The 180199-nt window shown below is 56.1% G+C and carries 173 protein-coding genes, 5 pseudogenes and 2 riboswitches; of the genes and pseudogenes, 90 read left to right on the top strand and 88 right to left on the bottom strand.

Translation table 11 applies throughout. The features are described from left to right. The 4 genes from GRPL_RS08375 to hpaD all read right to left on the bottom strand — a co-directional run. A partial coding sequence (locus GRPL_RS08375) for an amidohydrolase family protein (RefSeq protein WP_032699882.1) occupies positions 1-1040 on the bottom strand: 1040 nt, incomplete at its 3' end. A 45-nt stretch (positions 1041-1085) separates the two neighbouring features. Continuing rightward, the gene (locus GRPL_RS08380) at positions 1086-2375 is read right to left on the bottom strand and encodes an FAD-dependent monooxygenase (RefSeq protein ID WP_050496797.1); all 1290 of its coding nucleotides are present in this window, start codon (positions 2373-2375) and stop codon (positions 1086-1088) included. Between the two features lie 54 nt (positions 2376-2429). Beyond that, the gene (locus GRPL_RS08385) at positions 2430-3665 is read right to left on the bottom strand and encodes an MFS transporter (protein ID WP_049264376.1); all 1236 of its coding nucleotides are present in this window, start codon (positions 3663-3665) and stop codon (positions 2430-2432) included. Between the two features lie 88 nt (positions 3666-3753). After that, positions 3754-4767 carry a 3,4-dihydroxyphenylacetate 2,3-dioxygenase gene (hpaD, locus tag GRPL_RS08390; protein ID WP_032699881.1) on the bottom strand — a complete coding sequence of 338 codons (1014 nt, stop codon included), beginning with the start codon at positions 4765-4767 and terminating at the stop codon, positions 3754-3756. Between the two features lie 340 nt (positions 4768-5107). Between hpaD and GRPL_RS08395 the strand changes: the two genes are divergently transcribed. The 5 genes from GRPL_RS08395 to GRPL_RS08415 all read left to right on the top strand — a co-directional run bounded on the left by GRPL_RS08395 (position 5108) and on the right by GRPL_RS08415 (position 11481). Beyond that, positions 5108-5539 carry an OsmC family protein gene (locus tag GRPL_RS08395; RefSeq protein ID WP_032699880.1) on the top strand — a complete coding sequence of 144 codons (432 nt, stop codon included), beginning with the start codon at positions 5108-5110 and terminating at the stop codon, positions 5537-5539. A 127-nt stretch (positions 5540-5666) separates the two neighbouring features. Continuing rightward, positions 5667-6536: an oxygenase MpaB family protein gene (locus tag GRPL_RS08400; RefSeq protein WP_032699879.1), complete on the top strand. Its 870-nt coding sequence runs from the start codon at positions 5667-5669 to the stop codon at positions 6534-6536. Between the two features lie 209 nt (positions 6537-6745). Next, the gene (locus GRPL_RS08405) at positions 6746-7702 is read left to right on the top strand and encodes a Dyp-type peroxidase (RefSeq protein WP_032687772.1); all 957 of its coding nucleotides are present in this window, start codon (positions 6746-6748) and stop codon (positions 7700-7702) included. A gap of 346 nt (positions 7703-8048) precedes the next feature. Next, entirely contained in the window at positions 8049-8966 is a 918-nt protein-coding gene (locus tag GRPL_RS08410; protein ID WP_032699878.1) for a bestrophin family protein, read from the top strand. 214 nt (positions 8967-9180) lie between these two features. Then, entirely contained in the window at positions 9181-11481 is a 2301-nt protein-coding gene (locus tag GRPL_RS08415; protein WP_032699877.1) for an FdhF/YdeP family oxidoreductase, read from the top strand. A gap of 46 nt (positions 11482-11527) precedes the next feature. On the opposite strand, the gene GRPL_RS08420 is transcribed toward GRPL_RS08415, so the two are convergent. Together GRPL_RS08420 and GRPL_RS08425 are read right to left on the bottom strand one after the other, a co-directional pair. After that, positions 11528-12148, bottom strand: coding sequence for a LysE family translocator (locus GRPL_RS08420; protein WP_080718635.1), 621 nt, complete (start codon positions 12146-12148; stop codon positions 11528-11530). 82 nt (positions 12149-12230) lie between these two features. Next, positions 12231-13031 carry a helix-turn-helix transcriptional regulator gene (locus tag GRPL_RS08425; RefSeq protein WP_032699876.1) on the bottom strand — a complete coding sequence of 267 codons (801 nt, stop codon included), beginning with the start codon at positions 13029-13031 and terminating at the stop codon, positions 12231-12233. 186 nt (positions 13032-13217) lie between these two features. Here GRPL_RS08425 and GRPL_RS08430 point away from each other — a divergent pair, with 186 nt between their 5' ends. After that, positions 13218-14099, top strand: coding sequence for a LysR family transcriptional regulator (locus GRPL_RS08430; protein WP_032696227.1), 882 nt, complete (start codon positions 13218-13220; stop codon positions 14097-14099). Between the two features lie 140 nt (positions 14100-14239). Here the strand turns inward: GRPL_RS08430 and GRPL_RS08435 are convergent, their stop codons facing one another. The 3 genes from GRPL_RS08435 to GRPL_RS08445 form a co-directional block, all read right to left on the bottom strand. Continuing rightward, positions 14240-15649 (bottom strand): MFS transporter, encoded by a 1410-nt coding sequence (locus GRPL_RS08435; RefSeq protein WP_032699875.1) that lies wholly within the window; start codon positions 15647-15649, stop codon positions 14240-14242. A 330-nt stretch (positions 15650-15979) separates the two neighbouring features. Continuing rightward, positions 15980-16993, bottom strand: a complete 1014-nt coding sequence (locus GRPL_RS08440; protein WP_032699874.1) for an ABC transporter substrate-binding protein — start codon at positions 16991-16993, stop codon at positions 15980-15982. Positions 16994-17001: 8 nt separating this feature from the next. After that, on the bottom strand, positions 17002-19125 hold the full coding sequence (locus tag GRPL_RS08445; RefSeq protein ID WP_032699873.1) for a TonB-dependent receptor: 2124 nt from the start codon (positions 19123-19125) through the stop codon (positions 17002-17004). A 374-nt stretch (positions 19126-19499) separates the two neighbouring features. Here GRPL_RS08445 and zapE point away from each other — a divergent pair, with 374 nt between their 5' ends. After that, entirely contained in the window at positions 19500-20525 is a 1026-nt protein-coding gene (gene zapE, locus GRPL_RS08450; protein ID WP_133959567.1) for a cell division protein ZapE, read from the top strand. A 51-nt stretch (positions 20526-20576) separates the two neighbouring features. Here the strand turns inward: zapE and katG are convergent, their stop codons facing one another. Further along, complete coding sequence (gene katG / locus GRPL_RS08455) at positions 20577-22754, bottom strand: catalase/peroxidase HPI (RefSeq protein ID WP_032699872.1); 2178 nt, start codon at positions 22752-22754, stop codon at positions 20577-20579. A 563-nt stretch (positions 22755-23317) separates the two neighbouring features. Beyond that, a riboswitch (guanidine-I (ykkC/yxkD leader) is annotated at positions 23318-23416 on the top strand. A 56-nt stretch (positions 23417-23472) separates the two neighbouring features. On the opposite strand from katG, the gene GRPL_RS08460 reads away from it, so the two are divergent. From GRPL_RS08460 to GRPL_RS27570, 11 genes and pseudogenes are all read left to right on the top strand, one after another. Beyond that, positions 23473-24531, top strand: a complete 1059-nt coding sequence (locus GRPL_RS08460) for a putative urea ABC transporter substrate-binding protein (RefSeq protein WP_032687762.1) — start codon at positions 23473-23475, stop codon at positions 24529-24531. 24 nt (positions 24532-24555) lie between these two features. Then, positions 24556-25371 carry an ABC transporter permease gene (locus tag GRPL_RS08465; RefSeq protein WP_032696221.1) on the top strand — a complete coding sequence of 272 codons (816 nt, stop codon included), beginning with the start codon at positions 24556-24558 and terminating at the stop codon, positions 25369-25371. Beyond that, positions 25368-26147 (top strand): ABC transporter ATP-binding protein, encoded by a 780-nt coding sequence (locus tag GRPL_RS08470; protein WP_032699871.1) that lies wholly within the window; start codon positions 25368-25370, stop codon positions 26145-26147. The genes GRPL_RS08465 and GRPL_RS08470 overlap by 4 nt, the downstream gene beginning before the upstream one ends. A 4-nt stretch (positions 26148-26151) precedes the next feature. After that, complete coding sequence (locus tag GRPL_RS08475; protein WP_032699870.1) at positions 26152-26880, top strand: urea amidolyase associated protein UAAP1; 729 nt, start codon at positions 26152-26154, stop codon at positions 26878-26880. Positions 26881-26890: 10 nt separating this feature from the next. Next, positions 26891-27526, top strand: a complete 636-nt coding sequence (locus tag GRPL_RS08480; RefSeq protein ID WP_032687758.1) for an urea amidolyase associated protein UAAP2 — start codon at positions 26891-26893, stop codon at positions 27524-27526. A gap of 168 nt (positions 27527-27694) precedes the next feature. Next, positions 27695-31300, top strand: coding sequence for an urea carboxylase (gene uca, locus GRPL_RS08485; RefSeq protein WP_032699869.1), 3606 nt, complete (start codon positions 27695-27697; stop codon positions 31298-31300). Continuing rightward, positions 31297-33096 (top strand): allophanate hydrolase, encoded by a 1800-nt coding sequence (gene atzF / locus GRPL_RS08490; RefSeq protein WP_032699868.1) that lies wholly within the window; start codon positions 31297-31299, stop codon positions 33094-33096. The genes uca and atzF overlap by 4 nt, the downstream gene beginning before the upstream one ends. Before the next feature lie 219 nt (positions 33097-33315). After that, positions 33316-35238, top strand: coding sequence for a penicillin-binding protein 2 (gene mrdA, locus GRPL_RS08495; protein ID WP_032699867.1), 1923 nt, complete (start codon positions 33316-33318; stop codon positions 35236-35238). A gap of 174 nt (positions 35239-35412) precedes the next feature. Next, a complete protein-coding gene (locus tag GRPL_RS08500; RefSeq protein WP_032699866.1) occupies positions 35413-36153 on the top strand; it encodes a glutamine amidotransferase in 741 nt (246 codons plus the stop codon). A 185-nt stretch (positions 36154-36338) separates the two neighbouring features. Continuing rightward, a pseudogene (locus GRPL_RS08505) lies at positions 36339-36881 on the top strand (alpha/beta fold hydrolase); the annotation flags it as partial. Position 36882: 1 nt separating this feature from the next. After that, a pseudogene (locus tag GRPL_RS27570) lies at positions 36883-36996 on the top strand (cytochrome c biogenesis protein DipZ); the annotation flags it as partial. Positions 36997-37219: 223 nt separating this feature from the next. On the opposite strand, the gene GRPL_RS08510 reads toward GRPL_RS27570, so the two are convergent. From GRPL_RS08510 to GRPL_RS08535, 6 genes are all read right to left on the bottom strand, one after another. After that, entirely contained in the window at positions 37220-38701 is a 1482-nt protein-coding gene (locus GRPL_RS08510) for a pyridoxal phosphate-dependent decarboxylase family protein (RefSeq protein WP_162180095.1), read from the bottom strand. A gap of 9 nt (positions 38702-38710) precedes the next feature. Continuing rightward, positions 38711-40096, bottom strand: coding sequence for a diaminobutyrate--2-oxoglutarate transaminase (locus GRPL_RS08515; RefSeq protein WP_015584344.1), 1386 nt, complete (start codon positions 40094-40096; stop codon positions 38711-38713). A gap of 306 nt (positions 40097-40402) precedes the next feature. Continuing rightward, positions 40403-41338 (bottom strand): ABC transporter substrate-binding protein, encoded by a 936-nt coding sequence (locus GRPL_RS08520; protein WP_032687753.1) that lies wholly within the window; start codon positions 41336-41338, stop codon positions 40403-40405. A 9-nt stretch (positions 41339-41347) separates the two neighbouring features. Continuing rightward, positions 41348-42088, bottom strand: a complete 741-nt coding sequence (locus tag GRPL_RS08525) for an ABC transporter permease (protein ID WP_032687751.1) — start codon at positions 42086-42088, stop codon at positions 41348-41350. Continuing rightward, the gene (locus GRPL_RS08530; RefSeq protein ID WP_032699864.1) at positions 42085-42813 is read right to left on the bottom strand and encodes an ABC transporter ATP-binding protein; all 729 of its coding nucleotides are present in this window, start codon (positions 42811-42813) and stop codon (positions 42085-42087) included. Before GRPL_RS08530 ends, GRPL_RS08525 begins: the two co-directional genes overlap by 4 nt. Next, entirely contained in the window at positions 42810-43502 is a 693-nt protein-coding gene (locus tag GRPL_RS08535) for a TenA family protein (protein ID WP_032696212.1), read from the bottom strand. Before GRPL_RS08535 ends, GRPL_RS08530 begins: the two co-directional genes overlap by 4 nt. Before the next feature lie 66 nt (positions 43503-43568). Beyond that, a riboswitch (TPP riboswitch) is annotated at positions 43569-43670 on the bottom strand. A 293-nt stretch (positions 43671-43963) separates the two neighbouring features. On the opposite strand from GRPL_RS08535, the gene GRPL_RS08540 reads away from it, so the two are divergent. The 10 genes from GRPL_RS08540 (at position 43964) to GRPL_RS0125810 (ending at position 53425) form a co-directional block, all read left to right on the top strand. After that, a complete protein-coding gene (locus GRPL_RS08540; protein WP_032699863.1) occupies positions 43964-45091 on the top strand; it encodes a BamA/TamA family outer membrane protein in 1128 nt (375 codons plus the stop codon). A gap of 17 nt (positions 45092-45108) precedes the next feature. Beyond that, a complete protein-coding gene (locus GRPL_RS08545; RefSeq protein ID WP_032687747.1) occupies positions 45109-46068 on the top strand; it encodes a putative outer membrane beta-barrel protein in 960 nt (319 codons plus the stop codon). Positions 46069-46120: 52 nt separating this feature from the next. Beyond that, complete coding sequence (locus GRPL_RS08550) at positions 46121-47227, top strand: DUF4056 domain-containing protein (RefSeq protein WP_032699862.1); 1107 nt, start codon at positions 46121-46123, stop codon at positions 47225-47227. A gap of 220 nt (positions 47228-47447) precedes the next feature. Continuing rightward, positions 47448-48689 (top strand): GGDEF domain-containing protein, encoded by a 1242-nt coding sequence (locus GRPL_RS08555; protein ID WP_032699861.1) that lies wholly within the window; start codon positions 47448-47450, stop codon positions 48687-48689. A gap of 19 nt (positions 48690-48708) precedes the next feature. Next, positions 48709-49341 (top strand): class I SAM-dependent DNA methyltransferase, encoded by a 633-nt coding sequence (locus GRPL_RS08560; RefSeq protein WP_032699859.1) that lies wholly within the window; start codon positions 48709-48711, stop codon positions 49339-49341. 215 nt (positions 49342-49556) lie between these two features. Beyond that, positions 49557-50510 (top strand): hypothetical protein, encoded by a 954-nt coding sequence (locus GRPL_RS08565; protein WP_032699857.1) that lies wholly within the window; start codon positions 49557-49559, stop codon positions 50508-50510. Positions 50511-50642: 132 nt separating this feature from the next. Beyond that, positions 50643-51068, top strand: a complete 426-nt coding sequence (locus GRPL_RS08570) for a hypothetical protein (RefSeq protein ID WP_032687741.1) — start codon at positions 50643-50645, stop codon at positions 51066-51068. A gap of 5 nt (positions 51069-51073) precedes the next feature. Next, positions 51074-51628: an RNA polymerase sigma factor gene (locus GRPL_RS08575; RefSeq protein WP_032699856.1), complete on the top strand. Its 555-nt coding sequence runs from the start codon at positions 51074-51076 to the stop codon at positions 51626-51628. 193 nt (positions 51629-51821) lie between these two features. Then, entirely contained in the window at positions 51822-52094 is a 273-nt protein-coding gene (gene hipB / locus GRPL_RS08580) for a type II toxin-antitoxin system antitoxin HipB (RefSeq protein ID WP_032696205.1), read from the top strand. Then, positions 52094-53425 (top strand): type II toxin-antitoxin system HipA family toxin, encoded by a 1332-nt coding sequence (locus GRPL_RS0125810; RefSeq protein WP_032687736.1) that lies wholly within the window; start codon positions 52094-52096, stop codon positions 53423-53425. Before hipB ends, GRPL_RS0125810 begins: the two co-directional genes overlap by 1 nt. Here the strand turns inward: GRPL_RS0125810 and GRPL_RS08585 are convergent. Continuing rightward, positions 53358-54764, bottom strand: a complete 1407-nt coding sequence (locus tag GRPL_RS08585) for a glycoside hydrolase family 10-like protein (protein WP_032699891.1) — start codon at positions 54762-54764, stop codon at positions 53358-53360. The genes GRPL_RS0125810 and GRPL_RS08585 overlap by 68 nt on opposite strands. A gap of 712 nt (positions 54765-55476) precedes the next feature. On the opposite strand from GRPL_RS08585, the gene GRPL_RS08590 reads away from it, so the two are divergent. The 6 genes from GRPL_RS08590 (at position 55477) to GRPL_RS08615 (ending at position 61570) form a co-directional block, all read left to right on the top strand. Continuing rightward, positions 55477-56535, top strand: coding sequence for a branched-chain amino acid ABC transporter substrate-binding protein (locus tag GRPL_RS08590; RefSeq protein WP_162180097.1), 1059 nt, complete (start codon positions 55477-55479; stop codon positions 56533-56535). 99 nt (positions 56536-56634) lie between these two features. Then, entirely contained in the window at positions 56635-57549 is a 915-nt protein-coding gene (locus tag GRPL_RS08595; RefSeq protein ID WP_015584333.1) for an ABC transporter permease subunit, read from the top strand. A 10-nt stretch (positions 57550-57559) separates the two neighbouring features. After that, a complete protein-coding gene (livM, locus tag GRPL_RS08600) occupies positions 57560-58846 on the top strand; it encodes a high-affinity branched-chain amino acid ABC transporter permease LivM (RefSeq protein ID WP_032696203.1) in 1287 nt (428 codons plus the stop codon). Further along, complete coding sequence (locus GRPL_RS08605) at positions 58843-59718, top strand: ABC transporter ATP-binding protein (RefSeq protein WP_032699853.1); 876 nt, start codon at positions 58843-58845, stop codon at positions 59716-59718. The genes livM and GRPL_RS08605 overlap by 4 nt, the downstream gene beginning before the upstream one ends. Beyond that, a complete protein-coding gene (locus GRPL_RS08610) occupies positions 59715-60431 on the top strand; it encodes an ABC transporter ATP-binding protein (RefSeq protein WP_032687729.1) in 717 nt (238 codons plus the stop codon). Before GRPL_RS08605 ends, GRPL_RS08610 begins: the two co-directional genes overlap by 4 nt. A gap of 260 nt (positions 60432-60691) precedes the next feature. Beyond that, positions 60692-61570, top strand: coding sequence for an NAD(P)-dependent oxidoreductase (locus GRPL_RS08615; protein WP_032696201.1), 879 nt, complete (start codon positions 60692-60694; stop codon positions 61568-61570). Positions 61571-61645: 75 nt separating this feature from the next. Here the strand turns inward: GRPL_RS08615 and GRPL_RS08620 are convergent, their stop codons facing one another. The 3 genes from GRPL_RS08620 to deoC all read right to left on the bottom strand — a co-directional run bounded on the left by GRPL_RS08620 (position 61646) and on the right by deoC (position 64759). Further along, entirely contained in the window at positions 61646-62419 is a 774-nt protein-coding gene (locus tag GRPL_RS08620; RefSeq protein WP_032687725.1) for a DeoR/GlpR family DNA-binding transcription regulator, read from the bottom strand. A 67-nt stretch (positions 62420-62486) separates the two neighbouring features. Beyond that, complete coding sequence (locus GRPL_RS08625; protein ID WP_032687723.1) at positions 62487-63992, bottom strand: xylulokinase; 1506 nt, start codon at positions 63990-63992, stop codon at positions 62487-62489. Positions 63993-64045: 53 nt separating this feature from the next. Then, positions 64046-64759: a deoxyribose-phosphate aldolase gene (gene deoC, locus GRPL_RS08630; RefSeq protein WP_032687722.1), complete on the bottom strand. Its 714-nt coding sequence runs from the start codon at positions 64757-64759 to the stop codon at positions 64046-64048. A gap of 401 nt (positions 64760-65160) precedes the next feature. Here deoC and GRPL_RS08635 point away from each other — a divergent pair, with 401 nt between their 5' ends. The 5 genes from GRPL_RS08635 (at position 65161) to GRPL_RS08655 (ending at position 69487) form a co-directional block, all read left to right on the top strand. Further along, complete coding sequence (locus tag GRPL_RS08635) at positions 65161-65961, top strand: DeoR/GlpR family DNA-binding transcription regulator (protein WP_032696200.1); 801 nt, start codon at positions 65161-65163, stop codon at positions 65959-65961. A gap of 121 nt (positions 65962-66082) precedes the next feature. Beyond that, positions 66083-66772, top strand: coding sequence for a D-allulose 6-phosphate 3-epimerase (gene alsE, locus GRPL_RS08640; RefSeq protein ID WP_032687720.1), 690 nt, complete (start codon positions 66083-66085; stop codon positions 66770-66772). Between the two features lie 11 nt (positions 66773-66783). After that, the gene (locus GRPL_RS08645) at positions 66784-67725 is read left to right on the top strand and encodes a ribokinase (protein WP_032696199.1); all 942 of its coding nucleotides are present in this window, start codon (positions 66784-66786) and stop codon (positions 67723-67725) included. 36 nt (positions 67726-67761) lie between these two features. After that, on the top strand, positions 67762-69096 hold the full coding sequence (gene fucP, locus GRPL_RS08650; RefSeq protein WP_032696198.1) for an L-fucose:H+ symporter permease: 1335 nt from the start codon (positions 67762-67764) through the stop codon (positions 69094-69096). 1 nt (position 69097) lies between these two features. Further along, on the top strand, positions 69098-69487 hold the full coding sequence (locus GRPL_RS08655) for a VOC family protein (RefSeq protein WP_032687717.1): 390 nt from the start codon (positions 69098-69100) through the stop codon (positions 69485-69487). Positions 69488-69748: 261 nt separating this feature from the next. Here GRPL_RS08655 and GRPL_RS08660 read toward each other — a convergent pair whose 3' ends face one another. Beyond that, entirely contained in the window at positions 69749-72184 is a 2436-nt protein-coding gene (locus tag GRPL_RS08660) for a glucose/quinate/shikimate family membrane-bound PQQ-dependent dehydrogenase (RefSeq protein WP_032699851.1), read from the bottom strand. 440 nt (positions 72185-72624) lie between these two features. Here GRPL_RS08660 and ivy point away from each other — a divergent pair, with 440 nt between their 5' ends. Further along, positions 72625-73071 (top strand): Ivy family C-type lysozyme inhibitor, encoded by a 447-nt coding sequence (ivy, locus tag GRPL_RS08665; protein ID WP_032699849.1) that lies wholly within the window; start codon positions 72625-72627, stop codon positions 73069-73071. 130 nt (positions 73072-73201) lie between these two features. On the opposite strand, the pseudogene GRPL_RS08670 reads toward ivy, so the two are convergent. Next, positions 73202-73612, bottom strand: a pseudogene (locus GRPL_RS08670) (sigma-70 family RNA polymerase sigma factor); the annotation flags it as partial. Positions 73613-73720: 108 nt separating this feature from the next. On the opposite strand from GRPL_RS08670, the gene GRPL_RS08675 reads away from it, so the two are divergent. Next, a complete protein-coding gene (locus GRPL_RS08675) occupies positions 73721-74866 on the top strand; it encodes a mechanosensitive ion channel family protein (protein ID WP_158491140.1) in 1146 nt (381 codons plus the stop codon). A 369-nt stretch (positions 74867-75235) separates the two neighbouring features. Continuing rightward, on the top strand, positions 75236-75805 hold the full coding sequence (locus tag GRPL_RS08680; protein WP_032699846.1) for an HdeD family acid-resistance protein: 570 nt from the start codon (positions 75236-75238) through the stop codon (positions 75803-75805). Between the two features lie 84 nt (positions 75806-75889). Here the strand turns inward: GRPL_RS08680 and GRPL_RS27005 are convergent, their stop codons facing one another. The 3 genes and pseudogenes from GRPL_RS27005 to GRPL_RS08685 all read right to left on the bottom strand — a co-directional run bounded on the left by GRPL_RS27005 (position 75890) and on the right by GRPL_RS08685 (position 77120). Further along, on the bottom strand, positions 75890-75997 hold the full coding sequence (locus tag GRPL_RS27005) for a DUF2474 domain-containing protein (RefSeq protein WP_257331908.1): 108 nt from the start codon (positions 75995-75997) through the stop codon (positions 75890-75892). Positions 75998-76044: 47 nt separating this feature from the next. Next, positions 76045-76155, bottom strand: a pseudogene (locus GRPL_RS28265) (ubiquinol oxidase subunit II); the annotation flags it as partial. A gap of 65 nt (positions 76156-76220) precedes the next feature. Next, on the bottom strand, positions 76221-77120 hold the full coding sequence (locus tag GRPL_RS08685) for a LysR family transcriptional regulator (RefSeq protein ID WP_032687713.1): 900 nt from the start codon (positions 77118-77120) through the stop codon (positions 76221-76223). Positions 77121-77384: 264 nt separating this feature from the next. Between GRPL_RS08685 and GRPL_RS08690 the strand changes: the two genes are divergently transcribed. From GRPL_RS08690 to GRPL_RS08715, 6 genes are all read left to right on the top strand, one after another. Next, a complete protein-coding gene (locus GRPL_RS08690; protein ID WP_032687712.1) occupies positions 77385-78878 on the top strand; it encodes a UbiD family decarboxylase in 1494 nt (497 codons plus the stop codon). Between the two features lie 11 nt (positions 78879-78889). After that, a complete protein-coding gene (locus tag GRPL_RS08695) occupies positions 78890-79498 on the top strand; it encodes a UbiX family flavin prenyltransferase (RefSeq protein WP_032699844.1) in 609 nt (202 codons plus the stop codon). Between the two features lie 9 nt (positions 79499-79507). Beyond that, positions 79508-80224: a DUF554 domain-containing protein gene (locus tag GRPL_RS08700; protein WP_032699843.1), complete on the top strand. Its 717-nt coding sequence runs from the start codon at positions 79508-79510 to the stop codon at positions 80222-80224. Between the two features lie 52 nt (positions 80225-80276). Further along, positions 80277-80864 carry an isopentenyl-diphosphate Delta-isomerase gene (gene idi / locus GRPL_RS08705; protein ID WP_032699841.1) on the top strand — a complete coding sequence of 196 codons (588 nt, stop codon included), beginning with the start codon at positions 80277-80279 and terminating at the stop codon, positions 80862-80864. Positions 80865-80873: 9 nt separating this feature from the next. Further along, entirely contained in the window at positions 80874-81323 is a 450-nt protein-coding gene (locus GRPL_RS08710; protein WP_032699839.1) for a YhbP family protein, read from the top strand. Positions 81324-81471: 148 nt separating this feature from the next. Next, the gene (locus GRPL_RS08715; RefSeq protein ID WP_032699837.1) at positions 81472-82200 is read left to right on the top strand and encodes an SDR family NAD(P)-dependent oxidoreductase; all 729 of its coding nucleotides are present in this window, start codon (positions 81472-81474) and stop codon (positions 82198-82200) included. A 237-nt stretch (positions 82201-82437) separates the two neighbouring features. Here GRPL_RS08715 and GRPL_RS08720 read toward each other — a convergent pair whose 3' ends face one another. Continuing rightward, positions 82438-82791: a winged helix-turn-helix transcriptional regulator gene (locus GRPL_RS08720; protein ID WP_032696367.1), complete on the bottom strand. Its 354-nt coding sequence runs from the start codon at positions 82789-82791 to the stop codon at positions 82438-82440. A gap of 382 nt (positions 82792-83173) precedes the next feature. Here GRPL_RS08720 and GRPL_RS08725 point away from each other — a divergent pair, with 382 nt between their 5' ends. The 3 genes and pseudogenes from GRPL_RS08725 to GRPL_RS27000 form a co-directional block, all read left to right on the top strand. Further along, entirely contained in the window at positions 83174-84013 is an 840-nt protein-coding gene (locus tag GRPL_RS08725) for an SDR family oxidoreductase (protein ID WP_032699836.1), read from the top strand. Between the two features lie 172 nt (positions 84014-84185). Beyond that, entirely contained in the window at positions 84186-85202 is a 1017-nt protein-coding gene (locus GRPL_RS08730; protein WP_204312143.1) for an alpha/beta hydrolase, read from the top strand. A gap of 303 nt (positions 85203-85505) precedes the next feature. Next, positions 85506-85837 (top strand): annotated as a pseudogene (locus GRPL_RS27000) (ISNCY family transposase); the annotation flags it as partial. Positions 85838-85944: 107 nt separating this feature from the next. Here the strand turns inward: GRPL_RS27000 and GRPL_RS08735 are convergent. The 6 genes from GRPL_RS08735 to GRPL_RS08760 form a co-directional block, all read right to left on the bottom strand. Beyond that, a complete protein-coding gene (locus GRPL_RS08735; RefSeq protein WP_223306625.1) occupies positions 85945-86493 on the bottom strand; it encodes a DUF4451 domain-containing protein in 549 nt (182 codons plus the stop codon). A 164-nt stretch (positions 86494-86657) separates the two neighbouring features. Beyond that, complete coding sequence (locus GRPL_RS08740) at positions 86658-88532, bottom strand: potassium transporter Kup (RefSeq protein WP_032699834.1); 1875 nt, start codon at positions 88530-88532, stop codon at positions 86658-86660. A gap of 23 nt (positions 88533-88555) precedes the next feature. Further along, positions 88556-89050, bottom strand: a complete 495-nt coding sequence (locus GRPL_RS08745) for a DUF1003 domain-containing protein (protein ID WP_032687680.1) — start codon at positions 89048-89050, stop codon at positions 88556-88558. 343 nt (positions 89051-89393) lie between these two features. After that, positions 89394-89756 (bottom strand): YcgJ family protein, encoded by a 363-nt coding sequence (locus GRPL_RS08750; RefSeq protein ID WP_071999985.1) that lies wholly within the window; start codon positions 89754-89756, stop codon positions 89394-89396. A 131-nt stretch (positions 89757-89887) separates the two neighbouring features. Continuing rightward, on the bottom strand, positions 89888-90322 hold the full coding sequence (locus tag GRPL_RS08755; protein WP_032699831.1) for a GNAT family N-acetyltransferase: 435 nt from the start codon (positions 90320-90322) through the stop codon (positions 89888-89890). A 177-nt stretch (positions 90323-90499) separates the two neighbouring features. Continuing rightward, entirely contained in the window at positions 90500-91834 is a 1335-nt protein-coding gene (locus GRPL_RS08760; protein WP_032699830.1) for an aminotransferase-like domain-containing protein, read from the bottom strand. Positions 91835-91937: 103 nt separating this feature from the next. On the opposite strand from GRPL_RS08760, the gene GRPL_RS08765 reads away from it, so the two are divergent. After that, the gene (locus GRPL_RS08765) at positions 91938-92828 is read left to right on the top strand and encodes a DMT family transporter (protein WP_032699829.1); all 891 of its coding nucleotides are present in this window, start codon (positions 91938-91940) and stop codon (positions 92826-92828) included. 216 nt (positions 92829-93044) lie between these two features. Next, positions 93045-93365, top strand: coding sequence for a putative quinol monooxygenase (locus GRPL_RS08770; protein WP_032699828.1), 321 nt, complete (start codon positions 93045-93047; stop codon positions 93363-93365). 154 nt (positions 93366-93519) lie between these two features. Here GRPL_RS08770 and GRPL_RS08775 read toward each other — a convergent pair whose 3' ends face one another. Both GRPL_RS08775 and GRPL_RS08780 read right to left on the bottom strand, forming a co-directional pair. Then, positions 93520-93882, bottom strand: a complete 363-nt coding sequence (locus GRPL_RS08775) for a glyoxalase/bleomycin resistance/dioxygenase family protein (protein WP_032687708.1) — start codon at positions 93880-93882, stop codon at positions 93520-93522. Between the two features lie 109 nt (positions 93883-93991). Further along, positions 93992-94447 (bottom strand): winged helix-turn-helix transcriptional regulator, encoded by a 456-nt coding sequence (locus tag GRPL_RS08780; protein WP_032699826.1) that lies wholly within the window; start codon positions 94445-94447, stop codon positions 93992-93994. A 142-nt stretch (positions 94448-94589) separates the two neighbouring features. Between GRPL_RS08780 and GRPL_RS08785 the strand changes: the two genes are divergently transcribed. The 4 genes from GRPL_RS08785 (at position 94590) to GRPL_RS08800 (ending at position 98034) form a co-directional block, all read left to right on the top strand. After that, a complete protein-coding gene (locus GRPL_RS08785; RefSeq protein WP_032699825.1) occupies positions 94590-95825 on the top strand; it encodes an MFS transporter in 1236 nt (411 codons plus the stop codon). 236 nt (positions 95826-96061) lie between these two features. After that, on the top strand, positions 96062-96643 hold the full coding sequence (locus GRPL_RS08790) for a nuclear transport factor 2 family protein (RefSeq protein WP_032699824.1): 582 nt from the start codon (positions 96062-96064) through the stop codon (positions 96641-96643). A 193-nt stretch (positions 96644-96836) separates the two neighbouring features. Beyond that, positions 96837-97445 carry a maltose acetyltransferase domain-containing protein gene (locus GRPL_RS08795; protein WP_172619946.1) on the top strand — a complete coding sequence of 203 codons (609 nt, stop codon included), beginning with the start codon at positions 96837-96839 and terminating at the stop codon, positions 97443-97445. A gap of 40 nt (positions 97446-97485) precedes the next feature. Further along, the gene (locus GRPL_RS08800; protein WP_080718633.1) at positions 97486-98034 is read left to right on the top strand and encodes a DUF924 family protein; all 549 of its coding nucleotides are present in this window, start codon (positions 97486-97488) and stop codon (positions 98032-98034) included. A gap of 12 nt (positions 98035-98046) precedes the next feature. On the opposite strand, the gene GRPL_RS08805 is transcribed toward GRPL_RS08800, so the two are convergent. Beyond that, positions 98047-99066 (bottom strand): LacI family DNA-binding transcriptional regulator, encoded by a 1020-nt coding sequence (locus tag GRPL_RS08805; RefSeq protein WP_032699823.1) that lies wholly within the window; start codon positions 99064-99066, stop codon positions 98047-98049. Between the two features lie 198 nt (positions 99067-99264). On the opposite strand from GRPL_RS08805, the gene GRPL_RS08810 reads away from it, so the two are divergent. Then, positions 99265-100389 (top strand): aryl-sulfate sulfotransferase, encoded by a 1125-nt coding sequence (locus tag GRPL_RS08810; protein WP_032699822.1) that lies wholly within the window; start codon positions 99265-99267, stop codon positions 100387-100389. Positions 100390-100449: 60 nt separating this feature from the next. After that, positions 100450-101775 carry a uracil-xanthine permease family protein gene (locus GRPL_RS08815; protein ID WP_032699821.1) on the top strand — a complete coding sequence of 442 codons (1326 nt, stop codon included), beginning with the start codon at positions 100450-100452 and terminating at the stop codon, positions 101773-101775. Between the two features lie 10 nt (positions 101776-101785). Here the strand turns inward: GRPL_RS08815 and pgtA are convergent, their stop codons facing one another. Genes pgtA through GRPL_RS08830 form a run of 3 tightly spaced genes read right to left on the bottom strand, consistent with a single transcriptional unit; the run spans position 101786 to position 106213 of the window. Then, on the bottom strand, positions 101786-103030 hold the full coding sequence (gene pgtA / locus GRPL_RS08820) for a two-component system response regulator PgtA (protein ID WP_032687668.1): 1245 nt from the start codon (positions 103028-103030) through the stop codon (positions 101786-101788). Further along, the gene (gene pgtB, locus GRPL_RS08825) at positions 102996-105023 is read right to left on the bottom strand and encodes a two-component system sensor histidine kinase PgtB (RefSeq protein WP_032699820.1); all 2028 of its coding nucleotides are present in this window, start codon (positions 105021-105023) and stop codon (positions 102996-102998) included. Before pgtB ends, pgtA begins: the two co-directional genes overlap by 35 nt. Next, a complete protein-coding gene (locus tag GRPL_RS08830; RefSeq protein WP_099973228.1) occupies positions 105020-106213 on the bottom strand; it encodes an ABC transporter substrate-binding protein in 1194 nt (397 codons plus the stop codon). Before GRPL_RS08830 ends, pgtB begins: the two co-directional genes overlap by 4 nt. A 526-nt stretch (positions 106214-106739) precedes the next feature. On the opposite strand from GRPL_RS08830, the gene pgtP reads away from it, so the two are divergent. Then, complete coding sequence (gene pgtP / locus GRPL_RS08835; RefSeq protein ID WP_032696173.1) at positions 106740-108125, top strand: phosphoglycerate transporter PgtP; 1386 nt, start codon at positions 106740-106742, stop codon at positions 108123-108125. A gap of 84 nt (positions 108126-108209) precedes the next feature. Here pgtP and oxlT read toward each other — a convergent pair whose 3' ends face one another. Next, on the bottom strand, positions 108210-109484 hold the full coding sequence (gene oxlT, locus GRPL_RS08840) for an oxalate/formate MFS antiporter (RefSeq protein ID WP_046852492.1): 1275 nt from the start codon (positions 109482-109484) through the stop codon (positions 108210-108212). Positions 109485-109784: 300 nt separating this feature from the next. Here oxlT and GRPL_RS08845 point away from each other — a divergent pair, with 300 nt between their 5' ends. Continuing rightward, positions 109785-110258 carry a GNAT family N-acetyltransferase gene (locus GRPL_RS08845; RefSeq protein ID WP_223526187.1) on the top strand — a complete coding sequence of 158 codons (474 nt, stop codon included), beginning with the start codon at positions 109785-109787 and terminating at the stop codon, positions 110256-110258. Between the two features lie 24 nt (positions 110259-110282). Here the strand turns inward: GRPL_RS08845 and GRPL_RS08850 are convergent, their stop codons facing one another. After that, complete coding sequence (locus tag GRPL_RS08850) at positions 110283-111482, bottom strand: MFS transporter (protein ID WP_032687665.1); 1200 nt, start codon at positions 111480-111482, stop codon at positions 110283-110285. A gap of 108 nt (positions 111483-111590) precedes the next feature. Here GRPL_RS08850 and GRPL_RS08855 point away from each other — a divergent pair, with 108 nt between their 5' ends. Then, positions 111591-112538 carry an AraC family transcriptional regulator gene (locus GRPL_RS08855; protein WP_032696170.1) on the top strand — a complete coding sequence of 316 codons (948 nt, stop codon included), beginning with the start codon at positions 111591-111593 and terminating at the stop codon, positions 112536-112538. Between the two features lie 30 nt (positions 112539-112568). Here the strand turns inward: GRPL_RS08855 and GRPL_RS08860 are convergent, their stop codons facing one another. Beyond that, positions 112569-112847: a VF530 family protein gene (locus GRPL_RS08860; RefSeq protein ID WP_032696169.1), complete on the bottom strand. Its 279-nt coding sequence runs from the start codon at positions 112845-112847 to the stop codon at positions 112569-112571. 285 nt (positions 112848-113132) lie between these two features. Between GRPL_RS08860 and GRPL_RS08865 the strand changes: the two genes are divergently transcribed. From GRPL_RS08865 to GRPL_RS08880, 4 genes are read left to right on the top strand one after another with little or no spacing between them, the layout of a single operon-like run. Beyond that, on the top strand, positions 113133-114161 hold the full coding sequence (locus tag GRPL_RS08865; protein ID WP_032687662.1) for an isopenicillin N synthase family dioxygenase: 1029 nt from the start codon (positions 113133-113135) through the stop codon (positions 114159-114161). Between the two features lie 23 nt (positions 114162-114184). Next, positions 114185-114991, top strand: coding sequence for a MetQ/NlpA family ABC transporter substrate-binding protein (locus tag GRPL_RS08870; protein ID WP_032687661.1), 807 nt, complete (start codon positions 114185-114187; stop codon positions 114989-114991). Next, complete coding sequence (locus tag GRPL_RS08875) at positions 114988-115779, top strand: methionine ABC transporter ATP-binding protein (protein WP_073554066.1); 792 nt, start codon at positions 114988-114990, stop codon at positions 115777-115779. Before GRPL_RS08870 ends, GRPL_RS08875 begins: the two co-directional genes overlap by 4 nt. Next, a complete protein-coding gene (locus tag GRPL_RS08880) occupies positions 115776-116435 on the top strand; it encodes a methionine ABC transporter permease (protein ID WP_162180096.1) in 660 nt (219 codons plus the stop codon). The genes GRPL_RS08875 and GRPL_RS08880 overlap by 4 nt, the downstream gene beginning before the upstream one ends. Positions 116436-116486: 51 nt before the next feature. Here GRPL_RS08880 and GRPL_RS08885 read toward each other — a convergent pair whose 3' ends face one another. Then, on the bottom strand, positions 116487-117554 hold the full coding sequence (locus tag GRPL_RS08885) for an NAD(P)H-dependent flavin oxidoreductase (protein ID WP_032699819.1): 1068 nt from the start codon (positions 117552-117554) through the stop codon (positions 116487-116489). A gap of 90 nt (positions 117555-117644) precedes the next feature. Here GRPL_RS08885 and GRPL_RS08890 point away from each other — a divergent pair, with 90 nt between their 5' ends. Then, on the top strand, positions 117645-118487 hold the full coding sequence (locus GRPL_RS08890; RefSeq protein WP_032699818.1) for a LysR family transcriptional regulator: 843 nt from the start codon (positions 117645-117647) through the stop codon (positions 118485-118487). On the opposite strand, the gene GRPL_RS08895 is transcribed toward GRPL_RS08890, so the two are convergent. The 4 genes from GRPL_RS08895 to GRPL_RS08910 form a co-directional block, all read right to left on the bottom strand. Continuing rightward, positions 118484-119659, bottom strand: a complete 1176-nt coding sequence (locus tag GRPL_RS08895) for a YbfB/YjiJ family MFS transporter (RefSeq protein WP_032699817.1) — start codon at positions 119657-119659, stop codon at positions 118484-118486. The two genes, GRPL_RS08890 and GRPL_RS08895, sit on opposite strands and share 4 nt — an antisense overlap. Before the next feature lie 206 nt (positions 119660-119865). Continuing rightward, entirely contained in the window at positions 119866-120486 is a 621-nt protein-coding gene (locus GRPL_RS08900) for a LysE family translocator (protein ID WP_032687653.1), read from the bottom strand. Between the two features lie 126 nt (positions 120487-120612). Continuing rightward, positions 120613-121158 carry a GNAT family N-acetyltransferase gene (locus GRPL_RS08905; protein WP_032699815.1) on the bottom strand — a complete coding sequence of 182 codons (546 nt, stop codon included), beginning with the start codon at positions 121156-121158 and terminating at the stop codon, positions 120613-120615. Next, entirely contained in the window at positions 121155-121601 is a 447-nt protein-coding gene (locus GRPL_RS08910; protein ID WP_032699813.1) for a VOC family protein, read from the bottom strand. Before GRPL_RS08910 ends, GRPL_RS08905 begins: the two co-directional genes overlap by 4 nt. 201 nt (positions 121602-121802) lie before the next feature. Between GRPL_RS08910 and GRPL_RS08915 the strand changes: the two genes are divergently transcribed. From GRPL_RS08915 to tam, 3 genes are all read left to right on the top strand, one after another. Beyond that, positions 121803-122993, top strand: coding sequence for an MFS transporter (locus GRPL_RS08915; protein ID WP_032696161.1), 1191 nt, complete (start codon positions 121803-121805; stop codon positions 122991-122993). A gap of 228 nt (positions 122994-123221) precedes the next feature. Then, positions 123222-123512 (top strand): hypothetical protein, encoded by a 291-nt coding sequence (locus GRPL_RS08920; protein WP_004862141.1) that lies wholly within the window; start codon positions 123222-123224, stop codon positions 123510-123512. A 193-nt stretch (positions 123513-123705) separates the two neighbouring features. Then, on the top strand, positions 123706-124470 hold the full coding sequence (gene tam / locus GRPL_RS08925; RefSeq protein ID WP_032699811.1) for a trans-aconitate 2-methyltransferase: 765 nt from the start codon (positions 123706-123708) through the stop codon (positions 124468-124470). 294 nt (positions 124471-124764) lie between these two features. On the opposite strand, the gene GRPL_RS08930 is transcribed toward tam, so the two are convergent. From GRPL_RS08930 to sad, 7 genes are all read right to left on the bottom strand, one after another. Further along, a complete protein-coding gene (locus tag GRPL_RS08930; RefSeq protein WP_032699809.1) occupies positions 124765-125205 on the bottom strand; it encodes a GNAT family N-acetyltransferase in 441 nt (146 codons plus the stop codon). Positions 125206-125503: 298 nt separating this feature from the next. Then, a complete protein-coding gene (locus tag GRPL_RS08935) occupies positions 125504-126955 on the bottom strand; it encodes a tagaturonate reductase (RefSeq protein ID WP_032699808.1) in 1452 nt (483 codons plus the stop codon). Positions 126956-127060: 105 nt separating this feature from the next. Next, positions 127061-127585 carry a GNAT family N-acetyltransferase gene (locus GRPL_RS08940; protein WP_032699806.1) on the bottom strand — a complete coding sequence of 175 codons (525 nt, stop codon included), beginning with the start codon at positions 127583-127585 and terminating at the stop codon, positions 127061-127063. Positions 127586-127666: 81 nt separating this feature from the next. Then, complete coding sequence (locus GRPL_RS08945; protein ID WP_032696158.1) at positions 127667-129088, bottom strand: GGDEF domain-containing protein; 1422 nt, start codon at positions 129086-129088, stop codon at positions 127667-127669. Between the two features lie 112 nt (positions 129089-129200). After that, a complete protein-coding gene (locus GRPL_RS08950; RefSeq protein WP_032687639.1) occupies positions 129201-129569 on the bottom strand; it encodes a DUF4186 domain-containing protein in 369 nt (122 codons plus the stop codon). After that, positions 129569-130495 (bottom strand): glutaminase B, encoded by a 927-nt coding sequence (gene glsB, locus GRPL_RS08955; protein ID WP_032687638.1) that lies wholly within the window; start codon positions 130493-130495, stop codon positions 129569-129571. The genes GRPL_RS08950 and glsB overlap by 1 nt, the downstream gene beginning before the upstream one ends. Positions 130496-130574: 79 nt before the next feature. Then, positions 130575-131960 carry a succinate-semialdehyde dehydrogenase gene (sad, locus tag GRPL_RS08960; RefSeq protein WP_032699805.1) on the bottom strand — a complete coding sequence of 462 codons (1386 nt, stop codon included), beginning with the start codon at positions 131958-131960 and terminating at the stop codon, positions 130575-130577. A 118-nt stretch (positions 131961-132078) separates the two neighbouring features. Between sad and ptrR the strand changes: the two genes are divergently transcribed. After that, the gene (gene ptrR, locus GRPL_RS08965; RefSeq protein WP_032687636.1) at positions 132079-132957 is read left to right on the top strand and encodes a putrescine utilization regulator PtrR; all 879 of its coding nucleotides are present in this window, start codon (positions 132079-132081) and stop codon (positions 132955-132957) included. Here ptrR and GRPL_RS08970 read toward each other — a convergent pair. Next, the gene (locus tag GRPL_RS08970; protein WP_032687634.1) at positions 132911-133393 is read right to left on the bottom strand and encodes a GNAT family N-acetyltransferase; all 483 of its coding nucleotides are present in this window, start codon (positions 133391-133393) and stop codon (positions 132911-132913) included. The genes ptrR and GRPL_RS08970 overlap by 47 nt on opposite strands. 143 nt (positions 133394-133536) lie before the next feature. Here GRPL_RS08970 and GRPL_RS08975 point away from each other — a divergent pair, with 143 nt between their 5' ends. Continuing rightward, positions 133537-134481 (top strand): L-lactate dehydrogenase, encoded by a 945-nt coding sequence (locus tag GRPL_RS08975; RefSeq protein ID WP_032699804.1) that lies wholly within the window; start codon positions 133537-133539, stop codon positions 134479-134481. A gap of 74 nt (positions 134482-134555) precedes the next feature. Here GRPL_RS08975 and GRPL_RS08980 read toward each other — a convergent pair whose 3' ends face one another. Continuing rightward, on the bottom strand, positions 134556-135344 hold the full coding sequence (locus tag GRPL_RS08980) for a PhzF family phenazine biosynthesis protein (RefSeq protein WP_032699803.1): 789 nt from the start codon (positions 135342-135344) through the stop codon (positions 134556-134558). 9 nt (positions 135345-135353) lie between these two features. Beyond that, the gene (locus tag GRPL_RS08985) at positions 135354-136145 is read right to left on the bottom strand and encodes a PhzF family phenazine biosynthesis protein (RefSeq protein ID WP_032687703.1); all 792 of its coding nucleotides are present in this window, start codon (positions 136143-136145) and stop codon (positions 135354-135356) included. 204 nt (positions 136146-136349) lie between these two features. On the opposite strand from GRPL_RS08985, the gene GRPL_RS08990 reads away from it, so the two are divergent. Then, complete coding sequence (locus GRPL_RS08990; RefSeq protein ID WP_032687630.1) at positions 136350-137549, top strand: sugar transporter; 1200 nt, start codon at positions 136350-136352, stop codon at positions 137547-137549. 88 nt (positions 137550-137637) lie between these two features. Here GRPL_RS08990 and GRPL_RS08995 read toward each other — a convergent pair whose 3' ends face one another. Beyond that, positions 137638-138306 carry a MarC family NAAT transporter gene (locus GRPL_RS08995; protein ID WP_032699802.1) on the bottom strand — a complete coding sequence of 223 codons (669 nt, stop codon included), beginning with the start codon at positions 138304-138306 and terminating at the stop codon, positions 137638-137640. Positions 138307-138546: 240 nt separating this feature from the next. Between GRPL_RS08995 and marR the strand changes: the two genes are divergently transcribed. The 4 genes from marR to GRPL_RS09015 all read left to right on the top strand — a co-directional run bounded on the left by marR (position 138547) and on the right by GRPL_RS09015 (position 141259). Next, positions 138547-138981: a multiple antibiotic resistance transcriptional regulator MarR gene (gene marR, locus GRPL_RS09000; RefSeq protein ID WP_004862187.1), complete on the top strand. Its 435-nt coding sequence runs from the start codon at positions 138547-138549 to the stop codon at positions 138979-138981. Between the two features lie 17 nt (positions 138982-138998). Beyond that, on the top strand, positions 138999-139379 hold the full coding sequence (gene marA, locus GRPL_RS09005) for an MDR efflux pump AcrAB transcriptional activator MarA (protein WP_004862191.1): 381 nt from the start codon (positions 138999-139001) through the stop codon (positions 139377-139379). 30 nt (positions 139380-139409) lie between these two features. Then, complete coding sequence (marB, locus tag GRPL_RS09010) at positions 139410-139616, top strand: multiple antibiotic resistance protein MarB (RefSeq protein ID WP_032687627.1); 207 nt, start codon at positions 139410-139412, stop codon at positions 139614-139616. A 182-nt stretch (positions 139617-139798) separates the two neighbouring features. Next, positions 139799-141259 (top strand): TrkH family potassium uptake protein, encoded by a 1461-nt coding sequence (locus GRPL_RS09015; protein WP_032687625.1) that lies wholly within the window; start codon positions 139799-139801, stop codon positions 141257-141259. A gap of 93 nt (positions 141260-141352) precedes the next feature. Here the strand turns inward: GRPL_RS09015 and GRPL_RS09020 are convergent, their stop codons facing one another. Together GRPL_RS09020 and GRPL_RS09025 are read right to left on the bottom strand one after the other, a co-directional pair. Next, positions 141353-142747 carry an MFS transporter gene (locus tag GRPL_RS09020; protein ID WP_032699801.1) on the bottom strand — a complete coding sequence of 465 codons (1395 nt, stop codon included), beginning with the start codon at positions 142745-142747 and terminating at the stop codon, positions 141353-141355. A gap of 45 nt (positions 142748-142792) precedes the next feature. Further along, positions 142793-143881 (bottom strand): cellulase family glycosylhydrolase, encoded by a 1089-nt coding sequence (locus tag GRPL_RS09025; protein ID WP_032699799.1) that lies wholly within the window; start codon positions 143879-143881, stop codon positions 142793-142795. A gap of 185 nt (positions 143882-144066) precedes the next feature. On the opposite strand from GRPL_RS09025, the gene GRPL_RS09030 reads away from it, so the two are divergent. Further along, complete coding sequence (locus tag GRPL_RS09030; protein WP_032687622.1) at positions 144067-145074, top strand: LacI family DNA-binding transcriptional regulator; 1008 nt, start codon at positions 144067-144069, stop codon at positions 145072-145074. A gap of 499 nt (positions 145075-145573) precedes the next feature. Here the strand turns inward: GRPL_RS09030 and GRPL_RS28120 are convergent, their stop codons facing one another. The 6 genes from GRPL_RS28120 to GRPL_RS09050 form a co-directional block, all read right to left on the bottom strand. Further along, positions 145574-145735, bottom strand: a complete 162-nt coding sequence (locus tag GRPL_RS28120) for a hypothetical protein (RefSeq protein WP_168157860.1) — start codon at positions 145733-145735, stop codon at positions 145574-145576. A gap of 249 nt (positions 145736-145984) precedes the next feature. Then, on the bottom strand, positions 145985-146467 hold the full coding sequence (locus tag GRPL_RS09035) for a glutathione peroxidase (RefSeq protein WP_032696152.1): 483 nt from the start codon (positions 146465-146467) through the stop codon (positions 145985-145987). Positions 146468-146517: 50 nt separating this feature from the next. Then, on the bottom strand, positions 146518-146850 hold the full coding sequence (locus GRPL_RS0125800; RefSeq protein ID WP_032699798.1) for a cupin domain-containing protein: 333 nt from the start codon (positions 146848-146850) through the stop codon (positions 146518-146520). A gap of 182 nt (positions 146851-147032) precedes the next feature. Further along, a complete protein-coding gene (locus tag GRPL_RS09040) occupies positions 147033-147623 on the bottom strand; it encodes a nucleotidyltransferase family protein (RefSeq protein WP_032699796.1) in 591 nt (196 codons plus the stop codon). Between the two features lie 100 nt (positions 147624-147723). Then, positions 147724-148368 carry a TenA family protein gene (locus tag GRPL_RS09045; protein WP_032699794.1) on the bottom strand — a complete coding sequence of 215 codons (645 nt, stop codon included), beginning with the start codon at positions 148366-148368 and terminating at the stop codon, positions 147724-147726. After that, positions 148368-149213, bottom strand: a complete 846-nt coding sequence (locus tag GRPL_RS09050; protein ID WP_032696149.1) for a BtpA/SgcQ family protein — start codon at positions 149211-149213, stop codon at positions 148368-148370. Before GRPL_RS09050 ends, GRPL_RS09045 begins: the two co-directional genes overlap by 1 nt. Before the next feature lie 26 nt (positions 149214-149239). Between GRPL_RS09050 and GRPL_RS09055 the strand changes: the two genes are divergently transcribed. Continuing rightward, a complete protein-coding gene (locus tag GRPL_RS09055) occupies positions 149240-150112 on the top strand; it encodes a PfkB family carbohydrate kinase (protein ID WP_032687616.1) in 873 nt (290 codons plus the stop codon). 1 nt (position 150113) lies between these two features. Here GRPL_RS09055 and GRPL_RS09060 read toward each other — a convergent pair whose 3' ends face one another. Continuing rightward, complete coding sequence (locus GRPL_RS09060) at positions 150114-151067, bottom strand: ABC transporter substrate-binding protein (RefSeq protein WP_032687613.1); 954 nt, start codon at positions 151065-151067, stop codon at positions 150114-150116. A gap of 344 nt (positions 151068-151411) precedes the next feature. On the opposite strand from GRPL_RS09060, the gene GRPL_RS09065 reads away from it, so the two are divergent. The 6 genes from GRPL_RS09065 to GRPL_RS09090 all read left to right on the top strand — a co-directional run bounded on the left by GRPL_RS09065 (position 151412) and on the right by GRPL_RS09090 (position 157549). Next, positions 151412-152434, top strand: a complete 1023-nt coding sequence (locus GRPL_RS09065; protein ID WP_032687612.1) for a LacI family DNA-binding transcriptional regulator — start codon at positions 151412-151414, stop codon at positions 152432-152434. Between the two features lie 380 nt (positions 152435-152814). After that, positions 152815-153561, top strand: a complete 747-nt coding sequence (locus GRPL_RS09070; protein ID WP_162180094.1) for an ATP-binding cassette domain-containing protein — start codon at positions 152815-152817, stop codon at positions 153559-153561. 18 nt (positions 153562-153579) lie between these two features. Further along, on the top strand, positions 153580-154581 hold the full coding sequence (locus GRPL_RS09075; protein ID WP_162180093.1) for an ABC transporter permease: 1002 nt from the start codon (positions 153580-153582) through the stop codon (positions 154579-154581). Positions 154582-154588: 7 nt separating this feature from the next. After that, entirely contained in the window at positions 154589-155668 is a 1080-nt protein-coding gene (locus GRPL_RS09080) for a phosphotriesterase family protein (RefSeq protein ID WP_032696146.1), read from the top strand. 13 nt (positions 155669-155681) lie between these two features. Continuing rightward, positions 155682-156437: a glutamine amidotransferase gene (locus tag GRPL_RS09085; protein ID WP_032687608.1), complete on the top strand. Its 756-nt coding sequence runs from the start codon at positions 155682-155684 to the stop codon at positions 156435-156437. Continuing rightward, positions 156437-157549: a M20 family metallopeptidase gene (locus GRPL_RS09090; RefSeq protein ID WP_032699792.1), complete on the top strand. Its 1113-nt coding sequence runs from the start codon at positions 156437-156439 to the stop codon at positions 157547-157549. The genes GRPL_RS09085 and GRPL_RS09090 overlap by 1 nt, the downstream gene beginning before the upstream one ends. Before the next feature lie 31 nt (positions 157550-157580). Here the strand turns inward: GRPL_RS09090 and GRPL_RS28455 are convergent, their stop codons facing one another. Beyond that, positions 157581-157715, bottom strand: coding sequence for a hypothetical protein (locus GRPL_RS28455; RefSeq protein ID WP_257213460.1), 135 nt, complete (start codon positions 157713-157715; stop codon positions 157581-157583). Between GRPL_RS28455 and GRPL_RS09095 the strand changes: the two genes are divergently transcribed. Further along, positions 157714-158142: a cell envelope integrity TolA C-terminal domain-containing protein gene (locus GRPL_RS09095; protein ID WP_032699791.1), complete on the top strand. Its 429-nt coding sequence runs from the start codon at positions 157714-157716 to the stop codon at positions 158140-158142. The genes GRPL_RS28455 and GRPL_RS09095 overlap by 2 nt on opposite strands. A gap of 51 nt (positions 158143-158193) precedes the next feature. On the opposite strand, the gene GRPL_RS09100 is transcribed toward GRPL_RS09095, so the two are convergent. The 3 genes from GRPL_RS09100 to GRPL_RS09110 form a co-directional block, all read right to left on the bottom strand. Beyond that, a complete protein-coding gene (locus GRPL_RS09100; RefSeq protein ID WP_032696143.1) occupies positions 158194-160173 on the bottom strand; it encodes a TonB-dependent receptor domain-containing protein in 1980 nt (659 codons plus the stop codon). Positions 160174-160201: 28 nt separating this feature from the next. Beyond that, complete coding sequence (gene yncE / locus GRPL_RS09105; RefSeq protein ID WP_032699790.1) at positions 160202-161260, bottom strand: 7-bladed beta-propeller protein YncE; 1059 nt, start codon at positions 161258-161260, stop codon at positions 160202-160204. Between the two features lie 154 nt (positions 161261-161414). Next, positions 161415-161900, bottom strand: a complete 486-nt coding sequence (locus GRPL_RS09110) for a DUF2938 family protein (protein ID WP_032699886.1) — start codon at positions 161898-161900, stop codon at positions 161415-161417. A 77-nt stretch (positions 161901-161977) separates the two neighbouring features. On the opposite strand from GRPL_RS09110, the gene GRPL_RS09115 reads away from it, so the two are divergent. Further along, positions 161978-162376, top strand: a complete 399-nt coding sequence (locus GRPL_RS09115; RefSeq protein WP_032699885.1) for a MerR family transcriptional regulator — start codon at positions 161978-161980, stop codon at positions 162374-162376. Between the two features lie 343 nt (positions 162377-162719). Then, positions 162720-163322 (top strand): LysE family translocator, encoded by a 603-nt coding sequence (locus GRPL_RS09120; RefSeq protein WP_032699789.1) that lies wholly within the window; start codon positions 162720-162722, stop codon positions 163320-163322. On the opposite strand, the gene GRPL_RS09125 is transcribed toward GRPL_RS09120, so the two are convergent. After that, on the bottom strand, positions 163317-164210 hold the full coding sequence (locus tag GRPL_RS09125; protein ID WP_032699787.1) for a LysR family transcriptional regulator: 894 nt from the start codon (positions 164208-164210) through the stop codon (positions 163317-163319). The genes GRPL_RS09120 and GRPL_RS09125 overlap by 6 nt on opposite strands. Positions 164211-164329: 119 nt before the next feature. Beyond that, positions 164330-165229 carry an O-acetylserine/cysteine exporter gene (gene eamA / locus GRPL_RS09130; RefSeq protein WP_032696139.1) on the bottom strand — a complete coding sequence of 300 codons (900 nt, stop codon included), beginning with the start codon at positions 165227-165229 and terminating at the stop codon, positions 164330-164332. Positions 165230-165422: 193 nt separating this feature from the next. Between eamA and ydeE the strand changes: the two genes are divergently transcribed. Beyond that, positions 165423-166619 (top strand): efflux MFS transporter YdeE, encoded by a 1197-nt coding sequence (ydeE, locus tag GRPL_RS09135; RefSeq protein ID WP_032687598.1) that lies wholly within the window; start codon positions 165423-165425, stop codon positions 166617-166619. A 117-nt stretch (positions 166620-166736) separates the two neighbouring features. Further along, positions 166737-167207: a helix-turn-helix domain-containing protein gene (locus tag GRPL_RS09140; protein ID WP_032687699.1), complete on the top strand. Its 471-nt coding sequence runs from the start codon at positions 166737-166739 to the stop codon at positions 167205-167207. A gap of 165 nt (positions 167208-167372) precedes the next feature. Here GRPL_RS09140 and GRPL_RS09145 read toward each other — a convergent pair whose 3' ends face one another. The 16 genes from GRPL_RS09145 to GRPL_RS09210 all read right to left on the bottom strand — a co-directional run. Further along, entirely contained in the window at positions 167373-168008 is a 636-nt protein-coding gene (locus GRPL_RS09145) for a lytic transglycosylase domain-containing protein (protein ID WP_032687597.1), read from the bottom strand. 24 nt (positions 168009-168032) lie between these two features. Continuing rightward, a complete protein-coding gene (locus tag GRPL_RS09150; protein ID WP_155274636.1) occupies positions 168033-169796 on the bottom strand; it encodes a TadE/TadG family type IV pilus assembly protein in 1764 nt (587 codons plus the stop codon). A 29-nt stretch (positions 169797-169825) separates the two neighbouring features. Then, on the bottom strand, positions 169826-170431 hold the full coding sequence (gene tadF, locus GRPL_RS09155; protein WP_127624825.1) for a tight adherence pilus pseudopilin TadF: 606 nt from the start codon (positions 170429-170431) through the stop codon (positions 169826-169828). Continuing rightward, on the bottom strand, positions 170409-170834 hold the full coding sequence (locus GRPL_RS09160) for a hypothetical protein (protein WP_050500319.1): 426 nt from the start codon (positions 170832-170834) through the stop codon (positions 170409-170411). The genes tadF and GRPL_RS09160 overlap by 23 nt, the downstream gene beginning before the upstream one ends. An 89-nt stretch (positions 170835-170923) precedes the next feature. Then, positions 170924-171349 (bottom strand): A24 family peptidase, encoded by a 426-nt coding sequence (locus GRPL_RS09165; RefSeq protein WP_032699782.1) that lies wholly within the window; start codon positions 171347-171349, stop codon positions 170924-170926. A 54-nt stretch (positions 171350-171403) separates the two neighbouring features. Then, on the bottom strand, positions 171404-171799 hold the full coding sequence (locus GRPL_RS09170; RefSeq protein ID WP_032696133.1) for a hypothetical protein: 396 nt from the start codon (positions 171797-171799) through the stop codon (positions 171404-171406). Beyond that, a complete protein-coding gene (locus GRPL_RS09175; protein ID WP_032699781.1) occupies positions 171792-172265 on the bottom strand; it encodes a roadblock/LC7 domain-containing protein in 474 nt (157 codons plus the stop codon). Before GRPL_RS09175 ends, GRPL_RS09170 begins: the two co-directional genes overlap by 8 nt. Next, a complete protein-coding gene (locus tag GRPL_RS09180; RefSeq protein WP_223306627.1) occupies positions 172265-172825 on the bottom strand; it encodes a GTP-binding protein in 561 nt (186 codons plus the stop codon). The genes GRPL_RS09175 and GRPL_RS09180 overlap by 1 nt, the downstream gene beginning before the upstream one ends. A gap of 44 nt (positions 172826-172869) precedes the next feature. Further along, entirely contained in the window at positions 172870-173235 is a 366-nt protein-coding gene (locus tag GRPL_RS09185) for a roadblock/LC7 domain-containing protein (protein ID WP_032687582.1), read from the bottom strand. A gap of 31 nt (positions 173236-173266) precedes the next feature. Beyond that, the gene (locus tag GRPL_RS09190; RefSeq protein ID WP_032687580.1) at positions 173267-173728 is read right to left on the bottom strand and encodes a hypothetical protein; all 462 of its coding nucleotides are present in this window, start codon (positions 173726-173728) and stop codon (positions 173267-173269) included. Positions 173729-173763: 35 nt separating this feature from the next. Then, a complete protein-coding gene (locus GRPL_RS26285; protein ID WP_050500318.1) occupies positions 173764-175068 on the bottom strand; it encodes a tetratricopeptide repeat protein in 1305 nt (434 codons plus the stop codon). Beyond that, positions 175056-175901, bottom strand: coding sequence for a type II secretion system F family protein (locus tag GRPL_RS09195; RefSeq protein ID WP_032699780.1), 846 nt, complete (start codon positions 175899-175901; stop codon positions 175056-175058). The genes GRPL_RS26285 and GRPL_RS09195 overlap by 13 nt, the downstream gene beginning before the upstream one ends. 7 nt (positions 175902-175908) lie before the next feature. Further along, complete coding sequence (locus tag GRPL_RS0125790; protein ID WP_080718632.1) at positions 175909-176814, bottom strand: type II secretion system F family protein; 906 nt, start codon at positions 176812-176814, stop codon at positions 175909-175911. After that, positions 176811-178100, bottom strand: coding sequence for a TadA family conjugal transfer-associated ATPase (locus GRPL_RS09200; protein WP_032699779.1), 1290 nt, complete (start codon positions 178098-178100; stop codon positions 176811-176813). Before GRPL_RS09200 ends, GRPL_RS0125790 begins: the two co-directional genes overlap by 4 nt. Before the next feature lie 56 nt (positions 178101-178156). Next, positions 178157-179293: a CpaE/TadZ family protein gene (locus GRPL_RS09205; RefSeq protein ID WP_032699778.1), complete on the bottom strand. Its 1137-nt coding sequence runs from the start codon at positions 179291-179293 to the stop codon at positions 178157-178159. A 35-nt stretch (positions 179294-179328) separates the two neighbouring features. After that, positions 179329-180199, bottom strand: an 871-nt coding sequence (locus GRPL_RS09210) for a type II and III secretion system protein family protein (RefSeq protein ID WP_032699776.1), incomplete at its 5' end; no start/stop codon positions are given.

Here is a 180199-nt window from a genome sequence, read left to right as displayed (position 1 = left end):
AGATGGAACATCCGTGCGGCGTTGCCGCCGAGAATATTGGCCTTATCTTCCGCTGAAATATCCAGACTCTGAATGGTGTCCACCCCCTGGAAGAACCAGTCCTTGCGAATCGGGTAGGAGCTACCGTAGAGAATATTTTTCCCGCCGATCACCTTCACCGCGGCCTCCAGCTGAGCTTTACCCCATTGCGGCGCGCCGGAAGTATCGAAGAAGATGTTGTTGCTTAACTGCGCGCGCAGATTGCCGGTGCCGGTCTGGAAACGGTCGACCGCATCGTTGAACTGATGCTGCGGCGGTACCAGCATATCGGCGAAGGCGTAAAACGCGCCGCCCAGCATGGAGTGGATAAAGCGCAGGTTCGGCAGCTCGTCAAACATGCCGCTGAACAACTCGCGTCCGACGGCGGTGGCCTGGTCGATGCAGCGCCCGAACTGGCGGCGCTGGTTGGTGTACGGCAGCACGGAGTTAAAATCCACCGGCAGCGGCGTATGGTGAACCACAACCGGAACTTCCAGCGAGTTCAGGTAGTTGAGGTAAGGGCGGAAGGCCGGATCGTCGAGATAGATCTGCCCGTAATGGGCGACAATCTGCGCGCCGCGGAAGCCGAGCTGATTCAGGCAGCGGTCGACTTCGCGCAGACACTCTTCGGTTCCCCACGGCGGAACGACCGCCAGCGCCGACATTTTTCCGCCGCTGCGCTTAACGTATTCGGCCATGCGGTCGTTGACCTTTTTGCAGGTCTCCAGATCCAGCCATTCCTGCCATACCGGAAGACGGAAAATGGCGTGGTCGACGCCGGCTTTTTCCATGTCTGCCAGCTGGCTTTCCAGCGTGTACTGACCTTCGGCGTAGTTGAGGTTCACATAGCCTTTCGGCTGTTCGATGATCAGCTGGCGCAGCGGTTTGCCTTCAATCTGCTCCACCCGGGTGTGGACCCCGTACTGTTTCGGCACGCAATCCAGAAATGCATTCAACAGTTTGGCGTCAGAGAACAGGTCGCCTGGCAGCCAGTGCATGTTGGCATCGATAATTTTACTCATGCGTTCTTTCCTTTTGTTTTTGGTGTCATGTTGGTTTGTGTGGGGCTATTTCTGTTCGGTGGCAAAAACGGACTTATATTTACCGGGCGCTACGCTCTCCTTATTTCCGGGAATCCGCATCCCGGCTTTGGCGTGGTATTCGCTGAAGATAGCCAGCGCCTCTTCGTGGGGGAAAATGGCCTCGATATCGTCGAACGGTTTCCCGCCGCTGCGCTCTTCGACAATCCGGCGCACCACCTCAGGGCCTTCGCCGCGTGAAGCCAGCACCAGCCAGTTCACCTTCTCGCGTCGTTCTTCCTCGTAGGCCCGCAGCGCCGCAACCGGATCGGCCACTGTGCTGAGCTTCTCAGCCAGCACGCGGGCGTCGACAAAGGCCTGACAAACGCTGTTGCCGCCGCGCGGATACATGGCGTGCGCGGCGTCGCCCAACAGGGTGATACGGCCAAAAGACCACCGTTCGAGCGGATCGTGATCGATCAGCGGGAAGAGATAGCATTCGCGGGCGCGGCGGATCATGTCGCTGACATCCAGGAAACCGAGCTGGCAATCATCGAAAACATGCTCAATCTCTTTGACGCCGGTTTCCTGATTCCAGTCCTCTTCGCTTTGCGGTTTTTCGGCCTGCTCAATCACCCAGTTGACCAGCTGATTTCCCTGGCCATCGACGTTGTCCTGGATGGGGTAGACGATCAGGGTGCCCTGACGAATCGGATCGCCGATGTGCAAAATCGAGCCGCCGGTTTTGATCGGCGGCATTACGGTGACGCCGCGATACAGCGTCAGGCCGGAAAAGTGACTACGCTGAGAGGCCGGGAGCAGCTGACTGCGCACCACGGAGCGAATGCCGTCAACGCCAACCATCACGTCGGCCCGTACCTGCTGCGGGGCCGCCGGGTTCAGGCTGTTATCAAACGTGACGGTTACCCCATGATCGTCCTGGCTGACGCTCAGGCAGCGACAGCCGAGGGTGATGGCATCGGGACCCAAACGCTCCTGAACGGCACGGTAGAGCATCATTTGCAGATGACCGCGATGTACGAAGCGCTGGTCATGTTCATAGCCCATGTGACGGCCGCACTGTTCGGCGAAAATCTGCTGGCCGTAGCCGGTATAAAAAATAGATTCCTGCGCTTCGACGGAGATCTCGCAGAAGGCGTCGTACAGACCGAGTTCGGTCAGCTCTTTCACCGCGTAAGGTTTGATATCTACCCCGACGCCAAGCGGCTTAATTTCCTGAACGGCTTCGAATAAACGTGGTTTAAATCCCTGCTGGTGCAGTCGCAGGGCCGCAGCCAGCCCTGCCGGACCGGCACCAATAATGACGATATCCAACATAATGACTTCCTCAGATTGTTTTATCGGCAGGCCCGATAGCCTGTCATGCTTAGTTCACGGACGATTTGTTGATGCTGCGCCGTCCGGGGCGCGCTGTTCAACCGCCGGTTTATGGTTCGGATCCCGTAGCCAGACTGGAATACCGACCAGACAGACCGCCAGCCCCGCCAGCACCAGCAGAGAGAGCGAGTGGCCGGTGTGGTTTTGCAATGCATGGAAAAACAGCGGCGGTCCAAGAAAGACGCCAATCAGCGTCAGTTGGGTGATCAGCCCGCTGGTGGCGCCGATGCTGTCACGAGAGGGAGCGACGATCGGAGCCAGCGCCCACATTCCCACCAGCAATCCGCTGCCGAAGGTGAAGATCCACGACGCAACAAGTGACGGCCACAGCCCTATTTGCAGGCTAAAAATAACCAGCGCGGGAATCCCGGTGAGGACGATGCCTGAGGCCCCGATCCATGTCGCCCTGACGCCGCGGTTGAGCAGGGCGCCCACCATCAGACAGCCAATGCCGTTACAGACCATCGCCACCACGTTCCAGCGCGAAACCACCAGCGCATCCACGCCGTAGCTTTTTGCCAGCCATGGGGCGAGGGTGGTGATGACGCCGGTTTGCAGAAAAGCATCGGCGCCGAAGGAGATACCGAGCAGCCACGGTAGCGGGCTTTTCAGCACGTCACGCAGGCCACGGGTGCGGGAGAACATGACTTTTTCCTCCGCGCTCCGCCGCGGCAGGCACAGCTGCGCCAGTACCACCAGCAGCAGAGTCAATACGGAGTGGGCGAGGAATGCCGCCCGCCAGTCGGCAAAGTGGTCGGCGAGACCGGCCGACAGGAACGGCAGCAAAAAACTGGCGGGAACAAAGGTCGACCACAGCGCCATCGCCATCGTGCGCTGCTTACCGGTGGTGATGCGAATAAGCAGGGTGACGGCGGCGACGGCCGTCAGAACATAGCCCACGCCGGTAATGGCGCGGCAGATGAGCAGTAGCTTAAAGGTTGGCGCGGCAATCACCAGCAGATCGCCAGAGACGATGATTATCGCGCCAATCAGCAGCACCACCCGATCGCCGATGCGGTCGACGGTATATCCGGCCAGCAGCGCGCCGAGGGCAACCATCAACGAAGGGAGTGACATCACCAGTCCCACCTGGCCGTGGCCGGTAATATGAAAATCTCTGGCAATGGCCCCCAGTTCGGTAACCGCTTCACTGACGGTCATCGCCGCCATGACGCCAAGGGCGTAGGTCACCAGAATTCTGAGGTAAGCATTTTGTAAAAATGTAGCCACAATCGTACTCCTGAATGCTGTTAAATTTGCTCGCGGACCGTAGCCGGTACCGGGGGCGATGAGGTACAGCGCGTAACGATGTGCAATATCAGGCGTCGTTCGCCATGGCCAGGAAGCGTTCCAGGTCCGGCGGATCGACCCGCAGCGCGGGCGGCTGCGGCGTCACGCCGACGAAGGGGGTGGCTTCGGTAAACCACTTATTTTGTGCCGGCAGCCCCCACTGATCGGCCCGTTTCGGATCGGCAAGATCCCAACCGACGGCAGGTTCGGGATCGATATGCTGGTAATGGGTGTTGAACAATTCGATGCGATGACCGTCCGGATCGCGGAAATAGATAAACAGCGCGCCGCTGATGCCGTGGCGTCCGGGGCCTCGTTCCAGCTGTGGCGCATAGCCCAGGGCTCCGGCGACATCGCAGGCGCGAATCATGTCGTTAGTATCCGGGATGGTATAGGCGAAGTGGTGCAGACGCGGACCGACGCCGTTTGTAAAAACGATATCGTGAGGATTGCCTTTGCGCTGCATCCACACGCCCCACAGCTGCTCTTCTCCGTCCAGTTCAGACCAGGTGTATTCACTGGTGCGAAATCCCAGCCGCTGATAGAAGTCAAAAGCGGTGCGCACGTTACTGGCCTGCAGCTGGTAATGATCGAGACGCTGAGCGCAGGCGCCGCGATAGCGATGGTACTGTTTAAACATTCTTTCGCGCGGTTCCATGGTCGCGCAGAACTCCAGCGGCACGCCGATGCTGTCGCTGACGTGCAGCGTCAGACCCTGCCAGGGGACCTCCACCAGTTCGGCGTTCGCTCCCTGGGTGGCGAAATAATCCCGTGCCCGTTTGACGTCGTCTTCACTGTGGACCCGCATACCGATGCGTGCGCAGCCAGGCTGTGCGCTTTTACGTAGCACCAGACTGTGGTGACCGCGCTCTTCCAGACCTCGCAGCCAGACGGTGGAGGCATCTTCGTCGCTGACGATCAGGCCCACCAGTTCGCGATAGAAATGTTTGCTTGCCTCGAGGTCCCGTACGTTCAGGACGACATGGCTGGCCCGGGTCACGTTAAAAGGAGGCTGGCCGACTATCTCATTGATTTGTTGCATTGTAGGGTTCTCTCTTTCAGTCATCGCTACAGGTATCGGATACGTGGCGGCTCTGCGGCCGTCTGTTCTGATCATGACAAAGCTCAATTGAGATATATCTTTTATCACGATATATCGTGTTATGGAGTGATAGTAGATGAGCGGAAAAAATTCGCTATGCCGCGATGATGAAAATGTGATCTGTTGCGCGAATGTTAATCATTGTCATTTTCGTGTTAAAAATAACGACAGGCGACGCCGTCTGATAATTTTTTGTTTTATAGGGGATTTTCCTAATCCACCGCCGAAAGGCGCCTCACCATCTATACTCTGGGTTCGACATACCAACAGGAGCGATTACATGGCAATCCATAAGAAAGGTCAGGCGCACTGGGAAGGCGATCTCAAAAGCGGTAAGGGGACGGTTTCGACGGAGAGCGGGGCGCTGAGCCAGCAGCCCTACGGTTTCAATACCCGTTTTGAAGGGGTGAAGGGCACCAACCCGGAAGAGCTGATCGGCGCCGCCCACGCCGCCTGCTTTTCCATGGCGCTGTCGCTGATGCTCAGCGAAGAGGGCTACACGGCAACGTCGATTGATACGGTGGCCGTTGTCACTCTGGACAAATCCGGCGGCGGGTTTGCGATCACCAAAGTGGCATTGCAGAGTCAGATTGTGCTTCCGGGCATCGATGCCGATGTCTTTGACGGCATCATTCAGAAAGCCAAAGCCGGTTGCCCGGTTTCGCAGGTGTTAAAAGCCGATATTAGCCTCGATTATCAGCTTAATCCTTGATCGTCCGGTGCCCGTTAACGACGGGCACTCCCATCCGCCGTTTATAGCGATAAAGTCACCTCTGGCACATGAGTCCGGCGCCGAATAATGGTATGTTTTGCTGTCACGGACAGAATCAGGCACAGCAATGACCCGCATACGTGGAATGATAGAAGCTCAGGTACTGGGCTTAACCGGCATGGCGCTGAAAGAGATCGACTTTGAACATCCGAAAGGGGAGCCGGGACTGTTTGGCCCGCAGTCAGCCATCTGGCAGGTGCATGGCGATTTCACCTCGATGCTCTGCGGCGGCGTGAGCGCGCTGCTCTTGCAGATGCTGCATCCGCTGGCGCTGGCTGGCGTCTGGGACCACTCCAACTTCCGTGAAGATATCTTTGGCCGCCTGCGGCGCACCAGCCAGTTTATTTCCGCCACCACCTTTGGCACCACCGTCGACGCCGAGCGCCTGATTGCCAAAGTGCAGGGGATTCACTTACGGGTCAGCGGGCAGGATAGGGACGGCACGCCTTATGCGGCCAGCGATCCGGAGCTGCTCACCTGGGTTCACGTGGCCGAATGCAGCAGCTTTATGGCTTCACATCTGCGCTATAAGCGCACGGTAGTGACTCAGGCCCGTCAGGAACAATATTTCCACGAGGCGGGGGAGACCGCCCGTCGTCTGGGGGCGCGGGATATCCCCGTAACCCCGCAGCAGATTGCGGAGTATTTACACGATATGCGCCCGCGTCTGCGCTGCGATGACCGCACGCGGGAGGTGGCGACCGTGCTGCTGACGACCCGTTTACCGGGTCGGTTGAGCCGGCCCGTCGGGCATCTGATGATGCGCGCCGGGATTGATCTGCTGCCGCCCTGGGCGCAAGCGATGCTGTCTCTGTCGCTGAGCCCTCTACAACGGCATACCGCCCGTCTGGCGGTCCACGGCGTGGCGAGAGTGCTGCGCGCTTCGGTGCGCAACGGCGCCTATCATTGCGCGATGCGGCGGATGGCGGCCAATTAACCCACGGCGACGCTGGTCGGAAACCGTCCCGGCCATTATTCAGCGCGAAAATACCCACTCCGCTTATATTCCCAGCCTGTTTATCGACGCCATATCGATTAATTTTTTCTATTTCTTGACATTCCCTCATTATTTATAGGTTATATGCAGCAACGGCGCAGCGTTAAATCCGCCGCGCGTTTTCATTTTCGCAAATAGGGTGGGACTCCATGCAGATTAATGAACCTCAGGCTATAACCTTACCGCTGCCGCGCACGGCGATTTTTATCGTCGCCACGGTTGCGCGCTCGGCGGAAAGTCTCGCGCGGGTTCGCGACTGGTGCGATGATTTTGCCGCCGTGGTACGCTCGGTCGGTACCCGCATGCCCCAGGCCGGGTTGTCCTGCATCTGCGGTTTCGGCGCCGACATCTGGCCTCAGCTGTTTGGTCAGCCGGTGCCGAAGCAGCTGCATCCGTTTCGCAGCGTCGGCAGCGGCGAACGCGTGGCCGTCTCAACGCCGGGCGATCTGCTACTGCACATCCGTTCAGACGATATGGGGCTAAGCTTCGAGCTGGCCGCGCAGCTGATGGAAAAACTGGGCAGCGCGGTGACGGTAGTGGATGAAGTCCACGGCTTTCGCTATTTCGACCGACGCGCGATGATTGGCTTCGTCGACGGCAGCGAGAACCCGCAGGGGCGGGCGGCGGCGGATTTCACCCTCATCGGCGATGAAGATGCCGATTTTTCTGGCGGCAGCTATGTGATTGTTCAGAAGTATTTGCATGATATGGCCGGCTGGAACGCCCTGACCGTCGAGCAGCAGGAGCGCATTATCGGCCGCAAAAAAATGAGCAACATTGAACTGGACGCCGACGTGAAACCCTCCTGTTCGCACAGCTCGTTAACCACGCTTGAGGAGAACGGCGAGGAGGTGAAAATCCTGCGTGACAATATGCCGTTCGGTAAGCCCGGGATGGGGGAGTTTGGTACCTATTTTATCGGCTACGCCCGTTCGCCAGCGCCGATTGAACAGATGCTGGAAAACATGTTTGTCGGCCGCCCGGCTGGCAATTACGACCGTCTGCTCGACTACAGCCGCCCGGTGACCGGTAGCCTGTTCTTTGTACCGTCGGCCACGCTGATGGCGTCGTTATCCTCCCGCAGCGGCAATCAGCCACGGCAGTAACAGAATAACCCTGCTGAAATTCGGGGAAAGCAATTTCCCCGCACATTATTTCATCGCCGCGCCCGGCTGGCATATTGCCTGATAAATAAAAAGGGAACATAATTCCGCGGCCATTATTTCATCGCTAATTAATGGTCAATAGCAACCGCATTGTCGCGCGTATGTCCAATAAAATAATCCACTCGGTTAATAGATATTCTCTATATCCTGAATAGTTCGAGTTGCAGGAAAGCGGCAAGTGAGAGCAGCCCAGGTAAGTGACTGGGATGATCGAATGCAGCCACCGCACAAGCAGTTTGAAATATGACGGGTATATAACCAGAATGGGCGTTCAGGAAGTAATACCATGATCATCCGGCCAGAACAACACTGGTTCCTTCGTCTGTTTGACTGGCACGGCTCCGTGCTGTCAAAAATCATTTTTCGCCTGCTGCTTAACGTCCTGATGTCGATTGTCGCCATCATCAGCTATCAATGGTATGAGCAGCTGGGTATCCATCTCACCGTGGCGCCCTTTAGTTTACTGGGGATAGCCATCGCGATTTTCCTCGGTTTTCGCAACAGCGCCAGCTACAACCGCTTTGTCGAAGCCCGTAATCTCTGGGGGACGGTACTGATTGCCGAGCGCACCTTGATGCGTCAGCTGAAAAATATTCTTCCGACGGAGCACCAAACGCATCAAAAAATCGCCAGCTACCTGATTGCTTTTAGCTGGAGCCTGAAACATCAGTTACGTAAAACCCATCCCGGGGATGACCTTAACCGGCTGCTGCCCCCCGATACCGTCGCGGAGATCCTCGGCAGCTCGATGCCGACCAACCGTATCCTGCTGTTGGTCGGCCATGAGCTGGGCCAGCTGCGCGAAGCGGGGAAGGTGAGCGATATCACCTATGGGCTGATGGACAATAAGCTCGACGAGCTGGCCCACGTGTTGGGCGGATGTGAACGCCTGGCCAGCACGCCGGTACCGTTTGCATACACCTTGATTCTGCAGCGCACGGTCTATCTGTTCTGCACCTTGCTGCCTTTTGCGCTGGTCGGCGATCTGCACTACATGACGCCGTTTGTGTCGGTCTTTATCTCGTACACCTTTCTCTCGTGGGATTCTTTGGCGGAAGAGCTGGAAGATCCGTTTGGTACCGCGGCGAACGATTTGCCCCTCAACGCCATGTGCAACACCATCGAACGCAACCTGCTGGATATGACCGGACAGCACCCGCTGCCGGAAACGCTGCAGCCTGACCGCTACTACAATCTGACCTGATGATTCTCTCTGCGTAACTGTTAAATAAGTTAAATCTAACGCGTGATAGATAACATTGATTATACAGTTCCGATCCTGATTGTTATGCTTTCGTTAACAAAAAACGTCCGCCGCGGCTTTCTCCGGCGGACGAACTTTTTCACGTTGCGGATCGCCCGGATAAGGTGATTTGGCATGTCGTTCTCGCTTATCGACGGCGCATTCTGGAGTAGATATGAATATGAAAAGACGCTCAGTACCTGGCGTGCATCCTTATGATGGCCCTGCCGGCGGCTGGGGCGCATTGAAAGCAACGGCCATCGCCGTGCGGACACAAATGGATGCCCTGGAAGCGCCCGTCACTCTGCTGCGCACCAATCAGCCTGACGGCTTTGATTGCCCCGGCTGCGCCTGGCCGGATAAAGAGCACAAATCCACCTTCCAGTTTTGCGAAAATGGCGCCAAAGCGGTGACCTGGGAAGCAACCAGCAAACGCGTTACGCCGAAATTTCTGGCGGCGAACACGGTCACCTCGCTGCTGGCCAAAAGCGACTTTGAGCTCGAAGGCTACGGTCGGTTAACCCATCCGCTGGTCTACGATCGCGCCAGCGACACGCTGCGCCCGACCAGCTGGGAAAGCGCTTTTGCGCGTATCGGCGAAGTGGTCAGCGGCATGCAGCCGGACGAGGTCGAGTTCTATACTTCCGGGCGCGCCTCCAACGAAGCGGCGTGGCTGTTCCAGCTGTTTGCCCGTGAACTGGGCACCAACAATTTCCCGGACTGTTCCAATATGTGCCATGAATCGACCAGCGTCGGGCTGCCGCAGTCGATCGGCATCGGGAAGGGAACGGTGTCGCTGGATGATTTTGACAAAACCGAGCTGGTGATTTCCATCGGCCATAATCCGGGAACCAACCACCCGCGTATGATGGGGACGCTGCACGAACTGGCTCGTCGTGGCGTACCGATTATCGTGTTTAACCCTTTGAAAGAGCGGGCGCTGGAGCGTTTTGCCGACCCGCAGAATGTTATCGAGATGGCGACCTTGCGCTCGACGAATATCGCCTCCACCTATTTTCAGGTGAAGGCCGGCGGCGATGCGGCGGCGCTGAAAGGCATTGCCAAAGCGCTGCTTCAGATGGAAGAAGAGCAGGGTGACGTTCTCGATCGCCCATTTATTACCGAGCATACGCAGAACTTCCCGGCGTTTGCCGACGATTTGCAGAAGACCTCCTGGCAAGATATCGAACGCGAATCTGGTCTTACCCGCGCTGACCTGCAGCGAGTTGCCGAGGCTTACGCCAAATCGAATGCCACGATCGTGACCTATGGTATGGGGATCACCCAGCATAATAAGGGGACGTCAAATGTGCGGCTGATCGCCGACCTGCTGCTGATGCGCGGGAATATCGGCAAACCCGGCGCCGGGATCTGTCCGCTGCGCGGTCACTCCAACGTCCAGGGCAACCGCACCGTCGGGATTACCGAGAAGCCGGGCGCTGCCTTCCTGGCGAAGCTGCAGGAGGTGTTTGGTTTCGCGCCGCCGCAGAAACATGGCCATGATGCGGTAAAAGCGCTGCAGGCGATGATCGAGGGCAAATCGAAGGCTCTGCTGTGTCTTGGTGGTAACTTTGCGGTCGCGATGCCCGACCATGAGCGCGCGTTCCCGGCGATGCGCGGGCTGGATCTCAGCGTGCACGTCGGGACGAAACTCAACCGCTCGCATCTGCTGGTGGCGAAAGAGACGTTTATTCTGCCGTGTCTGGGCCGCACCGAACTGGATCTGCAGGAGAGCGGGCGGCAGTCGATCACCGTGGAAGATTCCATGTCGATGGTGCACGCCTCGTCAGGGAAACTGAAGCCGGCCTCGCCGCTGCTGCGTTCAGAACCGGCGATTGTCGCCGGAATGGCGATGGCGACCCTGGCCAACACTAAAGTCGACTGGCTCTCACTGGTGGCGGATTACGACCGTATCCGCGATCTGATCGAACGCACCGTTCCCGGTTTTGATAACTACAACGCGCGTATTCGTCACCCGGGCGGTTTTCGCATGCCGTTGCCGCCGACGGAGCGCATCTGGCCAACGCCAACCGGTAAAGCCATGTTCTCGGTGTTCCACGGCGTACATGAGAACGTTCATGTTGCGGGCGAGGAGGTGCTGCGGCTGGTCACCCTGCGCAGCCACGATCAATACAACACCACCATCTATGCCATGGATGACCGCTACCGCGGTATTTTTGGCCGTCGCGATGTGCTGTTTATGAACGAGCAGGATATGGCCAGTCAGGGATTCGAGCACGGTGATCGGGTGGATATCACCACCGCGCTGCCGGACAGCAACCTGCGTTTGCAGGATATTACGCTGGTGGCCTACAACATCGCGCCAGGCACCGTTGGCGCCTATTATCCGGAAGCCAATGTCCTGGTTCCGCTGGACTATATTGACGAAGAGAGCGGCACGCCTTCTTATAAATCCGTGCCGATTCGCCTGACCCTGCGCTCGAAAGAGATTCTGCCGGTCTCCGGCCTGCGCTAATCTGCCCGCGCCCGCTGCCGGCCTCAGCGCCGGCAGCGAACTTTCGCTATTCTGGCGTCAGTACCAGCTTGATGCCAAGACCGACGAAACCGGCGGCAAAAGCGACCCGCAGCCCCTGCAACACCCTGGGACGGGTCAGCACATAGCCGCGCATCGCGGCCGCGCAGGCGCCGTACAACATAAAGACCAGAAGCGTCATCAGCATAAAAATCCCGCTCAGCGTCAGCATCGCTTGCGCCGGGGAGGCGACATCGCTGCGGATAAACTGCGGCAGAAAGGCGAAAAAAAAGAGCGGCAGTTTCGGGTTGAGAAGGTTAATCAGCACGGCATGGGTGATGATTTTCAGCGGTGAACCGGCCTCATCGCGGCGCTCTGGCGTTAGCGCGCCCCGTTGAGCGAACGTGGTCCATGCCATGTACAGCAGCCAGGCCACACCGAGATATTTGATCGCGCCGAAGAGTTCCGGGGTGCGGTGGAGCAGCGCCGCCAGGCCGGTGACGGCAGCAAGCAGATGCGGAATGATACCAAGGGTACAGCCGAAAGCGGCCGCGAAGCTCCTGCTTCTTCCGGCACTGAGGCCGGTGGCGATGGTGTAGAGCGTCCCGGTGCCGGGGGCGAGCACAACCAGCAAAGAGGTCAGTAGAAATTCAGGGCTGATGAACGACATGGCGGTGTTCCTGTGAGAGAAATCGGTCGCACTGAGTATTTCGCCACACCGCGGGCGCGTCTTGAATAAAATTGCAGGGGGGTTAGCGGACGGAGTGATAGCTGCCCGGGGTGGTGCCGAACTGTTTTTGAAAGGCGCGCGTCAGATGGCTTTGATCGGCGAAGCCAGCCATCTGCGCGGCGTCGGCGGGGGCATGCCCGGCGCTTAACAGCCGACGCGCCAGCCGTACCCGGGACTGTACCAGATAGGCATGCGGAGTAATGCCGGTTTCGCGGGCAAAGCCGCGGATCAGCTGAAAACGACTCATGCCGCACAGCGCCGCGAGCATGTCGAGGGAGGTTTTTTCCTCCGGCGCATCGTCAAGATACTCTTTAGCCAGCGCGATGGTTGGGGAATAACGTACTGGCGCCGTCCGCACGAGACGATGGCAGCCGGTTGCCCGCAACAGACAGAGCAGCAGCACCTCTTCAAGCGCCGTCTCATCGCCCGTGCGGGCGGTGATTTCAGCGAACAGTCGCTGCATAAGCAGGCGCAGCGGCGGGTCATCGACCACCGGGCGCAGCAGAATATCCTCACTTTTGACCTCGCCCTGAAATTCATCGGCGACGAGCTGCGGATCGAGGTAGAGCATCTGCCAGCTGCGGGGACCGTTCAGCGGTACGCCATCGTGCATTTCTCCCGGGTTGACCATAATGATCTGCCCGGCCGAGGCGTCAACCTGGCCAAGATGGCTCCACGAGCGCTGGGCGCCGCGCGTAAAAATACCGAGGCCAAACTGCTCGTGGGCATGGCGTGAGAAGTGCTGTTCGGTCAGCAACGACATGGCCTCGAGGCCGGGGAGAGGCAAGTGATGCTGCTGGACGTGATGGATGCGGGGCGCCATGTGCTCCTCCCGAAGGGGTTCTGTGCGAGTGTAGTCCGGCGATCGTCATTTCCGCAAGCGCCGCACCGGCTTGTATTTGTCCGATGCTGAACGTAACATTTAACTAACATATTTTTTGACCGGGCGAGGGGTGTCTGCATCGCGCCGGCGTTCGCCTATAGCGAATGGCAACACACTGGATTAACCATGGATATTAAACAGCTCAAATACCTGATCGCACTCGATCAAACGCGTCATTTTGGCCAGGCCGCGGCGCTGTGCCATATCACTCAGCCGACGCTTTCGATGCGCATCCGCAATCTGGAAGAGGAGCTCAATCTTGTTCTGATTCAGCGCGGGCAGCGGTTTGAGGGGTTTACCGCCGAAGGCGAACGCATTCTGGCCTGGGCTCGGGCGCTGCTGGCGGCTCATGACGGGCTGGAGGCGGAAGCGGCGATTTGTCGCGGCCAGATGGTGGGGCAACTGCGGGTAGGGATGGTGCCGCTGGCAAGCCTTAACCCGATGCAGCTGATTAAACCGCTGGCCGGGAAGTACCCGGAGCTGCAGTTCAGCCTGCTTTCTCTCACCTCGGAGCAGATTATCGATGGCGTCAGCCGTAATCAGCTCGATCTGGGCATCTGCTATCTTCACCACGTCGATAGCCAGCTTTTCAACGTTAAGCGGCTGCCGGCAACGCGAATGGGGTTGCTGCATGATAAACGCCATTTTCAGTTTGCCGAAGGTACACCGGGCTGGGAAACGCTGGCCGCATTACCGCTTGGTTTTCTCACCAAAGGAATGCATTACCGTGAATCCATTGAGATGAGTTTTAAGAGCAAAGGGTTAACGCCGAAATATGTTTTTGAGAGCGATTCGACCTTCCAGATTATCCAGGCAGTGCAGGCAGGAATTTGCTGCGCCATTATGCCGCTTAACAATGGTCTGGAGGCGTTAAGCGACAATCTGGAGATTATCCCCATCGCCGAAACCGAAGTGGAGTCAATGCTGGCGCTGATCATGCGCAACCAGCAGCCGGTCTCGTCGCTGGCGGAAAAATGTTTTGCCGATGCGCAGGTGATTTTTAATTAACCGGGCCGGGGGATGGGAGGGCGTTACTGGGTCTCAATAGCGTATTCTTTTTGCAGAAAACGCCTTACTGCGCTGAGCGATGACGATTGACCGCCATGTCGGACGGCGCCGCCGAAATAACCCGGCGGCGCAGAGGACAGTCAGATATTTTCCAGCTCGATACCGCGGGTTTTCGGGCCGTAAATACCCACCGAGAGCATCACCATCAGCATGCTGGCCACGATAAAGCTAATTACCCCCGGGGTGCCGGCGTATTGTAAAATCAGACCGATCAGAATGCTGGTGAGCGCCGTTGACAGGCGGCTGAAGGAGTAGCAAAAGCCCACGGCTCTGGCGCGAATCCGGGTCGGGAAGATTTCCGCCTGGTAGGCGTGATAGCTGATGGTCAACCAGGCGTTGGACCAGGTAATCATAAACCCGCAGACAACCAGCATCACCGGGTTATTCTGCAGCGCAAACAGGGTGCCGAACACCACCGTCATCAGCGCGGAGAGCACGATCTGCCACTTATTCTCAAACCGGTGGACAAAGCGGGTGCAGAACAAGCAGCCCAGCGGGTAGGCGAGAGTGATAAAAAAGGCGTACAGCAGACTGTGGGTAATGCTTGCGCCCTGGCCGGAGAGCAGCGCCGGCAGCCAGTTGCCGAAGCCGAAAAAACCGATCGCCTGGAAGAAGTTCATCACCATCAGCATGATGGTCCGTCTGCGGTATTCCGGCGCCCAGATCTCTTTAAAGCTGCCGCTTTTACGCTGCGCTTCCCGGGTGTCCGGGACATGCTGCGGCGAAGGCGTGACGCCACAGCGCCGCTCCATCTCACACATCACCGCGTGCGCATCCGCATGGCGACCTTTCACCTCCAGCCAGCGGGCCGATTCCGGCAGTTTTTTGCGAATCACCCAAATGATCAGCGAACACAGCGCGCCAAAGATAATCACCCAGCGCCAGCCGGTCAGGCCGAACAGCGTCGTCGGGACCAGCATCCATGACATCAGCGCCACGGCGGGAACCGAGAGAAACTGGATAAAAAAGGCAAAGGCGAACGCTTTGTTGCGCAGATGGGTCGGGACCCATTCGCTCAGATAGGTGTCGATGGTCACCAGTTCAATTCCCAGCCCAATACCGACCAGAAAGCGGCACAAGATGACCCCTTCGGCGCTGTTCTGGAAAGCCATCAGCAGTGAAAATGCGCCATACCAGGCCAGCGCAAACATAAAGGTCAATCGGCGGCCCAGCTTGTCCGCCAGCGGCGCCAGCAGACTGGCGCCGATAAACAATCCGAAGAAGGTGGCCGAGGCAAATGAGGCTTGATCGGAGATGCCAAAAATGCCCTGTTGGTCGGTATGGAAAATATGTTCTGCCAGCAGTCCGGTACTGATATAACCGGTTTGAAAAAGATCGTAGAGCTCAAAGAAGCCGCCCAGCGCCAGCAAAGTAATAAACGACCACAGGCCGACAGAGGCAGGCAGGGCATCGATGCGGCGGGTTAAGCTGGCGTGGGGTTGTTCTGCGGGGGCAAAGGGCGCATCCCCCAGAACCTGGGTGGTAGACATATTATTATTTTCCTCAGATGAAATGTTTGCCTGCTAATGTTATTGGATTGTTAATGGTTTTAAATTTTTAATTCCTCTCCCTGTCGGGGTTCTACAGGTAAAAATATCGTGCTTAAGTCATAGACATGAGGAACTCACTGCTTTCTGCGCCAGGCCGCCGACGGATTTGAAGTAAACAACCAGGCACGCTCTTCATGAGTGGGTGAAAGGAGGGGCTGGCGAAGCTGCTAAGGGGGACGCTTAGCGTGGCGCTGGGGACGGCAATCATGAAGTAAGAACGTATAAAATGGCCCCGGCGTATAGCGGGGCCATTGTGACTGGCTCCGGCCGCTATTTTTCCTGCGGGGGGAGCGCCTGCAAAATCCGCCTGGCCTCCGGTTCACTCAGCGAATAAGCAAAAAAGCGCTGATAAAAGTCGCGGGTGACGGCGATCATATCGACATCGGCAAAGCGCTGCGGCTGAAGCTGTTTTGCCGCCCATTGAATCTGCAGCGCGCTTTCGCTGCCGTAGCGATCCCACGGAAAAACGCCCGCCGGGTTTTGTAGCACCCGGCCTTGTTTAACCGCCCGCAGCGCTGAGAACAGTTCACCATAAGCCGAGTGCTGCAGGTCACCGCACCCCGCACCGAGGATAATGACGTCCGGCTGCCAGGCCAGCACTTTCTCCGCAGAGATCTCCTGCATATTGCCGCTGATGCCCTGCGCCGCGTTACGTCCTCCCGCCAGCTGGATCCAGGTATCGATCAGCGTATGGCTGCCGTCAACCTTCAGCGGCTTCAGCGATTGGATATGCAGCACCCGCGGGCGTTCCGCGTCGGTGAGCGCGGCGTTTCGCTGGCCGACGCGCGCAATGACCTGTTGCAGGTACTGGTTATACGCCTGGGCGCGGGCCCGCGCCTGCGGCGTAGCGATAACCTCTGCGGTGGTTTCCACCGCGCGGGCCAGCGACGGATAGTCGCTAAAACGCATCTCCATCACCGGCAGACCGGCCTGGCGATAGGCATCGGCATCACCGTCTCCCTGGGCGACAAAGACCACCTGAGCGCCGCGCGCCAGCAGCGCTTCGCTGGTAAAGTGCGGGCCGCGGCCGATCAGCGCGTGATTCAGCCGCGGATCGAGGCGGAACATCCACGGGCGGCTGTCCGGGCGGTTGACCGTCGCCACGATATCGCCGCCGGCCCCGAGGGTCATCAGCAGCGAGTGGTGGGCGAACCATCCTTCAGCCACCCGCGTCACCGTGTCCGGTAGGGTGACGCGATGTCCGGCGTCATCGGTGACCTGGCGGTCGGCCAGCGCCGGAATGGCGAGGCAAAGCGTAAGTAAGCCAGCGGCAATCTTGTTCATCATCGTCCTCAGAAATCAAACTGCACCGAGGCAGTCGCTTCGCGCGGTGCCCCCAACTGCGCACTGGCGTACCCGGCGCCGGTGTAACCGGTCAGCGCGCCAGGAACGACGTTGCTCCAGTAGCGGCGGTTAGTGACGTTAGTCACTGCTAACCTAAATGTGGTATCGGTACCAAACAGCCGGGTGCGGTAGTTGCTGCCGATATCCACCGTGGTATAGCTGCCCACCCAGCTATCGTTGGCGTTATCGGTCGGGCGACGACCGACGTAGCGAAGCGTACCGTTAACATCAAGCCCAGGGAGCGGATCGATGCTGTAAATCGCCAGCATACTGGCGGTGAAGCGCGGCAGACCGACTACCTGCTTATCGTCAGCATCGGCGCTCGAAGTGTTGTGCAAACGCGGGTCGAGCCAGCTGCCGCCGCCGAACAGGCGCAGGTTCGGGGTGACGTGACCATCGGCCATCAGCTCCAGCCCGCGGTTTTTCTGCGTTCCGTCCTGGGCAAAATCACCGCTGGCATTGGTATAGGCGAACGGGCGTTCGGCCTGGAACAACGCCGCGCTAAGCAGCAGATCCTTATGCGGGGCGTATTTCGCGCCGACCTCCACCTGATGGCTGCGGTAGGGGTCAAGGACCTCGCCGGCGTTATTGGCTCCGGCAGGCGCGGTATCTCCCTGCTGCATACTATTGGCCCAGGTCGTATAGAGCGTCACATTCTCCACCGGCTTGTACATCAGGCTGGCGGAACCGCTGGCCCCCCGATCGTCATGATTGCTGCTACGACTGCCGGTTTTGCTGTAGTTGTCTACGGTAAACAGATTTTCGCTACCGGAGAGCAGCAGGCTCCACCGGGGATTAAAGGTCAGCGTATCGCTCAGCAGAAAGACGTGCTGCGTGGTGGTGGCGGAATGGTAACGGTCGGTAAAATCCGGATAGGCGGGGCGGGCGTAATCCGGGCTCTCCTCCAGCGAAGAACTGCCCAGCGTTTGCGTACCGCCATTGCGTGGGTTGTTGTTTTTCCACACGAAACCGCGCATGCCAACCGCCAGGTCATGCTGTAACCAGCCGCTATCAACGCTGCCGGTGAGGTTAACCAGGTAGCTGTTGATGGTAAATCGGCTGGCGGCGGAGTTGGCGGTCGTGGTGGCGTAATGACCTTGATTATCGGTCAGCGTATTGGTGACGGTGGTCGATTCACGGTCGGCTATCTGGCGCAGCACGCCGACGTCCAGCAGCCAGTTACCGTCAAAATCATGCTTAATATGCAGGCTGCCGGTGGTGGTGGTGTCGTCGTTGCCGGCGTAGTACTGACCATATTGGCTTTTAGTGGGATCCAGCGGCGACGGGAAATGGGTCCCTTTTGCCAGAGCGAACGAGCCGGGCAGCCCTTTTTGATAGAAGTGGTAGTAGCTGAAGTTGCTCTCCAGCACCGTCTGGTCGGTCAGCTGGAAGTCGAGCGCCAGACCGGCATACTGGTTGCGCTGACGGCTACCGTGGGTATAGCTGCTGCCGTCCTGATCCAACAGATTGAGGCGATATTTTACTCTGTCGGCCGCGTCAAGCGGGCCGCTGAGGTCCAGTGCGGCATTCGCGCCGGACGCCGTCCCGCCGCCAACGGTCACCCTGCGTAGCGGCACATCGGTAGGCCGTTTCGAGACCAGGTTAAACATGCCCGCCGGGTTTGCCGGGCCATATAGCGCGCCGGCCATACCGTTCAGTACCTCAATGCGTTGAAACTGTTCAGCGGGATACTCGGTGGTCGACACCACGTTCAGGCCATCAATCATGCTGTTCTGCACCACGCTGCCCTGCATACCGCGGGTTTGCGGACGAACGCCGTCGCCCTGGACGGAGGGCAGATAGCGGTAGACATCTTTGACGCTGCTGGCCTGTACCTGGCGGGTCAGAGAGTCGGAGAGCGTCTGCACGGACCACGGAACGTTAATCAACTTCTGCTTGCCGAGGTTGCCTGCCGTAGCCTGCTGTTCCGCAGCAGGCGTGACATCATCAAGGGATTGGGTATGCGGTTCTGCGGTGACAACCATGGTTTCTGCTGCATATACAGGCATCGCCGGCAGAATGGGAGAACAGGGAATCATCCCGGTTAATAAAACGAGTTTATATGAGCGCATTAATTTTTAGTTCAGACGGATGAAAGTGGAATGAGGCGGGGAAAATCTCGTCTCTGTCTGAAGGGTACGGTTTTTATTTGTATGACAAAAAGATAAAAAACATCGCTGTATATGTCAATATATAACGATGTTTTTTGTACGTCGGCACCGTCAACCTGGTACGGAATCAACCACACTATCCATCTGTTTTTGCTGGTTATAATGTGTTGGTATACCCCGGAAGAGAACAATGGTTTTTTTTCAGGTCCGGGGGAGGAATACAGCCTTTGTGCTGCAGATAAGCTTGTTATTGTCGTTCAGTGAAGGTGTAATTGGTGAGAATTCCTCATCTTTTTTCCGGGGCAGCTGCGCCGGTGACACCACGAAGAGCGAAAATGACGCAAGGAATGACCGAATTTAGTTTTGCCTCGTTTATGGCACAGCGGGCCGAGGCGCTGGCGTTGACCCTCGATGCGGACCAGCAGGCGCTGATTACTCAACTGGACGCGCTGGGGCACGGGCTGGCCGCAGGCAAGGCCACGCGTGTTAAAGGGCTGTACGTCTGGGGGCGTACCGGGCGCGGCAAAAGTTTTATTATCGATCATTTCTTTGCCAGCCTGCCGCTGGCGGAAAAGCGCCGGGTGCATTTCCACTATTTCTTTCGCGAACTGCATCAGCGGCTGAACGCGCAGCCAGCGCCAACCCTGCCCGAGGTGCTGGTACAGATGACCGACGGCTGCCGGCTATTGTGTTTTGATGAGTTTCATCTCCACGATCCGGGCGACGCCATGTTGGTGAAAGCGCTGCTTACGCTGCTGTTTCAACGCGGTATCATTCTGTTGGCTACCTCCAACTACCCCCCGGATCAATTACTGGCTAACCCGCTGTATCACGACCGTTTTGTGCCGTCGATTGCGCTGATAAAACAGCACATGACGGTAGCGGCGCTCAATGGTGAAGAGGATTACCGGGCGCGCCATGCGCCGGCGGAAAATCCATTCTGCCGCGGGAGGTTTCTGGTGCAACCCTCTGCCCAAACCCGTCAGCGACTTGAACTGCCGGATCCCTGCGCCACTGCGCAGCCGCTGCAGGTGGGCTATCGTACGCTACACGCCGCCTCCGCGCCGACGCATTTGTTGCATTTCACCTTTAGCCAGCTGTGCATGGCGGCAACGTCGGTAATGGATTATCTGGCGCTCTGTGAACAGCATGAGCGCTGGCTGCTGGATGCGGTTCCGCCTTTGCGTCAGGCAGGCCCGGCGGCCCAGCAGCGCTTTATTAATCTGGTGGATGTGCTGTATGAAAAGCAGTGTCAGCTGATCGTGGTGGCCGCCTGCGGACTGGGCGAACTGGTGGCGGATGTCGAACAGGAAGATATTCAGCGTACCTACAGCCGGTTATTACAGCTGCGACAAACATGAGAGGGGAAGGGGAAAAGCCCCGGCGGACATAGCGCCCGCCGGGGAGGGAGATTACAGATCGTAACGGTCGAGGTTCATCACCTTGGTCCAGGCCGCGACAAAGTCTTTAACCAGTTTCTCCTGAGCATCCTGGCAGGCGTACACTTCCGCCAGCGCCCGCAGTACTGAGTTCGAACCGAAGACCAGGTCGGCGCGGGTGGCGGTGTACTTGCTCTCACCGCTCTGACGATCGCGGCCTTCGAACAGTTCGCCCTGCTCGTCGGTGGCGTTCCAGACGGTGGCCATGCTGAGTAAGTTGACGAAGAAGTCATTACTCAGGACGCCGACGTGGTCGGTGAAGACCCCGTGCTGGCTGCCATCATAGTTGGCGCCCAGCACCCGCAGGCCGCCCACCAGCACGGTCATTTCCGGCGCGGTCAGCGTCAGCTGCTGAGCTTTATCCAGCAGCAGCGTTTCTGTCGAGACGCCACCTTCGATCCGGCGATAGTTACGGAAACCATCCGCCAGCGGTTCCAGCAGATCGAAAGACTCGATATCCGTCTGATCCTGACGGGCATCCACCCGGCCCGGCGCGAACGGTACGCTGACCTGCACACCGGCAGCCGCAGCGGCCTGTTCGACACCCACGACGCCCGCCAGCACGATGATATCGGCCAGCGATGCTTTACCCGAGGCTTTCTGAATGGCCTGCAGCGTCGGCAGCACTTTTGCAGCCACGGCGTTCACCGGCCACGATTTCTGCGGCTCCAGCGCCAGACGCGCGCCGTTAGCTCCGCCGCGTTTGTCTCCGCCGCGGAAGGTGGAGGCAGAAGCCCAGGCCACCGACACCAGCTCGCTGACCGACAGCCCGGCATCGGCGATAGCGGTCTTCAGGGTCGCAATATCCGCCGGCGTTGGGTTGTGGATGGCGGCCGGTAACGGATCTTGCCAGATCAGGTCTTCTTTCGGCACTTCCGGCCCGAGGTAGCGTGATTTTGGCCCCATATCGCGGTGGATCAGTTTGAACCAGGCGCGGGCAAAGGCTTCATTAAAGGCCTGCGGATCGTTGAGGAAGCGACGGGAAATCTTGCCGAATTCCGGGTCGAAGCGCAGCGTCAGGTCGGTTACCAGCATGGTCGGCTTGCGTTTTTTCTCCGGATCGAACGGATCGGGGATCAGGTCCGGGGCGTCTTTGGCTTCAAACTGAATGGCGCCAGCCGGGCTGCGGGTCTGGACCCATTCGTATTTGAACAGGTTCTCGAAGAAGTAGTTGCTCCACTGGGTCGGGGTCTGTGTCCAGACCACTTCCAGACCTGAGGTGATCGCATCGGGACCGGCTCCGCTGCCGTAGCTGTTCGCCCAGCCGAGGCCCTGCGCTTCAATCGGCGCGGCTTCAGGTTCTGCGCCGACGTGAGTGGTTACCGCTGCGCCGTGCGTTTTACCGAGGGTATGGCCGCCGGCGATCAGCGCGACGATCTCTTCATCGTTCATGGCCATGTTGCCGAAGGTTGCACGAATGGCAGCGGCAGCGGAGAGCGGGTCGCCGCTGGCGTTCGGGCCTTCCGGGTTAACGTAGATCAGACCCATTTCGGTGGCACCCAGCGGCTGTTGCGCCAGGCTTTCCGGGTGACGATGTTCGAGCCAGGCTTTTTCATGGCCCCAGTCAACGTCCAGATCCGGTTCCCAGACATCTTCACGACCGGCGCCGAAGCCGAAGGTGCGGAAACCGGCGTTTTCCAGCGCGACGTTACCGGCCAGCATATAGAGGTCAGCCCAGGAGATTTTCTGGCCGTATTTTTGTTTTATCGGCCACAGCAGGCGACGGGCTTTATCGAGGCTGACGTTATCCGGCCAGGAGTTCAGCGGCGCAAAGCGCTGCTGTCCACGGCCTGCGCCACCGCGACCGTCAACGGTACGATAGGTGCCTGCACCGTGCCAGGCCATACGAATAAACAGCCCGATGTAGCTGCCCCAGTCTGCCGGCCACCACTCTTGTGAATCGGTCAGCAGCGCTCTCAGGTCTGCCTTCAGCGCGGCATAGTCGAGTTTTTTGAACTCTTCGCGGTAGTTAAAGTCTTCGCCGAGGGGATTTGAGCGGTTGGAATGCTGGTTCAGCAGATCCACGCGAAGTTGATTAGGCCACCAGTCGCGGTTGGCGGTGCCGCCACCGGCACTTTGGACGGGCTTCCCTGCGTGAAAAGGGCACTTCCCGGCGGATGCGTTGTTAGATGAATCGTTAGACGTGCTCATATCAGGCTCCGTTTGCTTTTGTGAATGCCATTACGATATACACTGCAACCAATAAGTGATACTTGAAAGAATCTACGGAATTAATAGTTATATCCTTTTAACAACAAGCGATAAAGAAATCCATGAAATAAATGTGGATTAAAGCCAAAATACGTAAAGCCGCTTACGTACGTTGCCGTTTGCTAATCAGTATAGGACACTGTAGCGAGGCCTCTGGCGATAAAATAAGCGGTTGCAAAAAAAGCTAAGCAGGTGAATTCTGGTCATTTACTGGCTATCGTCGCGACGACGATAAATAAGATTATCGCGGTTAAGATCCTCCGTTTATATAACCCGGCGGTGCTCGCAGAATGTGCCCGGCGTCTGTTTTCGCGCCGAGTGCGCTTTATTACGTGCGGGCAGGTTGTCTGCACCAAATTTATGCATTGCCCCAAAACCACTCCCCATTGTGGTGTGACGCCCCGTGACCACTATCTATCTTACTGAATTAAAAAGAACAATTTTCTGGCATGCCCTTTGCAAACAATAAACCAGAAGGCAGCGCAACAGACAATCAAGATGATCCAATAGCTGGCTAGGGTTCCGGTTCACGCAGGTGAATGTCTGGTCCGAGAGCTGGCGACCTCTGCGAGGTTACACGGCGGGACAAAAGCCCGGGAGACAGCAGCACCGTCAGGTGTCGCGCTGCTCCTGTTTTTGTGCCAACCAGAGGTTCATAATGAAGACATCCCGTGTCATCCGCTCACTCATGCTGTCGCTGGCGCTACTGGCCAGTTTCCCTTCCTTTGCCGCCGTAAAAAAAGAGTTCAACGTCTGCTGGACGATCTATGCCGGCTGGATGCCCTGGGGCGCCATCAGCAACGAAAAAATCATTGATAAATGGGCCGCGAAATACGGCATCAAAATCAATATCGTCCAGCTCAACGACTATATCGAGTCGATTAATCAGTACACCGCGGGTCAGTTTGATGGCTGCACCATGACCAACATGGACGCGCTGACGATCCCCGCCGCGGGCGGGGTCGATACCACTGCGCTGATTACCGGCAGCTATTCCGACGGCAACGACGGCGTGGTGCTCAAAGGCAGCGCTAAAACGTTGGCCGATCTGAAAGGCATGTCGGTCTATCTCCCTGAGCTGTCGGTTTCGCACTATCTGCTGGTCCGTGGCCTGGAGAAGGCCGGTCTGCAGGAGAAAGATGTCAAAGTGGTGAATACCTCCGATGCCGATATCGTTTCCGCTTTTGGCACCAGCAGCGTCCGCGCCGCCGTAGCATGGAACCCGCAGCTGTCGGCGATTAAAAAGACCCCGCAGACCAGCGAAGTCTTTAGCTCAGCGCAGGTTCCCGGCGAGCTTATCGACATGATGGTGGTCAACACGCAAACCCTGAAAGATAACCCCGCGCTGGGGAAAGCCCTGACCGGCGCATGGTTTGAAATGATGGCCAAAATGCAGGCCGGAGACGCCCAGGCGCTGAGCGCCATGGCGGCAGATTCCGGCACCGACCTTGCGGGCTACCAGGCGCAGCTGAAAACGACCCACCTGTTCTGGACCGCCGCCGAGACGCTGACGTTCATCTCCAGCCCGGAGCTGGCAAAAACCATGCAGCGCGTGGCGCAGTTTTCGTTTGATAAAGGGCTGTTAGGTGAAGGCGCGCAAAGCGCCGACTTCATTGGCATGCGCTTCCCCGGCAACGTCACAGTGGGTGATAACGCAAATACCCGACTGCGCTTTGACGATAGCTTCCTGAAAATGGCCGCCGCCGGCCAGCTGTAATCATTGATGACGGGAGTGAACGCCATGCGCCAAATTAACCGCCATCCCCAGCAGGGCATGCGGCTGATGCTATTACTGCTGCCCTTTGTGTTGCTGATCGCCGCCTGGTTTATCGGCTCCGCTATTCGCCTTGAAGCGAATCCCCAGGACAAGCTGTTGCCCGGTCTGTCGCAGATGGCGGCGGCTATCGAACGGATGGCGTTTACGCCGGACAAACGCAGCGGCGAATACCTGCTGTGGGGCGATACCCTGATCAGCCTGACGCGCCTGCTCATCGGGCTGGCGGTGTCCGCGCTGATTGGCCTGAGCATCGGGATCGTGGCCGGCGTATTTCCGGTTTATCGCGCGGCGCTGTCGCCGTTGATGACCGTGGTCTCGATGGTGCCGCCGCTGGCGATCCTGCCGGTGCTGTTTATCGTCTTCGGTCTCGATGAACTCTCTAAGGTGATGCTGATCGTGATTGGCATCACGCCGATGCTGGCGCGCGACCTTGAACAGCGGGCGCGGGAAATCCCGGCGGAACTGTTTATCAAAGCGCAAACCCTCGGCGCCAACAGCTGGACGGTGGTCCTGCGGGTGGTCCTGCCTCAGCTGCTGTCCCGCCTGCTTACCTCGCTGCGTTTGCTGCTGGGATCGGCGTGGCTGTTTCTGATTTCGGCGGAGGCTATTTCCGCCACCGCCGGGCTGGGCTACCGCATTTTCCTCGTCCGGCGCTACATGGCGATGGATGTGATAATCCCCTATGTCATCTGGATAACCCTGCTGGCCTGGCTGATGGATCTGGGGCTGCGTCAGCTGCATAAAGTCTGCTTCCCGTGGGCCGAAGGAGGCCGGACATGAGTTTTATCCGCATCAACAATATCTGGCAGGAGTACGGCGACCATGTGGTGCTGGAGCGCATTAACTTAGCGGTCAAAGAAGGGGAGTTTTGTTCCATGGTCGGGGCCTCCGGCTGCGGGAAATCCACCTTCTTGCGCCTGCTGCTGGGGCAGGAAAAACCGACCCGGGGCACGATAACGCTCGATGGTCAGCCGCTGGCTCCCGAGCCGGATCGCAGCCGCGGCGTAGTATTCCAACGTTATTCGGTCTTCCCGCACCTGAGCGTGCTGGATAACGTGACCGTCGGTCTGGAGCTGCCGTCTTCGCCGTGCTTTGGCCGTCTGTTCGGTGCCCGCAAGCGCGCTGCCCGCGAACAGGCGGCGCAGATGCTGGACAAAGTGGGGCTCGCCCACGCCCTTGACCGCTATCCGGCACAACTGTCCGGCGGGATGCAGCAGCGGCTGGCGATCGCCCAGGCCTTTGTGATGCAGCCGCGGGTTCTGCTGCTCGACGAGCCTTTCGGCGCGCTCGACCCGGGTATCCGCAAAGATATGCACGCCCTGCTGCTTCAGCTATGGAGCGAAACGCGAATGACGGTCTTTATGGTCACCCACGATTTGGCCGAAGGATTCAACCTCGGCACCCGTCTGCTGGTCTTCGATAAGGTACGCCACGACCCGCAGGCCCCCAACGCCTATGGCGCGCGCATTACCTACGATATTCCGCTTAATGAGACCCGGATGTCGCAGATGCTCGGCGCCGGCACCGATAACAATGTCTATGCCTTAAGGAGATAGCCCGATGACAGCGCTTTTTCATACCTCACCAGCTCTGCGCGAAGAATTTTTGCCGGGCGGGGGCCATACCTCGTTCATTTTACGCCGTGGGCAGATCCTGCGTCTGACCGATATCGACGGCGGTGCAAACGTCAGCATGATGATGCTCAACCCGCACGAGAAAAGCGAGCGCCTGAACCTGCCGGATACCCTCAAGGGACAGCACACCGCGCGGCTGACGGCCGGACACTGTTTCTATTCCGATATGGGGCGGGTGCTGGCTGGCATCATCGCCGATAGCTGCGGCTGGCACGATCCGTTCGGCGGTGTGCTCAATGCGCAAGAGACGGAAGAAAAATATGGCGCGGGCCGCTACCAGGAGCTGCGCAACACCTTCCATCGCAATGGCGCCGATAATCTGCTGGTCGAAATGGGGAAATGGGATCTTGGCCTCGAGGATCTGCTGATGGTGGTCAACTTATTCAGCAAAGTCACCGTCGACAGCGCAGGGCGCTTTCAGTTTTGTGCGGGCCATTCCACCCCGGGTAACTACGTCGAACTGTTTGCGCCGATGGACGTACTGATGGTTCTGACCGCGCTGCCGCATCCGATGAACCCGTCGGGCGACTATGCCCCCCGTCCGGTCCAGCTGAGCTGGTATCAGGCCGACGATGAGCAGGCGGCGGTCGAATCGCTGTTTACCCGCGATGAAAACCAGCGCGCCTTCACCAACACCCACCTGTTCGCCCTTTGAGGAGCCCGAGATGAGCCTTGTGACCAGTACCCGTAACCCCGCCGATGCCGTCTATCGCCACGTGATTCCTGCGGGCGAACCCTGGCTGTTCGAAATCAAAACGGGGCAGACCCTGCGCCTGCTCGATCTTGAAGGCAACCAGGCTGTCGACACCCTGTTTTATTGTGCTGACAACCCTCGCGAACGTTACGATCCGCAGCGTACGCTGCGCCGCCAGGGCAATGCCTACCTGACGACCGGCAGCGTGCTGTACTCCAACCTCGGAAATCCGCTGTTGACCATCGTGGCCGATACCTGTGGACGCCATGATACCCTCGGCGGGGCCTGCGCGCAGGAGAGCAACACCGTGCGCTATGCGCTGGATAAACGCTACATGCACAGCTGTCGGGACAATTTTCTCTGCGCCTGTCTGCATGACGGTCGGCTGCATAAGCGCGATATTGGCGCCAATATCAACTTTTTTATGAACGTCCCGGTGACCGAAGCCGGCGGCCTGACCTTTGAAGACGGGATCTCTGGCGCCGGGAAGTACGTCGAGCTGCGCGCGGAGCGCAACGTTATCGTCCTGATCTCCAACTGCCCACAGCTGAATAACCCCTGCAACGGCTGGAATCCGACACCGGCGGAGGTACTGGTATGGAACTGACCCGTTGGCAGCGCTGGCGCCTGCTGGCCTGGCGTCTGTTTGCCGTTCGCGCCGACCGCCTGTTAAGCACACCATCGCGTAAGCCCTGAACGCCTGCGCGCCTCGGGGACGGCCCCGGGGACGTCGAATTTTTTTGCGGGACGACCCGCCACGACGTGAGTCCCTTGTATGTTCAAAACCTTACTGATTGCTAACCGCGGCGCCATCGCCTGTCGAATTCTGCGCACCCTGCGCGCGATGCAGGTGAAGGGCGTGGCGGTCTATTCCGACGCGGATCTCAGCAGCCTGCATATTCGCGAAGCCGATGAGGCAATCGGCCTCGGCGACGGCCCGGCGGCGCAAACTTACCTGGTGACGGAAAAAATCATCGCCGCTGCCTTAAAAAGCGGGGCCGAAGCTATTCATCCCGGCTACGGTTTCTTATCGGAAAACGCTGCCTTCGCCGAGGCTTGTGAAGCTGCCGGGCTGGCGTTTGTCGGCCCGACTCCCGCTCAGCTACGCACGTTTGGCCTGAAGCACACCGCCCGGGCGCTGGCCAAAGCGCAGGGCGTGCCGCTGCTGGAGGGGACCGGTCTGCTGGCCGACAGCGGCGAAGCGTGTCGGGCGGCGGACACCATCGGCTACCCGGTGATGTTAAAAAGCACCGCCGGGGGCGGCGGTATCGGGATGCGCGTCTGTCGCGACGCCCGCGAGCTGTCGGACGCCTTTGAGACTGTACAGCGGCTGGGGCAGAATAACTTTAGCGATGCGGGCGTGTTTATCGAAAAATACATTGAACGCGCGCGCCATCTGGAAGTGCAGATATTCGGCGACGGGCAGGGCGAGGTCATCGCCCTTGGGGTGCGCGACTGCTCAATACAGCGTCGGAACCAGAAAGTGCTGGAAGAAACTCCGGCGCCGAACCTACCGGCGGGGATGGCGGATGCGCTGTGCGCGGCGGCGGTCGCGCTGGGCAAAGCGGTCAGCTATCGCAGCGCCGGGACGGTCGAATTTGTCTATGACAGCGCGGCGCAGCGCTTCTATTTTCTTGAGGTCAATACCCGTCTGCAGGTTGAGCACGGCGTCACCGAGCAGGTGTGGGGCGTCGACCTGGTACGCTGGATGGTGGCGCTGGCGGCCGGGGATTTACCGCCGCTCACTGCGCTGCTGGCCGACCTGACACCACGGGGCCACGCTATCCAGGCGCGTATTTATGCCGAAGATCCGGGCCGTCAGTTTCAGCCTTCGCCAGGTTTGCTGACCGAGGTGGTCTTTCCGCCGGCGGACGGCGAAACGCTTCGTATCGACCGTTGGGTGGAGGCCGGCTGCGACGTGCCGCCCTTTTTTGACCCGATGCTGGCTAAAATGATCGCCTGGCGGCCAACCCGCGAAGAGGCGATCGCTGAACTGACCCAGGCGCTGGCGAACACCCGCCTGTATGGCGTGGAAACTAACCGCATCTACCTCCAGCAGATTCTGGCCTTTGAACCCTTTGTACAGGGTGAGCCCTGGACCCGTTGCCTGGAACAGCTGAGCTATCGGGCCGCAACCGTCGAGGTGCTCAGCGCCGGGACGCAGACCAGCGTCCAGGATTATCCCGGACGGCTGGGCTATTGGGCGGTGGGCGTCCCGCCGTCAGGGCCGATGGACGATCGGGCGCTGCGCCTCGGCAACCGGCTGCTGGATAACCCGCCGGGAGAAGCGGCGCTGGAAATTACCCTCAGCGGGCCAGCGCTGAAGTTTCATTGTGCAGCCCTGGCGGTGGTGAGCGGCGCCGGCGTTCCGGTTACCCTTGACGGTATCGCGCAAGAGATGAACCGTGTATTCCGTATCCCGGCCGGGGCGACGCTGAAAATCGGCGCCATCGAAGGGGCGGGGGTCAGGAGCTACCTCTGTCTGCGCGGCGGCATTCAGGTGCCGGATTATCTGGGCAGCAAAAGTACCTTTACGCTTGGACAGTTTGGCGGCCATGGCGGACGCGCGTTGCGCAGCGGGGATGTTCTGCATCTGGCGCCAGACGGCAGGGGGGACACCGGCGCCGCGCTGCCTGCTGTGCTGGTACCGCCGCTGGCGGCCGTACGTACCCTGCGGGTGATTTACGGCCCGCACGGCGCGCCGGAATTTTTTGCCGCGGACTACATTGATACGTTTTTTGCCACCGACTGGGAGGTACATTTCAACTCCAGCCGTACCGGCGTGCGGCTGATAGGTCCTAAACCGCTGTGGGCCCGCGAGAGCGGCGGCGACGCGGGACTGCATCCGTCGAATATTCACGATAATCCTTATGCCGTCGGCGCGGTTGATTTTACCGGCGATATGCCGGTTATTCTTGGCCCGGACGGCCCGAGCCTCGGCGGTTTCGTCTGCCCGGTGACGGTGATTGAAGCCGATCTCTGGCAGCTGGGGCAACTGAAAGCCGGCGACAAGGTGCGTTTTGTTGCCGTGGATCTGTCTACGGCCCGTCGACTGGCGGCAGGCTACCGGGATGAGCTGGCGACGCTTGAGGCGATGCCTGTTGCGTGGCAGCCCGCGCCGTTAACTTCCCCCGTGGTGATGAGCTGCGCAGAAGCAGATAAGCGTCTGGTGGCCCGTCTTTCCGGCGATACCCATCTGCTGCTGGAAGCGGGAGAGGCGGAGCTCGATCTGGTGCTGCGTTTTCGCATTCATGCTCTGATGCAGGCGCTGGAGAGCCGCTCCCGACCGGGGGTAATTGATCTGACGCCGGGTATTCGTTCTTTGCAAATTCATTTCCAGCCGGAAACCCTGACGCTTGACGCGCTGTTGAGTTGGGTGAGCGTGGAGTGGGCGGCGGTGTGTGTCAGCGACGATCTGCAGGTTCCGACCCGGGTGGTACATCTACCGCTGTCGTGGGACGACCCGGCCTGCCGCACGGCTATCGATAAATACATGACGACCGTGCGGCGCGACGCACCATGGTGCCCGAGCAACCTCGAATTTATCCGCCGGATTAACGACTTACCGGACGAACAGGCGGTATGGCAGACGGTGTTCGACGCCAGCTATCTGGTGATGGGGCTGGGCGATGTCTATCTTGGCGCGCCGGTGGCGACGCCGCTCGATCCGCGTCATCGACTGGTGACCACCAAATACAATCCGGCGCGTACCTGGACGGCGGAAAACTCGGTGGGGATCGGCGGAGCCTATCTGTGCGTCTATGGTATGGAAGGTCCCGGGGGCTACCAGTTTGTCGGCCGTACGTTGCAGATGTGGAATCGCTATCACGAGGTCGCCGACTTCGCCGGTAAACCCTGGCTGCTGCGCGTCTTCGACCAGCTGCGTTTCTACCCGGTTTCTGCCGATGAACTGCAACAGATCCGCCGCGATTTCCCGCTTGGCCGCTATCCGCTGCGCATTGAGCACAGTACCCTGCGGCTGGCGGAGTACCAGCAGTTTCTGCTGCGGGAAGCGGTAAGTATCGACGCTTTTCGCCAGCATCAGCAGCGCGCCTTCAATGAGGAACGCGAGCGCTGGATAGCCAGCGGCCAGGCGCATTTCGATAGCCAGGAGGTAGCGGCTGACGCGGGTGACGAGGCGCCGCTGCAGCGCGGACAGCAGGGCGTGGAGAGTCCGATCTCCGGCAATCTGTGGCAAGTGCAGGCCGCCGCGGGGAGTCATGTTCGCGCCGGCGACGTTCTGGTGGTGCTGGAGTCAATGAAAATGGAGATCCCGCTGTTGGCGCCGTGCGACGGCGTGGTGCAACAGATGAATGTTCAGCCGGGGGCGTCGGTACGCGCCGGGCAACGTGTGGCGGTGATCCTGGAGGAGAACGTATGAGTCAGCCAACCTTTGATTTACGCCTTGCGACCCTCGCAGAGGCTTACCGCCGCGGCGAATTGACCCCGCGGGCGCTGCTGGCCGATCTCCGCCAGAAGGCGCAGGCGCTGAATCCGGAGTATCAGCTGTTTATTCATATACTGACGGCGGAGGAGCAGGAGCCCTGGCTGGCGGCGCTGGATACGGTTGCGCCGGAGACGCTACCGCTGTACGGCGTGCCGTTCGCCATCAAAGATAATATCGATCTTGCGGGCATTGCCACCACCGCTGCCTGTCCGGCCTTTGCCCGCACCGCGACTGAGGATGCCACTGTCGTGGCCCAGCTGATTGCCCTCGGCGCTATTCCGGTCGGCAAAACCAATCTCGATCAGTTTGCCACCGGCCTAAACGGAACGCGTTCGCCCTACGGCCGCTGTCGTAACGCTTATCATGCGGATTATCCCTCCGGCGGATCCAGCGCCGGTTCAGCGCTGGCTGTGGCGCTCGGGGTGGCCAGCTTCGCCCTCGGAACGGACACCGCCGGCAGCGGACGAGTCCCGGCTTCACTGAATAACCTGATGGGGCTGAAGGCCAGCAAGGGGCTGATCTCTACCGCCGGGGTGGTGCCGGCCTGTCGGACCCTCGACTGTACGACATTCTTTACTGCCACCGCCGACGAGGCCAGTCGGCTGCTGGCCCTGACCGCACGGCCGGATCCGCGAGACGCCTACAGTCGCCGCAACCCGCAGTGGAACAGCCGTCAGGCCTTCGGCGTCCCGACGCCGGGATTTCGCTTCGGCGTGCCGCAGACGCTGAATTTCCTTGGCTGTGCGCAGAGCGAGGCGCTGTTTATGCAGGCCAAAGCGCGGCTCATTGCCCTTGGCGGCGTACCGGTCAACCTCGATATGACGCCGTTTCTTGCCGCCGCGCGCCTGCTGTACGACGGCCCGTGGGTGGCGGAACGGTATGCGGTGGTGGGCGCGCTAATCGAGCAGCAGCCGGAGGCGGTATTGCCGGTGATTCGCGACGTGCTGGCGAAAGCGCCGGGTACCGACGCGGTGACGACCTTCAGGGCAATGTACCAGCTGCAGGCGTATAAGGCGCAGTGTGACGCGATCCTTGAAACGCTGGATTGCGTCCTGACCCCGACCTGTCCGCGCCCGGTGACGCTGGCTGAACTGGAGGCCGAGCCGGTGCAGCGCAATGCCGATCTCGGCTACTACACCAACTTTATGAACCTGCTGGATTATGCGGCGGTGAATGTGCCGGTCGGTTTTCTGGCAAACGGTTTGCCCTCCGGCGTCACCCTGTTCGGCCGGGCCTTCACCGACCAGTACCTTCTCGGAGTGGCCGACGCTTTCCAGCGCGTGCAGCCACTACCGCTGGTCGGCGGGAGCCAGCTGGACGCTGCCTTGCCTGCGGCCACCGGCAGCCACGATCGCATGCCGCTGGTGGTCTGCGGCGCCCATCTTGACGGCCTGGCGTTGAACGGGCAACTGCGGGAGCGGGGCGGGCGTCTGCTGACGGCCATGCACAGCGCCCCGCGCTATCGGCTGTATGCGCTGGCCGACGGGCGCCGTCCGGGGATGGTGCGTGACGAAAACGACGGCGCGGCCATCGCCGTGGAGGTCTGGGAGCTGCCTTCGTCTGAGCTGGGCTCACTGCTGGCGGCCATTCCCGCACCGCTGGGGCTAGGCAAAGTCGAACTGTCCGACGGACGCTGGTTGAGCGGTTTTATCTGCGAAGGATACGGTCTGCAGGGGGCCACCGACATTACCGCCTACGGAGGCTGGCGGGCCTGGCTGACCCGCGGCTGACCCCAGGGCCTCTGTCTTCAGCGGACAGAGGCCCTTTTGTGACAATGTCACACCCATTTCATCCCCTGGTGGGGCTAGCGCCTGTCCGGCATCTAACATGCTGAAACATTTCTGCTAAATCATTAGCAACCTTTCTGTAGGGCTGGCGCCTCGATAACGCTATTCTGCTGCGCTTTTTCTTTTTTCGCCCTTTATTCAAACTCAAGTGAATTGCCGCTAATGACCCTATTGAGAGATGAAATTCGCGATCACTCAGCGGAAGAGATGCTGTTTATTCGTCGTGCCGCGATCGCGTTTCTACTGGTGGTGGTCTGCTTTGGCGTGCTGATTTTTAACCTCTACCGTTTACAGGTTAAGCAGCACGATTTCTATCAGACCCGATCGAATCAGAATGACATTAAAATGCTGCCTATCGCGCCAGACCGTGGGCTTATTTTCGATCGCAACGGTATCCCGCTGGTACAGAACATCACTCTCTACCGCCTGCAGGTGATCCCGAGCAAAATTGCCGATATGACCGCGTTGCTGAACGCATTGACCCCGATAGTGGATTTGACCCCCGATGATATCGCCAGTTTCCGCGATGATATGCACCACAACGGTCGCTACAAGCAGGTGACCCTGAAGTCGGCCCTGAGCGATGTTGAAGTGGCACGCTTTGCGGTGAACGAGTTTCGTTTTCCAGGCGTAACGGTGGAGAGCTACCAGCAGCGCGACTACCCCTACGGTGCCCAGCTGGCGCACGTGGTCGGCTATGTATCGAAAATCAACGACAGCGACCTGCAACGGCTGGCCAAAAACGGCGAGGCGGAGAACTATGCCGCCGACCATAATATCGGCAAGCAGGGTATTGAAGGCTATTACGAAAAAGAGCTCCACGGCACCACCGGCTATCAGGAGGTGGAAGTCGATAACCATGGTCGCGTGGTGCGTTTGCTGAAAGAGGTGCCGCCGGTGGCCGGGAAGGATATCTACCTGACGCTGGATCTGCACCTGCAGCAGTACATTGAAGGGGTGCTGAAGGGGCAGCGTGCGGCGGTGGTGGCGGTCGATCCGCGCGACGGCGGGGTGCTGGCGATGGTCTCCAGTCCCAGCTATGACCCGAATCCGTTTGTGAAAGGGATTGGCTATAAGGCCTACCGTTCTCTGCTCGATAACCCGGACCGCCCGCTGATTAACCGCGTGACCCAGGGGCTCTATCCGCCGGCATCGACGGTGAAACCCTATATGGCGCTGTCGGCACTTTCCGCTGGCGTGATTACCCCTACCACGACCTTTTTCGGTGCGCCGACCTGGACGCTACCCGGTACCCAGCGCCGCTATCGCGACTGGCTGAAAACCGGGCATGGGATGCTGAACGTGACCAAGGCGATTGAGGAGTCGGCGGACACCTTCTTCTATCAGGTGGCCTTTGAAATGGGCATTGACCGCATTCACAGCTGGCTGAGCAAGTTTGGCTACGGGCAGTTGACCGGGATTGATTTGAATGAAGAGTATGCCGGGGTGTTGCCGAGCCGCGAGTGGAAGCAGAAGGTGCATAAAAAGCCGTGGTATCAGGGGGACACCATTTCGGTCGGGATCGGCCAGGGCTACTGGATCGCTACGCCTGTCCAGATGGTGAAGGCGCTGACGACGCTGCTCAACAACGGCAAGGTAAAAAATCCCCATCTGCTCTATTCCATGAAGCGCGGCAATAAGGTTGAGCGCTATCAGCCGCCGAACAATACGCCGCAGGTGGGCGATCCGAAATCGCCGTACTGGGGCATCGTGCGCAACGGGATGTACGGCATGGCTAACTTGCCTAACGGCACCGGTTATAAACTGTTTCATACCGCGCCGTATCAGATTGCCGCGAAGTCCGGTACTTCGCAGGTCTTCAGTCTGAAGGAGAATCAGACCTACAATGCGAAGATGATCCCGGTCAGATTACGCGATCATATCTTCTATACCTTGTTTGCTCCGTATCAGCATCCAAAGGTGGCGATGGCGCTGATTCTGGAAAACGGCGGCGGCGACGGCGTTGTCGCCGGGCCAACGGCGCGCGCTATCCTTGACCACATCTTTGATCCGGCCAACGCGCCTGATATTGCGCAAGGGGCTGAAGCCAGCGTTCCGCAGATAGACAGCGCCGACGCGCAGTAGAGCAGGAGAGTATCGCCCGGCGTTGTGCTGGCCGGGCGAGGTTTACGTTTGCACTTCTTTGCTCTGCAGCGCTTATTCCCGCAGGGTGTCACTCATAGAGATTGGTTATTTGTCGAAACAGCCGCCTTTCTCCATAGTGAAAGGACTGTAGAAAGCATCGAAGGGGAACGGGCTATGGCGTTGAGAAACAAACTTCTTATTGTGCAGACCGGCGCGCCGCCGGCGGAAATTGAGGCCGAACATGGCGATCTTCCGCGGTGGTTTGGTCGGCTGCTTGCGCCCTGGCGTCAGCAGATCGCCACCGTGCGTGTCTATGCGGGGGAAACGCTGCCCGCTCCGGATAGCCAGACCGTGGCGGTGATGACCGGCTCGTGGGCGATGGTCACCGATCGGCTGGCGTGGAGCGAGAAAACCGCCGCGTGGATCCGTTCGGCGATGGCGGTGGAGATGCCATTATTTGGTATCTGCTACGGTCATCAGCTGATGGCCGACGCGCTCGGCGGCGAGGTGGCGTATCATCCGGCAGGACGCGAAACGGGATGCAAGGCGATTACGCTTTCCGCTGCCGGACGAACGGACCCGCTGTTAAGCGACCGGCCGGCCCATTTCCCTGCGCACCTCAGCCATCTGCAAACGGTCGTCAGGCTGCCGCCGGATGCGACGGTGCTGGCCGCATCAGCGCACGATCCCCACCAGATAGTGCGCTATACCCGCCATGCGCTGTCCACGCAGTTCCATCCGGAATTTACCCCTGAAATTGCGCGTTCATTGATCCACTATCGTGATGAGGTACTACGGAGAGAGGGAATCGATCCCCGGCAACTGCTGGATCAGGTGGAGGCATGTCCGGTCGCGGCGGGAATATTAACCCGCTTCGTGGCCAACTATCTGGAGCCGGACGTTCCACACGCCTAACAGGCCGCTGAGGGCTGAACGTAGGCGTTAGCCCGCACAGTGGTCCTTCCGTCTGTATCCCAATGTATCTGCAGGGGGAGCAATACATCGCGATACAAAACCCCGCCTTTCTGCGCATATGCCGTATACAAAACGCTGGTTAACTGTCTGCGTCCTCTCTTCTCTTTCAGTTAACAGGTGGCTTTATGAACAGATTATCTCGGATCCGTAACGGTAGCGCGCTGATGCTGGCGCTGTCAGCTCTGTGGTCAGCCGGCGTTTGCGCGGCGGACGATGCCAGTGCATTCGATCATGTTCAACAGATTCAGGCCGGCGACCTGAATATCGGCTATGTCGATATCGGTCCGCGTGACGGTCAGCCGGTTATCCTGCTGCACGGCTGGCCATATGACATTCATAGCTATGCGGCGGTCGCGCCAGCGTTAGCAAAGCAAGGATTCCGCGTCATCGTGCCGTATCTGCGTGGCTATGGTACCACCCGTTTTCTCTCTGCAAATACGCCGCGCAACGGACAGCCCTCGGCCATGGCGGCAGATATTCTTCACCTGATGGACGCCTTGCAGATAAAACGGGCCGATGTGGCCGGGTTTGACTGGGGGGCGCGTACGGCCGATATCATGGCGGCGCTGTGGCCGGAGCGGGTTAAATCACTGGTTTCGGTGAGCGGGTATCTGATTGGCAGCCAGCACATCGGCGCCAAACCGCTGCCGCCGCAGGCGGAACTCTCCTCAGTATTGGCCTGCTGATGCAAAGGGCAAGCTGCGCTACACCGCTTTTGGCGAAGGGGACTATGTGCAGCAGGAGAAGATGATCCAGCAGTTGTTACAAGAGGCGAGAGCCTGAGTGGGGTAAAAGTCTCGCTGGCGCTGCGTTGCAGCGGTCAGAGGATGGCCTGACAGCTCATCAGTAGCCCGGTCAGTAATTTAATCGTGACAGTGTCACTTATTTCTGGTCCGCAGAGCGAGATAAAAAAGCCGATAAGGTCAGTTATCGGCTTTTTTCAGCAAGTTTCGCCACAAAGAGTGTTGAGCGGGGCGGCAGTCAACTACCGTCCCGCTCAAGGATGTTACTTCGCCAGCAATTCCTGCGCGGTGCGCTCCACCAGATTCAGCAGTACCTTCACGTCCTCAAGCGTCACGATCGGGTTCAGCAGCGTCAGCTTCAGGCAGGTCATGCCGTTGTGCTCGGTCACCCCGACGTTTGCCCGACCGGAATCGAGCAGCGCATCCCCGACGCGTTGGTTGAGCAGGGCGATAGCGGCATCATCGCTGCCGGCCATCTGCGCCGGACGAGAGCGGAACAGCACGCTCGCCAGCTGCGGCTGCATGACCAGCTCCAGCGTCGGCTGAGATGTAACGTATTGCGCGACGTTTTTCGCCATGGTCACGCCATGATCGATGATCTCCGCGTACTGTTTCTGACCCAGCGCTTCCAGACCCATCCACAGCTTCAGGGCATCGAAACGGCGGGTGGTCTGCAGCGATTTGGAGACCAGATTCGGCACGCCGTGTTCTTCATCGAACTCGGAGTTCAGATAGGCCGCCTGGTAGCGCATCAGCTCGTAGTGGCGCGCGTCTTTTAACAGGAACGCGCCGCAGCTGATGGTCTGGAAGAACTGTTTGTGGAAGTCCAGGGTAATGGAGTCCACGCACTCAATGCCGTCCAGATAGTCGCGGTACTGCTCAGAAAGCAGCAGCGCGCCGCCCCATGCCGCATCCACGTGCAGCCAGATCTGATGTTCCGCCGCTACGCCGGCGATAGCACGCAGTGGGTCGATAGCGCCCGCGTCGGTAGTGCCGGCGGTGGCGACGATCGCCATGATCTGCTCGCCGTTAGCCTGCGCTTCGGCAATTTTCGCTTTCAGGTCAGCGACGTCCATCCGCGCAAATTCGTCGGTTTTCACCAGCGTCACGGCGCGGTAGCCGAGGCCCATCAGCGCCATGTTCTTCTGCACTGAGAAGTGGGCATTTTCAGAGCACAGCACTTTATACTGACGCACGTCACCCGGCAGACCGTCCTGCTGGATGGAGTGCCCCTGACGAGCGAAGAAGGCATCGCGCGCCAGCATCAGCCCCATCAGGTTGCTTTGGGTGCCGCCGCTGGTGAAGACGCCGGCGTCGCCGGCCGGGTAACCGACCTGAGCACGCAGCCATTCGATCAGCTTCATCTCAATGATGGTCGCCGACGGGCTTTGGTCCCAGGAGTCCATGCTCTGGTTGGTGGCGTTAATCAGCACTTCCGCCGCCTGGCTAACCACCAGGCTCGGACAGTGCAGATGCGCCACGCACTGCGGGTGATGTACCGACAGGCTGTCTTTCAGGAAGTACTCGATCGCACGTTCAATCGCCGCCTGGTTACCCAGACCCTGCTCGGTGAACTCAAGGGTAATGCGCTCGCGCAGTTCGGCGACGCTTTTACCTTGATACATCTCAGGCTGCTGCAACCATTGCGCGACGGCCTGGCTGGTCTGGGCGATCGCCTGCTGATAAGCCTCAATACTTTGCGGCGAAGCAGCAAGAATCGGATTCAATTTGGACATTGCGGTCACTCGCTCCACTCAGACCGGTTTGACACCGGCGGCCAGCATGGCCTGTTCAAATTTGTCGAGGAAAATTTCCAGCTCGGCGTTGCTGATCAGCAGCGACGGCAGCAGACGCAGGACGCAGCCGCCGCGGCCACCGCGTTCGAGGATCAGGCCCGCTTCGAAACATTTCTTCTGTAGCAGGGCGGACAGCGCGCCGTCAGCCGGGTAGCAGCCCATATGATCCTGCTCGCCGTTCGGGTTGACGATCTCAATCCCGATCATCAGACCCAGACCGCGAATGTGACCCATGACCGGGAAACGCTTCTGCATATCGGCCAGTTTGCCTTTCAGCCATTCGCCCTGCGCGGCCACTTTGCCAGCAATATCGTTATCTTTCAGGTGACGCAGGGTGGTCAAGCCGGTGGCCATCGCCAGCTGGTTGCCGCGGAAGGTGCCGGTATGGTGGCCCGGTTCCCAGGCATCAAACTGCTTCTTGATACCCAGAACGGCCAGCGGCAGACCGCCGCCGACGGCTTTCGACATCACGATAATGTCCGGCTCAATGCCGGCGTGTTCGAAGGCAAACAGCTTACCGGTACGGGCAAAGCCAGCCTGAACTTCGTCGATGATCAGCAGAATGCCGTGTTCCTGAGTCACTTTGCGGATGCGCTGCAACCACTCAACCGGAGCCGGGTTCACACCGCCTTCGCCCTGAACGGCTTCGAGGATCACCGCCGCCGGTTTACGCACGCCGCTTTCCACGTCGTTGATCAGGTTTTCGAAGTAGTAGGTCAGCGCTTTCACGCCCGCTTCGCCGCCGATACCCAGCGGGCAGCGGTACTGATGCGGATAGGGCATAAACTGCACTTCTGGCATCATGCCATTGACCGCTTCTTTCGGTGACAGGTTGCCGGTTACCGACAGCGCGCCGTGGGTCATACCGTGGTAGCCACCGGAGAAGCTAATAACCGAAGAACGGCCGGTGTATTTTTTCGCCAGCTTCAGCGCCGCTTCTACGGCGTCAGCGCCGGACGGGCCGGTGAACTGCAGGCAATATTCTTTACCTTCTCCCGGCAGTAATGAGAGCAGGTATTCGGAGAAGCGATCTTTTAACGGGGTAGTCAGATCGAGGGTATGTAACGGCAAGCCGCTGGTAATGACACTTTGGATGCTTTGCAGCACATCAGGGTGGTTGTGACCAAGAGCGAGGGTACCCGCGCCGGCAAGGCAATCCAGGTACTGTTTGTTATCCGCATCGGTTAACCACACGCCTTCCGCTTTTGCGATAGCCAGAGGCAGCTTGCGCGGGTAACTCCTGACGTTCGATTCGAATTCAGCCTGACGGGCCAAAAAGGTTTCGTTGTTCGCGTCCAATAAATCTGCACTTAAAGTATCAATACGGACTTTATCCGTCATCATATCACTCCCACAACCAGCGTTACGGTTGAACACTGGTTGAATAATTGGTTTTAGAAAATGAATCGCCATTCATAAAGCGCGCACAATATATGGCTTTTTAAATCGTCATTCAATGTTTTATTTATTGAGGTATTTTTACGTTATTTTTACACAACGCAAATCAATGGTAATACATTGATTTATATGATTTATTTAAAGTGTTATAAAACCATTAAAAGTGTAATTCTTAGTGAGGGAAACTGCCGGGTTTTATTACCGCTTCGCTAAAGTAGCTGACGGAAATTCTTCCGTCAGCAGTATGGTTACTCAATGCAGTTCGACCGCATAATGAGTTAAAGGTGTGATTTTTTTAACCAACTTGTTGTTATATAAAAACTGTTCATAAGCCTCGTAGCGGGCCTTATCCAGCGCCGCGGGATTGCCGGCAAACAGGGGGGCCGTCTGCTGCCAGGCCTGCTGGTTCAGTTCGGTATTCAGCTCCGGATGAGCGGCGGCAAAAGCCTGCCAGGTTTCCTGCGGATGCGCTCGCAGATAGGTCACTCCCTCCTGCAGCGCGACGAGGAACTTTTTGATTTTGGCCGCGTGAATTTCATCGCGATTGGCGACAATCACCAGCTCGTCGTAGGCCGGAACGCCGAAATCTTCGACATTCATCACCTGCGGGTCTTTACCCTGCAGCTTGAGCTCCAGCGCTTCAATATTACGATAGCCGCCAATCACCGCGTCAACCTGGCCGGCCAACAGGGCGCTGGTCAACTGGAAATTGACGTTAATCAGCTTGATGCTTTGCGGATCGATATGGGCATGTTGCGCCATCGTCGCCAGCGTAGCCTGCTCGATACCGCTGACCGAATAGCCGACTTTTTTGCCTTTCAGGTCAGCAGGGGTTTTGATGCTTTTATCCAGGGCGATGACCGTGTTCAACGGCGAGTTAATCAAGGTACCGACCCGCACCAGCGGCAGACCCTCATCGGCGAAAAAGTGCACCTGCGGCTGATAGGTGATAGCCAGATCCGCCTGACCGGCGGCCACCAGACGCGGCGGCAGGGCCGGGTCAGACGGCGGGACGATCTTAACGTCCAGTCCTTGCGCTTTAAAGGCGCCAATCTGTTCCGCCACCATAATCGGCGCATGGTCCGGGTTGATGTACCAGTCCAGCACCAGGGTCAGCTTCTCGTTGGCCATCGCCTGTCCGCTGATAAGCGCGGTTAATGTGATGGCGGTGAAAACGGGTTTACGCATGATTATTCCTTATTCCGGTGTCCAGTTGATCAGCCGGTGTAATAGAGCATCCACTGCCAGCCATAGCAGAATGGTCAGCAGTACTAAAATAAACAGCGCCGCAAAGCAGACATCGGTTTGCATGCGCGCGTTCGCATTGAGCATCACATAGCCCAGTCCTTCGGCGGAACCGACCCATTCGCCGATGATCGCGCCGATTGGCGCCACGGCAGCGGCCATTCGCAGGCCGGAACCCAGCGCCGGCAGGGCGGCCATCAGGCGAACATGTCGGAGCTGCGCTCCTGACGAGGCGCCCATCGTACGGGCCAGATCGAGGTAGTCGTGATTGACCCGCCGCAGGCCGTCAAAAAATGCCGACGTCACGGGGAAGAAAATCACCAGAACCGCCATCATCACTTTGGCGCTCATCCCGAAGCCAAACCACAGCACCAGCAGCGGGGCGAGGGCGAAAACCGGAATCGCCTGGCTGGTCAGCACCAGCGGCATCAGCCAGCGCTGTAGGCGCGGCGAGATCATCATGCACAGGGCCAACACCACGCCGAGCAGCACCCCGAGCGTCAGGCCACTGAGGATCTCGCTCAAGGTAACCAGCGTGTGCCAGCCCAGCCAGCTGCGGTTGTTCCACAGGGCGGCAGCCACTGCCGATGGCGACGGCAGCAGGAATGCAGGGATACCGCTGCGACTGAGCAGCCACCAAAATATCAGCAGGCCGCAGAACACGACGCCGCCGCGGAAAAGTTTCCCTCTCATCCGTTGGCCCTCATCAGCTGTTGCAGCAGCGCGGCTTGTCCCTTCAGCAGCACCGGATCGTCCGGCGCCCGCGGCGGTATCCCCGTCAGATGATGGGAGTCATCAATGCCGCCTGGCGGCGGCGAGAGCACCAGCAGGCGATGGCTGAGCCGGCAGGCTTCCATCGGGTCGTGGGTAATCAGCACCACCGTACGCTGAGTCAACAGTTCCGCTGCCAGGGTCTGGATACGCGTGCGGGTGAGGGTGTCCAGCGCAGAAAAAGGCTCATCCATTAACACGATCGGCCGATCTTCATACAGCGTGCGCGCCAGCGCCGCCCGCTGACGCATGCCGCCGGAGAGCGACGCCGGACGATCGTCGGCGCAGTGGCTGAGACCCACCTGCTCTAATAGCGTCGCAACCCGCTGCCGATCGACGCGCTCTCCGCGCAGGCGGGCGCCAAGCGCCACGTTGTCGCGCACGCTTAGCCACGGATAGAGCAGATCCTTTTGCCCCATCCAGGCCAGACGAGGGGCCAGCGGGCGACCGTCGCTGGCCTGAACCTGACCGTGGGTGGGGGCGGCCAGTCCGGCGATAATTCGCAGCAGGCTGGTTTTTCCGGCACCGCTGGCCCCCAGCAGCGAAACCCACTCTCCAGCGGGAATATCAAACGACAACTTGTCAAAAATGACCCGCGAGCCGAAGCGCAGGCTTAATTCCCGCACCGCAATAGTCGGAGCCGTCACTGAGCGACCGCCGCGGCATTCAGTCCCATCTGCCAGAAGTTGGCTTCCAGACGGGTGGCCGTGGTGAAGATGGCGCTCAGCTCTGCGACGCGCGATTCGGCGCCGCGCTGCTGCCAGACGCGCTCCAGCAGATCGATTGCCGCCGTGACGCCGTCAAGATAGCCCGCATCGCCGTAGTTACGGATCCAGGAGGCATAGGGGTTGTCGGTGAGTCGGGTGGCCGGATTGTCGAGCAATCCGAGGCCGATTTCCGCATAGCCTGCCACGCAGGGCATCAGCGCCACCAGCAGATCGAGCGCATCGCCGGAGTGACCGATATCCAGCACGTAGCGGGTATAGTTCACCGTCTCCGGCGCTTCGCTTTCGGCGGCCATTGTCGCTTCGTCCAGCCCCCAGCCCGCGCAATAGCCGACGTGCAGCGGCAGTTCGCCAAGAATCGCGTTCATTGAGGCGGCCGCGGCGCGCATCTCCGGGAGCGTGCGCAGTTTGCTGACCAACAGGGCATAGCTACGGGCAAAGTGGATCAGGAACAGGTAGTCCTGAGTCAGATAGCGGCGGAAGGCGCGTTCGGGCAGGGTACCCTCGGCAAGCTGGCGGAGAAAAGGATGGGCAACGTATTGTTCCCAGTCGCATCCCGCCTGCTGGCGCAGACGACCATAAATACCCTGGGTAAAGATCGGCAGAATCACAGGACCTCCTGATTGCGGGGGAGATCCGGGTGTGCGGAAGTATGAACAGGCAATGGCGGTAAACTGGCAAAATTGCCGACCCGTCCCTTCGCTGGCATGACCCAGATCAGGTTCAAAGGGTTCGGCTTACGCCATCTCAGCCCTCACGGGACACCCCTCGGTTGCGCCATGTTATACGGCATTCACTTTTTGATTACAATCCCGGCCGCGGGCGAATTCGTGCCAGATTATGTGACACTGTCACTCATCCGGGTGGCTAAATACTCAGCGCCGGCATAATTTTGCTACAGCTAATTGGCTTTCTATGCCCTTTTCGCTGGCTAATTTGTCCAGAATTAAAAAAAACCGCCGACCGAAAATTGGTCGTTCATGGCACCATAGGATATATTTTTTATTACCATGAAACCCATTATTCTTCAGCTACATGGGCATTCAGAACCCATCACGACGCCGGAGAGTGCATGACGTTTTCGCTACCGACCATATTGCTGGCGCTCCTCGTGCCACTTTCCCTTCCCGCCGCTTGCGCCGAACTGTTCGATCCCGAAGATGGCATGCTGGATATGAGCCGCTATCTGCAGGATAACCCGTACGGATTCCTGCCGGTGCCGATGGCGATAACCGAGCCGGCGGTGGGCTATGGCGGGGGGCTGTTTGGTCTCTTTTTGCACGGTAAAGGGACGCGGGATGGCGATAATTTTATTCCGCCGCCGATCACCGCTTTTGGCGGCGGCGGAACGCAGAACGGGACCTGGTTCGTCGGCGGCGGCCACCGGCATACCTGGAATAATGACCGTATTCGCTATCTGGTGCTGCTGGGCTACGCCAATATTAAACTGGATATCTATTCCGACGGATTGAGCAGTTTTAATAAAAATACCGCTATCCACTCGCAGACCCGCGGCTATGGCGGTCTGCAAAAACTGCTGTTTCGCGTCGGCGACACGCCGATATTTGTCGGCGCCTCTCAGGTGTATGCGAAAACCGAGGTTTCCGCCGATAACCCGGTCGTTAATCGGGTCTGGCAGCAGGTGCTGGGTCAGGAGAGCGCGTCATCGGCGCTGGGCGTGGTGGCGGAATATGACACTACGGATAATTTTTTCTACCCTAAGAAGGGGTTATCGGTACAAAGCGAGTATCGATTTTTCCGTTCATTGCTTGGTGGCGACTATCATTACGATCAGTTCTCTGTAGATGGGAAATACTACATCCCACTGAGTCGCACGCTGACGCTCGCCGTGGCTGGCAACTACCAGTCGTTGACCCACCATGATAAGCGCCTGACGCCAATGGCTCGCCCGTATATCGAATTACGCGGGATTTCTCGTTACCGCTATCAGGGCGATTATGTCAGTACGGCGCAGACTCAGCTTGCCTGGGAATTTCAGCCGCGCTGGATCCTGCAAGGGTTTGTCGGTATCGGCAGCGCCGCTGACGAAGCCCATTCTCTGTGGGAGCAAACCGACGTGGCGTGGGGGACCGGGTTTCGCTACCTGATAGCGCGCCAGTATGGATTACAGACGGGGATTGATATCGCCTTCAGCGAACATGAACAGGCGCTTTATTTTAATGTGGGTTCCGGACTTTAAGGTCAGATGAGAAAAAAATGAGATGGACTAAAATCGTACTTACGTTGTTGTTAACGTCGGGCACCGCCTGGGGGGCCAGCACGACCGACAGTTCCGGCAGCAGTAACGACAGCTATTTTCCGATTTGGGGTGATGAGGCAAGGGCGCGTGGATACTCGATCCCGCTGCCGTTCGGGGTTAATTTAAGCTATATGAATATTCGCCAGGATATCCTGGTCGACAGTATCTCTTTTTCCGGACTGAAGCTCGGAAATCATCCGATACCGGGCGATATGTTCGCCATCGATGCGGGACATACGCGGCAGAAGAGCAAGACCGAGAACCTGCGTCTGGATATGTGGGTGTTTCCTTTTTTAAATATCTACGGCATCGCCGGGCATACCAGCGGATCGTCGCTATCAAAAGTGTCGGTTGACGCCGATCCCTCAAAATATACCGGGATCGACCGAATAATTGCCGGATCCGTACATCGACTCCATGAAAACGGACAGTTGCAGGATATTGATTTTGCGCTCGATTTTAAAGGCACCACCTGGGGAACCGGGTTTACCCTCGCCGGCGGCTATGGCAACTGGTTCGGCCTGATCGATACCAACTATACCCGTACCGACTTCGATATCCTTGACGGTAAAATCTCGGCCACTACCGTGTCGCCGCGCATTGGCTATCGCTTTAATTTACAAGGCATCGCTGGCCCGTCAAACTTAAGTATCTGGGTGGGCAGTATGTACCAGAACGTGCAGCAGGAGTTCAAAGGCAATCTCTCCGATCTGCATATGCCGCCGGAACTCCAGCCGCTCATTGCCGCGGTCAATAAAGACGATCAGGGCAAGTTTGACGTGAAGCAGCGGCTCTCTTCACCGTGGAACATGCTGGTGGGGGCGCAATATGAAATTACACAGAACTTTAACGTCTTAACCGAGTTTGGTTTTAACGAACGTAATAGCTTCTTTGTCGCCGGAGAATACCGTTTTTAACCTCGCAAGATGCCGCCTGCGAGCGTCCGTTTATGTCCTGGAGACAATGTTGATGCGTCATGGCTTGTTATTTTTACTGGCGGCCGCGTTCTCGGTGTGCGCGAAGGATCCGCTCTTACCGGTCGTTCCCGCTCCCCGGGTCAAACCGGTGGTCAGCCATCTGGCGCCGCCGGAAGCGCTGCGTCCGTGCTGTGCGTTTGGCTATGACCTGCATGTCAGAGCGATTGGGGTGCCGATCCCGGTCTATCAAATTGGTAATGTCCTGACGCTCGATACGCTGGGTAAACATCGCTACAACGACAGCGCGCTGGGGGCGGTAAAAAACCTCGTCGGACTGAGTGAAGAAGAAAACGGGCTGATCTATACCCGTCGCGGCGGGTTTATCGATATCGCCCACGTGCGCGATACCGCGGATAATACTTTTTATCTCTTCTCCCGTATTTACCCGCATCTTGGACAAGCGGGGCGCATTTTCTACAGCGAGGAGCTGGGCATCAGACGGATCCAGCTCAATGCTTTTATGCCGCCGGCCGCCCTGTCCCGGCGCTATGAGATTGCCGCCTGGCTCGCAGGCCGTCTGGCCTATGAGCTTGCGCAATGGCATGAAATTGCGCAGTGGAATGGCTTCCAGTCAGTTCCGGGGTTTTCGGAGGAAATCTCCGCCTTTTCCCCGGAAGATCTCTACTCTAATCTGCTGGGCGCCCGGCTGGCCATCAGCGTCATTTTGCACGGCCATGCCGGTTCGGTTGACGACTATAACCAGGCAATGGAAGCCGCGCTGAAAAAGGTGCTGGTAAAACTGATGGTGGCTCCGCGCAGCGAAACGGAAAGCATGTTCCGCAAGCTGGATGGCGACTGGTGGAATAGCCAGCGGCGGGTTCCGGATAAATTTCTGGTGCTCAAACGCAATTACGATATGAGCGACGATCGGCTGCCGACGCCGGTCCCGTTCGAGAGGACGACGCCCTGGCGGTTAACCCTGCCGCAGACGGTGGGCGGCTTTTCGCTCCCCGCGCTTGGACAGTTGCAAATTCATCCGGGGCAGGACATGCAGATGCTGCCGGTACCGGAGACCTTCTATACTCCCGGGCAGTTCCAGGGACTGGCCGATCGCGCCGAACGGGCGGATCAAACCCAGCTTGAGCGTATCGAGAAATAATTCAGCAACGGCGAGCGCCGGGGAGAATGCCTGGCTTCTGTCCGCGGCAGCGCCGTTTTGCTTTCCCGGTACACTTTCCATAATCAAAAAGGAACTATACTTCCGGCGTCTTGATCTCATGCCTGAACTTTCGACATCATTTCATTAGCTTACGCCGTTGGGCCAGATTGGCGATGAGAGCGTCGTTCAGAAGCGGGGTGCCTGTTCGCTGGAGGGCCGCATGTTATTAAAAGAGTTAATGATTTTTGATTTATTAAGCACCCCTGTCTGGGTGGTTCATCCTTTTAAAGAAGTCGTCGTCTACAGTAATCAGGCCTCCAGAACCCTGAGTGGAGCGATGTCGCTGGATGAAATGCGCAAAGGCACGCTCTCCAGCTGTCCGCAACGCAGCCTGCAGAATTATCTGTATTACTTCAAAAATATTGCTGAAGTATTTGAAGTGTGGACCATTCAAACCCCGGAAGGTCTGAGTCCGATTTATTGTAAAACCACGCTGATTAAATCCGAAGAATATGACACATTAATTCTGTTCGAAGCCGTAAAGATCCTGCAGCAAAATGACTCGTTTAAGGCACTCCCCGCGCATACCTACAAACGGCGCAGCAATAGTTTCTTCTCGCGTTTTTTTATGACCAGTTCCGCCCCGATGCTGTTGATCGACCCTGAACAGGACGGGCGAATTATTGATGCGAATATCGCCGCGCTGCGGTTTTATAACTACACGGCCGATGAGATGCGCACTCGCCATACCTGGCAGATCAATACCCTGGGAAGGGACGTGCTTCCCGTTATGCGCAGCGTGGCAAGCTTACCCGGCGGCCACAAGCCGCTTAATTTTACCCATATTCTGTCCGATGGTTCTCTCCGCTATGTTCAGACCTATGCCGGGCCGGTGGTGCTGAACCATATACGGCTGATGCTGTGTATTATTCATGACATTACTGAAGAGGTGAATCTGAAGGAAGAACTTGAATTTGCGGCCACTCACGATCCTTTAACCGGATTACTTAACCGACGCGAGTTTTATCGTATTGTTGATTCCTCGTTATTTCATGCTGACGGTTTTTGCCTGCTGCTGGTTGATGTCGATAATTTTAAAGCGATTAATGATAGCTACGGACACCAAAAAGGCGATGAGGTGCTGCTGGCTATTTCCCGAATTCTTGAATCCGCCGCCAGAATTCAGGACCAGATCTATCGCTGGGGAGGAGAGGAATTTTTATTATTTCTCCCCGGTGCGACAATCGCGCCGGCACTGGCGATGGCGGAAGCGATTCGCCACGCGGTCAGCTGTTATCATATCCCCGAGCACGCCGGGACGGTGACGGTCAGTATCGGCGTCGCGGAACATCAGGAGGGTGAAGAGATCGATCAGCTGTTTAATCGCGTCGATAAAGCGCTGTATGCCGCGAAGAAAGAAGGGCGAAACCAGGTAAAGCTTCATCTGGTCGAAAAATATTAAAAACCTGGAGCCACAACCTATGCCATCCCCGGAACCTTCCCCCCTCGATAATCCGTGCGCTGAGAAGATCATCGATCTGTATGAGCGCCATGCCCGACGCTGGGCGGAACTACGTTCAACCCACTTGTTTGAACAACCCTGGCTGGATACGTTTCTTGCGCGGGTGAGACCCGGCGGCCATATTCTCGATATTGGCTGCGGCAACGGAACGCCTGTCGCGGCCTACTTTATCCGCCGGGGATATCGGCTGACCGGCATCGATTCCTCTCCGGCGATGATTGCCCGCTGCCGCCAGGATTTTGCGCATCAGCAGTGGACGGTGGCGGATATGCGCACCCTGGCGCTGGGTCAGCAGTTTGACGCGCTGCTGGCGTGGGACAGCTTCTTCCATCTGACCCGCGACGCCCAGCGCGCGATGTTTGCCCGCTTTGCGGCCCATGCCCGTGCGCATGCGCCGCTGATGTTTACCAGTGGTAACCACGATGGGGAAGCTATCGGGCAGTTTGAGGGGGAGGCGCTCTATCACGCCAGTCTGGCGCCGGAAGCGTATCGCCGGCAGCTGGAAACCCACGGTTTTGCACTACTGAAGCATGTTGTCAACGACCCGCACTGCGGTGGTCGCACGGTCTGGCTGGCGGAAAAAAGCGCCTGAACCGCTGTCCTGCAACGCGCGCCTGAGAGCGCGGGCGACTGATGGTCGGGCCAGAAAATGCGTCGATCCGCGCGTTGACGCGTCAGGATGGATATCAAACTATCACTATACTGAACTATCATACCGATCCGCTGTTTTCGTCAGGTCAGTATTTCATTATCAGCCCGGGCGTTTCGGGTAACCCTTTGAGCTTCGGGTGAGGTTTCAAATAAGAAATGACGGTTTCTTTGCCATGCGCCTGCACTCTGTCTGCGACCTTATTGCTGGTCAGTCCGGGCTGTTTTGCCCTTGACGGTAGCCATTTAAAACAGCGCGCCGATGCCGTGCTGATGCTGATGAGCTACACCGTCGTCCCCGATGTCACCGCCAGCGACCTCAATATCGGTTCCGGCAGCAACGAGAAAAATCAGCTGTCGATTACCCAGTTCGGCGGCGGTGCGACCCTGAGTAAACGTTATCCGATCTATTTAGAAGGGACGCTGGGCTACAGTCGCTACGATCCGCAGTTTGTGCTGAGCAACGGCGATGACAGCCGCAATATTCCGGCGAAGTGGAACAGTCTGACCGGTACCGGCGGCATCGGCTGGGACTTCAATCTGTATACCGATAGGTGGGGCGGTACGCTGGTCCTGCGGCCCATTTTTAACTTTATGCTGGGGACCATGGCCAGCGACGTGCGGATCGGCAGCCGGCTGATTGAGCAGAAGCGGAATGCGGATTTTAAATTTCTTGACGGCGGACGGCTCAATGCATACGGGCTCGGCGGTTCGCTGATGCTGGATTACGAACTGTTCTCCAAAGAGCAGGATATCGATGTTGAACTGCGCTATTCCGGCATGAGCCTGCAAACCTTTGGCAGCACGCCGGAAGCCGTCAGCGGACAGTCCAGCGCCGAAAACATTGGGCTGTATCTGCGCCGCCGCGCGCCCATTTCCGACTGGACGCTGTTGAAAAGCCCGGTGCGCTACGTGCTGGAAGGCGCGCATACCGAATATCTGGGCGATCAGCGCGGGCAGCTTGGGTTTAACGGTCTTAGTTCTCTGGGGGTCGGGCTGGAGCTCGACAGCAGCCAGTATCCCGTGTTCATCAGCCGCACGCGTCTCGTCGCCCGCTATATGTTCGGGGATAATACCCGGGGCTATGGCGTCGGTTTAGCAATGAGCTTTTAACCGCGTTTGCGCTGACTGCCATCGAACTGCGCAACATGCCGCTTTTTTTTTATTTTTTTAGCAATATTCCCGCCGCTCATTCGTCTACCTCGGCACAAGGTTACTTTTTACTACGTTAATGAGGTCACACAGATGAGAGATTTTGGAATGCACGGCTATGCGCGCGATCGCCGGTTCGGCCATCATCGAATGGCTAAACCGCTGATTATCGGCGTGGTGCTGATCGCGATTCTTGGGCTGCTGGTGATGTCGCTGTGGAATGCGCTGCTGCCGGCCATTCTTGGCGTCAAGAGTATCGGTTTCTGGCAGGCGTTAGGTATTCTGGCGCTATCGCGTATTCTGTTTGGTGGCCTGGGTTTTCGCCCCGGCATGTTCGGGATGCGTCGCCGGATGCATGAACGCTGGATGAAGATGAGCCCGGAACAGCGCGAAGAGTTTATTCAGCGCTTCCACCATCGCGCGCCTCGCGACCCGCGTGGGCCTTGCGGCTGGCGCGAACGTCGGGAGGAGAACACCCCGCCGCAAAACGACGCGGTCAAAACGACGCCAGACGAGTGAGTCAGATGAAAACAGGGCCAGGCGGGGAGTCGCTGTTGCTATCGGCAATCAACGCCTGTCGCTCACGGCTGAGAGCGTTTATCCGCGGGCGGACGCCGGTGCGCGACGATGCGGATGATATTCTGCAGGAAGTCACCTGTCAGCTGATGACCGTGGAACAGCCGGTAGAGAACGTGGCGGCCTGGCTGTTTCGTGCGGCACGTAACGAGATGACCGATCGGGCGCGAAAAAAGCGCGAGCTGCCCTTATCGGGCTACGTGAACCCGGACGACGATCTGCCGGAGGATGAGCTCTCAGAAACGCTGTTTGGCGTACCGCAAACGCCGGAAGAGGAGTATCTGAAAGAGCTGCTCTGGGATGCGCTGAATCAGGCGCTCTCCGAACTGCCGGCCGCCCAGCGCGAGGTCTTTGAGAAGACCGAACTGCAAGGCTACAGCTACAGGGAGCTGGCTGAAGAGTGCGGTGCCAGCGAACAGGCGCTGCTCTCGCGCAAACATAAAGCCGTTCTCTATCTTCGTTCGCGTCTGCGGACCTTCTACGATGAGCTGGTCGACGGCTGAGCCCGCTGTCCGGTACCGTGCTTTCCCTCACGCTGCTCGTCTAAAACACAGCTGAAATATCCCCATTAGGGGATATTTTTATATTTATCCCTTGATGGGGATAACATGACGTTGCCAGCGAGTGACCCGGTTGACATTATCCCCGACAGGGTATAAATAGTATTTTATCCGCAGAAGAGGATAAGGAGACATGATGAGCCCTTCACCAGGAATATACAGCCCGGTTCAGCTGGCAAACTATCTCAAGCTGGTGCGCCAGAAAAACCAGTGGACGCAGAGCGATCTGGCTCAGCGTATGGGGATTAAACAGGCTACCGTCTCTAACTTTGAAAATCATCCCGAGAAAACGACGTTAACCACGGTGTTTAAAATTTTACAGTCACTGGAACTGTCGATGGCGATTTGCGAAAAAAATGCGCCGGATACCAACGATAGCAGTGATAACCCACAGGATCTGGACTGGTAATGGCTACTCTCGTGACATGGATGAACAATGAGCGAGTCGGCGAACTTATCAAGCAGGCGAACGGCGCCCATCTCTTTCGCTATGAAGAGGCGTGGATGCGCAATCCTCGCGCCAGGCCGCTCTCTCTGTCGCTCCCGCTGCAGTACGGTAACATCACCGACGATGCGGTGTTTAACTATTTTGACAACCTGCTGCCGGACAGCCCGCGGGTGCGGGACCGCATTGTTAAGCGCTATCAGGCGCGTTCAAAGCAGCCTTTTGATCTGCTGGCCGAGATCGGACGCGACAGCGTCGGGGCGGTCACGTTACTCCCGCCAGGGGAAAACGCAACCCGGAGAGCGTTGAGCTGGGAGGCGCTGGATAGCCACGCCCTGGATGCGCTGCTGACGGCCTACCAGTCGGATATACCGCTCGGGATGGTCAACGAACACGATGATTTCAGGATCTCGGTGGCCGGGGCCCAGGAGAAAACCGCGCTGCTGAAAATCGGCGAGCAGTGGTGTATACCGACGGGGACCACGCCGACCACCCATATCATTAAACTGCCTATCGGCGAGATCAAACAGCCGGATGCGGTGCTGGATCTCAGCGAAAGCGTAGATAACGAATATTTGTGTCTGGCGCTGGCCCGGGCGCTGGGTTTTGCCGTTCCGCGCGCCAGCATTATCCAGACCGCCAGCATCAGGGCGCTGGCGGTTGAGCGTTTCGACCGTCGTTGGGCGCAGGAGAAGACGGTGCTGCTGCGTTTACCGCAGGAAGATCTGTGTCAGGCCTTCGGCATTCCGTCATCGATTAAGTATGAGTCCGACGGCGGGCCGGGCATTCGGGCGATTATGGCTTTTCTGGTTGGATCCAGCGAGGCGCTCGAGGATCGCTATAACTTTATGAAGTTTATGGTGTTCCAGTGGCTGATTGGCGCAACCGATGGCCACGCGAAAAACTTCTCGATCTTCCTCCAGCCGGGCGGCAGCTATCGCTTAACCCCATTCTACGACATTATCTCCGCGTTTCCGCTGCTTGGCGGGAAGGGGCTGCACCTGAGCGATCTCCGGCTGTCAATGAGCCTGAAGGCCAGTAAAGGGCGCAAAACGGAGATCCAGACGCTCTATCCGCGTCACTTCCTCGCCACGGCGAAAGAGGTGGGGTTTGCCGAGGAGCAGATGCTGGAGATTCTGCGCTATTTTGTCGATAACGTTCCCCACGCGGTTGCTGCGGTAAAGGAAACTTTACCGCATGACTTTTCACCACCGGTGTATGAGGCGATCACCGATCGCTTACTGTGGGTCCATTCACGCTTGCAGAACGCAATGGCGGCGTTACCGTCGGGCTGAGCGAAGGCCCGGCGCGACTTCCCCAGCGGCTTTTCAGGTAGTTCACCGCCTGCTGAGTTTGCGGCTGGTTGAGATAGTTCTCCCGGAACAGAATCGTCCCCTGGATTTGCGGCATCGATTCGTTCAAATCCAGCTGCTTCTTCAGTTCCGGAACGCCGCCGTTGACCATCCAGTCGGGCTCATTTTTCGACGGCTCGCCAATTTTATACAGCGCCACGCCGATATACAGCCGGGTACCGGTCGGTTTCACCACGTCGGCCCACCATTTAGCGAGCACATCATAGCGGGCCGCATCACGGGCAAAGGGCCAGTACAGCTGGGGGGCGATGTAGTCAAGCAGGCCCTGTTGAACCCAGCTGCGGGTGTCGGCGTAAGACTCATCATACGCCGCCGCGCCGCGGGTATCGGAACCTGCCGGATCGTGTGATCGGTTACGCCAGACGCCCGCAGGACTGACGCCAAACTCAATATCGGGATTGAGCTGTTTGATGGTGCGTGACACCTGGGCAATCAGCTGCTGGGTATTGTGTCGCCGCCAGTCCGCTTTGGAGGCGTATCCCTGGCCATATCTCCGGTAGGTCTGGGTGTCGTTCAGCGCGGAACCCGGCGATTCGGTGTAGAAATAATCATCAAACTGCACGCCGTCAACCGGGTAGTGTTCCACCACTTCGGCAACGATACTGGTTATCCAGTCGCGCACTTCCGGAATCCCCGGGTCGAGGACAAAGCGGTCGCCGGCGGTACGAATCCAGTCCCGGTGCAGTACGAAAACGCTGGCGGGGATCTGCGAGAGAGTCCCGTTGAGTTCGCTGACGGTTTTTGGCCGGGTATTCACCGAGACGCGATAGGGGTTAAACCAGGCATGGACCCGCATACCGCGTTTATGGGCTTCATCGAGCATAAACTGGAGCGGGTCGTAGCCCGGATCCTGGCCGATATGGCCGGTCAGCATATCGGACCAGGGCAAAATTTTTGACGGCCACAGCGCGGTGCCATCCGGTTTGACCTGGAAGAAGACGGTATTGATGCCGAGGCTTTGCAGCTTATCCAGTTTATCGGTCAACGCTTGCTGCTGCTGGCGGATACGAACCGCTGGGTCGCCAATCGTCACCGAGGCGACAGGCGGCCAGTCAAGACGAGACACCGTTGTCAGCCAGACGCCGCGTACCGGCTCATGGGTTTTGGGTAAATGGGGCTGTTTCAGCGCCGGGGGAAGCGGGGTCACCAGAGAGGCGGGCGGTTTGCCGGAACAGCTAACCAACAGCAGCGCGGCGGCCACCGCCGCGGCGGACAGGGTCGCTTTAAAGAAAACAGGGACGCTACGAGAGCAGAAAATCATATTCGTCATCGTTATAGGCCGTTGCGTGAAGATGCATTCTCCTACGATTCGAATTCAAGTCAATCAGTGTGTGTATTCCCCGCGTCTGACCTGCTGTTATGTTGGCAGGGCGGGCCCTGGCGGTTAACTACGCCGCGACAGCGTCGGGTCGTTATCGCCTCCTTTTCCCGGAAGTGAGCTCCGCCTGCACGATGGGAATCATAAGAGTGGGCTATGAGTCCATAGCGCGGAATCCCCGTTAACGCGCCGCTTCTCGCACGTCTTGTTATATTGTTCACAATACCGCAACAAAATTATTCACTCTCATGATCATTTTCGCACTTTTGCACCAGGGCAGTGCGCAACGAGTGCAAAGAGCAACTATGTTTAGCTCGCTGGTCGATATGGACGCCGCAGTTCCCGACTCGCCACGTGATGGCAACAGACCTCCTGACTCGTACAGAAATGCACGTCAGCCGGAGGCGGTAACGTTGTTATCACGCGTTATTGCCATCCATCACTAAGCGATCTGACGCGCCATTTCTCCCTGGCGGGATTTTTGCTTCTTCCACCCCGGCCGTGACGGCACAGTGTCAGCCTTCGGCAAACCAAACAGTAATTGATATTTTCCGCGCCATTACAGGGCGCAAGGCTATAAATCGCTGAGGAATATCGAATGTCTCTGAAACTTAAAAAGTTGACTCTTCATTTTGCGATTGCGGGTTGTATGAGCATGGCATTTTACGCACAGGCGGATGTGAAGATTGGTGTTGCCGGACCGTTTACCGGGCCGAATGCGACTTATGGTGCCCAGTACTGGAAAGGGGCCTCGCAAGCGGCGGCGGATATTAATGCGGCGGGAGGAATTAAAGGCGAAAAAATTGTGCTGGTTCAGGGGGACGATGCCTGTGAACCCAAACAGGCGGTCGCCGTGGCGAACCGTCTGGTCGATGAGTCCGGCGTCTCCGCCGTGGTGGGGCATTTCTGTTCGTCATCCACCATGCCTGCCTCAGAGGTCTATGACGAGGCCGGTATTCTGACGATCACCCCGGGCTCGACGAACCCGCAAATCACCGAACGCGGGATGAAAGATATGTTCCGCATGTGCGGTCGCGACGACCAGCAGGGGGCTATTGCGGCGAACTATATGCTGGATGTGCTAAAGGCGAAGAAAATCGCCGTGATCCACGATAAAGATACCTATGGCCAGGGGCTGGCGGATGCCACCCGCGCCGCGCTGGCGAAACGCGGGACGAAAGAGGTGCTGTACGAGGGGCTATCCCGAGGCGAGAAGGACTTCAACGCGCTGGTGACCAAAATTGGCGCGCTGAAGCCTGACGTGGTCTATTTCGGCGGCTGCCATCCGGAAGCCGGCCCGCTGGTTCGTCAGATGAGGGAACAGGGGGTACAGGCGAAATTCTTCTCCGGCGATTGTATCGTGACGGAAGAGCTGGTGACCGCTGCCGGCGGCCCGCAGTTCACTGACGGCGTGCTGATGACCTTCGGTCAGGATCCGCGCACCATTGCGGAAGGGAAAGCCGTCATTGAAAAATTCCGCGCCAGCGGTTTCGAACCGGAAGGCTATACCCTGTATGCCTACGCGTCGATCCAGGCGATCGCCGCAGCCTATAATGCCGTCGGAGCCGATAACACCAAAGCCAGCGAATGGCTGAAAAACCACAGCGTCGATACCGTGATGGGCAAAAAAGCCTGGGATGGCAAGGGCGATCTGAAGGTATCGGATTACGTGGTTTATAAGTGGGATGATAAAGGCAAATATCACCAGCTCTAACCGCCAGAACTTTCCGCCCCTTCACAAGGGGCTATTCGCGAAAAGGCAGCGGCGGTGCGCCAGGCTGTTCGCTGCCCGTTTACCGGCAGGATGGTGTCTATGGAAGCGTTCTTTCTACAACAATTGATCAATGGGCTGACGCTAGGCGCCGTATATGGATTAATCGCCATCGGCTATACCATGGTGTACGGCATTATCGGCATGATTAACTTCGCTCACGGCGAGGTGTACATGATTTCCGCCTATCTGTGCGCTATCGGGCTGGCGTTGCTCTCCGGATTTGGGATTCACTCCTTTCCTTTGCTGATCTTCGGCACGCTGGTCTTCACCATTGTGGTGACCGGGGTCTACGGCTGGACTATCGAACGTATCGCCTACCGGCCGTTGCGCAACTCAACCCGCCTGGCACCGCTGATTTCGGCTATCGGTATGTCGCTTATTCTGCAGAACTACGTACAAATCAGCCAGGGTCCCAATCAACAGGGGATCCCGACGCTGCTCTCCGGCGTACTGCGTTTTGAGGTTGGCGACGGCATCGTGCAAATCACCTGGACCAAAATCTTTATCCTCGTCGCGGCGCTGGTAGGCATGATCGTCCTGACCTGGATAATCCAGCATACCCGGCTCGGTCGTATCTGCCGGGCGACGCAGCAGGATCGACGAATGGCCGCCATCCTTGGGATTAATACCGATCGGGTGATCTCGCTGGTTTTTGTCATAGGCGCGGCGATGGCCGGTCTGGCTGGAGTGCTGGTGACCATGAACTACGGCACTTTTGATTTCTATATCGGTTTTATCATCGGCATCAAAGCCTTTACTGCCGCCGTGCTGGGGGGGATCGGCTCGCTACCCGGCGCGATGCTCGGCGGTTTACTGCTGGGGGTAGCCGAAGCGCAGTTCGCCGGGCTGGTGAACTCGGATTATAAAGATGTTTTTTCCTTCGCGCTGCTGGTGGCAATCCTTATTTTCCGCCCGCAAGGGCTGCTGGGTCGCCCGATGGTTGCCAAGGTTTAAGGGGTCAAACATGGCTGAAGTGTCCCGTAAGCCAGGAGTGGATATCAGGCGCTGCCTGATCGACAGCATCCTGGCCGGATTGTGTGCGCTGATCGTATTTGGCCCGATCGTGGGCATTGTGCTGAAAGGTTACAGTTACAATCTGTCAACCCAGCGGGTGTTGATACTGGTTGGCATCGTGATGATCGGGCGACTGCTGCTCAGTCTGATGCTGCAAAGTCGCAGCGGTCGCCAGTTCCTCGCCCGCTTTGAAGGAACGAATGATGGCGTATACGTGAGACCCGCCGGTTATCGATCGCGGCTGCGCTGGGTCATTCCGCTGCTGGCGCTCCTCGCCATCCTGTTCCCGATCATCGCCACGAAATATCTGCTGACGGTCGCGATTCTTGGGCTGATTTATGTCCTGCTGGGACTGGGGCTGAATATTGTGGTCGGGCTGGCGGGCCTGCTCGATCTGGGCTATGTAGCCTTTTATGCCATTGGCGCCTACGGGCTGGCGTTGGGTTATCAGTATCTGGGGCTGGGATTCTGGGCAATGCTGCCGACAGGCGCCATTATGGCGGCGCTGGCCGGTGCGCTGCTGGGATTTCCGGTGCTGCGAATGCATGGCGATTATCTGGCGATCGTCACCCTCGGCTTTGGTGAAATTATCCGTCTGGTGCTGAATAACTGGGTCAGTTTTACCGGCGGCCCGAATGGGGTATCCGTCCCGGCGCCGACGCTGTTCGGCCTCGAGTTTGGCCGGCGGGCAAAAGACGGCGGGGTGCCGATCCACGAGTTTCTGCACATCAGCTATAACCCCAACCTCAAATTTATCTTTATCTACGCCGTGCTTTGCCTGGTGGTCCTGCTGGTGCTGTTTATTAAGCACCGGCTGACGCGAATGCCTATCGGCCGCGCATGGGAGGCGCTGCGTGAAGATGAGATAGCCTGTCGGGCTATGGGGCTGAACCATGTGCTGGTGAAGCTCTCGGCGTTTATGCTGGGAGCCTCTACGGCAGGAATTGCCGGGGTCTTTTTTGCCACCTATCAGGGGTTTGTTAACCCGACCTCGTTTACCTTTTTTGAGTCGGCGCTGATTCTGGCCATCGTGGTATTGGGGGGAATGGGCTCGACGCTGGGGGTGGTGCTGGCAGCGTTTGTCCTGACGGTGGCCCCGGAACTGCTCAGAGGGTTCGACGAATATCGGGTGCTGCTGTTTGGCGTATTGATGGTGCTGATGATGATCTGGCGGCCGCGTGGGCTGGTGCGTACCAGTCGTACGGGGGTGGCGGTACGGAAGGGAGTGGCGCCATGAATGACAATATTTTGCAGGTTGAGCATCTGATGATGCATTTTGGCGGCATTAAAGCGCTCAATGATGTCAATCTTGAGGTCAAAAGAGGGTCGATTACCGCGCTGATTGGCCCTAATGGCGCGGGGAAAACCACGGTGTTTAACTGTCTGACCGGGTTTTATCGGGCAACCGGCGGGACGATCAGGCTGCATGCCCGTTCGCGGATCACCGACGTGATTCAGGTACTGGGACAAAAGCTTCATCCGACGGATTTTCTCCATCCAGCCGCGCTGGGATCGCGGCTGTATTACAAAATGTTCGGTGGGACGCATCTGGTTAACCGGGCGGGGCTGGCACGAACCTTTCAGAATATCCGGCTGTTTCGTGAGATGTCGGTGATTGAAAATCTGCTGGTGGCCCAGCATATGCAGGTAAATCGTAATTTACTCGCCGGGATCATAAATACCCGCGGGTATCGAAACGCCGAAAACCGGGCGCTGGATCGGGCCTTCTACTGGCTGGAGGTGGTCGGTATGGCGGATTGCGCTAACCTGCTGGCGGGAACGCTCTCCTACGGGCAGCAGCGGCGGCTGGAGATTGCCCGCGCGATGTGTACCGGGCCAGAGATGATCTGTCTGGATGAACCGGCGGCGGGGCTTAATCCCGTTGAGACCCAGGCGCTGAGCAAGATTATCCGCTTCCTGCGCCAGTATCACGGCGTGACGGTATTGTTGATTGAACACGACATGGGGATGGTGATGGAGATTTCCGATCACGTGATCGTGCTCGATCATGGCGATGTGATCGCCCGCGGCGAACCGAAGGAGATTCAGTCAAATACCAGCGTGATCGCGGCCTATCTGGGGACGGATGAAGAGGAGCTTGCCGAATGAGCCAACCGTTGCTTGAATTTCGTCAGGTGGATGTGTTCTATGGCCAGATCCAGGCGTTGAAACAGGTCTCCTTAACGGTGAATGAAGGGGAGACGGTGGCGCTGATCGGCGCCAACGGCGCCGGGAAGTCCACGCTGTTAATGTCTATTTTTGGCCAGCCACGCATCGCCGCAGGAGAGATTCGCTATCGCGGCGAGGATATCAGCCGACGGTCTACCCATTTTATTGCCAGTAACGGTATTGCCCAGGCGCCGGAAGGGCGACGGATTTTTGCCGATATGACGGTGGAAGAAAACCTGCTGATGGGGACCATTCCCGTGGGCAGCCGCTATCAGAATGAGGACAAAGCGCGAATGTATCAGCTTTTTCCTCGTCTTGAAGAGCGACGGGCGCAACGCGCCATGACGTTATCGGGGGGCGAGCAGCAGATGCTGGCCATTGCCCGCGCCTTGATGAGCCGGCCAAAACTGTTACTGCTGGATGAGCCCAGTCTTGGACTGGCGCCGCTGGTGGTCAAACAGATATTCCAGATCCTGCGAGAGCTGACGCAGCAGGGCATGACGCTGTTTCTGGTGGAACAAAATGCGCATCATGCGCTGAAGTTGTCTGACCGCGCCTACGTCATGGTGAATGGCCAGATTCAATTAAGCGGAACGGGCAGGGAGCTGCTGAACAACCCGGAGGTGAGAAATGCCTATCTCGGCGTGGCCTGATAAGTGACAGTGTCACTGTTTAACCATTAAAAGCAACCCGTTCCCATCCGCCGGCGATTTCCCGCCGGCGTTTGTTTTTCTCGCCATGGCAAGCCACTGATTTCTGCAGGATAAAAACGATAAACGTGCTGGCCTTTATTCCGCCGATACGGGCATACTGAATGCACTTTACCCGGTTAGCGCGCTACCGACGTCACCTGGACGGACGGTTCGCCGCCCGGGACGCTATGCAGGTGCGAAATTAACGCGGGAGAAATGGAATGAACTTACCGGTTGTTGCCGTTATTGGGCTCGGTGCTATGGGGCATGCTTTTGCCAGCAATCTGTTAAAAAAAGGCTTCACCGTTCACGGCTGGAACCGTACCCCTGAGCGGGGTGAGGATTTGATAGCCAGCGGATTAATCCGTCACGCGACCCCTCAACAGGCCGCGGCGTCGGCGGAGGTGATTCTGTCGGTACTGACCGATGGTGAAGCAACCCGGAATGCGATCCGCGAAATGGCTCCGGTTTGCCAGCCAGACGCCGTTTTTTGCCAGATGGGGACGATTGGCGTCGAAGAAACACGGGAGGCCGTTGACCTGCTGGCATCGCTTCGCCCATCGATGGTCTACCTTGATGCGCCGGTGTCGGGAACCAAAAAACCGGCGGAGAATGCGCAAATTCTGGTGCTTGCCAGCGGGGATCGTCAGCGAGGCGTGAAGGCCGAGAGCGTCTTTGCCGCGATTGCGCGCGGCACACAATGGTTTGGCGACGCCGGCAACAGTCAGAAAATGAAGCTGGTACTGAACGCCTGGCTGATCACCATGATGGAAGGGGTGGCAGAAAGTACGTTACTGGCGGCGAAATTAGGTTTTACTCCAGAAGCATTCTGGGGCGCGCTTGACGGTGGCCCGCTGGCGGCACCTTATGTGAAAGCCAAGCTGGAGATGATCGCGGCGAATGATTTTACTCCGCAGATGCAGCTCAGCCATGCGCTGAAAGATGCCCGGCTGGCGCTAGACGCGGCGGAAGATACGCCGTTGCCGATCCTGGCCACTATCGCCGACTGCTGGGATGAAGCCGCCGATGAGGGGTATGCCGATCGTGACCTGGCATCGGTGTATGCCTGGCTGGCGGGACAGCCGACAAGCGGGTACTAAGCGCGAAGTGCAGAGGTCGATGTGAAGGTGGCGTGATACTGCCGCGCTCTTAACGTAGGCCCAGTGGAGGGATGTTCAGGGAAGGGCATCTTCATCCAGTGTAATAATCTGGATCCCGGCGGTCTGATACGCTTGCGCATCGTCAGGGAGACGGTCAATTACCAGAGTATCGATACGTTCCGCCGGGGCGAACTGCGCCAGCGAGGTATTATTGAGCTTGCTGGAGTCACACACCACAATCACCTGACTGGCATGTTCCACCATGCCGCGTTTCGTTTCCGCCAGCATAATATCGGCCACACAGGCGCCGTGCTTGACGGAGAGCGAGTTGGCCCCCATAAAGGCCTTATCCACATTAAGCGTATCGAGAATAGAACGTCCGTTGATGGACACCACGCAGTGGTAGCCTTTTTTGACGATCCCCCCCAGCAGGATGATCTGAATAGTGGGGCTGGCCTCCAGTTCACGGGCAATCTGATAATCATTCGTCACCACGGTGACATTCTGCCGATCGCGGATATGACGGGCGATATGCAGCGTGGTGGTGCCGGTATCCAGCACGATGATATCGCCATCTTCTACCAGCGCCGCGGCGCGTTGGCCAATACGCTCTTTCGCGGTCAGATTGACGACTTCCCGCATATCGGAGGCTTGCTCAAAACTGGCCCGGGTGCGCAGCACGGCGCCGCCGTGGGTGCGGGTCAGCATCCCGGCCTCTTCCAACTGACGGAGATCGGCACGAATGGTTGCGCCAGACACGTTGAACACTTCACACATCTCGGAAACCGCAACCTTGCGTTTTTCCCGGAGAATACTGAGTAACTTTTCCTGTCGTTCTTCTGCAAACATTGTGCCTCTCTTACGGACGATGTCACCTTCAGCGAGAAAATTCCGGCCGCGGCCGCAAGGCTCACCTTCAGGCTGGCCCGCGACTTAACGCATCCAGGCGATCGTATAATGGCGCGGATTGTTGGTAAAGCGTATCAAAAAGTTCGCTACAGGACTGATAATATTCCTGCAGACGCCGGTCAGGCATCACCGGTTCGTCGAACTGCACCGTATGCCGAACGCCATCGGCAAAATCCGCATACATTCCGATGCCAACGCCGGCAATAATAGCGCATCCGGTGACGCCATTCTCCGGATTGCGCGTCGATATAATGGGAAGATTGTACGCAGCCGCTTTGATTTCCAGCCACAGCCGACTGCGTGCGCCGCCCCCTGAGGCGATCATCTGCTCGGGATGCTGCCCGCACTGGCGTAACTGACGAAGATTACGCGCCGAAGCGAACGCGACCCCTTCCAGAACCGCCCGCAATAAATGTCCGCGGCCATGCTTACGCTGCAGGCCGAAGAACTGCGCGCGCGAATTGGTGTGATCCGCCATGCGTTCACCGGTTAAGTAGGGTAAAAACAATAATCCTTCCGCACCAGCGGGGACTTCGGCCGCCAGCTGCAGCAGTTCCGGGTGTGTAATGTGGTTTTCTGCCAGAGCCTGGCGCGCCCAGCGTACCGCATCGCCGCCGGCATCGAGGAGGGTAAATCCGCCCCAGACCTGGTTTGCCAGATGCAGGTTATTGACTCGTGAATGCAACAACGGTTGCGGCGATACCACCGTGATCAGCGTGGAGGTCCCCGTAGAATCGGATGCCGTTCCAGGCTGATATACGCCGGAACCCAGCAGGGTGGCCGCCATATCTGACGTCCCGGCGACCACCGGGATCCCTGCGGGCAGGCCGGTCAGCGTCGAAGCCTCACGGGTAACCTCGCCGATCACCTCGCTGGACAGTTTCAGATCCGGCAACTGCTCCCGTCTCAGGCCAAACAATTCCAGCGCCTGTGGCGACCAGCTGCGGCTTTCGCTGTCCATCAGAAAGTAGCAGGAAGCCTCGCTGTAATCGGTGGCGATGGCGCCGGTCAGCATGAAGTTAATGAAATCCTTCGGCATTAATATCTTCGCGATGCGAGCCGCGCTCTGAGGATAATGTTCCCGCCACCACGCCAGCTTAAAGGCAGGCCAGGCGGCTGCCGGGGGATTATTCAGATGGCGCAGCCAACGTTCCGCATCTTCGCGAACAATAAAAGCGTCGACCTGCGGCTGGCTCCGTTTGTCATTCCACAACAGCGCTTTGTCTTCGACGAGTTGACCCGCGCTATCCAGCAGTACGGTGCCATGCATTTGTCCGCAGGCGCCTATCGCGGCGATCTGCGAGCGGACATCGGGGAAACGATACAGAACTTCGCGGATACAGTCGCAGACAGATTGCCACCACAAAGAAGGTGCCTGTTCCGACCAGCCTGCACGAGGAGTCGTTTGCTCATATTCCCGCTGAGCAAACCCCACGAGAGAACCATCGGCCCTCAGGATGGCGGCGCGGGTACTCCCGGTGCCGACATCAATGGTTAATATTTTATTTTTCATCACTGACTCCGGTGACATCATAAGGCGGGCCCTCAGGCCCGCAGGCGCAGGTTTTAACAGGCGTTCAGTTCAGGGAAGAGGTCCGGATTTTGTTCCAGTTGGGCCAGCACGGTGGTCACCGCCCCCAGACTCATGCCGAAGCGGCGGACGCCAAGCCGGTAGAGCTCGCGCACGGTATCCAGATCGCGAATTCCCCCCGCGCCTTTGATGTCGATGCAACCTTTCAGCTGTCCGGCGATGATGCTGACCTTTTCCGGGGTCGCACCGGTAGGGGCCCAGCCGGTGGACGTTTTCACCCACTTCATCCCCACCTCAACGGCAATATCGCAAACCCGACAGATCTGTTCCTCATTGAGATAGTGGGTTTCGAGGATCACTTTTGCCGGTACCGGCGCTGCGGCTTCAACAACCCGCCGCAAATCCTGGCGCACATAGTCATAATCCCCGGACAATACTTTGCCGATATTCACCACCATATCCACTTCCCGGGCACCGTCAGCAATAAGCTGGCGGACTTCCTGGACCTTAATATCGGTTGCGTGGCCACCGCCAGGGAAGCCAACCGGGCCGCCAATCATGATATCGCCCCGTCCCTGTTGCGGCAGTAGCGTACTGAGAAAGCGTGTCCAGCAGGGCAGCACATGCACCGAAATGATGTTGTAGCGGGTAGCCAGTTCCGCACAGGCACGAATATCTGCTTCCGTACTGGTCGCCTGGACGGCGCTGAGGTCAATTAAGCGGGCAAAACGGCGAGTGGTCTCATTCATAGTCTGTTCCTGTCATCTGTTTTCAGTTGTTTTCATTTAACGATTTATACTCACGTTTTTACATTAGAAAACGCATCAAATGAAAATAATGTGATCAAACAGGCATTTTTTTATTTTCATTTGCTTTTAATTAACAGGGCGGTACAGGAAGACACGATGACCACACAGTCACAAACGGTCATAAACGGGCACAAAAGCAAAGGGGGATGGGTTTTTGTTTGCTTTTGTTTGTGACCGGATGGCGGTCAAAAGAGGGAAAAAACGTCGCTGGAAGGGGGAGAAATGTGATTTTCATCACATGAAGTGACGAGGGCACCGCCATCTTTGCTGGACGTTTTCACGGTCGCAGCACCCCATCGACGGGCAAGGTAATCTTATCAGGCACTGCAGGAGAGAGAGTTATGTTACCGCTGGAACGTCATCGCTTAATTGTCGAGTTGTTAGGCCAACATGGTGTCATGCGGGTCGATGAGATTGCGCAAGCAACCCGGGTTTCTCGTGAAACGGTACGTCGGGATCTCAGTGAACTGGAGCGAAAAGGTGTTTTAAACCGCAGTCACGGCGGGGCGCTGTTGGTCGAAAACCCACCGCCCACTCCCAGGGGGCTCCCGTCTGGTCTACCGATCCAGGATGGGCAAGGGAGCTTTCAGCAACGTACATTGCGGCATAGCGAAGCCAAAATGCGTCTTGGCCGCAAAGCGCTGCAGCTGCTACAGCCTGGGGACACCATTCTCCTGGACAGCAGCAGTACCAGCTGGTTTATGGCACGCCAGATACCCGAGATGGCGTTAACGGTTATCACGCCGTCTGTCGCTATTCTGCAGGCGCTGATGAGCCGTCGCTCCTTACACCTGATTGGTCTAGGCGGTGATTTTTCACCGACCGAGGAGGCTTTCTTCGGCGAAATGACGGGACGCATGCTGCGCGAATATGCCATCGATACGTTTTTCTTCTCGTGTCAGGGGCTGGAGCGCGACAGCGGTCTGTATGCCGGAACGGACGCTCATGCCGCCCAGGTAAAGCAAATGATGATGGCAGCCCGTCGGGTCGTGGCGCTGATCGACAGCAGCAAGCTGGGACGGCTGGGGGTGGCAAGGATCGGCGGTCTGGGAGAACTGGATTGCTTGATAACCGAAGCATTTGATGATCCGCTGCTCGAAAAAGAGATGACCTGGCATAACGTCAGCACACAAATTGCCTGAGTGTACCGTCACGTCGTGACGGTGAATCTATGCATTGTCGACACACCGCACCGTGCGGTGGGGCCAGACTTTGCCTGAAATCAGCGAATGACCGGAATTAATACCGAAACAGAGAGGCATTATGCGTTATTACATTTCCCCCTCACTCATGTGTATGGACATGATGCAGCTGAGCGACCAGCTGAACTTTTTGAACAGCAAAGCGGACAGATTGCATGTTGATGTGATGGATGGCCACTATGTCAAAAACCTGGCGCTCTCAACCAGCTTCGTGGCACAAATTCGCCCCTGGACCACTTTACCTGTCGATGTTCATCTGATGGTCGAAGAGCCGATGGCGTTTATCCCGGCCCTGTTGGACGCCGGAGCGGACGCCATCTCCGTTCACCCTGAAACCATCAGTCGTGAAGCCTTCCGCGTGATCAATACCGTACGCCAGGCCGGCAAACAGGTCGGTATGGTGCTGAATCCCGCCACGCCGCTGGAAACGCTCAGCCACTACCTACACCTGCTCGATAAAGTCACCATCATGACCGTGGATCCCGGCTATGCCGGTCAGCCTTTTATTCCTGAAATGGTCGAAAAAATCGCCCGGCTTCAGCAGATCAAGCAACAGCGTGGACTCAGCTTTCTTATCGAGGTTGATGGCTCATGTAACCGCCAGACCTACCGGAAATTGCTTGAGGCAGGCGCCCAGGTGCTGATTTTGGGAAGCAGCGGTTTATTCCGCCCGGATGTACCACTTGCACAGGCCTGGGACACGCTGATCCAGGATCTTGACGAGGCGAGTCATTCCCCGGCCCACGCATAAAGGAGAGAGCAATGTCAGGCAAAGTCTGTGTATTTGGTTCATTTAACTGCGATATGGTTGCCCGGGTTGAACGCTTTCCGGTTCCTGGCGAATCCCTGGTCGCTTCCGGGAGTATGACCAGCGCCGGTGGCAAAGGCGCAAATCAGGCGACGGCGGCGCTGAAGGCCGGTGCCAATGTCCACTATATCGGCAAGATTGGTGAAGATACTTTTGGCCACTTCGCGCGCCAGCATCTCAAGACAGTGGGATTTAATGCCGTCACCTTACTGGTGACCGATGAGGTCCCCACCGGTAACGCGCTTATCTATGTCGCAGGCGATGATGCTGAAAACATGATTGCTGTCGATCCTGGCGCCAACATGACGGTGACCGATGATGAAATTGCCGGTTGCATTCCGGCGATCGGCTGCGCCGATGTGGTGCTGGTTCAGCTGGAGAATAATCTCTCTGCAATTGAACAGGTGGTTGCCGCAGGCAGGGCCTCCGGCGCCTTCGTGGTACTCAATCCCGCCCCCTGGCAACAGGTCGACGATGTCTTTCTCAGCAACGTGGATTTACTGACCCCCAATGCCACGGAAGCCTGGCTGATGACCGGATGTCGGGTAGACGATCTGCCTGGCGCCGAACAGGCGGCCGAGGTGTTGCACTCGCGCGGAGCGAAAAACGTCATCATCACCCTCGGGGCGAACGGCGCTTTACTGAGTGAACAGGGCGTGAAAACCCATATCCCGTGTTTCCCCTCTCAGCCCTGTGATACCACGGGAGCAGGCGATGCCTTTAATGGGGCACTTGCTGCCCGCCTTGCCTGCGGCGATGCGCTCCATGAGGCCACCCGGTTTGCGGCGGCCTATGCCGCGGTCAGCGTCGAAAGGCGCGGCGCCTCATCTTTGCCCGATTATGAAGAAGCTCTGGAACGTCTTGTCCATGCCACTTCTGATGTTGAAGTGGCCTGAAACCCTACTGTAAAAAAACGATAACGAGGATAGACCATGAGTACGCTGATTACTGACAAAGTGGAGAAAGATGCGGTTCACCACGAAAAGCTGGATACCAGCGCCTATCTGGCGCATACCCCCTGGCTACAGTTTTTACTGGTATGCTGCCTGTTTGCCCTCTGGGGTATGGCAGGTAACCTGAATGACATTCTGATTGCCCAGTTTAAAAAGGGCTTCGATCTGACCGATACCCAAACGGCGTTGGTACAGTCGATTTTTTTCCTTGGCTACTTCTTTGTGGCGCTGCCCGCCGCCGCGCTGATCAAACGCTACTCCTATAAAGTGGCGATCGTGATTGGCTTATGCCTGTACGCGCTGGGCTGCTTTCTGTTTGTGCCCGCGGCTCAAATTATGACGTATGGCGCTTTCCTTGCCTGCCTGGGTGTGATTGCCTGCGGCCTCTCTTTTCTTGAAACATCCGCCAATACCTATTCCAGTCTGCTGGGACCGATACAGTCTTCAACGCAGCGCATTAACTTCTCGCAGATTTTTAACTCTCTGGGGGTAATTTCCGGCGTCCTTATCGGTCAGGTGATGGTCTTCGGCGAACACGATCCGAGTCACGAACAACTGCTGGCCATGCCCGCTGAGATGGCAGAAGCGGCGCGGCATCAGATGGTGAGTCAGGTCGTCGGACCTTATCTGATTATTGGTTCGGTGCTGGTTGTGCTGGCGCTGGTTTTTGTCTTTATTAAGTTCCCGTCCTGCAAGGGGGAACAATCTCAGCAGCAGCAGACGCCAGGCGAGAGTATGGGGCCGACGCTGAAACGTCTCTTTGCGCTGCCGCGTTTTCGGCTGGGTGTCCTGTCGCAGTTTCTCTACGTCGGGGCGCAGGTTGGCGTCTGGAGTTTCACTATTCGTTTCGTACAGCTTGTTCAGCATGGGACCAGCGAGCACTCCGCCACCTACTGGCTGCTGGCCTCACTGGTTATCTATGCCATCGGTAAAGGTATCGCCACCTGGCTGATGAATCGTCTGAATCCCGCGGCGCTGCTGGGAGCGTTTGCATCGGTGGCGACGGTGCTGCTGCTGGTTGCGGTCTTCAGCCACTCGATGTTAGCGGTCTATGCGCTGATACTGGTGAGTTTCTGCATGGCACCGTGCTGGCCAACCAACTTTGGTCTGGTGATTAAAGGGATGGGCAAAGATACGCAAACCGCCGGTTCCATTGTGGTGATGTCGATCATCGGCGGGGCGGTGATTCCGTTAGCGATGGGAATTATCTCCGATCTCAACGGCGGCAATATGCAAATCGCCTTTATGGTGCCGTTGTTATGCTTTGTGTATGTCGCTTTCTATGGCTTCTGGTGCGTGCGTAAAGGAGTATAAAATGCGTGACCTGATACGTAATTTAGCTCATATCGGCTACCAGGTGCAGGATATCGTGCGCTCGTTGGCCTTTTATCAGTCCCTCGGCTTTGTGCTGCAGCGCCGTTTTAGCAAACCCTCGGCGAGCGGGAATATTGAAGTCGCGTTTATCGAAATGGGTGGGGTGGTACTGGAGCTGTACCAGCTACCCAATGGCCTCGCCTTCGATCGCGCTCGCTGCGGGATAGACCATATCGCGCTGGAAGTCAGCGATCTTGCTGCGGTCATGACGATGCTCACGACGTTAGGTTATCCGCTGGATGAAGGGCCGGTCGAGGAAGAGAAGGTCCGGTTCCTGCTGATTCGTGGCCCGGATGGCGAACGTCTCGAGTTTGACCAGTCTCTGGCGTAATACTCACTTCGCGCGCGCCTTTGATAACAATAGGGTTAAAGGGCCGTCTACCGGTTGGTGGGCAGGGCGCACCGATGACCTGGGTCGGCAAGTCAGTCTGCTGGCGCCTTAGCAAAGCATTCAGGCAGGTTAAATAACCTGCCTGATTTATTTTCCACCCGCCGAAATGTCACAACCAACGGGACGCATCCGGTGAGACGGGTAAAAAAAAGCTCCGGCGGATAGCGCCGGAGCGGGTTTCAATTTACGCCAGACTGAAACTTATTTATTGTCCAGCGCGTAGGCAATCACGTAATCCCCACGATCCGGAGACTGGCGGGCGCCGCCTGCCGAGATCAGAATGTACTGTTTACCGGTTGTCGGTGAGACATAGCTCATCGGCGTACCGCCGCTGCCTACCGGCAGACGGGCTTTCCACACTTCTTTGCCGCTCGAGGTATCGAAGGCGCGCAGGTAATAGTCCTGAGTCCCGGCAATGAACACCAGTCCGCCCTGAGTCGCCAGCGTACCGCCCAGCGTAGGCATGCCAACCGGCATCTGAACACGCATTTTGATACCAAACGGTCCGGTATCCTGTACCGTACCGGCCGGAACCTGCCAGACGATTTTCTGGGTCTTCAGATCGATAGCCGACAGCGTACCGAAAGGCGGTTTCTGGCATGGGATCCCCAGCGGAGACATGAAGCGGTCTTTATTCACGCCATACGGCGTGCCTTTCAGCGGTACGGCACCCATCCCGGTGTTGACCGACTCGCCGCCGTTACTGGCTGCCGCCCGGTTGTTGTCCTGCTTGATCATCTGCACCCACAGGCCAAGACGCATGTCGTTGACGAACAGGTACTGATTATTGGGGTCAATAGACATACTGCCCCAGTTCATGCCACCCAATGAGCCCGGGAAGCTCAGGGACTTATCGGTATCCGGCGCGGTGAACAGACCATCATAACGCATCGATTTAAAGCTGATACGGCACATCAGCTGGTCGAACGGCGTTGCGCCCCACATATCCGATTCGCTCAGCTTTTCATTGCCAATCGATGGCATGCCGACGGAGAACGGCTGCGTTTTAGAATACTGTTCGTTCGGAATCGTGCGGGTTTTGACCGGCAGTTCTTTGACTTCAGTCAGCGGCTTACCGGTCAGACGGTCGAGCACAAAGATCTGTCCGGTTTTCGCGCCAATCACCACCGCCGGTTTGGTGGTGCCATCCTTCATCGGGAAGTCGATCAGGCTGGGCTGCATCGGCAGGTCGAAGTCCCACAGGTCGTTATGAACCGTCTGGTAAACCCACTTCTCTTTACCGGTAGTCGCATCGACGGCCAGCACGGACGCGCCGTATTTGTGGTTGAGCGCAGTACGGTTGGCCCCCCACAGGTCAACGGATGAGCTACCCATCGGCATGAACACGGTATTCATCGCCGGATCGTAAGACATCGGGGCCCATGAGTTAGGCGTACTGCGGACGTAGGTCTGGCCTTCCTGCAATTTGGCCGTAGGATCCTGGTTGCCCGGGTCGAAAGCCCAACGCATCTGACCGGTGATGACGTCGAAGCCACGAATAACGCCGCCAGGCATATCGGTTTGCACGTTATCGGCGACACGGCCGCCCACCACAACGGTGGTTCCGGCGAGGGTCGGGGCAGAGGTCAGCTGATATTTCGGATCGCTGGCGTCACCCAGACCGGCTTTCAGGTCAACGATGCCGTTATTACCAAAGGCGGAGCAAAACTCACCGTTATCCGCGTTAATAGCGACCAGGCGGGCATCGATGGTGTTCATCAGGATACGACGCTGACAGGTGTCACCGGCGGCCAAAGTCGGCAGGGGTACCGGGGTGGAACCCGGTACGTCAGGCTGAACGATAGGTTTGGTGGCATCGAAATAAGCCAGACCGCGGCAGCGGTTCCATACCTGAGATTGGGCGTTGATTTCACGTTTCCAGATCTGCTTACCGCTGTTTGCATCAACGGCAATCACGTTGTTATGCGGAGTACAAAGGAAAACTTTATCACCCACCTGCAGCGGCGTTTGCTGATCTTCCGCGCCGTTCCCGCCAGGGCTGATCGGAATATCGCCGGTATGGAAAGTCCAGGCGACCTTCAGGTCTTTGACGTTGTTACGGTTAATCTGATCGAGTGCGACGAAGCGGTCACCGCCGGGGGTATTACCGTAGTTTTCCCAGTTTTTTTGCGCTTTATTTGGCTCAACCGGGATCAGCGGCAGCTCTTCCCCTTTGAAGGCGACGGTCGGGTGCGGCTGGAACATTTGTACGAAGGCGCCCAGCATGCCGGCGGCTAATACGACCGCGAGGGCATAAGACGGTTTTCTGAAGCTGCTCTTGCCTTCGCGCTGACGCAGCGCGGGCCAGGTGGCAAAGCCAAACAGCATAAAGCCGGTGGGGACCATCAGACGGGAGACCAGCGGCCAGAAATCCCAGCCGGCATCAAACAACGCCCAAATCAGCGTCCCCAGAAAAACCAGAATGAACCACACCACAGCAGAGGATTTACTGCGGAAATACTGGACGGCAGAGAAGAGCATCACTATGCCGGCAATAAGAAAATACCAGCTACCGCCGAGAGAAATCAGTTTTCCCCCTTCAATGGCAAAGAACAGGCCGCTAAGACTTAGCGCCACCCCTAATATACAGCACCATATCCTGAGCACAGGGCTCGGCCGGTCGTGTAATTCAGACATGCAGGAACTCTCCGAAAAAAGCGTGATAGTTGTTACAGGGTCATGCGGGCAGATCTCTTCTGTAGAAAGAAGTACAACGACCTCAGCATAATCATTCAGCAGGCAATTGTACCACCTGGTTCAGGTCAATGTTAACTACTCATGCTTTTTAAACCATTTTCTTAACAAATTTGTACAATCGTCGTTAAAAAGCTTTTTTCAAACCAGCGGATCGCTGGGAAAAAACCTGAAACCTGCTTCAGTTAACCGAATGGTCCACATATGATGTCGGCGGGATCTCAGAGGCCAGAAGATACAACGGTTGAGAGGGGAGATGACGCCTGTTCGTTTGCGCCGGTGTTTATACGAAAGTTAAGCGGACTTGTCCCCGGCGCGGGATATGCTTTAATTACCGTGGTTGCGGTAATCGCATCGTATTGAACAGAAATGGAGTTCATTGAATGAAGAACAATCTGATTATCTCGTTACTGTCCGTCATGGCTTTTTCCGCCTGCGCCGGGAGTGAATTAACGGTCAGCGATCTGGCGAAAAATACGCAGACTCAGGCCCTGTTTGCGCAGATGACGCAGCATCACTCGCTACCAGAGTGGGTTACCCAGGGGGGAACCTCATCGCAGGCGCAGAACGTGACCATTGGCAGCGTCCGCTATGTCGTTCTCCAGTCCTGCAAACCGCATGACTGTGCGTCACAAAGTATTGCGGTGCTCTATTCTCAGGAGGCAAAAAAAATGACCGGCGTCTTTTCCGTGAGCGCTGAGGACGGCGCCGAGCAGAAACTCAGCTGGCTGAATGTTCCCGATGAGCTATCGATAGACGGTAAAACGGTGCTGTTTGCCGCGCTGAGCGGCAGTCTGGATAACCATCCGGAAAGTTTTCACTTTAAATAATCCGCTGGCTTAAAGGGCAATCTGCGACGGGGCTGTTGTCGTCGCTGGCTGAGCAGGCGCCTGCCGCCGGTTTTTCGCGGGCGGCCGGTGCCTCAGCGACGGGCAAGGCCGGCGCGCCTGTGCCGCCTCGTCATGCTTCAACGGCGATGCGTAACTTTTTCATCGCATTTTGCTCCAGCTGACGCACCCGTTCCGCCGATATCCCGTAGCGTTCCGCCAGTTCGTGCAGCGTGGCTTTATTGTCCTCATCCAGCCAGCGCGCGCGGATAATCTCCTGGACATCTTTCGCTGAGACACCCAGCTCCCGGGCGACCATCTCTATTTCATCATGATTGAACCTGCCAGGGCGCTGCCTGGCTTTTCTCAGATTAAAGAAAAGTTTGCGCTGGGCTTTAGTCGTCGCCACTTTGACGATGCGCCAGTTACGCAGCACGTACTCGTGGATCTCGGCCTTGATCCAGTGTACGGCGAACGACACCAGCCTGACCCCGACGTCCGGGTCGAAGCGGCGTACGGCTTTCATCAGCCCGATGTTGCCTTCCGTTTGCCATCTGCGATGGTCGCGGAGACGGGCCGGTTTCGCCGGGCGGGGCCTTGCGCTAAAATCACGCCACTAGCAAAATATATAGTCGGAAATAAGCAGAAAATTATGATGTACTATTTTAGGGATAATGATTTATACCAGCATTTGCACGACATGGTATTGAATAGCGATATACCGGTGCTGCGGGTAATTGCCATCTTTATTCTTTTACACTGCGTGGCCCACTACCTGGTTTTGCCATATCTCGATCGCAAAGTCGCGAAGAAAAAAACATCAAAACTGACGATCGTTACCCATCATCACTTCTTTCATCGTATGGTATTAACCCTGCAAGGGGCAGTGCTGGCCGCCCAGCTGTCATTTATTGCCAACCCACACCATGAAATACTGGCGTGGATCCTGACCGGCGCGCGGATCTGGACCCTGACATTTGCGCTGCTCGCATTTTATGCCTTTATTGATGTTATCTGCGATTTACTCAAAACAAACCTTCAGTTTAAGGGCTTGCCTTATCACGGCCTTCAGCAAAGCCTCAAGCTGGCGGGGGCGGTGATTTATAGTATTTTACTTATTTCGCTGCTGGTTGATAAATCACCGCTCATTCTGTTCAGTGGCTTAAGCGCCATTGCGGCAGTGCTGTTATTGGTCTTTAAAGACCCGCTCCTGGGGCTGGTCGCCGGGATACAGCTTGCCGCGAATGATATGCTGCAGCCGGGGGACTGGATTGAACTGGATTCCCTCGGCGCCAATGGCTCCGTCCAGGATATCGGGCTGACGACGGTCAAGGTGCTTAATTTTGACAATACCATCACCACTATTCCGACCTATACCCTGGTTTCCGGCTCGTTTAAAAACTGGCGCTATATGGTGGAGCATGGCGCCAGGCGCATCCAGCGTACGATTAATGTCGATATCGCCACGGTACGCATCCTGACCCCTGAGGGGAAACAGGCAATCGTTAATCATGACGCATTAGCATCGCTGATGGCCGCTGACTCAGCGGCGAAAACCAATATCGAACTGTTTCAGGAATACGCTAAAGCCTGGCTGGCGCAGCATCCAGCTATCAGAACGGACATGACGCTGATGGTCAGACAGCTACCGTCCACCACCTACGGTTTGCCGGTCGAGTTCTATGCCTTTGCCAGCCAGACTGAGTGGGTCGCCTATGAGCAACTACAGAGTGAGATCTTTTCTCACCTGATGGGCATCATCTCGTTGTTTGATCTGAAGATCCATCAGCTTTCATGAGCGCATAGCATCCCGTTATTACTCCTTCTGCTACGCTTAAAGCTGATTTCACCTGCGGCAAGTCAGGAGGGTGAAATGCCCGCTTGCCGGGCGCGCAAAACAGGCCCGGCGCACCGGTAATCGGGTCAGTAATATAAAAAGAAGTCTTGTTTAAGGACGTTAAAAAATTTTGGCATCGATCCTAACGACCTGCCGCTCAACGTTATCAGCAACGCCATCGAACGTAATTTTTTGCATATGACCCGACAGAAACCTTTACCACCGATACATATCAACCCGATCGTTATTTTAATCTGACATAACCACGCTCTTCGGCCCCTCATTCCGAGGCGGCCAGCGGATAGGGAGAGCCAATCATGGAGATACATTATGCTAAATTTTGACCGTCGTACTCCTCAACTTCTGAGTGAAGAGATCCTCAAAAAACAGCGCGGGGTTTTGCTGGTCGTTGCCTTCCTGTTACTGGTTGGCGGACTGATGTGCCTGATCAATCCATTTGCCACCGGGACCGTACTGAGCATTTTCGTCGGCGTCCTGCTAATGCTGAGCGGCGCGGGATTGATCGTTGGTATGTTTGCCAACCGTGCGCAAAACACCTGGCCCACGATCGGCGGTATTCTGCTCGGTATCGCCTATCTACTCTTTGGCTATGTTTTTATCACCAGCCCGCTGGCGGGGATTCTGGCGCTGGCCGTTTATCTGGCGGTGCTGTTTGCTTTTGGCGGTATCGCGCGCCTGGTCGCGGGGTATGTACATCGCGGGCTGCCGGGAAACTGGCTGCAGTTTGTCATCGGTATTCTCGATCTGGTCATCGCCTGGACGCTGATCGGTTCAGGGCCGGAAGCTTCGGTGACGCTGGTTACCGCAATTGTGGGGATTGAGATGCTGGTGAGTTCTTTCGGCTTGTTCCAGGCCGCCCGCCTGTTTAAACGCGGTTAAGCGCGGCGGGTAAAAAGACCGGGCCAGCTGGGTAGCCCGGTCTGTTCTTAGTGCATTCTCATGCCGGCGGCGGCCATCAGCAGCTTACAGCGTCGCCACTACTCCTGGCGCCAGCACGCTGGCCGCCCTGATAATGACCATCCACATCCGCTTTTTCCAGAACGGGCGAGGCGTCTCGTTTTCGCTGTTCATAGCCGTGTTCTCCGTTAATGTATGCCTCAATGGTAGCCTCATCAGCGCGGAGAGGCGGCCAGCCAGACAGAGATCGACGGCGGGGTCATATTTGGCCAGATGCTAATCCCGAGGCCGGTAAAACCAGGGAAAATCAACCCGAGGGTCAGCATAAAGGGACCATCGCTTGTCCGGCGGTTATAGGCGCTGCGGACGGGTGAAGAATATTTTTCCGCGAAACGGCTTAGGCGGTGGGCTGACCCATGATCAGGCCGTCACGCAGGATATCCGTTATCTCGCTAATCTCTGACATTGCCGACATTTTGACCATTGCCGGAAAGAAAATATCAGGGGAAGGGGCCAGTGGAATGACGAAACACTTTTCCAGACGTCGGGCATCCACCTCGGAAGCGGGTAACAGCGAGACCGCCTCCAGACCCGATTCCAGACAATCAATGATCGCTTTAGGCTGGGTGATATGCATGATAATGTTAGGATATTTCCCGTTTTCCGAAAACAGGTCGACAAATTTCTCGTATATTCCTGTCCCCTCGTAGCGCCTTAGCAGAACCAGCGGCATTGACGCCAGCTGCGATATCGCCAGCGGTTCGTGCGGCGCAACCGGTAATATTTTTTTATTAATCACCGCCACCGTTGCTACCGGAGGAAATTCATGGCACTGAAAAGCGTCATCCGGGTGCGGCCGCTGCATAAAAGCGATATCAATGAGACCATCATGAAGAAAAGATTCTAAATTACTGGAGTCCGAAACGGTAATACGTAATTCAATATCTGGATTGCGGCGATATAACTCCAGAATAAGCGGCTGGAAATAAGATTGAAATAAATGAGTCAGTCCTATACGGATAAAAGCGTTTTCCCGCTGGGCTATTTTTACCGTCTCCCGAACGGTATCTTCAAGCTGATTGAGGATCTGGCATGCGCGGTGATAAAAGTAATTACCGGCAGTGGTTATTTCCACGCCGTTTCTGCTGCGGACCAGCAGCTGCGCGCCAAGCTCGTCCTCCAGCTCCTGAATGCGCTTACTCAGCGGCGGCTGGGCCATATTCAACTGGCGCGCAGCCTCGCTGATCGAGCCGTGCTCGATGACTTTGCAGAAATACTTTATGCGTTTTAAGTCCATCTGATACTTACCTTGATAGTCACTGCTTTGCGAGTTATAGGAGGGTTAGGGCGGGATGTCAATAAACTTAAGTCGCACAGGGATATAATTACAGAGCGTATGCCATTGTCTTTTTTGTTAAACAAATATCCATTTAATGTTAATTAAAATAATGCATACCATTTTAGTGTGGCCGTTATGACATAAACGGTATTTGTCCATCATATTATTAATGTCTTATATTTTTTGCACCGCAACATTTATTATACATAAGAGGTTTTACTGATGGAAAATATCCCTCCAGAAAAAGAAAACACCATCCATGATTTGCGCTCCGCGCTGGAACTGCTGCAGCGTACGCCAGGTGAATATGTCGAAACCAGCGTCGAAGTCGATCCGCAGGCGGAGTTGTCCGGGGTTTATCGCTATGTGGGCGCGGGCGGCACCTGCGAGCGTCCGACGCGTAAAAACGGCCCGGTAATGATGTTCAATACCATTAAAGGTTTTCCACAGACCCGGGTGGCTATCGGTATCAACGGCTCACGTAAACGCGTCGGCCAATTTCTGAACTGCGCGCCGGAAAAACTGGGCCAGCTGCTGAAAAACTCGGTACAGACGCCAATCGATCCGATTCTGGTCGAGGGGAACGCCATCTGTCAGGAAGTGGTGCACTATGCTGACCAACCTGACTTTGACCTTCGTACGCTGCTTCCCGCGCCGACCAATACCGAAGAGGATGCCGGCCCGTATATTACCATGGGGTTATGTTACGCCTCCGATCCACAAACCGGTGAGTCGGATATTACCATTCACCGCCTGTGTATTCAGAGCCGGGATGAGCTATCCATGTGGCTGACGCCGGGACGCCATATAGACGCGTTCCGCATGAAAGCGGAAGCCGCAGGCAAGCCATTACCGATCTCTATCAGCATCGGCGTTGACCCGGCAATTGAAGTAGCCGCCTGTTTTGAACCGCCTACCACGCCGCTGGGTTTTGATGAACTGAGTATCGCAGGCTCCCTGCGCGGTCATGCGGTGGAAATGGTGAAGTGTAAAACCATCAATGAACGCGCTATCGCCCATGCGGAAATTGTTATTGAAGGTGAACTATTACCCCATGTTCGGGTACGTGAAGATCAGAATACCAACACCGGTAAAGCCATGCCGGAATTCCCGGGCTATACCGGCGAAGCCAAAGCGGCGCTGCCTGTCATCAAGGTTAAAGCCGTCACTCATCGCCGCAATCCAATCTGGCGGACGACAGTGGGTCCCGGCGAAGAGCACGTCAACATGGCCGGTATCCCGACCGAAGCGAGCATTCTGGAAATGGTTGAGCGCGCAATGCCGGGCAAACTGCTGAACGTTTTCGCCCACTCGGCAGGCGGCGGTAAGCTGCTGGCGATCATGCAGTTTAAAAAATCCGCGCCCACTGACGAAGGGCGCCAGCGCCAGGCTGCGCTACTTGCTTTCTCCGCTTTCCCGGAGCTCAAGCATGTGATTCTGGTCGACGAGGATGTGGACATTTTTGACAGCGATGACGTGATGTGGGCAATGCAGACCCGGTATCAGGGGGATGTGGATACTCTCTTTATTCCAGGCGTACGTTGTCATCCGCTCGACCCGTCCCAGGCGGCAGGTTACAGCCCGTCAATTACCCAGGACGGTATGTCATGCAAAACGATTTTCGACTGTACCGTGCCGTTCCATCTGAAAGCGCATTTTGAACGTTCTCATTTTAAAGAAGTGGACGTGAAACGTTTTCTGCCGGATTTCGAATAAAGGAGCAAAGCATGGCCACACAACGCATTATCGTCGGCATCAGCGGCGCGTCGGGTTTTCAGTATGGCGTCAGGGCGCTGGAGTTACTTCAGCGCCGCGGGCTTGAAGTGCATCTTGTCATGTCGAAAGGCGCGGAAAAAACCTGCGAACTGGAAACGGACTATCGGCTTGCGGATGTCACGGCGATGGCGGATGTGGTCCATTCTCCTGGTAATCTGGGCGCCGCGATCTCCAGCGGCTCGTTTAAGACGCTTGGCATGCTGGTAGCTCCTTGTTCCATGCGCTCGCTTGGCTGTATTGCCCACAGTATGACGGACAATCTGCTTACGCGCGCGGCAGATGTGGTCCTCAAGGAGCGCCGCCGACTGGTGCTGATGGCGCGTGAGACGCCGCTCAACCTGAGCCACATACGTAATATGCAGCTGGTGACGGAGATGGGAGGGATCATCTTTCCACCGGTGCCCGCGCTCTATCAACGCCCGCAGACCCCGGATGAGATTATCACTCATAGCGTGGCGCGCGCGCTGGATCTGTTCGGCCTGGATGTCCGCGCCATTCCTCGTTGGGGGGAAGAGGGGCTACCCGCACAGCCGGAGAGCGTCGTTCCTGTCACGCTCTGAGGAAATAATATGTTAATTGGACCCTATGTTAACGGTGGCGCTGTCATCGTGGGCGGCCTGCTCGGCGCCCTTGCCAGCAGTGCTATTTCGGAGAGGGTAAAAACCTCGCTACCGCTTATTTTTGGGCTATGTTCGGTTGGCCTTGGGATCAATCTGATCATTAAAGTGACGTTTATGCCCGCCGTCGTACTGGCGATGATCATCGGCACCGCTATTGGTGAAATCCTTTATGTCGAAAGAGGTATCGGCAAGGTGGCCGGTTCCACCCGTTCAGTTATCAACGCTTTTTTACCGCCGGTGAAGGGATTAACCCAGGAGGCGTTCACCGAGAAGTTTGTGGCGATCCTTGTACTGTTTTGCGCCAGCGGTACGGGTATTTTCGGCGCTATGCATGAAGGCATGACCGGCGACCCGTCGATTCTTTATATCAAGACGGTCCTCGATCTCTTCACCGCCGGGATTTTCGCCACCATGCTTGGGTTTGCGGTGATGACTATCGGTTTGCCGCTGATAGTTATCCAGGTGGCGCTCGCGATGCTGGCCACGATGATCCTGCCGCTGCTCTCGGCGGATATGATGGCGGATTTCTCCTGTGCCGGCGGCCTGTTAATGGTTGCGACCGGTTTACGTATCTGCAATATCAAGATGTTCCCGGTCGCCAACATGCTACCCGCGCTGGTGTTGGTGATGCCATTCTCCTGGCTATGGGCCCATCTCATTGGTTAGCGCCTGCCGTTGCCCGGCGTATGCCGGGCATTGTGCTGCTTGAGGTGAAACAATGACATTACGCTCTGCTTATGAACATGTTGTATTGCTGGACGAGGAACAGAACCCTGTCGGCACGTTACAGAAACGGGTCGCTCATCATGAGCACACCCCGCGGCATCTCGCGTTCTCAACATGGCTATTCAACTCCGACGGCGACTGCCTGCTGACGCGACGTTCGCTTGATAAGAAAGCCTGGCCTGGCGTATGGACCAACTCAGTCTGCGGCCACCCGCAGTGGCAGGAGTCATTCGAGAGCGCAATTCGCCGACGCTGCCGCTATGAAGTTGGGGTAGAGGTGGAGGGGATTACGCTCGTTGACGAGACCTTCGGTTACTGTGCGACCGATCCGTCAGGCATTGTTGAAAATGAATATTGTCCGGTCTATGCCGCCCGGGTCACCACATCGCTTACGCTTCGTCAGAGCGAAGTTATGGATGCTCGTTGGGTGCCGCTTGCGGCACTTAGCGCGGCCGTGGACAACCTCCCTGAACTGTTTAGTCCATGGCTGGTGATGCAACTGTGTGCGCCTGGGAATATTGACCGGTTCAGGCAATATGCTTCGCAGCTGTCCGCTTACTCGCCGGTGCTAACGGCATAAGGAAAAGCCATGGAGATATTCTCTCGCATCAGCGAGTGGCTGAAGGTTCAGCATGTCGTGGCGTACTGCGTTAGCGACGGCGTATCGCTGTGGTGCGCCAACGCTTTCTATGTCTTTGACCCCGGCGCAGTCGCTTTTTACCTTTTAACCAGTCCCGCGTCACGACATGGTCGGATGGCGGGTAAACGGACTCTGGTCGCGGGTACCGTCAGCGACCAGTCGCAGACGGTTATCCACATTCGCGGCCTGCAATTTCGTGGCGAACTTCGCCTGTTGCAAAGTCAGGAGGGCGAGGACGCCCGTAAACGCTATTACCAACGCTTTCCGGCAGCACGCGTCATGTCCGCCCCGGTGTGGGCCATCGACATTGATGAGATGAAATTCACTGATAATAGGCTTGGCTTCGGCAAAAAACTGTCCTGGCGACGCGACGGCGATCCCTCTTCATCAGCAAATTAGAGAGGAGAGCGGATGACAACCTGTACGCACGAAATGGTCTGATCATGAAGTGATTGGGGCGGTGGGCGTCAACGGCGCTCATGGCGCGAATGATACGCTGATAGCAGCAGGCTGCTGTCGAAGCATTAACGAATGAAAAGGAATAAACATGGCGGAATTGCAGAATAAACATTTGCTGATCGTTGGCGGAAGTTCTGGTATCGGCTTTGCGATAGCACAGCGCGCTGGCCTGGAAGGATCCAGACTGACTCTGATGGGGCGTAGCCAACAACGGCTGGATGAGGCGCGCGCTATGCTGAAAGCGCAGAATATAAAGGTGTGTGAAACGCTAGTTTGCGATGCCCACGATCATGATGCATTGCAAGCCTGTTTCGCTAAGCTTGCGCCATTTGATCATCTGGTTTCGATGGTTGGAGACGCCATGGGCGGCGGTTTTCTGGCAGCAAGCATGGAGACTATCGAGCATGTCATTCACTCTAAATTTCTTACCAACGTAGTGATCGGGAAGCTGGCTGCCAAGAAGCTCCGTTCCGGTGGTTCGCTGATCTTTACATCCGGTACCGGTGGCCGGGCGCAGCATGCCTGTGCGAGCTATGTTGGTAATCTCGGTATCCAGGCACTGGTGCAGGGGCTGGCAGCGGAAATCGCGCCTGAGGGGAGGGTTAATGCGGTCGCGCCCACCTGGACCGTTACCCCTTTCTGGCGAGAACAGTCCAGAGAGCAAGTGGATAATACCCGCCAGCATTTCGCCAGCGTTATTCCACTGGGGCGTACGGCTGAAATTGACGAGCTGGCGTCTGCCTATTTGTTCCTGATGAAAAATGATTTTGTGACCGGACAGCAGCTAGCGGTGGATGGCGGGATCATGCTCGGTTAATTTTTCTGGCTAGTGTTAGAACGGGAGCCCTGGCGTTCCCTGAGCAATATCAGCGCATATAGCGTTCAAGTCCGGCGGTGTGACGCTGCCGGAAGCGGTTCTTTCCAGCGACGGCCGACGCGTTACTCAAGGATTAATCTTTGCCGAATAATTTGAAGCCGCCGTGAAAAAATAGCGGTTAGGGGGCCTTAACAGAATGACGCCAAATCAAGGCCTCGCCGGGAAGCATTGCAGATCTTACTGCTTCTCTAATGTCATTTTATTAACCAGAATATCTCCAATATTAAATTGTAGCCAATCCACGAGTTCTTTAATTTTACCCGCAGCCTCTTCGCCAAGTGGCGTGAGGGTATATTCAACGTGGGGCGGGACGGTGTTGAACGATTTTCGCAGCAACATTTTATTTTCTTCAAGCTGTTGTAGCGTTTGGGTCAACATTCGTTCGCTCACGCCTTGCACCTCCCGGCGAAGTTCGCCAAAGCGTTTCGTGCCATTTTTCAGCACTAACATTACAAGCAATCCCCATTTGCCCGTTATTTGGTGCAAAATTTCACGGGAAGGACATTGTGAAAGCAACACATTGCCCAGCATTCTGTCTTCTACAAAAAATTCTTCAGGAATTTTCTCGCGCAACGCAGTTTGATCCAGCCGATCGTGCATTTATAGAACCTATTTAACATAAACACTTACTAAAAGTAAGTTTAGTGAATTTAAGTCTCTCCTACAACCAAAAATGCAAAAAAATTGCCAGATCGGACTGTTGATGATGCTATTTCTCCGCTTCACATAAAACAAACTCACTTTTATTTTATTTAAAAATCAATAAGTTAAAAAATAATGATAACTTAATCACATACTTACATTTTTGTACGTACTTCCTAAAAGTAAGTTTTAACCTATAATGAATCACATCAAGGCCGAACGATTCGGCAACCATGGTCGAAATTCAACATACTTTTCAAAGGAATACATAATGAAAACTATCGCAGTAACAGGTGCAACAGGTCAATTCGGCGCAATCGCTCTGGCAAAACTGCAAGAAAAAGGGGCAAACGCGATCGCCCTGGTACGTAACCCGGCAAAAATTTCAGGGGCGGAAGCGCGGGCATTTGATTATTCAAAAGTTGAAGGTCAAGTAGAGGCCCTGCAGGGTGTGGACACACTACTTTTAGTCTCAAGTAGCGAGGTAGGCCAGCGTGAAGTACAACATAAAAACGTGATCGAATCGGCGAAAAAAGCGGGTGTAAGGCATATTATCTACACCAGTTTGCTCGGTGCAACCAGTGGAAATACCGTTGGCTTATTAGCAGATGAACACATTGCTACCGAGCAAGCCTTAAAAGCATCAGGGTTAACCTATACTATTTTACGTAACGGCTGGTACACCGAAAACTATACCGCTTCTGTGCCAGCGGCATTAGCATTAAATGCATTTTACGGTTCGGCAAAAGATGGAAAAATTGCTTCAGCATTGCGTGCTGATTATGCGGAAGCCGCAGCAAATGTGGCATTCGGCGAAGGGCACGATAACCAAACTTACGAACTGGCAGGTGACAACGCTTATACCCTTACAGAATTAGCAGCAGAAATCAGCAAACAAGCGGGTAAAGAGATCCCTTACGTGGATATTCCCGCTGCAGATTACGAAAGCGCGTTGTTAAATGCAGGTTTGCCAGATGGACTGGCACACTTACTTGCTCAGGCGGATGTTGATGCCTCAAAAGGGGCCTTATTCTCAACCGACAAAACACTTTCTCGTTTGCTCGGTCGCCCAACACAAGATTTAGCCGTAGCGGTAAAAGCAGCGCTTTAATTTTATTTTCAGGCGTGTTCTGCACGCCTTTTTTTATTGTTTGAATGTCACTGGTAATACACGACTCGAAGTCCGTATTTGGGCGCCTCCCTCTGACTTTTCCAAAAAATTTACCGGTTGCCAACAGCTGATTATCCTGATGACCAGCTCCAAATATAAAAAAGGAGGCAACATGGAACAACGATTACAGGTGGTAAAATTGAGAAACAATGCAATGAAAAAGTTAGCGACCTTATTTACCGTTGGGATATTAGCGTTTGGGAGTTTGAATGTTATGGCAAGAGAACAGTCTGCCAATATGGATTCATTGCGTGAAATGATGAGCAAAATGCCTCGGGTGAACACGCAGGGGGTTACTTATAAATGGCTTGATATACCTTATGCGACTCAGTCAAACGCACAAAAGTTAGATATTTACTTACCCAGTGAAGGCAAGGCGCCATATCCGGTTATCATCGCCATTCACGGCGGTGGTTTCATTTTCGGCGATAAAGGCACTAGCGAAGTAGATGCTCCGATGACAGGGCTAAAACGCGGCTACGCCGTCGTGTCAATCAACTATCGCCTGGCTGGCGAGGCGACTTTCCCTGCGGCAGTATACGATGTTAAGGCCGCGGTGCGTTTTATAAAAGCGAATGCGGAAAAATATGGCTTAGATCCTCATCGGGTGGTGGCGTGGGGCGATTCTGCAGGGGCCAATTTAGCCTCAATGCTTGGTACAACGGCAGGCATCCCTGTTCTGGAAGATTTAACCATGGGCAATGCAAAGCAAAGCAGCCGTGTGAATGCCGTAGTCAGTTTCTTTGGCCCGACCGACTTTAGTGCGATGGATGCCCAATTCAAGGAAAGTGGTAAAAAGTCGTTGCAAATTCACAATGCTGCGGATTCGGGCGAGTCACAATATATGGGGATGCAAATCAGTAAAATTCCTCATTTAGTTAGATTTGCTAATCCACAAAGCTATATTTCAAAGGATAGCGTACCATTTTTCCTGATGAACGGTTCGGAAGACCCAATCGTGCCAACCCAACAAAGTGAAAATTTTGCGAAAGCGTTACAAGCCGTGATTGGTGAAGATAAAGTTACCTACGTTCAGCTCCAGGGAGCAGGACACGGTACAGCCGAATTTGAGGCGAAAGAGAATTTGGATCAAGTTTTCCAGTTTCTTGAGAAACATCTGAAGCGTTAACTCTCTTAACGGTTTTAAGCCAGGTACGTGAACACCGCGGCAAAGATTTCTTTTCAGGTGCCCGGCAGCAAAGCATGCTGGCGCCTGAGCTCCTGAAGATAATGGAAACCTGTGATAACTAATTGAAGGAAGGGGATGTATATGACCGAGGCAGGTCTACGTGTGGTGATGCACTCAGTGTCCTCCAGATGCAATTTAACATAATATACATTATGCGCACCAATGATGTGATAGCAAAATTGTAGTATCCGACCAGGACTAAGTTAACCATCAAGGGATTCTGATGACGGCGAGTTTTTCACGTTGGATGAAGTTAACCGACTCAAAACCAGTCAGGATGTTGTCGACCGGCGTTTGACAACACAGACGGCCGCGCAGCGCCTGGGTATCTCCGATCGTCAGTGTCGATGTCGTCTTCTTTCGCGTTATTGTGAATCTGGTCCACTGGGTATGGCTAGCCGTCGTCGCGGAAAACCAAGCAATAATGAGCTGCCTGTTGGTCTTGCCCGATATGCACTCAACCTAATCCGTGAACGTTATACCGACTTTGGATCGACGCTGGTCACGATGTCTATCAGTCGAAAGAAACTGTCCGGTCGCTTATGGTTAAAGCCAGTCTCTGGGTTCCCCGCAAATAACGAGCACCAAAACTTCAGCAACCACGCTATCGACGTGCCTGTTGTGGTGAGCGGATCGCTTTCTCTTGTCTTCGTTTCCTTATCTCCTGTCACTGCTGTCGAATTTATCTAAAACTCCACTGTGCCGTAATGACAAATACTGACGGTATGATAATGCCAACATCCATCCCAAAATAAGACGTAAAATTATACTGAAACCCATGATAGATATAGGGGGAAAAGCCTATTCCTGTCGCTTTCTTAAAATCATGGTATGAACCATGATCGCCGCAATCACTGAAAGCATCAAAGAAAAACTCACCTACATATCCATATATTCCCTTAAAAACCCAGCCGTTATCCCAACCTGCCCAATCCCTTCTTACGCCGGCAGCCAGGCATCTGTCATCAAAGCTGTTTTTCATCGTGCCTAGCACAAAACTATATTTTGAATCATCCGAGAATTTTCGCTCCACGGAGATGAAGTTATTTTCAAAATTCTCAGTATACTGCCCGTGATTGTGCGTTAAATGATAAACATATGAGCCCGTATTTATTGAGTACAGGTTTATTTCATCCGCAGAACAGTACCATGTAACCAAATACAAACTTCCGCACCACCACCATGTGGTATATCGTTTACGGCCATCCGGTTTATATTGCGCATTATCCATACACCCTCACATTGACTAAAATACTGAAAATTATGGCTACATTTCTAATGAGCCACGGATTAGACAATTTTACTGAGCTTTGACAATATGCTAATTTTGCTCCAACGCTGACTCCGAAGCCGATAAAACCGCCGCCGGATGAACGCCATTTCTCTACTACCGCGCTAAATTGCTACCCGCCGACCAATTTCCACCACCTGATCGCCCGGCAAGCGATAGTAATTGGTAATGTGGGTACTGTTTCTTACCATAAACGCAAAACAGTTACGCTGCCACGCGACCATGCCATGCCCCTCGAGCGCAATGATTGTCTCGTGCCCCAGATACCAGGTGATCTCTTCAGGAACAAACGGAACCGCCAGTCCTGGGACGCTATGAAGAAGCTCTGGAATATGCGGTTGCTCCATAAAGCCATAATGCGCAACGCCCTGCAGATAACCCGGTGCCCGCTCGGTAAGCACCAGTCGCCTCCCCGCTTCCACATAAGGGATGTTCTGTACTTCAATGGTCAACGAGATGACTTGCTGTTGCAGAGCGCGATTGCGCGCAACGTGCCAGCGCATGACCGGCGGCACACCATTCTGACTACGCGTTAAAAACACCGCAGTACCCTGTACGCGAGGAACCTTCAGCCGGTTGATTTTATTGAAGAACTCATCGACAGCCATCACTTTCTCATTAATCGCGCGAGACGTGGCCTTCACACCGCGGTTCCAGATAAGCATAACGCCGCAAACGATCGCCGCCAGCATAAGCGGGATATAACCGCCCTCCATCACTTTCACCAGATTGGCAATCAGAAAACTGCTGTCGATCAGCAGAAAACTGACGGCAACCAGAGTGCTGGCAAGCAGATTCCAGCCCCAGATTTGCCGCATAGCCATGAACAGCAGTCCGGAGGTCATCAACATCGTCAACGACACTGCGATCCCATAGGCTGCGGCGAGGTTCTCCGATGACTTAAACGCAATTGCGAGACCCACGGTAACGACCATCAGCAGCCAGTTAATCGTGCCGATATAGATTTGCCCGTAGCTCTCCGCGGTGGTTTGTTTGATATGCAAGCGCGGAAACCAACCCAGCTGAATTGCCTGTCGGGTCATTGAAAACGCCCCGGTAATAATGGCCTGACTGGCAATGATGGTGGCCAGAGTGGCAAGAATAACCAGTGGAATTTGCAGGAACGGTGGACAAAGACGGAAGAAGATATTCTGTGAAATGTCCGCACCAGCAAGAATTATCGCTGACTGGCCTGCATAGTTGAGTAATAACGCCGGAAACGCCAGGCCAAACCAGGCCATCCAGATTGGTTTTTTGCCGAAATGGCCCATATCCGCATAAAGTGCTTCAGCTCCAGTGACACACAGAAAGACACCGCCTAATACCAGGAAGCTGCTGAAACCATTTGAAAGTAAAAAGGAGACACCGTAAGCCGGATTAATCGCCAGCAGCACTGCCGGATACTGGACGATACCCGATATTCCCAGCGCGGCAATTGCCACAAACCACAATGTCATCACCGGACCAAAGATTTTACCTATTTTAGCGGTGCCAAAGGGTTGAATGGCGAATAAGGTAACCAGAATCACTACCGTGGCAGGCAGTATAAAAGAGTGCGCCTCGGGAAAGATAATATTCAGCCCTTCAAGGGCGGAAAGCACGGAAATAGCCGGCGTAATTGCGCCATCTCCGTATATCAGCGCCGCACCAGTCAACGCAGAAAATGTCACCCACTTACTATCTTTACCTTTATGTACCAGCAATGACATCAGGGCCATGATTCCGCCCTCGCCATTATTATCCATACGCATGGCGAAGATGGCATATTTAACTGAAGTAACCAGAATAAGCGTCCAGATGATAAGCGATAATAAACCCAGAATGACGTCGGGAGTGGGACTATCGCCGGATAACAGAAGTATCGTTTTTAACGTATACAGTGGGCTGGTGCCGATATCACCAAAAACCACCCCCAGCGCTCCTCCTGCCAGTATGAGCTTTCCTGATGTCCTGTGGTTCGCTGAGTGATTATTGTCCATGATTCCCCGTCCATCTGCTTGTTTTATTTAATATTCTGATGTTGGGTGAGCTGTAGCGTTAATTTCTCAATACGTTCAGCCATTTGCCGCGTCAGGTCCGTTAATTCGGTATTTTGCTGCAATAAAATCATCAACTGTTCAGATTGCCGCTGTGCGAGCCCCTGTCTCTGGCTTATATCTTCCGCCAGCTCCTCACGGTGCTGTGCATCGGCTAACGCGTGCGCCCCATCGCGCTCTGCCTGTCGGGTTTGCGCCAGCAGGATCAGCGGCGCCGCGTAGGCTGCCTGTAAACTGAATGCCAGATTAAGCAAAATAAAGGGATAAGGGTCAAACCGGGTCCATCCGATAATATTGATAAGGATCCAGACAACGACAATGACCGTCTGTGCCACCAAAAACGTCGGTGTACCAAAAAAACGGGCGAATGCTTCAGCTTTCAGGGCAAACCACTCATCACCAAACGTATGCGAGTAGCGGGATAATGGTCGATGAAAGCGGAAAATATCCTTCTTATTCATAGGACACCCATAAGATAAGTTGCATTCCTGAAAGAGAAAAGCGGTTGTTCTGTATTAAGAATATAGCTAAAGGTACCCGGATTGGCTGGCTATCCTTATGAAAGGAAGCCGGTATGTTCAGGAAAACAGCGACATCGGGCGATCGAGACGGAACGACAGCGCGCAGGGCGAACGGAGCCTCATTGGCCCTAACACCGGACCGGATGGAAGAGCGTGGTCGGCGAGCGAATGTTGACAACACCGGCGCGGGACGCGTCCGGCAGATAATAAAACGGGTTCAGGACAGGGATCGCAAAGCCGCAAGTGACTTCCCTGCCCTTCACCACGGGTGAGCGGGAAGGACTTATTTCCCGAACAGCAGCCGGGTATATTTTGTCGAAATTGCCCCGCTGTGTTTACCCTCTGCGCCGTAATATCGGTCTTCACGGCACAGCTTCTCCTTAATGTCGCAGAACGTGCCGTCGGCAAAGGTAAACGAACTCGGGTCAAATTTACCCTGTGAACTCAGTCGTTTCACCGCTTCTTTGCCCAGATATTTCTCAGTCATGGCGTGAGAAACGCCGTCTGTCGCCGTGGCGCAGATGTACTTATCACACAGGACCTGTGCTTCCGGCGAGTAAAGGGAAACCGGTTGTTTCGCACAGACGGGGATTGCTGCCGTCGCCAGCAGCAATGTCAATAAGCATGGTTTTATGTTGATATGCACTGAATAATCCCGTTCAATAATCTATGTGTGTTTCGGATAATCCGTATTGCTCACGCTGAGCGATGTCAGACTATTTGAATATATTGTCGATGTCTACCGCAGATAATTCTGCAAGTCGGCAAACTGGCGGCTTATCTGATATAGCCCTGCTCACGCATTTTCACTAAACCTTCATCGTTCAGGCAGACCATACCCGTCGTGAGTAATTCAAATCCGTGACGCTGATAAAATCCGGTTTTATCCGGCACCGAATAAATAAAAATTTTCCCGTAGGATAACAGCACATCACATATTGCCTGCATTAACTGACGGCCATAGCCTTGCCCCTGATAGCGCGGATCTACGGCCACATCAGCCAGATAGCTACACCAGGTGAGATCGCTTATCGCTCTGGCTACCGCAACCAGCTGGCCATTGTGAAAACCAAACCAGCAGAACGTACTGTGGCGAAAGGCCTGTTCAAGCAACGATATATCGCGTTGCCCCAGCCCGGAAGCCGCGATAAGTTCAGCTAATGCCCGCCAGTCAACCGAGTTAAGCCCCTCTTTACCTTGCAGCGTCATCATGGTGGTGCCCTTTAAAACCGCAGATATTAGCGATCGTTTATAGCAGGGAACGGTTGAAATTTATATGTGTGATAAATATTCATTCGCAGGTCAGCAGACGATGAACTTTCTGGCGCGTATTCTGTCTTCTGCCGCGGATACCGAGTCCGGACCTCCCTTCCCTGCGTTTTTTTCATGCTAACGATATTGTTCTGATTCGATAGCCTCGCGGACCTGAAGCAGCGCCGTACGTAAATGGGTGATATTCACCGAACCAAGCGCAACCCGGATAGCCTGTGGTACCGCCAGTGATGTAGAGAATGGCTCAGCCGTTGAAACGGAAATATTGTTATTCATCAGACGGTTGGCTACCCGGTCGGCCCTGGACTCATCCGGCAGAGGGAGCCAGGCAAAATAGGACCCCGGATGGGTGATACAAGCCATATCCCCGAGCGCTTCTCTCAACATGGATTGCCGCTGGCGCGCGTCCCGTCGCTTCAGCATTTCAAAACGGGCGACGGTCCCATCCTGTATCCAGTTACATACCAGGGTCGTCATAATAGACGGCGTATTCCAGCTCGTTGCGCGGACCGCTCGTTCCAGTGCCCCTCGGTAAGCGTCAGGGCAGATAACGGCGCCGACTCTCAGTCCGGTGGCGACATTTTTGGAAAATCCGTTGATGTAGAGAGTACGTTCTGGTGCAAAAACGGCGACCGGCGGAGGCGGACGATTAGCCAGATAGGCATAAGCGGCATCTTCAATGATCACAAGATCATGAGCGCGGGCAATGTCGGCCAGTGTTTTACGTTGCCGTTGGCTCAGCACCCAGCCCAGCGGATTATGTAACGTCGGCATGGTATACACGGCGCGCACATCTCTTTTTTGGCAAAGTTGCTGCAAGGCGGCGAAGTCCGGACCGTCGGACAGAGAAGGTATCGCGATAAGTTCGAGATGGTATAGCGCGGCCAGGGCTTTAAAGCCGGGATAGGTCAGCGCATCAACGGCCACCACATCGCCGGGTCTGAGCAGGCCCATCACCGCGATAGCCAGTCCATGCTGGGCGCCGTTGACGATAATCACATTCTCCGCTGAAGGTTGAAAGCGGTTCCCGGCAAGATGCCCGGCAATGATCTCGCGTTCGCTAAGCCTGCCGGCATGAGGCTGATAGCGTAAATGTGATTCAATATCACCGGCGGCGGCAACCCGTCGCAGAGCGTCACGTAGGGCATCGCCCTGCCCAGCTAAGGTCGGATAGTTAAAATTCAAATCAAGGACATCGCTGGCCACAGCATGCTGATCGACGCCGTGGCCTGGCGGCAGCGCAATCTCTCTGACGAACGTCCCACGCCCGGTCTCCCCGCTGACCAGCCCCATCGCTTCCAGCTCTGCATAGACCCGCGTCGCCGTTGCCAGAGAAATATGCTCCTTTGCCGCAAGATCGCGATGAGTTGGCAAACGCGTCCCCGACGTGATGTCACCGCGGCGAATCAACGCCGCAAACCGATCGACGATGGCTTTATAACGGGCTTTCATCCAATGTATCCATGACAATAATTTGATTGTATCAGATTTGTGAGATTACCATCGGCGCACCCGATGCTCAAGATGATGAGTGTCCCCGCAACGTGAGGTCATAGTGGTAAATTCTACAGCATATAAAGCCGCACCAGGTTCAGTTTCCGGCTGGCTAAATGGTCTGCTCGGCGTCGTGATATTCAGCGGATCTTTACCCGCCACACGGGTCGCCGTGCTCGATATGGACCCGTTTTTTCTGACCTTCCTGCGGGCAACTATTGCCGGGGCGTTAGCGATGATACTCATTTTTGGCTTTCGGGAAAAACGCCCGCAGGCGGGCCAGCTGTTACCGCTGGTCGTGGTATCACTCGGTGTGATCGTCGGTTTCCCTTTACTGACCGCAATGGCGTTGCAGCACGTGACGTCGGCGCATTCCATCGTCTTTTTAGGGTTGCTGCCGCTCGCCACGGCGATTTTCGGCGTAATTAGAGGCGGCGAGCGGCCAAAACCCATTTTCTGGATCTTCTCTCTGCTGGGGAGTCTGCTGGTCATGGGATTTGCGTTATCCCAGAGCGCCGCCGTTTCACTGACCGGGGATCTGCTGATGCTGGCCGCCGTGATTGTCTGCGGTCTGGGGTACGCGGAAGGGGCGAAACTGACTCGCGTGCTGGGCGGCTGGCAGGTCATCAGCTGGGCGCTGATTATTTCCCTGCCCTTTATGCTGATGGCATCCATTCTGACTCTGCCGGCCTCTTTAAGCCAGATCTCTGCTTCCGCCTGGCTGGCGCTAGGCTATGTTTCACTCTTCAGCATGCTGATCGGCTTTATCTTCTGGTACAAAGGGCTAGCTATTGGGGGGATTGCCGCCGTCGGTCAACTACAGCTGTTACAGCCGTTCCTCGGGCTGACGCTATCGGCTACGCTCCTGCATGAAACCGTCAGCCCGCTGATGATGCTGATCACGCTGGGCGTTATATTATGCGTGATCGGCTCGCGAAAATTTGCCATGTAACATGCTATTCCTGGCCCTGGTATCGACTTGATTCAATGGGGTACAGGGCTATGGCGTTTGCTTTCTGCCACGACGCCCTCCATCATCGCCTCAGCTCTGGCAGCCTGACGCGATGGTGGTCCGGGCTGGATCAAGCCCCCGCACGCGACTACTCTGAATAGTTGGTCCCTGGCTCAGATAACCCAGGCTTATCCCCGCTGAACAAAAGGCGCCCCAATGAGTGAAGTCAATATTATTGCCACCCTTACGCCCTTTCCTGAATTTATCGATACTATCCGCCACGCTGCCAGGGCTATGGTTGCCCCGACCCGCAAGGAAGCGGGCTGCCTGCAATACGACCTGCATGAAAGTCATGCCATTCCCGATGTCCGCGATCTCAGTCAGCGGGGTAACGTGTCGTTTGTCTTTATCGAACGTTGGAAATCTGAGGACGATCTGAGAGAACACGTGGCGATGCCTTACCATGATGACTTTCTCGAGATTTTAGCTGGCAAGCTGGCAAGCCTGAACGTGCAGCGGTTAAGCAAACTGCCGTGATTTGGCTGGCAGCAAAAAATGAGACGGGCGCTGATTGAGTCACCGCACCGTCATGGCGTAGAGGCCAGAAGACCTCTATCCAAGATGGGGGTCTTGATGCCGGGATGATAAATAATCGCCGGTGGCCAGTCGGTAGCCCATCGGCAAAGAGAGATTACCAGGCCTCTGGTTCCCGCAGCATATGGACAATATTGCAGGGATTCATGATCCATCCCCCTTTAAACCCTTCCGGTAAGGGCTCAACCGCGTCGCAGCGTACGACGCCATGTTGTTCAACATGTTTTTCCGCAGCGTGAAAATCGGGTGTGAACAGTTCCAGCCAGACTTCCGCCTGACTGAGGCCCGGCGCTTCATCGATCCACAGTCGGTTTGGGCCAAGGATGAAGCCGGTGGCTGGCGCTTTATCCGTAATCTCCGGAAGCCTGAGCGTTTGCCGGTAGAAATCCAGCGTCTGCTGATACTGGTGCGGGGGAACCTTCATCGCAATATCAATTCCCCCCTTAATTTCAGTATTCATAAAGCTGACCTCATTTCGCGGGATGAACATTGCCCGGCGATGCGCGCTTGTTGCCTGCGCCGGGAAGTGGAATGAGTATAGCTGACCGGCGGCGCCTGACTTTCCGCCGCTAATCGCCTTTTACCACTCGCCGACGATGGCAATCCTGCGGCGCCAGCGGTTTGCCATCAGCAGAGCGCACCTCCAGTGGCATAACCGCCCGGTTCGACGCCTTATCCAGCAGTACCGAATGCACCTCTCCGCGTTCAAACATGTAGCGCTCCCCCCACTGCCGCATGGCCACCACGATGGGAAATGCGGCGCGACCACGCTCGGTCAGCACGTACTCTTTATAAGCGCTGCCGTCAGATGCCGGACAGATCTCGAACACGCCCAGATTAACCAACTGCTTCAGGCGCGAGGCGAGGATGTTTTTTGCCAGACCGAGATTCTTTTGAAATTCACTGAAGCGTCGGACATCGTCAAAGGCCTCACGAATGATCATCATGCACCAGCGTTCGCCGATTGCCTCCAGAGTCCTGGCGACCGGACATTCACCGTCGGTGAGTGATTTCTGCTTCGCCATTCGGCATCTCCTTCTTTCACTGGGCGAATTGCACTGCCGCCAGAATAAGCGCAAACGAAACTAGTTGCAAAAAAAAACCTTTATGATTAATTATGAATAATCTGGTTTTAAAAAGAAACCACCATTCACGCGGGAAAACATCATGAAGACGAAGCCATGCCTGAAAGAAGAGACGGCGTTAACGGACTACGCAGCCGAGTCCGATCGGGAGGAACAGCGGTTAACGCCGTGGCTCACCTTCCTGTTTTCACTGACGGCGGCGCTGGCCGTTGCCAATGTCTATTTTGCCCAGCCTTTGCTTGAATCGATGGCAACAAGTCTCAGCGTACAGCCCGGAACGGTAGGATTGGTGGTAACCATGACGCAGATCGGCTATGCGGTCGGTCTGCTGTTTATTGTGCCGCTCGGCGACCTTGTGAACCGCAAATATCTGGTTATCACCCAGCTGTTGCTACTGGCGACCGCGCTGACGGTCGCGGGTTTGTCACAACGCTGGTTCATGTTCCTCGGCGCCATGGCGCTTGTCGGGATCATGGCGGTCGTTGTGCAGATCGTGGTGGCCTGTACCGCCGCGCTGGCCGCCCCTGCCGAGCGCGGTAAAGCGGTAGGCAGGGTCACCAGCGGCGTAGTGCTGGGGATTCTTCTCGCCCGCTTAACCTCAGGGGTGATTGCCGATCTTGCCGGATGGCGCGCGGTATATCTGGGCGCAGCCAGCCTGATGCTGTTGCTGGCCGCGGTGCTTTCTCAGACGATGCCGGCCGCCAGGAAAGTGCCCATGTCAGGAAGCTATCTGGCGCTGATGGCATCGGTTTTCCACCTGCTGATGACGGAACCGACGCTACGGGTCAGAGGCATCTTTGCGCTGCTGATTTTTGCCGCCTTCAGCGTCTTGTGGACGGCTCTGGTTTTACCTCTCAGCGCTCAGGGACTTTCGCATACGCAGATCGGGTTGTTTGGCCTGGCGGGCATCGCCGGCGCCCTGGCCGCGTCAAAGGCCGGACACTGGGCCGATCGCGGGGCAGCACAGCGCGTTACCGGCATCTCTTTGGCATTACTGCTCTTTGCCTGGGCCCCGATCGCCAGGGCCGAAACCTCCCTGCCGCTGCTGGTCATCGGAGTCATCATTCTGGATTTCGCCGTACAGGCAGTCCATGTCACTAACCAGAGCCTGATATTTGCCGCACGGCCCGACGCGCAAAGTCGGTTAGTCGGAGCGTACATGGGCTTTTACTCTGTCGGCAGCGCGCTGGGGGCCGTGGTGGCGACACAATGTTATGCGCTTTGGGGCTGGAACGCAGTGTGTCTGGCTGGTGCCGGCATCAGCGCGGCGGCGCTGATTTTCTGGCTGGGGTTACGGAAAAGATCGCCTGTCCGTTAGATGTAACGGGGTGGCGACGGTGCGACCATCATCTTCCCGCGCCCCGCCTGATATACCGTGATACCGGGTGAACGGGTGAACGGGTGGTACTATTATCGGCTATGTAGCCAACATCTATCTGCCAGGCAAACGTCGCCGTCACCTCCGCATCCGGGTCGCGCTTTCTGAACTGACTATTTGAATTTAACCCTGCCGTTACGCAAACTGAAGGCTGTCAACTAACAGGAACTGAAGCGATGAACAATCAACAACAAGACCGCCAACAACTCAACGACCTGGTGAATGGCTGGATGCATCGCGACCTCGGTGAATGGGCCGCGCTACGTCAGCTGTTTCACCCTGATGGCACGATCGAAATCACGTGGTTTGAAGGGCTGGCGCGCGATTTTGTCGACGGTTCCATGCGGATGGGAGCATCGGACCTACGCACCAAACACCTTATCGGCACACCCGTGATCACCTTTAACGCCAGCTGCAACAAAGCCATCCTTGAGACCAACGCCATGATCATCGCTGAAAACGTCAAACTCAATCTGGGCTGTGAATGCCATAACCGGTTTTACGATCGGGCAGAAAAAAGAGACGGAGTGTGGAGGCTGTTTCACCGGCAGAGCATTTACGATATGGGTACCTTTACCTTCCCGCTCGGTCCGGTTGAGATTGACCCGTCGGTAGCGCAGGCTTACCCCCGTGAATACGCTGCTTTGGCCTATCTCCTGGAACAGAGCGGTTTTCCGCTGGGACGGATTTTTGCTACCCGCGGCAGCGAACTGGAAGTGAAGATGAAAGCCGAAGCGAAAAGCTGGCTGTTGGCCTAAGCACATTATCAACAATCCGGGTTCGATTTTTAACACAAATCCGTGATATGTATAAAAAAGTATTTTTTATAGCCTCATTAATGTCTCGGCTTATCACCCTGGCGAGACCCCGCCCTTGGTCCGGGCGGACGCGCGATGGCACGTAAACCAGATGCGGTAGGCCCTCTACTTCAGCAATACAAAGGATCTCAAGATGATGACGCAAAGGGAACGACTCGCCAGTGGCTACCTGTATACCGATATGGATGAGGGGATGCCGGAAGAGCGGCTGCGGGGAAAAATGCTGGCGTATGAATTTAACCATACGTCCCCCGCAGAACCCGAGAAACGCGTGGCGTTGATCCGCCAGATGATGGGCCGCGTCGGGAATAACGTATGGATTGAGCCACCGCTGCACGTGGCCTACGGCAGCCAAATCAGTATCGGCGATAACTTCTACGCAAATTTTAATCTGGTGGTAGTCGACGATGGCAAAGTGATTATCGGCAATAATGTCATGATTGCCCCTAACGTCACCATCTCGACCACCGGACACCCGATTGACCCCGCGGTTCGCATCACCGGTCAGCAGTTTTCACAGACCGTCACGCTGGAAGACAATGTGTGGATCGGTAGCGGCGCAATCATTAATCCTGGCGTGACCATTGGCCGTAACAGCGTGATAGGCGCCGGTAGCGTGGTAACAAAAGATATTCCCGCCAACGTCGTCGCCGCCGGCGTTCCCTGCCGGGTGCACAGACCGATCGGCGAACAAGATCGCCGGAACGCGCTGGCAGGTTTGCCGGTGATGGATGCGGAGTAAAACCGCAGGCAGTCGTTGAGGATTCATAACAGGAGTGAAGATGTCGGTTAACACGATGAGAGACGCCCACGAAATTCTGGAGTTCTGGTTTCATCAAACCCCGCCTGAACGCTGGTTCCGCTCGGACGAGGGCTTTGATGAACAGATTCGTCACCGCTTTTCTGCGGTTCATCAGGCAGCCTTGCGCGGTGAGCTGGCCGAGTGGCGGGAGAGCCTCTCCGGCCGGCTGGCGGAAATCATCGTGCTCGATCAGTTTTCACGCAATCTGTTTCGCAATAGCCCATTTTCATTCGCGGCTGACGGTATGGCGCTGGTCCTGGCACAGGAACTGGTCAAACAACCTGACTTTGACCAGCTTCCTGTTGAAAGACGCGATTTTGCCCTGCTGCCATTTATGCATTCGGAATCGCCAATCATTCATGATACTACGCTCACGCTCTATCAGCGCTACGCGAGCACACGTTCACTCAGAGCAGAAACCGAGCACAAGCGGGTGATCGACCAGTTTGGCCGCTATCCGTATCGCAATCAGGCGCTCGGCAGGAGCTCGACGCCGGAAGAGCTTTGCTGGCTTCAAAAGCAACGGTAGTCGTCACCGCGCTCAGCTCAATTCAGGCAAACGGCTTGAGGCTCTGACCACCAGTTCCGGCATCTGACCGCGGCTGCCAGCGACGTTTTGCCCGGCCAACACGGCAAACAGTAGCGTAATCGCCTGCCTGGCGACCTCATCGAGATGCATGTTCACCGATGTCAGCGGCGGCTGGGATTCTCGGGCACGAATACCGTCGTATCGGGTGGCTAAGCGCATTCGTTGGGGGATCGCGGTGGCGGTTTCATGAAAGGCGCGAACCGCCCCGCTGGCAAAGGTGTCGACCAGTACCAGAAGGCCATCCACATCGGGATTATCCTGCACCAGCCGACGCGCGGCCTGATAGCCAGCGGTTTCCCCCTCCTCTTCATTGAGGTAATAGATGACCGGCGCCTGCCGTCCTTCGCACCAGAGCTGGTAAGCGGCTTCCGTTTCCAGCGTTGAGGCCCGACGCGTTGTACCGACAAAAAGCGCGCACCGGTCGGCGCCTTGCGTCTGCAGGTGCGTCAGCAGCAGCGTGGCCGTGGCGGCAGAATGGAGATCCACCCATGGAACCGGAGTTGGCGTTCCCGGCGTGCGGCCAATGGTAATACAGGGGATCCCTGCCTGCTCAAGCGCGCGCAGCTGCGGATCGTTTTCCGCGGGTTCCAGCAGAATCGCGGCATCAAAGGTCACCATATCCAGCGGGTTCTTTCCCGGCGGCACCAGGATCAGCGCATGCTGCTTCTCCAGCGCCATAATCGCTGCGGTAAGCGCAATTTCCATCATAAAACCCAGCTTCGACGCCCCGGACGCAATGGTCAGCGGCAGAGAAGAGAGAAGTGCAATGGTGTTTGTTTTTCCGGTTCGTAGCTGGCGCGCGCGAATATTCGGGGTGTAGTTGAGCGCCTGAATCGCCTCTTCGATTCGCTGTCGCGTCTCAGGTTCAACAAAACGGGTGTTATGCAACGCATTGGAGACGGTACCCGGCGACACGCCAGCGTGACGGGCAACATCGATCAGTTTTGCGCGTTTCTTATCGTGAACAGACATAGACCTGGCGTTCCCTGTGTTTTTACGCTCAGGGTAGCACATTTCCCTCGTATGATTTTCCGCACTATGACATAACAAAATCATATTAAAAAAGTGGCTATCACCCGTAGCTCTGAAACGGTCGTTCCTATCTAATGTTGCTTCATTAAAACGTTTTAATGAACAATTTTGACGGCAAATCGTTCCTCAGGAGGCTACGTGGCACACTTATCTCAGGATCCGGCTTTTACCCTCGGGCGTCGTCCGAGCGGATTGACCCTCGCCAACAGGGAGAAAAGCTTTGGCGGCTATACCCTCTTTGCCCCACAGACTGCCGAAGGTCGGGTCTATCTGATTGATGAACAAGGAGAGGTGGCGCACCAGTGGCAGCTCCCGGTTCGCGCCGGACGTGATGCGGTGCTGTTACCTAACGGCAACCTCGGCTATAACGGCAGCCATCGCACCTCGGCGAATCTCTATCCGGCCTGGGACCTGTGGCACGGCGGCGATTTCTATGAAGTCACGCCGGATAACGAAGTGGTCTGGCATTACGAGGATATTTTCCATCATCACGATGCGCAGTGGCTGGCGAACGGTCATCTCCTGTACACCGCCGCCGCCCCGCTGCCGGCGGAAATAGCCGCCCGGGTTACCGGCGGCGACCCGCGCCGCGATGCGCCGGATGGCATCATTCAAAGCGATGTCGTCAAAGAGGTTAACCGCGACGGCGAAGTGGTATGGGAATGGCGCGCCTGGGAGCATCTGTCGCCGGAGGATTATCCGGTACATAAGATCTTCGATCGCCGTCACTGGCCGATGATCAACGGCCTCTCGGTTACCCGTGAGGGGCTGGTGCTGATGAGCCTGCGCACAACATCCGGCGTCATTGCCGTAGAGAAAGAGAGTGGCAACGTTGTCTGGCACGCGGGAGCGGATATTGTCGCCCAACAGCACACGCCGGTCGAGATGGCCAATGGCACCATTCTGGTGTTTGATAACGGCAATCTTCGTCAGGGGGTAACCTCTCCGCACTCAACGGTGCTGGAATTCGATCCACACACCATGGCTATCACCTGGCAATATCGCGATATTTTCCCCCCTGCTTTTTTCTCGCCCTATATGGGAAGCGCTCAGCGCCTGGCGAACGGCAACACCTTTATTTGCGAATCGGCATTTGGCCGTCTGTTTGAAGTGACGCCGCAGGGCGAGACGGTATGGGAATACATCATTCCCTACTTCAATACCTACCCGGAACACCTCAGCAAGGGCATTATCCCCGGTCTGCAGAACAGCGCTTTCCGCGCGCACCGCTATGCTGCCGATGCGCTGCCGTGGTTGAAATAATTCGCCGCCGTCGGCCTGTGTCGACGGCTCTCTTTTGACCTCTTTGGGAGGCATTTATCTATGCCGCGTTCTGACTCGGATATTCCGGATAACGAAGCCCTGCCCTGGCAAACTCTGCTGTTGCTGGCGTTTCAGCATGTTCTGGTGGTGGTCGCCACGCCAATCACCGCCGTTTTCCTCATCGCCCAGGCGCTGCACTTCAGCGATACCGTCACCACGTCGCTACTGAGCGCGACCTTTTTGCTGTGCGGGCTGGGAGCCATCGTACAAAGCCTCGGTATCGGGAGCGTCGGCGCGCGGCTGCCTTTCATCATGGTGCCCGGCGGCGCGCCGATTGCAATTTTTATCGCGATTGCCCTACAAACGTCGATACAGACGGCGATTGGCGCAGTAATCTTAACGTCGCTGTTTTACTTTATCGCCCTGCCCGTTTTCCGCCGTTTTCTGCACCATTTCCCGCCGTTTATCATCGGGATCATGCTGCTGATGGTCTCGATTAACCTGATTCGTTTGTACGGCGGACTGATTATCGGGCCACCGGGCAGCGGCCATTTTGCCCAGCCAACCCACATTCTTCTGGCGCTGACGACCATCCTGATTACGCTTATCTTCGCGCTGGCGTTTACCGGGATCCTGCGTCAGCTGTCGGTGATGTTTGGTTTACTGGCCGGTACTCTGCTGGGGGTGGCCCTGGGCAGCGCCGATTTCAGCGAGGTCAGTCACGGGCCGCTGTTCAGCCTGCCACAGCTGTTTCCGTTCGGCTGGCCGGTTTTTAATCTTACGGCTTCGCTACCGTTATTAATTTACGCCGTCATCTCAATGGCGGAAGCGGCCGGGCAAACGATCGCCACCGCGGAGATCGTCAACTCGCCGCAAAACGTGCACAAAGCGATTCCCCGGACGATTCGCGGCGACGCCATTATTTCGCTGCTGGGAGGACTGTTCGGCACCTCCCTGATTATTACCTCCGGCGAAAATATTGGCGTCGTGCGCACGACCAACGTCAGATCCCGTTATGTCACGGCGACGGCGGGAGCGCTGCTGATCCTGATTGCGCTGCTTTCCCCACTGGTTCGCCTTGCCACCTGCCTGCCAGGCCCGGTGGTCTGCGGTACGGCGGTGATCGTTTTCAGCATCATCGGCGTCATCGGCATCGGTATGATTGCCCGCGAACCGCTGCATACGCCGGGGAAAACCTATGCCTTAGCTGCCGGTCTGGCGATGGGGATGTTGCCGATACTTGTACCCGGGCTGTATCAGAATTTCCCGTCAGGAATACAGATGGTACTGGGCAACGGTATGGCGGCCGGCACCCTGACTGCCATCATCGTCAATTCGCTGTTTATGCTGAGCGAAAAACGGGCGGCCGTCAGACTTAAGCATTAGGCCGTACCGCTCAGCGATAATGATGTTTGTCTAAGCCAAATTTTTTCATTCGCAGGTAGAGCTTTTTGCGCGGGATCTGCAAATACTCTGAGACATCGTTGATCCGGCCCTGATGGATGTTCAGGGCCTCAATAATGATCTGCCGTTCATAATCCTCAACCCGCTGGTCAAGCTGCATCGGCTCAACCTGATGCAGCAGCGGATTGGGGATTTCGGCCAGCGGCATCACCCCGACGGCAAATAGCTTGGCCGCATTTGCCAGTTCGCGCACGTTGTTCGGCCAATGGCGATTGACCAGCTTTTTAGCCAGCGCCGCCGGCAGTTCTGGTACCGGATGATTCAGCCGTAAACAGGCCTGCTGTAGATAGTGCAGAAACAGGGGCTCGATATCGTCGAGACGCTGCGCCAGCGGCGGGCAAAACTGCTGGGTCATGGCAAAGCAATAATAGAGATCGGGAAGAATAAGGTTATTGCCCACCAGGGCAATGAGCGGCTGCAGCCCCGTGGCAACCAGTCGACACGGCGGTTCATCCTGCGCTTGCTGATGGGCCAGTACCAGCTGCTGTGCCTGGCTCAGAAACTCGATATTCCGCAGAACCAGCGTCCCGCCCTGCGCCTGCTCACACCACGCCTGCAGCGGTGCCTCCTGGCCTTGCAGGATATCGCCGAAAATTATCGGCCGGTCGCCGCGCGTGCTGAGGCGATGCAGGTAGCATGCCGCCAGCGTTCGCCCCGTTCCCCGTTCGCCATGAAAATAGACCGCGACATCCGTTTCGGCCAGCTGCTGAAGCGTTTGTCGCATCTGGGTAACCCACTCGCTGCGGCCAATCAGGTTGTCTTCCAGCTGCTCTTTTTGCCACTGTCGCCGCACCACCTGCGACTGACGCTGGGCCAGCGCTTTATCGATCAGGTCTAGCAGCTGCCCGGGATTAACCGGTTTTTGCAGAAAATCCCATGCGCCTTTCTTAACCGCCTCAACCGCCATCGGGACATCGCCATGGCCGGTAATTAATATCACCGGCAGATGCGGGTCGTGTTTAAGCAGTATCTTCAGCAAATCGATGCCGGAACAGTGCGGCATACACACATCGCTGAGCACGATACCGGGCCATGCTTCGCTGACCAGATCCTGCGCGCGCAGCGGATCGCCACAGGCGTAAACCCGATGCCCGGCCTGGGTGAGCAGCTGGGTATAGGCGTCGAGGACATCGCTGTCATCGTCAATCAGCAATATATTGTGGTGATCGGTCAACATGGCTTATTTCCGTAGCTAAAAATTGCAAAACAACACAGGCATGACGATCCAGCGTCGACGCCAGCCGCAGATGCCCTTCCATCTGTATCATTAATGATTCGCTGATCGACAGGCCGATCCCCAGCCCCAGCTGCTTGCTGGTTACAAACGGCTTGAGGAGCGACCCCGCCAGCGCCAGCGGCCAGCCGCCGCCATTATCCGCAATCATCACCGTCCAGCCTTCCGCCGTACGTTCCCATGCCACGCTAATGCAGGGCGCCGTCTGGGCGGCATCCAGCGCGTTGGTGAGCACATTTACCAGCACCTGCTGGATGCGCACCTCGTCACCGAGGACCTGCGGTTCATCAGGCGGCAGGTTCAGTACACCGCACAGCGGTTTATGGCGCAGCGCCAGCAGCTCCCAGGCGGCAACGAATGCCTGGCGCAGACTGACGGCGCTGGCAGGCGTATCCGCTTCCGAACGACGAGAGAACTGCCGTAGGTTGCGGATAATGGCGTCGATTCGGCCAATCAGCCCTTCCGCCCTGGCCAGGGTCTGGCTGGCGCTGGCCATCTGCTCATGCTTAATGGCGGTGCGGGCGCTGTAGAGATACATCGACAGAGCGTTAAGCGGCTGATTGATTTCATGCGCCAGGGTCGTCATCGTCTGCCCGACGACCGCCAGCTTGGCCGCCTGAACCAGCTCATCCTGGGTCGTACGCAGATGGAGATCGATCCTCTTGCGCTCCGCGATCTCCTGTTCCAGCAGCTGGCGTTGTTGAGTAAGCTGTCCCAGGGTATGGCGCAGCAGTTTCCCGATGCGCCCCAGTTCATCTTCGCCATACACCGGAATAGCGGCGTTAACATCGCCCAGTCCGATACGCACCACCGCCTGATTAAGCTGAATAAAGCGTTTAACCAGCCGCGAACGGATAAAATAGTGGTTGAGCAAATATGCCAGCGCCAGCGCCAGCAGCGTGGCAATCAGAATCAGACTGCCGCTGAACCACATGGTATGTTCGAGGCGCTGATTGAAGGCGCGCATTTTTCCGTGGCTGTCGCTGAGCTGGGACTCCAGCTGGGCGCGAAAACGCGCCAGCGTGCTCTCTTTGGCTTGCGTCACCTGCGCCAGCGCCTTTTGCGCTTCAATATATTGCCGAATCGCGGCCGGCATTTTGTTTTCCGCGATCCCGGTATCGAGCAGCTCGTCAATGGTCTGCCGCAGGGTTATCGTGCTGGGATAGCCTTCCAGCAGATGCATATTTTCATCCGCGGTGTTTTTTAGGTAGGTCAGGTAGCGAATATGCCCTTCCACGTTACCGTCGCCCTCCGTGCTGGACTGCACCTCGGTGAGTCTGTCGCGCAGGTCGCTGATGATCTGGCTCTCAATACGCGCCAGGGTGTAGACCTGCTGCTGTTCCCCCTGCACCGCCCGCAGATTGGCCTGCAGACGATGAACGGCGTGTCCCTGCTTGTCCTCCATCTGATCTAGCAAGGCGCCCTGCTGCCAGCTGAAGTCCTGCACCAGAGAGTTCATCTCTGAGGTAAAGTCATCATGCAGCCAGTTAATCCGCGCGGTGATTTCATTGACCTTTTCCCGCGCGATAAACATGTTGTAGAGCGAACGATCGAGCCTGGCGAGCAGCTGACGGCTGTCGCGAAGCGTCAGCTCAATTTGCTGGCGTTCCGGCATATCAAGACGCTGGCTTAACCTGTCGATGTCATCCAGGTGTTGCAGGATCTGGTTGCGTAATTGCAGGCGCGAGGTGGTATTGGCCGCCAGTAAAAACTCATTAAGCTGATCGACCAGCGTATTCAGGCTGTTTTCAATCAGGAACGAGGTCTGAATCCGCGGGAAATAGTCGTTGAGCGCATAGCGAATTTGCGAGCTCTGCTCGTGCCAGGAGTAGAGGCTGACGCCGCTGACGACGAGGGTCAGCAGCGCGCCGGTCAGGAACGCGCCGCGCAGGCTGGCGCTGATGGTCAGGTTCCTGATAAAGCCGGGCAACCTCATTTCAGGTTCTCCAGTTTAACGATCGCCTGCCGCTGTTGTTCCTGGAAAAAGAGCTGCCACTCCATCATAAGCTGTTCGGCCCGATCTTTATTATCCAGCTGTCGGAGATAGTCCTCATCGCGACTCTGCTGCTCGCTGACCGGCATGGCGGTCAGCAACGCGCGGACCTCCGGTAGCGGCGTTTTTAGCCGGGCTTCTGCATTGTGCAACGCTCGCCAGGCATCCTTCAGCTGCGACAGACGAAAGCTTATCGCAGTATCAAACAACTTTTGTACCAGACGCTGACGTTGCAGGATCAGCTGATAGTTGAGTGAGGGTTCGCTCAGTAGCTGGCGCTGCTGGCGCGCGCGCGGTGTATTTCCCGGATCGGGGATAATCGAGTATTTTCCGGTGTTGGTATCCGAGAGCGCCTGCTGGCCTTCCGGACTGAGCAAAAACTGAATAAAGCGCCGGGCATCCGCCGGGTACGGGTTATGACCAATCATCGCCACATAGGTAGGTGACGCCGCCGAGTGCGGAAAATAGTGAAACGTCAGGTTTGGATCGTCGAGCAACAGATTGGCGTAGTTATCAATCACCGGGCCGACCGAGCCTAAGCCGCTTTTGATTTTATCCGCCACGCCAAAACTGCGGCTGGAGATAGTGATCAGGTTCCCCGCCATGCTCAAAATGATTTCCCATCCGTGGTTCCAGCCCTCCTGTTGCAGCAGCGATTCCACCATCAGATGGTTAGTATCCGAACGCGAGGGGCTACTCATTAATAAGGTGCCCTGGTAGCGCGCCTGCATCAGATCGTCCCAGCTGGCGGGCAGCGGCAGCTGGCGCTCGCGGAGATTACGCTGGTTAATGAGCAGACCAAACCCGGAGATGGCCACCGCGACTGCGGTACCGCGGATCGAAGCCGGTACCCGCTGCTGCGACTGGGCCGGCGCGTCCGGGTAGGCGGCCAGTCGCTGATGCTCCTGCAGGTGCTGCAACAGCATGGGCGATGAAGTCAGCACCAGATCGATATTCTCGCCTCCGGCGCCGTCCAGCAGTTGTTCCAGTGAGGCGCTGGTGCGATTCAGAGTACGGATGATCACCGATTGCGGCTGAGTCTGCCAGCGGCTGATGATATAGGCGGTCGCATCAGGTGAGAAAGTGGTGGCAATCACCAGCTCATTCTTTTTGGCCTCAACGCTAAAGACCATCAGCAAGCTGAGGAAGAGTCCAATACCCCAGCCCCGCTGTCGTTTATTTGACCGTTTTGTCATGAAATACCCTTCTCGCTGCCAGCGTTTTGTGATCGTTTTCATAAAACCAGAACATGAATAAATAATATCTCGCTGAGCTTTGTGACAAAAAAGTTCATTGCCCGACGCGTTCGTTAAAGCCGGGGAAATATCCATATTCGGCTTTATCCTACAGAATAATAAACAGCCTACCACCGCTATTAAAATCATACTGTTAACAAGGTCAAACTAACAAGAACGCAGGCCCTTAGGGCTATTGCGCAATTTGCACCCAGCTCGGCTAAGTATTTCACAAAAAGAGTGATGGCCGTGAAATATATTTGGGTCAAAAAAAGAACCTCCGGATTTATATTTGAGTCATTTTTGACTCAAATAGCCTGGATTGTATTGCCGCTTTGTTTTCACCACAATTGATAACGTACTGACGACAGCTTAATTGAATTATCCCGACATTCACCACCGCTAATAAAATACAGGTACGGTTATGCTTTCATTATTAAAACCCAAGGTCGCCGCGGCCACGATTCCTGCGCAACAAATTGTCCCTACCTATAAACGCTATCGGATGCAGGCGCTACTGAGCGTCTTCCTCGGCTATCTCGCCTACTACATCGTGCGTAATAACTTCACGTTGTCGACTCCCTACCTCAAAGAGCAGCTTGACCTGAGCGCCACCCAAATTGGCATGCTCAGCAGCTGCATGTTGATCGCCTACGGTATCAGCAAAGGGGTGATGAGCAGCCTGGCGGATAAGGCCAGCCCGAAAGTCTTTATGGCCTGCGGGCTGGTGATGTGCGCGGCAGTGAACGTCGGGCTGGGCTTCAGCAGCGCGTTCTGGATTTTCGTCGCGCTGGTGGTGATCAACGGGCTGTTCCAGGGCATGGGCGTTGGCCCCTCGTTTATCACCATCGCCAACTGGTTTCCACGCCGCGAACGTGGCCGGGTCGGCGCATTCTGGAACATCTCGCACAACGTTGGCGGTGGTATTGTCGCCCCCATCGTCGGAACCGCTTTTGCGCTGCTCGGGACCGAACACTGGCAGACCGCCAGCTATATCGTCCCCGCCGCGGTTGCGGTGCTGTTTGCCGTTGTGGTGCTGATTCTGGGAAAAGGCTCGCCGCGCAGCGAAGGGCTGCCGGCGCTCGACGAAATGCTCCCGGAAGAGAAAGTGCTGCTCAATACCGGCAAAGTGGAAAAAGCCCCGGAAAACATGAGCGCATGGCAAATCTTTTGTACCTATGTGCTGAAAAACAAGAACGCCTGGTACGTCTCGATGGTCGATGTGTTCGTCTACATGGTGCGCTTCGGAATGATCAGCTGGCTGCCTATCTATCTTCTGTCGGTGAAGCACTTCTCGAAAGAAGAGATGAGCGTCGCGTTTCTGTTTTTCGAATGGGCGGCCATTCCGTCGACGCTGCTGGCCGGCTGGCTGTCGGATAAGCTGTTTAAAGGTCGCCGCATGCCGCTGGCGATGATCTGCATGACGCTGATCTTCTTCTGCCTGATTGGCTACTGGAAAAGTGATTCGCTGTTTATGGTCACGGTGTTTGCCGCCATTGTGGGTTGCCTGATTTACGTCCCGCAATTTCTGGCCTCGGTACAGACTATGGAGATTGTGCCGAGCTTTGCGGTCGGTTCTGCCGTTGGTTTACGCGGTTTTATGAGCTACATCTTCGGCGCGTCGCTGGGCACCAGTCTGTTCGGCGTGATGGTGGATAAGCTGGGCTGGCACGGCGGTTTCTATCTGCTGATGGGCGGCGTGGTGTGCTGCATTCTGTTTTGCTATCTGTCACACCGTGGGGCGCTGGAGCTGGAACGTAAGCGTCAGGAGGCGGCCAACGCGCACGAGCTGTCGCTGGCACAGGCGTAAATTCGCCGGTATGAGATAAAGGTTGAGATAAAGAATAGCCCCGGCGGCGGCAAACTGGCGCCGGGGCAGACATCCGGAGAGCCTTTAGTCAATCGCGGCAGCATCACTGTGTTGACGGATAAACCGCGCGCGCCAGGGTTTCAACAGCGCAATCGCCAGCGCGGCGGTAATAAAATCAAGTCCTATCGCGCAGCTAAAGACCACCTCCCACCCTTGAGTATGCTGGTACAGCAGCGCCGCCAGCGGGCCGCCAAAAATCGATCCGATCCCTTGCGATATATACAACCAGCCGTAGTTAGAGCTCGCATATTCGCTGCCGAACGTGTCGGTCAACGTGGAGGGAAACAGCGAAAAAATCTCCCCCCAGCCGAAAAACACCACGCCGGACAACAGCACAAACAGCATCGGATCGTCACGACAGGCCAGCCACAGGGTCATCGCCACCCCTTCCAGCGCAAAGGCGATAAACATGGTGTTTTCCCGGCCATAGCGATCGGAAATAAAGCCGAACAGCGGTCGCGTCAGGCCATTGGTAAAACGGTCGATAGTCAGCGCTAGCGGCAGCGCGGCCATGCCGAACACCACCGCCTTACTGATGCCGAAATCCTCAGCAAAGACCGCCATCTGCGACGTCACCATCAGTCCGGAGGTCGACATCATCGCCATCATGGCAAACATCAGCCAGAAAAGCGGTTGGCGCAGCATTTCGCGCGAAGTGAATTGCCGGCTACTTTGCGCGACGGTCTGGCTGGCGGGCAACGCACCGCTATCGGGCGGCAGTTTCAGCCCCTGGCTGGCCAGAAATCCCACGGCGGCAAAGAGGAGGCCGAAGACCGTCATGGTCTGTTCTAATCCGTATTGGCCCAGCGAGACGGAGACAGGAAAGGTGGTCATAATCGCCCCCATGCCATACCCTGCCGCAACGGCGCCAGCGGCAAATCCACGATGGCGGGGAAACCAGCGCACCATTAAACCGACGACGCCGATATAGACAATACCGGTCCCCAGCCCGCCGAGGCCGCCATAGACGAGGTACAGCGCGGCCAGGCCGCTGACCTGAGCCGAGAGAACCCAGCTCAGCCCCGCCATGACCGTGCCGAGAGAGATAAGCAGCCGCGGGCCAAAGCGTTCAACCAGCCGTCCCTGAAACGGCGAGAAAAACGTCTGCAGGATAATCAACAGCGAAAAGGTCACCTGTAGTTCCGCTAACCCGACGCCCAGCTTGTCGGTCAACGGTCTGGTCAGCAACGTCCAGACATATTGTGGACTGGATATCGCAGCCATACAGATCAGGCCAAGTGCGAGTTGCGTCCATTTGCCATATCTGGCGACAACCAAAGGTTCTCTGAGAACGGTCATAATCAGCTCCAGTAATCCGTTAGCCACAAATCAAAAATGACGGCCACGACGGTATGGGGTCGTTGAAACCCCGCCCCGTCCCCTGCGCATCCCAATACTTACAGTGCTAAGCATTAACCGTGCCACGTTACTTATTTGTTATTTATCAGTGCATTATTAAAATAACCGGCCGTCGTGCCGCAGCCCTGCACCGCTGAAGGGCGATTTTTGTTCGCCAGATGTGCAGGTAAAAAGGGAGATTCGCTATAATTGCGTCGCCGCCGGGGATGTTCCGGATTCAGGCAGAGAAAAGAGAAAGGAGTGAGATTGACTATTTCAGTTCGTCAGGCAACCCGTCATGACTGGCCGGCATTACAGCGGCTGTTTCTTTTATCGCGGTGTCATACGTTTACGTGGCTGAACGTCACCGATTTCCGCTTAACCGATCTGGAAAAGCAGACTGAAGGTGAAACGATCTGGCTGGCACACGATCCTCAGGGAGAGCTGGCCGGCTTCATTGCCGTCTGGATGCCAGACCACTTTATTCACCATTTGCATGTCGCTCCCGCCCGTCAGGGCTGCGGGGTTGGTAAAATGTTGCTGCAGGTACTACCCGGCTGGCAAGAGCACGGCTATCGGCTCAAGTGCCTGACGCGTAATCGCAATGCGCTGGCGTTTTATGCCGCCAGCGGCTTTGTCACGATTGGCGAAGGGATCAGCGACGAGGGAGCGTATCACCTGCTGGAACGCAAAGCGGCCTGGCCGGAACAACAGGCGAAGAAAATGCGCCCGTAGGCGCATCGTTAACGCGGCGCGGATTTATTCTTCGCTGACCGTGGATTTCACCCGCACGCCGGCAAAGACAATAATCATGGCGGTGAGCAAGAGTAAACCGCTGCCGGTAAAGACGCCGCTGGCGCCATTGAGGTCAAACACCGCCCCGCCGCCGGCCGCTCCGGCGCTGATCGCCAGCTGAATAGAGGCAACCAGCAGCCCGCCCGCGCTTTCCGCTTCATCCGGCACCGTCGTCGCCAGCCAGGTTGACCAGCCTACCGGTACCAGACCGAAGGCGAAGCCCCACATGGCGACCAGCAATCCATCGAGGAGCGCGATATGACCGAACGTCACCATCATCAGCGCCAGCACGCTCATAGCCAGAGGAACCAGCGCCAGCGTCAACCGCAGGCTGCGACTCAACAGATGCCCGGCGATCGAGGTCCCGATAAAGTTCGCCACCCCGAATCCCAGCAAAATCAGGGAGACGCCTTCGACGCTGGCCTGGGCGACGGTCTCGAGGAACGGCCGCAGATAGGTGAAAAAGGCAAAATGGCCGCTGAAGATTAAAATGGTGGCCAGCATCCCGCCAACCATGCCGGGACGGCGCAGCACCTTAAACAGCGTAGCAAAGCTGCCGACGCTTTCCGGGCGCATTGAGGGCAGCACCCACAGTTGCCACAGCAGCGCCAGAACGCTTGGGACCGTACAAAGAATAAAGACGCTGCGCCAGCCGATCAGGCCGCCCAGATAGCTGCCCAGCGGCGCAGCCACTACGGTCGCTATCGACACGGCGGAGAAGATCACCGCCAGCGCTTTCGGCACCAACGCGGCAGGCACCAGACGCATCGCCGTGGCGGTCGACATCGACCAGAACCCGCCGATCGCTATCCCCAGCAGCAGGCGTCCCAGCAGCAGAAACTCCAGCGAACTGGCGAAGGCCACCATCAGGCTGGAGACGATCTGCAGGACAGAAAAGAACATCAGTACCCAGCGGCGATCGATATTTTTGGTGGCGGGGGTGATCAGCAAGCCGGTCACCAGCGCCACCAGGGCCGTTGCGGTCACCGCCTGCCCTGCCATCCCTTCGCTGACCCCAAGGCTGGCCGCCATCGGTGTCAACAGGCTGGCGGGAAGGAACTCGGCAACAATCAGGCCAAACACGCCCAGCGCCAGCGCATAGACGGCGCGCCACGCGGGCCTGGCATTTGCCAGGCTCTCTTCAGCTGCAATGCAGGAACTCATAAACATCTCTCCAGAACAATTAACATTTCGTTAAGGTTAGGAGGTTACGCCAGGACGATCTATGATAAATACTCTGTGATTATTGATAATTCGTCCGGGAATGATGTTATGACTCAGCAAGCCCTCGATCTCACCAGCGAACTTCTGCGCGGCATGCGCCTTTCCGGCGTCAACTACCGGCGCATCGAAACCTCCCGTCCTTTCGGCGTCGAGTTCGGCTTCGTGCCCGGTAAAGCGCAGTTTCACTTTGTCAGCCGGGGACCGGTACTGCTGCGCATGGTCAGCGGCCAGCGCTTAATGTTGCAAAGCGGCGATGCGCTGTTTATTCCCAACGGCGATGGGCACGTGCTGCTCTCTGATGACCAGGCATCGGTAGTCAACGTCTCCAGACTTCCCAGCGAACCGGTTTGTGGCTCGGTAAGCTGCGTCAAAAACGCGTGCGACGACGCGAAAAGCGACAGCGCCATTATCTTCAGCGCGTGTATGGACTTTGAGCTGGGCGGCATGCAGCCTCTGGTCAAAGCGATGCCGGAAGTGATGCTGGTCAGCAGCCTGCTGACCAGCCGCCCGGAAATCCAGCCGATGCTGGCGGCCATGGAACGCGAAAGCCTCACCCGACAGGCGGGCTATGCCGGTATTCTGGCGCGGTTGGCCGATGTGGTCGCCGCGCTGATCGTTCGCGGCTGGGTGGAGTGCGGTTGCGGCAACGCCACCGGCTGGGTACAGGTGCTGCGCGACCCTAAGCTGGCCAAAGCCATTTACGTTATGCATCAGCAGCCCGGCATTAACTGGAAAGTCGAAGATCTGGCCCGCGAGACCGGGACCTCACGTTCCGTTTTTGCGGAGCGTTTCCTCACCGCCACCGGTACCACACCCGCGCGTTATCTTACCGAGCTGCGGATGCGTCTGGCCGTGCAGTATATTTCGGATGAAGGTCAGACGCTGGAAAAGGTCGCCTTCCGCCTCGGATACAGTTCGCTAGCCGCCTTCAGCCGGGCCTTTAAGCGCATCACCGGCAAGGCGCCGGGGTCGCTCCGTGGCGAGACGGTGCTGTAACGCGACGGACCATCACACCCGGGCTACGCCCTACTCTTTTTTCTGCCAGTTCGCCCACGGGCTATCCGCCGGTAGCGGCGTACTGGCGGAGCTTGAATCGTCGAGGGAGTCGATATAGAGGTCTTCAACTGCTTTGCGCGCCCACGGCGTTCGCCGTAAAAATTTGAGGCTCGATTTGATGCTCGGGTCGCTCTTAAAACAGTTGATCTTGATCCGTTTTGCCAACTCGGCCCAGCCATACTTTGCCACCAGGGCGTTGAGTAAAGCCTCGAGGGTGACGCCATGAAGAGGATCTTTGGAAGGCTGCATTGCGATGTTGAATCCTGAATACCTGGGAAATGTCGCACACCATACTGGCTACATCGCCCCTGCGCAAGGTTGAAAGAAGGTTCGCGTCACCTTTATCCATTATTCGCAAAAGCACAGAACCCCGCCCGGTCATAAATTAGAAAAGAAGGTTATTGGTTGATTATTTGCCGTTGAGGCAAGCTGTGTTCACCCCACAGAATGAGGAAATCACCATGCGCTGTTGTTGTCCCCGAACCCTGAACCTGAATAAACGCAACTCCCTGAACGCTGTCTTCGGAGAACACAATGAACGCAACGACTTTGCCGATTCTCGATCTTGCCCGCTACGCCGATCCTACTGAAAAAACGGCTTTTCTGGCCGACCTTCGCCATGCGGCCCGCGAGATCGGCTTCTTTTATCTGATCAATCATGGCGTCGACGATGGCTTGCAAAAAGCTGTCCAGCATCAATCCCGCCGCTTTTTTGCCCTGCCTGATGAGCAAAAGCAGCCGGTCGCGATGATTCATTCCCCACACTTTCGCGGCTATAACCGCGCCGCATCGGAGCTGACCCGCGGAGAGCCAGACTGGCGAGAACAATTTGATATTGGCGCCGAGCGTCCAGCGCTGCGTCTGGATGACAATGCGCCGCGCTGGCAGCGCCTACAGGGGCCCAACCTATGGCCGGATGCCCTACCGACGCTGAAACCCACGCTGCTCAGCTGGCAGCGCGCCATGACCCAGGTCGGCACAACCCTGCTGCGCGCCTTTGCTGAAGCGCTGGCGCTACCTGATGACGCCTTTGAAACCTTATATGGCAATAAACCCAACGAGCATATCAAACTGATCCGCTATCCCGGTCAGCATGAGACGCAAAGCCACCAGGGCGTCGGCGCGCACAAGGACTCCGGGTTCCTCAGCTTCCTGCTTCAGGATGAGCAAAAGGGCCTGCAGGTAGAAGTAGCCCCCGGGCACTGGATCGATGCGACCCCGCTGGCCGGCAGTTTTGTGGTCAATATTGGCGAACTGCTGGAGCTGGCCACCAATGGCTATCTGCGCGCCACCGTGCATCGGGTAGTCTCTCCGCCGGCACACCAGGAACGTCTCTCTATCGCCTTTTTCCTTGGTGCGCAGCTGGATGCCACCGTCCCGGTCTACACCCTTCCACCGGAACTGGCGCAGGAAGCGCTCGGGCCCGACAGCGATCCACAAAACCCGCTGCTGCGCGAAGTGGGCTGGAATTACCTGAAGGGCCGCCTGCGCTCACACCCGGATGTGGCTGAACGCTACTACCAGGATCTGTTTCGCGAACGTACCGAGCAACCGATCGTTTAAAGATAAAAATAAAGGAAAACACCATGAAAATTGCCGCTTTTAAACTGGCAGGGGTTGCTCTGTCTCTCTCCTTAGCCTGGACATCAGCACAGGCCGCCGCATTACGCGTAGCGGCGGACCCGGTTCCGCATGCGGAGATCCTTAACTACATCAAGAAAATCGACCCGAGCCTGGATCTGAAGGTGGTCGAACTGACCAGCGGCGTGAACGCCAATGAGTTGCTGGCCAACGGCGACGTGGACGCAAACTATTTCCAGCACGTTCCCTATTTGAAGGATCAGGAAAAGGCGCTGGGCAAGACCTTCGCCGTCGCCGCCACGGTCCATATTGAGCCGCTGGGTATCTATTCGCGCAAGCACAAAGACTTTGCTTCACTGCCGGAAAATGCCACCGTCGCCGTGCCCAATAACACCACCAACCTGAGCCGGGCCCTGTTCCTGTTGCAAAGCCAGGGGCTGATCAAACTGGCCTCCACCTTCACCGACCCGGCCACGACGCTGGCGACGCCAAAAGATATTGTGGAAAACCCGAAGCATCTGAAGATTCTCGAAATTGAATCGCCGCAGATCCCGCGCTCCCTCGACGATGTTGATCTGGCCGTGATCAACGGTAACTATGCGCTGGAAGCCGGGCTGACGCCGGCAAAAGACGCGCTTGGCCTCGAGAGCGCCAGCCATAACCCTTACGCCAACATTCTGGTCACCAATCCTTCCCTGGCAAGCGACCCGCGCATCAAACAGCTGGCGAAAGACCTGACTTCACCGCAGGTGGCTGAATTTATCCGACAACGCTATAACGGCTCGGTTATCCCGGTTGCGCCGAAATCATGATTGAAGCGATCGGGCTGAGTAAAACCTACGCCGGAACAGGCCGACCGGCGCTGAACAATGTGTCGCTGCAGGTCCCGAAGGGCGCCATTTACGGCATCCTCGGACGCAGCGGCGCAGGGAAAAGTACGCTGATCCGCTGTCTGAATCTGCTGGAGCGGCCCACGTCGGGCCGCATTATTGTGAACGGACAGGATATTACGCAGATGGATAAAGCCGCGCTGCGCGCCTATCGCCTGCGTACCGGGATGATCTTTCAACATTTTAACCTACTGCACGCGCGCAACGTCGCCGACAATATCGCGGTGCCGCTGGAAATTGCCGGCGTGAGCAAAACGGCGCGTCAGGCGCGCGTGGCGGAGTTGCTTGAGCTGGTCGGGCTTAGCGATAAAGCCCACGCGTTCCCTTCCCAGCTTTCGGGCGGGCAAAAGCAGCGCGTGGGTATTGCAAGAGCGCTGGCGTCAAGGCCGGACGTCCTGCTGTGCGACGAGGCGACCAGCGCCCTGGATCCCGAGACCACCGCCTCGGTGCTGGCGCTGCTGGCAGATATTAATCAGCGTCTGAATCTGACGATTGTGCTGATCACCCATGAACTGGAGGTGGTCAAAACCCTGTGCGACCACGCCGCGCTGCTGGAAAATGGCGAGATCGTCGAAAGCGGCAGTATCGCCGAACTGCTGGTGGCGCCGTGGTCGAAGCTGCGCCAGTCATTGCTGCACGATCCGCAGTCGGAACGCGATTTTCTTGCTCGTCATGGTTATCATCGGAGGCCATTATGCACAGTCGCATGAGCTGGGATGACCTCTGGCCGCTGCTGTTGGACGGTACGCTGGACACGGTGTATATGGTGGGGCTGGCGGCGTTATTTACCGTTCTGCTCGGCCTTCCTGTCGGCGTGGTGCTGTTTATTTCGCGCAAAAACGGATTGCTGCCGATGCCGAAACTCAACGCGCTGCTGGGGGCGGTGATTAACTTTGGTCGCTCGCTGCCGTTTATCGTACTGCTGATTGCCCTGATCCCGTTTACCCGGCTGATCATCGGGACTACGCTCGGGAGCACGGCGGCGGTGGTGCCGGTCACGATTGGCGCCTTCCCTTTTTTCGCCCGGCTGACGGAAAACGCGCTTGATGAAGTGGATTACGGACGTATCGAAGCCATTTTGTCGATGGGCGGCACGATCTGGCATGTGATTTTTAAATCGTTACTGCCGGAAGCGTTGCCAACCCTGCTGGCTGGCGTCACGCTGACTATCGTGATGTTGATTGGCTTCTCGTCCATGGCCGGCGTCATTGGCGGCGGCGGGCTGGGCGATTTGGCGATTCGCTATGGCTATCAGCGATTTAATAATGAAGTGATGGTCGGCACGGTGCTGATTCTGGTGGCCCTGGTGCAGGGCGTGCAGATGGCGGGCGACCGCCTGGTCCGCCGACTGGCCCACCGTCGTTAAACGTCCGCAAAGTCTGACCTCAGCCGTAGCGGCAGGTCGCCATCACCGCCGCTACGGCTGAGGGGAAAATCCGCCTTCGCGGATCAGCGCTTGCATCAGGTCCGCTGCCGGCAACGCCCGGATCATCCCGACCCCCTGTCCTGCCCAATGTGCGCCAAACCCCCATTCGCCCTGCGCTTTCGCCACTGCCGCCAGCGCTTTCCCCGCATCGTAGGCTAGCGGGTAATCCGGGGGCATAACCCCAGGATTGCGCCGGCCGGTTTCACAAAATGCATTATCGATGCTGCGCGCCGGGCGGCCGGAAATCGCCGTCGTCATCACGGTTTTTGGCGCCGGTTCACCGCTCAGCGCCTGACGATATCCGACGTCGGTAGCCGATTCCGGGCAGAGCAGGAACGCGGTCCCCAGTTGAACCCCTTCTGCGCCCAGATGCATCATGCTGCGGATCCCGGCGCCGTCCATGATCCCCCCCGCGGCAATAACCGGTATTGACACCGTTCGCTTAAGCGCCTGAACCAGCGTCAAGGTACTCATTTGCCGATCGTCGCCGTGGGGATCGAAGATCCCGCGATGGCCTCCGGCCTCATATCCCTGCGCAATCACCATATCGACTCCCTCGGCGACTGCCCGCTGCGCCTCGTCTACGCTGGTGGCGCTGGCCATTATCACCACACCTTTTTCCTTCAGGCGGCGAATGAATGTCTTATCCGCCACGCCAAAGTGGAAACTGACCACCTCAGGCACCAGGTCAAGTAGCAACTCGGCCATGGGCTGATTCACAAGGAAACTTTGATAGATTTCAGTCAGCGTCTCGGGCGGTTCCCCGCCGAAACGAGCAAATAGCGGGCGCAACAGCGCGGTCCACCTTGCTTCCGTGTGCGGGTCCCGGCGCGCCGGCGCATGGCAAAACAGATTGACATTGACGGGTTGCGTGGTCAGATGACGAGTACGTGCAATCAGCGCTTCGGCCTGGGACACGGTCGATGCCCCCAGCCCCAGCGAGCCGAGCCCGCCGCTGTTACTTACCGCCGCGGCCAGCTCTGGCGTTGAAACCCCGGCCATCGGCGCTTGTATGATGGGATAAGCAATATCCAGTCTCTGCGTAAAGCGGTTGCGCATGGTCACCCTTTTGAATGTGTGATATTGAATACTTAACATCTCTTTTTGAGATGATAAGATCAATATCATTCCCATATTTAGAAGAAAAATATGAACCACGCCACGTTACTGATCTTTAAAATTGTCGCGGAAGAGCAAAGCATTACCCGGGCAGCCAAAAAGCTGGGCCGCGCGCAATCCAACATCACCACGCGCATCCAGCAACTGGAAGAAGAGCTTGATGTCGAGCTGTTCAAACGCGGCAATAAAAAAATGGTGCTCTCTACTGCCGGAAAGCAGTTCCTCGATTACGCGCTAAGAATACTGAGCCTTGCCGAAGAGGCGAAACAGGCATTGCACCCGACAAAGCCCGCCGGGCGCCTGCGCCTGGGGGCGATGGAAGCGACAGCCGCGAGCCGGCTTATTCACCTTCTTCCACAGTTTCGCGCGATCTGTCCGCAGGTCGAACTGACGTTGCATACCCAGCCTACGCAGCAGTTGACCGATCGGGTACAGCGTGCCGCCCTCGACTGCGCGCTGGTGAGTCTGCCGGTAACCGCCGAAGGTGAGCTTGTCTGCCCGCCGGATATCGATGCGATTCCCGTTTTTGTTGAGCAGCTGATGCTGGTGAGCACAACGGGTCCGGCAGATAGCAGGCTTGCAGCGTTCCCCAGGGGCTGCAGCTATCGGGCGCTCGGGGAAGCGTTTTTCGCCAGCGACGCGCGCGTCGAAATTCAGGATGTGGGTTCGTACCACGCCATGATCGCCTGCATTGCGTCCGGTGGTTATAGCGGTATCCTGCCGCAAAGCGTAATCGATATCCTGACTCTGCCAGACAACTGCCAGATTCAGCCGTTTAAGCAGGTACAGACCCAGCTCATCTGGCGCCGGGGATATATGTCCCCTGCGCTCAGTGAAATGCGGCAGCTGCTGACGTCAGCCGCCCCCTTTTAATGGCGCGCGCGTGCAGGCCTGACCGCAACCAGCCCTGCCGCCAGACACAGAGACGCTGCCGCCACAATCAGTGAGGGATTAAACGATCCCGTCAGGTTATGCAGCGTCCCGGCGACAAATGGCCCGATAATCTGTCCGATGCCATAAGTGGCCGTCATCGCCGCGATCATGTTGAATTTTACCCGTTGATTCAGCCTTCTGGCTTCCGGGAGCGCAATGGTAACGGTGCCCATAAAGGTAAAACCGACCAGCAGCGCGCTGAGCAGGCAAGAGAGCAGCGCCTGGCTGAGGGCCGGCAGTACAACGCCCGCCGCCTGGATCAGCAGATTGACGGTCAGCGCCCCCCGGAAGCCCAGCTTCACCACCAGTTTGTGCCAGATAAAGCATGAAGGTACCGCCGCAAGACCAAACAGCGCCCAGATTTGCACCGGATCGATCTGCACCAGCGAAGCGGATAAAAACAGCGGCAGGTAGGTTGCGGTAATGATGTAACCAAAGCCAGAAAAACCATATATCGCCAGTAATCGCCAGGCATCGGCGGTTGGTCCATCCGTCTCGATTAAAGCCTGCGACTGCGGCGGCCAGCTCTGCACCTCATGGGCCGGCGTCAGCAGCAGGCGCACGACCAGTAAAAAGAGGATCGTCGCGCTAGCGGCGCAGATAAGCCAGATTTGTGGGCTGGAGAGCGCCCCACGTTTCGCCAGAGAGATACATTCGGCGGATAAAAATATCCCCATTCCAACGCCGGAAAAGAGTACCGGCGCACCGTGATGGTGTCTCATATACTGAAGAAGCCATAGCGAGGCGGCGATCATCGTCACCGCACTCAGCACCCCCGCCAGCCCCCGGATAAGTATTATCCCCCAGGGTGAGCTCACCCACGCCAGTAGCGCCAGACACGCCAACGTGCCTGCCACCGAGGCGAGAGTCAGACGGGTGCTGTCAGCCGGTCGGGCTTTCGCCAGCAGTAGCGCCCCGATCAGATAACCCGCGTAGTTAACCGAGGCGGCCAGATTTCCCTGCTGCAGCGATAGAATCTGCTCATGCAGCATGACCGGGAGAATCCCGGTATAGGCAAAACGCCCGTATCCCATGCCGATAATCAGTACCACTGAACCGGCCAGCGCCAGCCACAAAGCCTGACGTTCCTGCCGCTGTTTCGTCGTGTTCACACGCTACCTCGCCGCTTAACATCTCAAAAAGAGAATGATGTTTCTCTTGTTGTCGTGGTAATGAATATGCCGGCCAGCAGGATATGTGGAGCGCGGGCCGACGTCTGCAGCCAGTGTAGAGTAGCCCGATGAAGATGCTTCGCTGAACAGCGAAGTGTGGGGTTAATGCGACGGATAAATTCGGGGGCTTGCAGCCCCCGTAACGGTTAGCGGTGACTGAGTGCCAGTCTGGCGGCAAAGAGCATAAATACCCCGCCGGTGGCGCGATCCATCCATTGGATAAAGCGCGGCTTTTTGAGCAATCCGGAGGCGTAACGGGTTGCCAGGATCAGGGTTAATGACCACAGCGTACCGATTAACACATGGATGGCGACCAGCAGGAAGGTCCAGATGATCGGCGAGTGCCCTGCCGGGATAAACTGCGGCAAAAAGGAGACATAAAACACCCCCATTTTCGGATTCAATACGTTGCCGAGCATTCCTTTTAAAAACCAGTTGCTGGTAGACGGCGCGGCAGGCTGGTGCGTATCAAAGGCCTGACGTGGACGAAGCAGAAGCTGAAAGCCGAGCCAGCATAAATAGGCTGCCCCGCACCATTTCAGGATGTTATAGGCCACTTCCGATGCGGCAAGCAACGCGCCTAAGCCAAAAGCGACGATCGCGCCCCAGATAAAGCAACCGGTATCGATACCCAGGGCCGCCTGAAAGGCTTTTTTACCCCCTTCCACGGTTGAGGTGCGAAGGATGAGCGCGGTATCAAGGCCGGGGGTTAAAGTCAGAAGTAACGCGGCTAAGGAGTAAGCCAGAAGTGCATCGGTAACGGACATGTTCTCTCTCCGAAAGAGCTGATTCTATGGAAAACGACCCGCCCAGGCAATCAAATAACGGCGGCCTTAGCGTGATGGCATTTCGCCATAGCCTGTAGCCATTGTGGTCACGGGGCGTACCGTTTTTCAGCGCACCAGGCGGTTCCACTCATCCCGGGTGATTTCCCACAATTCCGCATCCAGCATGCCCGCGGTAAACTGCTGTTTCTCTACGCGAATCAGGCGCATGCCGCTGTTCATCGAGATTTTCCGCGACCCATCGTTGTCGCGGGCTTTTGGCGCCCGCAGCACCTCCCGATGGAGCGTGTTAAACCAGAAATCGGTCACGCAGCGGCAGGCCTCGGTCATGAGCCCCTGGCGCTGCCAGGCCGGATCCAGCCAGAACCCGCGATTGTTATCCGCCTGGTCGGAGAGCGTAATCAGGCCGATAAGCTGCTCCGGGACGGCCTGGCGGCGAATCGTCCAGAACCAGGCGCTACCCTTTTCGGCAGCCGGTAAAGCAATCGTGTTCACATAGCGAGACGCCCCGTCATCCGGGAACGGCCACGGAAAACTGGCCGCCAGATGACGCACGATTTCCCATTGCGGAAACACCGCCTGAATCTGCGGCGCATCGTCTTTGACCAGTGGGACCAGCCGCAGCCTGTCGGTGGTTAAGAGTGGCGCTTTCACGGAGCCTCCTCGCGGAGCCATGGTGTAATGGTGACGCCCGTCAGCAGTCCTTCCGGGCTGAGCAGTCGGCTGACGGTCTGACCCCAGGGTTCTTCGCGGTTGGCAATCAGCAGCCGGTATCCTTTGGCAATCAGCACATCGGTGGCGACCTGAATGTCGCGCACTTCAAATTCAATCCACGCCTGGGGAACGGGCAGATCTGCCGGCCACTCTTCGCTGCCAAAGCAGGAGGTCGCCGCCTGGGCCAGCGGCCAGAGGGCAAAATGTTTCACTCCCGCCAGCGCATCCTGCCCGGTCAGCAGATAGTCATCGTTACCCGCCATCCGTTGCAAAGGTAAACCTAACGTCTCGCCATAAAAGGCATGGCTCAGCGCGGTGTTTTGCGTGATGGGGCCAAATCCTGCGACAAACAGCACGGCGATATCGGTGAAATCTTTTGCCATCTTCCCTCCTGACGATGAACACAGAAACAGAGCCGGTAGAAAATTTATACATTGAATACGCAGACTTGCACAGATTCGTCTTGTCCCGACGCTAATTTTGGTGGGTTTGGCTAAAACAGCGGAAAAACGCATCCTGTGCTCGTCCGGATGACCGGGTCTGCGCTATGCTGCTCACACCTTCGTTTGAAATACCATGATGTTATGACCTCTTCAGTCAGTAATACTCAGCTTAATCTGCGCATTATCTCGATCGTTGTTTTTACCTGTATCTGCTATCTCTCCATCGGCCTGCCGCTCGCCGTCTTGCCGGGATATATCCATTACCAGCTGGGATACAGTACGCTGATTGCCGGTGTTGTTATCAGCCTGCAATATATCTCTACGCTGTTCAGCCGTCCGCACGCCGGGCGCTATACGGATATTTGGGGACCGAAAAAAGTCGTCAGTCTTGGGATCGTCTGCTGTCTGTTGAGCGGGCTGTTCACGCTCGGTGCCGTGGCGCTGCAATCGGTGCCGCTGCTGGCGATTAGCGCTTTGCTGATTGGCCGTATTTTTCTCGGCGTCGGTGAAAGCTTTACCGCGACGGGGGCAACGCTGTGGGGAATTAAAACCGTGGGGGCAATACATACTTCGCGAGTGATCTCGTGGAATGGCGTGGCCACCTATGTGGCGATGGCGGTAGGCGCGCCGCTCGGTGTGATGCTGAATAGCGAGTTTGGTATCAGCGGTTTTGCCACGGTGGTCGTTCTGGTGGCTCTGATTGGCCTGCTCTTTGCCCGTACGCGCCAGGATGTCAGCGTCACCGCCGGTATCCGGGCGCCGTTCCACGTGGTGGTACGCAAAATCTGGCCTTATGGTCTGGGTCTGGCCCTGGGGACCGTGGGGTTCGGGGTTATCGCGACCTTTATCACGCTCTATTTTTCCGCACATCGCTGGCAAGGCGCGGCATTTACCCTTTCGCTGTTCAGCGCCGGGTTTATCTGTGTTCGCCTGGTGGCGGGTAATATGATTACCCGCTATGGCGGCGTTCGCGTCTCTCTGGTCTGCTTCGTGGTCGAATGTCTCGGTCTGGTGATTATCTGGCTCGCGCCTTCCGCATGGATAGCCGGCCTCGGCGCACTGCTGACCGGCTCTGGTTTCTCTTTGGTATTCCCGGCGCTGGGCGTGGAAGCGGTCAGACAGGTTGAAGAACAAAACCAGGGAACGGCGCTGGGAACCTATTCGGCCTTTCTCGATTTAGCGCTGGGTTTGACCGGTCCCGTCGCTGGATGGGTCGCCGGGTATTATGCTCTGGATACGATTTATCTGTTGGCCGCGGTGGTCGTCGTGCTGGCCTTCCTGCTGATTTTTCGTGTCTACCTGCAACAACGCGTGGGGTTGCGCCACGTATGAGCGACGGTCTCCGGTAGCCGCAGGTTACCGGGACCGGTAAAAAACTAATCAATAATTGACTGTGATTCCGCATCCGTGCCAACATCCTTGTCACGTCTGGTTACAGACGCACTGACGTGGCGGGTGGCATAACAGAGATCGCGTAATAAAAGATCCGGCCCGTGACGTAACCCAATCCGAATCACTGACCACGACGGTGAGTTCTTGAGCCTGGCGGGAAATACGCAAATGCATCAAAGCTTTAATCAGCGCGTTCATTTCTATTACTGCATCTTAGTCGCGCTGAAAATTCATGGAAAATCAAAAAAATCGGGTGGAATCAGAGGGAAGAACAATTTCCTGCTGAAATGGCTGCGCAAAGCTCAGGACAACAATATCTTCCACCCGGATATCACCAGCGAAATCGAATGGCTACGCGGTAAAATTATCCAGGCCGGATATGACACCGATCTGGAGCCGATGCTGGATTTCGTCTATGCCACGGCAAAACGCGCCGAAGCGCTCAAGGAGAGCGATTAACCGCCTGCACCTTGCACATGCCGGGCTCCCCGGCATCATCCACGAGTACACTCTGACCTCTATCCTATCTACCGCACGTGCGTGACATTGTCACAAAAATAGTCGCCATTCCCTCATCCCGTTCGAAAGACGTTTGATCCGACGGCATTGCCCTTTATGCTGGTGAACGCGTCTATCTCATCCGGAGTCACCCATGGCCGACTGGAATCCCTCTCTGTATCTGAAGTTTGGCGCTGAACGTACGCGCCCCGCCGCTGAATTGATCGCTCGTATCGCACAGCATCCCGTCACATTTGCCGTCGATCTGGGCTGCGGTCCCGGTAACAGCACCGCGTTGCTTCATCATGCCTGGCCGGAAGCGACGCTTATCGGCGTCGACAGTTCGCCGGCAATGCTCGATGACGCCGCCCGGGCGTTGCCAGACTGCCGGTTCGTTGCCGCCGATATTCGCCAGTATCAACCCGAACGGCCCGCGGATCTTCTCTATGCGAACGCGTCGCTCCAGTGGTTGACGGATCATGAAACCCTGTTTCCGCAGTTGGTCAATCGGCTGGCGGATAACGGCTTGCTGGCGGTACAAATGCCGGACAACTGGCAGGAACCTTCTCATACGCTGATGCGTCAGGTGGCGCAAGAAATGGGGTTCCCGGAGAGCGGACGTCATCCGCTGCCGGGGGCACAGGCGTATTACGATATTCTTACCGCCTGCGGCTGTGAGGTGGATATCTGGCGAACGACCTATTACCACCCGCTGGAGTCGCACCAGGCGATTATCGACTGGCTGCAATCCACGGGGCTTCGCCCCTACCTGCAACCGCTCGACGCCGGGCAGCGGGAGGCTTTTCTCAATCGTTATCTGACGCTGTTGCAGCAACACTATCCGTTACAGTGTAACGGAAAGGTTCTGCTCCTGTTCCCGCGCCTGTTTATCGTCGCGCAGCGCACAGCTCATATCTGATGACAGAGACGCCCGGTGATATAGCGGTCACCGGGCGTCAGCGTCGTTTTGGTTGTTGTCATGACCGGCTTCTGGCATTACGCGTTTTTACTCATTGACCGGCAACTCATCCGGCGCCGCAGCTGCGTTACCAGGAAAGATGGTGCACCAGAGAGAGATCCCACGCGGTGGCCAGCAGCGAAAGAAACATAATCAGGTTAATGGCGGTCTCGATACGTTTTTCCATTTTTGATTCTCCTGAGTTATTTTCAGCCGCCAGGCGACGCTGAACAACGGCTTTTCTTTTAACCCGTGTTAACAGGTGATGCGATAACGCACGTAATCATCAGCGGGAGTGAATTCGTCATACAGTCGACGGGCCGGATTGTCGGTCTGCGTATGCCAGTAAAGGCGCGACCATCCTTGCTCTTTGGCTTCGGCTCGTAGAGCCTGCATCAATTGCCGGGCAATGCCGCGGCCGCGGACCTGCGGATCGACGAACAAGTCTTCCAGATAGCAAATCGGGGTTTTCACCCAGGTCCCTTCATGGAGAACGCATATTGCGAATCCCACCACGCGATCGTCAACCACCGCCACACGCCCCAGAACCGGCGAGCTGTGGTCCAGTAACCGCTGCCAGGTATATTCCGTGACATCGTCCGGCTGCGGGCTGCCATAAAAAGAGGTATAGCCTTGCCAAAGCTGCAGCCATTGTGATTTGTCTTGCCCACAGATCTCACGAATATCAACAACCATTGATTATCTCTCCTGATGCCCGAACTGCACCGGTTACGCGGGCGATCGATGTACACTTTTGCCGTTACGATAACCCATTATTTTCCTGGCCTAAAATTTCTTCAAGCGGCAGGGGCACAATTTGCCCTTATTCGTCTTTATCTGTAAGCCCCTTTTCGCTGTTTAGCGATTGGCCCCTGAAGGAGTGACAGAACTGCACGGTCTGCTTTTTGATTCACGGTTATTGTATGTTGTAACTAAAATGAGTGAATCAATAACCCGGCCGTGGCCGGGTCAGCTTTTATCAACGATGTTTAGATCAGCACAACGGCTTCACCGCTTCACGCATTCCGCGTAGCAGAATCGCGTCAAGATCCCGCGTCACCTGCTCAACCAGACCATTAACCTGGGTCAGGTCCTGCTCCCAATGGGAGGTCACCGATAGCACCGCTTTCACCAGTTCGCGGGTGCCGATCTGCGCATCGCGATGCTGCGCCCACAGCGTCTGGAAACGGGTTATCCATTCGGCGTCATCCTGCACCGGATAAGTTTCGCCATCGCGCTCCGCGCGATAGAACGCAATCAGCGCCGCCAGCGCAAACGTCAGACGCGTCGGTAGTTTACCTGATTTCTCCTGCCCTGCCAGCAGCTGCGGCAGAATGCGGGTGCGGAATTTGGTCATGCCGTTCAGCGCAATGGAGAGCAGTTGATGTTTGATATACGGATTGCGAAAACGCCCTGTCACCGCGCTGGCAAAAGACTCCAGTTCCGCGCGCGGCAGATCGAGCACCGGAATAATCTCTGCATAAATCGCTTTCTCAACGAACGCACAAATCTCCGGGTCGTTCATCGCTTCGCCAACGGTATCCAGCCCTGCCTGATAGGCAACCGGCACCAACGCGGTATGTGCGCCGTTAAGAATCGCCACTTTCCGCTCTTTGTACGGCTTAATATCATCAACAATCAGGACATTAAGTGGCAATTTATCCAGTCGCAGTTCAGCGGCCAGCGATTTGGGTCCCTGGATAACAAACAGATAGAAGTGTTCGGCGGTGGCGAGGAAACCGTCTTTGTAACCCAGCTGCCCTTCGATAGCCCCCGCTTCATCACGCGGGTAGCCGGTGACGATACGGTCCACCAGCGTCGAGCAGAACGCATTTGCCTCCTGCAGCCAGGTAATAAATGCCGCCGGCAGCGCCCATTCATGAGCATAGCGCAGCACCAGCTCGCGCAGCGCCTCGCCATTATAATCGATCAGTTCGCAAGGAATGATGATCCAGCCTTTATCCGCCGCGCCGGCGAAATGGCTGTAACGTTCGTATAGCAGACGGGTCAGTTTTGCCGGGTAGCTCACTGCCGGCGCATCTTCAAATCGATCGCCTGGGTGATAGCTGATGCCGGCTTCGGTCGTATTGGAAAACACAAACCGCATATCCGGGTTATGAGCCAGCTGAAGGAAGGCGTCGTAATCCGCGTAAACGCTGATTTCCCGGTTTACCGAACGGATCAGACGCGCATCGCTGACCGCTTCACCCCGTTCGTTCAAACCGCGGATAATGGTGGTGTACAGTCCATCCTGCGTGCTCAACGACGGGGGAAACGCGCTTTCTATGGGACGAACGATCACCACGCCGGCGTTCAGGTCGGTATGCTCATTCAGCAGATCAAGTTGCCAGTCGACAAATGCCCGAAGAAAATTACCTTCACCGAACTGGATAATGCGTTCAGGGTACTGCGCGCCGGGAAAATCACGACGGTTTAATGTTTTCACAATAGGTTCCCTCGTAGAGTGGTCATACAACCTGAGTAATTGGTGTAATAACTTAACAGCTTTTCTAAGAGTAAAACCGTGTTTTGATCAAACCTGACTCTGTTATTACAGGATCTTATAGAACAGTGAGGTCGCCGTCATCGCTCCGTCCGGCATTAAGGCATAACGCGGAATTTCCCCGGCTTTTTCCCAGCCGCACTGGACATAGAAGCGTTCCGCGCCACTGCCGGTGGCCGTATCAAGCACCAGTACCGACTTGCCCTGCTCGCGGGCAAGCTGCTCCAGGTAGTTCATCAGCGCATTAGCCAGCCCCTGCCGTCGCGCATTTTGGTGAACCAAAAGTTTTGCCACGTCGGCGCGATGAGGCTGGTTTTCCGGTTGATCGATGACTAATTGTACCGTGCCGACAATCTGCCCGGCCTGTTCGGCCACCAGCACGAGGCGCTCCCCGGCCGCCACGCTTTCGGCGATGCGCAGCCAGAACGTTCGCGCCGTTTGCAACGAAAAAGGCAGCATAAAGCTGACGGAGGCGCCGCTGTTAACGCAATCGGCCAAAATATCGCTCAGTGGGGAAAGGTTTTCGAGAATATCAGCACGCGAAAGCGTACGAAGAGAAAAGGATGTGGTCATTGGTCACTCCATGAAATTGACCACATCACTATGTTTTTAACTTATATTTAACACAAGCGGAATTGTCATTCCGTTTTCTTATTACTGATTCTCCGCCAGCGTCGGGGTGCAAATCCGATTGCGTCCGGCTTGCTTCGCATTAATAAGATAGTCATCGGCAGCCATCAGCAGTTGATTAAACAGCTCGGTGATCCGTCCGCCGCCGACCGGACGACACTCCAGCCCCATACTGAGGGTCAGTTTGATCTTGTGCGGCCCCCAGACAAAGGTTTGCGCCGCCACGCCCTGGCGAATTTTCTCAGCCAGCAGCTGACCCTCCTGCGGCGTTGCGCTCAACATGGCGACAGCAAACTCCTCCCCGCCAATGCGCGCCACCAGCCCCTGCTCGCCCACCAGATCCCGCACCCGTTGGGCGAACTGAGCCAGCACGCAATCTCCGCACTCGTGGCCCCAGCTATCATTCACTCGCTTAAAGCCATCGATATCCAGCAACATCACGGTAAGCTGCTGCGTTGCTGATTGCGGTTGACGCTTCAGCGCCTCGCTCAGACCGGAACGCGAGTAAACCCGCGTCTGGAAATCAAAATCAGCCCGCAGCGCCAGCTGTTTCACCAGGTTATTAATCGCGTCAACGCTGGAGGCAACAATCACCGGGCTGATTAACATCGCCGCAATGCCAAGGCGGGTCGAGAACAGCTGCCATGGCTGCAGATGCGCATCGGGAGAGAGATGAATTAATGCGTTCGCGACCAGCAGGATCTCACCGATTCCGGTGAGGAAAGTCAGCAGACAGGTCAACGGCAGCGGATAACGAATCGCACACCAGATCAGCGCAGGCAGCGGGAAGGTGATACTTTCGGCGCCCCCTACGGCGACGCCAAGAATAATGGACAGCACCAGCACCATGACCGGTAGCAGCTGACTCCAGCGGAAGCCGCTTAACGTCGAAGGGATCGTCACCGTTAGGATAAACGGCAGGATCAGCACCGCCGTCGAGAACTGTTCGCTAAACCAATCGGCCAGCAGAGAGATAAATGTCTCCCGCTCTACATCCATCGAGCCAAGCGTCCCCACGGCGGCGCTCAGGAAAGCCGCCAGCAGGCAGTAACAGAACAAATTCAGCACATTGATCGGGCCCGGCATGGAATCAGTCCGTCGCTTATCCCACAGCAGCAGCTGCGCCAGGCTGACGATAAAGACAATATTCGAGAAATTAATCAGCAGCGAGGCAAAGCCCATCCCCCAGCGTGAGGTCAGGCCGTCGTAGACCATCATCGCCACAAAACAGGTGGCATAAAAATAGCTACGATTGAGCCAGACATAGCGGGCGAAGATCCCGACCATCACGGCATTCAGCGGCCAGAAAAAGGACAGTTCCTGGACCAGACGCAGCATGGCACCGAAAAAATGGAGCAACAACGTTATGGTGAATAACACCAGCGCGTCACGCACGGGATGTTCCTCACGAAACAGCGTGAATAACCGAATCGACAGTGAAGACATTCAGTGATTATCCGTCTAATTGTTTCAGGCAATTATTATGTTAATAATTAGTTAGCGGATTATCATAACATGAGAATATTTATCCAGCATACCCATGACGGATAAATGCGCATTATTGAGGGCCGGATAAATTCATCTGGATAACCAGCCAGCGATGGATAACCTGCACCACATAGTGCTGCTCGCGGTCTGTCAGTTCGCGACCGGCGGGAATATCATGCCACTTCGCCAGACAGCCACGACAGCAGGTGGCGGTGGCATGCTGGGCGATAAACACCGGATGCCCGCGCATCGGCGTCTGTTTACCGTCATTCGCAATATGCGCCGGCGCCAGACGGCGGGCAATAAAATCCGCCGCGTGCTGGTCGATGGTCTCCGGCCCTTTATCGACACAATACTGCCGCTCTTTACTGCCAAGATGAAAGCGGGAACGAAAGGTCGAACGCTGGAGACGGGCAAATAAATAATCCATGTTCACCATCAGAATACCGACCTTCCCAGGCGTTGGGTGAGTTTTTCCAGTACCGCGGTTCCCGCCAGCGAGTTACCGGCCGCATCCAGCTCCGGACTCCACACCGCGATAGCCATCTCCTGCGGGACAATAGCGACAATACCACCGCCTACGCCAGATTTTGCCGGCAGTCCGACGCGCCAAGCAAACTCGCCGGCGTTCTGATACATCCCGCTGGTCATCATTAAGGCATTCACCTGCCGCGACTGGATCGGGGCAATCACCGGGGTATCCAGATGCGGAGCCACCCCGCGATCGGCGAGAAACAGAAACGTGCGCGCCAGTTCGACACAGCTCATTTCCAGCGAGCAGTAGTGAAAATAGTTTTGCAGAACCGTCGCGACATCATTATGGAAGTTGCCGAACGATTTCATCAGCCATGCGATCGCGGCATTGCGTGCCGAATGTTCGAACTCCGAACGCGCCACCAGCGGATCATACGCGATATCCGTCACCCCACTCAGACGACGCACGATTTCCAGCATTCTCTGCCGCGGCGCGCTCAGCCGGCTTTGCAACATATCGCAGACCACCAACGCGCCGGCATTAATAAAGGGGTTGCGCGGTTTGCCCTGCTCGATTTCCAGCTGTAATAACGAATTGAACGGCTGTCCGGAAGGATCTTTCCCCACCCGTTGCCAGATTTCATCCTCCTGATAGTGGTTCATCGCCACCACCAGGCTCAGCACTTTAGAGATGGACTGAATAGAAAAACGTTCGTGGGCATCGCCGGCAGAATAGTGTTGACCCTCCACCGTACAAATCGCCACGCCAAGCTTATTGCCGCTTACGCTTGCCAGCGCCGGAATATAATCCGCCACTTTGCCACGCCCAATCAGCGGCCTGATTTCTGCCAGAATCGTCTCCAGCATTGCATTATTGATGACCGTCGCCACACCCGGCTCCTTGCCCGCCGTCAAAATTCGGGCTGCGAGTATAGCAGAGCACGGCGACGATCGTCAGGTGCGACTTCCGTTAGCGACGGTCTTTCCATACGGTCTGGACGTTACAGAACTCATGCAGGCCAAAGTGGGACAGCTCGCGACCAAAGCCGCTCTTCTTCACCCCGCCAAACGCCACGCGCGCATCGCTGGCGCTGTAACCGTTGATAAAGACGCCACCGCACTCCAGCTCGCGAGAAAAACGCCCGGCTTCATCGACGCTGGCGGTAAACACGGTCGCCGACAGACCGAATTCGCTGTCATTGGCCAGCGTCAGCGCATGGGCTGCGTCTCGCGCCACGGTAATAGTCGCCACCGGGCCAAACAGCTCCTGGCGGAATCCGGTCATCTCCGGGGTCACGTTGCCCAGTACCGTTGGCGCATAGTAGTTGCCCGGCCCGGCGATTTTCTCCGCCCCGAGCAGCAGGGTCGCCCCTTCAGCCAGCGTCGCCGTCACCTGTTGATGCAGCTCATCACGCAGATCGAAACGCGCCATCGGCCCGAGGTAATTGGCCTCATCACGCGGATCGCCCATCTTCAGCGCTTCAACCGCGGCAACAAATTTTTTGCTGAAGGCCTCGGCAATCCCGGCCTCAACGATAAAGCGCTTCGCGGCGGCGCAAACCTGCCCGGTATTTTGATAGCGGCCAATCACCGCGGCTTTTACCGCTTCATCGAGGTCGGCATCATTCAGGACGATAAACGGATCGGAACCGCCCAGTTCAAGAACGCATTTCTTCAACGCCGCGCCGGCCTGGGCGCCAATCGCCTTGCCGGCGCGCACGCTGCCGGTTACCGTCACCGCGGCAATACGCGAATCGTCGATCATCCGGGAAACACCATCATTCGTCGCGTTAACCCAGCCAAATACGCCAGCCGGCAGCCCTGCCTGATTGAAGATCTCGCCAATCAACGCCGCGCTGCCCATCACGTTCGGCGCATGTTTCAACAGATAGCTATTCCCCGCCAGCAGAATCGGCACCGCGCCGCGCAGAACCTGCCACAGCGGGAAGTTCCACGGCATAATGGCGAGAATCGCGCCCAGCGGACGGTACTCAATCACCGCATTGTTATTTTCCACCTGGGTGGCTTCGGTCGCCAGCATGGCCGGGCCGTGTTCCGCATACCAGTCGCAGAGATTCGCGGATTTCGTCACTTCACCACGCGCCTGGGCAATCGGTTTGCCCATCTCAAGGCTGATCATTTGCGCCATCTCTTCGGCGCGGGCGCGCAGCGCGTTACCGACTTTACGCAGAGCATCGGCGCGCTGTTCAAGACTGACGGTACGCCACTGACGATAACCCTGCTCAGCAAGCGCAATCGCCGAATCCACCTCTTGTTCGCTCGCCCAGGGCAGAGACGATACCCTTTCTCCCGTGGCCGGGTTGACGGAAACCGCGTGAGTTGCAGATAAATTCATCGTTATGCTCTCTCTGTTGATGACCAATGTTGATTGCGAATTGACCTCATTCTGGCTTACCCTTCCTTTCATTGAAAATGAATAATATTAAGCAACCTATTCACAAAAGAAGAACACTATGGACCTGACCCAGCTTGAGATGTTCAACGCCGTCGCCAGCACCGGCAGCATTACCCAGGCCGCGCAGAAGGTGCACCGCGTCCCGTCAAACCTGACGACCCGTATTCGCCAGCTGGAGGCCGACCTCGGCGTCGAGCTGTTTATTCGTGAGAACCAGCGCCTGCGCCTTTCGCCGGCGGGACACAGCTTTTTGCGCTACAGCCAGCAGATCCTCGCGCTGGTCGATGAAGCCCGAATGGTGGTCGCCGGAGATGAGCCGCAGGGGCTGTTTTCGCTGGGTTCGCTGGAGAGTACCGCCGCGGTTCGCATTCCATCGACGCTGGCGCTTTATAACCAGCGCTATCCGAAAATCCATCTCGCGCTCTCTACCGGCCCGTCCGGGACGATGATTGATGGCGTACTGGAAGGCACCTTAAGCGCCGCATTTGTCGACGGGCCGCTGGTCCATCCAGGCCTTGAGGGGTTACCGGTCTTTCCGGAAGAGATGATGATTGTGGCGCCCTTCGGCCATCCGCCGATTACCCGCGCCAGCGAGGTGAACGGCAGCAACGTCTACGCCTTTCGCGCCAACTGTTCCTATCGCCGCCATTTTGAAAGCTGGTTCCACGCCGACCGGGCAACGCCAGGGCGGATCCATGAAATGGAGTCCTATCACGGGATGCTGGCCTGCGTCATTGCCGGCGCCGGACTGGCGCTGATCCCGCGCAGTATGCTGGAGAGTATGCCCGGCCACCATCAGGTATCGGCCTGGCCGCTGGCCGAAGAGTGGCGCTGGCTGACGACCTGGCTGGTCTGGCGACGCGGGGCGAAAACCCGTCAGCTGGAAGCGTTTATAGCGCAGCTGAACGAAGATCGGCAACGAGCAGTTTCTCCATAAACAGGCTCAGCGGGTCGGGTTGATACGGTGCGAAGGCGCTGCGGGTCTGATAACCCCAGCGGGTATACAATCTGACCGCCGCCTGCTGATAGATTCCGGTCTCCAGCCGCACGGTATGGCAGTCCCGGCGCAGCGCTTCCGTTTCCAGCGCCTCCAGCAGCCGTTCGCCCAGCTTTTGCCCGCGATGCTCCGGGTCGATAAACACCCGCTTCATTTCCCCAACCCCATCGTGGCCGAGCACAATCGCCCCGCAACCGACCGCCTGATGTTGGGCATCGCGGATCAGCAGCACAATCACCGACTCCACCGCCAGCTGGCTCAAATCAACGAGGTGGTTGCTCTCGGCCGGATAGAGGGATTCCTGATATGCATCCAGGCGGGCGATCAGCGCCGTCAGATCCGGATCGGTTATGGCTGTCGTGGCGATGGTATACATAGGCGAGCTCCTTTTTTCGCCTACTGTAGCGCAGCGCATACCCCTGTTCTCATAGTTTTAACTTATACAACCCGCAGCCGCTTGCGCTAAGCGATTGAACCGCAGTAATTTTATGCCATGACGCTTGATATCGGGAATGAACCATGAATACCAAAGCACGCAAGGTAATGATTATCGGTGCCGGCAATGTCGGCACGTCGGCGGCCTACGCATTGTTAAACCAGACGATCTGCGAGGAGTTGATCCTTGTGGACCTCGATACGACCAGAGCACAGGCGCATGCTCAGGATCTGAGCGATGCAGCCGCCTATATGCCGGGAATGATGACCATTTCAACGCGGGACATCAGCGAGTGTGCCGATGTCGATATCGCGGTGATTACCGTTTCCGGCGGAGCGCTGAAACAAGGCCAGAGCCGCCTTGACGAGCTGAACGCCACGGCCAAAATCGTGAACAGTATCGTTCCACCGATGATGGGCAACGGCTTCAACGGTATCTTTCTGGTGGCCACCAACCCCTGCGATATTATTACCTGGCAGGTCTGGAAGCTGTCCGGACTCCCGCGCAGCCAGGTGATAGGCACCGGCGTCTGGCTGGATACTACCCGCTTGCGACGGGTGCTCGCCCAGGCACTCGATATTGGCGCCCAGAGCATTGACGCTTTTATTCTCGGCGAACATGGCGATACCCAGTTTCCGGTCTGGTCGCACTCGTCGGTTTACGGTTCCCCGATTGCCGATGTTTACCTGAAACATACCGGTCAGCAACTGGATCGCCAGCAGATCGCAGAGAAGGTTCGCACCCTTGGCTTTGAAATTTACGCCGGGAAAGGATGCACGGAGTACGGCGTCGCCGGCACCATCGCCGAGATCTGTCGCAATATATTCACCGGCAGCCATCGTGCGCTGGCTATCTCGTGCATTCTTGACGGCGAATACGGTATGGATGATGTCGCGGTCGGCGTACCGGCGGTCCTGGCGCAGAGCGGCGTTCAGCAGATTATTGAACTGCAATTAGCCGAGGATGAGGCGGCGCAATTCCGCCACTCTGTTGAGGTGATTAAAGCCAATATCGCCCGTCTCGCGTAAACCCGCTTCCCTTGCGTTGACGCCCGCTTTACGCGGGCATCCCGCTCTCACGGCTAGCGGCGGTCGGGATAGATTCAGCGTAGCAAAATTCTCCCCTGCAGCCAGGTCACCGCCTGGCCGGCCATCAGCACGCGATCGCCCTTCAGCTCACAGCGAATATCGCCGCCGCGTGGCGATATCTGCCGGGCCAGCATCTTGCTTTTCCCGAGCCTGGCGCTCCAGAACGGGATCAGCATGGTATGCGCCGAACCGGTGACCGGATCCTCCCAGACCGCTTCTCCCGGGGAGAAAAAACGGCTGACAAAGTCATACTCGCCATCGCCGGGTGCGGTAATCGTCACCTTATGCTCACCGGGCGTCATTGCCGCGATAGTCGGGCGCACGGCGGCAACCTCCTCGCGACTGGCCAGCTCGATAAGCCATGCCCGGCCACGACGGGCGCTCACGTACCGCTCAATGCCTAATCCGGCGAGCAGGGCCGCAGGCGGGGTACTCTCTTGCGTGGCACAGGCCGGGAAATCCAGGGTCAGCCAGTCCCCTTCCCGGCTCACGGTCAGGCGACCGGAGGCGGTCGCAAAATGAATCGCCGCATGAGGGAAGTCGAGATGATGAAAAATGACGTGTGCGCTGGCGAGAGTGGCGTGACCACAGAGGTTCACTTCATTGCGGGTGGTGAACCAACGTAGGGAGAACGACTCTCCCTCGCGCACCACGAAGGCGGTTTCAGACTGATTATGCTGCTGCGCCATTTTAAGCAAAATATCATCCGCCGGCCACGCGTCCAGCAGGCAGACCGCCGCCGGGTTACCGGCAAAAGGCCGCTCACTGAACGCAGAAACCAGATACATGGGGATCTCTTTCACCGTATCTCCTTAGCGTAGCGTAATGGTGCCTGTCATGTACGTGGTCGCCTGCCCGCCAATCAGCACCCGATCGCCATGCCACTGGCAGCGCAGATCGCCACCGCGGGCGGAGACCTGTCGCGCCTGCATGGTCGTTTTAGCCAGTTTTTCCCCCCAGTAGGGGATCAGCATACTGTGCGCCGAGCCGGTCACCGGGTCTTCAACAACCCCCTCGCCCGGACAGAAAAAGCGGCTGACGAAATCATATTCATCATCGGCGGCGCTGACGCAGATCATTTTGCCCGTGCGCTCAAGCAACGACATATTCGGCCGCACGGCTTCCACCTGCTGACGATTTTCGAGGATCACCAGGTAATCCCGCCCCTCGCGAATCTCAACGGCCTTGTCCAGACCAAGCCCGGCAAGCAGCTCCGGCGGCGGCGCGATAAGCGGGGTGGTTTGCCACGCCGGGAAGTCTAACGTCAGCCAGTCGCCGTTACGCGTGACCCTCAGTTCCCCCACAAAACGGGTACTGAACACCACAGTGGTGGAAGGATGGTCGAGATATTCAAAGATAATGTGCGCCGAGGCCAGCGTGGCGTGGCCGCAGAGATTAATCTCATGCAGCGTGGTGAACCAACGCAGCTCATAACCCTCATCGGTGCGGACAAAAAAGGCGGTCTCAGACTGGTTGTGCTGCTGCGCCATACTCAGCAGCGTGTCGTCCGGTAACCATTCGGTGAGTGGGCACACCGCGGCAGCATTACCGCCAAAATTGCGATCGCTGAAGGCATCAACCAGGTAAAAATCAATTTCCTGCATCATACAACTCTTCCTTTTTTTACTTTTCTTCAACATGACATAAAAGCGTGCCATGTACACGATCTATATAAAAATGAATCCGTTAGCTTATAAATGCCGCCAGATGCCATAGTGAGATCCAGATCACAAAACGATTGTATTTTCACCAGCAATCGTTTTAAGATCGAGACCTCTTCTTCCTCTTTAGTAACCAGCTCAGAACCTATGATTACAAACACGGTTTCACGCAGGGTCGCGTGGCTTCGGGTAGTCACGCTTGCGATCGCCGCTTTCATTTTTAACACCACTGAATTCGCTCCGGTCGGTCTGCTGTCCGACATTGCCGACAGCTTCGGCATGGAAACCGCTCAGGTGGGCATGATGCTGACCATCTATGCGTGGGTGGTCGCGTTAATGTCGCTGCCGTTTATGCTGCTGACCAGCCAGATGGAACGCCGCCGCCTGCTGATCGGCCTGTTCATTCTGTTTATTGCCAGCCACGTGCTGTCGTTCTTTGCCTGGAGCTTTAACGTTCTGGTGATCAGCCGCATCGGTATCGCCTTTGCGCATGCGGTCTTCTGGTCGATAACTTCTGCACTCGCAATACGTCTGGCGCCACCGGGCAAACGTGCGCAGGCGCTGAGTCTGATTGCAACCGGCACCGCGCTGGCGATGGTATTCGGCATTCCTATCGGCCGCATCATCGGGCAGTACTTTGGCTGGCGGACCACCTTCCTGGCGATCGGCCTGGGGGCGCTGGTGACGCTGGTGTGCCTGTTTAAGCTGCTGCCCAAACTGCCTAGCGAGCATTCCGGTTCGCTGAAAAGCCTGCCGGTACTGTTCCGTCGCCCGGCGCTGTTGAGCATCTATCTGCTGACCGTCATTGTGGTGACCGCGCATTACACCGCCTACAGCTATATTGAGCCGTTTGTGCAGACGGTAGCCGGTATGAGCGGTAATTTTGCCACCGTGCTGCTGCTGATCCTTGGCGGCGCAGGAATCATCGGCAGCGTGCTGTTTGGTAAACTGGGCAACCAGCATGCTTCCGGACTGATTAGCATCGCCATTGGCCTGCTGCTGGTCAGCCTGCTGCTGCTGTTGCCGGCATCGCAAAACGCTCACCACCTGATGGTGTTAAGCATCTTCTGGGGCATCGCTATCATGATTATTGGTCTGGGGATGCAGGTGAAGGTTCTGGCGCTGGCGCCGGATGCCACCGACGTGGCGATGTCGCTGTTTTCGGGGATCTTTAATATTGGTATCGGCGCGGGCGCGCTGGTCGGCGGCCAGGTCAGTACGCATCTTTCAATGGCCTCGATCGGCTATGTCGGGGCGATTCCGGCGCTGGTGGCGCTGGTGTGGTCAATCATGATATTTCGCCGCTGGCCGGTGTCGCTGGACGATCATCAGCCTCACCACTCCTGAACGGGGTGACGAAAGAAAAAAAGCCTGCCGGTTGTTCCATCGGCAGGCTTTTTTATTCGCGGGTCGCCAGTCAGGCGACGAGGCGTTATCAGGCGTGGTAGTGAGTAATGATTTCCAGCACGCCGTTGATAATAAACTGTACGCCCATGCAGACCAGCAGAAAGCCCATCAGGCGCGAAATCGCTTCGATTCCCCCTTTCCCCACCAGACGCATGATTGCCCCGGAACTGCGCAGGCAGCCCCAGAGGATAATCCCGACCAGGGCAAAGATAATCGGCGGCGCGGTCAGTACCACCCAGTCGGGAAAATCGACGCCATGCTTCACCGTCGATGCCGTACTGATCAGCATGGCGATGGTCCCTGGCCCGGCGGTGCTCGGCATTGCCAGCGGCACAAACGCGATATTGGCCGTCGGTTCATCCACCAGCTCTTCGGATTTGATCTTCGCTTCCATCGAGTCATGCGATTTCTGCTGCGGGAAGAGCATGCGAAAACCGATGAAGGCTACAATCAATCCACCGGCAATGCGCAGGCCAGGGATAGAGATGCCGAAGGTGCTCATCACCACCTGACCGGCATACCAGGCAACCATCAGGATGATGAATACGTACACCGAGGCCATCAGCGATTGTTTGTTGCGCTCCTCGTTGTTCATGTTGCCAGCCAGCCCGAGGAACAACGCAACGGTCGTCAGCGGGTTCGCCAGCGGTAAAATCACCACCAGCCCCAGACCTATCGCCTGAATGAGTTCAATCATAATGAATTAAGGCCCCGTTAATCTTTCACTATTAAAAAAGTTTTGCCGCGCAAGTATAACTTTGGTCGTCAATATCATTCCAGCGCTTATCACCCGGCCGACGCGCCGCCTCACCGCCGCTTCATCCCAGGTCAGAAGTCTGCTTTAGCAAATCGTGTCATCGTCTAATCCCTCAGGTTGACATATTATTGCCTGGGCAATAATATCAGCAGCAATTAACTACTTGCCTGGGCAACCATTGTGAAAAACACCAGCGATCTGTTTAACGAAATGATCCCTCTCGGTCGCTTGATCCAAATGGTTAACCAGAAAAAAGATCGCCTGCTCAACGAATATCTCTCGCCGATGGATATTACATCCACCCAGTTTCGGGTGCTTTGTTCCATTCGTTGCGAAGTATGTATTACCCCCGTTGAGCTGAAAACCGTGCTGTCGGTCGACCCAGGCGCAATGACGCGCATGCTCGACCGTCTGGTCTGTAAAGGCTGGATTGAACGGTTACCCAACCCCAATGACAAACGCGGCGTACTGGTGCAGTTGACACCGGACGGTGCGGCCCTTTGTGAGCAGTGTCATCAGGTTGTGGGTCAGAAATTGCACCAGGAATTAACAAAAAATCTGTCGGCGGATGAAGTGGTCAACCTTGAGCATTTACTCAAAAAAGTCCTGCCGTAATAAGAAGAGGTAAGATGATGTCCAGACGCAATAATGACGCCATCACTATCCATAGTATTTTGTCGTGGATTGAAGATAACCTGGAATCGCCCCTGTCGCTGGAAAAAGTGTCCGAGCGTTCTGGTTACTCCAAATGGCACCTGCAAAGAATGTTTAAAAAAGAGACCGGTCACTCCTTAGGTCAGTACATCCGCAGCCGCAAGCTGACGGAAATCGCGCAAAAACTCAAGCAGAGCAATGAGCCGATTTTGTACCTGGCAGAGCGCTACGGTTTCGAATCGCAACAAACGCTGACGAGAACCTTTAAAAACTACTTCGACGTTCCGCCGCACAAATATCGCATGACCAATATGCCGGGTGAATCCCGCTATCTGATGCCACTAAATAACTGCTGTTAATCGCCTGCAACAAGACGTATTGAGGAAATCATGAAACTATTCGCTACCGCGGCCATGGTCCTGGTCGGCCTGGCCTCCAGCCAGAGCTATGCGGAGCAAACCACTACGCCGGTTCGCCACAATCACCGCGACGCGATGATTATGCCTTCCGAACATAACGACTCTCCATTTGATTTCAATCATATGGCCGCCGGTAGCGACAAATCGGATGAGCTGGGCGTACCGTATTACAATTAACTGCACTACCCGAGCATTTTGCCCCGTTTACGGGGCTTTTTTTTGCGCCTCTGACAACGACGGGTCGCGACCCCTGGTCTGTCCCGTTTGCTGCACTCCCTGATCTCAATTTGTGCCCAAATATCATATAATTCCTTATCCCTGTTCATCGTAGTTACGCGCGTGAAACGCTAAGACCGCTGATGTACATTTCAACCCGGTTCAAAATTGTTCTTCACCTGTGTGGGTTTCTGGTTTTGCTCTACAGCCTGACCATGATCCCGCCGATGCTGATTGCGCTGTTTGCCAAAGAGCGCAGCGTTTTTGCCTTTTTTTCGACCTTTGCTATCGCCTTCTCTGGCGGCTTGCTCTGCTGGCGAGCGACGCATCAGTCCAGGGTTAATCTCGAAACCCGCGATGGTTTTCTTATTATCGTGCTGTTCTGGCTGCTGTTTTCCGCCATCAGCGCCTTGCCGCTGTGGCTAAATGATGAACTACACCTGTCGATAGCCGACGCCCTGTTTGAGGGGGTTTCGGGGATTACCACCACCGGGGCGTCGGTCTTTCATGACGTCTCTTCGCTGCCCGTTTCGATCCTCTATTACCGCGCCCAGCTCAATTTTGTCGGTGGCTTAGGGGTTATCGTTCTTGCTGTAGCGGTGTTGCCGCTGCTGGGCATTGGGGGAATGAAGCTTTATCAGTCCGAAATGCCAGGGCCGTTTAAAGAGGAGCGTCTGACGCCGAGGCTGGCAGATACCGCCAGGAGCCTGTGGCTCACCTATATGCTGCTGGGGGGCGCCTGTACCCTTGCTTTCTTGCTGGCCGGGATGCCTTTTTTTGATGCCCTTTGCCACGGGCTATCGACGGTGTCGCTGGGAGGGTTCTCCACGCATACCGAAAGCATCGGCTACTACCAGAGCGATGCAATAGAGCTGGTGGCCGGGGCATTCTCTCTGCTCTCGGCCCTTAACTTCACCCTCTATTTTGTGGCTATCGCGCGTCGCAGCCTGAAACCGTTTCGCCGCAGTACCGAGATGCATTTCTTTTTCCTGGTCGTGGCGCTGGTGGTCGCGGTGGTCACTTTCGCAGTGTGGCGCGCGGGGATGTACAGCCTGCCCAAATCGTTCGTCCACGCTTTTTTTCTCACCAGTTCCATGATCACCGATAACGGTCTGGCGACGGCGGATTATGCCTCCTGGCCGCCGGATATTATCGTGCTGCTGCTGTCAGCGAGCTTTTTCGGCGGCTGTGTCGGTTCGACCTGCGGGGGAATTAAGGCGCTGCGTTTTCTGATCCTCTTTAAGCAGAGCCGCCACGAGGTACATCAATTAGCTCATCCCCGGGCAATCATGAGTATCCGGGTCGGAAGCGCCATCATCAACGATCGCGTGTTGCGTTCCGTGTGGAGCTTCTTCTTCCTGTATATCCTCACGACCTGCGTATTTGTCTGGCTGTTGAATCTGCAGGGCTACGATCTGCTGACGTCGTTTGCATCGGTTGCCGCCTGCATTAATAACATGGGCCTTGGTTTTGGTGCCACCGCCGATGGCTTCGCGGGGCTGAATGATGTCTCGAAATATCTGATGTGTATGGCGATGCTGTTGGGGCGACTGGAAATCTATCCGCTGCTGATTCTGCTTTCGCGTACATTCTGGCGTAGTTAGCGGGGCAGCGGCGACAGGCAATTCGCCAGGCAGGATGAGCGCACTCCGGCGCGGAGAAGAAGACATAACGCCTGCAATGCAGGCGTTAGTTTTTTAGTTCACCGTGGCCGGATGCTCCAGACTCTCCGTGCCCTCACGTTGCGGCTCTTTCTCGTGCCGGCGCGCCGCCAGCAGTCGACAGATCTCCGCATGCTTCTCCTCGGTAAAGGTAAAGCGCGACATAAACACCAGCCGGATCAGCGAACCTATGGCCGGCAGCAGGCAGATACCAAAGAACAACCCCGACAGCACGCCGTCACTCTGGGTTTGCGCCTGCGGCACGTAGCCGATCATTGTCAGAAACACGCCGATTAATCCACCGCCTACCGCCACCGACATCTTGCCGGTAAAGGTCTGTCCGGAGAAGGTGATCGCCGCGCAGCGCTTGTGGGTGTGGTACTCCGCATACTCGATGGTGTCGGCAATCATCGACGAGGTGAGGATGTTGGTCATCATCACGAACAGCGTACTCAGGCCAAGCAGAATAAACAGCATGGTCACGTGCTGATATCCAACAAACCACATCACCACGCGAACCGCGACATCCAGCCCGCAGAGGATCATAAACAGCTTCCGCTTCTGCATCCTGCGCGTCAGCATCGGGGCGACGAGACACACCACCGCCGCCATAATCCCCATCACACCTATCGCCATCTGCAGACTGCCGTCACCCATGTTGTTGATAAAGAAATAGATATAGAGACCACCTGCCACGTTGTGGAACACGCAGAAAAAGAACGACAGCAGAACGATAAACAGCGGCTTGTTCTGGCGCAGGTTATGGAAGGTGTCACGCATGGTCACCTTTTCCGGGCTCGGCGGGACGCGCTCTTTGATCTGCATAAAGCCGTTGAGCATCAGCGGTAACCCCACCAGCATCATCACCAGCGCCGCCATAAAGTAGCCTTTGTCGTTGCTGTACTGGGCGAAAAACGCCGCCAGCTTCGGGAAGAAGATATTGGCGCAGGCGATCCCGGCGTTGACCCCCAGCATGGCTGCCGTCACCGCGCGGGTGCGCTGCCCGGAGTCGTTGGTCATCACCGACGACATCGACCAGAACGGGATATCAGAGATGGCGTATAGCGTTCCCCACAGAATGTACGTCACCCCGGCGTAGAGAATTTTGGTGGTCATGTCCGCTTCGATTTTATAAAACGCCAGCAGGGTGACGCCCGTGATCAGCAGCGGGGCAATCAGCAAAAAGTGACGAAACTTGCCGAAGCGGCTGTTAATGGTGTCCATTATGCTGGCAAACAGCGGATCGTGAACCGCGTCCCACGCGCGGGCAATCAGGAAGATGGTACTCGCCGCCAGCGCTGAGATCCCCAGCACGTCGGTGTAAAAATAGTTAATAAACGAACCCACTAAACCAAAGCTAAAACACTGACCTAAACCATAACCAAAATAAGACCACAACTCACGAGACGGTATTTTCATTGCCATTGCCATAGTGCGTACCTGGTTGCCCGGCGGTAGCCCGCCGGGTGGATATTATTAGCCCTGAGCTTGCGGGGCGATGTTACGGAGTTTCTTCATTAAGGCCATTTCACCGCGCGAAAACGGGATCCCGTTCTCCTCAAACACATCGTGGAACCAGAGGCGGCAGTAGTCCGCGGACTCCTTCATCACCACCGGCCACGGCAACCAGGTCTGCGTTTTGCCGCGCACCAGTCCCCATTGATACGGGGCGATCTTCGCCGTGTACATCAGCGGGAGTTGCTCTTCGATGGTGCTGCCCACGTGGCGGGCCAGCCATTCGGTGCAGAAGATTGGCCGCCCAAGCGCCTGCAGCTGCTGGATAATCGCGGTCATGCGCCCGGTATTGGTGTAGGCGTGGAAGCTCACCACGTCTGATAACGCCAGCGCGGTCTGATCCAGCGGATGTTGGTAAAACGTCTCGCCCTCCTCTTCCGCCGGTAGACGCCATGCGCAGACGGTAAGCGGCTGCGTCGGATCCTCTTCACGCACCCAGCGGAACGCCAGCTTCATCAGCTCATGCGCGCAGGTTTCCAGCTTCGCGTCATACTGCACCTCTTGCGTGCCGGTGGCGAATATGCCGCGGTTGCCCGGCTCGTTATACAGATCCCACAGCAGCACGCGCTTGTCGTCGCGGAACTGGCGGACAACGTCACGGATATAGCGCTCAACCTGCGGCCAGCTGTCGGGATCGCACACCTTGTTGCGCCCCGGGCTCGCGGCCGCCTGGCTGTTGTGCTTGCCCGGCACCGGCGGCTTTTGCGGCCCCAGATAGGGCTCATCACCGGAGAAACCGCAGTCGTCCATCAGCGTCAGCATGGTGCTGAATCCGTGGCTGTCGGCAATGGTCAGAAACTTGTCGATACGCGCTATCAGGCCGTCGCGATCGTGTTCCCAGACAATAAACGGCAGGTTGATGCGCAGGGTGTTGTAGCCCGCCGCCGCCGCCCAGCCCAGTTCGCGATCGATGGTGTCGGCATCGAAAGTCTCTTGCTGCCAGATATCGGTCCAGTTCACTGCCGTCGACGGCAGGTAGTTAAACCCGCACAGCCACCCTTTCTGCTGATACCACGCCTGCGCCTGGGCTTTACTCCACTGCTCTTTCATTACGCGTCCTCTTACTGATAATGTTTAGCTAATAAATATTAGTTGCGGGATAAATGCGCAAATCACCACGCTAAGAAAAGCGACAGCCTTCACAAAGTTCACGCTTCGATGAATGAGAAACGTGATCGACAGCGCGTAAGCGAGCAGTTAGGGTATGATGCGGTGACGCCAGAGGGAGAGGACCAATGAAGCGAAAGACAAAAGTCACGATGAACGATATTGCGCGAACGGCGGGCGTGTCGCAGGCGACGGTATCGCTGGTGCTCAACCAGTCGCGTAACATTAAGCTCAGCGACGACACCCGCCAGCGGGTTATCAGCGTGGCGACCGAGCTCGGCTACGATCGCCTGCCCGCCATTCATGCGCCGCGTAACCAGGAAGAAATCGCCCTGCTGGTGAGCTCTCTGCAAAGCTTTGATCCGTTTATCGATGCCATCAGCCAGGCGCGGGAAGCCGCGTGGCGCAACGAAGCGCTGCTGACCGTGTACGACTACGGCGATGACGTAGAGCTGGCGCTGAACATTATCCGCCAGCTGGAGAAGCGCAACTGCATCGGGATTATACTCGCGTCCCCGGTCACCACGCTGGTCGACATGACGGCTTTTCAGGACTGCACCCGCATTCCGCTGGTGCTGCTCAACCAGCGCGACCCCGGCTCACCGCTGCTACCGTCGTTTATTCCGGACGACTACGCCAACGCTTTCCAGGTGACAAAACACCTTATCGCCTGCGGCGCAAAGCGTATCGCCCACATCACCGGGGAGAGCTGGATGGAAGCCTCCCGTCAGCGACTGGCCGGCTACCAGGCCGCGCTGCAGCAGGCCGGTTTTGCATGCGACGACAGCCTGGTGCGCCAGACCAACTGGCAGTTCAGCGAGTCCTTTACCGCCACCGCCTCCCTGCTGGCACTGGATGAACGCCCGGACGCCATCTTCTGCGCCAGCGACTGGCTGGCGATCGGTTGCTATCAGGCGCTGGCGGTCAATGGCATTGGTATCCCGCAGGATATGCTGTTGGCGGGCTATGATGACCAGAAGATCTCCGAGCAGCTCACCCCGCCGCTGACCAGTATCCAACTGCCTTACAGCGAGCTGGGACGCCTGGCAGTGGAGTACCTGTGTAATCAGGAAGATGCCGCCACGCACGTGACGCTGGCGGGCAGGCTGAAGGTGCGAACATCAAGCCTCGTCTGAGGTGAAGACCATTCTGGCATCGGGTTCGTCGCCGGCGGGGAGCATAAACTTACGGCTATTGACTCTCCGCGCGGGCACCACTGCATCGATGAGCAGCGAATGGCTTTCCTGCGTTTGTAAGCACGTGGTTATGCCACTCATCAGCGGGTTTTACAGGTATTCATTGCTAATCATCAAACGGCCCGACAAAATCTGTTAAGCGCGTGACGCTAAGTCAGATAATTGCACTTCCCCGCTTATTTTTTTAATATCAGACCTTCAGAAAATAGCGGATGTATTTTAATTCTTGATGAAATTATATTCACTGCAAGGTTCTGTGACGCAGCGACCATGCCTTTTTATGTCGCGTTCGATAAAAGTGGCAACCGAAAGTAGTATGGCTATATTTCCTGTCAACAGCTGAAAACCAGGGAAATATTTAGTCAGTAACGTTGATTAAAAAACCATCCCTCTTCTTAGTGTGTCGATTAAGAAGAGGAATATGAATTTGTTTAAAAAATCAGTATCCTGCAGCCTTGCTAGCGGCTTTTATACGCTTGTTCCTGGCATCTTTTTCTTGTTTGTCATGAGCTTGCATTATCCCGCTTGCCGCATCTACCCAATCATTTGCACTACATCCTGATAATCCCACGCTCAGCATAAGCGCAAAAACATACTTCATATTAGCTCCATCATCTGATTATTGTAGAAATAACGTCCATGTAATACACAAAGTATTCGACGCTTGAGTCGTTACTTTAACAAAAAATTGGTCTCATGAACAAGGCGAGGATTTCAAACCCGCTGCGTTATAATAGCCAGAGATGAATTCTGGCTTTATTAATTTAATACGGAGGGGAGAAAATAAAACTGAAGATATGCCATTTAAATGGCGTAGCTGTCAATTGTTTAGGGCGAATGACCGGAACGCTTAGAGTTCGAGTGCGGCAAGGATTGCGGTTTCCATTTTCTCCGGCGTGGCGATCGGTGCAAAACGCTTGAGCGGTTTGCCGTCGCGCCCAATCAGGAATTTAGTGAAGTTCCACTTGATCCGTCCACCCAAGACGCCGGGCAGTTCGTCTTTCAGGAAACGAAACACCGGGTGCGCTGCGGCCCCGTTCACCTCCACTTTCTCGAACATCGGAAAGCTTACACCGTAGTTGATGTGACAGGTCTGCGCGATATCGTCGGCGCCGCCTGGCTCCTGCTTACCGAACTGGTTGCAGGGGAAACCAAGCACCACCAGCCCCCGGGCGGCGTACTTCTTGTAGAGCGTTTCCAGGCCTGCGTATTGTGGCGTGAAGCCACAGTGGCTGGCGGTATTCACCACCAGAACCAGCTTGCCCGCGTAGTCGGCCATCGAGATGCGCTCGCCATGCAGACTGTTGGCACTAAATTCATAAAAGGTGGTCATGGCGGAATCCTCAGAGCAGAACCAGTAAGAGATAGTGCCAGTCATTCAGACTATTCGCCACTGTGGCCACCGGAAACGTAGCTTTCTGGTAAATCTATGATCACCAGTGTGCCAAAACTGCCGGCTTCCACCGTATGAGGAATGCCCGCTTTGGCGACATAAAGCTGGCCAGACGTTACGGCGATTTTTTTACCCTGCACGCTCAGTTCCAGACGTCCGTCAATAACCAGTAACCCCTCGTCATACTCATGTACTTCTTCAGTTACCGGGCGCTCATCCATGCGTAAGACTTTGAGGTTCGCGGCCCCCACGCGTCCTAAGATATGAGAGCGCCAGGCCTCCGGTAACGCATGTGCTTCGGTTCTGAGATCATAAAGCGGCATAAGGTCATTCCCTGTGATGTATTCAATACTTATATGCCATATCAGTGCCCCGTCGACATAGAACAAATATGGCAAAAGAAGTTGAAAAAGAGGGTTAGCCCCTGCCCGATACGGCGAGTCATTCTGAAGAGCCAGATTCAAGTCCATTGACCAAAACACTTTCAGCGCAACCCCGGCGGCGCTCACTTTGCTGTGCTCATCCCCGAGCGGGACGATGCGGGAGGGATAAGCTGCAAGCCCGGATAGCGCTCCAGCCACCTTTTTTCCGCGACGCGTTGCCAGAAAATATCCTGCTTATCGCCCTCAAATGATGGCGTTGCCCGAAGACGGAGCGCAAACAGATCGTCGAGCCCATACGGCGCAACGATCTCAATAAGAGTGGAACTGCTTATTCTGACCGCAACGGCCGTCGCCGTCTCAGGCCAGTAGAGGAGAGCATCCGCTGTCGAGCGATAGGGTTCATGATTGTTACGTTGATGCATTCTGGCCTGATTCTTCACTGACCAGTTAAAGAGCGGTGATTGCCGGCTGAGTTTCTCTTCCATAGCGCTATCAAGTACTGAATCGCAGTTTTTCGGCTCGAACCAGACCACATCCACATCACCCGAGAGTGGCCTTGGCCCGTATCCGTGCAGATGATCCCAGACCGCATCTCTAACAAAGCCGGCACCAATCCAGCCATCGTTGAGTCCCAGCGCCTGAACGGCGTGCAGCGCTTTCATTCTTAGCGGGTCGTTTAACAACAGGCCCTGCAATACGTCCTGATATTTCATCATGTCCCTGAAAACGGTAATTGAGGTTGGTCTCTGCCTGATAATAGTATCAACATCCAGGGGGCGCCGCTGCTGGCGCCCCCTGTTATTGACCTCGCGGCTAATCCTCGTACGCTGCGTGATGGAAATCAATTTCCCACTGCAGCACATCGCCATAAAGCGCAGACAGCGCCTGCTTTTCGTTTTCACTCAGCGCCATGGCGCAGCGATCGAGTTCGTTCTTCAGCCAGAGAGCCTGCTGATAAAAGTCGTCCTCCGCGTGCATTTCCACCCAGCGCCTGACGTCAGCATCGCTCTGGCGATGCTCACTCGCCCCCCGGCACCAGGAGTAGTACATCCATTCCGCGCCGAACATCATGGTAATGATCTGTTCATAGTTGCCCAACCGGGCTGTCTGCAGCATGCCGTCGCGAAAACGCTGCACGCCTGGCAAATCGTGCGGATAATCCGCGGGAGTGATCCGCCGTTCTGCCAATACCTGTTCAAACCACGAAATCTGCGTGTCTACCAGGGCGTTCAGTACGTTGATTAGCCAGCGCTGTTGCTGAATATTCGGCGCCTTGCTGACCCCGAGGGCGAAAATGGCGATAGCCGTAGCGACAAAGTTGCCCTCAAACACCAGATAGCGATTGAATACGATTGTCGGCAAACGATCGTGTTCAATATCAACCACAAAACGGTGCCTCTGCATCGTCTGCCAGACCTGCTGATGTTCGCGCAGCAGCCGCTCGCTAAACGCCTCCATTAGGCCTCCTCCAGCGCAGCCTGGGCGATAGACATAAAATGCTTAACCCGGGCCAGCTCAACGTCGTTCCACCAGACGCCATCAACCTTCATGGTGCTGGCCACAATCACCCCCTGAGTTCGTCCGAGGATCTGGCTGACATTGGCTGGCGTCACCCCCGAGCCCACTAACAACGGTAGCTCTGTCGCCGCGCGAATCTCATCAATTTCCGCCATCGTGGCGCTATCGCCGGTACGCTGCCCCGTGGCAATCACCGCGTCGGCCTCGAAAAAGTCCACATCGCGAGTCAGCTCCTGAATCGAACGATCGGCAACGATAGCATGGCTACCGTGCTTAACGTGGCTATCGGCAAAGACGCGAATATGCTCAGCACGCAGCATACTGCGATAGCGCAGCGCCTTAGCCGCCGCCCCTTCAATAAACCCTTCGTTGGCGATATAAGCATTGGCCCACTGATTGACGCGCACGAAATCGGCCCCACCCGCCAGGGCGATAGCCATCGCCGGAATCGCAGCGTTGGCCAATACATTAATTCCCAACGGTACGCCAAAACGCTCACGAACTTTCTCGGTAATGACCGCCATCAGCGCCGAGGTTTCATGACCGATATCCTCGGGTTTGGAAAAAGGGATATCGCCATGATTTTCAACAATCAGTCCATGAACGCCTCCAGAAATATAATTTTCTGCGTCACGAAGCGCACGCTCAACAATATCACTCACTGATTTCCCTCGATATTTAGGCGCGCCGGGAAAAGGATCGCAATGAATAACACCTATAACAACCTTACTGCGTGAAAAAATAGCTTGTATTGCATTCGTTTTTTCTGCTGAGATAGCAACCATCTTATCCATCCTGTTAAGGGAACACTATGCGTGTTTACGTTACCGGCAATATTACCGTAGATGAAACCTGGTCTGTTTCGGATATACCAAAAAAAGGCACTTCAATTCATGGTGTTAAAATTTCGCAGGATATCGGCGGCAAAGGCGCGAATCAGGCGATTATATTATCCCGCTGCGGAATAGATACGCGATTAATTGCCGCCACGGGAAATGACAGCAACGGAATCTGGATCCGCCAGCGGATAAAAAATGAATCTCTGACGCTACTACCCGACTGCCATTTTAACCTGCATAGCGATACCTCGATTATTTTAAATAGCGCTGATGGTGATAATGCGATCATTACCACTACCGCCGCCGCCGATACATTCCGCCTTGATGATATTATTGCGCACATCGCTGATGCCGCTGCGGGCGATATTCTGTTACAGCAGGGCAATTTCTCCCTGGACAAAACTCGGGCGCTATTCCAGTACGCCAAAACCCGCGGTATGACAACGGTATTCAACCCCTCACCCGTCAATCCTGACTTTTGTCATCTGTGGCCGCTTATCGACATCGCGGTGGTCAATGAATCAGAGGCTGAACTGCTTCAGCCTTACGGGGTGAAAACCTTAGTGATTACCCAGGGGGCTGCAGGCGCCTGGCTGGTCCGCGATGGCCAGCGCCAGTTTTGCCCCGCGGCCCCCGCCGAGGCGCGAGATACCACCGGCGCGGGCGATACGTTCCTCGCCGTGATGCTGGCGTCCGCGCTACTGCGCGACGTTGAGCCGGATGACCTGGCGCTGGCCCATGCCAGCCGTGCTGCCGCCATTACCGTGAGCCGCCGGGGGACGCTCAGCGCCTTTCCCGATGCCCGGCAACTCGCCGCCCTGTTAGACACGGACGGCGCGCACTGACCTACTTAAACAGCGAGCGGTAGGTATCAACGTTCGCTTTGGTCACCACCGTAGCCGGAACCAGAATGGTTTTCGGCACGGTTTTACCCGAGGTAATGCTGTTCAGCGCCTTGAGGGCTTCGGCCCCCATTTTTTCCGGGTCCTGTTGCAGTACGGCGGTGACGTATCCGCCGTCAATACCGGAAATCGCCTTCGCCGTCAGATCCCAGCCAAAGACTTTAATATCCTTCTGGCGCCCCTGGTTTTCCACGGCGGCAATGGCGCCGAGCAGCGCGGGTTCACCGGTGGCATAGATAGCCGTCAGATCCGGGTTACCGGTGATCAGGTTTTCCGCCGCGGTCATGGCTTTATCCTGCACGTTCTGCCCGTCGACAACGTTAGCGATGGTAATCTTCGGATTGCTTTTCAGCGTCTCTTCGAACCCTTTCTGCCGCTGGTTCTGAATCGCCGAGTTCAGGGCGCCGACAATACCCAGCCGCGCCTGGCCTCCCATCTCTTTTTGCACGTAGTCAACAAAATACTGGCCAATGATTCTGCCGCCTTCGATATTATCAACGCCGACCTGAGCCGCCTGAGGCCCGGCCGGTAATACGGCATCAATCGCAATCACAGGAATGTTAGCGGCAGCGGCTTCTTTTACCGCGGGCATAATTCCGTTAACGTCGATAGCGGCAACCAGAATGCCCTTCACACCTTGCTGAATATAGTTTTCAATCGCGTCGTTTTGCGCGACGGGATTGTCGTTCGAGTTAAAAATAACTAAATCCTTACCGCTGGCTTTTGCTGCATCCTGCGCGCCTTTATTCATCAGATTAAAAAACAGAGCCTGCTGATTGATCTGTACCAGCGCATAAGTCGGAGCGGCGGCACTGGCGGCAGAAATAAAACTCATTGATGCCAGCATCGTTGTTGCTACAGCAATAAAACGCAGTTTTCCGGTGTTAAATAACATCATCAGTATCCTCGTCGGGAATAGTTGATAGCCAGCAGAGTTCCGCGCCGCATGCGAACGCAGAAGGATTATTTTTTTGGCGGGCAAATATCGTCTATAGGGCCAGAACGATCATCGACCGTTCGGCTGGACCTGCTTAATTTCATTCCGGCAACCGGTCCGTGTCGGTGCGCGACTGGAATGAGTTAAACGGGTTTGGGAATGACTTCCCGGATGATGCGGTAAACTGCCTATACAATTCTCCGCCATTTAAAATTTGTCAAGCATTTATTTCAGGGTATTGTTAGCCGAGAAATTGCTGTATCCAGCGCGCTTAACTATGTTACAGATAGCCGATTCTGGCAGAAATGGCGCAGGAAATGAGTATAAAACGCGTATTATTATCCGACGTGGCAAAGCTGGCGGGCCTGTCGAAGGCTACCCTGTCACGCTATATGAACAACAGTATTGTGCTGCCGCAGGAAACCATCGACCGCATTGAAACGGCAATACGCGAACTGGACTATCGCGGTAATAGCCTCGCACGCCGTTTGAGTAAAGGCGGAAGCGAAACCCTCGGCCTGGTGCTACCCGATATCACCAACCCCTTCTTTGCCGAACTGGCCGATGCCGCCGAAGAAGCCGCCTCTGCCCACGGCTACAGCCTGGTGCTGTGTATCACCCGTAATAACCCGGAAAAAGAGTGTCAGTTTATACGCTGGCTGGATACCTGCCAGGTCGATGGTCTGCTGTTCACCACTAACCGCCCCGATAACGGCCTGCTACGCAAAGAGGTTCAGCGCCACGAACGCATTGTGCTGCTGGATGAGGATATTCCCGGCAGTAAGGTCCCCAAAGTCTTTGCCGATAACGTCCAGGGCGGGCGAATTGCCACCGAAAAGCTGATCGCCGCCGGGCATCGCCATATCGCTTTCGTTGGCGGCCCGGACAAGCTGATGAGCGTTCGCGAACGCTATCAGGGCTTTTGCACCGCGATGGAGCAGGCCGGTCTGAGCTGGCCCGCCGAATGGGTTATGTACGGCGACTACCAGCGCGAGTTCGGCCAACAGGCGCTGCAGTATCTGTTTAGTCAGCCGGTTCGCCCTACTGCCGTCTTCGCCGCCAGCGATTATCTGGTGCTTGGCCTGCTCGACGGGCTGCGCGCCAGCGGACTACAGGCGCCGGAGGCGCTGTCGTTAGTCGGCTTCGATGACGCCAGCTATGCCGATTTCACCCAGCCGCGGATTTCAACTATCCGCCAGCCCGCCCGGGAGCTGGGCCGCACCGCGGTGAATATCATGATGCGCTTGCTCAACGACGACAAAGATATCCCGGCGGAAACCCGTCTGCCGGTTGAATGGATTGGCCGCGACTCGATCAAGATTTGTTAAGCGCGTCCCAAAATGGCGCAAAAGCGCCCAGTTTTGGCGCAAAAAACGTTCAACTCCCTATCTCTTCACTATAATCAGTAAACCGGTTTACCGGAATGTAATCAAGAAACTCTATTTATTACATAAGGTTAAGTCACAGGGCTGCTGTGTTGTTCCTGCCCTGGCACGGATGCTGCAATGTTCTTACTGGCGAACAAATATCTTACATAGCGTTTGACCAGACTGTGTTGGTGAGTACTCTACTCCGCAGGTAAACCGGTTTACTAGAATGTAAACCGTGTCGGATGGGGTCTCTCCCACGGGATGGCGAACATTTTCCCGGCAATAGCGATGGGAGTTATCAGATGCAGCAGCCACAAACTACCCCGCCAAGGGTGGAGATGATCAATATCACCAAGACCTACGGGTCGATACGTTCATTGCGCGGAGTCAACCTGGAGCTGGCTCCGGGCGAGGTGCTGGGATTAGTGGGCGATAACGGCGCGGGGAAATCGACCCTGACCAAAGTGTTATCTGGCGCGGTGATCCCCTCCAGCGGCACGATTCGTATCGACGGTGAACAGCACCAGTTTACTAATCCGGCCGATTCTCGCCGCTGCCATATCGAGATGGTGTATCAGGATCTGTCGCTTTGCGACACGGTCGACGTTGCGGGCAATCTGTTTATGGGTCGCGAGCCGATGAAATCGGTTCTCGGCATCCCCTTTCTCGACGAAGCCAGAATGCACGCCGATGCCCGGGAGATGCTAAAAGGACTGGGAATTTCCATTCCCGATACTCGTCTGCTGGTGCGAAATCTTTCCGGCGGTCAGCGCCAGGCCATTGCCATCGCCCGCGCGGCGGCTTTTGACCCGAAGGTGCTGATCATGGACGAGCCCACCGCCGCGCTGGCCGTCGCGGAAGTCGAAGCGGTTCTGGAGCTTATTCGTCGCGTTTCCGCTCGCGGCGTGAGCGTCATTCTGATTACCCACCGCCTGCAGGACCTGTTCCTGGTCTGTGACCGGATCATGGTGATGTATGAAGGGACCAACGTCGCCGACCGGCGGGTGGCCGACACCAGCCTGAGCGATATCGTTAACCTGATTGTGGGCGAAAAATTCACCGCCCGCTCTGCGGCTGCACATTGAGGTAACAGGATGAGTATCATGAACTTAAGCAGCTCCCGCATGATCCAGCATTCGCTGCCGCGCCGCCTGCTGCATAACCACTCGGGCGTGGTGAGCATCGCGCTGTTTTTTGTCTTCTGTTGCGTGGTGTTTTCACTGATCACCAGCAATTTCCTCACCGGCACCAACTGGCTGAATATCATCCGTCAGAGCGCCCCGCTGCTGATCGTCGCAACCGCAATGACCCTGGTGATTACCACCGGCGGCATTGACCTGTCGGTGGGCTCCACCCTCGCGTTAGTCGGCGCGCTTTCCGCTATCGCCCTCAACAACTGGGGGCTGCCGTGGCCGGTGGTACTGCTCGGCGGCCTGCTGCTCGGCGGATTAGTCGGCGCCATTAACGGCTTCTTTATTGCCTATGAAGGCATTCCGGCGTTTATCGTCACCCTCGCCACCCTGGCCGTTGTGCGCGGCATCGCGCTACTGGTCACCCAGGGCTATTCGATTCCGCTTCCCGCTGACAGCCTGTTTACCTTTATAGGGCGCGCCTGGGTCGTGGGGATCCCCATGCCCGCGCTGATTGGCATTATGGTTCTGGTTATCGGGCATATCGTTCTTAACCATATGCGCTTTGGCCGCTACGTCACGGCGATCGGCGCCAATGCCGAAGGCGCGCGACGCAGCGGGATTAACACCAAAGCGGTGACCATGAAGGTCTATATCATCAGCGGAATGGCCGCCGCGCTGGCAGGAATGATTATTACCGCACGCCTCGGCAGCGGCTCCTCCAACCAGGGCGAGGGCTTTGAACTGCAGGTCATCGCCGCCGTGGTGCTCGGCAGTACCAGCCTGTTTGGCGGCTTCGGTACCATTATCGGCACGCTCCTCGGCGCGCTGTCGATTGCGGTGATTCAGAACGGGCTGATCCTGTCGCATATTTCGCCGTTCTACACCCAGATAGCCACCGGCACGATCATCCTGCTGGCAATCTGGCTGAACACCCGCATTCTCAACCCCACGCGCTCGGCGGCAAAAGGATAGATAGCTGATGAAAGGATCAATTTTTCGCCATCCCTCCCCGCTGCCGGTCGGCGTCAGCAGCGGTTACGTCATGACGGTGCTTGGCCCGCTGCCGATTAGCGAGATGGGCGTCACGCTGATGCATGAGCATATTTTGCTGGACGCCTCCGGCAAATGGGTGCCGCCCTGCTGCTGTAGCGATCGCCATCTCGCCGAAATGCCGGTGAAGATGGAAAACCTTGGCGAGCTGGCGCTGAACCCGCTCATGAGCCGCGATAACTGCCAGCTGTTTGACGTCGACGTCGCGATTGAAGAGCTGACCAAATATCGCGCGCTTGGCGGGGAAACGGTGGTCGACCCGACCAATATCGGCATTGGCCGCGATCCCAACGCGCTGGCGCGTATCGCGCGTCTGACCGGTCTGAACATTATTATGGGTACCGGCCTCTATCTGGAGCCTTCACACCCCGAATGGGTAAAAACCAGCAGCGTCGAACAGCTGGCCGAACGGCTGATTTACGATCTTGGTGGCGCGGAGGAGAAACCGGAAGTGCTCGCCGGGCTTATCGGCGAAATCGGTATCTCCAGTCGCTTTACGGCGGATGAAGAGAAGTCCCTGCGCGCTGCGGGTCGGGCCAGCGCCGCGACCGGCGTGCCGATTGAGGTCCATCTGCCGGGCTGGGAGAGACTGGGTCACCGGGTGCTGGATATTCTCGAACAGGAAGGCGCCGATCTCCGCCATACGGTGCTGTGTCATATGAATCCAAGCTTTGCCGATAAGCGCTATCAGCGCGAACTGGCGCAGCGCGGAGCGTTTCTCGAATACGACATGATCGGCATGAGCTATTACTACGCCGACGAATCGGCGCAGTCGCCTTCCGACGAGGAGAACGCCCGCGCGATTCGCGAGCTGATTGACGATGGCTATCTCCAGCAGATTTTGCTGTCGCAGGATGTGTTCCTGAAAACCATGCTCACCCGCTACGGCGGTCACGGTTACGGCTACATACTCAAGCATTTTGTTCCTCGTCTGCGGCGCCACGGCGTCAGCGGCGAACAGCTTGAAACCTTGATGATTGGCAATCCCCAACGGGTCTTTGGCGGATAAAAGGAAAATCATAATGCAGAAAAAAATCTTACTGGTCGGGGAATCCTGGACCAGCACTTCAACACACGTTAAAGGCTTCGATCAGTTTGCCACCGCCACCTGGCATACCGGCGCAACGGATTTTCTGGCCGCGCTTGCGGACAGTCATTACGCGATCACCTATATGCCCGCCCACGCGGCGGCGACCGACTTCCCGCTGACTCAGGAAGCGCTGCGGCAGTGGGATGCGATTATTCTCTCGGATATCGGCGCCAATACGCTGCTGCTGCATCCGGATACCTGGCTGAAAAGCCGCCGCACCGCCAACCGGCTGACGCTGATCCATGACTACGTTGCCGCCGGCGGCGCGCTGATGATGATTGGTGGTTATTACAGCTTCCAGGGAATTAACGGCGGCGCGCGCTATCGCCATACCGCTGTGGAGAAAGTTCTGCCGGTCCGCTGCCTGGCATGGGACGATCGTATTGAAACCCCGGAAGGTTGCTATGCCGAAGTGATCGAAGCTCACGCCCTGTTTAACGATATTCCTGGCGAATGGCCGTGGCTGCTGGGTTATAACGAAGTGGAAATGCATCCGCAAGGCAAGCTGCTGGCCACGGTCGCCGGTACCGGTCATCCGCTGCTGGCCGTTCGCGAATATCAACAGGGTCGCTCACTGGTGTGGACCAGCGATATGTCCGCGCACTGGCTGCCGGAAGAGTTTGCCAAATGGCCCGGCTATCGCCAGCTGTGGATCAACTGTCTTGACTGGCTGACGGAACGCGGCTGATGACCACGACTCTTCAACTGGCCCGGCAGCTGCTGGGCTTTAACACCATTAACCCGCCGGGTCGCGAAGCTGACTGCATGCGGTTCTTTGCCGACTGGCTTCAACACCGCGGCTTTGCGGTTTCGCTGTCGTCGTTCGGCGAGGGACGCAGCAATCTGATCGCCTGGCTGCCCGGGACGACAGCCGGTAAACCGTTGGCCTTTACTGGCCATCTGGATACCGTGCCGCTCGGTAATACGCAGTGGCGGTACGATCCTTTCGGTTCGCAGACGGAGGACGGGCGTCTTTATGGACGCGGCTCCAGCGATATGAAAGCAGCGGTGGCGGCGTTTGCCGTCGCCTGTATTCATCAGCGGGAAACGATTCTCGCCGGCAGCGGTGCGGTATTGCTGATCACCGGAGGGGAAGAAACCGGGTGCGACGGCGCCCGGGCGCTGATCGCCTCCGCGACGTTGCCGGACATCGGGGCGCTGATCGTCGGCGAGCCCACCGCCAATTACCCGGTTATCGGCCACAAAGGCGCCCTCTGGCTACGTTGTGAAACGCGGGGGAAAACCGCCCACGGCGCGATGCCGGAACTGGGGATTAATGCTATCTATCTGGCGGCGGATGCGCTGGGTAAGATTCAACATTTTTCACCCGGCGCGCCGCATCCGCTGATGAAGCAGCCGACTCTTAATGTCGGACGTATCGAAGGCGGGTTAAATATTAATTCCGTGCCGGACCGCACGCGTTTTGATGTCGATATCCGTAGTGCGCCCAATTTACAGCATGCCACCATCCGCCAGCGATTGACCACGCTGCTTGGCGAGAGCGTCACGGTGTCCACATTGGTGGACTTACCCGCGGTACTGAGCGAAGAGGATCACGCATGGATAAAGCAGGTTTATCAGCGCTGCCAGCCGCTGCACGATCGGCCGCTTGCGCCGCGCGTGGTTCCCTACTTTACCGACGCCTCCCTGCTGCTGCCCGCGCTGGGCAACCCGCCCTGTATTATTCTCGGCCCCGGCGAGCCGTCTCTGGCTCATCAAACCGATGAGTACTGCCTGCTCAGCCGGCTGGAGGAAGCGGAACAGCTGTACGGAGAAATTATCGGCGACTGGATGCGGTAGCCTGCTGGCGTCCGCATAAAAAGTGACAACGTCACACAAAAATCATGCCTGCGGTCAAACCACCGCAGGCATACTCGCTGATTAACGTTTGAATACCATCGCTGAATAGCAGAAGATGGCCACCTGGCACGCGGAATTTATCATCCCAGGCAAGGAGGTATGCCATGACCCTGAGACCCAGCCCCGCACTCTTTTGTCTCCTCTCTTTACTCCTTACCGCCTGTTCGGGCACCACTTCTGCGCCGGATAGCGCTGAAGAGGCTCAATTATCTGCAGAAGTGGATAAGATGTTTCGCGATTATCAAATGGGTGCAAATAATTCGCCGCAGGCCAATGTCTCACGCTATCTGATGCAGGTCAGAACGGCTACCTTCGCTAAAATAGATCGGCCGCAGTCGTATCAGGGGCAACAATGCTCCGTGCGCCTCACGCTCCAGCGTGACGGGAAGGTACAGAATCCAACGGTAGCGCATGGCGATCCGGCATTTTGCGCGAAAATTATATCCGCGCTAAAGGAAGCGCAGATTCCGCCAGCGCCTGATGAAGAAACCTATCAGACATTCAACAATGCCGTTGTGGATTTCCGCCCCTGACAGGGCTGTCTGCCATCGTTTCGCAGGGGCCATTCGACCCCTGCCTCACATTCAGAACTCCACGCGGCCGCCGAAATTATAGCGCCGCCCTTCCAGCATCGCGGTCTGCCTGTAGGCGGTGGTGTAAACCGGATTGACATCAAACAGATTGTAGATACCGCTCATCAACGTAACCTGTTTATTCAGATGGTAACGGGCGCCTAAATCCACCAGCGCATAGGCATCCGTTGAGCTGGATTTGCCGATATCCGGCGAGTTGCTGCGCCAGCTCGCCTTCGTCCACAGCTCCAGATCGGAAGTGGTATTCCACGTCAGCGAAACGTTGGCCATACTGCTCGGGAAATCATTTAGCGCATAGCCCTTATACTCACCGCTTTTCTGTTCACTGTGGGTATAGGTATAGTTGGCGTTCGCCTTCAGCGCCGCGGTCACCTGCCAGTCGCCGTTCAGCTCCAGACCGTAGATCTCCGCATCTCCGACGTTAATATATTGCGATACGCTATCAGCGGTATAGCCATTGTACTGACACTGCTGGGTGGCAGATGAGGTACAGATGGTATGGTCGCTGATTTTATCTTTAAATTTGGTATGGAAAAGAGTCGCATCCAGCGCCAACGCGTCATGCTGCCAGTACACGCCCAGTTCGGTGTTGATGCTCTGTTCCGGCTTCAGATCGTCGTTGCCGATGCCAATCTCAGAATAGGGATAAGCACCATAGACGCTGGTAAAACCGGCGTTGTTCTGACGTAAATCCGGTTTTTTATAACCCGCAGAGACGCCCCCCTTCAGCGCCCAGGTTTCGTCGAGGGTCCAGTTACCATACAACTTAGGCGTGACGTGATAGCCAAAGTAGCTATCATGATCCAGGCGCGCAGAGGTAGTCAGCGTAAAGTCCGGCACTATCATCCATGCGTCTTCCGCAAAAACCGCCCAGCCATGACGGGTAATTTTACTCACCGGGGTGACGCCGGGCGCCTGCTTATCCGCAATACCGAAGGTGTCATTCAGCTCATTGCGCGTGAAGTTAACGCCTAACGTCAGCTTGTGATCGGCCAGAGTAAAGGTGTTCGCGCTATTGGCCTCAAAATTATTCTGCTTAATAAATTGCGAATCCATCCCGGGCACGCGGTACTCCGTGCGGGCCTTCTCGTAGCTGATAAAGTTCTTCACCTCCACCAGATCATCAGCGTACCAGGCATGCTGTGAAAGCGAGGCCGCATCGCGGTCAAAACCCCAGTACCACGCTTTATCGTTATGGGTTTTCTCCTGATTGCCTTTGGCGACATTCAAATCCCAAAGCTGCGTATCGATTGGCGACAGAGAAATGGTGGCGTCCAGATTCCCGGCCTGATGCTTCACGAAACGCTCTTTGGTTGGGCTGTCATCATCGCGGCGATCAAGATAATCGGCGCCCACGCTGACCCCGAGTTTGCCTGGGATGACAGGCCCCATTAAGAAGGCGTTGGTCTGATTAGTGTTGCCGTATTCACTTTTTTCCTGCAGGAAGTAATTATCCTCCAGCACCCCCGTCCATTTTTCGAGGTTCCAGGCCTTTTTGGTGATGACGTTGACCACGCCGCCAATGGAGTCAGAGCCATACAGCGAGGACATGGGCCCGCGAATGACCTCCACCCGCTCAATGGCAGCCAGCGGCGGCATAAAAGCCGCTTCGCTACCAATGTGATGCCCGTAGGGACGGGATTCGCGGGTAGACTGCTTAATACCGTTCACCATAAACGAGGTATAGGTCGAATCCATACCGCGCATCTGCACATCACCGGTCGCCAGACTGCCGTGACCGTTGCCCACCAGCACGCCCGGCATCTCGCGCAACGCTTCCGCTACATTCTGATTGGAGCGGGTATTCAGCGCCTTCTCATCCAGCACCGAGATCGTCGCCGGCGCCTCGCGCCTCTCCTGGCTGAAACCCGTGGCGGTGACTACCATCTGCTCTTCGTTTACGGCGGCGCTATCTGCGGCGTATGCCGCCGCAGGCAGATTGACGAAGGCGAGCGCAATCGCCACCTCCATGTGTGTCTTAATCGTCACAAAAAAGTCCTTAGAATTTAGTTAGATCAATCTTGAGAACGTAGTCGGGCTGGTCGCTTTTTTCGTCCTGTTTAACGCTGACATAAAGCGTTCCGGCATCCGCAGAAAGCACCAGACTGTTGGGCATGGCCGCCGTTTTGATCGTGTGTTTGAGATGATGGGTTTTCGCGTCGATGACGCTAATCGAGCGATCGTTGCGATGGGTAACGTAGATTTCATCGCGCGCGGCGTTATAGAGCACGGCGACCGAATTCGGCGAGGCAATACGATCCACCAACTTGCCGGAGTCCAGCTGCACCACCAGCACATCGCGGGTATTGGTATCAGCGATATACCCAACTCCTGCGGCGCTGTTCAGGGCGATATTGAGGAAATAATGGTCAGGTTCAGCCGGGTCAACCTTCACGCGGGCAAGGAGCTTCGACGTTTTACCATCGAGGGTAACCAACTCCCCGTTGCCGGTCACCACATAAACTTTGTTACCCGCGTCATCAACGGCAAACCCCACCGGTTCGACATGATTCAGCGTTTCAATAAGCTGCTGCTTGCGCGTATCGACAACCCACAGCAGCCCTTTGTCTTTGCGCCCGATTCCGGATACATACAGACGTTGATTTGGCTTATCCAGCACCACTTCACGGACGTGAGCCTGTTTCTCAGGATCCGAATCATCGCTTAGCTGAATAGTTTTGATCACCTTATTGGTCAGCGTATCCACCAGCGTTAGCGAACCATCCAGGGCATTGCCCAAGTACAGGATATGGTTTTCTTCATCCAGAGAAAGCGCAAAGGTGCGCCGTTCGGTGGCGATTTTCTGATTAATCTGCAGAGAATCGGCCGCCAGTCGAAACACTATTCCCGTCGTTTTATCTTTATCAAACGAGGGCGCGGAGGCGGCATAGAGCACCTTCTGACGGTTATCATAAGCCAGTTCATAAACGCCGTGACCAAGAGGCTGTGAGCGGAATGCCTGCTCGGTAAAATCCTTAGCCGAGGCAGAGACAACATGCAGGGAAGATGAAATGGCCAGCGCGCAAAGCGTTGCTTTCTTCAGGGATACGATAGACATGTAATTTTTCTTTACAGTAGCTTACGGAATGCAAACACTAATGAAAATAAATATCATTTGCAATTGCATTTATCTCCATATTCCCTACCATTTTTTGTGTTGTCATGGAAGCCGCAGCGCTGTACGCGGGTGAAGCGGAGCTGACGAAAAGGTGTTATCCCCAGGCGTTGATCATCAGGGCCGCGATATACAGCCCTCCCCCATACGCCAGATGCGTGAGCAGACTGAGCAGACGCGCCAGCCAGGGACGAGGGGTGCGTGATGCCGCGATACCAAAACCAAATGCGGGCTGTAGAATCATGAACGGTGCGAATAAAGTCGACAAACCGGCCAGAATACCGATGTTCAGTGAGGGCTCGCTGAGCCAGACGGTTGCGCTGAGCATAAGCGGTACAAAAGCAAAAATGCCCCCGATCAGGTAGTGAAACACCCAGCCGGTGAACATCTCCCCTTGTATTCGCGGCGTTGAGGCAATCGTATGATGCCAGTACTTTCCTCTGGGCAACCATAAAATCCAGCGCCCAACCAGCGCATAGTTTAGCGGCGGTACTTTGAGCAGGTATTTTTGTAAAAGTGACCATAAATCCATCACCAGCGTTGCGCCAATGCCGGTGATGGCCGTTTTAAAGAAAATCATCATATCCAATGTCTGCTCCTCGTGGTTGGAATGCTAAGCTGAAAGCCAGTGTGCAACTTAAAGTGAGGTTTAAGTCAACCATGAAAGAACGGGATATCAGAGAAATCGCTCACCTTTCCGGGGTTAAACCCTCCGCATTGCGGTATTACGAAAAGAAAGGATTAATTCGGCCTGTCGGTCGAAATGGCCTTCGAAGGCAGTACCATGAGAATGTGCTGTATAAACTGCAACTCATTGCGCTGGGACAGGCCGCAGGGTTTTCTCTGGATGACATTGCAGTGATGCTCGGTACCGAGGGTCATCCAGATATTAACCGTGAACTGTTCCACAAACGCTCACGGGAAATCGACGTTACCATTCGCAGACTGCAGTTATTAAGCCGCGGACTGAAGCATGCTGCGCGTTGTACTCAGCCCGAGCATACCCAGTGTGAGGAATTCAAGAGAATTGTTTCGCGAGGACTTCGCCTCGTCAGGTAACGTTTCTCAGCGAAGATCGCCTGGTTTATGCCACCGCCTCTCAGCATGCGCGCCGGGTTAGCCACGTCTGCTCCGGCACGGGGCTGCCGGTCACCCTGACAAGTTAAAACGTTAATTCATTCAGATATCTCCAGCGCGCCGTCGGCTTCAATGCCCGGGCAATCAACCGGGTTTGTCGTTGATTCTATTCCACTTTGCTGTGAAAAAATCAAACACACCTTTAGAGAAAAGCCACTTACTCTAATGAATATTTATATGTAGCCTGTAGGGAGTTCGGCAAGGTTATTATGCAATAAAAGAACCATCCCATATTTAATAAGTATTAAACCCTCACGGAGAAAAAATGATTTTAATTTTTACGATGTTCATCTTTTCCCTCACCCTGTCATTGTCACCAGGCCCGGTCAATATGATCATTATATCGTCGGGGGCAGCCCATGGATTTAGAAAAACCTTCCCGTTTGTCTCAGGCGCGACAATCGGATTTACTTTATTGCTTATATTCGTTTGTTTCGGACTCTCCGCCACAATTGCACAGCATCCTTTGTTTTTCAAATATCTCAACGTTGCCGGCGCCGTATTTATCATGTACCTGGGTTATAAAATAGCCTCATCTCGCCCTGACTTGTCATTACAACAAGCAGATACCCCAGGTTTCATTCAGGGGTTTTTAATGCAGTGGTTCAACCCGAAAGCCTGGACGGCCTGCGCATCCGGAGCGGCGTTATTTTCCAACCCGTCCACCAATACGACGGTATCGGTCTTTATCATGATTTATTTTGTCGTCTGCTATCTCTCACTGGCTTCATGGGCGGTTATCGGCGACAGAGTGTCAATGCTGCTCAGGAGCAGACAACGCATCCGTACTTTTAACCTGTTGATGGGCAGTTTGCTGATCGTTACGGCGGGCTACATGCTCTGTATGCCACTCCTCAGGCATTCATAATTGATGAGACTCAACGGAGTTATAAATATTATTAATCAGTTTGTAGGCAATACTGCTGGTCGATATATTCGCAGGCCATATGGCATACACCTTTAGAGGTTCTAATGACCAATCGGGGAGGACTTCCTGCATTTCTTCGCGCTTAACATCATCCTCACTCAGGTAGCGAGGGGGAGCCGCCAGTCCAATTTGTTGCTTTGCAAGAGCATAGGCCGCTTCAACATTATCAACGACAACCGTTGGCGTATACTTTACTAACGCCAGCTCGCCACTTTTGTGCCTGAACTCCCGGTTGTTCTGCCTCATAGTCAGGCCAATCCAGGGCAGATGTTCCAGGTCATCGGGGTGATTGATGGGCTTGTAATGGCTTAACAAGCCCTTTGATGCGACCAGTTGCCGGGGCAGCACAAAAAGATGCCGGGCTTTGAGTGAGCTGTCCGGGAGCTCCCCAATCCGAAATGCAACATCAATACTCTCGCCGATAATATCTTTCCGCGTATCGCTATAAGAAATGTTCAGGTCAACATCCGGATACTCTTTTATAAACACCGCAAGATGGCGCGTAAATGCGCTATTGATAAAAACGGCAGGGACAGAAATATGCAGCTTGTTAGCTGTTGATATAGACCGCTGCTTAAATTCAATAACCCCCTTCTCATACAGCTCGAGCATCGATTTGGCCGTCTCCAGCAAATTGATGCCATCGTGGGTCAGAGAGAGCTTACGGGTATTTCTATAGAGCAGCGCACTACCAAGATTTTTTTCCAGTTTCGATAGATGCGTGCTCGCCGTTGCGGTTGTCAGTCCTAACGCTTCTGCGCCACCTGAGATGGATCCCGCCTCGACAATTTTGGCAAAAACGATCAGGTAACGGATGTCATCAATCATCTACATTCCTTTGGTCACTCATTAACGTTGAGCCTGACCACATCATGGCCCAAGACCATCCATGGCAAGCAGTGCGCCGCGATGCAAAGCACATCCCTGTCCAGATATAAGGGCTTTTCTTATCTCGGAACCGCGCCCGTCCGCCAGACCCGCAGGCCGAAAACATTGATATACAGCCCGGCCATAATCAGTACGGCGCCCAGCAGCTGCAAGCCGTTCAGCGTTTCGCCGAGCAACAGCGCGGCGCTGGCCATCCCCACTACCGGCACCAGCAACGACAGCGGCGCCACTCGCCAGGTTTCATAGCGCCCGAGCAACGAGCCCCAGATGCCGTAGCCCACAATCGTGGCAATAAACGCCAGATAAAGCAGCGAGAGCACGGTCAGCATATCAATATGAATCAGGCTCGCCGCCATCGTCTGCGGGCCATCGATCGCCCAGGACGCCAGCATAAACGGCAGCACCGGAATCAACGCGCTCCACACCACCAGAGACATAATCTGCGGTTTCTCGGCGCGGGACATGATCTTCTTATTAAAAATATTCCCGCACGCCCAGCTCAACGCCGCTGCCAGAGTCAGCATAAATCCGACGACCGGGACATGCTGGCCGCCGAGGCTGGCTTCCACCAGCACCAGGATGCCAAAAATCGCCAGCGCAATCCCGGCCAGCTGTTTTCCCTGCAGGCGTTCACCGAAGGCAAAGGCGCCAAGAATAATGGTGAAGAACGCCTGAGCCTGCAGCACCAAAGAGGCCAACCCGGCCGGCATCCCAAGACCGATGGCGCAGAATAAAAAGGCGAACTGACCAAAGCTGATGGTCAGGCCATAGCCGAGCAGCAGACGCAGCGGGATTTTAGGACGGGCAACAAACAACAGCGCCGGAAAGGCCACCAGTAAGAAACGCAGTCCCGCCAGCATCAGCGGCGGCATATTGTGGAGTCCGACCTTAATCACCACAAAATTCAGCCCCCACACCACTACCACCAGCAGCGCCAGCAGCCCGTCTTTACGTGTCATACCCTGCCTCTGTTGTTATATGAATTTTTGTGAACAAAATCAAAGTACCCAAAAAAGCGGCCGGCGGATAGATCATTATTTTTAGCAGGGTGTCAAAGCACGTGATGACACCGGGTTGCGCTATACAAGGTCCTGAGAGCATGGTATTTGTGAGCAATACAACATAAAAATAACATTTCATCAGGCAAAGAACATGATACCGACCATCAGGCGCTCCACCATCGCGCTGCTGGCGTCTTCGCTGCTGCTGACTATCGGCCGTGGCGCAACGCTGCCCTTTATGACCATCTTCCTCACCCGCCAGTACCAGCTTGAGGTGGATAAAATTGGCTATGCGCTCTCCATCGCCCTCACCGTCGGCGTCGTCTTTAGTATGGGGTTTGGCATTCTGGCCGATAAGTTTGATAAAAAGCGCTATATGCTGATCGCCGTGCTGGCCTTTATCTGCGGCTTTATCGCGATTCCGCTGGTCAATAGCGTAAGCCTGGTGGTGTTTTTCTTTGCCCTGATCAACTGCGCCTATTCCGTTTTCTCCACCGTGCTGAAGGCCTGGTTTGCCGATGTCCTGTCGCCGGAAAAGAAAGCGCGGATCTTCTCGCTCAACTATACCTTCCTGAACATCGGCTGGACCGTCGGCCCGCCCATCGGCACGCTGCTGGTGATGCACAGCATCAACCTGCCATTTTGGCTGGCGGCGGCCTGCGCCGCATTGCCGCTGGTTGGTATTCAGCTCTTCGTTCAGCGCACCTCGGCGGCTATTGCTCAGGATAATGCCACCCAATGGTCGCCTTCCGTGTTACTGCGCGACCGCGCGCTGATGTGGTTTACGCTTTCCGGTCTGCTGGCCTCGTTCGTCGGCGGCTCATTCGCCTCCTGTATTTCACAGTATGTGCTGGTGGTCGCCGATAGCGATTTTGCCGAAAAGGTGGTGGCGGTGGTGCTCCCGGTCAACGCCGCCGTGGTGGTTGCGCTGCAGTACGCCGTCGGCCGCCGCTTAAGCGCCAGCAATATTCGCCCGCTCATGACCTTTGGTACGCTCTGTTTCGTCCTCGGTCTGGGGGGATTTATTCTTTCCGACAGCAGCCTGCTGCTATGGGGGATATCTGCCGCCGTGTTTACGCTTGGCGAGGTCATTTACGCGCCCGGCGAGTATATGCTGATTGATAACATTGCCCCCGCCGGCATGAAGGCGAGCTACTTTTCCGCCCAGTCGCTGGGCTGGCTGGGAGCGGCCTTCAACCCGATGATTACCGGATCTATCCTGACCCATATGCCGCACTGGTCGCTGTTTGTGGTGCTGATGCTGGCTATTATCGTTGCCTGGCTGATGATCTTCCGCGGAATGAAAGTCCGTCCGTGGCAGAATGGCTGTTCGGCCGTCAACGCGTAACCCCAGGCGTCATGCGGCTGTCGGGTTAATGTCGGGCAATTGTCGGCTGCGGATCGTGGTGCCCGACAGTGCCCCGCGCCACACTCCATCTCAGGTTTTCACCCGGAGATAGACATGATGAACAGCAGTAATCAGGTTAAACAATTACGTCTGCAGCGCGCATGGTCCCAGGAGCAGTTGGCAGAACTTGCCGGCCTCAGCGTGCGGACTATCCAGCGTATTGAGAACGGCGATCGCCCAGGGCTGGAAACGCTGAGCGCCCTTGCCGCCGTCTTTGAAGTTAACGTTGCCGATATCACCGGTGACTCCCCGGCGGGCCATGAAGAGTCTCTCGATTTACGTATCGAAGAGGCAAAAGCGCGCGTGCATCAGGAAAGCCGCTTTTTCCGCTCGTTATCGACCGCCGTGGTGGTGTGCGTGTTGCTGGTTTTACTTAACCGGTTTACCGACCCAGGCAACTACTGGTCTGCCTGGGTCGCTGGGATCTGGGGGGCATTGCTGCTGGTGAGAGGTTTGCGATTGTTTGTTTTCGGCGGATGGATCCGCAGCTGGCGTCAGACGCGGTTACAGCGGCTGCTGCGTAAATAGTTTTTAGCCTGCCGCTATCCCCCGCTCGTGCTGACGCTGAGCGGGGCTACGGTTCCAGCCCTCTGCTAGCACCTGGCCGGATAAGGCGCCGCGCGCCGCCTCCGGGGAGACTTCGTTGCCAGAGCATGACGCCGACCAGAATCATCCGCCGCAGGCATACCCCGGCTAATCACCCCGCAGAGCTTTCACCCCTCGATGGGATGAAGCGCCGGCGACCTGGGATAGCCTGGCTCCAGGCGTCGTTTGCCGGTTTTCTTTTGCGGCGGGGACTTTCGCCGTTGGCCGGGATTGCCCATCCGGAATCACCGCAATGGGCGCGGCATTGCCAGCTGTCAGCGTCGGTTTCACCGCCATGATCCGGTCTACGTAGCTGGTCTGTGTCTGCCCTTCGGGAAGAAAGCCACGGCGGAAATTGCCGCTGTAGTAGCAGGAAAACGCCGCCAGCTGCGCCTGTTGCGCTGAAAACTTGACCGAAGCGCGGCGCAGGCATTGATTAAAAATACCTGCAGCGGCACGGGCGTTATGACAAGGATCGAAGACGGTTTCATAATCCAGTCCGTATTTGTCGAGGTTATGGCGGTTCACCTGGCCCAGCCCCAGCGAAAAATTCCAGCCCGCCTGTGCCAGATACTGCGCGGTAGCGATAGCCTCTTCCTTATGCCGGGGCTGACGCGCCAGTCGCCCGCCCACCACGCCAATGGCGTAAGGATTAAACGACGACTCCACTTTCATTAAACGCTCCAGTACCTGGGGCGCGATGTCTGGCGCACACTGATTAGCCAAAACAGCCAAATCCAACACTCTGACCTCCTGTCACGCGGGGGGTTATTCCGGCTCATTTTTATTGATAAATTTCACCGAGGATTTTTTCGCAATCCCCGTCAGGACGTTAATAATGTCCTGGTAGTTGGTGGCGAGAAAAACGTTGTCTCCTGCGCAGTAATTGCGCCAGAGATCGAGAGCATGAGCAGTTTCCGAATTATTAACCGTAAAAATAAAAAAGATATCGGCCGCCTGGGTAGGTGTTCCCTCAGGGTAACGCAGCAGCCCTTCTCTGACTCGTTTGCAAAGATCGTACGTTTTAAATAGCCGCTCGGTCATCGCATAGGGTCCCCTGGTGCTGCTACCGGAATCAATACCATCGGATATCACAATAATCGCTTTTCGGGGATTAGTGCCTTTGGCAATCACCGGCAGGGATCGAAGTAGACCTGAAGTAACATGAGTGGGTGAACCATCAACTATTTTCATGTTATTAAATTCATCAATAATATTAATGTCATTAGTTAATTCGATAAGATAAGACTTCGGTTTTGCCGTCTTATCCTTCAGGAGATTTACCATCTCGTAACTAAAATCCATTGCGTTAAATGCAGAATAGCAATCCAGAGCAAAAGGACGCATCGACCGCGAACCAATCATATATTTAAAGGTGATAACCGCCTGTTCAGAAAAAATAAAACCATCGGTAAACATGCCCTCATAATCCAGAGTTTCATTATTGGTTATTGCATAACTTACGCCATCCCACAGCATTAAATCATGTGCTGCTGCGCGCGATTCGAGAAACTCATCATAGTGTTCAAATAGTCTTGAACGCGGATCGGCATCACAGCTGTACAGATCTTTGCCAAAGCTACTGCCATAATTCGTATTTTTGACGCACCACCCTTTTGTAACCATATTATCAATAGTATGGCCGGTAGCCGGGCCAATCACATCTTGATAATAGTTATATAATGCATGGTCATAACTATAAGATTGAGCCTTCTCAGCAGGCGTATTAGAATTATTTATGTAGAATTTATTATACCAGAAATCAAGATCGACTTTTTGATACTGTTGTTTTAGCTTACCCACAAAAGAGCAACCCACGCTTACCCCACCCGCAATATTTTCACCAGGCAGGATAACCGGCACACCAATACTGAATGGAATAATGCTAACCGTATTACTAACAGACTCATCATTTAATATGTCACTGATGAAATCAGTCACAACCTTACGAAGCAATGCAATTCTTGTCATTCCCGGTTCTGAGGAAACGTCTTGCATTGACCCCGAAAAATCCAGTACCAGAGCATAATCAGTCGGAAATCTGACAACTTCAAATGTTTTTCTGACCACCCCCGCGCCGCTGTCGGCACGAATATCCACCGCGGAGTCAAAACCGACCTCTTGCTGCGCGCCGATTATTGGCTGCATGCTGGCTTTCCCGCTGGCGGTATAGTCCACGGAGTCAAGTTTGCCGGTTTCCGTCGTGCTGTAGTTCACTTCTACCGCAACGGTCAGATCGTTTTTGGCGATCGTCGCATCCGGCACATAGTAGGACAGGTAGTTATGCAGTAGCGTAATATTCTCCGCCTTATCCGCGGCGGTGCTATTGCGGTTATCGACCATGGCCACCGCCAGCACGCCCTGATTAAGGCCATCCGCCAGCCTGGCGCGACTGCTTTGTAAATTAGCGCCATCATACGCCACCGAATAGAACATCATTAACAGCGGAAACATAATGGCAAACATCACGGTTATCGCGCCGTACTCCTGACGCAAAAGACGTACGATAAACCGTAAAAACCGGCTTCGCATAATTTTCACCTCGCCCATAAGGAACGGTATTAACGCGGGATCACCGCATTGCTGATGGCAATATCGCCGATCTCTATTCCGACGCTATTCAGCGCGCGTTTAAACATGCTCTCGCCGCCCGGCAGGCATATCGTCACCTGATAAACCGGCAGCCAGCGCCCTTTCGTATCCCACGGCGACAGATCCGCAATCTGCGTACTGGTTATCGCAAGTCGGCTGCGACAGCTCCCGGTCCCTTGGGACAAAGACTGGGTATTCAACACGTTTTTTTGCGCCTTACTGCCGCTGGGTTGAAAAAAGACGGCCTCCACCACCAGCTGATAACGGCTGCCAGCCAGGCGGCTCTCCTCCAGTAAAACGCCGGCCAGTTCGTAGAGGTCACTGACTTCTTGCTGGCTTAGCTCCTCTTTTTCACCGTAAAAGGCGGACCTTTCGCGCACAACGCTGGCCAGCGAATGGGTTACCCGTTCGAGGTAGCTTTTATTCAGAAAGACGGCGCTGAAATCCACCAGCAGCGCACATAGCAAAAAAAAGACGACGAAGTACAGACCAGCCTCAATCGCGACGGATCCACGATCGTCGCGCAAATAGCGTTGTATAGCGCCCATCGTTTTACTCATCATTTTCTGTCTCACGCTGAAATTCCTGTACCAGTAAAATCTTGCGGCTCAGTTCACGGATGACACTTTGGGAAGGAAAGAAAAAAAACAGCGGCTGATAATCAGTGGTCACGTTATAAAATGCCAGCGGCTTATTGCGCGCATCCGTGGTGGTGCAGGCGTGGTTAAGCACCGCAGAAATACTGTCACACCAGGCCACCGACAGCTCGACATGGACATCGCGTGAAATCAGCGGCCAGTCCGCCATACGTTTATTTATCTCATCATTAAAATAGTGCTGATAGTTTTCCGGCACCCGGGTAATAGCGGCAATGTGCCCCGACTCGGCGATAATCAGATCCAGCGCCGAGGAAATAAAAACCACCCGGCACATCTCAGCAATAAAAAGTATCGAAATAATAAAAGGAATAAACACCATGGAAAATTCCATAGCCGCTACGCCGTGTTCATCACATAAATAACGACGCAGGCCGCTTGTTATCTTTGTTAACATACATTCACCAATGGTTATACCCACGCCTGTAGCCAGTACCCGCAGCTGATGGCCAGCGCATATGGCACCGTCGCGCGTTGCTCGCGGGCGAAGAAATAAAAATAGAGCAGGCTGGCAAGAGAGACGGGAATACCCGCGATGGCCGTCAGCAGCAAAAAATTACCGGTCTCCGGTACTGACAGCGCCACCGCCAGCGCGCACACCAGCTTAATATCCCCGGCGCCCATCAACTTCACCATCACGGCGATAAAACCCAGCGCCAGCAGGATGCCGGGGAGAATGAACGCCGGATATGGCATATGCGTAAATCCTGCGAGACAGGAGAGCAGCAGTATCAGCAGCGTGGCCCGGTTAGGAATCCGCCGCCAGCGGATATCCATATAGCAAATATAGATAAGCACTCCGCTAATACCGGCAGTCAATAGCCAAACGATATCCACGATAATCCTCGCTCTCCGCACGTCATAAAAGTATGATTTTAACCGCGTCACTTTTTATTCAGTGGACGGGTTCTCGAGCACCGTCATGTCATTATCTTCCGGGCCCGACAGAGTGCATGTCTGGAGCCAGGAAAAATAAGTGGTTACGCTCTCCATGATTTTGCTGTCGCGATCGTAAAGCACTGGAGCCAGCGCAATAGCATCACTAAGAATATCGGCAGCCGTTAATTCAACCGCCTGCTGCAGCAGAAGCGGGAAAATATCTTGCGGAACCGGCCTCTCTTTTTGCAACTGGCAACTCAGCGAGTGTAGCCATTGGTGATACCAGTTCAGGCGCTGCTGAATTAATTCTGCCCTGTTATCCAGTACCGGTGTAACGGAAATAAAACCACAGCTCATGTCTGCCGAGCATAATCTGACGGCGAAGGACATTGTTAACGGATCATTCATAATAATATTCCTGTGACGGCGGCAGATCGGGCTGCGCATGGCAAATCTCAGCAATGGCCGCCGCCAACTGGCGCAGAAGCCAGAATAGTTGCCCGAGGGGCTCCTGCGCGGAGGCCACCACAGTCAGACATAATGGAAAACGCTGCGTAGAGACCTGCCAGAGCAGGATATTGTCCCTTTCACCCTCGACGGTGATGGCCTTCTGCCCTCCGGCATCGATTTCATTCAGCATCGCGGCGCCCACCCCGAGCAAGGAGCTGGTCATCGCCGCGATTTTATGTAACCTCCCGGGGTCCTCTTCTTTGAGCACTGCCGCGACTTCGTAACCATCTGCGGTCGCCACCAGTAGCTCCCCCATAACGGGATGGTTCCGGGCAAACTCGAGCAGCAGTTGCTGAATATGCTGGCTGAGTTCAGTAGACAGGGTACCGGCATCTTCAATCGCAAAAGGAAGTATGCTTGTCATCAGGAATAAACCTCTTCATTTCTGGCACGCTCAAGCTGGCAAAACAGCACCTTGAGCAGAAATAAAACCCTTTCCGGGCTGCGTGCATCCAGCGTAGCGACCGGAAAGCACAGACCTTCCTCCCGTAGCAAGCGCTGGTATTGTTCAATATCAGGTAAGGGGGACAAATCACATTTAACGATGCCCAGTAGCACGATCGCATTCCCCGGCAACGGGCCGGATTTCAGCGCCTGCAACCAGCTGCGAGTCTCCGCCAGCGGGTCAGGCCGGTGATTATCGGCCAGCAGCAGAATCCCCGCGCTGCCGCGTTCCAGGATATCGCGCATAAACGTGAAGCGTTCCTGCCCCGGAGTGCCGTAAAGCCGCATCCGGTTTTGCCCCCCAGGAATAGTCAGTTCGCCGTAGTCAAAACCCACGGTGGTGGTTTCTTTCTCTGCCACAACACGGTCCGAGGCCCGTACGTCCGTTGACACGACGTTGATTTCACTGACACTACGGATAGCCGTGGTCTTACCTGAACCGCTGCGCCCTACCAGGATCACCTTATAGTCTTTCATCATCCCGAACCTTATGTCCTCCGCCGGCTTAACGCCGGCGGGGTTACTTATAAAATGACGATGGCCTCTTCGACGTCCGTCACTTTGCGTCTGGCCAGCGCCAGATTTCCATTGCGGCGATCGAGAATGGTATAAACGAATACCCCATCCACGGCCCTCACCGGTCGGAGTATGTGGTACTGTTTACCCAGCGTAATCAGGATGTCTTCCACCTCATCTCCGGTAGCCATTAATTTCAGCATCTTGATATTGGCGCGCAGAACGTCAGTAATGGCCGCGGCGGCAATTTCGACATCCAGACCGGCGGAGCCCACGCCGTGCAACAGCATGCCATTACGCGCATCGACCAGCGCCGCGCCCAGCGCACCATCAAGGTTAACCAGTCCATCGAGTAACTTTTCCATTTCAGCCATTATTTTCTCCTGTCATTTCATTCTGTTGTAATTAATCAGTGACCTTTAAGTCATGAAGAACTTCTTTAACATTTGCCAGCAAGATATTGTCGATAGAGAGCCCTTCGACCTTCAGTTTTAATATCTGGCACCATGGCTTCATGCCCGGCGTATAGCAACTGACCACCGCATGAACCTCTGAGGTCAAACAGAGTTCCTCATTGATAGTCGCATGCAGCGTATATTTATCGCCGACACGGAAACGTTCGGTTCCCGGCTGCGCAAACTCGTGGATAATAACCGGAGAGTATTCCCGCAGCGCGACAATCTCAGCGTGTGATTTTTCCCAGTTCAGTACGCCTGGAATAATACTGTCAGTGGTTTCCCAGGGGCGGGGTAACGACATATCCGGCCTGTTGCGATAGCCGCGTAATACTCCATCCGCGCCGATCATCAGATGCGTGACGCCCGCCGGTACCTGCACCAGCAGATCTTTGTATTCATAAATTTTCATAATAATTATTTCCGTATAAAAGCAGATCCGGCGGTTCAGCCGTAATAAATATCAAATACCAGTCGTTCCCCTGGAATCTTACCCGCGGCGATGCGGAATACCTTCGATTTGGCCAGTGAGTGGGTAAATTCAAACTCAATTAAAACCGCATCAGTTTGATTCTGATAAAACGTCAATTTGTTGATGTTAGGGTATTCCCTGGGAATATCGTTCGCCGCCCGCAGCAACGCATGCCCTAGCCTGACATTCTGTAATTCAAAAATACGCTTATTTTTATCCGCGCTGGGAAGTTCACGGAAATTAATGGCATGCTGCGATTCCAGCGTCATGCGGAAATAGCCGGGATGGCGCCCGGAGCGAACCGCAGAAACGTCTTTCAGACCGCTGGTTAACGACAGCGAGGCCTTTTCCGGCAGCCCTGCCGGCTTCACCGTCGGCTGATTATCCAGCAGCCGGGCGATCTCATCCTGAGCGGAGACCGGACTACCTCCAGCGGCAGTGGTGCTGACCACCGGCGGCGCAACGCCGGCCTGCGCAGCAGATTTCACCGCTGGCGCAGCGCTTTTCGCGACCGACACCGGGGCCGGGGCTGAAGGCGCAGCGGACCGCACCAGCGGACGCGGATTCACTTTCGCCAGGGCTTCCATCAGCCCTTCGCTACGGCCGGCCATCTTTTCCTGCTGCAGGATACTTTCGGCACCGTTAAAGTCCTGGAGCTTCACCAGCACGTAGACGAGGTTATGCAGCACTTTCTGGCTCGCATGCCCCCTGCCATAGAGAGAAAAAAGATAGTCTCTGGCAGTGGCGTAATCGTTTTGCATGATGGCCAGCATCGCCAGATTGTTAATCACGATATCGTCATCAACAAAGCGCTGCCTCGCTTGATTAAACGCCCGGGCGGCGCCGCTAAAATCGCCATCTTGCGCCAGCAGGATCCCCTGCATATTCCAGGCCTCCCCGCTTGTGGGGTTCTGCCTGAGCACAGCGGAAACCATCGCCTGCGCATCGCTATAATTCCCGAGCTCCATCAGATTTTTACTGGCCAGTAATAACGCCCGCTCATCAGGATTGTTGGCGATCAGCGGCTGCAAATACTGGCGGGAAGAGTCGAAATCCTCCGCCAGATAATAGTATTCCGCCAGCTGGTACCGGGTATCTTTATCCTCTTTACGGCTGAGCTTTTCACGGTAAAGCTTGATCAAGCCATTATAGTTATTGACCTTACTGAGAATATATTCACGCTGGCTATCATTGAGTTCACCACCGCTGCCGGTTTGACTCTGGCATCCACACAACACAAAGAGCGCCAGTAACGCCGTAAGAGAGATTAATTTGACCATATTGACACCATCCCGATAATGCCTGGCCCCGCAACGATAACCAGCAGCGGAAACATAATGAAAGCGATCATCGGCAACGTCATTTTTGCTGACAGGCTGGCCACCTTCTCTTCCGTATGCAGCAGCTGCAGTTCGCGCATCTCTTTCGACAGATCGATCAACACCTGATATATCGACGAGCCGTATTTAATACTCTGCTGTAAGGTCGAACACAGCATCCTGACCTCCGTCCCCGGCACCTCCTCATAAAGCTGCTCCAGCGCGGCGTTAATCCCGTTGACCTCCGTTTTGAGCATCGCCCGGTCAAACAGGGTGGCGATATTGGGATTAATGGCATAGGTATTGTCGGCGATATAGCGTAAGGCTTTTTCAATGGTCATCCCGGACTGCACGCAGACTGCCAGCATATCGATAACAAATGGCAGGTCATCAGAGATCCTTTTCATATGCTTTTTGATGGTCATCTCTTTAAGCAGATTAGGTAGCAAAATAACGACAACGACTACAGATAAAATACAAAGAAATAAAATATCCCGGGAAAATGTATAGATCCCTGAGACGTCAATTAAAAACAAAAGCATCGTGAGCGCTAATGCAGTTAATGCCTTGGCAACAATATTCTTATCCAGCATCGCGGTCCATGAGACGAGGCGACTTGTTTTCCTCATTATTCGCTCAACCGGCGTCGTATTATCCTGCGGGATAAAAGCGTACTGCTGGCTGCTCTGCTCCAGCAGGTGATAAATACGCTCCCGGCGCCGTTTTAGCAGCCAGACCCGCGTTAACCCTCCGGCGCCCAAAACCAGCAGCGTCAGCGCAATAATATAAAACATATGCCACCTATATTTTATTCATCATCATCCAGACAATCAGCAGCCCCAGCAGAATGCTGCAAATGGCGTAATAGAGCATTATCTGGCCCGTCGGGTGGTGCAGTAAAATGTCGAAATTAGCCGGCGACTGGTATTTCATAAAGAAAAAGAAAAAAATGGGAATCGCCGTCAGGATCTTAATTGACATGCGGACTTCTGACGTCATGGCGTATTTTTTCTTCTCCAGCACCCGGGCGTTCGAGATCAGCGTGCCCAGACGCGACATCACCTCTTTGACCTGACCCCCGCCTTTCATGTTCAGCTGTACGGTAATGATGAAAAAGTAGTACTCACTAAACGGCAGGCGTCGCCACGAGGCCATAAACACGCTTTCCACATCCTCGCCAATTTCCAGGCGTTGGGAAATCTGTCTGAACTCATCCCCGAGCACGCCGTCAATTTTTTGCCCGCACTGCTCAATCCCCTGAATAACCGAGTTACCGGCGCGGATTGAGCTGTTAATAATATTCAATGCTTCCGAAAACTGAGCATCAAATTGCAGGCGCATTTTTTTCTTGCTGTTGAGATAGAGACCGTACAGCGTCAGCACAAAGAATGCGGGATGGATAATAGCCGGACTCAGGTTCAGGTAATTCTGGTTAACGTACAGGCTGGTGGCCTGGACCAGTAGCAGAATCAGCCCATGGCGCAAGGCGGTACTGCGCTGTTTGCCCAGCAGATGAAGACGCATATCGCTCATCATGCGTGATAACCAGCCGCCCAGCGGATTACGCATCAGCCGCCTCGTCAGCTCCACCCGGTTGCGGGCGGCGTCCGCCTGCTGCAAACGGTGCATACGCTTCTGCTGGCGATACCACAGCCCCAGCTGGATAACCCCGGCCAGCAGCAGAAAGCTAAAAATGATCATCATCATGGCATCCGGTTCCCGAACAGTTGTTTTAAAGGCTCAAGCAGGCTGTGTACCAGCGCCTGGCGGTAAACCGCCGAACGCTGCAGCAACCCAAAACAGGTAAACGTCCCCTGAATCTTGCCGTACTCGTTGCGATCCGCGTCGGCGCCGAAACTGAAAATGTCCTGCAGGATAATATTGTCCCCTTCCATGCCCATCACCTCGGCGATATTGATGACCTTGCGCGAACCATCCGGCAGGCGCGATACCTGGACGATGATGTTGACCGCCGAGGCGATATTGCGGCGTATAGCCGCCAGCGGCAGCGAGGCGCTGGACATCATGATCATGCTCTCAAGACGCGCCAGCGCATCGCGCGGCGAGTTGGCATGCAGGGTGGACATTGAACCATCGTGACCGGTGTTCATGGCTTGCAGCATCTCAAACGCCTCCTCGCCGCGGCATTCGCCGACGATGATCCTGTCCGGGCGCATACGCAGCGCATTCACCACCAGATGGCGCATATTCACCACCCCCTGGTTTTCCGAACCGGCCATTCGCGTCTCAAGGCGAACCACGTGCGGCTGCTGTAGACGCAGCTCCGCGGCATCCTCCAGCGTAAGCACTCGTTCATCTTCATTGATGTACTGCGACATCGCGTTAAGCAGCGTGGTCTTTCCCGACCCTGTTCCCCCGGAGACGATAATGTTGACCCGGCAGCGGCTGGCGATGACCAGAAAATTGGCCATCATTTCGTTCATGCTGCCGTACTCCACCAGGTCGGCCAGCGATTTCTTGCCCTTGCCGAACTTACGAATGGAGATCGACGCGCCATCCAGCGCCACCGGTGAAATCACCACGTTCAGGCGGCTGCCGTCCGGCATCCTCGCGTCCACCAGCGGCTGGGAATCATCGACCCGGCGCCCCACCCGCGAAACCAGTCGCCGGGCGATATCGGTGAGCTGAACGTCGTTGAGAAAACGTTTATCAACCTGTTCAAGTTTGCCGAAACGCTCGACAAAAATGCGATCCGGCCCGTTAACCAAAATATCGCTGATGGTGTCGTCTTCCATTAATTCCCGCAGCGGGCCGTAGCCGGTGATCTCATCGGTAACCAGCTCACACAGATCGTGACTGGCGCGGGAGGATAAATATCTGCCGCTGCTGTTCACCTGCCGCGTGATCACCTCACTGATTTCACGAAACAGCGCATCCCGGTCGTGGCGCAACGCATCAACCCGTTCTAAATCAACGCTCTTCAGCACCTGCTCGCGAAAATAGAGCAGGGATTCAAAGCTCTCCGTATCCATCGTTTTCGTTATCCTTAAAAGTTATCTTCCCGCCGGATGGCGAAACTCGCCATCCGCTATGAGTTGCGATCGGGACGTAATGTGAATAACGAAAATAGTCTCCTCTTTGCCGCCTCAGGTTCGGCTTTACCCAGCAGGCTCTGCGCGGCAAAACGCCACAGCGGGGTGGCCGACAACGGTTGGTTTTTCTTCACGTTCCACGGATTGATCACCGCCAGCGGGCACCCCAGATACTGCTCAATATCGTCATTACGCAGCTCATCGCCGTGCGCGGGGTGATTCTCATTGAGACAGATGAAGACCCGCAGCTCTTTGCCGCCGCGCGACAGGTCAACGCGCTGCTTCTCATCCAGTAAATACTTCGCCACCCGCAGCGCGCTCAGATCGCGGTTGACCACCAGAATCAAGGTGCTGGAGTGCGTAAAGACCGTCTCAAGATGTTCATAGGGTTGGCTATAGACACCGTGATCGAACATCACCAGATTGAACGCATTAAAGTGACTATCCTCATAGGTCCAGGCCGCATCCAGCGGTTCAATTCGCGCGGATTGATGGGGCCCCATCGCCGTGATCGCCCCGTCTCTGGGCAACGTGCGGGAGGTGATTAAATCAAGATCCCGGCTGCCGCTGGCGCCCTGCACCAACAGCGAGGGGATCGAGGTCTGCATACCGATGGCCTGAAACAGCTGCCAGGCCACGGTCGTGGTACCCGCGCCGCCTTTGCAGCCCAACAGGCTGATTTTCATCATGCTGCGCATCGCCAGGGCGCTGTCAGGCTGCTGAAGCTGCCCGGCCAGCTGCGCCAGCTGGGACTGAATATGCAGATAGCAGACGCCGGCGCTCATCAGCGCCTGGGCAAAAGCAATCGAGTCATTGCGGCCGAGAAAGACCTGACGCGCGCTGGCAGGGATCAGCAACGTGGCCGTTTCACATATCAACGTGACGTCATTGCAGCTGCCGATATCAATGATCACCGTCGCGGCACCGCGTAAAATGCTGTCGTCCTGCAGCGCAAAAAAATCAAGCGGGTGGCTGATAACGTTATTAAAGTTATTGATTAATAACAAACTGCAAATATCGGAGAGCATCTCTTTATCGGGGGAGATGACCATAATTGACTGCCCGGCCCCCTTTTTCGCTTTATGCGCGGCTTCTGGCTCGCTTTTCTTTTTGGCATCCGAAAACAACTTCATCTTTCACTCCAGAATATTTTAATGACGCGAGACGGTTAGCGGGCAAAGCCGCCCTGTTCCAGAAAGCGTCCGGCATCACTATTTAAACGGTCTTCGCGCATTTTCTGGTCGACGCCGACATTGAAGAACAGTTTTTCCACCGAGCTGCGGCGAAAGGACGGCAACGACATTTTGCGGGCTGCCGCTTCTGCCTGCGGCTTCACCAGATTCACCGTGGCGAAGACCACCAGTTCGCTTTTGCTTCTTTCGGTCATCGAGCTGCGGGCCAGCGCCCCAAGAACCGGGATATCGCCGATAAACGGCACTTTGGTGAGCGACTCTTTATCCGCCTCGCTTAATAAGCCGCCGATGACGAAGCTGTCGCCATCCGCCAGCTCGATGGTAGAGCTGGAACGTCGGGTGCGCATGGTGGGGATCTGATAGTCGTTATAGGCGTATGAGCCGGTGACGCTGCTTAACTCATTGGAGACATACAGACGTATCTTCTGCCGTTTTTCGACCTTAGCGGTGATATTCAGGCGAATACCGTACTCTTTATACTGCACGGTGACCGAGTCCTGATCCTTGACCATAATCGGAATTTCGCCGCCCACCAGGAAGCTGGCGGACTCTCCGGAAAGCACGGTGAGGTTCGGCTGCGCCAGCACCCGGGCAATAGCGTCATTTTTGACTGCGTTAATCAGGGTGCTGATATTTCCGGCGTCAAAACCGCGGCGGAAACCCAGCAGATTAAAGACCCCAGGACTGTTGGTGTTGATACCATTATTTCCGCCGCCGTTGATGATGCTGTCCAGCGTCAGGCTGCTCCACTCGATGCCCAGGTTGTCGGTAAACTCTTTGCTGACTTCCACCACGGTCAGCTTGACGTTGACCTGGTTCGAGGACGGAAGCTGTAAGCGGTTAATG

Source organism: Klebsiella planticola ATCC 33531 (genome assembly GCF_000735435.1).
GTDB lineage: Bacteria > Pseudomonadota > Gammaproteobacteria > Enterobacterales > Enterobacteriaceae > Klebsiella > Klebsiella planticola.
Note: the sequence above shows the minus strand (reverse complement) of the source record. Positions and strands in the feature narration are given on the sequence as shown.

Coding starts and splice junctions, on each gene's coding strand:
- GRPL_RS08940 (WP_032699806.1), bottom strand. CDS start 127,585: ATGACCACATCCTTTTCTCTTCGTACGCTTTCGCGTGCTGATATTCTC.
- GRPL_RS08660 (WP_032699851.1), bottom strand. CDS start 72,184: ATGTCTGAATTACACGACCGGCCGAGCCCTGTGCTCAGGATATGGTGC.
- GRPL_RS08625 (WP_032687723.1), bottom strand. CDS start 63,992: ATGAAAAATAAAATATTAACCATTGATGTCGGCACCGGGAGTACCCGC.
- GRPL_RS08480 (WP_032687758.1), top strand. CDS start 26,891: ATGAGCCTTGTGACCAGTACCCGTAACCCCGCCGATGCCGTCTATCGC.
- GRPL_RS08520 (WP_032687753.1), bottom strand. CDS start 41,338: ATGCGTAAACCCGTTTTCACCGCCATCACATTAACCGCGCTTATCAGC.
- GRPL_RS27005 (WP_257331908.1), bottom strand. CDS start 75,997: ATGAACAGCGAAAACGAGACGCCTCGCCCGTTCTGGAAAAAGCGGATG.
- GRPL_RS08995 (WP_032699802.1), bottom strand. CDS start 138,306: ATGATTGAACTCATTCAGGCGATAGGTCTGGGGCTGGTGGTGATTTTA.
- GRPL_RS09015 (WP_032687625.1), top strand. CDS start 139,799: ATGTACATTTCAACCCGGTTCAAAATTGTTCTTCACCTGTGTGGGTTT.
- GRPL_RS08915 (WP_032696161.1), top strand. CDS start 121,803: ATGACCTCTTCAGTCAGTAATACTCAGCTTAATCTGCGCATTATCTCG.
- GRPL_RS09110 (WP_032699886.1), bottom strand. CDS start 161,900: ATGATGATTTTCTTTAAAACGGCCATCACCGGCATTGGCGCAACGCTG.
- GRPL_RS08555 (WP_032699861.1), top strand. CDS start 47,448: ATGTTATTAAAAGAGTTAATGATTTTTGATTTATTAAGCACCCCTGTC.
- GRPL_RS08590 (WP_162180097.1), top strand. CDS start 55,477: ATGGCATTTTACGCACAGGCGGATGTGAAGATTGGTGTTGCCGGACCG.
- GRPL_RS09065 (WP_032687612.1), top strand. CDS start 151,412: ATGGCGCAGGAAATGAGTATAAAACGCGTATTATTATCCGACGTGGCA.
- GRPL_RS26285 (WP_050500318.1), bottom strand. CDS start 175,068: ATGGTCAAATTAATCTCTCTTACGGCGTTACTGGCGCTCTTTGTGTTG.
- livM (WP_032696203.1), top strand. CDS start 57,560: ATGGCTGAAGTGTCCCGTAAGCCAGGAGTGGATATCAGGCGCTGCCTG.
- GRPL_RS08675 (WP_158491140.1), top strand. CDS start 73,721: ATGATGTACTATTTTAGGGATAATGATTTATACCAGCATTTGCACGAC.
- pgtP (WP_032696173.1), top strand. CDS start 106,740: ATGCTTTCATTATTAAAACCCAAGGTCGCCGCGGCCACGATTCCTGCG.
- ivy (WP_032699849.1), top strand. CDS start 72,625: ATGAAGAACAATCTGATTATCTCGTTACTGTCCGTCATGGCTTTTTCC.
- GRPL_RS08805 (WP_032699823.1), bottom strand. CDS start 99,066: ATGTCTGTTCACGATAAGAAACGCGCAAAACTGATCGATGTTGCCCGT.
- GRPL_RS08790 (WP_032699824.1), top strand. CDS start 96,062: ATGAACAATCAACAACAAGACCGCCAACAACTCAACGACCTGGTGAAT.
- GRPL_RS08970 (WP_032687634.1), bottom strand. CDS start 133,393: ATGTATACCATCGCCACGACAGCCATAACCGATCCGGATCTGACGGCG.
- GRPL_RS08930 (WP_032699809.1), bottom strand. CDS start 125,205: ATGGTTGTTGATATTCGTGAGATCTGTGGGCAAGACAAATCACAATGG.
- GRPL_RS08875 (WP_073554066.1), top strand. CDS start 114,988: ATGATTGAAGCGATCGGGCTGAGTAAAACCTACGCCGGAACAGGCCGA.
- GRPL_RS08400 (WP_032699879.1), top strand. CDS start 5,667: ATGACCCGCATACGTGGAATGATAGAAGCTCAGGTACTGGGCTTAACC.
- eamA (WP_032696139.1), bottom strand. CDS start 165,229: ATGACACGTAAAGACGGGCTGCTGGCGCTGCTGGTGGTAGTGGTGTGG.
- GRPL_RS08620 (WP_032687725.1), bottom strand. CDS start 62,419: ATGTTTGCAGAAGAACGACAGGAAAAGTTACTCAGTATTCTCCGGGAA.
- GRPL_RS08720 (WP_032696367.1), bottom strand. CDS start 82,791: ATGCTGGGCAATGTGTTGCTTTCACAATGTCCTTCCCGTGAAATTTTG.
- GRPL_RS0125810 (WP_032687736.1), top strand. CDS start 52,094: ATGGCTACTCTCGTGACATGGATGAACAATGAGCGAGTCGGCGAACTT.
- GRPL_RS08500 (WP_032699866.1), top strand. CDS start 35,413: ATGGCGTTGAGAAACAAACTTCTTATTGTGCAGACCGGCGCGCCGCCG.
- GRPL_RS09075 (WP_162180093.1), top strand. CDS start 153,580: ATGAACTTAAGCAGCTCCCGCATGATCCAGCATTCGCTGCCGCGCCGC.
- fucP (WP_032696198.1), top strand. CDS start 67,762: ATGAGTACGCTGATTACTGACAAAGTGGAGAAAGATGCGGTTCACCAC.
- GRPL_RS08570 (WP_032687741.1), top strand. CDS start 50,643: ATGAGAGATTTTGGAATGCACGGCTATGCGCGCGATCGCCGGTTCGGC.
- GRPL_RS08865 (WP_032687662.1), top strand. CDS start 113,133: ATGAACGCAACGACTTTGCCGATTCTCGATCTTGCCCGCTACGCCGAT.
- GRPL_RS08885 (WP_032699819.1), bottom strand. CDS start 117,554: ATGCGCAACCGCTTTACGCAGAGACTGGATATTGCTTATCCCATCATA.
- GRPL_RS08635 (WP_032696200.1), top strand. CDS start 65,161: ATGTTACCGCTGGAACGTCATCGCTTAATTGTCGAGTTGTTAGGCCAA.
- marB (WP_032687627.1), top strand. CDS start 139,410: ATGAAACTATTCGCTACCGCGGCCATGGTCCTGGTCGGCCTGGCCTCC.
- GRPL_RS08425 (WP_032699876.1), bottom strand. CDS start 13,031: ATGGCGCCCCGCATCCATCACGTCCAGCAGCATCACTTGCCTCTCCCC.
- deoC (WP_032687722.1), bottom strand. CDS start 64,759: ATGAATGAGACCACTCGCCGTTTTGCCCGCTTAATTGACCTCAGCGCC.
- GRPL_RS08445 (WP_032699873.1), bottom strand. CDS start 19,125: ATGCGCTCATATAAACTCGTTTTATTAACCGGGATGATTCCCTGTTCT.
- GRPL_RS08605 (WP_032699853.1), top strand. CDS start 58,843: ATGAATGACAATATTTTGCAGGTTGAGCATCTGATGATGCATTTTGGC.
- GRPL_RS28120 (WP_168157860.1), bottom strand. CDS start 145,735: ATGAAGTATGTTTTTGCGCTTATGCTGAGCGTGGGATTATCAGGATGT.
- GRPL_RS09175 (WP_032699781.1), bottom strand. CDS start 172,265: ATGACAAGCATACTTCCTTTTGCGATTGAAGATGCCGGTACCCTGTCT.
- zapE (WP_133959567.1), top strand. CDS start 19,500: ATGACGCAAGGAATGACCGAATTTAGTTTTGCCTCGTTTATGGCACAG.
- GRPL_RS08470 (WP_032699871.1), top strand. CDS start 25,368: ATGAGTTTTATCCGCATCAACAATATCTGGCAGGAGTACGGCGACCAT.
- GRPL_RS09085 (WP_032687608.1), top strand. CDS start 155,682: ATGCAGAAAAAAATCTTACTGGTCGGGGAATCCTGGACCAGCACTTCA.
- GRPL_RS08560 (WP_032699859.1), top strand. CDS start 48,709: ATGCCATCCCCGGAACCTTCCCCCCTCGATAATCCGTGCGCTGAGAAG.
- GRPL_RS08725 (WP_032699836.1), top strand. CDS start 83,174: ATGAAAACTATCGCAGTAACAGGTGCAACAGGTCAATTCGGCGCAATC.
- GRPL_RS08975 (WP_032699804.1), top strand. CDS start 133,537: ATGAATACCAAAGCACGCAAGGTAATGATTATCGGTGCCGGCAATGTC.
- GRPL_RS08440 (WP_032699874.1), bottom strand. CDS start 16,993: ATGAACAAGATTGCCGCTGGCTTACTTACGCTTTGCCTCGCCATTCCG.
- GRPL_RS08740 (WP_032699834.1), bottom strand. CDS start 88,532: ATGGACAATAATCACTCAGCGAACCACAGGACATCAGGAAAGCTCATA.
- GRPL_RS08435 (WP_032699875.1), bottom strand. CDS start 15,649: ATGTCTACCACCCAGGTTCTGGGGGATGCGCCCTTTGCCCCCGCAGAA.
- GRPL_RS08645 (WP_032696199.1), top strand. CDS start 66,784: ATGTCAGGCAAAGTCTGTGTATTTGGTTCATTTAACTGCGATATGGTT.
- GRPL_RS08615 (WP_032696201.1), top strand. CDS start 60,692: ATGAACTTACCGGTTGTTGCCGTTATTGGGCTCGGTGCTATGGGGCAT.
- GRPL_RS08900 (WP_032687653.1), bottom strand. CDS start 120,486: ATGTCCGTTACCGATGCACTTCTGGCTTACTCCTTAGCCGCGTTACTT.
- GRPL_RS09120 (WP_032699789.1), top strand. CDS start 162,720: ATGATTTTAATTTTTACGATGTTCATCTTTTCCCTCACCCTGTCATTG.
- GRPL_RS08890 (WP_032699818.1), top strand. CDS start 117,645: ATGAACCACGCCACGTTACTGATCTTTAAAATTGTCGCGGAAGAGCAA.
- GRPL_RS08830 (WP_099973228.1), bottom strand. CDS start 106,213: ATGGTCTTTAGCGTTGAGGCCAAAAAGAATGAGCTGGTGATTGCCACC.
- GRPL_RS09090 (WP_032699792.1), top strand. CDS start 156,437: ATGACCACGACTCTTCAACTGGCCCGGCAGCTGCTGGGCTTTAACACC.
- GRPL_RS08870 (WP_032687661.1), top strand. CDS start 114,185: ATGAAAATTGCCGCTTTTAAACTGGCAGGGGTTGCTCTGTCTCTCTCC.
- GRPL_RS09200 (WP_032699779.1), bottom strand. CDS start 178,100: ATGGATACGGAGAGCTTTGAATCCCTGCTCTATTTTCGCGAGCAGGTG.
- GRPL_RS08785 (WP_032699825.1), top strand. CDS start 94,590: ATGAAGACGAAGCCATGCCTGAAAGAAGAGACGGCGTTAACGGACTAC.
- GRPL_RS08770 (WP_032699828.1), top strand. CDS start 93,045: ATGAGTGAAGTCAATATTATTGCCACCCTTACGCCCTTTCCTGAATTT.
- GRPL_RS09035 (WP_032696152.1), bottom strand. CDS start 146,467: ATGACCACCTTTTATGAATTTAGTGCCAACAGTCTGCATGGCGAGCGC.
- GRPL_RS09070 (WP_162180094.1), top strand. CDS start 152,815: ATGATCAATATCACCAAGACCTACGGGTCGATACGTTCATTGCGCGGA.
- GRPL_RS08710 (WP_032699839.1), top strand. CDS start 80,874: ATGGAGATATTCTCTCGCATCAGCGAGTGGCTGAAGGTTCAGCATGTC.
- GRPL_RS08950 (WP_032687639.1), bottom strand. CDS start 129,569: ATGGTGAACATGGATTATTTATTTGCCCGTCTCCAGCGTTCGACCTTT.
- GRPL_RS08755 (WP_032699831.1), bottom strand. CDS start 90,322: ATGATGACGCTGCAAGGTAAAGAGGGGCTTAACTCGGTTGACTGGCGG.
- GRPL_RS09125 (WP_032699787.1), bottom strand. CDS start 164,210: ATGATTGATGACATCCGTTACCTGATCGTTTTTGCCAAAATTGTCGAG.
- GRPL_RS08690 (WP_032687712.1), top strand. CDS start 77,385: ATGGAAAATATCCCTCCAGAAAAAGAAAACACCATCCATGATTTGCGC.
- alsE (WP_032687720.1), top strand. CDS start 66,083: ATGCGTTATTACATTTCCCCCTCACTCATGTGTATGGACATGATGCAG.
- GRPL_RS09060 (WP_032687613.1), bottom strand. CDS start 151,067: ATGATGTTATTTAACACCGGAAAACTGCGTTTTATTGCTGTAGCAACA.
- GRPL_RS0125790 (WP_080718632.1), bottom strand. CDS start 176,814: ATGATGATGATCATTTTTAGCTTTCTGCTGCTGGCCGGGGTTATCCAG.
- sad (WP_032699805.1), bottom strand. CDS start 131,960: ATGAATTTATCTGCAACTCACGCGGTTTCCGTCAACCCGGCCACGGGA.
- GRPL_RS09040 (WP_032699796.1), bottom strand. CDS start 147,623: ATGAAATATCAGGACGTATTGCAGGGCCTGTTGTTAAACGACCCGCTA.
- GRPL_RS09055 (WP_032687616.1), top strand. CDS start 149,240: ATGCGTGTTTACGTTACCGGCAATATTACCGTAGATGAAACCTGGTCT.
- pgtA (WP_032687668.1), bottom strand. CDS start 103,030: ATGTTGACCGATCACCACAATATATTGCTGATTGACGATGACAGCGAT.
- GRPL_RS08575 (WP_032699856.1), top strand. CDS start 51,074: ATGAAAACAGGGCCAGGCGGGGAGTCGCTGTTGCTATCGGCAATCAAC.
- GRPL_RS08655 (WP_032687717.1), top strand. CDS start 69,098: ATGCGTGACCTGATACGTAATTTAGCTCATATCGGCTACCAGGTGCAG.
- GRPL_RS09095 (WP_032699791.1), top strand. CDS start 157,714: ATGACCCTGAGACCCAGCCCCGCACTCTTTTGTCTCCTCTCTTTACTC.
- ydeE (WP_032687598.1), top strand. CDS start 165,423: ATGATACCGACCATCAGGCGCTCCACCATCGCGCTGCTGGCGTCTTCG.
- GRPL_RS09140 (WP_032687699.1), top strand. CDS start 166,737: ATGAACAGCAGTAATCAGGTTAAACAATTACGTCTGCAGCGCGCATGG.
- uca (WP_032699869.1), top strand. CDS start 27,695: ATGTTCAAAACCTTACTGATTGCTAACCGCGGCGCCATCGCCTGTCGA.
- GRPL_RS09190 (WP_032687580.1), bottom strand. CDS start 173,728: ATGAAAATTTATGAATACAAAGATCTGCTGGTGCAGGTACCGGCGGGC.
- GRPL_RS08610 (WP_032687729.1), top strand. CDS start 59,715: ATGAGCCAACCGTTGCTTGAATTTCGTCAGGTGGATGTGTTCTATGGC.
- GRPL_RS09080 (WP_032696146.1), top strand. CDS start 154,589: ATGAAAGGATCAATTTTTCGCCATCCCTCCCCGCTGCCGGTCGGCGTC.
- GRPL_RS08465 (WP_032696221.1), top strand. CDS start 24,556: ATGCGCCAAATTAACCGCCATCCCCAGCAGGGCATGCGGCTGATGCTA.
- GRPL_RS08985 (WP_032687703.1), bottom strand. CDS start 136,145: ATGCAGGAAATTGATTTTTACCTGGTTGATGCCTTCAGCGATCGCAAT.
- hipB (WP_032696205.1), top strand. CDS start 51,822: ATGAGCCCTTCACCAGGAATATACAGCCCGGTTCAGCTGGCAAACTAT.
- GRPL_RS08585 (WP_032699891.1), bottom strand. CDS start 54,764: ATGATTTTCTGCTCTCGTAGCGTCCCTGTTTTCTTTAAAGCGACCCTG.
- GRPL_RS28455 (WP_257213460.1), bottom strand. CDS start 157,715: ATGGCATACCTCCTTGCCTGGGATGATAAATTCCGCGTGCCAGGTGGC.
- GRPL_RS08700 (WP_032699843.1), top strand. CDS start 79,508: ATGTTAATTGGACCCTATGTTAACGGTGGCGCTGTCATCGTGGGCGGC.
- GRPL_RS08380 (WP_050496797.1), bottom strand. CDS start 2,375: ATGTTGGATATCGTCATTATTGGTGCCGGTCCGGCAGGGCTGGCTGCG.
- GRPL_RS09025 (WP_032699799.1), bottom strand. CDS start 143,881: ATGAAAGAGCAGTGGAGTAAAGCCCAGGCGCAGGCGTGGTATCAGCAG.
- GRPL_RS08550 (WP_032699862.1), top strand. CDS start 46,121: ATGCGTCATGGCTTGTTATTTTTACTGGCGGCCGCGTTCTCGGTGTGC.
- GRPL_RS09185 (WP_032687582.1), bottom strand. CDS start 173,235: ATGGCTGAAATGGAAAAGTTACTCGATGGACTGGTTAACCTTGATGGT.
- atzF (WP_032699868.1), top strand. CDS start 31,297: ATGAGTCAGCCAACCTTTGATTTACGCCTTGCGACCCTCGCAGAGGCT.
- GRPL_RS09160 (WP_050500319.1), bottom strand. CDS start 170,834: ATGGTGTTTATTCCTTTTATTATTTCGATACTTTTTATTGCTGAGATG.
- GRPL_RS08525 (WP_032687751.1), bottom strand. CDS start 42,088: ATGAGAGGGAAACTTTTCCGCGGCGGCGTCGTGTTCTGCGGCCTGCTG.
- GRPL_RS08780 (WP_032699826.1), bottom strand. CDS start 94,447: ATGGCGAAGCAGAAATCACTCACCGACGGTGAATGTCCGGTCGCCAGG.
- GRPL_RS08595 (WP_015584333.1), top strand. CDS start 56,635: ATGGAAGCGTTCTTTCTACAACAATTGATCAATGGGCTGACGCTAGGC.
- hpaD (WP_032699881.1), bottom strand. CDS start 4,767: ATGCAACAAATCAATGAGATAGTCGGCCAGCCTCCTTTTAACGTGACC.
- GRPL_RS09100 (WP_032696143.1), bottom strand. CDS start 160,173: ATGGAGGTGGCGATTGCGCTCGCCTTCGTCAATCTGCCTGCGGCGGCA.
- GRPL_RS08920 (WP_004862141.1), top strand. CDS start 123,222: ATGCATCAAAGCTTTAATCAGCGCGTTCATTTCTATTACTGCATCTTA.
- GRPL_RS08745 (WP_032687680.1), bottom strand. CDS start 89,050: ATGAATAAGAAGGATATTTTCCGCTTTCATCGACCATTATCCCGCTAC.
- GRPL_RS08685 (WP_032687713.1), bottom strand. CDS start 77,120: ATGGACTTAAAACGCATAAAGTATTTCTGCAAAGTCATCGAGCACGGC.
- GRPL_RS0125800 (WP_032699798.1), bottom strand. CDS start 146,850: ATGCCGCTTTATGATCTCAGAACCGAAGCACATGCGTTACCGGAGGCC.
- tam (WP_032699811.1), top strand. CDS start 123,706: ATGGCCGACTGGAATCCCTCTCTGTATCTGAAGTTTGGCGCTGAACGT.
- GRPL_RS09030 (WP_032687622.1), top strand. CDS start 144,067: ATGAAGCGAAAGACAAAAGTCACGATGAACGATATTGCGCGAACGGCG.
- GRPL_RS09195 (WP_032699780.1), bottom strand. CDS start 175,901: ATGTTTTATATTATTGCGCTGACGCTGCTGGTTTTGGGCGCCGGAGGG.
- mrdA (WP_032699867.1), top strand. CDS start 33,316: ATGACCCTATTGAGAGATGAAATTCGCGATCACTCAGCGGAAGAGATG.
- GRPL_RS08855 (WP_032696170.1), top strand. CDS start 111,591: ATGACTCAGCAAGCCCTCGATCTCACCAGCGAACTTCTGCGCGGCATG.
- GRPL_RS09205 (WP_032699778.1), bottom strand. CDS start 179,293: ATGAAGTTGTTTTCGGATGCCAAAAAGAAAAGCGAGCCAGAAGCCGCG.
- ptrR (WP_032687636.1), top strand. CDS start 132,079: ATGGACCTGACCCAGCTTGAGATGTTCAACGCCGTCGCCAGCACCGGC.
- pgtB (WP_032699820.1), bottom strand. CDS start 105,023: ATGAGGTTGCCCGGCTTTATCAGGAACCTGACCATCAGCGCCAGCCTG.
- GRPL_RS08405 (WP_032687772.1), top strand. CDS start 6,746: ATGCAGATTAATGAACCTCAGGCTATAACCTTACCGCTGCCGCGCACG.
- GRPL_RS08420 (WP_080718635.1), bottom strand. CDS start 12,148: ATGTCGTTCATCAGCCCTGAATTTCTACTGACCTCTTTGCTGGTTGTG.
- idi (WP_032699841.1), top strand. CDS start 80,277: ATGACATTACGCTCTGCTTATGAACATGTTGTATTGCTGGACGAGGAA.
- GRPL_RS08460 (WP_032687762.1), top strand. CDS start 23,473: ATGAAGACATCCCGTGTCATCCGCTCACTCATGCTGTCGCTGGCGCTA.
- GRPL_RS08730 (WP_204312143.1), top strand. CDS start 84,186: ATGGAACAACGATTACAGGTGGTAAAATTGAGAAACAATGCAATGAAA.
- GRPL_RS08860 (WP_032696169.1), bottom strand. CDS start 112,847: ATGCAGCCTTCCAAAGATCCTCTTCATGGCGTCACCCTCGAGGCTTTA.
- GRPL_RS08545 (WP_032687747.1), top strand. CDS start 45,109: ATGAGATGGACTAAAATCGTACTTACGTTGTTGTTAACGTCGGGCACC.
- GRPL_RS08735 (WP_223306625.1), bottom strand. CDS start 86,493: ATGGATAATGCGCAATATAAACCGGATGGCCGTAAACGATATACCACA.
- GRPL_RS09170 (WP_032696133.1), bottom strand. CDS start 171,799: ATGAATGATCCGTTAACAATGTCCTTCGCCGTCAGATTATGCTCGGCA.
- oxlT (WP_046852492.1), bottom strand. CDS start 109,484: ATGACCGTTCTCAGAGAACCTTTGGTTGTCGCCAGATATGGCAAATGG.
- katG (WP_032699872.1), bottom strand. CDS start 22,754: ATGAGCACGTCTAACGATTCATCTAACAACGCATCCGCCGGGAAGTGC.
- GRPL_RS08800 (WP_080718633.1), top strand. CDS start 97,486: ATGTCGGTTAACACGATGAGAGACGCCCACGAAATTCTGGAGTTCTGG.
- GRPL_RS08695 (WP_032699844.1), top strand. CDS start 78,890: ATGGCCACACAACGCATTATCGTCGGCATCAGCGGCGCGTCGGGTTTT.
- GRPL_RS09150 (WP_155274636.1), bottom strand. CDS start 169,796: ATGCGAAGCCGGTTTTTACGGTTTATCGTACGTCTTTTGCGTCAGGAG.
- yncE (WP_032699790.1), bottom strand. CDS start 161,260: ATGTCTATCGTATCCCTGAAGAAAGCAACGCTTTGCGCGCTGGCCATT.
- GRPL_RS08715 (WP_032699837.1), top strand. CDS start 81,472: ATGGCGGAATTGCAGAATAAACATTTGCTGATCGTTGGCGGAAGTTCT.
- GRPL_RS08815 (WP_032699821.1), top strand. CDS start 100,450: ATGCCGCGTTCTGACTCGGATATTCCGGATAACGAAGCCCTGCCCTGG.
- GRPL_RS09180 (WP_223306627.1), bottom strand. CDS start 172,825: ATGATGAAAGACTATAAGGTGATCCTGGTAGGGCGCAGCGGTTCAGGT.
- GRPL_RS08410 (WP_032699878.1), top strand. CDS start 8,049: ATGATCATCCGGCCAGAACAACACTGGTTCCTTCGTCTGTTTGACTGG.
- GRPL_RS08415 (WP_032699877.1), top strand. CDS start 9,181: ATGAATATGAAAAGACGCTCAGTACCTGGCGTGCATCCTTATGATGGC.
- GRPL_RS08910 (WP_032699813.1), bottom strand. CDS start 121,601: ATGGCAAAAGATTTCACCGATATCGCCGTGCTGTTTGTCGCAGGATTT.
- GRPL_RS08795 (WP_172619946.1), top strand. CDS start 96,837: ATGATGACGCAAAGGGAACGACTCGCCAGTGGCTACCTGTATACCGAT.
- GRPL_RS08680 (WP_032699846.1), top strand. CDS start 75,236: ATGCTAAATTTTGACCGTCGTACTCCTCAACTTCTGAGTGAAGAGATC.
- GRPL_RS08880 (WP_162180096.1), top strand. CDS start 115,776: ATGAGCTGGGATGACCTCTGGCCGCTGCTGTTGGACGGTACGCTGGAC.
- GRPL_RS08515 (WP_015584344.1), bottom strand. CDS start 40,096: ATGATGACGGATAAAGTCCGTATTGATACTTTAAGTGCAGATTTATTG.
- GRPL_RS09115 (WP_032699885.1), top strand. CDS start 161,978: ATGAAAGAACGGGATATCAGAGAAATCGCTCACCTTTCCGGGGTTAAA.
- marA (WP_004862191.1), top strand. CDS start 138,999: ATGTCCAGACGCAATAATGACGCCATCACTATCCATAGTATTTTGTCG.
- GRPL_RS08395 (WP_032699880.1), top strand. CDS start 5,108: ATGGCAATCCATAAGAAAGGTCAGGCGCACTGGGAAGGCGATCTCAAA.
- GRPL_RS08850 (WP_032687665.1), bottom strand. CDS start 111,482: ATGAGTTCCTGCATTGCAGCTGAAGAGAGCCTGGCAAATGCCAGGCCC.
- GRPL_RS08990 (WP_032687630.1), top strand. CDS start 136,350: ATGATTACAAACACGGTTTCACGCAGGGTCGCGTGGCTTCGGGTAGTC.
- GRPL_RS09050 (WP_032696149.1), bottom strand. CDS start 149,213: ATGGTTGCTATCTCAGCAGAAAAAACGAATGCAATACAAGCTATTTTT.
- GRPL_RS08475 (WP_032699870.1), top strand. CDS start 26,152: ATGACAGCGCTTTTTCATACCTCACCAGCTCTGCGCGAAGAATTTTTG.
- GRPL_RS09020 (WP_032699801.1), bottom strand. CDS start 142,747: ATGGCAATGGCAATGAAAATACCGTCTCGTGAGTTGTGGTCTTATTTT.
- GRPL_RS08430 (WP_032696227.1), top strand. CDS start 13,218: ATGGATATTAAACAGCTCAAATACCTGATCGCACTCGATCAAACGCGT.
- GRPL_RS09045 (WP_032699794.1), bottom strand. CDS start 148,368: ATGGAGGCGTTTAGCGAGCGGCTGCTGCGCGAACATCAGCAGGTCTGG.
- GRPL_RS08565 (WP_032699857.1), top strand. CDS start 49,557: ATGACGGTTTCTTTGCCATGCGCCTGCACTCTGTCTGCGACCTTATTG.
- GRPL_RS08760 (WP_032699830.1), bottom strand. CDS start 91,834: ATGAAAGCCCGTTATAAAGCCATCGTCGATCGGTTTGCGGCGTTGATT.
- GRPL_RS08775 (WP_032687708.1), bottom strand. CDS start 93,882: ATGAATACTGAAATTAAGGGGGGAATTGATATTGCGATGAAGGTTCCC.
- GRPL_RS08945 (WP_032696158.1), bottom strand. CDS start 129,088: ATGTCTTCACTGTCGATTCGGTTATTCACGCTGTTTCGTGAGGAACAT.
- GRPL_RS08540 (WP_032699863.1), top strand. CDS start 43,964: ATGACGTTTTCGCTACCGACCATATTGCTGGCGCTCCTCGTGCCACTT.